At 43.0% G+C, this 230,686-nt stretch carries 196 protein-coding genes and 2 tRNA genes (2 of these 198 running past the window's edge); 98 read left to right on the top strand and 100 right to left on the bottom strand.

Translation table 11 applies throughout. The features are described 5' to 3' along the window. The 8 genes from DES35_RS07150 to DES35_RS07115 all read right to left on the bottom strand — a co-directional run. On the bottom strand, positions 1-1,930 hold the 5' portion of the coding sequence (locus DES35_RS07150; protein ID WP_114366219.1) for a GumC family protein. Its footprint begins 269 nt before the window's first position; 1,930 of the gene's 2,199 nt are visible here — the first part of the coding sequence; the start codon lies at positions 1,928-1,930; its stop codon lies off the left edge, out of view. Further along, complete coding sequence (locus DES35_RS07145; RefSeq protein WP_037357481.1) at positions 1,930-2,658, bottom strand: TolC family protein; 729 nt, start codon at positions 2,656-2,658, stop codon at positions 1,930-1,932. The genes DES35_RS07150 and DES35_RS07145 overlap by 1 nt, the downstream gene beginning before the upstream one ends. After that, positions 2,651-3,808, bottom strand: coding sequence for a sugar transferase (locus DES35_RS07140; protein WP_114366218.1), 1,158 nt, complete (start codon positions 3,806-3,808; stop codon positions 2,651-2,653). Before DES35_RS07140 ends, DES35_RS07145 begins: the two co-directional genes overlap by 8 nt. Positions 3,809-3,827: 19 nt before the next feature. After that, entirely contained in the window at positions 3,828-4,205 is a 378-nt protein-coding gene (locus tag DES35_RS07135) for a response regulator (protein ID WP_037357477.1), read from the bottom strand. Positions 4,206-4,219: 14 nt separating this feature from the next. Beyond that, positions 4,220-4,555, bottom strand: coding sequence for an Hpt domain-containing protein (locus tag DES35_RS07130; protein WP_037357475.1), 336 nt, complete (start codon positions 4,553-4,555; stop codon positions 4,220-4,222). A 7-nt stretch (positions 4,556-4,562) separates the two neighbouring features. Then, positions 4,563-5,915, bottom strand: a complete 1,353-nt coding sequence (locus tag DES35_RS07125; protein ID WP_114366217.1) for a sigma-54-dependent transcriptional regulator — start codon at positions 5,913-5,915, stop codon at positions 4,563-4,565. A 61-nt stretch (positions 5,916-5,976) separates the two neighbouring features. Next, positions 5,977-7,296, bottom strand: coding sequence for an oligosaccharide flippase family protein (locus DES35_RS07120; RefSeq protein ID WP_084180115.1), 1,320 nt, complete (start codon positions 7,294-7,296; stop codon positions 5,977-5,979). Between the two features lie 3 nt (positions 7,297-7,299). Further along, complete coding sequence (locus tag DES35_RS07115; protein ID WP_037357469.1) at positions 7,300-8,151, bottom strand: MBL fold metallo-hydrolase; 852 nt, start codon at positions 8,149-8,151, stop codon at positions 7,300-7,302. Positions 8,152-8,200: 49 nt separating this feature from the next. On the opposite strand from DES35_RS07115, the gene DES35_RS07110 reads away from it, so the two are divergent. The 3 genes from DES35_RS07110 to trmB all read left to right on the top strand — a co-directional run bounded on the left by DES35_RS07110 (position 8,201) and on the right by trmB (position 12,618). Further along, a complete protein-coding gene (locus DES35_RS07110) occupies positions 8,201-9,163 on the top strand; it encodes a glycosyltransferase family protein (protein ID WP_114366216.1) in 963 nt (320 codons plus the stop codon). Between the two features lie 60 nt (positions 9,164-9,223). Further along, on the top strand, positions 9,224-11,806 hold the full coding sequence (locus tag DES35_RS07105) for a T9SS-dependent M36 family metallopeptidase (RefSeq protein ID WP_114366215.1): 2,583 nt from the start codon (positions 9,224-9,226) through the stop codon (positions 11,804-11,806). Positions 11,807-11,946: 140 nt separating this feature from the next. After that, positions 11,947-12,618 (top strand): tRNA (guanosine(46)-N7)-methyltransferase TrmB, encoded by a 672-nt coding sequence (gene trmB, locus DES35_RS07100; protein WP_114366256.1) that lies wholly within the window; start codon positions 11,947-11,949, stop codon positions 12,616-12,618. Positions 12,619-12,700: 82 nt separating this feature from the next. Here trmB and DES35_RS07095 read toward each other — a convergent pair whose 3' ends face one another. From DES35_RS07095 to DES35_RS07085, 3 genes are all read right to left on the bottom strand, one after another. Next, positions 12,701-16,303, bottom strand: a complete 3,603-nt coding sequence (locus tag DES35_RS07095) for a T9SS type A sorting domain-containing protein (protein WP_211306543.1) — start codon at positions 16,301-16,303, stop codon at positions 12,701-12,703. A 257-nt stretch (positions 16,304-16,560) separates the two neighbouring features. After that, entirely contained in the window at positions 16,561-16,755 is a 195-nt protein-coding gene (locus DES35_RS07090; protein WP_037357463.1) for a PID-CTERM protein-sorting domain-containing protein, read from the bottom strand. Between the two features lie 159 nt (positions 16,756-16,914). Then, positions 16,915-18,336, bottom strand: coding sequence for an oligosaccharide flippase family protein (locus DES35_RS07085; RefSeq protein WP_114366213.1), 1,422 nt, complete (start codon positions 18,334-18,336; stop codon positions 16,915-16,917). 142 nt (positions 18,337-18,478) lie between these two features. Here DES35_RS07085 and DES35_RS07080 point away from each other — a divergent pair, with 142 nt between their 5' ends. Together DES35_RS07080 and DES35_RS07075 are read left to right on the top strand one after the other, a co-directional pair. Further along, positions 18,479-18,943 carry a Fur family transcriptional regulator gene (locus DES35_RS07080; protein WP_114366255.1) on the top strand — a complete coding sequence of 155 codons (465 nt, stop codon included), beginning with the start codon at positions 18,479-18,481 and terminating at the stop codon, positions 18,941-18,943. A 27-nt stretch (positions 18,944-18,970) separates the two neighbouring features. After that, a complete protein-coding gene (locus tag DES35_RS07075) occupies positions 18,971-20,239 on the top strand; it encodes an adenylosuccinate synthase (RefSeq protein WP_114366212.1) in 1,269 nt (422 codons plus the stop codon). An 18-nt stretch (positions 20,240-20,257) separates the two neighbouring features. Here the strand turns inward: DES35_RS07075 and DES35_RS07070 are convergent, their stop codons facing one another. From DES35_RS07070 to DES35_RS07045, 6 genes are all read right to left on the bottom strand, one after another. Next, positions 20,258-20,944: a uroporphyrinogen-III synthase gene (locus tag DES35_RS07070; protein WP_114366211.1), complete on the bottom strand. Its 687-nt coding sequence runs from the start codon at positions 20,942-20,944 to the stop codon at positions 20,258-20,260. Then, positions 20,941-22,929, bottom strand: coding sequence for a TonB-dependent receptor plug domain-containing protein (locus tag DES35_RS07065; RefSeq protein WP_114366210.1), 1,989 nt, complete (start codon positions 22,927-22,929; stop codon positions 20,941-20,943). Before DES35_RS07065 ends, DES35_RS07070 begins: the two co-directional genes overlap by 4 nt. Further along, positions 22,905-23,534 carry a 4'-phosphopantetheinyl transferase superfamily protein gene (locus DES35_RS07060; protein WP_170125720.1) on the bottom strand — a complete coding sequence of 210 codons (630 nt, stop codon included), beginning with the start codon at positions 23,532-23,534 and terminating at the stop codon, positions 22,905-22,907. The genes DES35_RS07065 and DES35_RS07060 overlap by 25 nt, the downstream gene beginning before the upstream one ends. A gap of 105 nt (positions 23,535-23,639) precedes the next feature. Further along, complete coding sequence (locus tag DES35_RS07055) at positions 23,640-25,061, bottom strand: OmpA family protein (RefSeq protein WP_114366208.1); 1,422 nt, start codon at positions 25,059-25,061, stop codon at positions 23,640-23,642. A 210-nt stretch (positions 25,062-25,271) separates the two neighbouring features. Next, on the bottom strand, positions 25,272-26,273 hold the full coding sequence (locus tag DES35_RS07050; protein WP_037357453.1) for an agmatinase family protein: 1,002 nt from the start codon (positions 26,271-26,273) through the stop codon (positions 25,272-25,274). A 2-nt stretch (positions 26,274-26,275) separates the two neighbouring features. Beyond that, entirely contained in the window at positions 26,276-28,861 is a 2,586-nt protein-coding gene (locus tag DES35_RS07045; RefSeq protein WP_170125719.1) for a lamin tail domain-containing protein, read from the bottom strand. Positions 28,862-29,036: 175 nt separating this feature from the next. Between DES35_RS07045 and porW the strand changes: the two genes are divergently transcribed. The 16 genes from porW to DES35_RS06965 all read left to right on the top strand — a co-directional run bounded on the left by porW (position 29,037) and on the right by DES35_RS06965 (position 42,816). Further along, complete coding sequence (gene porW / locus DES35_RS07040) at positions 29,037-31,676, top strand: type IX secretion system periplasmic lipoprotein PorW/SprE (protein WP_125039418.1); 2,640 nt, start codon at positions 29,037-29,039, stop codon at positions 31,674-31,676. Positions 31,677-31,684: 8 nt separating this feature from the next. Further along, positions 31,685-32,077 (top strand): bactofilin family protein, encoded by a 393-nt coding sequence (locus DES35_RS07035; protein ID WP_114366205.1) that lies wholly within the window; start codon positions 31,685-31,687, stop codon positions 32,075-32,077. Beyond that, positions 32,074-32,265, top strand: a complete 192-nt coding sequence (locus tag DES35_RS07030; protein WP_125039417.1) for an AtpZ/AtpI family protein — start codon at positions 32,074-32,076, stop codon at positions 32,263-32,265. Before DES35_RS07035 ends, DES35_RS07030 begins: the two co-directional genes overlap by 4 nt. Further along, positions 32,262-32,621, top strand: a complete 360-nt coding sequence (locus DES35_RS07025; RefSeq protein WP_114366203.1) for a hypothetical protein — start codon at positions 32,262-32,264, stop codon at positions 32,619-32,621. Before DES35_RS07030 ends, DES35_RS07025 begins: the two co-directional genes overlap by 4 nt. 83 nt (positions 32,622-32,704) lie before the next feature. Further along, entirely contained in the window at positions 32,705-33,853 is a 1,149-nt protein-coding gene (gene atpB / locus DES35_RS07020; RefSeq protein ID WP_114366202.1) for a F0F1 ATP synthase subunit A, read from the top strand. Positions 33,854-33,886: 33 nt separating this feature from the next. Beyond that, positions 33,887-34,102, top strand: a complete 216-nt coding sequence (atpE, locus tag DES35_RS07015) for an ATP synthase F0 subunit C (RefSeq protein WP_037357443.1) — start codon at positions 33,887-33,889, stop codon at positions 34,100-34,102. Between the two features lie 75 nt (positions 34,103-34,177). Further along, entirely contained in the window at positions 34,178-34,672 is a 495-nt protein-coding gene (locus DES35_RS07010) for a F0F1 ATP synthase subunit B (RefSeq protein WP_037357440.1), read from the top strand. Between the two features lie 10 nt (positions 34,673-34,682). Continuing rightward, positions 34,683-35,237 carry an ATP synthase F1 subunit delta gene (gene atpH / locus DES35_RS07005; protein ID WP_114366201.1) on the top strand — a complete coding sequence of 185 codons (555 nt, stop codon included), beginning with the start codon at positions 34,683-34,685 and terminating at the stop codon, positions 35,235-35,237. 16 nt (positions 35,238-35,253) lie between these two features. Further along, the gene (atpA, locus tag DES35_RS07000; RefSeq protein ID WP_114366200.1) at positions 35,254-36,828 is read left to right on the top strand and encodes a F0F1 ATP synthase subunit alpha; all 1,575 of its coding nucleotides are present in this window, start codon (positions 35,254-35,256) and stop codon (positions 36,826-36,828) included. Positions 36,829-36,852: 24 nt separating this feature from the next. After that, positions 36,853-37,716: an ATP synthase F1 subunit gamma gene (gene atpG, locus DES35_RS06995; RefSeq protein ID WP_037357437.1), complete on the top strand. Its 864-nt coding sequence runs from the start codon at positions 36,853-36,855 to the stop codon at positions 37,714-37,716. Positions 37,717-37,873: 157 nt separating this feature from the next. Beyond that, positions 37,874-39,301, top strand: coding sequence for a cytochrome c oxidase accessory protein CcoG (gene ccoG / locus DES35_RS06990; protein WP_114366199.1), 1,428 nt, complete (start codon positions 37,874-37,876; stop codon positions 39,299-39,301). A gap of 6 nt (positions 39,302-39,307) precedes the next feature. After that, a complete protein-coding gene (locus tag DES35_RS06985) occupies positions 39,308-39,730 on the top strand; it encodes a FixH family protein (RefSeq protein WP_037357435.1) in 423 nt (140 codons plus the stop codon). After that, positions 39,727-40,497 carry a sulfite exporter TauE/SafE family protein gene (locus DES35_RS06980; RefSeq protein ID WP_114366198.1) on the top strand — a complete coding sequence of 257 codons (771 nt, stop codon included), beginning with the start codon at positions 39,727-39,729 and terminating at the stop codon, positions 40,495-40,497. The genes DES35_RS06985 and DES35_RS06980 overlap by 4 nt, the downstream gene beginning before the upstream one ends. Positions 40,498-40,560: 63 nt before the next feature. Next, positions 40,561-40,797: a NifU family protein gene (locus tag DES35_RS06975; protein ID WP_037357434.1), complete on the top strand. Its 237-nt coding sequence runs from the start codon at positions 40,561-40,563 to the stop codon at positions 40,795-40,797. Between the two features lie 46 nt (positions 40,798-40,843). Next, on the top strand, positions 40,844-42,712 hold the full coding sequence (locus DES35_RS06970) for a 2-oxoacid:acceptor oxidoreductase subunit alpha (RefSeq protein WP_114366196.1): 1,869 nt from the start codon (positions 40,844-40,846) through the stop codon (positions 42,710-42,712). 31 nt (positions 42,713-42,743) lie between these two features. Then, positions 42,744-42,816, top strand: a tRNA-Met gene (locus DES35_RS06965). Positions 42,817-42,846: 30 nt separating this feature from the next. Here the strand turns inward: DES35_RS06965 and DES35_RS11795 are convergent. Genes DES35_RS11795 through DES35_RS11790 form a run of 4 tightly spaced genes read right to left on the bottom strand, consistent with a single transcriptional unit; the run spans position 42,847 to position 43,880 of the window. Beyond that, positions 42,847-43,008, bottom strand: coding sequence for a hypothetical protein (locus DES35_RS11795; RefSeq protein WP_170125718.1), 162 nt, complete (start codon positions 43,006-43,008; stop codon positions 42,847-42,849). A 45-nt stretch (positions 43,009-43,053) separates the two neighbouring features. Next, positions 43,054-43,338, bottom strand: coding sequence for a hypothetical protein (locus DES35_RS06955; protein ID WP_114366194.1), 285 nt, complete (start codon positions 43,336-43,338; stop codon positions 43,054-43,056). Between the two features lie 6 nt (positions 43,339-43,344). Further along, positions 43,345-43,680: a hypothetical protein gene (locus tag DES35_RS11425; RefSeq protein ID WP_125039416.1), complete on the bottom strand. Its 336-nt coding sequence runs from the start codon at positions 43,678-43,680 to the stop codon at positions 43,345-43,347. Continuing rightward, positions 43,629-43,880 (bottom strand): two-component regulator propeller domain-containing protein, encoded by a 252-nt coding sequence (locus DES35_RS11790; protein ID WP_371851081.1) that lies wholly within the window; start codon positions 43,878-43,880, stop codon positions 43,629-43,631. Before DES35_RS11790 ends, DES35_RS11425 begins: the two co-directional genes overlap by 52 nt. Before the next feature lie 210 nt (positions 43,881-44,090). Here DES35_RS11790 and DES35_RS06940 point away from each other — a divergent pair, with 210 nt between their 5' ends. The 6 genes from DES35_RS06940 to DES35_RS06915 are packed head-to-tail and all read left to right on the top strand — an operon-like array spanning position 44,091 to position 49,760. Next, positions 44,091-45,623 carry a glycine--tRNA ligase gene (locus DES35_RS06940; RefSeq protein WP_037357431.1) on the top strand — a complete coding sequence of 511 codons (1,533 nt, stop codon included), beginning with the start codon at positions 44,091-44,093 and terminating at the stop codon, positions 45,621-45,623. A 59-nt stretch (positions 45,624-45,682) separates the two neighbouring features. Continuing rightward, positions 45,683-46,345, top strand: coding sequence for a metal-dependent transcriptional regulator (locus DES35_RS06935; RefSeq protein WP_114366191.1), 663 nt, complete (start codon positions 45,683-45,685; stop codon positions 46,343-46,345). Further along, positions 46,338-47,270, top strand: a complete 933-nt coding sequence (locus DES35_RS06930) for a metal ABC transporter solute-binding protein, Zn/Mn family (protein WP_170125717.1) — start codon at positions 46,338-46,340, stop codon at positions 47,268-47,270. Before DES35_RS06935 ends, DES35_RS06930 begins: the two co-directional genes overlap by 8 nt. Beyond that, positions 47,263-48,033, top strand: coding sequence for a metal ABC transporter ATP-binding protein (locus DES35_RS06925; protein WP_114366189.1), 771 nt, complete (start codon positions 47,263-47,265; stop codon positions 48,031-48,033). Before DES35_RS06930 ends, DES35_RS06925 begins: the two co-directional genes overlap by 8 nt. Then, a complete protein-coding gene (locus tag DES35_RS06920) occupies positions 48,030-48,875 on the top strand; it encodes a metal ABC transporter permease (RefSeq protein WP_114366188.1) in 846 nt (281 codons plus the stop codon). Before DES35_RS06925 ends, DES35_RS06920 begins: the two co-directional genes overlap by 4 nt. A 27-nt stretch (positions 48,876-48,902) precedes the next feature. After that, the gene (locus DES35_RS06915; protein ID WP_114366187.1) at positions 48,903-49,760 is read left to right on the top strand and encodes a metal ABC transporter permease; all 858 of its coding nucleotides are present in this window, start codon (positions 48,903-48,905) and stop codon (positions 49,758-49,760) included. Here the strand turns inward: DES35_RS06915 and DES35_RS06910 are convergent. Genes DES35_RS06910 through DES35_RS06885 form a run of 6 tightly spaced genes read right to left on the bottom strand, consistent with a single transcriptional unit; the run spans position 49,754 to position 58,157 of the window. After that, positions 49,754-50,461, bottom strand: coding sequence for a response regulator transcription factor (locus DES35_RS06910; RefSeq protein WP_037357427.1), 708 nt, complete (start codon positions 50,459-50,461; stop codon positions 49,754-49,756). The genes DES35_RS06915 and DES35_RS06910 overlap by 7 nt on opposite strands. Positions 50,462-50,471: 10 nt before the next feature. Beyond that, positions 50,472-51,926: a sensor histidine kinase gene (locus tag DES35_RS06905; RefSeq protein WP_114366186.1), complete on the bottom strand. Its 1,455-nt coding sequence runs from the start codon at positions 51,924-51,926 to the stop codon at positions 50,472-50,474. Further along, complete coding sequence (locus DES35_RS06900; RefSeq protein WP_114366185.1) at positions 51,916-53,013, bottom strand: sensor histidine kinase; 1,098 nt, start codon at positions 53,011-53,013, stop codon at positions 51,916-51,918. The genes DES35_RS06905 and DES35_RS06900 overlap by 11 nt, the downstream gene beginning before the upstream one ends. Then, the gene (locus DES35_RS06895) at positions 53,010-55,169 is read right to left on the bottom strand and encodes a sensor histidine kinase (protein WP_114366184.1); all 2,160 of its coding nucleotides are present in this window, start codon (positions 55,167-55,169) and stop codon (positions 53,010-53,012) included. The genes DES35_RS06900 and DES35_RS06895 overlap by 4 nt, the downstream gene beginning before the upstream one ends. A 3-nt stretch (positions 55,170-55,172) precedes the next feature. Continuing rightward, positions 55,173-55,886: a hypothetical protein gene (locus DES35_RS06890; protein WP_114366183.1), complete on the bottom strand. Its 714-nt coding sequence runs from the start codon at positions 55,884-55,886 to the stop codon at positions 55,173-55,175. Positions 55,887-55,889: 3 nt separating this feature from the next. Next, positions 55,890-58,157, bottom strand: a complete 2,268-nt coding sequence (locus DES35_RS06885) for an Rv1355c family protein (RefSeq protein WP_114366182.1) — start codon at positions 58,155-58,157, stop codon at positions 55,890-55,892. A gap of 252 nt (positions 58,158-58,409) precedes the next feature. Between DES35_RS06885 and DES35_RS06880 the strand changes: the two genes are divergently transcribed. Further along, positions 58,410-58,886, top strand: a complete 477-nt coding sequence (locus DES35_RS06880) for a response regulator (protein ID WP_051889208.1) — start codon at positions 58,410-58,412, stop codon at positions 58,884-58,886. Between the two features lie 71 nt (positions 58,887-58,957). On the opposite strand, the gene DES35_RS06875 is transcribed toward DES35_RS06880, so the two are convergent. Next, positions 58,958-59,335 (bottom strand): hypothetical protein, encoded by a 378-nt coding sequence (locus DES35_RS06875; protein WP_037357421.1) that lies wholly within the window; start codon positions 59,333-59,335, stop codon positions 58,958-58,960. A 152-nt stretch (positions 59,336-59,487) separates the two neighbouring features. On the opposite strand from DES35_RS06875, the gene DES35_RS06870 reads away from it, so the two are divergent. The 10 genes from DES35_RS06870 (at position 59,488) to DES35_RS06825 (ending at position 70,707) form a co-directional block, all read left to right on the top strand. Further along, the gene (locus tag DES35_RS06870) at positions 59,488-61,068 is read left to right on the top strand and encodes a peptide chain release factor 3 (protein ID WP_114366181.1); all 1,581 of its coding nucleotides are present in this window, start codon (positions 59,488-59,490) and stop codon (positions 61,066-61,068) included. After that, complete coding sequence (locus DES35_RS06865) at positions 61,068-61,433, top strand: CoA-binding protein (RefSeq protein WP_114366180.1); 366 nt, start codon at positions 61,068-61,070, stop codon at positions 61,431-61,433. Before DES35_RS06870 ends, DES35_RS06865 begins: the two co-directional genes overlap by 1 nt. A gap of 158 nt (positions 61,434-61,591) precedes the next feature. Next, positions 61,592-62,695 (top strand): vWA domain-containing protein, encoded by a 1,104-nt coding sequence (locus DES35_RS06860; RefSeq protein WP_037357415.1) that lies wholly within the window; start codon positions 61,592-61,594, stop codon positions 62,693-62,695. Positions 62,696-62,698: 3 nt separating this feature from the next. Next, on the top strand, positions 62,699-64,204 hold the full coding sequence (locus DES35_RS06855; protein WP_037357413.1) for a P-loop NTPase family protein: 1,506 nt from the start codon (positions 62,699-62,701) through the stop codon (positions 64,202-64,204). A gap of 44 nt (positions 64,205-64,248) precedes the next feature. Beyond that, the gene (gene hemC, locus DES35_RS06850) at positions 64,249-65,166 is read left to right on the top strand and encodes a hydroxymethylbilane synthase (RefSeq protein WP_037357411.1); all 918 of its coding nucleotides are present in this window, start codon (positions 64,249-64,251) and stop codon (positions 65,164-65,166) included. Positions 65,167-65,345: 179 nt separating this feature from the next. Then, on the top strand, positions 65,346-66,890 hold the full coding sequence (locus tag DES35_RS06845) for a YifB family Mg chelatase-like AAA ATPase (RefSeq protein WP_114366179.1): 1,545 nt from the start codon (positions 65,346-65,348) through the stop codon (positions 66,888-66,890). 24 nt (positions 66,891-66,914) lie between these two features. Continuing rightward, positions 66,915-67,931, top strand: a complete 1,017-nt coding sequence (gene lpxD / locus DES35_RS06840; protein WP_114366178.1) for a UDP-3-O-(3-hydroxymyristoyl)glucosamine N-acyltransferase — start codon at positions 66,915-66,917, stop codon at positions 67,929-67,931. Next, the gene (locus DES35_RS06835; protein ID WP_037357605.1) at positions 67,924-69,315 is read left to right on the top strand and encodes a bifunctional UDP-3-O-[3-hydroxymyristoyl] N-acetylglucosamine deacetylase/3-hydroxyacyl-ACP dehydratase; all 1,392 of its coding nucleotides are present in this window, start codon (positions 67,924-67,926) and stop codon (positions 69,313-69,315) included. Before lpxD ends, DES35_RS06835 begins: the two co-directional genes overlap by 8 nt. A 5-nt stretch (positions 69,316-69,320) precedes the next feature. Next, positions 69,321-70,133 (top strand): acyl-ACP--UDP-N-acetylglucosamine O-acyltransferase, encoded by an 813-nt coding sequence (lpxA, locus tag DES35_RS06830; protein ID WP_037357405.1) that lies wholly within the window; start codon positions 69,321-69,323, stop codon positions 70,131-70,133. Next, the gene (locus tag DES35_RS06825) at positions 70,096-70,707 is read left to right on the top strand and encodes an ABC transporter ATP-binding protein (RefSeq protein ID WP_051889207.1); all 612 of its coding nucleotides are present in this window, start codon (positions 70,096-70,098) and stop codon (positions 70,705-70,707) included. The genes lpxA and DES35_RS06825 overlap by 38 nt, the downstream gene beginning before the upstream one ends. Positions 70,708-70,742: 35 nt before the next feature. Here the strand turns inward: DES35_RS06825 and DES35_RS06820 are convergent, their stop codons facing one another. The 4 genes from DES35_RS06820 to DES35_RS06805 form a co-directional block, all read right to left on the bottom strand. After that, the gene (locus DES35_RS06820) at positions 70,743-72,134 is read right to left on the bottom strand and encodes an aldehyde dehydrogenase (protein ID WP_244906330.1); all 1,392 of its coding nucleotides are present in this window, start codon (positions 72,132-72,134) and stop codon (positions 70,743-70,745) included. Between the two features lie 40 nt (positions 72,135-72,174). Next, positions 72,175-72,570 carry a hypothetical protein gene (locus DES35_RS06815; RefSeq protein ID WP_125039415.1) on the bottom strand — a complete coding sequence of 132 codons (396 nt, stop codon included), beginning with the start codon at positions 72,568-72,570 and terminating at the stop codon, positions 72,175-72,177. A 63-nt stretch (positions 72,571-72,633) separates the two neighbouring features. Continuing rightward, positions 72,634-74,076 (bottom strand): Do family serine endopeptidase, encoded by a 1,443-nt coding sequence (locus DES35_RS06810; protein WP_114366176.1) that lies wholly within the window; start codon positions 74,074-74,076, stop codon positions 72,634-72,636. 86 nt (positions 74,077-74,162) lie between these two features. Further along, positions 74,163-74,633 (bottom strand): peroxiredoxin, encoded by a 471-nt coding sequence (locus tag DES35_RS06805; protein ID WP_211306541.1) that lies wholly within the window; start codon positions 74,631-74,633, stop codon positions 74,163-74,165. Between the two features lie 228 nt (positions 74,634-74,861). On the opposite strand from DES35_RS06805, the gene dnaK reads away from it, so the two are divergent. Beyond that, positions 74,862-76,763 (top strand): molecular chaperone DnaK, encoded by a 1,902-nt coding sequence (dnaK, locus tag DES35_RS06800; protein WP_114366174.1) that lies wholly within the window; start codon positions 74,862-74,864, stop codon positions 76,761-76,763. Positions 76,764-76,902: 139 nt separating this feature from the next. On the opposite strand, the gene DES35_RS06795 is transcribed toward dnaK, so the two are convergent. The 6 genes from DES35_RS06795 to pgi form a co-directional block, all read right to left on the bottom strand. Continuing rightward, on the bottom strand, positions 76,903-78,156 hold the full coding sequence (locus tag DES35_RS06795; RefSeq protein WP_114366173.1) for an aspartate kinase: 1,254 nt from the start codon (positions 78,154-78,156) through the stop codon (positions 76,903-76,905). 19 nt (positions 78,157-78,175) lie between these two features. Further along, on the bottom strand, positions 78,176-78,628 hold the full coding sequence (locus DES35_RS06790) for a GNAT family N-acetyltransferase (RefSeq protein ID WP_114366172.1): 453 nt from the start codon (positions 78,626-78,628) through the stop codon (positions 78,176-78,178). Continuing rightward, positions 78,618-79,850 carry a diaminopimelate decarboxylase gene (lysA, locus tag DES35_RS06785; protein WP_371851080.1) on the bottom strand — a complete coding sequence of 411 codons (1,233 nt, stop codon included), beginning with the start codon at positions 79,848-79,850 and terminating at the stop codon, positions 78,618-78,620. Before lysA ends, DES35_RS06790 begins: the two co-directional genes overlap by 11 nt. Positions 79,851-79,960: 110 nt before the next feature. After that, entirely contained in the window at positions 79,961-80,365 is a 405-nt protein-coding gene (locus DES35_RS06780) for a hypothetical protein (RefSeq protein ID WP_125039414.1), read from the bottom strand. A gap of 34 nt (positions 80,366-80,399) precedes the next feature. Beyond that, positions 80,400-81,026: an OmpH family outer membrane protein gene (locus DES35_RS06775; RefSeq protein ID WP_114366169.1), complete on the bottom strand. Its 627-nt coding sequence runs from the start codon at positions 81,024-81,026 to the stop codon at positions 80,400-80,402. 76 nt (positions 81,027-81,102) lie between these two features. Beyond that, positions 81,103-82,758: a glucose-6-phosphate isomerase gene (gene pgi, locus DES35_RS06770; RefSeq protein ID WP_114366168.1), complete on the bottom strand. Its 1,656-nt coding sequence runs from the start codon at positions 82,756-82,758 to the stop codon at positions 81,103-81,105. Between the two features lie 467 nt (positions 82,759-83,225). On the opposite strand from pgi, the gene DES35_RS06760 reads away from it, so the two are divergent. From DES35_RS06760 to DES35_RS06690, 15 genes are all read left to right on the top strand, one after another. Beyond that, positions 83,226-84,155: a hypothetical protein gene (locus DES35_RS06760; RefSeq protein ID WP_125039413.1), complete on the top strand. Its 930-nt coding sequence runs from the start codon at positions 83,226-83,228 to the stop codon at positions 84,153-84,155. Further along, the gene (gene coaE, locus DES35_RS06755; RefSeq protein ID WP_114366165.1) at positions 84,139-84,756 is read left to right on the top strand and encodes a dephospho-CoA kinase; all 618 of its coding nucleotides are present in this window, start codon (positions 84,139-84,141) and stop codon (positions 84,754-84,756) included. The genes DES35_RS06760 and coaE overlap by 17 nt, the downstream gene beginning before the upstream one ends. Continuing rightward, the gene (locus DES35_RS06750) at positions 84,719-86,221 is read left to right on the top strand and encodes a bifunctional ADP-dependent NAD(P)H-hydrate dehydratase/NAD(P)H-hydrate epimerase (protein ID WP_037357380.1); all 1,503 of its coding nucleotides are present in this window, start codon (positions 84,719-84,721) and stop codon (positions 86,219-86,221) included. Before coaE ends, DES35_RS06750 begins: the two co-directional genes overlap by 38 nt. A 316-nt stretch (positions 86,222-86,537) precedes the next feature. After that, complete coding sequence (gene clpB / locus DES35_RS06745) at positions 86,538-89,147, top strand: ATP-dependent chaperone ClpB (protein ID WP_114366164.1); 2,610 nt, start codon at positions 86,538-86,540, stop codon at positions 89,145-89,147. A gap of 492 nt (positions 89,148-89,639) precedes the next feature. After that, complete coding sequence (locus tag DES35_RS06740) at positions 89,640-90,365, top strand: polyprenol monophosphomannose synthase (RefSeq protein WP_037357376.1); 726 nt, start codon at positions 89,640-89,642, stop codon at positions 90,363-90,365. A gap of 8 nt (positions 90,366-90,373) precedes the next feature. Continuing rightward, a complete protein-coding gene (locus tag DES35_RS06735; RefSeq protein WP_037357374.1) occupies positions 90,374-91,723 on the top strand; it encodes a dihydroorotase in 1,350 nt (449 codons plus the stop codon). Further along, positions 91,692-92,072, top strand: a complete 381-nt coding sequence (locus DES35_RS06730) for a DUF4296 domain-containing protein (RefSeq protein WP_160171957.1) — start codon at positions 91,692-91,694, stop codon at positions 92,070-92,072. The genes DES35_RS06735 and DES35_RS06730 overlap by 32 nt, the downstream gene beginning before the upstream one ends. Positions 92,073-92,132: 60 nt before the next feature. Continuing rightward, positions 92,133-93,692, top strand: coding sequence for a LysM peptidoglycan-binding domain-containing protein (locus DES35_RS06725; protein ID WP_051889204.1), 1,560 nt, complete (start codon positions 92,133-92,135; stop codon positions 93,690-93,692). Next, positions 93,689-94,696: a DUF4837 family protein gene (locus tag DES35_RS06720; protein ID WP_037357370.1), complete on the top strand. Its 1,008-nt coding sequence runs from the start codon at positions 93,689-93,691 to the stop codon at positions 94,694-94,696. The genes DES35_RS06725 and DES35_RS06720 overlap by 4 nt, the downstream gene beginning before the upstream one ends. A gap of 132 nt (positions 94,697-94,828) precedes the next feature. Next, entirely contained in the window at positions 94,829-97,018 is a 2,190-nt protein-coding gene (locus tag DES35_RS06715; RefSeq protein WP_114366163.1) for an LruC domain-containing protein, read from the top strand. Positions 97,019-97,172: 154 nt separating this feature from the next. Beyond that, a complete protein-coding gene (locus DES35_RS06710; RefSeq protein ID WP_125039412.1) occupies positions 97,173-100,436 on the top strand; it encodes a glycosyl hydrolase in 3,264 nt (1,087 codons plus the stop codon). A 6-nt stretch (positions 100,437-100,442) separates the two neighbouring features. Further along, complete coding sequence (locus DES35_RS06705; RefSeq protein ID WP_114366161.1) at positions 100,443-101,135, top strand: YdeI/OmpD-associated family protein; 693 nt, start codon at positions 100,443-100,445, stop codon at positions 101,133-101,135. A 749-nt stretch (positions 101,136-101,884) separates the two neighbouring features. After that, positions 101,885-102,625, top strand: coding sequence for a 3-oxoacyl-ACP reductase FabG (gene fabG, locus DES35_RS06700; protein ID WP_114366160.1), 741 nt, complete (start codon positions 101,885-101,887; stop codon positions 102,623-102,625). A gap of 15 nt (positions 102,626-102,640) precedes the next feature. Continuing rightward, positions 102,641-103,633 (top strand): 3-oxoacyl-ACP synthase III family protein, encoded by a 993-nt coding sequence (locus DES35_RS06695; RefSeq protein WP_114366159.1) that lies wholly within the window; start codon positions 102,641-102,643, stop codon positions 103,631-103,633. Between the two features lie 70 nt (positions 103,634-103,703). Further along, positions 103,704-103,934 (top strand): 4a-hydroxytetrahydrobiopterin dehydratase, encoded by a 231-nt coding sequence (locus DES35_RS06690; protein WP_037357356.1) that lies wholly within the window; start codon positions 103,704-103,706, stop codon positions 103,932-103,934. A gap of 3 nt (positions 103,935-103,937) precedes the next feature. Here the strand turns inward: DES35_RS06690 and DES35_RS06685 are convergent, their stop codons facing one another. Further along, a complete protein-coding gene (locus DES35_RS06685; RefSeq protein ID WP_114366158.1) occupies positions 103,938-106,574 on the bottom strand; it encodes a hypothetical protein in 2,637 nt (878 codons plus the stop codon). 214 nt (positions 106,575-106,788) lie between these two features. Between DES35_RS06685 and typA the strand changes: the two genes are divergently transcribed. Continuing rightward, positions 106,789-108,600: a translational GTPase TypA gene (gene typA, locus DES35_RS06680; protein WP_037357352.1), complete on the top strand. Its 1,812-nt coding sequence runs from the start codon at positions 106,789-106,791 to the stop codon at positions 108,598-108,600. Positions 108,601-108,953: 353 nt separating this feature from the next. On the opposite strand, the gene DES35_RS06675 is transcribed toward typA, so the two are convergent. From DES35_RS06675 to ung, 3 genes are all read right to left on the bottom strand, one after another. Beyond that, positions 108,954-111,368 carry a 3-hydroxyacyl-CoA dehydrogenase/enoyl-CoA hydratase family protein gene (locus DES35_RS06675; RefSeq protein WP_037357349.1) on the bottom strand — a complete coding sequence of 805 codons (2,415 nt, stop codon included), beginning with the start codon at positions 111,366-111,368 and terminating at the stop codon, positions 108,954-108,956. An 86-nt stretch (positions 111,369-111,454) separates the two neighbouring features. Further along, positions 111,455-113,059 carry a BamA/TamA family outer membrane protein gene (locus DES35_RS06670; RefSeq protein ID WP_114366157.1) on the bottom strand — a complete coding sequence of 535 codons (1,605 nt, stop codon included), beginning with the start codon at positions 113,057-113,059 and terminating at the stop codon, positions 111,455-111,457. Then, positions 113,047-113,844: a uracil-DNA glycosylase gene (gene ung / locus DES35_RS06665; protein WP_084180106.1), complete on the bottom strand. Its 798-nt coding sequence runs from the start codon at positions 113,842-113,844 to the stop codon at positions 113,047-113,049. The genes DES35_RS06670 and ung overlap by 13 nt, the downstream gene beginning before the upstream one ends. A gap of 81 nt (positions 113,845-113,925) precedes the next feature. On the opposite strand from ung, the gene DES35_RS06660 reads away from it, so the two are divergent. The 4 genes from DES35_RS06660 (at position 113,926) to DES35_RS06645 (ending at position 119,529) form a co-directional block, all read left to right on the top strand. Continuing rightward, positions 113,926-114,678: a hypothetical protein gene (locus tag DES35_RS06660; RefSeq protein WP_037357347.1), complete on the top strand. Its 753-nt coding sequence runs from the start codon at positions 113,926-113,928 to the stop codon at positions 114,676-114,678. Further along, positions 114,678-115,565, top strand: a complete 888-nt coding sequence (gene lipA, locus DES35_RS06655; protein ID WP_114366253.1) for a lipoyl synthase — start codon at positions 114,678-114,680, stop codon at positions 115,563-115,565. Before DES35_RS06660 ends, lipA begins: the two co-directional genes overlap by 1 nt. A gap of 68 nt (positions 115,566-115,633) precedes the next feature. Continuing rightward, complete coding sequence (locus DES35_RS06650) at positions 115,634-118,789, top strand: T9SS type A sorting domain-containing protein (RefSeq protein WP_114366156.1); 3,156 nt, start codon at positions 115,634-115,636, stop codon at positions 118,787-118,789. Positions 118,790-118,848: 59 nt separating this feature from the next. Then, the gene (locus DES35_RS06645) at positions 118,849-119,529 is read left to right on the top strand and encodes an SDR family NAD(P)-dependent oxidoreductase (RefSeq protein ID WP_037357345.1); all 681 of its coding nucleotides are present in this window, start codon (positions 118,849-118,851) and stop codon (positions 119,527-119,529) included. Here DES35_RS06645 and DES35_RS06640 read toward each other — a convergent pair. The 3 genes from DES35_RS06640 to panC are packed head-to-tail and all read right to left on the bottom strand — an operon-like array spanning position 119,519 to position 121,783. Beyond that, positions 119,519-120,547, bottom strand: a complete 1,029-nt coding sequence (locus tag DES35_RS06640; protein WP_170125716.1) for a lysylphosphatidylglycerol synthase transmembrane domain-containing protein — start codon at positions 120,545-120,547, stop codon at positions 119,519-119,521. The two genes, DES35_RS06645 and DES35_RS06640, sit on opposite strands and share 11 nt — an antisense overlap. A gap of 10 nt (positions 120,548-120,557) precedes the next feature. Next, on the bottom strand, positions 120,558-120,908 hold the full coding sequence (panD, locus tag DES35_RS06635) for an aspartate 1-decarboxylase (RefSeq protein ID WP_037357343.1): 351 nt from the start codon (positions 120,906-120,908) through the stop codon (positions 120,558-120,560). Between the two features lie 11 nt (positions 120,909-120,919). Further along, on the bottom strand, positions 120,920-121,783 hold the full coding sequence (panC, locus tag DES35_RS06630) for a pantoate--beta-alanine ligase (protein WP_037357341.1): 864 nt from the start codon (positions 121,781-121,783) through the stop codon (positions 120,920-120,922). A 121-nt stretch (positions 121,784-121,904) separates the two neighbouring features. Between panC and DES35_RS06625 the strand changes: the two genes are divergently transcribed. The 5 genes from DES35_RS06625 (at position 121,905) to DES35_RS06605 (ending at position 129,800) form a co-directional block, all read left to right on the top strand. Further along, positions 121,905-122,729, top strand: coding sequence for a glycogen/starch synthase (locus DES35_RS06625; RefSeq protein ID WP_037357339.1), 825 nt, complete (start codon positions 121,905-121,907; stop codon positions 122,727-122,729). Continuing rightward, positions 122,729-124,042, top strand: coding sequence for a DUF4270 family protein (locus tag DES35_RS06620; protein WP_114366154.1), 1,314 nt, complete (start codon positions 122,729-122,731; stop codon positions 124,040-124,042). The genes DES35_RS06625 and DES35_RS06620 overlap by 1 nt, the downstream gene beginning before the upstream one ends. Before the next feature lie 6 nt (positions 124,043-124,048). After that, positions 124,049-125,893: a glutamine--fructose-6-phosphate transaminase (isomerizing) gene (gene glmS / locus DES35_RS06615; protein WP_114366153.1), complete on the top strand. Its 1,845-nt coding sequence runs from the start codon at positions 124,049-124,051 to the stop codon at positions 125,891-125,893. A 287-nt stretch (positions 125,894-126,180) separates the two neighbouring features. Then, complete coding sequence (locus DES35_RS06610; RefSeq protein WP_037357333.1) at positions 126,181-127,575, top strand: type III PLP-dependent enzyme domain-containing protein; 1,395 nt, start codon at positions 126,181-126,183, stop codon at positions 127,573-127,575. 176 nt (positions 127,576-127,751) lie between these two features. Beyond that, entirely contained in the window at positions 127,752-129,800 is a 2,049-nt protein-coding gene (locus DES35_RS06605) for an alpha-ketoacid dehydrogenase subunit alpha/beta (RefSeq protein WP_037357331.1), read from the top strand. Here DES35_RS06605 and DES35_RS06600 read toward each other — a convergent pair. The 4 genes from DES35_RS06600 to DES35_RS06585 form a co-directional block, all read right to left on the bottom strand. Continuing rightward, positions 129,797-131,302 (bottom strand): glycosyltransferase family 2 protein, encoded by a 1,506-nt coding sequence (locus DES35_RS06600; RefSeq protein WP_114366152.1) that lies wholly within the window; start codon positions 131,300-131,302, stop codon positions 129,797-129,799. The genes DES35_RS06605 and DES35_RS06600 overlap by 4 nt on opposite strands. Further along, entirely contained in the window at positions 131,289-132,077 is a 789-nt protein-coding gene (locus DES35_RS06595) for a HEAT repeat domain-containing protein (protein WP_125039410.1), read from the bottom strand. The genes DES35_RS06600 and DES35_RS06595 overlap by 14 nt, the downstream gene beginning before the upstream one ends. Before the next feature lie 317 nt (positions 132,078-132,394). Next, complete coding sequence (locus tag DES35_RS06590; RefSeq protein WP_037357324.1) at positions 132,395-133,633, bottom strand: YaiO family outer membrane beta-barrel protein; 1,239 nt, start codon at positions 133,631-133,633, stop codon at positions 132,395-132,397. Next, positions 133,633-134,001: a response regulator transcription factor gene (locus DES35_RS06585; RefSeq protein WP_037357322.1), complete on the bottom strand. Its 369-nt coding sequence runs from the start codon at positions 133,999-134,001 to the stop codon at positions 133,633-133,635. The genes DES35_RS06590 and DES35_RS06585 overlap by 1 nt, the downstream gene beginning before the upstream one ends. Before the next feature lie 163 nt (positions 134,002-134,164). On the opposite strand from DES35_RS06585, the gene DES35_RS06580 reads away from it, so the two are divergent. The 6 genes from DES35_RS06580 to DES35_RS06555 all read left to right on the top strand — a co-directional run bounded on the left by DES35_RS06580 (position 134,165) and on the right by DES35_RS06555 (position 141,844). Further along, a complete protein-coding gene (locus tag DES35_RS06580) occupies positions 134,165-134,842 on the top strand; it encodes an SIR2 family NAD-dependent protein deacylase (protein ID WP_185714353.1) in 678 nt (225 codons plus the stop codon). A gap of 110 nt (positions 134,843-134,952) precedes the next feature. Then, positions 134,953-135,411, top strand: a complete 459-nt coding sequence (locus DES35_RS06575) for a ribosome maturation factor RimP (RefSeq protein ID WP_125039409.1) — start codon at positions 134,953-134,955, stop codon at positions 135,409-135,411. 12 nt (positions 135,412-135,423) lie between these two features. After that, positions 135,424-136,659 carry a transcription termination factor NusA gene (nusA, locus tag DES35_RS06570; RefSeq protein WP_037357320.1) on the top strand — a complete coding sequence of 412 codons (1,236 nt, stop codon included), beginning with the start codon at positions 135,424-135,426 and terminating at the stop codon, positions 136,657-136,659. 33 nt (positions 136,660-136,692) lie between these two features. Next, positions 136,693-139,815: a translation initiation factor IF-2 gene (gene infB, locus DES35_RS06565; protein ID WP_037357318.1), complete on the top strand. Its 3,123-nt coding sequence runs from the start codon at positions 136,693-136,695 to the stop codon at positions 139,813-139,815. Positions 139,816-139,821: 6 nt separating this feature from the next. Then, positions 139,822-140,841: an NAD-dependent epimerase/dehydratase family protein gene (locus DES35_RS06560; protein ID WP_051889200.1), complete on the top strand. Its 1,020-nt coding sequence runs from the start codon at positions 139,822-139,824 to the stop codon at positions 140,839-140,841. A gap of 52 nt (positions 140,842-140,893) precedes the next feature. Continuing rightward, positions 140,894-141,844 carry an NAD-dependent epimerase/dehydratase family protein gene (locus DES35_RS06555; RefSeq protein WP_037357316.1) on the top strand — a complete coding sequence of 317 codons (951 nt, stop codon included), beginning with the start codon at positions 140,894-140,896 and terminating at the stop codon, positions 141,842-141,844. 809 nt (positions 141,845-142,653) lie between these two features. On the opposite strand, the gene DES35_RS06550 is transcribed toward DES35_RS06555, so the two are convergent. Together DES35_RS06550 and DES35_RS06545 are read right to left on the bottom strand one after the other, a co-directional pair. After that, positions 142,654-143,151 carry a plastocyanin/azurin family copper-binding protein gene (locus DES35_RS06550; protein WP_037357314.1) on the bottom strand — a complete coding sequence of 166 codons (498 nt, stop codon included), beginning with the start codon at positions 143,149-143,151 and terminating at the stop codon, positions 142,654-142,656. A gap of 22 nt (positions 143,152-143,173) precedes the next feature. Continuing rightward, the gene (locus DES35_RS06545) at positions 143,174-144,226 is read right to left on the bottom strand and encodes a cytochrome-c peroxidase (RefSeq protein WP_114366151.1); all 1,053 of its coding nucleotides are present in this window, start codon (positions 144,224-144,226) and stop codon (positions 143,174-143,176) included. A gap of 166 nt (positions 144,227-144,392) precedes the next feature. Here DES35_RS06545 and DES35_RS06540 point away from each other — a divergent pair, with 166 nt between their 5' ends. The 3 genes from DES35_RS06540 to DES35_RS06530 all read left to right on the top strand — a co-directional run bounded on the left by DES35_RS06540 (position 144,393) and on the right by DES35_RS06530 (position 146,200). Beyond that, entirely contained in the window at positions 144,393-145,406 is a 1,014-nt protein-coding gene (locus DES35_RS06540; protein ID WP_114366150.1) for a 2-oxoacid:ferredoxin oxidoreductase subunit beta, read from the top strand. Positions 145,407-145,478: 72 nt separating this feature from the next. Continuing rightward, positions 145,479-145,808, top strand: coding sequence for an FtsB family cell division protein (locus tag DES35_RS06535; protein ID WP_037357308.1), 330 nt, complete (start codon positions 145,479-145,481; stop codon positions 145,806-145,808). A 104-nt stretch (positions 145,809-145,912) separates the two neighbouring features. Further along, the gene (locus tag DES35_RS06530; RefSeq protein WP_114366149.1) at positions 145,913-146,200 is read left to right on the top strand and encodes an acyl-CoA-binding protein; all 288 of its coding nucleotides are present in this window, start codon (positions 145,913-145,915) and stop codon (positions 146,198-146,200) included. On the opposite strand, the gene cmk is transcribed toward DES35_RS06530, so the two are convergent. Genes cmk through DES35_RS06505 form a run of 5 tightly spaced genes read right to left on the bottom strand, consistent with a single transcriptional unit; the run spans position 146,197 to position 149,648 of the window. After that, the gene (gene cmk / locus DES35_RS06525; protein WP_114366148.1) at positions 146,197-146,907 is read right to left on the bottom strand and encodes a (d)CMP kinase; all 711 of its coding nucleotides are present in this window, start codon (positions 146,905-146,907) and stop codon (positions 146,197-146,199) included. The genes DES35_RS06530 and cmk overlap by 4 nt on opposite strands. Further along, positions 146,904-147,446 carry a hypothetical protein gene (locus tag DES35_RS06520; protein WP_037357302.1) on the bottom strand — a complete coding sequence of 181 codons (543 nt, stop codon included), beginning with the start codon at positions 147,444-147,446 and terminating at the stop codon, positions 146,904-146,906. Before DES35_RS06520 ends, cmk begins: the two co-directional genes overlap by 4 nt. Before the next feature lie 26 nt (positions 147,447-147,472). Continuing rightward, entirely contained in the window at positions 147,473-147,898 is a 426-nt protein-coding gene (locus tag DES35_RS06515) for a PaaI family thioesterase (RefSeq protein WP_037357299.1), read from the bottom strand. Then, positions 147,861-148,928 (bottom strand): alkane 1-monooxygenase, encoded by a 1,068-nt coding sequence (locus DES35_RS06510; protein WP_051889199.1) that lies wholly within the window; start codon positions 148,926-148,928, stop codon positions 147,861-147,863. The genes DES35_RS06515 and DES35_RS06510 overlap by 38 nt, the downstream gene beginning before the upstream one ends. Before the next feature lie 12 nt (positions 148,929-148,940). After that, positions 148,941-149,648, bottom strand: a complete 708-nt coding sequence (locus DES35_RS06505; protein WP_037357298.1) for a Crp/Fnr family transcriptional regulator — start codon at positions 149,646-149,648, stop codon at positions 148,941-148,943. On the opposite strand from DES35_RS06505, the gene DES35_RS06500 reads away from it, so the two are divergent. Continuing rightward, a complete protein-coding gene (locus tag DES35_RS06500) occupies positions 149,647-152,226 on the top strand; it encodes a heavy metal translocating P-type ATPase (protein WP_170125715.1) in 2,580 nt (859 codons plus the stop codon). The genes DES35_RS06505 and DES35_RS06500 overlap by 2 nt on opposite strands. Here the strand turns inward: DES35_RS06500 and pepE are convergent. The 7 genes from pepE to DES35_RS06465 are packed head-to-tail and all read right to left on the bottom strand — an operon-like array spanning position 152,167 to position 159,022. Further along, positions 152,167-152,865, bottom strand: coding sequence for a dipeptidase PepE (pepE, locus tag DES35_RS06495; protein ID WP_114366252.1), 699 nt, complete (start codon positions 152,863-152,865; stop codon positions 152,167-152,169). The genes DES35_RS06500 and pepE overlap by 60 nt on opposite strands. 47 nt (positions 152,866-152,912) lie before the next feature. Further along, positions 152,913-153,566, bottom strand: coding sequence for a tRNA (adenosine(37)-N6)-threonylcarbamoyltransferase complex dimerization subunit type 1 TsaB (gene tsaB / locus DES35_RS06490; protein ID WP_037357293.1), 654 nt, complete (start codon positions 153,564-153,566; stop codon positions 152,913-152,915). Then, a complete protein-coding gene (locus DES35_RS06485; RefSeq protein WP_037357292.1) occupies positions 153,566-154,825 on the bottom strand; it encodes an efflux RND transporter periplasmic adaptor subunit in 1,260 nt (419 codons plus the stop codon). Before DES35_RS06485 ends, tsaB begins: the two co-directional genes overlap by 1 nt. Positions 154,826-154,830: 5 nt before the next feature. Continuing rightward, entirely contained in the window at positions 154,831-156,255 is a 1,425-nt protein-coding gene (locus DES35_RS06480) for a TolC family protein (protein ID WP_114366146.1), read from the bottom strand. After that, a complete protein-coding gene (locus DES35_RS06475) occupies positions 156,252-157,304 on the bottom strand; it encodes a glycosyltransferase family 4 protein (protein ID WP_114366145.1) in 1,053 nt (350 codons plus the stop codon). The genes DES35_RS06480 and DES35_RS06475 overlap by 4 nt, the downstream gene beginning before the upstream one ends. After that, the gene (locus DES35_RS06470) at positions 157,291-158,079 is read right to left on the bottom strand and encodes a class I SAM-dependent methyltransferase (RefSeq protein ID WP_037357288.1); all 789 of its coding nucleotides are present in this window, start codon (positions 158,077-158,079) and stop codon (positions 157,291-157,293) included. Before DES35_RS06470 ends, DES35_RS06475 begins: the two co-directional genes overlap by 14 nt. Beyond that, positions 158,072-159,022 (bottom strand): class I SAM-dependent methyltransferase, encoded by a 951-nt coding sequence (locus tag DES35_RS06465; protein WP_051889196.1) that lies wholly within the window; start codon positions 159,020-159,022, stop codon positions 158,072-158,074. The genes DES35_RS06470 and DES35_RS06465 overlap by 8 nt, the downstream gene beginning before the upstream one ends. A gap of 44 nt (positions 159,023-159,066) precedes the next feature. On the opposite strand from DES35_RS06465, the gene asnB reads away from it, so the two are divergent. Beyond that, positions 159,067-160,965, top strand: coding sequence for an asparagine synthase (glutamine-hydrolyzing) (gene asnB, locus DES35_RS06460; protein WP_037357286.1), 1,899 nt, complete (start codon positions 159,067-159,069; stop codon positions 160,963-160,965). Here the strand turns inward: asnB and DES35_RS06455 are convergent. Further along, positions 160,956-161,627 carry a hypothetical protein gene (locus tag DES35_RS06455; RefSeq protein WP_114366144.1) on the bottom strand — a complete coding sequence of 224 codons (672 nt, stop codon included), beginning with the start codon at positions 161,625-161,627 and terminating at the stop codon, positions 160,956-160,958. The genes asnB and DES35_RS06455 overlap by 10 nt on opposite strands. 24 nt (positions 161,628-161,651) lie before the next feature. On the opposite strand from DES35_RS06455, the gene DES35_RS06450 reads away from it, so the two are divergent. The 5 genes from DES35_RS06450 (at position 161,652) to DES35_RS06430 (ending at position 168,058) form a co-directional block, all read left to right on the top strand. After that, complete coding sequence (locus DES35_RS06450) at positions 161,652-163,325, top strand: M28 family peptidase (RefSeq protein WP_051889195.1); 1,674 nt, start codon at positions 161,652-161,654, stop codon at positions 163,323-163,325. An 82-nt stretch (positions 163,326-163,407) separates the two neighbouring features. Then, entirely contained in the window at positions 163,408-165,213 is a 1,806-nt protein-coding gene (locus DES35_RS06445; RefSeq protein WP_114366143.1) for a tetratricopeptide repeat-containing sensor histidine kinase, read from the top strand. Continuing rightward, the gene (locus DES35_RS06440) at positions 165,210-165,824 is read left to right on the top strand and encodes a response regulator (protein ID WP_037357280.1); all 615 of its coding nucleotides are present in this window, start codon (positions 165,210-165,212) and stop codon (positions 165,822-165,824) included. Before DES35_RS06445 ends, DES35_RS06440 begins: the two co-directional genes overlap by 4 nt. Positions 165,825-165,859: 35 nt before the next feature. Beyond that, positions 165,860-166,979 (top strand): peptide chain release factor 2 gene (gene prfB / locus DES35_RS06435; protein WP_185714352.1). Its coding sequence is split into 2 segments (ribosomal slippage): positions 165,860-165,922 and positions 165,924-166,979, totalling 1,119 coding nucleotides; the frame shifts between segments, so codons are not numbered across the junction. Continuing rightward, positions 166,976-168,058: an LptF/LptG family permease gene (locus DES35_RS06430; protein ID WP_114366141.1), complete on the top strand. Its 1,083-nt coding sequence runs from the start codon at positions 166,976-166,978 to the stop codon at positions 168,056-168,058. Before prfB ends, DES35_RS06430 begins: the two co-directional genes overlap by 4 nt. 25 nt (positions 168,059-168,083) lie before the next feature. On the opposite strand, the gene DES35_RS06425 is transcribed toward DES35_RS06430, so the two are convergent. Then, positions 168,084-168,782, bottom strand: coding sequence for a TrmH family RNA methyltransferase (locus DES35_RS06425; RefSeq protein ID WP_037357274.1), 699 nt, complete (start codon positions 168,780-168,782; stop codon positions 168,084-168,086). 73 nt (positions 168,783-168,855) lie between these two features. Here DES35_RS06425 and DES35_RS06420 point away from each other — a divergent pair, with 73 nt between their 5' ends. Then, the gene (locus tag DES35_RS06420) at positions 168,856-169,374 is read left to right on the top strand and encodes a hypothetical protein (protein ID WP_037357272.1); all 519 of its coding nucleotides are present in this window, start codon (positions 168,856-168,858) and stop codon (positions 169,372-169,374) included. On the opposite strand, the gene DES35_RS06415 is transcribed toward DES35_RS06420, so the two are convergent. From DES35_RS06415 to cyoE, 8 genes are read right to left on the bottom strand one after another with little or no spacing between them, the layout of a single operon-like run. Then, complete coding sequence (locus DES35_RS06415) at positions 169,371-170,003, bottom strand: YqaA family protein (RefSeq protein ID WP_114366140.1); 633 nt, start codon at positions 170,001-170,003, stop codon at positions 169,371-169,373. The two genes, DES35_RS06420 and DES35_RS06415, sit on opposite strands and share 4 nt — an antisense overlap. A 12-nt stretch (positions 170,004-170,015) precedes the next feature. Further along, positions 170,016-170,264 carry a hypothetical protein gene (locus DES35_RS06410; RefSeq protein WP_114366139.1) on the bottom strand — a complete coding sequence of 83 codons (249 nt, stop codon included), beginning with the start codon at positions 170,262-170,264 and terminating at the stop codon, positions 170,016-170,018. Next, positions 170,261-170,779 (bottom strand): DUF420 domain-containing protein, encoded by a 519-nt coding sequence (locus DES35_RS06405; RefSeq protein ID WP_244906329.1) that lies wholly within the window; start codon positions 170,777-170,779, stop codon positions 170,261-170,263. The genes DES35_RS06410 and DES35_RS06405 overlap by 4 nt, the downstream gene beginning before the upstream one ends. A gap of 34 nt (positions 170,780-170,813) precedes the next feature. Beyond that, complete coding sequence (locus DES35_RS06400; RefSeq protein ID WP_051889194.1) at positions 170,814-171,572, bottom strand: SCO family protein; 759 nt, start codon at positions 171,570-171,572, stop codon at positions 170,814-170,816. A gap of 46 nt (positions 171,573-171,618) precedes the next feature. Further along, positions 171,619-171,948 (bottom strand): cytochrome C oxidase subunit IV family protein, encoded by a 330-nt coding sequence (locus DES35_RS06395; RefSeq protein ID WP_037357264.1) that lies wholly within the window; start codon positions 171,946-171,948, stop codon positions 171,619-171,621. A gap of 22 nt (positions 171,949-171,970) precedes the next feature. Then, positions 171,971-172,891: a cytochrome c oxidase subunit 3 gene (locus DES35_RS06390; protein ID WP_114366137.1), complete on the bottom strand. Its 921-nt coding sequence runs from the start codon at positions 172,889-172,891 to the stop codon at positions 171,971-171,973. A gap of 37 nt (positions 172,892-172,928) precedes the next feature. Continuing rightward, positions 172,929-173,546 (bottom strand): cytochrome c oxidase subunit 3, encoded by a 618-nt coding sequence (locus DES35_RS06385; protein ID WP_051889193.1) that lies wholly within the window; start codon positions 173,544-173,546, stop codon positions 172,929-172,931. Beyond that, the gene (gene cyoE, locus DES35_RS06380) at positions 173,543-174,391 is read right to left on the bottom strand and encodes a heme o synthase (RefSeq protein ID WP_244906328.1); all 849 of its coding nucleotides are present in this window, start codon (positions 174,389-174,391) and stop codon (positions 173,543-173,545) included. The genes DES35_RS06385 and cyoE overlap by 4 nt, the downstream gene beginning before the upstream one ends. A 238-nt stretch (positions 174,392-174,629) precedes the next feature. Between cyoE and porU the strand changes: the two genes are divergently transcribed. From porU to DES35_RS06360, 4 genes are all read left to right on the top strand, one after another. Beyond that, on the top strand, positions 174,630-178,460 hold the full coding sequence (gene porU, locus DES35_RS06375) for a type IX secretion system sortase PorU (RefSeq protein WP_114366135.1): 3,831 nt from the start codon (positions 174,630-174,632) through the stop codon (positions 178,458-178,460). 7 nt (positions 178,461-178,467) lie between these two features. Then, the gene (porV, locus tag DES35_RS06370) at positions 178,468-179,658 is read left to right on the top strand and encodes a type IX secretion system outer membrane channel protein PorV (RefSeq protein ID WP_114366134.1); all 1,191 of its coding nucleotides are present in this window, start codon (positions 178,468-178,470) and stop codon (positions 179,656-179,658) included. Between the two features lie 101 nt (positions 179,659-179,759). After that, positions 179,760-180,101 (top strand): nucleotide pyrophosphohydrolase, encoded by a 342-nt coding sequence (locus DES35_RS06365; protein ID WP_037357254.1) that lies wholly within the window; start codon positions 179,760-179,762, stop codon positions 180,099-180,101. After that, on the top strand, positions 180,082-180,519 hold the full coding sequence (locus DES35_RS06360; RefSeq protein ID WP_084180101.1) for a nuclear transport factor 2 family protein: 438 nt from the start codon (positions 180,082-180,084) through the stop codon (positions 180,517-180,519). Before DES35_RS06365 ends, DES35_RS06360 begins: the two co-directional genes overlap by 20 nt. On the opposite strand, the gene DES35_RS06355 is transcribed toward DES35_RS06360, so the two are convergent. Beyond that, positions 180,511-181,494 carry an ATP-binding cassette domain-containing protein gene (locus DES35_RS06355; RefSeq protein WP_037357250.1) on the bottom strand — a complete coding sequence of 328 codons (984 nt, stop codon included), beginning with the start codon at positions 181,492-181,494 and terminating at the stop codon, positions 180,511-180,513. The genes DES35_RS06360 and DES35_RS06355 overlap by 9 nt on opposite strands. A 162-nt stretch (positions 181,495-181,656) precedes the next feature. Here DES35_RS06355 and DES35_RS06350 point away from each other — a divergent pair. Continuing rightward, positions 181,657-181,730 (top strand) — tRNA-Asn (locus DES35_RS06350). Between the two features lie 87 nt (positions 181,731-181,817). Here the strand turns inward: DES35_RS06350 and DES35_RS06345 are convergent. Further along, positions 181,818-182,405 carry an LON peptidase substrate-binding domain-containing protein gene (locus DES35_RS06345; protein ID WP_051889192.1) on the bottom strand — a complete coding sequence of 196 codons (588 nt, stop codon included), beginning with the start codon at positions 182,403-182,405 and terminating at the stop codon, positions 181,818-181,820. A gap of 59 nt (positions 182,406-182,464) precedes the next feature. Continuing rightward, positions 182,465-184,081: an apolipoprotein N-acyltransferase gene (gene lnt, locus DES35_RS06340; RefSeq protein ID WP_170125714.1), complete on the bottom strand. Its 1,617-nt coding sequence runs from the start codon at positions 184,079-184,081 to the stop codon at positions 182,465-182,467. Between the two features lie 365 nt (positions 184,082-184,446). Between lnt and DES35_RS06335 the strand changes: the two genes are divergently transcribed. Together DES35_RS06335 and DES35_RS06330 are read left to right on the top strand one after the other, a co-directional pair. Next, positions 184,447-186,351 carry an alkaline phosphatase PhoX gene (locus DES35_RS06335; protein WP_114366132.1) on the top strand — a complete coding sequence of 635 codons (1,905 nt, stop codon included), beginning with the start codon at positions 184,447-184,449 and terminating at the stop codon, positions 186,349-186,351. Between the two features lie 76 nt (positions 186,352-186,427). Next, positions 186,428-188,314 (top strand): cytochrome-c peroxidase, encoded by a 1,887-nt coding sequence (locus tag DES35_RS06330; RefSeq protein ID WP_170125713.1) that lies wholly within the window; start codon positions 186,428-186,430, stop codon positions 188,312-188,314. A 44-nt stretch (positions 188,315-188,358) separates the two neighbouring features. Here DES35_RS06330 and rho read toward each other — a convergent pair whose 3' ends face one another. Further along, entirely contained in the window at positions 188,359-190,065 is a 1,707-nt protein-coding gene (gene rho / locus DES35_RS06325) for a transcription termination factor Rho (protein WP_114366130.1), read from the bottom strand. 165 nt (positions 190,066-190,230) lie between these two features. Here rho and DES35_RS06320 point away from each other — a divergent pair, with 165 nt between their 5' ends. Together DES35_RS06320 and DES35_RS06315 are read left to right on the top strand one after the other, a co-directional pair. Next, positions 190,231-190,638: a DUF4293 family protein gene (locus DES35_RS06320; RefSeq protein WP_037357240.1), complete on the top strand. Its 408-nt coding sequence runs from the start codon at positions 190,231-190,233 to the stop codon at positions 190,636-190,638. After that, on the top strand, positions 190,638-191,603 hold the full coding sequence (locus tag DES35_RS06315; protein ID WP_114366129.1) for an L-threonylcarbamoyladenylate synthase: 966 nt from the start codon (positions 190,638-190,640) through the stop codon (positions 191,601-191,603). Before DES35_RS06320 ends, DES35_RS06315 begins: the two co-directional genes overlap by 1 nt. A 260-nt stretch (positions 191,604-191,863) precedes the next feature. Here the strand turns inward: DES35_RS06315 and DES35_RS11420 are convergent, their stop codons facing one another. The 5 genes from DES35_RS11420 to DES35_RS06295 all read right to left on the bottom strand — a co-directional run bounded on the left by DES35_RS11420 (position 191,864) and on the right by DES35_RS06295 (position 195,899). Then, on the bottom strand, positions 191,864-192,067 hold the full coding sequence (locus tag DES35_RS11420) for a hypothetical protein (protein ID WP_125039407.1): 204 nt from the start codon (positions 192,065-192,067) through the stop codon (positions 191,864-191,866). Positions 192,068-192,131: 64 nt separating this feature from the next. Next, positions 192,132-192,692 (bottom strand): carboxypeptidase-like regulatory domain-containing protein, encoded by a 561-nt coding sequence (locus DES35_RS06310; protein ID WP_114366128.1) that lies wholly within the window; start codon positions 192,690-192,692, stop codon positions 192,132-192,134. Next, positions 192,689-193,984 (bottom strand): Type 1 glutamine amidotransferase-like domain-containing protein, encoded by a 1,296-nt coding sequence (locus tag DES35_RS06305; protein ID WP_114366127.1) that lies wholly within the window; start codon positions 193,982-193,984, stop codon positions 192,689-192,691. The genes DES35_RS06310 and DES35_RS06305 overlap by 4 nt, the downstream gene beginning before the upstream one ends. Continuing rightward, the gene (locus DES35_RS06300) at positions 193,981-194,907 is read right to left on the bottom strand and encodes an isoaspartyl peptidase/L-asparaginase family protein (RefSeq protein WP_114366126.1); all 927 of its coding nucleotides are present in this window, start codon (positions 194,905-194,907) and stop codon (positions 193,981-193,983) included. The genes DES35_RS06305 and DES35_RS06300 overlap by 4 nt, the downstream gene beginning before the upstream one ends. A gap of 107 nt (positions 194,908-195,014) precedes the next feature. Next, positions 195,015-195,899: a T9SS-dependent choice-of-anchor J family protein gene (locus DES35_RS06295; RefSeq protein WP_037357227.1), complete on the bottom strand. Its 885-nt coding sequence runs from the start codon at positions 195,897-195,899 to the stop codon at positions 195,015-195,017. A 410-nt stretch (positions 195,900-196,309) separates the two neighbouring features. Here DES35_RS06295 and DES35_RS06290 point away from each other — a divergent pair, with 410 nt between their 5' ends. Further along, positions 196,310-198,631, top strand: a complete 2,322-nt coding sequence (locus DES35_RS06290) for a TonB-dependent receptor (RefSeq protein WP_051889191.1) — start codon at positions 196,310-196,312, stop codon at positions 198,629-198,631. A gap of 58 nt (positions 198,632-198,689) precedes the next feature. Here the strand turns inward: DES35_RS06290 and hpf are convergent, their stop codons facing one another. From hpf to DES35_RS06240, 10 genes are all read right to left on the bottom strand, one after another. Continuing rightward, on the bottom strand, positions 198,690-198,989 hold the full coding sequence (hpf, locus tag DES35_RS06285) for a ribosome hibernation-promoting factor, HPF/YfiA family (RefSeq protein ID WP_037357223.1): 300 nt from the start codon (positions 198,987-198,989) through the stop codon (positions 198,690-198,692). Positions 198,990-199,001: 12 nt separating this feature from the next. Next, on the bottom strand, positions 199,002-199,895 hold the full coding sequence (locus tag DES35_RS06280; RefSeq protein WP_114366125.1) for a tyrosine-type recombinase/integrase: 894 nt from the start codon (positions 199,893-199,895) through the stop codon (positions 199,002-199,004). Between the two features lie 62 nt (positions 199,896-199,957). Beyond that, entirely contained in the window at positions 199,958-200,152 is a 195-nt protein-coding gene (rpsU, locus tag DES35_RS06275) for a 30S ribosomal protein S21 (RefSeq protein ID WP_037357219.1), read from the bottom strand. 64 nt (positions 200,153-200,216) lie between these two features. Continuing rightward, entirely contained in the window at positions 200,217-201,377 is a 1,161-nt protein-coding gene (locus DES35_RS06270) for an acyl-CoA dehydrogenase (RefSeq protein ID WP_037357217.1), read from the bottom strand. Between the two features lie 12 nt (positions 201,378-201,389). Next, a complete protein-coding gene (locus DES35_RS06265) occupies positions 201,390-202,481 on the bottom strand; it encodes a helix-hairpin-helix domain-containing protein (RefSeq protein ID WP_037357215.1) in 1,092 nt (363 codons plus the stop codon). Positions 202,482-202,591: 110 nt separating this feature from the next. Further along, complete coding sequence (locus tag DES35_RS06260) at positions 202,592-204,466, bottom strand: sodium-dependent transporter (protein ID WP_244906327.1); 1,875 nt, start codon at positions 204,464-204,466, stop codon at positions 202,592-202,594. 67 nt (positions 204,467-204,533) lie between these two features. Continuing rightward, on the bottom strand, positions 204,534-205,436 hold the full coding sequence (locus DES35_RS06255) for an SDR family oxidoreductase (RefSeq protein WP_037357211.1): 903 nt from the start codon (positions 205,434-205,436) through the stop codon (positions 204,534-204,536). Positions 205,437-205,448: 12 nt separating this feature from the next. Then, the gene (locus tag DES35_RS06250) at positions 205,449-205,613 is read right to left on the bottom strand and encodes a PspC domain-containing protein (RefSeq protein ID WP_084180097.1); all 165 of its coding nucleotides are present in this window, start codon (positions 205,611-205,613) and stop codon (positions 205,449-205,451) included. A 93-nt stretch (positions 205,614-205,706) separates the two neighbouring features. Then, positions 205,707-206,510, bottom strand: coding sequence for an alpha/beta fold hydrolase (locus DES35_RS06245; RefSeq protein WP_200876135.1), 804 nt, complete (start codon positions 206,508-206,510; stop codon positions 205,707-205,709). After that, the gene (locus DES35_RS06240) at positions 206,510-208,849 is read right to left on the bottom strand and encodes a TIM-barrel domain-containing protein (RefSeq protein WP_051889190.1); all 2,340 of its coding nucleotides are present in this window, start codon (positions 208,847-208,849) and stop codon (positions 206,510-206,512) included. Before DES35_RS06240 ends, DES35_RS06245 begins: the two co-directional genes overlap by 1 nt. Before the next feature lie 170 nt (positions 208,850-209,019). Here DES35_RS06240 and DES35_RS06235 point away from each other — a divergent pair, with 170 nt between their 5' ends. From DES35_RS06235 to hemN, 4 genes are all read left to right on the top strand, one after another. Next, positions 209,020-210,552, top strand: a complete 1,533-nt coding sequence (locus DES35_RS06235) for a hypothetical protein (RefSeq protein ID WP_125039405.1) — start codon at positions 209,020-209,022, stop codon at positions 210,550-210,552. 53 nt (positions 210,553-210,605) lie between these two features. Then, the gene (locus DES35_RS06230; protein WP_148095375.1) at positions 210,606-211,913 is read left to right on the top strand and encodes a DUF5723 family protein; all 1,308 of its coding nucleotides are present in this window, start codon (positions 210,606-210,608) and stop codon (positions 211,911-211,913) included. A gap of 1 nt (position 211,914) precedes the next feature. Next, entirely contained in the window at positions 211,915-212,727 is an 813-nt protein-coding gene (locus DES35_RS06225; RefSeq protein ID WP_125039404.1) for a hypothetical protein, read from the top strand. A 99-nt stretch (positions 212,728-212,826) separates the two neighbouring features. Continuing rightward, positions 212,827-214,182 (top strand): oxygen-independent coproporphyrinogen III oxidase, encoded by a 1,356-nt coding sequence (hemN, locus tag DES35_RS06220; RefSeq protein ID WP_037357207.1) that lies wholly within the window; start codon positions 212,827-212,829, stop codon positions 214,180-214,182. A gap of 3 nt (positions 214,183-214,185) precedes the next feature. Here hemN and DES35_RS06215 read toward each other — a convergent pair whose 3' ends face one another. From DES35_RS06215 to DES35_RS11415, 3 genes are all read right to left on the bottom strand, one after another. Then, positions 214,186-215,268 (bottom strand): anhydro-N-acetylmuramic acid kinase, encoded by a 1,083-nt coding sequence (locus DES35_RS06215; RefSeq protein ID WP_114366123.1) that lies wholly within the window; start codon positions 215,266-215,268, stop codon positions 214,186-214,188. A 137-nt stretch (positions 215,269-215,405) separates the two neighbouring features. Beyond that, a complete protein-coding gene (locus DES35_RS11545) occupies positions 215,406-215,573 on the bottom strand; it encodes a DUF6341 family protein (RefSeq protein WP_160171986.1) in 168 nt (55 codons plus the stop codon). A 566-nt stretch (positions 215,574-216,139) separates the two neighbouring features. After that, positions 216,140-216,346, bottom strand: a complete 207-nt coding sequence (locus tag DES35_RS11415; protein ID WP_125039403.1) for a hypothetical protein — start codon at positions 216,344-216,346, stop codon at positions 216,140-216,142. A 191-nt stretch (positions 216,347-216,537) separates the two neighbouring features. Here DES35_RS11415 and DES35_RS06205 point away from each other — a divergent pair, with 191 nt between their 5' ends. Together DES35_RS06205 and secA are read left to right on the top strand one after the other, a co-directional pair. Beyond that, positions 216,538-217,134: an acyltransferase gene (locus tag DES35_RS06205; RefSeq protein ID WP_114366121.1), complete on the top strand. Its 597-nt coding sequence runs from the start codon at positions 216,538-216,540 to the stop codon at positions 217,132-217,134. Positions 217,135-217,233: 99 nt separating this feature from the next. Further along, positions 217,234-220,551: a preprotein translocase subunit SecA gene (gene secA / locus DES35_RS06200; RefSeq protein ID WP_114366120.1), complete on the top strand. Its 3,318-nt coding sequence runs from the start codon at positions 217,234-217,236 to the stop codon at positions 220,549-220,551. 508 nt (positions 220,552-221,059) lie between these two features. Here secA and DES35_RS06190 read toward each other — a convergent pair. Continuing rightward, positions 221,060-223,858: an alpha/beta hydrolase family protein gene (locus DES35_RS06190; protein WP_114366119.1), complete on the bottom strand. Its 2,799-nt coding sequence runs from the start codon at positions 223,856-223,858 to the stop codon at positions 221,060-221,062. A gap of 281 nt (positions 223,859-224,139) precedes the next feature. Here DES35_RS06190 and DES35_RS06185 point away from each other — a divergent pair, with 281 nt between their 5' ends. Continuing rightward, positions 224,140-224,970 carry an ion transporter gene (locus DES35_RS06185; protein WP_114366118.1) on the top strand — a complete coding sequence of 277 codons (831 nt, stop codon included), beginning with the start codon at positions 224,140-224,142 and terminating at the stop codon, positions 224,968-224,970. Positions 224,971-225,683: 713 nt separating this feature from the next. On the opposite strand, the gene murA is transcribed toward DES35_RS06185, so the two are convergent. The 4 genes in view from murA to DES35_RS06165 are tightly spaced (at most 21 nt apart) and all read right to left on the bottom strand, a layout consistent with a single transcriptional unit that may run on beyond the window. Further along, a complete protein-coding gene (murA, locus tag DES35_RS06180; RefSeq protein WP_114366117.1) occupies positions 225,684-226,994 on the bottom strand; it encodes a UDP-N-acetylglucosamine 1-carboxyvinyltransferase in 1,311 nt (436 codons plus the stop codon). A 3-nt stretch (positions 226,995-226,997) separates the two neighbouring features. Next, positions 226,998-227,660, bottom strand: a complete 663-nt coding sequence (locus DES35_RS06175; protein ID WP_037359479.1) for a DUF4290 domain-containing protein — start codon at positions 227,658-227,660, stop codon at positions 226,998-227,000. Positions 227,661-227,672: 12 nt separating this feature from the next. Further along, positions 227,673-230,006 carry an ATP-dependent helicase gene (locus DES35_RS06170; protein WP_114366116.1) on the bottom strand — a complete coding sequence of 778 codons (2,334 nt, stop codon included), beginning with the start codon at positions 230,004-230,006 and terminating at the stop codon, positions 227,673-227,675. Positions 230,007-230,027: 21 nt separating this feature from the next. Continuing rightward, on the bottom strand, positions 230,028-230,686 hold the 3' portion of the coding sequence (locus DES35_RS06165; protein WP_114366115.1) for an alpha/beta hydrolase. It continues 37 nt past the right edge of the window; only the last 659 of its 696 coding nucleotides appear in the window; the start codon falls outside the window, past its right edge — the gene reads right to left on this strand; it ends in the stop codon at positions 230,028-230,030.

Raw genomic sequence — 230,686 nt, 5'->3', positions numbered from 1 at the left:
GGATTTCTACGAACAGGTAATCGTAGAGGCTTGCTGTGAATCCTGGTGGGATGAGATCTTCCACTCGTTTAGCTGCTTCGAAGGTTTTGTCGTTTTTAAAGGTAATGCGGTCAAAAAAAGTGTTGTCTTCATTGACAAACGAATCTTCTGGTACCAGGACCATTACCCGGTATTGAAGCATGACGAGACGATTAGCAATCTCCTGAATCATGCTGGTTTTGCCTTCACCGGTACGGGTAGATAGCACTGCCACGATAAAAGGGCGTGAAATTTCTTTGCTTTTGATGTAATGCTCAAGCCGGATGGTCTGGAGGGAGAGCCCTACGGTCTGCTTTTTGACCCATTCGAGGTCCACTCCTTTATCGGCTTTGGTAAGTTTTAAGGACGGGTATGTGCCCAGAATTTTTTTGCCGATGACACTTTCGGCTCTGATTGGGTTTTTTAAAGTGGAGTCAAAAAATTCGAGCAATATGATGATCAGTAGGGGCAAGACAAAGCCTACAACGCCGGATGCGGCTACCATTACTGCCGTTTTTGAGGGCAGAGGCTTAAGTGGAAAGTATGGAGGTACGGATACCACCAGTCCCCCGGATGCTATCAGATCGCTCTGCTGGCGCATGATGGCCTGGTTGAGTGAATGAAGCAGCTCCAGATAATTTTTCTCTGCGATGCCGATTTCACGCTCATATCTGGCCAAAAGGGACCCGAGTGGTGCAAACTCATTGTAGAGTTTTTCGAAGTACTTCCTTCGCTCATCAAAAATTCTCAACCTGGCCTCACTTTCGTCGAGGGCAAGTGTGTATTTGAGCCATTCCTGCAGCAAGGCCTGATTGGGGACTCCATCAGTAGTACGAGAAAACTGGTAGCGCTTGGTGAGCAGGTCGGAAAGCTCTGCGCGGAGTTCGGCAGCTTTTCGGCGTAGTATGTTGATGGTGTTGGGGTCGTTGTAGTAAATTTCCATGGTGGTAATCTGAGCCTGGATTTCGGCCAATTGTCTACGTTTTTCAAGCAGCTCATCTGAAAATTTAATGATCACCTTGTTGACCTGCAGTTGTTCTTCGAGTTTCTCGAGTGAGGCCTTGTTAGAGGCTCTCACGGCTAATTCTTTTTGAAACTCGTCTTCCATTTGTTCTTTCATGGTGGCGATGCTTTTGGTCTGCTCGCCGTAGTTGATGATGTTGTTTTGTACCCGAAACTGTTTGAGGCGGTCTTCGGCGGCATTGAGTTCTTCGCGGGCCATTGCAACTTGCTTTTTGAAATATTCGACAGCGTTGTTGCTCTGGCTGGCTTTGATTTCGTTCATTCGCCGTATAAATACTCTTGAGAGAATTTCGAGGGTTGACTTACAAATCCCCGGATCGATGTATTTGTATTTGATGTTGATTAAGTCGGAATTCTGAATTCTGGATACATTGATTTTGCTGATGGCTTTGAAGCTGTAGGGCGATTCTTCAGCGTTGAAGATGATTTTACCTCTGAAGGTGTTGTAATTTTTTTGTTTCCAGGCTCTGATGTTGGCCAGGCATGAGTCGATGCCTTTGGTACTTTTCAATTCGTTGTACAGCTCAGGAGTGAGGATTTCGATCATCTGTCTCCAGGCCTCATCACCGATGATTTCGGCTGTCGGGCCATCGAGTGAAAGGTGCAATGCAAGGAGCTCTTCGCCGGTTTCCTCCAGGGTTTGCCGCGATTTTATGATGTTAATAAGGTTGTCATAGGCATTGGCAGTGGCAAAGAAATCTACATTGGTGCGGTCTACATTGGTGAGATTGAGACCGGAAGCTATCCCGGTATAAATTTCTGTTTCTGACTCGTATTCTTTGGGTTTGCTTTTGACCATCAAAAATACCAAAATGGCCAGCGTCATTGAGGAGGCCATCAGGTACTTAAAGTTCCTGTTAAAAAGTCTGAGAAACTTTATCAGGCTCATTAATGCTTTTCAAATTTGGAAAACGGAATGCCTACAAGGCGTTCCAGTTGTGAATAGGTATTGAAGAAGTCCGTTCTGAGTTCTTCGTAGATAAGGCTGTATTTGGTTTTCAGTTCTGTATTGGTGCCCAATTGGTCGAGGGTAAGCTCACCTTGTCTGAATCGTTCTTCGGCCATTTCCATAATAAGTGAAGTGGATTCATTTGTTTCAGCCAGGATGGCTATTTTGCGTTGTATCATCAGGAGTTTTTGGTATTCGTTGAAGATCAGTTCTCTAATGTTTCGAATGGCTTCGTCTCGTTTGGCAATGGTGCTTTCAAGCCAGGCTTCGGCTGCGCCTATTCTGTCTCTTCTTCCCACCACTGTAGACAATGGTATCCTCACTCCGGCACCAACCAGGTAACCTATAAAGAGAGGGGGGCCGTCGGGGCCAAGAATAGCACCCAGCGTACCTCCTTGATACTGGCCCGTAATAAAGATATCTCTAGCCCAATCTTTTCGGACGATGCTTACTTCATATTCTCTGAGTTTGACTTGTGCATGCCAATACTTTACTTCCGGAGAATTGGCGACCGCTGTATCAATCAATTCGTTGATTGGAGGCAAATAGTCTAGAAGATTAACGAAAAGTGAATCCAGTTCAAGGGCTTTTCTACGGTCTACCCCTTGTGTATAGCCTGCTGTACAGCAAGCCAAAAAAGCACATAAGAGAATGGTTTTTTTATACATTTTCTTTTTGAAATAAAGCCGGAATGGTTTTTAGGATGATTTTTATATCGTTCCAAAAAGAAAAATTTCTTGCATACTGGTTGTCGAGCGCTTTTCGCTCTTCTTCGCTCATGTCGGATTTGCCGCGTTTTTCGACCTGCCAAAGCCCCGTTATACCTGCCGGAGCCAAGAAGCGCTCGCTCCAATCGTCGGAAGTGAGCTGCTCTGCTTCATACAGGGGTAAAGGTCTGTTTCCTACGATTGACATATCGCCTTTGAGTACATTGATGAGCTGAGGAAGCTCGTCAATGGAGGTATTTCTAAGAAATGCTCCAACTTTGGTAACTCTTGGATCATCCTTAAGCTTAAAAAATGTTCCGGCTGACATTTGCTTTTTCAATTCTTTATATTCCTCCTCAGTCAGCGGTGTACCGTCTTTGTGGATGAGCACTACCGAGCTGGCAAATTTGCTTTTTGGTTGCTTGGGTAAGTTATCATTAAGGGTTGTCTGAGTGCTGTCTGTTTTATATTGATTCATGTGTAAATATTCTTTGAGCCTTCGATCTGCATCGGTGTACATGGATCTCAGTTTATAAAAATCAAAAATCCTGTATCCTGTTCCTACTCGTTTTGATTTGTAAAAAATCGGTCCGGGGGATTCCAGTTTTATGGCTATGGCTGCTATTAATAAAATGGGGGAAACTACTATCAATGCCACAGATGCAAAAACAATATCGAATATTCGTTTGGCCAATGGAATTCTGTAAGGTTTTTGCGAAAGTTTTACGAGCTTGTTTTTACGGCTTTCTTCTATATTTTTTAAAAAGGGAATCCGTTCAATGACCATCTGAGGATCTAAGGGTTTTTGATAGATATCTGTAACTTTTTCTTTCAGATACAATCGCTTTGTATAATTTCCAAAATGTTGGTCCACCAGCACATAGGGAATACCTTTTTCTTTTAAAATGTTTTTGTAATAATTAAAGAGCTCAAATCCATTCATTCCCTTAAGTGTCTTTTCACAAAGTATCAAATCTGGTTGCATATTGTTTTGATTGAAAAATTTGTCGAATTGAACGGCATTTCGGACTGTCTTAAACTCTACATCTTGCCTTCCTGAAAACAATCTGATCACTTCCGGATCTTCCCCTATATAAATGATATGAGTCATAGTGGCATATTTTGTATGCTTACGAACGTATTCTCACCAAGTTATTGATTCTCAATGCCAATTCTTCCGGGTTAAACGGTTTTATGAGGTAATCATTGGCACCGAGCTTCAGGCATTTTATTCTTTCAGTTGATGAATCCTCGCCTGATAATACAATCAAGGGAATATCCTGAAAGAAGGCGCTTTCGCGGACTCTTTTTATGTATTCAAACCCGTCAATTTCAGGCATATTCAAGTCAGCTATTACTACATCGGGAATGTTGCCGTCGTACATCCATTCCAGAGCTTCCCGCCCATTTTCAAGGGCTTTGACTTCATATTTGTCTTTAAGAAACTGTTCGAGCAGTTTTCTCATTACTGGCTGATCGTCAATGATCAGTACCTGCTTTTTTGTCATAAATACTTTTTGTTTTAGCGGTTTTTCAGCTGGTTGAATACTTGATTTAGTATTTTTTCTACTTCCATTACTTTTTGTTCGAGGTCTGGTGCAGAGGTTCCGGATTTGCCGATTTTTTCGATTTCTCGTATGGTTTGCTGGATACCGGGAATTTCAAAGAGGTCTATGGAAGGTTTTATCTTGTGGGCAAGATTTCCCATATCCATCCAACGTCCTTCTTTGAAGGCCTTCACCATATCGTTGAGTTGGGAAGGGGTGTGTTCCAGGAAGGTTTCAATCATCGAATCGACGAACTCCGACATCCCGCCGGAGAGCTCCTCCAATTGTCTGAGGTTGTACATATTTCCCATGGCTTTTTTATTTATTTATTGTGATTTCTTTATTTTTGATCAAGCGGTAAATAGTAGATTTCCCGATGTCGAGTTTTTTTGCAACTTCGAGCACATTAAAGTTGTGTTTTTCCAGGTAATATTGGATGATTTTATTGGTGAAATCCCGCAAGGTTCCCTTTTCATTAAAGAAGTTTTGAATGGTGTTTGAGCTGGAAAAATTGATTTCACTTTCAGTGATTTTTCCACCTTCCGACATTACTACAGCTAGCTCGATTACTGCTTTTAGCTCGCGTACATTTCCTGGCCAATGGTAGCGCATCAGTTTCTCCTGTGCTTCCGGTGTGATTGTAACTTTATCCATTTTATTTTCTTTGGCAAATTCATCAGCAAAATGCTTTGCTAAGATAATGATGTCATTACCTCGATCCCGTAGTGGAGGCAAATGTATCGGAAGACCTAACAGCCTGTAGTACAAATCTTCACGGAATTTTCCAGCCTTGACTTCTTCGGTCAGATCCCGGTGTGTGGCGCATATGATGCGGCAGTCAATTTTAATAGGTGTATTGCTGCCAATTCGCACGACCTCTTTTTCCTGCAGCACTCTGAGTAGCTTGGCCTGTAGGTGTAACTCCATCTCGCCGATTTCATCGAGAAATAAGGTGCCACCATCAGCCTCTTCAAATTTGCCGATACGCCGGGAGATCGCCCCGGTAAAGGCCCCTTTTTCATGACCAAAAAGTTCACTTTCAATCAATTCTGAGGGTATAGCGGCTATGTTGAAGGCTACAAAAGGCTTTTTTTTCCGGCCACTGTTGTAGTGAATGGCCTTCGCTACCAGTTCTTTTCCTGTACCTGTTTCCCCGTAAATACTTACGGTTATATTGGATTGTGCTGCTTTTTCGATGAGTTTAAACACCGACCGAATGGCAGGACTGCTGCCTTTGATGTTTGAAAAATCGTATTTCAGATTGACCTCTTCACGCAGTCTGTCGATTTCGGTCTTGAGTTTTGCATTTTCCCTGATATGCCGAATCGAATTCCAAAGGCGGTCTTTGGTATCCTTGTCTTTTACAATATAATCGTAAGCACCTTCCTTGAGTAAATTGACAGCGGTGGTGATGTCTTCCTGGCCTGATACGATGATTACAGGAATCTCAGGATATTGCTTTTTGATTTTTCTGAGCAATTCTGCCCCGCTCATATCCGGTAGTGTATAATCAAGGCTTATTACATCAGGTCTTTTGTACAAATTGTTGAACAGGTCCCCGCCGGAAGTAAACAATTCTACATCAAAATCAGGATTGAGAGAAAGGTGGTGCCTTAATAGTTTTCCGTAAAACTCATCATCTTCCGCTAAAAAAACTTTAAATAGATTCATTGAGTTTTTCAGTTTGTGGAAATTTGTTTCAAAAATGGAAAAAATTTCACTATTAAAAAAATTATTTTTTGAAACTTTTCAATAACTTTATTAACTCACCAAATCCGGAATACAACATAGACAGGGGCCTGAATTTAATTTTATTCCCAAGGAAATAATAGCCAAAAAGAATCCCGCTTCCATACGTGAAAATAGATACCAATGCTACCCCCGTAACGCTTTTGAACACCTTAATCGCCACAACATCCCCCAGAACATTTACCAGTGCCATAAGCATCACTTTATAAAAATTCTGCTTCTGAAGATCAAAGACTTCAAGTGCGATCCCGCTCAACCGATCCAACGGTATTAAAGCAGTATAAATAGCGAATATTTTCAGCAGTATGGATGCGTCCATATAATCTCGGCCGGCCAATATGACTACCAGTTGATCTGAAAACATCAAAGTAACCAAAGCTATAGGCAGCACAAGCAAGAACAACAGACCTGTTTGCACTTCGTATTCCTTCAGAAAGTGCTCTTCTCCCATGTGTTTCCGTACGGAAATGAGCTTTGGATAGGCCGTAGAAACCAATGACCGGATAGGTATATCCAAAAGCCCCAGCAACCGCTCCGGGACATTATACCGTGCCACTGGCGCAGGTCCCATAAAAAACATAAGCAGAAAAGTATCCGTGCTCTTAAGTAGGTTGCTCCCCAGCAAAGTTCCCATGCTGTATTTGCCAAAATCGTAGAGGGACCTGATGTGTTCTTTGCTGCCTTTAAAGAAGTATTGAATGCCGTTCCATCCGTTAAGTGCAGTAAAAACACCTGCTGCCAGCCAGCCCCCTATGTAAGACCATACAATCAACTCAAGTCCTATCCCGTATAAAAAATTGAACAGACAACCTAAAAAGTACACAAACTGAGAGATACTGCGAGCCCAAAAGAGCCTGTCAAACCTGTTATAGGCATTGAGCAACCAAATGGAGATACTGTTGGGATGACTGATGATGGATATCAGCCAGAACCACTTTCCTACGAAAACCAATTCCTCTGAAAAGCCAGAAGGAAAAAGTATAAAAAACAAACTTATGGGCAAGGAAATACCGGCCGAAAGCCACAACCCAAATCTCCAGGCAGCTCCGGTATATGCGTGTTTTTCATCGTCGGTATCGCTCTCTCCTATACGCTTGATCAGAGCATTGCTGAGCAATCCGCTTCGAATCATATCAAAGAGGGTAAAAACCGTCATAAAAAACACCCAGATACCCAGCTCATCGCGCTCAAGGGAGCGTGCGAGCAAAGCAAAACTGAGCAGACCCAGCAAGGCAGCAGAGCCATTGCCCATCAGGCTCATAAACTTATTGCTTCGGTAGAGTTGGGTCCACAAATTTTTCATCGCTCAGAGCAATTCCATCAGCCTGTGTCTGGACTTTACCCTCACTCCCTTTTCGGTCGCTTCTACCAGTGCTGCCTGAGTATATGCATCGTGTTCAAAAAACAAAATCATGTTTTCGTTCATTGCCATTTGAAGTACTTCTTCCTTTTCTTGCATTGTGAGCAATGGGCGAACATCGTAGGCCATCACCCAGGGCAACGGAATGTGATACGAAGAAGGCATAAGGTCGGCCATGTACATCACGCTTGCATTTTTGGTCTGAATAATGGGTAAAATCTGCGCTTCGGTATGTCCATATACCACATATATATCAAAACCTAATTCGGTCGATGAACGGCCGGCTGGGGCATGAAATTTTGACAATTGTCCGCTATCTATCAAAGGTTGAATATTTTCTTTTAAAAAAGAAGCTTTTTCTCTGGGATTGGGATGCAGGGCCCAGTGCAGGTGTTGGTCATGTACCCAATAGACAGCATTTCGGAAAGTAGGCTCAAATCCGTTTCCGTCCCTTCTTCGGCTTACGGCACCTCCACAGTGGTCAAAGTGTAGGTGCGTCAGCAATACATCGGTGATATCGTCCGGCGAAAATCCGGCTCGTTTTATAGAATTCAGAAGTGATTCTTCCCCGTGCAGATAGTAAAAACTAAAAAATTTTTCATCTTGCTTATCCCCAATGCCTGTATCGATCAATATCAGCTTATCCCCATTTTCTACCAGTAAACATCGCATTGCCCAAGTGCACATATTGTTTTCATCAGCAGGGTACACTCTTCCCCATAGGCTCTTTGGAACAACTCCAAACATGGCCCCTCCGTCCAGTTTAAAATTTCCGGTTTCTATGATATGAAGCTGCATATTCTGTTGAATTTTTGCCGTAAAAATAGTTTCGCACCCATCGCCTTCTATGAAAAATATCAGAATTTCTGCGTTTACTTTTTTGCGAAATGCCGTCGACTACGACCTGCCTTTTGTAGAATCTATCTCTTCTGCATTACCTATTGTAGATGAATACATTGTTGCATTAGCACATAGCTCAGATGCAACTGAGGAAAAACTCCTTCAAATTGAAACAGACAAACTGAAAATTATTTCAACAGATTGGATACCAGAGGTATACACAAGAAACACCGAATACGCACGTCAGACCGACCTGGCTAAAGCTCACTGCACCGGCCATTGGCTTCTCTATCTGCAGGGCGATGAAGTGCTTCACGAAGAGGACCACAGCAAAATAATGCGCGCTATTCGAAAGGCTCACGAGCATCGGGACGTTGAAGGGATCTTGTTCAATTTTCTACATTTTTGGGCTGATTACCGCCATGTTCATCGCTCGCATACCTGGTACAAAAAAGAAATCAGACTCATCAGAAACCTGCCTGAGATTCACTCCTGGCGCGACGCACAGAGCTTTAGATTTTTTCACATACCTCCAAAATCTCCAGCAGACTATCTGTCAAAACATCATTCCCGAAAACTCCGAGTGATCGACTCTTCCATTCGGATATTTCACTATGGGCATGTAAAGAAAATCGAACTTCAGCACAAAAAAGTCCAGGATGCAGCCAACACCTTCTACCAAAACAAAAAAACCATCTCTTTCGATTTTGGAAACATCCACAATGTGCCACTCTACACAGGTACACACCCGGCAGTGATGAAGGACAGAATTGCGGAATTTGAAAAAAATCAAGCTCATCCATCTTTTAAAAACAAGCCTAATCCAAAGCTTCACAAGCACGAAAGACTGAAATATCGCCTGCTATCCTGGGTCGAAAATACGTTTTTTGGCGGTCGCCAGCTGTTTGGATTCAAAAATTTTACCCTGCTCTCAAAAGCTTGTGAACTCAAAGAAAAATTTAAGATTTAATAAAACATTTTAAACAGTTTAAAATTCTTTTATTTATAAATTTGATTAAATATTGAATCAATGAAGCATTTGAATACAGTGCGTGGCTTGCTGTTCTTTTTCTCAATGAGTATTTGGCTCAGTCCGCTGGCTCAGAGCCCGAAAGTAAAGGAGGTAAAAACCTTTTTAGTTGCTTCTGCCCTTCATTCAGAAAACGACCTGGCAGATCTTCGCCTTAGCTCATGGCACAGCGATGAAAAAACCGGGCTTACCTATGCATACTGGCAGCAATTTCACCAGGCAGTACCCGTCTTTAATGCAGTGATCTCATCCGTCTATGACAAAAACGGAAAGATCCGAGTGGCAAATTCCAATGCTGTAAGACAATTGTCTCAAAAATATCAAAGAGCCTCGCATGTACTACAAGCTGAGTACGCGGTAAAATCAGCATTTGAATATTTGGGCATACAGAAGCCGGTTCCAAGGATAGTGGCAAAAGACAACGATGGCCTGCGCATACGATTTGAACACGATGGAATCAGCCACGAAGAAATCTGGGCTGAAAAATACTGGTTGGTTTCCGATGAATCTCTCGTACCGGTATGGAACGTCATCGTGCAGCCGATAGGGACAGCCGACTGGTGGAATATCCGAATAGATGCTTCATCCGGCAAATTCCTCGAAAAAAACAACTGGACTGTGGAATGCGCACCTGAAAATACCTTTGGTCGAGTGCGGACATTCAGCCACAATAAAGGAAAACCAATGCATAAATCATCGCCCAAAAAAGGCGCCCTTACAGGTGCTACCTATCATGTTTACGGCTTGCCACATGAAAGTCCAAATCACGGACCGCGCACCTATATAACCGATCCTCAGGACAGCATCGCATCGCCATACGGATGGCATACCCGAAATACAACAAACCTCAAAGAATTTACCATCACCCGTGGCAATAATGTGCATGCTTACGAAGACCAGAACAATTCCAATAGTCCCGGTTTTAGCCCAGACGGAGGCGATAGCCTCTTCTTCGATTTTCCGGTCAACTTCTCCGCACCACCTATCCAAAGCATGCCAGCTGCTGTCACCAATCTGTTTTATATGAACAACATCGCCCACGATGTCTTTTACCAATATGGATTTACTGAAGCTGCAGGAAATTTTCAGGTCAACAACTACGGCCGGGGAGGTATCGGCAATGATGAAGTAAGAGCAGAAGCTATGGATGGAGGAGGTACCAACAATGCCAACTTTTCCACTCCTCCAGACGGACAAAGGCCGCGCATGCAAATGTATTTATGGCCGCAATCTAATCAGTCCAACGGACTTCGGGTAGATTCACCGGTTACTGCCAGTTATCCACTGGTGCCTGCTGCGATCGGGCCTCAGCTGGCCTCCAATCCGGTATCCGGTCAATTGGTGCTGATGAACGATGGCAGTGTCGACTCCACTCTAGGCTGCCAGAATACCCAGCAAAATCTCCAGGGAAAAATTGTATTGATCGACAGAGGCTCCTGCACTTTTGCCAGCAAGATACTTAATGCACAACAAGCGGGTGCTATTGGCGTAGTTGTAGCCAACAACGCAACCGGAAATCCCATCGCTATGGGAGGCAACGGAACAGGAATCACCATTCCCTCCGGTATGACCACCCTTGGTGCCGGAAATGTCCTCAAACAACTTCTCAACCAGTACCAGGCAGTGTACGTAACCCTTAGCGACAGCTCTTTATCGTTTGACTCTTCGTTTGACAATGGTGTTGTGATCCATGAATATGGCCATGGAATCTCCATCAGACTTACCGGAGGAGCAGCCAACAGTAATTGCCTCAACAATCAGGAACAAGCCGGCGAAGGCTGGAGTGATCTATTTGCCCTCTTTTTTACGACGACAAGCGCCAATACTGCCTCGCAGCGCAGAGGTATTGGTACCTTCCTCATCGGTCAGAATACAAACGGCCAAGGCATTCGACAAGCTCCCTACTCCACCTCCACCCTCCAGAACAATCTGACCTACGACAACATCAAGACGGCTGCGGTACCCCATGGCGTGGGCACGGTATGGGCTACTATGATTTGGGAAATGTATTGGAACCTGGTCAATATCTATGGATTTGACGATGACCTCTACTACGGAAATGGAGGTAACAACATCGCCTTCCGTCTCGTGATGGAAGGGCTAAAACTGCAAAAGTGCAGCCCGGGTTTTGTGGACTCCAGAGACGCAATCCTCCAGGCCGATACGTTGCTCTACAATGGCCAAAATTCCTGCGCCATCTGGGCAGCCTTTGCCAAAAGAGGGCTCGGCTACAGCGCCAATCAGGGTTTATCCACCAGTCGCTCGGATGGCACCCAGGCCTTTGATACACACCCCAACTGCCTGGTGAGTATCGGTGAAAACGATCCTTCGCGCCCGCAACCTGCCCTCTATCCCAATCCTGCCCGTGATTACGTATTTATCGATCTGCCTGGATTTGATGGAACCATTCGGATTCAGATTTCTGATTTGACTGGCAAAATCCTGCTCAACGATGCCACCGACCTACTTCCCGGCCACCGGGTTTGGGTTTCACTGGAAGACTACAAGCCCGGCATTTATCTGATCGAAGTCCAAGACCAAACAGGCCGCCAATGGAACAGCAAAGTCATTGTCAGATTGTAAAGCCGTTCAACTCATTTGTTCAAAGCCCCTGATGGATTCAGGGGCTTTGTATTTGAATCAGGGGTTCTGTATCTGAAAAAATATACCGGTTACCTTTGCCCCACAACCAAACCTCCGGGGATCACACACATCTCAATGCGATGGGCAAAAAAAAACTCCTGAAATTCGCCGAAAACCGCACCTACTGCCACTACACCGAAGTATGGAGAGGGAAAACCGATCTGGACAACTACCCATTGAAAGGGAAATGGTCGCAGGACTTCTTTGGCAATGAACTCCCACTCATTCTGGAATTGGGCTGTGGAAAAGGACACTACACCATCGGACTGGCAAAAAAGTTTCCCGATACAAATTTCCTCGGTATCGATGTGAAAGGAGCTCGTATCAACAGCGGTTGTCGAATAGTCGCAAATGAAGACATACCAAACGCAGGTTTTTTGAGGGCTGAAATTGAATTAATAGATTGCCTCTTTGCCCCGGGTGAAGTTTCTGAAATCTGGATTACCTTCCCGGATCCACAGATCAAATTCCGAAGGGCCAAACATCGGCTTACACATCCTGATTTTTTGGCGCGATACAAAAAAATTTTGAAACCTGACGGCATTGTACATTTAAAGACCGATAGCGAATTTCTTCACGGGTACACATGTGGTATCCTACAAATGGCAGGAGCACATGTGCTGGATGCCTTCTACGACATCGATCTGCAAGCTGCCCGCTCACACCCATTGCTTTTCGAAATTCAAACCGAATACGAAAAAAAATTCAGAGCCGAAGGCAAAAAAATCACCTATCTGCGCTGGAAGTTCTGACGCGGGTAATACTCCCTCCACCACTAATGCAAAACAGCCTGTCGGAGGGCAGGCTGTCAGATTTAAGTGCTGTGTTTTGCAATTAATTCAGCAGGACTTTCATCGACCTGGACTGTACCCCTGATGCTACCCTGAGCACGTACATTCCGGTAGCCAGTTTGGGAAGCGCTATTTCCACGCGTTCGTTGCCATGAACGTCTGCACGAGTGCTGTAGACCACGCGTCCGCTCATGTCCACGAGGCTAATGGAGGTCGTTCCGAGGTTTTTAAACCCTTTCAGATACAAGATTCCGTTGTACACCCAGGCGTTGAAGGCATCGGCTGCAAATTCTTCCGCGCTGACCTGGCTTTTGCTGAAATGCAGCACAAAGCGATCCGGATTGTTCACAGGATTGTGAGCAAAGGTGTAGTCAGCGTTGTTGAGCAGTGTGTGGGTTTTCAGCAGCTTATCTTCCAGCACAATGCTGATCGAGGGATCAAAATCCTGCTGGGCAGGAAGTGTTATGGTATACTGGCCCCCCTCGCTGCAGCTGAAGTGCATCGGCAGCGAAAATTGTCCGCTGAGCTCAGGGAGTGTATTGATCGCATAACTTAGGTTGTTTAAGCGGGTATACAGCATCGGGTGGCCCGCCACGTTGTTTAGCTTGTAGGCATCGTAGAGGCCGTCGAAGGCGAGGGTCGCATCGGATTTGAAGATCACATAGGTCTCATCCGCCCGGTTGCCGGTAAATACCCGGATGTTTACCTTATCAAAGGTGAACAGAGGTTTTTGCAGTCCATTTGAGCCGCTGGCGCTTCTTCTGGACAGGTCAAAGGTGAAGGTTTGTGCATCAGCCGTAGCTCTCACAAAGAATCCCTGACCAGGTGCCAGATAGCGCAGTGTATCAGGAGTGTTTAAAATTGGATTGTAGGCAGTATATCCGGTGGTCGTTCTGATGTAAAGGGACTTTTCCAGCGATTGATTGTCTAAAGTAAGTAGATTTACATCAAAGTCTGCATGATAAGGATTGGCCAGGAGATTCCAGCCTTTAGTTGAATCGCTGGTAAAGGTGACTCCGGTTGGAGCATCGCCCCATGACATGGTTCGCACTACTGCGGAAGTATTGGCATTTAAAGTGCCCGAGAAGGTGATGTTGGAATTATCCGCCGGGATGGTAAAAAATCCATGCGGAGAATTTTCGCCCGCAGCAATCAAATAACCCTGACCTCGGCTGAAGGTACTGGTATGGGCCGGTGACCAACCGGTAGTAGCTCCCCAGGAATACACCGAAGTAGAGGTAAATTGACCGGAGCCGATGGAGTTAATATTGATTCCGTCGATGGGCGAACCTATGCCATACCATTTATAGGAAGATCCCGGCTCCAGGCGCATTTGATGGTTAATTGTGCCGGTACCCGTCACAGCACCATAGATCAATCGGGCATAATTGGTTTTTGAGGTAGCTTCAAGGGTGATGGTACCGTTGTTGGTGAGGGTACCGGTGACGGTGAGTGCAGCACCTGTATCTACCAATACTGTACCTCCGGAGGCTATGGTCAGATCATTCAACGTTTGATTTGTGCTGATTCGCAGTGTTCCGCCGTTTACGATTACGTCGTTGGTGGCTGGTAGGGTATTTCCTCCAGATCGGTTGAGGCGGAGGGTACCACCGTTTACGGTGGTCGTTCCGGTATATGTGCATTCACCGGTCAGTTCGGTAGATCCTGTTCCGGATCTTACCAGATTCAACGTCCCGCCCGTATTGGTGATCGGAAGTGAAAAAGTAGTGGAAGCTGAGCCATTGATGGTTAATGTTGCGGTACCTGTGTTGTTTCGTATTGAACCTCCTCCAGGCCCGTTTGAGATGGAAGCAAGCGTTTGATTGAAGCCATTCAGGTCAAGGATACCTCCGTTGCCTGATGAGTTGGCCATTGTTACATCTGTAGAGGTTGGGAGTGCATTTTCAACTCCGAGTAAGATAACTCCTGAATTGGCTGCATTGAATATTGTACTTCCAGTGTAGGTATTGGCTGCATTGAGCGTGATGGTTCCAGCACCTCCGGAGTTACCAGCTGAGAACTGCAAGCCCGCGCTGCCGGAAATAATTGAATTGACAGTAATAGAATTACCGCTTGTAGCCCCGATCATAGTCCTCAGGTTGCTGTTGTTGGTTATGGTGGCAGCAGAGGTAAGCTGTGTTCCAGATGCTGTAGCTACTATTCCGGATACTCCGCCACCTGTTCCACCATCTGTGATGGTGATAGGAACAGAGATCATTGCACCTGAAGCACTGAGATTTATCCTGTTGGCAGCTCCAGAAGCTTGATTTCCTTGAATGGTCAACGAAGCACCTGTTCCACCAGTAATATCTCCACCAATTGCCAAAGTTCTATTCGCAGTTGCTGTGCTGTCCATCAAATTGAGATTCACTCCTGCAGCCAAGGTGATTGGGGCATTGAGCTGCCTGGTATTAACATTGTTGGTGATGATGGTATAGCCGGTGGTATTTACAAATACTTCTGATGCCGTCACATCACCGGTGAGAGTGACCACACCGGCTGTTCCGGCCAAAATTGCGTTGTTGCTATCGGCCCAGGTAGCGGCTGACCCAGAAGAAAATGGCTGTCTCCAGTTGTTGGTTCCTAGCCAGTTACCGGTGCCACCGTTGGCCGGATTTGCAGTATTATCTCCACCATTCCAATAATAGCCAGAAAGGTCTGCCAATGAGGAGGTAGTGATCGGGGTGCTCCAGTTCGTATCATTGCGTGCATAGATGGCATAGTGATAGGTTTGTCCGGTTGTAAGGCCTGTAACAGTCACGGAAGTTCCCGTTCCTTTGTAAACTACGTATTGGGAAGAACCAACATCTGTCCCACCTCCAAAAACCTGATTTGCCGTAAGGCCCGCTCCGTCGCCGGTTGGTGTGTAGCTCACTGCTGATCCCTGTCGGGCCACTACCAGAATTTCATCAAAGCAGCCCAGGGGATTGGTCCAGCCGATGTTTTGGGTAGTCGGGGTAGATGATATGGTGGGGTTGGTCGGATCGCCTACGTTGAGATAGATGGCCAGATCGTCAGGATTAGGGGTGCCGGTAGTGACGGGATTGTCATTGACCACGCGGATCCGATACCCTGTGCCTGAGGGCGTACCGGCAGGTATGGTAGCACTGATAGGCGAAGCTCCCGACCCTATATTCACTGGACTGGCAAAGCTGCCAGTGGCATCGGAAAGTTGTGCTGTAAAAGTCCCGCTAAATGAGCCTGTAAATGTATACGGCACACTCACACTGGCACCTGTAGTAGGAGTAATGCAAAACGGCGATCCGGTGATGGTGCCGGTGGCTATCGAAGGGCTAGTGGATACACCACGTACTGTGAAATCATCTATTCTATAATTTCCAGGTGTATTTTGTCTGATTGCGGACCATCTGAATCTTAAATTTGATTGATTATCAGCACCCGATGGTAGTGTTATCCAATTTCCTTGATTAATTGCTTGCCATACAGAGTTATTGCTTACATCTATATACGTTATTGGATTCCAGTTAATTCCATCATTTGACCATTCAAATGTTAAAGTTACTGGGTGAGCAAACGTTTTTCTAGCAATATAAGCAACTTGAATGGAAGTATATCCAGTAGTATTAATCCCAGATACTTCTACTTGATAAAATCCAGTTGTTGATGATGTTGCCCCATCAGCCAAATTAGCACCTCCTGAGGCAATTATTTCACCAGAAAAAAAGGTACCTGATGAGCTAATTTGCGTACTTAAAGTAAAATTATTAGCTGCAGCTCCACTTCTTACCCATTTAGGTGGCCCAGATATTAAAGTGTCCGAGTTTACAATTGTATTACCGAAATTTTCTTGATAAATAATAGTTTGACATAAACCCTTTTGTATACTAAAAAAATTCAATAAGATTAAAATTAAGTTGGGTAAAAATTTCAGATTTCTGGTTCTCATAGGTATTTATTTTTTTCATTTTTAATTTTTTTGATTCCAAAAGCGGCTCCGGCTACAAGCAAGAGGGAGAGTGCTCCATCCACTGGCACAGGGCCTCCGGGAGGATCGGGCTGGGCATTTACGACCAGTGGGATCGCTGCTGTCAGCAGTATGATAAATCCGCTGAATTTTCTGAGTTTTTTTGGGTTCATTGCAGTTTAATTTTACAAGCATACAAAGGTAAAAATCTCAATATTAACTTTATGTTAAATAAAATAAATCTCTAGATTATTAAACTACATATACGAAAACTGTACTACCTGTGCAATTCAAGAAAATACGAGAATGATTTTAATAGTTAGTTTGCAGCATTATATCTTCCTGGCCAACGCTTGAATTGCTATGTTTTTAAGCGTCTGTGCTTTGTACATCACAAGTATGCCAAGTGCCAACACGGCGTAAGCCCCCGCCAGCCAGGCCATCGAATAGCCGGCAGCCAATACCAGCATGAGAGCCGCACCGATCCACACGGCGTACCACCATTGCCAGGAAAACACAGATGGTAATCCGTGCTTCCTGCCAATCCACCACAGCTGAGCCACAAATATCCATACGTGTGTCACTACCATGGCCACGGCAACTCCTACTACTCCATAGCCCGATATCAAAAGGCCAATTGCAGTCAAAATCACCACTATTCCCGCGATGCTTATGAGGATTAAGAATCGCAGATATTTGTGTGCAGTAATGTACGAACCTACAATAAAATTTGCCACTATAAACGGATACGATATCAGGTGTATTCTGAATACTTTTGATATCTCTTTTGCATCAGAGGTATACAATATTTCGCAGAAAGTTTCAGAAAGATAAAACATGCTGACTGCGATAAAAACTCCAGTAAAAAACATTATAATTAAAATGGAAGAAAAAAGCTTTTTCAGCACCTCTTCCTCCTTTTTCAAATGCGCGAAAAGAGGCAGGAGAATGATGGATGATAAATACCCGAATTGAGATAAAAAATCGACCAATCTGTAACTTGCAGCATAAATCCCCGCCTCATTACTTCCTAACAACAACTGAATCAGTGTGCTGTCGATGCGCGTGTATAGGCCCATCAGCAGAATAAGAAGGGAGTATGGAGCAGCAGCTTTCAACCACAACCAGCTCTCCGGCACAAATCTGAACCTAACCCCTATGTCTTTCCTCAAGTGAATTAAAAGCAACAAAACCGGAACCCCGGCCGAAAATATTTGTACATAGACAAAATATTCCATCTGAAAAGATTCCATTGGAATAAGATATAACCAAACAAACAATATCATAGTAGATATGAACCTATCCAATACAGAATACAAGGAATCTTTTCCAAACTTTTGAGAAGATGACAGATAGGTCCTTAAAAACAGTATAAAACCCGAAGAAGCGTGAAATACAGAGGTGAGAAAAATGAAATATAAAATACTCCCTTCGCCAAAAACCAATATTCCAGCCACAGTTGCAATCAAAACATATACAATGGAAAGCATCAATTTAGCAGGCAAAAGCGAAGCTACCGAATACACCCGTTGAACAGATTGATCGGACAGATTGATGTTGTTAAAGTGATTTAACCCCAGATCGGAAAGTATTGAGAAGATCATGGAAAAATTGAAAGCCGTAAAAAACAACCCATACACATCATGACCCACAGCATTCTGGACGGGAATATCTATGGCAAAGACCCAAATCGGCTTAATCAGCACATTGAGCAAGAGCAGAAATCCAAAATTTCTGAAAAAATATAAAAGCATCAGCTACAGGCGCAATAAAGGTCAAAACTGCTAAAATGCGGGCAAATTTAGAGCTGCTGGCCAGCCAAATTGCTTTTTTGTTTTTATCATTTCATACTTCATGGCAGGCGGATTAGGTTTTATTTTTGCCCATCCCCCTAATATGGACATCAAAAAACAACAGTTTGAAACGGTAAAAAAAGTATTTACCGAATACCTCGAAAAAAAAGGGCAGCGAAAAACCCCGGAGCGATACGCCATTCTGGAGGAAATTTACATCAACACCGAACACTTCGATATCGAGACCCTCTACGTGCGTATGAAAAACAAAAATTACCGGGTCAGCCGCGCCACCCTCTACAATACGATTGAACTACTGCTCGAATGCAATCTGGTACGCAAGCACCAGTTTGGCCAAAACCAGAGTTTTTATGAAAAATCCTATTTCAACAAACAACACGACCACATCATCTGCCTCGATACGGGTGAAATCATTGAGTTTTGCGACCCGCGCATCCAGCAAATCCGCAATACTGTGGAAGAAATTTTCGGCGTCCGGATCGAAAGCCACACCCTGTATTTTTATGCCAACAAAAATCCAAAATGGGAAGAAAACCCCGAATCCTGATCACATTTAAACATTAGAACCTGATTCATGGCCATTGACGTACTCTTAGGCCTTCAATGGGGCGACGAAGGCAAAGGTAAAATTGTGGATGTATTGACCAAAGGTTACGACATCATCGCCCGTTTTCAGGGAGGTCCCAATGCTGGGCATACCCTTGAGTTTGAGGGCATCAAACACGTACTGCACACCATACCATCGGGAGTTTTTCACACCAATGCCATCAATCTGGTAGGCAATGGAGTAGTGATAGACCCCGTAATTTTTCTAAAAGAGCTTGAAGCACTGGAGAAGATCGATCCGACGGCCAGGAAGAGGATTTTGATTTCACGCAAAGCTCATCTGATACTCCCTACACACCGACTGCTCGACGAGGCCTCAGAGGCAGCCAAGGGCAGCAGCAAAATTGGTTCTACCCTCAAAGGGATAGGACCAACTTACATGGATAAAACCGGTCGAAACGGTATCCGTGTCGGAGATACTGAACTGCCTTACTTCACAGAACGCTATCGCCAGCTCGTCACCAAACACCTTCAACTGCTCAACAACTATGGATATGACTATAGCCGGCTGCCAGCTATGGAGCAGGAGTGGTTTCATGCTATTGAGGCTTTCAGAAAGCTCCAACTGATCGATAGCGAACACTATCTGCATCAGCAATTAAAAGCAGGCCGTAGTATACTGGCGGAGGGAGCACAAGGTGCCATGCTCGACATAGATTTCGGCACCTACCCCTATGTAACCTCATCCAATACCACAGCTTCCGGTGCATGCACCGGACTAGGCATTCCACCAAATAAGATACGAAAAGTCATTGGCATCTTTAAAGCTTATGCCACACGTGTGGGCAGCGGTCCCTTCCCGACAGAACTGCACGACGAAACGGGTGAGCTGATGCGCAGACAGGGAAATGAATACGGCTCCACCACAGGTCGACCGCGACGTTGCGGCTGGATCGATCTGCCGGCTCTGAAATACGCCATAGAAATCAACGGAGTCACTGAGATGATGATGATGAAGGCAGATGTACTCAGCATCTTCGACACCATCAAAGTAGCTACACACTACGAATACAAAGGTCAAAAAATCGACTACCTCCCTTACCAGCCCGACGAACAATTCCTGCGACCTGTTTACACGGAATTACCGGGTTGGAAGTCTGATCTTTCCCGGTTAACCGATTACAGAGATGCCCCACAGCAACTAAAAGATTACGTGCGATTTATCGAAGACGAAACCGGTGTGAAAATTACCATTGTATCCGTAGGCCCCGACAGACAGCAAACACTGAAAGTATAAACGGACTGTGCTTACTTTTCATCCAAGAGTTTTGCTAACCAGATCACAAACAGCCTGGACAGTCGACTCTTCGGCTACTAAAACCTCCCTGAATCCAGCCTCACGAGCTGCTTGTGCAGTAGTAGCACCTATGCAAAATACTCGTACCGCGTTTACATCATTCAGATGACGGCGTGCAAACGCTATCCCGCTTGGACTAAATGCCAGCACCACATTGCTGTCTAACGTGTAGGGAAGATTCTTAAGGTGTTTATGGTAAGAAACCACTTCCCTGAAATGGTGCCTTGCACGAAATACGTCTGCTTTGCGCAAAACATTCAATCGGTCAGATGCGCAATAGTGCACAAATGATTTTTGTTCGGAATATGTGTTGTCCACAAATCTGACAAGATCATTTGCATCTTTGGCAGAGTAGACCACAGTAAATCCCATTTTTTCGGCTAAAAGCCCTGTGCGACTACCCACACACAAGCATTCGTACCCGGAATAATCCCCGTATTTGCTGTGGTGGCTCATCTTAATTGCCTGCAAAGCCTTTTGGCTGGTGAAAATGCTGATTTGACCATTCTCAGGCCATGGTAAATTTGAAACGTATTCAATATCAAATGGCTCAATGCAAAGTATTTCATGAGCCAATTTTCTGAGCTGAGTCAATTGCGACCTCGTGAGTGCCTTTAGACTTAGAAGAAAAATCTCAGAACTCATAATTGCAAAGTTGCGCCGGCCCTGAGCCACCTGCCTGGTAACAGAATACCCCCCCTGTCCATGTGCATCTGGTTGAGCAAATTGGTAATTTCAGCATACACCGCGTAGTTTTCCTTTATTCTGTACTGGGTTTTTAAATTGACAAGCAAAACATCCGGATAGGCTTGTATTTGGTCAAAAGCATCGGTGTAGGTTCCGGAGCGTTTCAGGTATACAAAACTGTAATTGAAGTCCAAAGCTTTTGTCAAGGCGTGGTGCATTACAAAAGCACCCTTCCACTGCAAGATATCCAGGGCATAGACCGATTGAAATCCGCTGAATTGCCTTCTGAAATCGTTGTAACCCGTTGAGAGCTGAATCCAGGAGATTTTCAGTGGATTGGCATCAAAAAGTTGTTTGTACTGAGCATCAGCACCCCAGTAAAGGACCGCCGTCAGATTGGCCGCCTCCACCAGATTGGAATTTTCACGCACTATCCAGTCTATCAAGCTCTTTGCATCTCTGAGATAAACCGAACCGTTGAAAACGGATTTATGAAACGTTTTCCTAACTCCTATTTCATAGTTGTCGGCCAGCTCCGGTTGAAGGTCGATGCTGCCAACGGCTCCTCCCACGTTGTAATACAAATCCGTGTAAGTAGGTATGCGAAAGGCCTTGTTGTAGCCTGCCCACATGGATGTTTGCTGGTTATACTTGTACTGCAGTTCCGCTCCGAAAAATGTACGTCTCCCAAAATCAGAGTTTTGATTGACCCATAAACCGTAATTTACAGACCACTTATCGTTTATAGGCAATGCATGATCAATGGTGAATGCAATATTTAAACGCTGTGCATACCGGTTGTAGAATGCATCGGGATATCCCGATACTTGTACAGGCTTAGAAAGGGGTGATCCCAGGCGATTGCTGTAAATCCACTCTGATCTCAGCTCAGTGCCAAGATTCAAAAAACCAAAGAAACCCATATCCAGGGTGCTGGTCCACTCAGCTGATGCTACATGTGTACGGTGGAAATTGTGCCCGGTGTAAAACAAGGTAGGGCTAAATCTGGCTGTATCTCCATTTCGGATAAAAAGCCCGTTAGTCCGGCGAAACCACCCCGGACCTTCTCTGAAGAGTTCAAAGCGATCCTGGTGCTCGCGGTAAAATCCAACGAAAGTATGAGTCCACAGGTCGCTTTTTTTCCTGTATTGAAAGCTCGAAGTAAACAGTCTGATTTCCTCTTGCTGAAATGGAAATCTGAAGGAATAAAAGTTCTGAGCACCAAATCGTTTGTTGTGAAAGGATGTTTGCCATTCCCATGAGCTTCTGGAGCGTTTCCGGCCCAAGGAGAGCGTAGCAGCATAAGAATTCAGATCTGTATTTTCCATATATCCCGAATGGCTGCCTAAATGCCCGAAGAGTTGGACGAAAAATCCCTTTTTGTAGGATCGGCTCCAACCAGCTGCTGCGTTCACCAGGCCGAAATCTCCTACGGACAAGTCGGCAAAAATCCTGTTGGAAGCGGGCTTGGTCACGATGTTGATGGCTCCTGAAAATGCACCTTGTCCATATAATCTCGATGCTCCACCCGGAAGAATTTCTATTCGCTCGATATTTGTGGGATGTAAAAACAAGTTCATCTGATGGTGACCGGTCTGAGGGTCCAGCATTTTGATGCCGTTTACCATCACCAGTGCCTGGTCAAATGTACCTCCACGAATGCTCAAATCCGTTTGCGCATCGAGGGGGCCTCGTGATCGCACATCCAGAAGCGCCGAGTATTGTAAAAGTTCATTTACTGATCTGCTGGCTGATTGCCTGATTTCATCGGATGTAATCACCCAAATGTTGCGTGGAGTTTCTTTCAGTGGAATTTCTGTCCGACTACCAATAACACTGACCTCCTTAAGAACAACTGAGGTGTCTTTTTGAGCAAAAAGGGGTGTGATAATGAATACAAATGGAAATACTGTTTTTACTATAATTGAGCATTTTCTACACATAGTACGCAAATCAGGTGATTTTCAATCAACACATTTCGTAGTGCAAATATTTTGTATAGACCTCCGAAATGTATAGTACCTACACCTTGCGTTTCAGTATTCCACTCGACTTTTATATGTTCCTTAAAATTCAAGCCTTTCAAATGACCTGCCTTATAGATGGCTTCTTTTGCGCACCACAAGACCAACCTATTGTAATTCTCTGTACCTGTTTTCATCTCATCTTCAGAGGCAAAGCGCGTGAAAATTCGGTCACGCACAAGTCTGCTGATTATTTCGATATCTATACCAACCTTCACGAGCGGATGATAAACTGCTCCAGCATAACCCGAGGTGTGTGCAATACTTAAATATCCTTTATCCGCCTGTGGAGGGTCGTTTTCAAAACATTGAAAATTCACCTGCCCGCCTGAAGCAATGTGAGCACAATACCTGCCGGCGAGTGATTCGACTCTTTTGTATACATTTGTATAACCTTTGATACGGTAAGCGTCTTTAGGCGGAAGTTTTAAATTTGAACTAGCCCAAAAGAATTCTTCATCTTCCTCAATTTTCCAAATCACAATGTTGGCATCTGCAAAGGTTGATGAGAAATAAATCGGCACTCTGGTGATTTTAGTCAAATAAGCAAAAAAATATCCATCGACAAAGTAATGAAAAAATAAAGCCGTCTCAAATTAGAGACGGCTTTATTGCGAGCGGAATTAAAATTATTGTGCAATGAGAAATTCAACTCTCCTGTTGATGTTCAGCAGTCTAGGAGACAGCGGCTGACTCTTGCCGGCTGATTCGGTTGTAAACCTAGATCTGTCTATGCCAAAGTTACGAACCAGATAATCTACAGCAGCATCGGCCCTTCTCTGACCAAGCCTGCGATTATACTCTTCACCTCCGGTTTTATCCGTATGTCCTACAACTTTGAGTTTCATATCTGGATTGCCATTCATCAGGCGAGCCACAACGGCAAGTCTTTCCGCATTAGCAGCTGTAATTGTGGCAGAATTGACTGCGAAATATACCTGTGGTATAAAGGCATCGTTAATACCTCCACCTACACCTTTAATGGCTCGGCCTCGAACATCCACCAATGAACCTTTTGGTGTATTTGGCTCCAGATCTCTTGAGTCAGGAACTCCGTCTCCATCAGAGTCAAGTTCACGGCCTTTGCTATCAACTTTAACCCCTTTAGGTGTGAAAGGATCTTCATCCATATGATCGGGAATGCCATCACCATCAATATCTAGAGCACGACCTGCACCATCTACCACTGCTCCCTTAGGAGTATTGGGTTCTTTGTCGAAGAAATTTGAAACTCCGTCACCATCATCATCTTTAGTCAGCTTGTCCATGTCTTGTCTCACAGATGCTGCAAATGCATAAATATCTGACATAGGTGAGCGATAGACAATAGATTCCTTCTTACCAGCCTTACGACCAAAATTATATGTAGTTCCAATGGTAGTAAAAATCATTTGATCGTTGGTCGAACCATAGTTAAGACCATCAATAACGTCGGAATTGAAAAAGAATCCCTTAACAGCAGCATCAAAGTCCCATGATAAATTGATTCTGTATTTGTATCTGAGAGCTACAGGTACAGCAATAGCACTGCTCCAATTAAAACCTTGGGTGTAAACAGCTGGTGAATTAGTAGTATTGTTGTAGAACAGATCATAATCGTAAATGGTGTTCGCAAGACCGACGGAACCCATCAGAGCGTGTTTTGTAGGTCTTACTTCACCTATTCGAAAGGCATTGATAAAGTTGATATTTGCTCCTATTTCAGGTACTATTACCGTTCCGATGAAATGAAAACCACTGTGAAAGCCTGTTGTAGAAGGAAAGGTTCCGGTTGTTCGGGCAGCGGTAATTGTGCCGTAGATTCCAAAGAAAGGATTCATATACTTGGTTAGGTGTACAGCACCTCCTAATAAAAATTGACCCCTGGCGTAGCTGCCGATTCCGTTTGAAAATCTCGAACGATCAGGATGCAGACTTCTTAAATCGCCAAAGAAATAGCTATGACCTATATCCACACCTAATGACCATGTTCTGTAATCGTCCATGTAATTTTTTTGTCCAAAGGACAACACAGAACTTATCGACAAAAGAACTAATGTAATCTTTTTCATAGTGAGATTATTTCTGAGGCAAATTTATCCAATGAATTATTACTTGCAAGGTAATTTCAAAATTTATTTATCGTTAATTTTTCACCAATTACAATTTAATCTGCTCTATTTCAAAGAAATCTCTAAAAAAAAAAATTCAACTCCAAACTTTTTTAATTATATTTTTTTGTGAATTACGAAATTTTCTTGCTAAAGCTGAGCTGTCAAGTGCTAAAAAATATTGCACAGCATAAATAAAATCCGCGCTCCGACGTTGGCGTCCCAGTCATGGGTCGGATGAATCCCCACCTCATTTAAATCAGCACCAATGATTTTTTTACCAGAGTGTACAATTTTTTCAAACAAATATTCAATTTCGGAGTACGATAATCCTCCCGGAACGGGTGTACCGGTATTTGGACATAGCTTTGGATCAAGACCATCAATATCAAACGATATGTAGATTTTTTCGGGAAGGTGCGCTAGAATCTCATCGCAAATCGAATCCCAGGACTTCCCGGAATATTGGGATTTTCTGAGCTCAAAGTCAAAAAATATTTTAGCCCTGCCACCCAGACTTTTTGCAAATTCAAGCTCTTCATCGCAGTAATCCCGGATACCTATTTGCACAACATTCTGAATTTGAGGTATTTTCATAAAGTTAAAACTTATGGAGGCATGAGAGTATTCAAAACCCTCATAAGCATGTCTGAAGTCCATATGTGCATCTATCTGAAGAACGCCAAATGTAGGATGCTCATCGGCCAGGGCTTTCAGATAACCAAGCGGTGTGCTGTGATCTCCCCCTAGGAGGATCAGTTTTTTCCCCTGATTTAAATAATGTTTGCTTTGTCTGTATACCCAGTCCACCATTTCCTCACAAGCAGCGTTTACCTCTTCAAGGAGCGCAGTGTCCTCCCCATCAGCTTTTGTAAAATTCTCCAGATAGTTCCTTACTTTATTTCTAAAATAAAGCCCTTTGGAAAGCAAAGTCTCACTAATCGGGGCCATATAAATACCTCGTTCCCAACCTCTCGGATTTAGATGATGATATAAATCCACTTGTTTAGAGGCCTCTTTAATAGCTGCCGGTGCCAGAGCAGTTCCTTCACCATAGCTTACTGTCACCTGCCAGGGCACAGGGAGAATGATCAGTTCCGCTTCCTGTTCTTCAAATGGGAGCCCAAAAATTCCATCGTGTATGGCCGGGCCGTTAGGATCAAAATCTTTCATCTTCAATAAATTAATCCAACTGAGGTTTTAAAAATGCGTTTTCCGATTTCCTGATGGAAAATTTCCAAGATAACAGCATAGATCCCGATGGGTGTTTTTCTACCTCGGTCATCAGTTCCATCCCAGATAAAATAGCCGCGATTAGCCATTAATTCAGAAGATGCAATAGTTTTTATCAAATTCCCATTCACATCAAAAATTTTAAGGGTACCAATGGCATTGTTGAATTCAAGGTTGAAATGAAAAGTGACAAAATCATTATATCCATCATTGTTGGGGGAAAATGTTTTTGGCTCGGCCCAAAAAGATTCATCGGCATCAATCGATGGTTTTTGCTGAGAATTTTTATAGCCCGGCGTTGCAAAGCCCACAACTTCTGCTGCTGATTTCCAATATCTGTTATCGTTTGTTGGACTGTCAAAAGAAATTCTCTCAAGTGAAACTCCTTTTGGATTTCTTACCATGGGGGAATGCATTTTTTCATCATATTCAAAGTAATCAAGCAATTCCGCATTATTATTAATCAAAGCTACATTTCCCGATCCAATGTTCATGGTAGGCAATTGAGCTTGCATCAGGCAGTTTTCACACTCGGTCTGATAGAAAGCTAATACCCCTGATGCAGAAGTAGTTACAGCCAAATAACTGCCCGGCAAAAACAGAAGTGGCTCTTCAGAAATATTTGTGACATTAACAAATTCTCCTGATTGTAGATTGCACAATCTAAGCTGCGAAAGATCCAGTACTTTGTTAGAAACATTGACAATTTCCACAAACTTACTTCCACCTGTGGGTTGATTAAACAGCAATTCATTTAACACAACATCCCCTGGTTCTGGACTTAATGGCAACCCAAAAGCAACTCTCTGATTAACAGCAGTCTTGCCCTGACAATCAACCGGCTCTACCACAGATGTTAACTGATATTCTACACCTGGCATCAACTCATTAGCCAATTCGATAAGCAAGGCGTTCAGGGCTAATGGGTCATATTGAACATCCACTATACCAGGATCAGGAATGATCGCAAAGTCAGGCCAATCATCCGGATTAGGATGCATGGGCTTGTTGTAGTATACTTTGATACTTTGGGATGTTGAAATGGAAAGATTCTGAATCCTCAACTGTGTGGTATCAGGATTAGCTCTTAGGACTGAATTTTTTCTGCCGGGAGTACCCCCAGAGTGATGTATGCTCTCTTGCCAATTGAGTTGTTGGCCGCAGAAATTTTCCGGATCGATCTGTTCCAACGACCACCCTCCTTCCCTTTTAATGGATGATGAATACCATTGGTCAGAATATGTGACAAAATGAATTAATTGATTATCCGAATCGAAAAGCCGTAGAAAAGCACCAGAATTGACTAATTGGGTTGGTGACATACTTACCCCTGTGATATTTATATCCGATGGAAAAAGATTCACTGACTGGCTTCTGGTTATGACAATAAAAGAATCAGGTGGAATTGTTCCGCTTAATGAAATGGTGGTATTATTTACCATCATCCTCCAACCATTAAGAGATACTGCAACGGGCAACCTGTTGTACAACTCTACATATTCAGCATCCGGCAATCCAACCACCGGTGTGGGGTCAGCCATTATTTCGTTAAACACGATATCAAATGGTCTGACCTTGATAAAAGAAATAGGAATCAGCACTTTTTCAATTTCGTTTCCTGCTAAATCCTCTATCTCTTCAACTGACAAGGTATATGGTTTATTTACTTCCAAAGGTATTGGCAAGGTCAGAATGACCTCATCCTCTCTGCCTTGAGCAAATGATACAACAGAAGGAAAGCCAACATCAGGTGTAATAATATATTTTACTGGATTCAATGCCGTGTTTCGAACCGCCTCCGAAAACCGAATCCGAATCTGTGTATCTGATTCGGCAATAGCAAATTTTACTATTGGCGGAATGGTATCCCTGAATTCCTCTGCATCAACCACAAAATCGTCAAAAAACATCTTGTCGAATCTCGTGGATGTATATCGGCACAGAATTCCAAAAAAAGAACTCTTGCGGAACGTTGTGTCAAAAGCGGTACCCGCCACCTGATAAGTAGGGGTTGCAGCGGTGCTGGTATCATATTTCAAAGTCCACACTCCACTTTGATTCTCTACCCTTATCCTGGCGTTTACAACATTGGTGTTGACAACATTATCAGCACTTTCTACCAATATTGTGTTGGTTGTACCACTTCTACGGATCAAGCTTATTCGTCTGGCAGTAGTCCCACCAATCCTCACAAAATACCCACTGGCTGCACCAGAAACATCTTGTACATCTGACATTAAAAATATCTGGGCAAAATTTTGCGTCGAAGGTGTAAACTCCAGTCTAACTCTGAAGCTCCAAAATCCGTCGAAAGCAGCAGTACTGGCTGTGGACAACCATGAAATCCCCGATAAAGTGGTATCGTAAAGCTGAAGTTCACCATTCGATATTCTAAAATTGGCTGTTGTACCATTCCATGAAGGATTGTTGGTAAAATCCCCGTCCGAGAAGTTGTCTTGCCAGTTGGATTGTCCAAAGGCACCCCAAGAAATGAGGAGTACGAAATAGAAAAGTACTTTATTTTTCATTGTCAGCGCACAAAAGTAACCAAACCAATCAGGTAGTAACATCCTTTTTAAAGCAGTTGACCTATTTTAAAATCCAAATGCACAGTGACATATCATCAGCAACTGATTGTATATACTACAAAGCTCAAGAAGTCGTTTTCATCTAACGAATACTCTATTTTTGGCGAAAAAATTGTTGAATACTCGACGGTCAATTCATTTATTTATTATCGTATTATTTATCTCCACGATCCTGTCATGCAGCCGCACAAAAGACACCTGGATCAACAGGACTTATCATCAAACTACTGCAAAATTCAACCCCCTGTTCAATGGAGAGCAAGCCCTGTTAAAGGCAAAATTAACCATTAAGCAACAGTCAAAGCAATCTTTTGATACATTAATTGATTTGTATCCCGTAACTCCTGAGGCTTTGGTTCCAATGATTGAAGCTGATTTGAAAAGAGCAAATGAAAAAGCTACCAAAGCTATCAAAGAGCACACCATGCTTATCGCCGGCAAACAGCGCAATAAAACAGTAAAAAATGCCTATTTTCTAATTGGAGAGGCCTACTATTATGGAAGAGATTACTTTAAAGCCATTGAAATCTTCAATTTTATTTCTAAAGAATTTTCACAGCATCCAATAGCAGTTGATGCTCAAATATTTATAATCAAAGCTCAAACTCAACTTGGCAACTACTTTGCCGCCCGCGAAACAGGATTTAAATATTACAAATCCAACAAACTAACTAAAAAACAACAACGAGAGCTACTTAAAGCAATGGCCATCAATGAAATAGCTGATAAAAATTACTCAGCCGCTAGAGGCTACATCACTGAAGCCCTGGCTACTCATCCGAAAAAGGATGAAAAGACGCGATTGCTTTTCTTTTTGGGTCAGCTCTACGAATTGGAAGGAAACTATTTTGAAGCCAACAAAGTTTTTAGAAAAGTAGCCAAGTCAAATGCCCCTTATCTGTATCAAATCAATGCATATCTAAGGATGGCTGCCAACTATGACCCCAACCTGATGCAATCAGCAGAAATTCTAAAATACCTTGAAAATCTTGCAAAAAAAGACAAGAACCGAGACTTTCTCGATGCCATTTACTATCAAAAAGCTGAAGTCCACATCAAAGATGACCATCTGGACAAAGCCTTTGTAGCGCTTCAAAAGTCCATTTCGCTAAGTACTGACAATGTAGTTCAAAAAGGATTGAGCTATATCAAAAGAGGAGATCTTCACTTTGAGCTTCGCGAATACATACCAGCTGAAGCCAACTACGACAGTGCACTAATGGTACTACCCAAAAGTCATTTCCGATATCAACCAATTGAGAAAAAAAAATCAAGCCTTACCGAACTCGTCCAACAGCTCAGTATCATTGCTCATGAAGATTCCATTTTAAAGCTTGCCTCTCTGGATAAAAAAGATCTCGATAAAATCATTGACCACATCATAGACCGCATCAAAAAACAGGACGAAGAAGCTGCCAGGGAAGATGAAGAGTCCAGCAGATTATTAACCCAGAATCCACTTCAAGAGACCACACCAACCCAAAACCCTGCAGGAGGGATGATGGGACTGGGTGCCCCGGGAGCGGCCCCGGCATTTTATTTTTACAACCAAAATACAGTATCAAAAGGATTTGCAGAATTTACCAATCGATGGGGAAATCGAAAACTCGAAGACCATTGGCGAAGAAGAAACAAAGAAATCCAATCCTTCTCTTCCACTGAAAGCCCAGCTGAAAACCCGGATCATCAGGATAACCCCTCAGACAAAGGCAAAAAGACCGATCCGCGATATACCAGAGAATATTATTACAGCCGTATACCTACACATCCTGATTCCATCGAAGCCTCGCATGCCAAAATACGAAACGCTTACGAAGCTGCTGCACGAATCTACAAAGAAGTACTCGAAGATCAAAGAGAATCTATGCGAATGCTGGAGACCTTGCTGAAGCGATATCCCAACTGCGACTGCACACCACGAGTGTATTATGCCCTCTGTATTATAGCAAAAAATCAGGGTCTTAGCCTGAAAAAAGAAACGTACTGCGATGGGTTGGCTAAGAAATTTCCGGATTCACCTTTTACAGCTCTCCTAAGCGGACAAACTACGGATTCGTTGCAGAAAAAAAAGCCTAACGAAGAAGAATTTCTCAAGTACAAACAAGCATATTCCCTCTACAAATCAAAAAAGTATCCGAACGCCTGGAATATGACTCAAGAAGCACTGAAAAAATACACCCAATCGGAAATTACCCCTAAATGGTGGCTGCTGGATGCACTAATCACAGCAAAACTATCGCATAAGGATAGTTTAAAACTTAAACTTGAACGAATAATCGCTACCTATCCCCAAAGTCCTGAAGCTACTGAAGCTCAAAACATTCTCTCTCATCTGTCTGGTGAAAAATCATCGGCCCAGAGCCAGGCCCGGGAAGGTGGTGAATTCACTGATGTAAAATCAGCCCCACATCAGTTCATGTTGGTAGTAGAAAACAAAGGTATCGACCTAAACCTTATTCGTAGTACCATCAGCAATTTCAACTCATTGAAATATGCCAACAGCAGACTACAGCTAAGAAACATTCTGATGGGTAAAGACTATCAATTAATTCTTGTTTCCGGTTTTAAAAATCAGAGCGAAGCTCTTCAATATCTCAGAGAAATCAATCAGGATATGGATTTTATTGCCTACATTCCCAAACCAAATCACCAGGTTGTAATTACTTCAGATAATTTCAGAAAGTTTTATCAGAAACAAATGCTTCATCAATATGTAGAATTCTACAACAAATACATTAATTTAGCTTCAAATTGAGCAAAGCGATGATTTTTAAGCAAAAAACTCAACCCATTACAATCAGCAACAGATTATTGCAAGGAACGACTGTCACCGGAACAATACAATCTGAAGGCGACTTTAGAATTGACGGAACCATTGAAGGCAACATTAAAATTAAAGGTAAACTTGTAATTGGACCTGAGGGACTTGTCAAGGGAACTGTTGAATGCGCTTCTGCTAAAATTGAGGGTAATCTAACCGGTGATATCATGGCAGATGATATCGTACACTTGCTTGCTCAGTCGATTGTGAAAGGTAATATATACACCTCGCGAATTATTATGGAAGAAGGGGCCATCTTCAACGGGCAATGTATTATGAAATCCAACGTTTCTAAAAAGCAGGTAACTGAGCAGGAAGAAAGTCTGAGTGTGTGAATTCGTATCTGCGTTTTTCAGCCCTGGTCTTTCAAATGGCAGCAATCATAGGCCTTTTTGCCTATGTAGGTTATCAGTTGGATGAGCAATACAATCCTACTACTGGTACGTATTTCATAATCTGCTCTCTACTGGGAATTTTTATATCTTTTTATTTGTTATTTAAAGAATTAAAAAACCTGAAATGAAGGAGAATAAAGCAGTTATTTGGCTGAATTTTATATCAATAGCCCTACTGCTTCTACATTTGATCATCAGCAGCACCTTCCTAAGATTTGTAGTATTTTCCTATCTTATAATAGTTAGTATTTCCACCTTTGAAATTCTGATACTCAGGGTCAGAAACAATGGAACCTTTGGAAGCTATCTGCCATATCTGGTGCTTGGCATGTCGCTATTGAAAATGATTGTGAGTATCCTGTGGATCTTTTTCGCACTTAAAATTGGCCTCATTACCACTCAATCGGTGATGTCTCATTTTTTCATCCCCTACTTTGTGATGCTAGCACTCACTGCCATCCTCATGGTCAAGATAATGAGATAATTTTTTTAATTTACAATTTTTTAAAAAACTTTTGTCCATACTTTTGCGCCCGAAATAATTAATTCTTTCTACTCACTGCCCGAATGAAGATTGCAAGAAAACCCGGAAAGTTGCTCATTTTGTTTTCTTTGCTACTTGCAGCACCTTTCACCGTCCGAAGTTTCTATTCCAGTGCCAACTCTCTAGATACCACAGACCCTCATATCACTCAAAATACCGAAGAGCAGGAAGAAAATATCAACGACTTAATTATGCATCACATAGCCGATTCACACGATTTTCATATTCTAGACTGGAAAGATCATTCGATATCCATCCCATTGCCAGTGATTTTATACACCAAAGAAGGACTTGTTACATTTATGTCAAATGCCTTTCATCACGACGATCACGGTAGGGTAGTCGTTGAAAAAGGAAGTCAGAGATTTGTTAAATATCACGAAAAAATCTATTATGCCTCAGAAAAAGCAGATAGCCATGGCAGCTTTGTGAATAAAGGCGACGATGGAGCCATATTAAACGATAAACCCATCGATATCAGCATTACGAAGAATGTTTTTTCTCTATTTTTAACAGCGCTTCTGGTTGTTTTTATTGCATTTAAATCAGCCAGTAATTATAAAACAAACTCCAGAGCGCCCAAAGGATTTGCATCATTTATAGAGCCAATTTTAGTTTTCATTCGCGATGAGATTGCGCTTCAAAATATCGGAGAAAAGTACTATGAACGATTTGTCCCTTATTTGATTACTTTATTCTTTTTTATTTGGATTGCTAATATGCTGGGTTTGATGCCCGTATTTCCTGGTGGTGCAAACCTGAGTGGTAATATTGCTTTTACAATGTCTCTGGCGCTTTTAACCCTTATTCTGATGATATTTAATGCATCAGGAGATTTTTGGAAACACACTTTCTGGATGCCTGGAGTGCCAGTGCCTATGAAATTATTGCTGGCACCTATAGAGCTTATTGGCATTTTCACTAAGCCCTTTGCGCTGATGATTCGTCTTTTTGCCAATATGACTGCAGGCCACATTGTAATTCTCAGCTTGATAGGTCTTATATTTATTTTTAAATCTGTAGCAGTGGCACCTGCTTCCATCTTGCTTACCTTATTTATTTATTTGATTAAGGTGTTTATCTCATTGCTACAGGCATACATTTTTACATTATTATCCGCCTTGTTCATAGGCCAGACGATGGCAACCCATGAACACGATGATCATCACTAAAGCAGAAATGTTTAATTCTAATCTATATATACAATGGTAGGTAGTATCGCAGCTATCGGGGCCGGATTGGCCGTATTGGGAGTAGGTCTTGGAATTGGTAGAATAGGTGGCTCAGCAATGGAAGCCATCGCTCGCCAACCAGAAGCGTCAGGTAAAATTCAAACTGCCATGCTGATTGCAGCAGCCTTCATCGAAGGTGTTGGTCTCTTTGGCATTGTAGCAGCTATCCTGGGCAACAACCCCAAGTAATTTGAAAAAAGACCGGGCGGTAGGTTCGGTCTTTTCTCTTTACACCCACGTATTCAAAATTAAACCTAATAACACATGGAATTAGTAACACCGGGTTTTGGATTATTCATCTGGACGCTGATTACATTTTTACTGCTGGTCTTTATACTTGGCAAATTTGCCTGGAAACCCATATTAAACAGTGTAAAAGAGCGGGAAAAAAATATAGAAGAAGCCCTGTATGCCGCAGAAAAAGCCCGCCAGGAAATGCAAAATCTGACCAATGAAAATGAAAAACTGCTCAAAGAAGCCCGATCCGAACGAGATGCAATTCTCAAAGAAGCCCGAGAACTGAAAGAAAAAATCCTTTCAGATGCTAAAGAGGCAGCAAAAATTCAAGGTGAAAAACTTCTTTCTGAAGCACGAAAACAAATAGAAAACGAAAAGATGGCAGCCATCAACGAATTAAAAAATCAAGTGGCTTCACTTTCCATCGAAATAGCTGAAAAAATTCTTCAAAAAGAATTGGAAGATTCAAAAAAACACGAAGAATTCGCCTCCAGCATCATCAACAAAGTGATGATTAATTAACGATATCCGAATGAGAATTCCAAAATTAGCCCACCGATATTCTAAAGCTCTACTTGAACTGGCTCACGAAAAAAAAGTACTCGAACCAGTAAAAGAAGATATGAAATTTCTGCATGAAGTCATCAGCTCAAACCCCGACTTGGCGGTAATGCTTAAAAGCCCTGTCATAAAATCCGATCAAAAGAGAAAAGTAATGATTGAGATTGGAAAAAATCTCAACCCACTGTCTCAATCTTTTATTACACTTCTCATTAAGCATAAAAGAGAAAGTTTCATCTACGAGATTGCTAAAAACTTTCTTGAACAGTACCGGAATTATAAAGGAATACACCTTGTAAAAATCACCTCAGCAAAACCTCTGAGCCAAAAAATCAAAGAAGAAATCATAAAAAAAATAAAATCGTCTCTTGGAGGCACGATTGAGCTTGAGGAAATCATAAATCCTGACATTATTGCTGGCCTGATCATCACAATAAACGATAAAGAAATCAATGCATCTGTAAAAAATTTCCTCAATGAATTCAAAAAAACCTTTGCCTCTAATCTTTACAAACCATCCTTTTAATTAAAAAACAATTACAATGGCAGATATTAAACCATCAGAAGTTTCAGCAATTTTAAGGCAGCAACTTGCAGGTGTAAGCACCGAAGCCGAACTACAGGAAGTAGGGACTGTCATTCAGGTAGGTGACGGAATTGCCCGGGCTTATGGACTTACAGGCGTACAGGCAGGTGAATTGGTCGAGTTTGAAAATGGTATCAAGGGAATTGTATTGAACCTGGAGGAAGACAATGTAGGTATTGTGCTTCTAGGTTCATCCACTAAAATCAAAGAAGGTTCCTCAGTTAAAAGGACCAGAAGAATTGCATCCGTCAATGTAGGTGAAGGGATGATAGGAAGAGTGGTCAACACTCTAGGTGAACCCATCGACGGTAAAGGTCCAATAACAGGTGAACTTTTCGAAATGCCACTCGAACGCAAAGCTCCGGGTGTAATTTATAGGCAACCTGTGAATGAGCCTCTCCAGACAGGTATCAAAGCTATTGATGCTATGATTCCCATTGGTCGTGGCCAAAGGGAGCTAATCATCGGCGACCGGCAAACCGGTAAAACCTCTGTGGCTCTAGATACCATCATCAACCAAAAAGAATTTTTCGACGCCGGAAAGCCAGTATATTGCATCTATGTAGCCATCGGCCAGAAAGGAAGTACCGTAGCTCAAATTGTAAAAACTCTTGAAGACAAAGGCGCTATGGCCTATACCATCGTGGTAGCTGCCAACGCTTCTGACCCAGCACCCATGCAGTTCTATGCGCCCTTTGCCGGAGCTGCTATCGGTGAATATTTCAGAGACACAGGACGACCCGCATTGATCATTTACGACGATCTTTCCAAACAAGCAGTCGCCTACCGTGAGGTTTCCTTGTTATTACGTCGTCCTCCTGGCCGCGAAGCATATCCAGGTGATATATTTTACCTTCACTCAAGGCTACTGGAACGCGCTGCCAAAATCATCAATGACGACCAGGTAGCTTCCCAAATGAACGACCTGCCCGAATCACTCAAAGGCAAGGTAAAAGGTGGAGGCTCGTTAACCGCATTGCCTATCATCGAAACCCAGGCCGGAGACGTATCAGCCTACATTCCTACCAATGTAATTTCCATCACCGATGGCCAAATTTTTCTGGAAGCAGACCTCTTTAATTCAGGAGTACGTCCGGCAATTAATGTCGGAATTTCAGTATCCCGTGTAGGAGGGAATGCTCAAATTAAATCCATGAAAAAAGTTGCCGGTACTCTCAAACTCGACCAGGCTCAATACCGCGAACTAGAAGCATTCGCCAAATTTGGCTCGGACCTCGACGCTGCCACAATGGCCGTGATCAATAAAGGTAGAAGAAATGTTGAAATCCTGAAACAAAATGTCAACAGTCCCGTACCCGTAGAAAAGCAAATTGCCATCATCTATGCAGGCACAAAAAATCTTCTGGCGAAGGTCCCAGTGGAAAAAGTAAAAGAATTTGAAGCTGAATATCTTGACTATCTCGATAACAAACACAGAGACATCCTGGACCAGCTCAAAACCGGTCAGCTCAATGACCAAATCACCTCAGTGCTCGAAAAAGTAGCTCACGAATTGGCTTCAAAATATTAATTAGTTTAAATCTCCTCAGGCTCAATGGCAAACCTGAAAGAACTCCGAAAGAGAATACAATCGGTCTCAAGTACCATGCAGATCACATCTGCTATGAAAATGGTATCGGCTGCCAAACTCAAAAAGGCTCAGGACAGCATCTTGCAGATGCGCCCTTATGCCAGCAAACTCAAGGAAATTTTACAAAACCTGAATTCGACACTTGAAGGTAATGATGGCATATATGCAAGCAAAAAAGAAGTCAAAAATGTACTTCTTGTAGCCATGACCTCCAATCGAGGGTTGTGTGGAGCTTTCAACTCCAACATTAATAAACTGGCAAGAAAAACTGCAGAAGAACAAAAATCCCTTGGACGACATGTGTCTATACTCTGCGTCGGCAAAAAAGCCTATGATTACTTCAAAAAATTAGAATATACCATAGCTGGAAACGAAAGCCATATATTTGATCAAATCCAATACAGCAAGGTTGAAACACTGGCAGAAAACCTTATGGCAGATTTTAGAAATGGAAAATACGATGAAATCCATCTTATTTACAATCAGTTTAAAAATGCAGCTGTACAATATCCTACCGTAGAACAATATCTTCCGGTTCAAAAACCCGAAAACCAAAATTCTGCTGCAACAGACTACATCTACGAACCTGAAAAAGCAGACCTCCTCCAGCTGTTGATTCCGAAATCATTGAAAATTCAGGTCTATAAAGCAGTTTTGGACTCAAACGCCAGCGAGCATGGTGCACGAATGACTGCAATGCACAAAGCAACTGACAACGCAAGAGAACTGCAGAGAGTTCTCAAGTTAGACTACAACAAGGCACGACAAGCATCCATCACCAACGAAATACTCGAAATCGTATCCGGAGCAGCCGCCCTCAACGGCTAGCATAATCAGAGTTTTCAAACTAACTCAAAAAGCCGTCTCAGAAGTGAGGCGGCTTTTTTTTCAACATCCTTCATTAACATCAAATTAGTGATATTCATCATAAAGCAGGCCAGGCCAATGAAAGTACCTTTGATAGCAACATCACAAATACTCTGAGATGAGTACTCAGGAAAATTTCATAGAAAAGGATTCGTTTCGCGACCGAGTAGGATTTATCAGTGAAGATGGAAAGAGAAAGTTTATCTATCCCAAAAAACCATCTGGTAAATTTTACAAATACCGAACAATCCTGAGTTATTTTCTCCTCACAATATTGTTCATCGGTCCTTTTATCAAAATTAATGAGCAACCATTTTTGATGTTAAATATTCTGGAGAGAAAATTTGTTATCCTAGGTCAGGTGTTTTGGCCGCAAGATTTCCATTTGGTGGCACTTACATTTGTCACAGCGGTGGTATTTATCATTTTGTTCACAGTAGCTTATGGTAGGCTGTTTTGCGGTTGGATATGCCCCCAGACCATTTTTATGGAAATGCTCTTTCGAAAAATTGAATATTGGATCGATGGGGACAGAGGCCAACAACTGCGACTGGCATCAATGCCGTGGAACGCAGAAAAAATTAAAAAAAGACTCCTTAAAAACAGCATCTTTTATCTCATATCGTTTGCTATTGGCAACGTCTTTTTGATGTACATCATAGGTTCTGACCAATGGCTAAATATTGTAACCGATGATCCTTCAAGACACATCGGTGGTCTTACGGCTATGCTCATCTTTAGCGGTATATTTTTCTTTGTTTTCGCATGGTTCAGAGAGCAAGCCTGTATAGTAGTGTGCCCTTATGGACGACTGCAGGGAGTACTATTGGATCGAAACTCCATAGTCATCGCTTACGATAGACTCCGAGGTGAACCAAGAGCAAAATTCAGAAAGAATGAAGACCGCACTAAAGCCGGTAAAGGCGATTGCATCGACTGCGGTCAGTGCGTCGATGTCTGCCCCACAGGTATTGACATTAGAAACGGAACACAGCTTGAGTGCGTCAATTGCACCGCTTGCATTGATGCATGCGACGCTGTGATGGACAAAATCAATAAACCTCGGGGACTGATCAAGTATGCCTCTGAAAATCAAATAGCTAATGGAGAAAACTGGAAATTCACCCCTCGTCTTGCATTTTATACATCTGTGCTTGTGTTGTTGCTGTCACTCATGGGTTTTTTGATTTTTCAAAGAGTAAAAGTAGAAGCCACTATTCTACGTACTCCAGGCCAATTGTTTCAACTACATGATGACAATATCGTAAGCAATTTGTATAATTATCAACTTATAAATAAAACTCCCAAACCTATAAATGCCGAAATAAAAGTTATTGAGCCGACAACGGCCCGAATTATGATCCCCGGAAATGAAAGTCAAAATTTTACACTCGGAGTCCAAGAAATTAAAAAAGGCGCTATGTTTATTTATATTCCATTGGAAGATTTGAATTCTGGAAAAAATTATATAAAAGTGGGTGTGTATAATGGAGATGAACTCCTGGATCAGGTAAAAGTAACTTTTATGGCACCGATTAAAAAATAATTCATTATGAAACTAAACTGGGGTTGGTATATTGTTTTTTCTCTAATTGGCTTTGCGATGTTTATCATTTTTATGGTGTATCGCATGTCCTTGCAAAACATCGACCTTATCACTGAAAATTATTACAATGAAGAACTGCTGTATCAGGAAATAATTGACCAGAAACAGAGAGCTCTTGAAAGAGGACTGCACCTCAACGTTTTTTATGACAAAGAGGAAGTGATCGTTGAGTTCCCGTTTGATCAGGATTTTACTGCAGAGCTAAACTTTTTGCATCCTGAAAAAAAACTGTTGGATAAAACTTATACTTCAGTTCATAAGCAGCTCAGAATATCCCGAAAGGAGTTTACTCCCGGGAAATGGCTAATTAAATGCAAGGTTGCATGTAAGGGCGAGAAATTTTATTTTGAAGACACCATATTCTTATGATTGTTGCAGCATTTTTATTAGGCCTGGCTGGTTCGATGCATTGTGTTGGAATGTGTGGACCTTTAGCCCTTGCAGTTCCAGGTCTCTTTAGCGCTACAACCCATAGATGGGCCAATGGATTGCTATATCATCTGGGGCGCTCGTTTACATATGCTGCTTTTGGCGCATTGTTTGGCCTACTGGGAAAGTCACTATCTCTGACGGGTTTTCAATATGCAGCATCACTTATTGCAGGCTTTATGATGATAGTAATGGGAATGCTGCCATTTTTACAAAAGCGTTTTGAAAAGTTTTTCTCCATTTTATATTTCACTTTGAATATCAACAATTTAAGAACTAAAATTCTCAAATCCGACAAAAATTTCCTTTATCTCCTGATACTAGGTATGCTCAACGGATTACTGCCCTGTGGGCTTGTGTACGTCGCACTTGCCGGCGCTTTAGGTACTGGCGGAGTTGGTTCAGGGGCATTGTTTATGTTTGTATTTGGAACAGGCACCTTGCCTGCAATGATATTGATAAGCATCGGAGGCAATACCCTCTTCAAATTCGGAAAGACGAATTTTAAAAAAGCTCTCTCATTGGTTACAGTTCTTGTCGGGTTCCTATTTTTGCTTAGAGCTGCCAATTTGAATATACCTTTTGTAAGTCCAAGTAAGGAGGCCTTAATAATTAAAAGTGCCTCAGTTACAGCACCGGACCCATCCGGGAGCTGCTGTGTAAAATCGGAAAATTCAACTGAAAATAAAGATTTTAAATGTCATTAGAACATCTCCTTACCTGGTCACGGTTATAGTTTTCATAACTTTGTCACAAATGGATACCTGATCATGAATCCTGATCTTCAAAATAAAATTGAATTAGCACTTTCGGAGATAAGACCATTTTTACAATCTGATGGTGGAGATGTTACTTTGGTAGAAATAAGTGATGATTTGACAGTAAAAATCAGATTACACGGCTCATGTGTGGGATGCAATGTCAACCAGATCACCCTAAAAACCGGTGTAGAGACCACCATTAAAAAATATGCTCCTGAAATCAGACAAGTCGTACAAATACCCTAATACAGCGGCCACCATACTCCAATTAACAACTTAATCCCCTGAAGCAATGGGTGATATTCAAACGGTTGAAAAAGCTACCATTTTATTTGCCGGTGACTCCGGCGATGGTATACAACTAGCAGGTACTCAATTTTCACTCACTACAGCACTTCTTGGCAATGACCTAAGCACATTTCCGGATTATCCAGCAGAAATTAGAGCTCCAGCAGGCACTATAGCCGGCGTTAGTGGTTTTAAAATAAATTTTGGCTCTACCGAAATCTTCACTCCTGGTGGAGAAGTTGATACATTGGTGGTCATGAATGCTGCGGCTTTAAAAAAAAATTTGTCAACGCTAAAAAAAGGTGGATTGATCATTGCAAACAGCAATGGATTTGATAAAAAAAACCTCGAACTTGCCGGCCTGGCACCTCATCAAAATCCACTTTCTGACGGAAGTCTTTACGGTTATAAACTGATTGAAGTCGAGTGTACTCGCCTCACAAGGGAAGTGCTAAAAGATACTGGTCTCAGCACCCGGGAAATAGACCGAAGTAGAAATATGTTTATGCTTGGCTTGGTCTATTGGCTGTATACCAGAGACCTCCAACCGACCATAGAATTTTTCAACAAGAAATTCGCAAATCAACCTTCTGTAGCAGAGGCCAATATAAAAGCTCTGAAAGCCGGATACAATTTTGGAGAAACCATTGAAGAAACAGCCGTCAGATTTCAAATTCGTAAGGCTCAACTCCCTCCGGGACATTACAGAAGCATCACGGGTAATGAAGCATTGGCTTTAGGTCTCGTTGCAGCTGCTCAAAAAGCCAGTCTCAAACTCTTTTACAGTTCATATCCCATCACGCCAGCATCCGATATCCTGCATTTGCTTGCTGGCTACAAGGCTTTTGATGTAATAACTTTTCAGGCAGAAGACGAAATAGCCGCCATCGGAGCAGCTATTGGCGCCTCCTATGGAGGCAACCTGGCAGTGACAGGTACCTCAGGACCTGGAATGGCCTTGAAAACTGAAGCCATTGGACTTGCAATCATGCTTGAGCTTCCTTTGGTAATAATCAATGTCCAAAGAGGTGGACCATCTACCGGACTGCCCACCAAAACCGAACAAGCTGACCTATTTCAAGCGATTCACGGCAGAAACGGCGAATCTCCTCTGATTGTAATGGCAGCATCTACACCTGCAAACTGTTTTCAAATGGCCTATATGGCCTCAAAACTGGCTATAGAACACATGACACCCGTTATTTTGCTCTCAGACGGGTATCTTGCCAATGGTGCAGAACCCTGGTTGATACCAGACTATCACCTACTGGAAAAAATAACACCCAGATTTGCTACTGCAGAGCGCGATGCTACTTACATGCCTTATGCCAGAAACGCAGACCTTGTAAGGTCATGGGCTATTCCGGGAACACCCGGCTTAATGCACAGAGTAGGCGGACTTGAAAAAGAAGACATTACAGGAACTGTTTCATATGACCCGGAAAACCATCAAAAAATGGTACATATCCGCAGAGAAAAAATATTGAAAGTAGCCGATTATTTACCAAAAGCTGAAATAGAAGAAGGAGATCAACAAGGAGATCTGCTCATTATTGGATGGGGTTCAACCTATGGAGCCATAAAGGTGGCTACCCAAAATCTAAGAAAAAAAGGCCTAAAAGTGGCTCAATTACATCTAAATTATATTTATCCTCTTCAAAAAAACTTATGCGATATTGTTCATAATTTTTCTGAAATTCTCATACCGGAGCTCAACATGGGACAATTGGCTTACATTCTAAAAAGTGAGTTGGGAATCAAACCTTATGAACTCCACAAAGTAAAAGGACAGCCATTTTTAGCAAAGGAGATAGAAGAAAAAGCTTTGCAAATTCTTTCGTGTAATAAAAAAACTTGCACGCATCAAGTATAAATTCGTATATTTGCAGCCCAAACTTTAAGACCGCGGGGTGGAGCAGTTGGTAGCTCGTCGGGCTCATAACCCGAAGGCCGCAGGTTCGAGTCCTGCCCCCGCTACTAAAAAAAGCCGGTACTTACCGGCTTTTTCTATTCTCGCTTCAAATTTGCCATAAGATGTAAAAAATCAGATACCTTATCGCTAGAAATCCCTACCAAATCACCATTTTTCATTTTTATAGACCCACCATCAGTTCGTACGTACTCTTTTACCTCATCGAGATTTATTAAAAAACTCTTAAGCGTGCGCATAAACATCGGATACTTAAAAAAATCTCATCGTAGTATTTTAATGATTTATTCGAGATCATTTTGATTTGGTATAATTAAGATTCCTCCTCTTGTAGTAGCACCAATCAACTGTTTATTATGGTCAATTAATATTTTTGAAAAAGATTCATTTATAAAGTAATTTTTAAAAACACCTTGCTCGTATATATGAATTCCCTGATTGTCTGCTATTATCAGATCATTTTCAATAAAATGAATAGAATTTATTCGATATGGAGTCTCAAATAATTTATAAAATCCTTCATAATTGTACTCATAAAGTATGTGCTGATTATTTTGATTAACTTGCAAAATAAATCAATTACCATTACTGAAAATCGAAATAATATTATTTATATTTCCTTTTTTTTCAACTTTTTGATCTTGAACATTAACCAAATACAAATAATCTCCTCCAAGGTAATAATGATTATCAAATTTTACAAGTGAAGTAATGTATTGTGTGAGCAGAGGCACTTTCCATTTTATTTGATTTGAATTCAAAACATAAAAGACCAGTGACATTCCATCAAGATAAATTAAATGATTCCCTTCAATCAAAATAGAAGAGTAGTACAATTCCCTTCCTAGAGTAAACTCTTTTATCGAATCATTTTCCAGAAAAAAATGTTTCCATCGAACGACTGGTACCAAACTCTTCCATTTTGGTCAATCTGAATTGAACTCCCTGCTCTATATTTATTATCAGTATAAACGAATGACTTAAATGTATTTCCGTCAAATCTCATGAGACCTTCTTCGGTGGTCAGCCATAAGAATCCTACACTATCAAAAACTACATCATACACAACATTTGAGTTTATACCCTTTGTAACATCAAATTTGTAATGCACAGGGATTTGAGCTATAGCATTCAACTGTATGCAGAAAACACATATAAGTGTGTAAGCAATGCGAAATTGTTCTATCGAGGGAGTAAATAAATAAATGTTCTTAATATTTTTATCGATCTGTTTAAATCAAAACACAAAGAACTGAAAATTCAGACAACTATTGAAATTGTTTTGCATAGTTTTGCGCGCATTTTAAAGAATACTCAAAAGATGAGTCAGGAAACAGAACTTAAAACGCTAATATCACACTCTAAAGAATACGGATTCATATTTCCTTCAAGTGAAATATACGATGGACTATCGGCAGTATATGATTATGGTCAGCTGGGCGTAGAGTTAAAAAACAACATTCGAAATTATTGGTGGTATTCTATGACCCGACTCCACAAAAATATAGTAGGCATTGATGCTGCTATTTTTATGCATCCTACCACTTGGAAAGCTTCTGGCCATGTGGATGCATTTATGGATCCTTTGGTAGACAACAAAGACTCAAAAAAAAGATACAGAGCGGATGTATTAATCGAAGAACACATCGAGAAATACAACCAACGACTCCAAAAAGAGATTGATAAAGCCTCAAAGAGGTTCGGCGATAGTTTTGATAAAGAACTCTTTGTCAAAACAAATCCAAGAGCCTTAGAAATTCTTGAAAAGAGAGATGCGCTGCACCGGCGATTTGTAGCTGCCTTGGAGAAAAATGACCTGGATGAACTAAGAAATATCTTACAGGACGAAAATATCGTTTGCCCCATTTCTGGCACCAAAAACTGGACGGAGGTCAGGTATTTCAATCTGATGTTCGACACCAAACTTGGGTCAGTAACTGACGAAGCATCTGTCATTTATCTCCGACCTGAAACAGCACAAGGCATCTTTGTCAATTTCTTAAATGTTTACAAAACTGGAAGGATGAAGGTGCCTTTTGGGATAGCTCAAGTAGGGAAGGCATTCAGAAATGAAATTGTTGCCAGGCAATTCATCTTCAGAATGAGAGAGTTTGAACAGATGGAAATGCAGTTTTTTGTCAAGCCAGGCACTGAAATGGAGTGGTATCGCTTTTGGAAAGAGGAGCGTATGAAATGGCATCTATCCCTTGGAATACCGGATAAGTACTACCGATTTCACGACCACGATAAGCTCGCTCACTATGCCAATGCAGCCTGTGATATTCAGTTCAATTTTCCTTTTGGATTTAAGGAACTTGAAGGAATTCACTCCCGCACCGATTTTGACCTTAAAAATCACGAGACTTACAGCGGGCGGAAAATGCAGTATTTCGACCCTGAAACCAGCGAAAGCTACATTCCTTATGTGATTGAAACCTCCATAGGTCTTGATCGGACGGTGCTTGCCATGCTAAGCTACGCTTTAAGGGAGGAAACTCTCAACGATGGGTCAACCCGAACATTGCTCAAATTGCCTTATATTCTGGCTCCAGCGAAAGTAGCTGTATTGCCTTTGGTAAAAAAAGACGGACTGCCTCAAAAAGCAGAAGAAGTATTTGAACAACTCAAATGGGACTTTCAATGTATTTACGACGAGAAGGACTCAATTGGGCGCAGATACAGACGTCAGGATGCAATTGGAACTCCATATTGCATAACCATTGACCACCAGACTTTGAACGACAATACCGTCACACTAAGAGACCGTGACACCTTAGAACAGATCCGAATTCATATTTCAGAACTAAATAACTTTTTAAATACGCAGTATCACTACAAAAATTATTTAGGATAGCCTAAAATATTTATTCTGCATTTTAAATAAACTGTACTTTTGTGTGATACATCTCAAAAGTGCAGTCACACTCTGAAGAAAATTATCTGAAAGCCATTTTTGAGCTCAGTGGGTTAGGCAAAAATCCGGTGAGTACCAATGCCCTTGCCAAAACACTGGAAGCCAAAGCCCCGTCAGTGACTGAAATGGTCAAAAAGCTATCGGAAAAAGGTCTGGTGACATATGAAAAGTATCAGGGATGCATCCTTACCGATAAAGGCAGTGCCATGGCTCTACAGGTAATCAGAAAACACCGGCTATGGGAAGTGTTCCTGGTAAAAAAACTAGGTATGGGATGGGAAGAAGTCCATGAAATAGCCGAACAACTTGAGCACATTCGGAGCGAAGCTTTGATCAACAAACTCGAAGTTTATCTCGGTTTCCCGAAATATGACCCACATGGAGAGCCCATACCTGATAAACATGGCCATCTTGAACAAATTGATCTGTTGAGATTGTGTGATGTAGAAGTAAATTCATTTGCTACCATAAAATCTGTAGCCGATGACAGTGAAGACTTTTTGAAGTTTCTGGGTGAGGAAGGAATTTTTTTAGGTTCAGTAGTTCATATCATTAGATTAAACCCTCACGACGGAAGTTTGAAAATCAAAGTAAACCACCAAAAATCTATGTATATATCTAGAAATACTGCTGAAAAAATCTATGTCAAAACCGATGAATAGGACACATATTGTTTTGGTGTTTTTGTGTTGTCTCCTGATGCATGGATGTAAGACCCGTAGCGCCACTGAAGGAAATAAAATCAATGTAGTATGCACCACAACGATGATTTACGATGCAATTCAACAAATTTTTGATACAACTCTTAATGTTTATGCATTAATGAAACCGGGGACAGACCCCCACACATATAAAGCCAGTGCAGGCGAAGTTAAACTGCTAAAAGCTTCTGATGTAATCCTCTATAATGGTCTGAACCTCGAAGGTAAAATAGCTCAGACACTCGAAAACCTAAAAAAAACAAATAAGTCCATTGCAGTGACAGATTTTCTTAATCAGGATGATTTGATATTTATCGACGAAAAAATCCCTGATCCGCATGTGTGGTTTGATATCCCACTATGGCAAATGGCCATCCAAAGCGTAGTTTTAGAGATAGTAAGCAGGTATAAGAATTACTTCTCCGTGGAACAACTGGATTATATTTCAAAAAATGAGGAGAATTACTTAGTGGAATTAACAGAAGCTCACCTGGAGGCAATCCGAATGTTTGAGATGATCCCTCAGGAAAAAAGGATATTAATCACCGCACACGATGCATTCAATTATTTTGGAAAGGCTTACAACTTCCAAGTCCTTGGACTCCAGGGTATCAGTACTGCTTCCGAACATGGATTAAAAGATATCATTGACATGATAAACCTGATTGTTGAGAATAGAATACCCGCCATCTTTATTGAAAGTACAATTCAGGAAAAATCCGTAAAAGCAGTGATTGAAGGCTGTAAATCAAAGGGTTATTCACTTAAGCTCGGCGGAGTACTCTATTCAGATGCCACCGGACCTAAACACTTGGGACATCATACCTTGGCAGGTGCCTTCCGTCATAATGTTCATCAAATCTACAATGCCTTGAAAGATGAATGATGCTCTAAACATCACAAATCTAACTGCCGGATACCTCGGAAGACCAGTAATCTTTGACCTTTGCTTCACAGTGCCACAAGGCGTGATTTGCGGAGTCATCGGGCCAAATGGTTCCGGTAAGTCCACTTTGCTTAAAAGTATAATGGGACTAATCCATCCGATGCAGGGAACAATTCAGGTTTTAGGCCACTCAATAGATCAAGTTCGCAGCAAAATTGCATATGTTCCTCAGCGTGAGAGTGTGGATTGGAATTTTCCTGTCAGTGTGTACGATGTAGCCCTGATGGGGCGGTATGCACCTGATAACATTTTCAAAAGATTAAAAAATTCAGACAAGGAAGCTACACTGAAGGCTCTTGAAAAGGTACATCTCCTAGAATACAAAGACAAACCTATTGGACAACTCAGTGGTGGCCAGCAACAGAGGGTTTTTATCGCCAGGGCATTAGCAAGAGAGGCTGAGCTTTATATAATGGATGAGCCTTTTGCAGGAGTGGATTCTGTAACAGAAAGCGCTATTTTGAAGCTTTTGAAAGAAATGAAGCAAGAGAAAAAGACTGTTGTTATTGTTCATCACGATTTGCAAACAGCCTTTGATTATTTTGATTATTTCGTCATGATCAATCGAAAACTGATTTTCTCTGGACAGAAAAAAGAAGCTTTACAGCCACAGTATTTATTTGAAACTTATGGTGGTGGTTTGCCTGCATTGGACAGAATCCGAACTGCCGGGAATGCTCGAGAAGAGATTGCAAAGTCATGATCTCAATGTTTCAGGAGCCAAACTTTCTTTGGGTTTTTGCAGGCAGCGCATTGCTTGCTATATCGGCTTCGAGGGTAGGAGTTTTTGTTTTTCTCCAAAACAAATCGCTTTCTGGTGATGTCATATCACATTCCCTGCTGCCTGGTATGGTAATCGGCTATTTATTATCAGGTGAAAAAAATTTCTGGCTGTTGTTTATGGGCGGATTCATCACAGGATATTTTGCCCAGATATTGACAGAGAAAATTATAAAAATTAGTTTTTTGAAAGCCGATGTAGCTATGGCTGTGGTTCTTACAATGTTTTATGGGCTAGGGGTTGTACTCCTTACAGTAGCAGAAAAATTGCCGTATGGCAATCAGGCTGGATTAAGTGCTTTTCTCCTGGGAAAAGCAGCCGCCCTTACCAATCTGGATGTTGGCATGTATGCTGTGCTGACGGCTCTTATTCTGGCTTTTGTAAAATGGAGCGAAAAAGCACTGATCACAGTTTCCTTCGACAGTACTTATGCCAAGGCAATTGGTCTCCCGGTTGGCAGAATCAATACTCTTCTGACTTCACTGCTTACAGGGGCCGTGGTGATGGGTGTGCAGGCCGTAGGTGTTGTATTGATTTCTGCGTTGATCATATTGCCGGCTCTTGGCAGCAGGCTGATTTCGGCAAGTATCCGACAGATGACAAGCTATGCAATGGCAATTTCATTGCTGATGTCAGCAGGAGGAACAGTCATCAGCTACATCTACCCTAAAATGCCCACCGGCCCCATTATAGTTGTGGTTGGCGGTATGTTGCTGATTGTATTGTACTTATTTAGAAAAAAAACGAATGAGAAGTATGAATAATCGCCTAAGCTCAATTCGATCATAGCCATGGACATCGAAATATTTTTCACGGCGATATTTTTATCTGTAGCTGCGTCTATTTCCGGTATTTACATGGTACTAAGCCAAAAGTCGATGTATGGAGACGCGCTCTCACATTCACTATTGCCGGGGATCGTATTGGTTTTTTTAATCACTGGTGAAAGAAGTTTTTTCGGTTCTCTCATTGGTGCTTTGTTTACAGGTGTACTTGTTTCTGTTTTAATACGGCGACTCGAGGGCATCAAAGGAATTTATTCCGATGCTGCTATTGGAGGGGTATTTGTTGTATTTTTCGCATTGGGAATTTTGCTTATCAGCGGACCTGCAGAGGGAGTTGACCTTGACCAGGACTGCGTGTTGTTTGGTGAAATTGCTTTTGTTCCTATAGACAGGTGGACTATCGGCGACTACGATGTGGGTGCGAGAGGTGTTTGGATTTCCCTGTTTCTTGTACTTCTGGCTTTAACTTTTCACCTTGTAATGGGCCGTGTAATGAAATTTGTAAGTTTCAACAGTGAGTTTGCCAGGTCCCGTGGTGTTAATCCAGAGATTTGGAACATGATTTATCACATTTTTATTTCCATTTTTATTGTACTTTCCTTTGAGTTGGTAGGAGTTATTTTAATTCTATCGTTTCTAGTGACGCCTATTGCAGCATCATGGCTTGTCTCCGGCAATATGAAAAGGTTGATCTTCTTATCCCTTACATTAGCAGCGGCTAGTACTTCTACAGGCCTTGTAGCCGCTGATGCACTCGATGTATCCATCAGCGGTACTATAGCCTTTATGCAGGGAGTGACATTTTTTGTTTTTCTATCGTATTACAGTCTTGCCAAAAAGCGAAGTATCAGGCGACTTCACTGAGCATCTGTATTTTTTTCGATCAGCCTGAATCCCTCTCCGTGAATGTTGATGATTTCCAGAGTGGGGTCTTCTTTTATGTATTTTCGAATCTTTGCCATATATACATCCATGCTTCGAGCCGTGAAATAGCTGTCGTCTTTCCAGATTTTCAGCAGTGCATCCGTACGGCGTACCAAATCGTTTTTGTGCTTAAAAAGCAGTGCCAGTAGCGCAATTTCTTTGGGCGACAGAGTACGCGCTTTATCAAAAATCTTCAATTCGCGAAGTCTGGTATTGATCGTGCAGTTTCCGGCAGTTAGAACTTCAGGGATTTCGCTGTCTTTATTATCGATTTCTTTCCTATTGAGAAGCGCATTTATTTTATGCAGCAAAATTTCAGAATCGAAAGGTTTAATAATGTAATCATCAGCACCGGACTGGTATCCCTTTATGACATCGTCTTTGAGGGCCTTGGCCGTGAGAAAAATTATTGGCGTTATTTTATCAATAGCCCTGATGTCTGTAGCCAGAGAAAATCCATCTTTTTTGGGCATCATTACATCCAAAATGATGATATCGTAATTGTTTGACTTAAACAGGTTAAGCCCCATTATTCCATCTTTGGCAAGAGTAACCTCGAAATTATTTATTTCAAGATAGTCTTTTAATACGAGACCAAAATTGGTGTCGTCTTCGACTAAAAGGACCTTTTTTGTATTCATGTTTTTTGATTTACTGATTTTTGAATTTGATTGTAAATGTACTTCCTTTATTGGGAGCGCTATCTACATCTATTTTGGCTCCATGAAGTCTTAAAATTTCCATTACATAACTCAGCCCAAGGCCATGGCCTTTTACATCGTGAACATCCCCGGTGGACTGCCGGTAAAATCTATCGAAGATTTTTTCAACTACATTTTTTGTCATGCCTATGCCTTTGTCCTTAATTGATATATGTAACTCATTGGGTGCCGGGGAGTTCAAAATTACCTGAATCTCCAATTCCTCGAAAGAATATTTGATAGCATTGTCGAGCAAATTTATGATAACATTTTTAATGTGTTCTTTATCGCCAAAGACTCTGGTATTTGTCGCGTTATTCAATACTTCTATCCTTCCACTTCTATTTTCTATTCGAAATTTCATATGATTGATAGCTTCGTTTACAATTTCGAGCATATCAAACGATTCGAGGCGCAGCTGAAGCTGCTTTTTGTCCAACAAGGCTAAACGAAGCACCATTTCCACCTGCTGATTCATTCTCTGATTTTCTTCTTTGATGATGTTTACGTATTTTTTCATCCGCTCCTGATCAACGAGAATTTTAGGATTTGTGAGATTTTTTGTAGCTAGAAAAATGGTTGAAATCGGAGTTTTAAATTCATGTGTCATGTTGTTGATGAAGTCTGTTTTAATTCTGCTGATTTCTTTTTGGGTGAGCATCTGCTGAATAGTGATAAAAGAGGATATAATAACAATCACGATAAAAAGAAAATTAAGCAAGGTTAGCCACTGAATGTTTTTAAAAAGCAATTGATTTCTCTTTGGCAAATACACATACAACCAAACTGGCGGTGACATCACATCATGCCTTAGCAGCATCGTCTTGTACTGTACAAGATTTGGATCAAATCCCGGTGAATGAATCTTGGTGAGTTGTAGCTTTTCAAAAACTCCAAATTCAACAGGTGTGTTGATGCCTTTAAAGGATAGTTCACTTCTCAGCAACGAGTCAATATTAATTCCCTCGAGTTTATCTTCTACGGTTTTGTAAGTAAAAAAGTCGGTGACCATTAATTCTTTGACAATGGAATCTGCTATTTGAGACCTGCGCTGATAAAATTTTTTAAGGGATTTGTTCAGATAGATTGCCAGATCTCCTTTATCGGTATTGCCGGGTTCAGAGTGGAAAGTACCAGGAAGATTTTCAAATACTTCATTTATGGATTCTGCATATTCATCTTCATCACCGTTCTTCATTAAATTTAGTCCTCGTATGATTTTTCGGAATTTCTCTGAATTTTCAACCTTGTCGGCTACTTTGTTAAGCGCTTCATTTACATCTCTGTCCAGATTGTTTTCCGACAATTTTAATGCTGCTTTTATCCAAAAAAACTGGATTAAAATAATGCCCACCAGTGCTATTGCATTGATTAGAATTACATATTTAATATGTTTAATTTTCAAGCAGGTAATATTTATTTGGCAAATTTAAGCTAATTGTAGTTCCTTCCTGATACTCTGAATTTAGTTCTACAGTTCCATCGAGTTTTTCAACAGCTTCCTTCACAAGATACAGACCAATACCATTTCCTGAAATTTCCGGCATGACCCTAAAAAACATATTAAATACTTTGTCCTGATATTCCTTCATTATACCTTGTCCATTGTCTTTGATGATAATTTTTGCCTCATTCTTATCTGTAAAAACATCTATTTCTATGGTTGGATTTTTATCATTCTTTTTTCTAAATTTAATTGCATTTGAAATTAAATTTCCCAATATGATCCGCAACCGGAAAGTGTCGGTTACAAATACTGCATTGGATATTACATTGATGTGAATGGCCACATTAAATTGTTCGATTTCAAATGATAATTCCCGTAAAATCGATTCAATAAATTTTTTGAAATCAATAATCTGAAAGTCGAATACATCCTTACCGTTTTGATAATATTGTACAATTGAGCGGATGAAGTTATCCAGCCGGGCTATGCTTTCATCAATCATATTGAAATACTGCAGACTTATGGGGTCTGATACATCTTCGCGTGCCATTTGTAAAATGCCTTTAATCGTAGTGATAGGCGATCGGAGGTCATGAGAGGCAGAATAGACAAATCTGTTGAGCTCTTCATTGGTCTTTTCAAGTTTAATAAGCTGATCGCGTATAGTGCGATTAGCCTGGTAATATTTTACGGCATTTTCCAGAATCAACGAAACATCATTGATATCCCAGGGTTTTTTTATGTAATTGTAAATGTGTCCTTTGTTTACAGCATCTATAATCGCAGAAATGTCTGAATAGGCGGAGGTAAGTATTTTAACGGATTCTGGTAATAGCTGCTCAGCCATATACAGAAACTCAACTCCGGTGACCAGGGGCATTCGCTGGTCGGTTATGATGATTTCGGGTTTTTCTTCTTTGATTATCCTGATGGCCTCTTGCTGGTCATGAGTGGTGAAGACATGGTATTTTCTTCGGAAAGCAGCGAGAAATGACTGAAGATTCACCAGTTCGTCATCGAGATAGACTATTTTCACTCTGTTCATGAATCAACAAATATTTCGGGTGGTTCGTTTAATTTTTTGTAAATGTAAAGCTTAAAAGTAGTTCCTACCCCATAATCTGACGATACTTCAATTTTACCATGGTGTTTCTCTATAATTTTGTACACAATCGACATGCCCAAGCCAGTGCCTTCCCCAACTTTTTTCGTAGTGAAAAAAGGTTCAAAAATTCGCTTTTTCACTTCTTCCTTCATCCCGATACCGTTGTCTGAAAATTCTATCACAAAATAGTCTTCATCGTGGTATGTGTTGATTTTTATTTCACCTCCACCATTGGGGAATTTTTCTTTTATAGCATCAATGGCATTGGATAATATATTCATAAAAACCTGGTTGAGTTTTCCTGGATAACACTCTAGGTTTGATTCATTGCAATAATTTTTTACAACGTTGATGTTTGATTTAAGTTTGTTATTGAGTAGGACTATTGTGGCGTCTAAATTTTCATTGATATTGGTATATTTTAATGTATCTTCATCAAGTCGACTAAATGTTCTTAGTCCAACCACAATTTCCGTAGTTCTTTTAGCTCCCTCTTCGATTCCATTTAGCAGTTCTTGGATTTCACCGATTACATAATGATAGTCAATTGATTCTTTAATTTTCTTTACTTTCTCTGCTTCAGGATAATGGTCAAAAAGTTCTTTGTAGGTATCTAAAATTTTAAGCAAGTCTTCAATATCCATTTTTAAAGGCTTGATGCCACTTGAAATGAAGTTAATCGGATTGTTGATTTCATGTGCTATACCGGCGGTAAGTTGACCAAGACTGGCCATTTTTTCTTTATCTACCAGTTGTGATTGAGCATCTTTTAGATCTTGTAGTGCTTTCTCCAGCATTTTGTTGGCATTGGTGAGCTGTTCCGTTCTCTTTTGCACCTTATCTTCGAGTAGAATATTTTGTTCGCGAATCAATCGTTCATTTTCCTCTGCTTTTAAGAGAGCTTGCAATTGAGAAAATTCCTTTTCTCTTTGTAGTACTTTTATTTTATCGGCAAGGGCAAATGAGAGCAATAAGACTTCAATTCCCGAACCGATAAACATGGTGTATTTTGTGAAGTTGTTATAAGGTAAGACCCCAAAATCTTTCATAGCAAATACAAAAATTCCAATCATAAACAAACTCCAGGCTATCAGATAAAATTTTGCAGACCTGATGCCTTTGTAGGCCATATTTGCTGAAATAAATAAAATAATTGAGGCCACAAATCCCTGAGCTGGCAGTAGTATCTGATATCCAACCTGTACAAACGAGAAAAATGTAAGAATTGAAATGACCAAGTATTGATAGATGAAAAGCTTTAAAATGAAGTAATAATTTTTATTAAAGGATTTTACATCCAGAAAAGTAATCATAAACTGGATGCCAGAGATGCTCGCAAGTGCCGAAAAAAGAGTAGGAGTAATCTCAATCAAAAAAGGGGAAAATGAAAAGTAAAAAAGATGGAAACCATTGAAGCTCGACTGGGCCACACCGACAAATAAAGTATGAATTACATACCACAGATAAGCATTATCTCTTATGGTAACAAGCAAAAATAAATTGTACAGGAATAACCCTCCAATCAATCCAATATATATACCGTTAATGAGTAAATATGCTCGCTCAACAGTACTAGTGTAATCCATGGTCTCCAATCTCATGGGCACAAGCATCTGCTCTTGATTTCTCACATTTAGGTAAACGATACACTCTTCTGCATCCCCAAAATATATTCTATAAATATGATCGGTATTTCTTACATCTCGTTTATTTATTGGCAGAGATGTTTCACAGGATTTAATTACGGTATCGCTATCTGATATAACATAGATTTTTGACCAATTGAGAATCGGATTTGCAATTCTTAATTTTATAGTGTCTAAGGTACTTTTATTGATAATTCTGAACCGTATCCATAAACTTCCCTTTATATTCCCAAAGTTTATCTGATTGTGGTTGTTTCGGATAAATTTTCTGTTGACAAGCTGATTGATTTCAGTGTCTTTATCATTGACTATAAGATATTCAATATAGGAGTTAATGTCCAGCACATCTTGGCCGGTGTACACTATTTGCGGTATATCGGCCGGCAGATCGCTATATACTGTACCCGAACAGCAGACAATGCAGATCAAAAGGTATAGGATTTTCTTCATCGTTTAAAAATCTAAGAGGTACTCGATATTCAGGTCTCCTTTAGGTCCTTTTTCAGTTCGGATTTGCCTGGGATTTTCGCGAAGTGAAAATACTACTTTTCTATCTTCAACTTCAGCTGAACTCAGAATATCCAGATCTTTGCATACGAGTAAGGTGGCAAGCATATCTGGCTTGGGATACTCAAACTTCCCATCCATTCCAAGAGATGTTTCCACTACAAAACCAACACTTCTCACCATTTGTACTGTAAAGGGTGAACAAAACACAAAAAGGGTATCAATCTTCAGCCTTTGAGCTAATGTAACCCCTGCTTTGGCTACGCATGCTTTGGTGAGCAACCAGGATACTCCACGACCTGCTATTGCTTTGCTGTTCCAAAGACCACAAAGCTCAGCAATTTTCCTACCTGCATTGAGCTCTTTTTGTATATATGTTTTAAATCGGGGTTCGATGTCCCAGAGGGCGTCTTCCACTGGAAGTACCTGATCGTCATTTCTGATTTGGATTCTCGCTCCCCCGAATACTTTGGCTCCATCGTGACTTTCGGCTACGATGGGATACACATCAGGATTTTCAATCCACTCAGCTTTGGCAGAGGTTACTTTTGGTACGCCATACTCTTCCAAAACTTTCTCGTGTCCCTCTACATATTTTAGACATGCCTGTCTGTCCTCTATAGATCGGAAAGCTCTGATTCTTAAATCAACGAAGTTCATCCATTATTTTTTTAAATGGGTGAATACTTGATGAAGGGGAAGCCGGTAGGACTTTTTCGCCACCTTATCCGATTTAAACAATCGAAAAACAAACCCAAACCGATAATAATCAGGAAGTTGAAACAAATCAAAAAGGCTTTTTCGGGCATTGTGGAGCAGTAGTCTTTGCCATTCTTTGTAAAAAGTTTCCGGATAGTGTTCATTTCTGTAGATCAGAAAAGTAATGGGGCTAACTGGCTGAAAACCAATGCGGTATTTTGCAGCCAATATCCAGATTTTTTCAATAGTCTCTCCTAACCTGACCATGTTTTCAGGATCTGTTTGAGCCGAATAAACCATCATAATGGCTCCGGAGCGTTCTGTGGTTTCCCGACTGAGCTTTTCAAGTCCACTTCCAAGGCCCCAGTCAGCTATCCACTTCAAGGTATTCCAGTCTTTTAAAATCCTAAACGCTGCTACATCACTTCTAGTGAGTTCAAGTGTTTCGATGTCTATGCCATCTCCTGTAGAGCGTGCGTGAGCATCATTCCAGCGGGTTTCTTTCATAAAATCCGAATGTGCCCAAGGAACAGTGAGTCGAATCCGGTCCGCCACACCTGTCAGCCTGGAATATTCGCATATGTGTTCCCTGGTTTGTAACACAGAAATCTGCTGTAGGTCCGATAGGCAGTGGAAGGATTCTTCAAAAAATTTCTGATCAATGGGTTCTACACTTCCTTTCAGACGGTTGGTATGGCGTTCGAATAAGTTCTCGAGGTCAGAAAGTCTTACTGGTTCGTTTGCATTTCTCTTTACGGTGATTCGGGCCAGGAGGTCTGAATGAAAAGATTGACCACAGATGTAACTCACCTCAGCTTCCAGGCCTAGAGCCTTAGCAGCGATTCTGAAATTTTGCAGGGCAGCTCCATGTGCAATAAAGGTGCCCAAATGGTCTATATCAAGAAATGAATGGGCTCTTTCTCGATCGATAAACAGAAAAAACTCATCTCCATAAAGCATCCAGTGCCATGGCTGAACATTACCACCTGATGGAGCTATGACCACAGATCTGACCAGAAAATCTATTTCTGCATCCGAAAGATTTGCTGATTTAATGGGTTGTCCGACGGATTTTTTCAGAGTGGCCGCTACAACATTCCAATCATCAGAGGCTGGAATATCGGTACCCGGTTGTTGAAATGAGTCTTGCTTCTTGTCGGCTATTAACTGTTCGAAATCCACATAATATCGGCCACTTTGTGTAAACTGGTTTAGGAATATTCTCCTGGCAGTATCAGCTCCCAAAGCTCCTCCAAGAAATACTGATGAGGCCAACTGTGGCCATGTATTGATGGTTTGCTGTACCTCAAGCATACTGGCCTTGAGACGTGTGCTCATATTTTCGGCATCTACCATATCGAGGATGTATGGGATTTTCTCTTCATTGGTCAGATGGGCTATGCGGTCAGGATTTAAATCTCCGGCCAAGCCGTGAAGGATAGGTCTCTCCGGCTCCAAATCAAAGCGTTCTACATCAAGCATACCTCTGTCTGAAGTATCCATCAGCACGGGAATTTTAAGCTCTCTGGCCCTATGTCTGGCTAGAATTTTTATATCAAGACCGTCACATTCATCTACCAAAAGGTCTAGTTTTCCTCCATCAAGGAGAAATTGATCCAGGTTTTTACGCGTAATTCCCGCTGGAAAAATTTTTACAACAATAAAGGGATCTATTTCTGCAATTTCTCTGGCTGCTATGACAACTTTTTTAAGGCCGATGTTATGGATTCCGGAGCGCAATCTATTGATATTGCTGAGCTCCAGCTCATCAAAATCTGCCAGGCGAAATTCGGTGGCTGAGCGCTCCATTGCCATTGTCACGGCTATTGTTTGTCCGACACTCAATCCAATTATACCTACTTTTTTCTGGGATAATGCTGCCTGTTCCTCTGGGGTCAGTTTATATTGATTTCTCGAAGTGCGGATTTTTACAAAATCCTCTTTACCTGGAATACAGCAGGCTACTTTTTTCCAGGGATAATAAACCCATACAGCACTTTCTTCTGAAATTTTTTCGTGGATGAATGCATCGGATTTCGATAAAAAATCTTTGTGTTTGGAAGTAATTTCCGGAAAGCTAAGCTTGAAAAGCTCTTTGTAGAGCGAGAGTCTAAGATCGCGTATTTCTATCAGATTGAGCCGATTTTTTTTGCTTTCAAATTCCTCATTTGCAAAGATTAAAGGTTTCCAATTCTCATCTGAAAATAGTTCGGGTTCTTCGTTTTGCTTCATAGTTTGGGCTAGCAAAAAGGGTTGACAAGCAGAGTTGCGCTAAATTAGAATTTTTTTTATTTCACAAACATTATTAGCGGTTTTACAAAAAAATAATATAAATTGGCATATCTCCACTCAACAAGAAATATCGTATGTGTGTGCCAAATGTGCTTTTTTTGTTGTGTTTATATAATTACTTCCAAAATTTTTCCTTTTTTCTATTTTTGACGTCGGAAATTATATGCTAATAGTGACCTTCATACAAAAAATATGATCACAGAAAAAGATTTGAAAAACATTCAGGTCATTTATGTCGATGATGAGGTATCCAATCTCACGGCTTTTAAATCGGGTTTCAGGAGATTTTATTCTGTTGAAACATTTTTAAGTGCGCAGGAAGCTCTGGACTGGCTTGAACACCACGAGGCCCACGTAGTCATCAGCGACCAGCGAATGCCCAATATGCTGGGTACGGAATTTCTAGGAATCTTATACGACAAATATCCAGATACGGTGCGTATGCTGCTTACCGGGTATGCCGATATCAAAGCAGTGATCGATGCCATCAATGTGGGACATGTCTTTAGGTATATTACCAAGCCATGGCATGAACACGATATCCGCACCGCCATCGAGAGCGCTTACGAAATGTACAGACTTAAACGTGAAAATGCAGAGCTGCTTCAAAAATTGAAGCGAATCAACGAACAACTCGAATTTATGTACAGACAGAGCATACTGTCCTGAACAGCAATTAAAAAAGGCCCCTAAAGACGTAATGTCCAGGGACCTTTTTACTTTACGCGTCAATTTTTATTTCAATCTTCTTTCTTCCAAAGTTCTCTTCTCTTTTTCCTTTGTTCTCTTCTCTTTTCAACTCTGTTTTCTTTTAATTTTTCATATTGCTTATTTTGCTCATCAGTGAGGACATTTCTGAGCTTTTGTTCGCGTTTTTGAGCAACTTGCAGCCTTTTTTCATTGAGCCTGATAATCTCTTCTGCGAATTCTTCGTTTATTTTCGCCACTTCTTGAACCTGCTGTTCGCTGAGCATGAGTTCTTTGGAAAGCCTTTCGGTGTTTTTGCGCGTCATTTCTTTGATGCGCTCTGCCGGCTTTATGGGTTCGTCAATGTCTTGTGCCAATCCGGCTCCGAGTGAAACAGCAAAAATTGCTGAACAAACAACTAGTGATTTCATATTTACGTGTTTTGATAAAAGACAAGTTTTGTGCCAAACGGTTTAAAAAATACTCTCCTATTTAAGACGACTGACGTAACCTATGCTTTTAGACGACATTAGCACTTCTTGTAAATACATTTGTAGCCAGATTATAAACAATCTCACAATTAATGACTTACGAACAAGAGATTAAGCGCAGAAGGACATTTGGTATCATTTCGCATCCGGATGCAGGTAAGACAACCCTGACTGAAAAGTTGCTTCTTTTTGGAGGAGCTATTCAAGAAGCCGGAGCTGTAAAGAGCAATAAAATTAAAAAAACAGCTACCAGCGACTTTATGGAAATCGAGCGTCAAAGGGGAATCTCAGTGGCCACCTCTGTATTGGCTTTTGAATATAAAGGATACAAAATCAACATTCTAGACACTCCCGGGCACCAGGATTTCGCTGAAGATACCTATCGGACACTCACGGCTGTTGACAGTGTCATTGTGGTAGTTGATGTAGCAAAGGGTGTTGAATCCCAGACAGAAAAGTTGGTTCAGGTGTGCCGTATGCGGGATATACCCATCATCGTTTTCATCAATAAACTGGATAGAGAAGGAAAAGACGCCTTCGACCTGTTGGATGAAATCGAGCAAAAACTAGGACTCAGGCTCTGCCCACTCTCCTGGCCTATTGGGATGGGCCAGGATTTTGAAGGGGTTTACAATCTATGGGAGAGAAAACTGAAATTTTATTTGGGTTCCAATAAGTTCAGAATTAGCGATAGTGTTGAAATTTCAGATATTAATAGCAGTGAGCTGACAAATTTCATTACAGAGACACAAGCCAATAAACTACGTGAAGAAGTAGAAATCGTCCGTGAGGTCTACCCAACCTTTGACCAAAAACAGTATCTGCAAGCCAGGCTATCTCCGGTATTTTTCGGTTCGGCACTCAACAATTTTGGCGTAGCTGAACTTCTGAATTGTTTTGTAGAGATAGCCCCCTGGCCACAACCTAAAAAGGCAGACGAACGGATTGTTGACCCATTTGAGCAAAAGTTTACCGGTTTTGTATTTAAAATCCACGCAAACATTGACCCCAATCACCGCAGTAGAAACGCTTTTGTCAAGGTGGTATCAGGAAAATTTGAACGCAACAAAAACTACCTTCATGTTCGGCTGGGCAAATCATTAAAATTTAGTAGTCCCAACATGTTTTTAGCTGCCAAAAAAGAAGTGGTAGATCTGGCCTACCCCGGCGATATAGTTGGACTGCCCGACAGCGGACATTTTCGCATCGGTGACTCCCTTTCCGAAGGAGAAATCATTCATTTCAAGGATATTCCAAGCTTTTCGCCTGAGCATTTCAGATTTATCAACAATGCAGACCCAATGAAAGCAAAACAACTGGCCAAAGGCATCGACCAACTCATGGACGAAGGCGTGGCACAGTTGTTTACACTGGAGCAAAACGGCCGTAAAATCATAGGAACGGTGGGAGCTTTGCAGTACGATGTAATTCAGTACAGATTGGAACATGAATACGGGGCCAAATGCCAATATGAGCCCTTCCAGGCATGGAAGGCCTGTTGGATACAAACCGGCAATGATGAGCAGCTCGAAGAACTCAGACGCACCAAACAGCGCAACATGGCAAGAGATAAACACGGTCGGTTGGTCTTTCTGGCCGACTCGGAGTTTAATCTTCAGATGACTAAGGAAAAATTTCCAGATGTAACTTTTCACTTTAAATCCTTTGATTGATGCAACAAAAACGAACCCTGGTACTTGGAGCTAGTGATAAACCGGACCGGTATTCCTACATGGTCATTGAAAGCCTGCTCAAAGCCGGGCATCCCGTAGTAGCCATTGGTAACAGAAACAGCAGCGTACATGGAGTGAAAATCTATACGGAACTAATTCCGATCTCTGATATCCATACCATTACACTGTACCTGTCCCCACCCAATCAGCGACCCTATTACGACTACATCGTTTCTTTGAAGCCAAAAAGAATCATTTTTAACCCAGGCACATACAACCCCGAGCTGATAGCTTTGGCAGAGAAAAACGGAATTGACTGCGAAGTGGCCTGCAATTTGGTCCTGCTCTCTACGGGTCAGTTTTAGCCGTTCCTCTCCCTGTCAGGAATCCTGCACTTCCTTTTATTATTCATAAGTAAAAAAGTGATTCCTCACATCGGTAAAGCTTAACTCAAAATTATAGACTCCGGCTTCAGTAAAAAACTTTGATGCAGTTCATTCGTTTAATACGAAGCCAAAGAACAATGAAGGGTTACAGATTTTCGATTTACACCGGAAAGGAGAAAAGTCCTTTTGAAAGATATCTTGATATCTTTAAAGAAATGCTCCTTTATACTTCAGGTGATGTGGATGAAGCAATCGACTGGCTCAGAGAACTCGACAAACAATACGACATTTCGGGAGACCCCTCATACAAGACAGACCAGTTTCTTGAAGACTTGAAAAAAAGAGGCTTGCTGAGAGAGGAAATTCGGCCTGACGGCAGAATCTCCCAAGTACCCTCAGCCAGAATGGAACAACTTATCCGCCAAAATGCACTTGAGCAAATCTTCGGAAAGCTCAGGAAAACACCAAAAGGAAATCACAAAACTAAAAAATCCGGTACAGGAGATGAAATGTCTGAAAACTTTCGCCCCTACACCTTTGGCGATTCTATATCCTCCATAGATTGGAACATGAGCCTGCTCAATGCACAGCGAAATTCAGAAATCGAAAATTTCCAAATCAGAGAAGAAGACCTGGTAGTCAGAGAAACTTTCCACAATTCCCAGGTGTCTACCGTGCTCATGATCGATATCAGCCATTCGATGATTCTTTATGGCGAAGACCGCATAACACCAGCAAAAAAAGTAGCCCTTGCACTAAGTGAATTGATAAAAATCCGCTATCCAAAAGACACCCTCGACCTCCTGGTATTCGGTGATGATGCATGGCCGGTAAGCATTGGCGAAATACCCTATCTACAGGTAGGACCCTACCACACCAACACAGTAGCAGGCCTTCAACTGGCCATTGACATATTGAGAAAGAGAAAGGCAACAAATAAACAAATCTTTATGATTACTGATGGTAAGCCATCTTGCATCAAAGAACCTGATGGCACATATTATAAAAACAGTTTTGGCCTGGACGATTATATTGTGGGAAGATGCCTCAACATGGCCGCGCAATGCAGGCGTTTAAACATTCCCATCACTACATTTATGATCGCCAGAGACCCATACCTGCAGCAATTTGTAAAAAAATTCACCCAGGCAAATAAAGGGAAGGCCCTCTACGTAGGCCTGAAAAATCTCGGGGAAATCATACTGGAAGACTTTGAAAAAAACAGAATCAAAAAAATCTGATACATGTCTCAACAGACCGATTATCTGAATATTAAAACTTTAGGACAGCTAAAGAAATCCCGGTATCAGCCAAAATCCATCAAAGAAGAAATCCGTCAAAATCTTATTAAAGCACTCAATAAAAAAATAAACGTTTTTGAAGGCATTCATGGCTATGAACATACAGTATTGCCTCAGCTCTACAGAGCCCTTCTCAGCCGTCACAACATAAATCTGCTTGGCTTGCGCGGCCAAGCCAAAACCAGAATAGCCCGCTTGATGATAAATCTGCTGGACGAATACATTCCGGCCATCGCTTCCAGCGAGCTGAGGGAAGACCCACTCCATCCCATCACCAATCTGAGCAAACAACTGATGGAAGAGGCTGGAGATGATTTGCCCATTACATGGATTCACAGGTCTGAAAGATATTTTGAAAAACTTGCAACTCCTGACGTAACGGTGGCAGACCTGATAGGCGATGTAGACCCCATCAAAGCAGCAAACCTTAGACTCCCTTATACCGACGAACGAGTCATACACTACGGACTGATACCCAGAGCCCACCGCTCAATATTTGTGATAAATGAACTTCCAGACCTCCAGGCAAGGATTCAGGTCGCCTTGTTCAACATTCTGGAAGAAGGAGATGTGCAAATACGTGGATTTCAGCTCAGACTCCCTCTGGACATTCAGTTTGTCTTCACTGCCAATCCCGAAGATTACACTCAAAGGGGCTCTATCGTTACTCCTTTAAAAGACCGAATTGGCTCTCAAATACTTACTCACTATCCATTAGACATATCCGTTTCAAAAAGAATTACAGCTCAGGAAGCCAGGATTACAGAATTTCAGCGCGCACACATCTCAGTGCTTCCGGCAGCAGCAGACTTACTGGAACAAATAGCTGTCGAAGCCAGAAAGTCTGAATACATAGATACCAAAAGTGGAGTATCGGCGCGACTCACTATTTCAGCTCTCGAAAACCTCTATAGCACCTGTGAACTCCGACTCATTCGAACCGGCGAACAGCATACATTCACCCGGTTGGTTGACTTTGAGGGCATCATTCCCGCGATCACAGGAAAAGTAGAACTTCTGTACGAGGGCGAACAGGAAGGAGCAGAAATCGTAGCTGAAAACCTCATCGGTATGGCTGTAAAATCGATTCTAAAAAACACCCAAATACCCCCGGTTGATAAGCTCAAAGCCATCGATGAAACAAATCCCCTCAATAAAATATTGCGGTGGTTCAGCAAGGGGAATGAACTATTTCTCTCCACCGAGCAAACCGAACTGGAATACCGCTCCGAGCTGGAGAAAGTTCCAGGCCTGTTGGATTATGTGACCAAGCATTTGCCTGCCTCCACTCCCGCCGAAGAGCGATTTTTCTACGCCGAAATCCTTCTGTGGTCTATGGCCGAGCACAACAAACTCAATCGGGAAGCTCACATTAAAGGTTTTATCTTCAGCGACTTATATTCCAATTTTCTAAAAAAAACAACCGATGACTTTGAAGCTGAAAGCTAATATTCGATAGATGTGGGAATTCAGATATTTGCCCAAAATTTTCAATGCATTATCCCAAAACGATACGAATCGGTACACGCGACAGTCGCCTGGCTTTGTGGCAAGCCAATTTTGTAGCCCAAAAGCTCAATGATGCAGGCATCCCGACAATACTTGTGCCGGTAAAGAGCGAAGGCGACCAAAACACAAAGACCCCTCTCTACCAGATGGGCATTCAGGGCATCTTCACCCGAACACTTGATGAAGCACTTCTTAACAATAAAATTGACCTCGCCGTACACTCTTATAAAGATGTACCCACCGATCTGCCAGCCGAGCTGGTATTGGCTGCTATTCCTGAGAGAGGTAATTTCAGAGATATCCTGGTCTCAACCAAACCCATTGACGACGAAGATTGGGCTGCTCACCATAAAACCATAGCAACCGGCAGCATTCGGCGCATCCATCAGTGGCTTCGAAAGTATCCCCACCATCGTATCGAAAACCTTCGCGGAAACATCGATACCAGACTGCAAAAGCTTGAAAAAAACGGATACGACGGAATCCTGCTTTCTTCCATCGCTTTGGAACGACTCGGCATCAGCGGATATTACACCAGAGAGCTCGACTTTCTGCCCGCTGCAGCCCAGGGAGCTCTGGCAATAGTAACCAGAGCAAGCGATACTACGCTCACTGATATGATTTTCAACTACTTAAATCATAAAGAAACAGCTTTCTGCACCTATTTGGAAAAGCTCTTTCTCAAGAAATTGACGGGTAACTGCTCTCTTCCCATAAGCTGTTTGGCCATCAAAAGTGAAAGTCAAGTTACCTTTAAGGGGGAGCTGTTCATCCCTCCGGATTTTAAAGAGCATATTGGATTTGAATTTACAGCCTCAGCCGATATGGATGCGATTATGAAAGTACAGCAAAAATCAGAAATGCTGCTCAACGAGGTCAATAAATACAAAACCTTAAGATAATTAGCTATATACTGCTACCCTCTTTTCTTTTTTAACAGCCATCCACAGCTTGAGGGATGCAATGTGCTTTGTAGAAAACCTGCACTGAAACAACTTAAATCAATACATTGGAATTTTAACCCGACCACCCGAAACTACAGCTTTAAACAGTATTTTCGCATGAAAGCCTCAGAAAACAAATGTTGATCAAAGTATTCGGAAGCTCAGTTTACGGAATCCAAGCCACCACTATCACCATTGAAGTAAATGCAGACCGCGGATCCAAATTCTTTTTGGTAGGTTTGCCCGACAATGCAGTGAAAGAAAGCCGGCAGAGGATAGAAGCCGCGCTAAAAAACAATGGCTTCAGATGGCCAGGCAGGCGAATTACGATCAATATGGCACCGGCTGACATTCGAAAAGAAGGCTCAGCTTACGATTTACCCCTTGCTGTAGGAATACTTGCCGCCAGTGAACAGGTGGAACTAAAAGATGCTGATCAATACATCCTAATGGGTGAGCTTTCGCTGGATGGAGGATTGATGCCAATCAAAGGAGCGCTCCCCATAGCAATTCAGGCAAGAAAAGAAGAGTTCAAAGGATTCATACTTCCAAAACAAAATGCCCGGGAAGCAGCCATTGTCAATAATCTTGATATCATAGGCGTCGAAAGCCTTAAGGATGTCATTGACTTTTTAAAAGGAAATCTGAATATTGAACCTCTGCGCATAGATACGCGCAAGGAATTTTCCCAGCACCTGGAAAAGATGGACATCGATTTTGCTGATGTAAAAGGACAAGAAAACATCAAACGGGCACTCGAAATTGCAGCTGCAGGTGGACACAATGTTTTATTGATAGGCCCGCCGGGTGCCGGAAAAACAATGCTTGCCAAAAGATTGCCTACAATACTGCCCCCCATGACACTCCACGAAGCACTGGAAACCACAAAAATTCATTCTGTAGCTGGTAAATTGGGTACCAACGTTGGTCTTATGACACAGCGCCCGTTCAGAGCCCCTCATCACTCGATTTCAGATGTAGCCTTAGTAGGTGGGGGGACCTTTCCGCAACCCGGGGAAATTAGCCTGGCCCATAATGGAGTATTATTTCTCGATGAGTTACCCGAATTCAAACGCAGCGTACTCGAAGTCATGCGCCAGCCCATGGAAGAACGTCGGGTCACCATTAGCCGCGCCCGATTTGCCGTGGAATTTCCGGCCGGTTTCATGCTGGTAGCCAGTATGAATCCTTGCCCCTGCGGTTACTACAATCATCCCACCAAAGATTGTGTATGTGCACCAGGAGTAGTAGAAAAATATCTCAACAAAATCTCTGGACCCTTACTGGATCGAATAGACCTACATGTAGAAGTCACACCAGTTAGTTTCGATGAGCTCTCTCATACCAGGCCCGCAGAAAAAAGTGCGGATATCCGTGAACGGGTAATAAGGGCCAGGAATCTTCAAAACCAACGTTACCTGGCAGAAGAAGGCATTTATTGCAACGCCCAAATGACTTCCAAACACCTCCGGAAATATTGTGAAATTTCTGAAGAAGGTAAAAAACTTCTGAAATTAGCTATGGACAAGCTCACACTCTCAGCAAGAGCCTACGACAGAATCCTCAAAGTTTCCAGAACTATCGCTGACCTGGATGGTTCCGAGCACATTCAAAACCACCACCTGGCCGAAGCCATCAACTATAGAAATCTCGACCGTGAAAACTGGGCACACTCCAAATAATTACGGAAACTATATTTTTGGCCAATGAAATTTTCTCTAGAACAAATTGCTGCCATCCTCGGCGGTGAGGTGGAGGGCGACCCGAAAGCTATAGTCTCCAAACTGGATAAAATCGAAACAGCCAGCAAAAACGCCCTAACCTTCCTGGCCAACCCACAATACACTCCATATATCTACACCACTGGAGCCACGGCAGTCGTAGTAAGTCGCGATTTCAAACCTGAAAAAAAGGTTAAAGCGAATCTCATCAGGGTAGAAAATCCCTATGAGTCATTCGCCAAACTGCTTGAAATGATCGACCAGGTAAAATATAACCTAAATGGAGTACATCCAACCGCTGTGATCGAAGATGAAGTTGAAATCGGCGAAAACGTGTATATCGGAGCTCACGTCTATGTAGGAAAAGGGGCAAAAATCGGAGACAATACCAAAATTTTCCCACAGACTTACATTGGAGATTTTTCAGAAATCGGACAAAATACCATTATCAAACCCGGGGTGAAAATTTTGCACTATTGCAAAGTTGGCAACAATTGCCACCTCCACACAGGTGTGATTGTCGGCAGTGACGGTTTTGGATTTGCACCCGGAGGTGAAGGCTACCGGAAAGTACCTCAGACCGGAAACGTAATAATTGAAGACGACGTGGAAATCGGAGCTAACTCCACCATTGACAGAGCTACTCTAGGCAGCACTATCATCAGAAAAGGAGTAAAACTTGATAACCTCATACAAGTGGCACACAATGTGGAAATAGGAGAGCACACTGTAATTGCGGCTATGACAGGAGTAGCAGGCAGCACCAAAATAGGAGCGCATTGCATGATCGGCGGGCAGGTTGGTATCGCAGGACATTTGAAAATTGGAAATTATGTGAAAATTGCAGCTCAGTCAGGAATCATGAATGATGTGCAGGACCATTCGGTAGTAATGGGGTCTCCGGCTTTTGAGATCCATGAATATCGAAAGGCTTATGTTTATTTCAGACAACTTCCAAAACTCATCAAGGAAATCCAACAAAAATTCAAAAAAAATGGCTAAGCAACGCACCATCGCCAGACCAATCACCTTCGAAGGCATAGGACTGCACACCGGTCACAAGGTAACCATGACACTTTACCCGGCAGATGTTAACAAAGGCTTATGCTTCAAACGAACTGACCTTCCCCAGCAGATTGCCATTCCAGCCCTTGCAAATTTTGTTTCCAGTACAGACCGGGGTACAGCCCTGAAAAAAGAAAATACAGTAATCTATACCGTAGAACATATCCTAGCCGCTTTGTCAGGATGTGAAATCGACAACTGCGAAATTCACCTCAATGGCCCGGAACCGCCTATTATGGATGGAAGTGCATGGCCATTTGTAGAAAAAATACTTGAAACTGGCATTGTAGAACAAGATGAAGAAATTAGCTATTATGAAATTATCGATGTAATCAAATTCCAGGACCGCCAGAAAGGCATAGAAATCATTGCTCTTCCAGCCGATGAGTTTCAAGTGACCGTATTGGTAGATTATGAAACAAAAGTGCTGGGCACTCAAAATGCCGTGATGGAAAAAATCACCGATTTCCCGTCAGAAATCGCCAAAGCCCGTACTTTTAGCTTTCTGCACGAGCTGGAATATTTGCTTGACAATGGTCTTATCAAAGGAGGTGACTTGAACAATGCCATCGTGTATGTGGACAAAAAGCCCTCGGAAGAAACTATGGCAAAGCTTCAAAAAGCCTTTGGAAAAAAGAAAGTATCCGTCACAGAAAATGGCATACTGGACAACCTGGAACTCTACTACCCCAACGAAGCCGCCCGCCATAAACTTCTGGATGTAATAGGAGATCTTACCCTCTGTGGAAGAAAAATCAAAGGACACATCATAGCTAAAAGACCAGGCCACAAAGCCAACACAGAATTTGCCAAAATTCTTTTCACAAAAATCAAACAGGAAAAATCTCAGGCACCTAAATATGATCCTAACCAGCCTCCTGTAAAGGACGTTGTAGAAATCATGAAAATGCTACCCCACAGGCCTCCGTTTCTTTTGGTAGACAAAATCATATACCTCGACAATGTATCCGTGGTAGGTGTGAAGTCTGTCACGATGAACGAACCTTTTTTCGTAGGGCACTTCCCGGGTGCACCCGTCATGCCGGGCGTACTCCAGGTAGAAGCCATGGCCCAGGTAGGCGGCATCTTCGCACTAAGCACTGTACCAGATCCTCATAACTATCTCACCTATTTTCTCAAGCTCGATGAAGTCAAGTTTAAACAAAAAGTAGTACCCGGTGATACCTTACTCTTTAAACTCCAACTCCTAGAACCCATTCGAAGAGGTATTGTGCGAATGCGGGGCGAAGCTTTTGTGGGTAATAAACTTGTAATGGAGGCTCAATTAACTGCACAGATTGTAAAAGAAAGAAACGATTAACGACAATGACCCAACCCTTGGCTTATGTACACCCATCGGCACAAATAGCCGACAATGTGGTGATTGAACCCTTTACAGTCATTCATAAAAACGTAGTCATAGAAGAGGGAACCTGGATCGGTTCCAATGTGACCATCTTTCCCGGGGCCCGAATTGGAAAAAACTGCCGGATATTTCCGGGTGCTGTCATTTCGGCAATCCCTCAGGACTTAAAGTATGAAGGAGAAGATACGACAGTGATTATTGGCGATCACACCACCATCCGGGAATGTGTCACAATAAACAAAGGCACTAAAGCTCAAGGTTTCACGAAAATCGGCGACCATGTACTGGTGATGGCCTATGCACACATTGCACATGATTGCTTGATTGGGAATCATGTCATTCTGGTCAATGGGACCACACTAGCCGGTCATGTAGTGATCGATGACCATGCCATACTCGGTGGACTAAGTGCTGTGCACCAGTTTGTACACATCGGTGCCCACAGCATGATAGGTGGAGGAAGCCTTGTGCGTAAGGACGTTCCACCCTATGTAAAAGCCGCTAAAGAACCTCTTTCCTACGTAGGCATTAACTCCATAGGCCTTCGGAGAAGAGGGTTTTCCAACGAAAAAATCAATCATATCCAGAACATTTACAGAATTCTTTTTCAAAAGAATTACAACTATTCCCAGGCTCTGGAAATCATTGAAATGGAAATTGAACCTTCGGACGAACGAGATGAAATCATTTCATTTATCCGTAATTCGCAGAGGGGTTTAATGAAAGGATACACCGTTGCAAGAAATTCTTCTAAAAGCTCAGAACCTTTCTAAGCAGTTTGGCCATCACCTCATATTCAGTGAGGTAAACTTCGAGTTAAAAGGGCCAGGCCTGTATGCCATCACCGGCAGCAATGGAAGTGGAAAATCCACATTATTGAAGATTCTGGCAGGCATTATGGCTCCTTCTTCCGGCCAGGTTACCTTCCGCTGTAATGAGTACAACATTACAGACGAATATTATAAACATCTTAGTTACGCAGCTCCTTATCAGGAACTTCCTGAAGAGTTGACCCTTGGAGAGCTCGTGCAATTTTACGGTTCCTTTCGCTCCTTAAATATTAAAACAAGTGAGCTATATCAACACTTCCAACTGCCCGATACAGGTGATAAAATCCTTAAAACCTTTTCTTCTGGAATGAAGCAAAGGGTACGTCTGGGATTGGCCCTATTGACAGAAGCAAACATCACTTTCCTCGATGAGCCCACCTCCAACCTCGACAGGCAGGGCATTGAGTGGTACCAGCATCTGCTAAGTAAAAAAAGGAATGAACGATTGATCATTGTGGCCAGCAATACACAGAGAGAAGAATATCCGGACCCATTGGCAATTTTTGAAATTGAATAAGTGAGCACTACTTGTTATTGTGCGCACCAATATTTTCATTTTAAAATCTTTTTGATCAAGTTCACTTTATTGCCAAAAGGTGGATATCTGAGCGGTATGTCGATCCATGTGGATTTATAGAGCACACTGCGCTCGTGGGAGAAGCATTCAAAACTTCGTTTGCCGTGATAATTGCCCATCCCACTGTTGCCAACTCCGCCAAAAGGCAAGTGTTCATTCGCTACTTGCATCACCACCTCGTTTACTGCAGCTGAACCGGAGAAGGTTTTGGTAAGAATTTCACTCTGTTCCTCTTTGTCCTCTGAAAAAATGTAAAGTGCAAGGGGCTTGGGTCTTTCGTTGATAAATGCAATGACATTTTGTAAGGATTCAAATGTCATTACCGGCAATACGGGACCAAATATTTCCTCCTGCATCACCGGATCTTCAGGCGAAACCTCCACTATTGTAGGCTCAATAAATCTGCGCTCCAGATCTACTTTTCCCCCATGTATTACTTTAGACATTTGAATATATCCTGCAATCCGCTCTGCATGAAGTCGACTGACGATAGCCGGATAATCCGGATTTTTATCTATCTGATTGCCGTAAAATTTGGAAATATAAAATTTCATTCGGTCCACAAGGCGGTCCTTCACAGCAGAATGTACCAGCAGATAGTCCGGTGCAATGCAGGTTTGACCTGCATTGATCAGTTTTCCCCAGATGATTCGCCGGGCTGAAACTTCTACATTGGCATGTCTGGTTACTATTGTAGGGCTTTTGCCACCAAGTTCCAACACCACTGGTGTCAGATGTCTGGCTGCTGCCTCGTATACAATTTTCCCTACTCTCGGACTGCCGGTAAAAAAGATTATATCCCATTTCTCCTCCAGCAAAGCTTTGGAAACATCCGGCCCCCCTGGCACCACTTTTACATGGGAATCTGAAAAGGCCATTGAGATGATTTTTTCTACAACTTCTGCTACCGTAGGCGTAAATTCAGAGGGCTTTATCACAGCAGTGTTACCGGCAGAAACGGCTCCTACCAATGGCATCATGACCAGCTGAAATGGATAATTCCAAGGAGCTATAATCAGGGTCTGGCCATAAGGTTGTGGCTCAATTCGGCTTGTGGACCAAAAGTGTATGAGCTGATTGGTTGGTACCCGTTTTCCTCTCATCCAGGATCTGAGATGCCTGCGGTGCAAATCAATTTCCTGGTAGACAATGCCTATTTCAGTGGCCCAGGCTTCAAAGGCTGATTTCCTTAGGTCTTTATGCAAAGCCTCCAGTATATCGCTTTCGTAATTTTGGATGGCTTCTTTCAAGGATGACAAGGCATTAATCCTAAATTCAGCAGTAAGGGTATGACCTTCGGAAAAAAAATTCTTTTGCTTTCGGACTAGCCCGCCAAAATCATGCATTTGCTGTGTGAGCGTACTCATGAGTATGTTTTTAATTAGAAACAGATTATCGGAAAAATGTTTAGTTTCTCCGTCCTATTCGCACAATTTCATCATAATAAAAAATAGCTCCACTGGTGGTCTGTATGTACGAACGGTAGTGAATGTTGTCATCTAACGTCTGCTCATAGCTGGGCACATTCTTGTGATAATTGCTCATATAAGTGAATCCGATGGAACTATTGCCGCGAGCCATATTTGTTTTTAATTGGCTGTAAACGTCTTTAAGAACTAGATGGACCTTGTTGTTTGTCTGTGCTTTCTGATACTTGCTCACCTCACCGCCGGCTTCTGTTGAATCTTCAGCCGACGGATGGTAGGCGCCAACTGGCGCAAGATCAGAAAATGACTCCGAATTCTGCGCCGTTGTAAACGCCAGGTTCATCAACCCAACCAGCATAAGCACCATAAGTCTCATATCGTTCTTTTTTAACAAAAAAACCGCTCATTGTGAGAGCGGTTTAAATGTAGTGAAGAATTTTTAGTTGCCCCAACCAAATCCGAAATAATCCGGTCGTCCATCGGGCCTGATGCCTTGTATCAACACACCTTCCCCGGTTTTCAGACCTCTCAGTACATTTTGAAACTCTTCCAGATTTCTTACCGGACGATTGTTGGCAGAAACGATTATAAATCCCTCAGGAACACCGATTTTTTTAAACTTTCCACCTGGTTGTACAGAGGTCACTTTAATGCCGTATTGAACATTGTATTTGCGCTTGTCCTCAGCGGAGAGATTCTCCAATTTTGCGCCTAACAGGTTTTCTATAGACATTTCGTCTTTCTTCACAATCTGAGTAGTGCCGTGGATATTTCGAAGTTTTACTTTAAAATCTCTGCGTTTTTCGTCACGTACTATGGTGACCACAACCTCTTCACCAGGTCTTTTCCTTCCGATAATTTCTTGTAATTCAGAGGTTTTGCTTATTTCTTTACCATCAACACCCACAATGATATCCCCTTTGCGTATGCCGGCAGCCTGTGCAGCTCCATTGTCTGTTACGTCATTGATGTATACCCCTCTGGTCAGTTTTATGCTAAGCTCTCTGGCCAATGCGGGGGACAAATCCGTGATGGATACACCCAGAAAAGCTCTCTGTACCTGACCGTATTCGATGAGGTCTTCCATTACCTTTTTTACGATGTTAGACGGTACGGCAAAGCTGTACCCTTCAAATGAACCTCTGGTAGAGGATATAGCTGTATTTATACCTACCAATTCGCCCCTTGTGTTTACCAATGCGCCCCCGCTGTTTCCTGGATTTACAGCTGCATCGGTCTGGATAAAGGCTTCAATGGGAAACTTATCAGCAATTATATTGATGTTTCTTCCTTTAGCGCTGACAATCCCTGCTGTTACTGTTCCGGTCAGGTTAAATGGATTACCGACGGCCAGTACCCACTGCCCTACCCTGATTTCATCGCTGTTGGCAAATTTGATAAATGACAAATTGTCAGCATCTATTTTGAGCAAAGCAATGTCAGTAGCCGGGTCCGTGCCTACCACTTTTGCCTGCATCTCCCGGTTGTCGTGTAATACCACGTTGATTTCATCGGCGTTCGCTATTACGTGGTTATTGGTTACAATGTAGCCATTAGCTGATACTATTACCCCGCTGCCGGTCCCTTGCTGGCGAATATCAGGCATTTGACTTCTGCCGAAAAACAGTTCTTCGATCGGATTGAGTTGCCTGCCTCTGATGGTCGAGGTTGTTTTCACGTGTACTACACATGGTAGGGTCATTTCAGCTGCGGCTATAAAATCCCCGTCCTCAGGCGCTGCCAGAGAGGTTCTAACAGCTGTGTTATATCCCTCCTCACGTATGATTTTTACTTCAGGTTTTTCAAAGAATGCTTTATAACCTATTAATGTGAGTGCGCCGGCAAGTACGGCAAAGGTGATCTGTGCCAGTGTTTTTTTCATATGTATAGTGATTTTTTATGGGTTTCTTTTTGCCAAAAACTGTTCCAAGGGTTTTTTTATTGAGTTCAACTCTGAGCGCTGTAGCATTATTGAAAATTTCGGAGTTGAAGTTCTTCGACTATTTTCAGCGCTTCTGACACATGCGATGCAGGCGCCAGGTTGCTTTTATAAGCCCAGGCTATTTTTCCGTCCAGTCCGATGATATAGGTAATTCTGGAAAAAAATATGCTCAGGAAGCCTACAGGCACCTTGTAGCTTTTTCGGATCGTACCATCTGGATCCGAGCATAGATGAAAGGGCAGCGAATAATTCCCGGCAAACTTTTTATGAGATTCTTCAGAATCGGCTGATATACCAATTACTTCCGCTCCATACTCCATAAATTGCTCATATTCATCCCTGAAACTGCAGGCTTGCACTGTGCAACCCGGCGTAAAATCCTTTGGATAAAAATAAAGCACTACAATTTTTTTCCCGACAAAATCAGAAAGCTGTATGGTTTTACCCTTCTGATTGATACACTTAAATTCAGGAGCATCAGTACCTATATTCAGCATCACCGTTGCAATCGGTTTACAAATCTCGAAAGTAGGTTAGCATCCATTAATAGCTAAAATCCACCATCGATAGCCAGCGCTTATATCCGGTCAAATCAGATGACATTATTGGCAGAAAAAGCGATGTTTAATGTTATAATTGTGTCAATTCGGCATTATTCGTAAAAAAATGTCCGGTGGCACAGGGATTGACAAATTCAAGTACAACATTTTTAAAAATCGGAAATTATGAGCAAAATAATAGGTATCGATCTGGGAACTACCAACTCATGTGTGGCCGTGATGGAGGGTAATGAACCGGTAGTAATCCCAAACAGTGAAGGTAAACGCACTACCCCCTCGGTGGTGGCATTTGTAGATGGAGGTGAGCGCAAGGTAGGGGATCCGGCCAAGCGCCAGGCTATAACAAATCCCAAAAAGACCATTTACTCAATCAAGAGATTTATGGGCCGCACTTACGACGAGTGCCTCAATGAAGCCGCCCGGGTTCCGTACAAAGTTGTAAAGGGTGATAACAATACCCCCCGTGTAGAAATAGAAGGCCGCCATTATACACCTCAGGAAATTTCAGCTATGATTCTTCAGAAAATGAAGAAAACCGCTGAGGATTATCTGGGTACTACTGTCACAGAAGCCGTGATCACCGTGCCCGCCTACTTCAACGACGCCCAGCGCCAGGCCACAAAAGAAGCCGGAGAAATCGCAGGCCTGAAAGTCCGAAGAATCATCAACGAACCCACTGCTGCAGCTCTGGCCTATGGCATCGATAAAAAAGGTAAAGACATGAAAATCGTAGTTTTCGACTGCGGTGGGGGTACTCACGATGTGTCCGTTCTAGAACTTGGTGATGGAGTCTTTGAAGTAAGGGCTACAGATGGTGATACACACCTGGGAGGTGATGACTTTGACCAAGTAATCATCGACTGGCTGGCTGATTCCTTTAAAAATGAAGAGGGCGTAGACCTGCGCAATGACCCTATGGCGCTGCAAAGACTCAAAGATGCTGCCGAAAAAGCAAAAATCGAGCTCTCTTCATCATCAACTACCGAAATTAATCTGCCCTACATAACCGCTACCCCGTCAGGTCCCAAACACCTGGTCAAAACTTTGACCAGAGCACAATTCGAACAACTGTCGCATCAACTGATCCAACGCACCATCGAACCGTGCCGCACAGCTTTACAAAAGGCCGGATTAACTGTAAACGACATCGACGAGGTAATCCTCGTAGGTGGAAGCACCCGAATACCAGCTATTCAGGAAGCCGTGCGAAAATTCTTTGGAAAAGAACCTTCAAAAGGTGTGAACCCTGACGAAGTAGTAGCAATAGGTGCAGCTATACAGGGCGGTGTACTCAGTGGAGATGTAAAAGACGTACTGCTGCTGGATGTGACTCCCCTATCACTTGGTATCGAAACACTGGGAGGCGTCTTCACCAAACTCATTGAAGCCAATACCACAATTCCTACCAAGAAAAGCGAAATCTTCTCCACAGCAGCCGACAATCAGCCCTCAGTAGAAATCCACGTGCTGCAAGGTGAAAGACCCATGGCCAAAGACAACAAAACCATCGGACGTTTCCATCTCGACAATATACCTCCGGCACCCAGAGGTGTACCCAAAATCGAAGTTACTTTTGACATCGATGCCAACGGTATTCTGAATGTATCGGCCAAAGACCTGGGTACCGGCAGAGCTCAAAGCATCAGAATAGAAGCCTCTTCAGGCCTTACCAAAGAAGAAATCGAAAGAATGCGTCGCGAAGCCGAGCTCAATGCTGAGGCAGACCGCAAAGCCAAAGAAAGAGCCGATAAACTGGTAGCTGCTGACTCTACCATCTTCCAGACTGAAAACCAATTGAAAGAATACGGAGACAAAATAGACCCGGCTACCAAGTCTGAAATTGAAAGTGCTCTGGCTGAACTCAAACAAGCCCACAGCGTACAAGACATCGAAAAAATTGACAGCGCCCTTACAAAACTCAATCAGGCATGGACTAAAGCCTCACAAACCATGTACTCAAATCAGGGCAATGCCTCAACCGGTGCCAATACTTCAGCAAATACCACATCAGACAGCTCCGATGGAGTTTCTGATGTAGAATACGAAGAAGTAACAGACAATAAATAACTGAACCTATTTCAAAAGCTGAACCTATTTCAAAAGCTGAACCTATTTCAAAAGCTGAACCTATTTCAAAAACCGCCCTGTCCTCCAAACGGGCGGTTTTTTTTTCCTAAAAACAACAAACAAGCGCTCCTCTATTTTTTTAAAAGACAACGATTTGATAGATCACCGGAGTACTCTGGCTGATAATGGGATGCTTGTCTCTCAGAAATTCATCCATAAGCTTTTCGCTGTAATGCCTAACGGTAAACAACGTGGCTTCGGGCCGGTAAGATATCGTGAAATGCATCTTCAAATCCTCAAGCAACATCGGTACATTGACTGGATCGTGATTGATGACAAAAGTAGAACTCGTTGCTGTGTTTTGAGTCAGATTTACTCGTATACCATAGCGGTGAAAAGTGGCGTAAATCTGGCTTAAATGCTCTTCTACAATAAACGCCAGATCGGTCGTACTTACATTCAATACTGCCTGATTGGTCTTACGGATAAAACAAGGTACCATAGGTTCCAAAGAACTCCCGTTCTGTATCTCCGTGCCTTCTGCCTCTGGTCTTGCAAAGGACTTTACCATCAAGGGTATGTTTTTTTGCTTCAAAGGCTGTATGGTCTTGGGATGAATGACAGATGCCCCGTAATAGGCCAATTCTATTGCTTCCGAGAAGCTGATTTTGCGCAGCAGTACAGTGTCTTCAAATACCTTCGGATCGCCATTGAGCACTCCGGGCACATCCTTCCAAATGGTCACACTCTCAGCATCCAAGCAGTAAGCTACAATGGCCGCTGTGTAATCACTCCCCTCTCTTCCCAAAGTAGTTGAGTGATAATTGTCGTCGCTTCCTATAAATCCTTGTATCACATATCGGCCTTTGGCATTTCTGATCGCCTGTTTGAGCAGAATTTCAGTAAAACTCCAGTTGACCTTGGCAAAGCGATAATTCTGATCGGTTTTTATCAGCTTTCGTGCATCAAGCCATGTGTTTTCAATCCCTATCTCAGACAAATACGCACTTACTATTCGGGTGCTTAAAATTTCTCCATAGCTCACGATGCGATCGTAGATCAGATTGTAATCGACCTCAGGTTTTGTCTGGCAAATCAGCTTTAGCTGATAAAATACATGCTCTACCTCTTCATAAACCAGATGCTGGCGCATAGGAAATAACTCTTCCATGATGCTGTAGTGGTATTGCCTGATCGATTCGAGCTTTTCAGCGTATCCGTCCGCACGATGGTAGTAAAGTTGTACCACCTCCTCCAGTGCATTGGTCGTCTTGCCCATGGCCGAAACCACCACCACAAGCCCGTCATCCTGGTACAACTGGATAATCTTGGCAATATTCCGTACACCCTCAGGGTCTTTTACCGATGCTCCTCCAAATTTGAATACTTTCATAGTTACATCTTATTGATTGTTAAAGCACTATTTTTCCGTTCCACCAGGTGGTGTCAATTTCAGCTTTCCATTTTTTGTAAAAATTCAGAGCTGGCTCGTTCCAGTCCAGTACCTGCCAGTTCAGACTGTAGTAGCCTTTGGCCTTTGCATATTCAATCAAAGTGCTGAACAATCGGCTTCCTATCCCGCTGCGCCTGTACAGCTCTCGTACCACAATGTCTTCCAGATAGAGGCAGCGCCCCTTCCAGGTGCTGTAACGTTCGTAGCAGAGTGCCATGCCTACGATATCGCTTTCATCCACAGCAACCCACAGCTTGAAACGTCCGGCCTCGAAATCCTCCTGAAGTTTCGCTTCAGTATTTATTACCTCTTCGGCTGCTCTCTCATAGGCTGCCAGTTCTTTGATGAGGTCTAATACTGCCGGTAAATCCTCCTTTCTACCTTCCCTTACTGCGATTTTTTTAGTGTTCATACAGCTGGTTTTCAAAGATTTTCGAACAATCTAAAGTAGTAGCCAGCAAATCGTCCAAGGTCTGCCGGCGACTGATTAGGTAATCTGTACCCCCGTAAAGCAGCACTTCAGCCGGCTTTAATCGTGCATTGTAGTTGCTCGCCATGCTGTAGAGGTAAGCCCCGGCGTTCAAAAAACAAAGAATGTCACCCTCTCTCACTTCGGGAAGTGGTCTGTCCCAGGCAAAAGTGTCGGTTTCACAGATATAGCCTACCACAGTGTAGATACGCTCTGTACCTAAAGGATTGCTCAGGTTGAGAATGTGGTGGTAGGCATCGTAAAACATGGGCCTTATAAAATGGTTAAATCCGGAATTTACCCCGGCAAATACAGTGGCGGTTGTGTGCTTGATTACATTAACCTTTACCAGAAAGTAGCCTGCTTCGCTCACCAGCCACTTTCCCGGCTCAAAAACCAGTGAAAGCTCCTTGCCATATTGATTGCAAAAGTCCTTGAACATTGCACCCATTTTTTCACCCAATTCTTCTACATGAGTGCCTTTCTCTCCCGGTCTGTAGGGCACTTTAAAACCCGAGCCAAAGTCTATATATTCCAAATCAGAAAATTCGAAGGCAAGGTCCAGCAATATCTGAGCCCCTCTTAAAAACACATCCACATCCAGAATGTCGCTCCCCGTATGCATATGAAGGCCATTCACCCTTATGTGGTAGTGCTTTAGGATGCGCTGCAAATGCCTTACCTGATGAATCGAAATGCCAAATTTAGAGTCGATATGTCCGGTGGAAATTTTCTGATGGCCTCCAGCCATAATGTGGGGATTCATACGCACACATACCGGTACCGAATTCCCATATCTGCCGCCAAACTGCTCCAATACAGACAAGTTGTCGATATTAATTCTGACACCCAGCTCCACAGCCTCAGCAATTTCACCTATATCCACGCAATTGGGCGTAAACAAAATCTCCTGTGGCTCAAATCCGGCCATCAGTCCTAATTTTACTTCCTCAATCGAAACAGTATCCAGCCCTGTTCCCATGTTTTTAAACAGGCGCATCACATTCAGATTGCCCAGTGCTTTACAGGCATAGTTAAATTTTACTCTCTGCCCTTTGAAAGCATTGCAAAGCCTATCGTATTGTTTCTTCATGATGCCGGCATCGTACACAAAAAGAGGTGTCCCATACCTGTCTGCCAGGTCAAGCAACTGTTCGGTTGGAATTTGATGGTTCATTGGTTTATGATTAGATTTCTCAAATTTTACTCGGAATAAAAAAGCCGGAAATTCCCATCAGGAACATCCGGCTTTTGCCCCGAAATATCTCCGGGGCACTAGCGTTTCTTCAATTCAGCTTTCACATTATCTGTAGAGCTTCCGTCGTTTACGCTAAACTGAAGGCTTATTACCGTATAATTCTGATTAGCCGTACCAGAACCTGATAGAGTCAGGCCGGTACGGGTCTGTACCGGAATTTCCAAACTTCTGCCACTCACCAGTGCTGTGGTCGTAAAATTGGGCCCCTGAGCATACAAGCCTCTGATGATGAGGTTATTGGCCAACTCTCCCAAATCTATGGTCACCGTGTATGACTGGGGAGCAAAATCCCCTTCGGTTTCTTTTACATCCCATGTACCGGTATAGTTGAGCCTTGGATCGTTGATATCAAAATCATCCCTTTCGCAGCTTAACAGCGCAAAGGAGGTAGAAAGTGTCAGAAGTAAGAGGGTCTTTCTCACCAAACTGCCTTTTCAGATTGCAAAAGTAAAATTTTTACTTCTGTTGTCCTGAAGTGTACCGCTGATTTAATCTTTTAACCACCTCATCGGTGATGTCAAAATCTGCCTTTCCATAGAGAATGGTACCTGCAGCATCATAGGTAAGCACCAGGTCTAAGCCGGCCTCTTTCGCCAGCTGATCCACCACCTCGTCCAGGTCCTTTTTGATGATGGCATTCAGCTTAGCCTCCTCGGCCAGCAATTCCTGTGCACGCGCATCTCTGTACCGTATCAGTTCCTGCTGCTTATTCATCAGGTCCGCTTCTGCAGCCTGCAGCTCTCGCGGGCTTAGATTCTTAGCTTCTTTTTCCAGTTCTCTGTAGTTTTCTTCAAAAATTTTAGTCCTGCGTGCCATATCAGCCTCCAAAGACTTGTACTTCTGCTCAAGTTGTTTTTTGAGCTCTTTATGATGCTCATAATTGGCCACCAGTGAATCCATTCGTACATAAGCCACCCTGAGGCCGATTATTTCGCCATTCATCTGTACATCTTTTTGCAGGATGGCAGCGGTTTTCGGTTCGTCCGCAGCCTCTTGGCTCCTAGGGCCCCTGTTTTGCAAAGCAAACAAGAGTATCACTCCACCTAAAGCCACTATGCTGATTGCCTTAAATACGTTGTCCATCAGTTGTCCGGTTTCGTTTTTGAAAAAAATCGCGCAAACCTACAAAATCTCATTTCTGCTGCTCTTGAAAAAATTTTTATTTTTCACGTGCCTTGAGATAAAATTCAATCAATCCCGTCGTAGAGCCATCGTGCTGCAGACGTATCTTGCCCTCCTCCAGCTCCGGCAATATCCTGTTGGCCAGTTGCTTTCCAAGCTCCACTCCCCACTGGTCGTAAGAATAAATATTCCATACCACCCCCTGCAAAAAGATTTTGTGCTCATACATCGCAATCAAACTCCCTAAAGTCTGCGGGGTCAACTGCGGATATAAGATACTCGTGGTTGGCTTATTCCCCTCAAAAACCTTAAAAGGAGCCAAAAACTCAATATCCTCCGCCGAGGCCCCCGATGCTTTCAGCTCCTCCACCACTTCCTCGCGGCTTTTCCCTATCATCAAAGCCTCCGTTTGGGCAAAAAAATTGGCCAGCAGCTTCTCATGGTGGTCTTTATACGGCGCTACGGGCTTTATCCCCGCCAGAAAATCACATGGTACCAGACGCGTCCCTTGATGCAGAATCTGAAAAAAAGCATGCTGACCATTGGTCCCCGGCTCACCCCACACAATAGGACCTGTTTTATACTTCACCAGTTTGCCATTCCGGTCTACGGACTTTCCGTTGCTCTCCATATTACCTTGCTGAAAATAGGCCGGAAACCTGCTCAGATATTGGTCATAGGGCAGTATCGCCTCCGTTTCAGCCCCAAGAAAATTCACATACCAAATCCCGATAGCAGCCATCATAGCCGGAATGTTCTGCCGGAAAGGCGCCTTGAGCAAATGCTCATCCACCAGCCACGCCCCGTACAAAAATTCCATAAACCGTTCATATCCGACACGTATCATTACCGGCAGCCCGATGGCACTCCACACCGAAAACCTCCCTCCTACCCAATCCCAAAACTCAAACATATTCTCCACATCAATCCCAAATTCTCTCACCTTCTCCCCGTTGGTCGATACGGCCATAAAGTGCCTGGCTACATCCTCCGGCTTGCCCCCCTGGTCAAAAAACCACCTCCTGGCCGTATGCGCATTGGCCATCGTCTCCTGTGTTGTAAACGTCTTGGATGCCACTATAAAAATTGTCGTCTCAGCATCCACTTTTTTTAAGGTTTCCCAGATATGGGCACCATCCACATTTGATACAAAGTGAAACCTCAGCCTTGGGTGCCCATAGGCTTTCAGTGCCTCGGTCACCATCAGCGGCCCCAGGTCAGAGCCCCCGATTCCAATGTTTACCACATCTGTTATGGCCTTGCCGCTGTATCCTTTCCAGTCATCGCTGCGCACCTTATCACTGAAAGAACGCATCTTCTCCAGCACAGCTCTCACATCACCCCGCACATCCCTCCCCCCGGTCACCGACGGCCTCTCACCCCAATGATTGCGAAGCGCCGTATGAAACACCGCGCGTTTTTCCGTCCTGTTAATCAGTTCACCCCCAAACTGCGCATCGATGGCCTCCCTCCAGCCACACACCTCAAATAACTCTTCCAGCAATCCCAGCGTGCGCTCCGTCACCAGATTCTTCGAAAAATCCACCAACCAACCCTCCCATTCAATACTGAATTTTCTAAATCGCTGATCGTCAGCCTTAAAAAGCTCCTTTAATCTCCAGCCCTCCGCCTCTTTGGCATGTCGCTCCAGCGCTCTCCACGCCTGTGTTTCTGTAGGATTTACGTTTTTCATCACCACACACTTGTTTCTGCAAAGAAACCTCCCATGATCCCATCCCTCAAAAATCAATTTTCCACACCCATAGGATTCCGTCAATTTCCAAAATATTTTTTATTCCTTGGGCGTGCCCCCGCGCGCCGGCCTCTGAAACAGAGGCCTTACCGCGCGGGGTCGGGCTGCTCCGGGGTACGCTTCGCTCCCGTGCTCCGCACCGCCCTGCGGGCGCCCTCCGCATCCCTCACGCACAGCTCCTCTGTATGGACCCTCTATATCGATACTCCTTATCGTCAAATACTCCTAAAGCAAATCACCCTAGCAACACACCCCACTAAGCTCACCATACCCCTCAGCACCCCTCCAATCCCATTCACTGCCCCATATTTTTCCATAAAAACATACTACACTTCCACATCACCCAAACCAACAGCATCCATACCTCCACACCGTACCACCAGACTTGCAAAACACCCTGTTGCAATATGTCTCTTCTTTCAGACCTTTGTCTCTGTCAGTTCAAGGTGACCACAACCCATCGTATGCCAATAAAAAACATTCAACATATCCAACGATTTCTATCCAAGCACAAAGAGTTTTTTATCATCTTCCTGCTGCTTACCCTGATCGCTTTAATCACCCGACCGGGCACCGACAGCATCCCGACTTCCCATACCGAAATCGAAATTGAAAACCTCCCCCGCATCTACCAATCCGATACTACACACCTCCAAATCGAAATTTCCTATGTAAAACCCCAAAAAAACAAAAAAATCCCCTCCAGCGTCACCGTCAACTTCCATACCTTCAACTACCACCCCTCCAAAGGAAAATGGTACCTCACCAAATACGACATTGCTTCCCTGCTCCCTGACTTTACCATCCTGAAAATCAATCCCGACACCCTGTGGTTCAGCCCATGGTTCAGTGCAGCCCGAAAGGTGCCGGTGGTAGTCAATACCACCATCCCCCATCCCTTTGAACTCATCAGCCTGCATCTGGAGCCCGACTCCATCCCCTTGCTGTACCGACCCTCCGACGGAGCCAACTTCAATGAAATACACCTCGGTACCATCCGCCTGAAAAATGACCGGCGCCATCAGACCTTCACCCTTCCCGTAAAAAAATACCTTCCCAAAGGCACCCACTCCAACGTGAAAAAAATCACCATTCGCGCTGAAATAGGGCATTGGAAGCCAACACATCTCCTCATCCACACCCTTATATCCGACAAAAGCTACCTGGCACACGTCTACCTGGAAATACCCGTAGACGACCATCCCTCCGATGCTCAGCAATGCATACAAATCATCCAAACACCTCAAGGCGATTTTCAGGTAAATCACAAACCATCCACCACAAATCGCAGGATACGAAACCTCAAACTCATCGGCATTAATGCAATCGACGGATAAAAAACCTCTCATAGTCGGCCTCACCGGCGGCATAGGCAGCGGTAAAAGCACTGCAGCTGCCGTATTTGCCCGGCTGGGCATACCTGTCTACCAGGCAGATGACCACGCCCGTACCCTCGCCGACTCAGACCCCGATATCAGAAGTCAGATAGCCGCCGAATTTGGCACCCGGGCCCTCACCACCGACGGTCTCAACCGCCCTTATCTCTCCAAAACAGTCTTTACCAATCCCGAAAAACTTCAAAAACTCAACTCCATCATTCACCCCCACGTCAGAAAACACTTCCACCTTTGGTACTCCAGACAAAAATCACTCTACATCGTCAAAGAAGCCGCTATCCTCTTCGAAGCCGGCACTTCGTCCGAATGCGACCTGATAATCAATGTTATAGCCCCCGAAGAAATGCGCGTTAAGCGCGTTGTGCAGCGCTCCGGCCTCACCCGCGAAGAAGTTCACAATCGAATCCGACGCCAATGGACCGACAGCCAACGTATGGCATGGGCCGACTACAACATACTCAACGACGGAAACCACTCACTCATTCATCAAATCCTCCACATCCATGAAGATATTGTCCGCAGAGCAAATCAGAGAAGCTGACCGCTACACCATCCAAAACCGCCCCATCGCCTCCATCGACCTCATGGAAGCAGCAGCCTCAGCCTGGGTAGAGACATTCCTCCAATCCCTCTTATACTCCCACCGCAAATCCATCATCATCGTCTGCGGACCCGGCAACAACGGAGGCGATGGACTGGCCATAGCACGCATGCTAAAACCACTCAACAACGTTACCGTCTACCTGATGCCCTCCGACAACTACTCCCCCGACAACCTCGCCAACCAACAACGACTCCGGGAAAGCGGCATTCAACCCCTGCTCCTTCACACAACCGATATCCTCACGCTTCCACCCGATGCCGTCCTCATCGATGCACTCTATGGCTCCGGACTCAACCGCCCTCTGACAGGCCTGAGTGCCGATATAGTCCGCAAGATAAACGCCTCCGGTGTGCCAGTTGCCGCTGTTGACCTCCCCTCCGGCATGTTTGCCGACTCTAACGACCACAACACACTCCACACCATCGTAAAAGCCTCATTGACCATCACTTTCCACCTACCAAAACTCGCCCTCCTCATGATGCCCACCGGTGAGTTGGCAGGCGAAATCAAAATAGTTAACATCGGCCTCGACAGCTCATTTATCGACCAACAGGAATCTCCACACCACCTACAAGATGCCGACAGTGTAAAAGTACTCTACAGACCGCGCAGCCTGTGGATGCACAAAGGCCAGGCCGGCCGCGGTCTGCTGATTGGAGGTATTGGCCACACCGCAGGTGCAGTGCTGCTGGCCTCCTCAGCAGCCCTCAGATCGGGTATAGGCCTTCTCTACACCGCATGTGGACTGCGGGCAGCCCAGGCACTGCCCGTCCATCGCCCCGAAGCCATCGCCCTTGACCTCAATGAAACTGATTTACCCGACCTGGTCTCATCCCTTGAACCGGATGCCATAGCCATCGGTCCGGGCCTGGGCACCTCCCAGGCCTCCGCTGAATTGCTCAATGAAATACTGGAATACCCCATTCCCACTGTTTTGGACGCCGATGCGCTCAACCTCATTGCCAAGCATCGCTGGCTTCACAGACTTGGCCCCAACCATCTCATCACCCCTCATCCCAAAGAAGCCCTCAGACTTTTTGGCCAGGCTAAACCCTTTGAATTCCATCAAAACCTCCTCAAATTCAGCCAATCTTCAAAAACCGTCATAGCCTTCAAAGGGCGTTTCACCCGAATATACACCCCGGAAGGAATCGTCTGGTTCAACAACAGTGGAAATCACGGCATGGCCACAGCCGGCTCAGGCGATGTACTCACCGGAGTATTGCTCGCCCTGCTGGCCGCCGGATATCCCGTGGCACAGGCTGCCCGTCTGGGCGTTTGGCTTCACGGAGCCGCCGGCGATGCTGCACTGCTGCGTCTCAATAGTCCTGAATCGCTCATTGCCGGCGATATTATCAACCACCTCCACCAGGCTTTTCACCAACTATCTTCTTCCACCTGACCATTTAAGTAAGACACCTTGTGACACCGACCTCAAACCACCAGCCTTAGAATCACGCCAGCCAGCAGTTTACCGTTCCACCCGCTTCAGGAAACTCCTTTCCGCGACACCTGCTGTATTATCGGCAGCTAACCCAATCCTTAGCCACTTCACTGCTGACCATTGGCTCATCTCTCCAGGTTGATGGCGAAAACCCACCTTTACACTGCCATTTTTACCGAAATAAAACTCAAAACTGCTCAACCCCCGACATTTTGGCGCTAGAAAAAAGTTGGGTAGATTGTTGTTAATAAGTTTTCAACAAAATTTCCACGATATGAATCTCAACAACCTCACCATAAAATCACAGGAAGTGCTCCAGGAAGCCCGAAACATCGCTTCTGAGCGCTCCCATCAAGCCATAGACAACATTCACCTTCTCCAGGCCATGCTCGCCGAAGATAGCGGATTTACCAAATCTATCCTATCCAAAATGAGCGTGCCCGTTCACACCGTAGAACAAGCCGTCAGACGTACGCTCGACAGCATGCCCCGCGTGCAAGGTGGAGACGTCTATTTCAGCCGTTCCATCTCCGATGCCCTCAACCACGCTGCCAAAACAGCCAAGGAAATGGGCGATGAATACATCACCCTCGAACACCTGCTAATCGGCATACTAAAAAGCAACGACACCGCCTCCCGCATCCTCAAGGATGCAGGCCTCACCGAAAAAGACCTCCTGCGCACCATACAAACCATACGCGGAGGCACCAAAGCCACTTCTGCCAGCATCGAAGATACCCACAATGCCCTGAGCAAATACGCCAAAAACCTCAACGCCCTTGCTCGCGACAACAAACTCGACCCCGTAATCGGGCGCGACGAAGAAATCAGACGCGTCCTCCAAATCCTGTCTCGACGTACCAAAAACAACCCCATCCTCATCGGAGAGCCCGGCGTCGGTAAAACCGCCATCGTAGAAGGAATGGCACACCGCATCATCAATGGCGATGTGCCCGAAAACCTGAAAGACAAAGTCATCTACGCCCTCGACATGGGCGCCCTCATCGCCGGCGCCAAATACAAAGGCGAATTCGAAGAACGCCTCAAAGCCGTAGTCAAGGAAGTAACCCAAAGCGATGGCCAAATCGTCCTCTTTATCGACGAAATCCACACCCTCGTAGGAGCCGGAGCCGGCGAAGGCGCTATGGACGCTGCCAACATCCTCAAACCAGCCCTCGCTCGCGGTGAGCTCAGAGCCATCGGCGCCACCACACTAGGCGAATACCAAAAATATTTCGAAAAAGACAAAGCCCTCGAACGCCGATTCCAAAAAGTACTCGTCGACGAACCACAGCCGGAAGACGCTATCGCCATCCTGAGAGGCATCAAAGACCGCTACGAAATGCACCACAAAGTCCGCATCAAAGACGAAGCCATCGTAGCCGCCGTAGAACTCTCCACCCGCTACATCACCGACCGCTTCCTCCCCGATAAGGCCATCGACCTCATGGACGAAGCCGCCTCTCGCCTCCGCATGCAAATCAACAGCAAACCCGAAGAAATCGACGACCTCGACCGCAAAATACGACAGCTCGAAATCGAGCTCGAAGCCATGAAACGCGAAAACGACGAAAAACGCATCGCTCTCATCCGCGAAGAACTCGCCGAACTCAACGAAAAACGTTCCGCCCTCAATGCCGCTTGGCTACGCGAAAAAGAAGCCATCGAACACCTGCAATCCCTCAAAAAACAACTCGAAGACCTCCGCATCCAGGCTGAAGCTGCCGAACGCGCCGGTGACTACGGCCGCGTAGCCGAAATCCGCTATGGCCGCATCAAAGAAGTCGAAAACCAACTCAAAGAAGCCGAACGACAACTCAACACCCAAGGCAACCGCTTCATCAAAGAAGAAGTCGACGCCCAGGAAATCGCCGAAGTCGTATCCCGCTGGACCGGAATCCCCGTCTCCAAAATGCTCGAAAGCGAACGCGAAAAACTCCTTCGCCTCGAAGAAGAACTCCACAAACGCGTCGTCGGTCAGGATGAAGCCATTGCTGCCGTCGCCGACGCCATTCGTCGCAGCCGCGCCGGCCTACAGGACCCCAGACGACCCATCGGCTCCTTCATCTTCCTCGGAACCACCGGCGTCGGTAAAACCGAGCTCGCCCGCGCCCTGGCCGAAGTCCTCTTCAACGACGAAAAAGCCATGGTCCGCATCGACATGAGCGAATACCAAGAACGGCACACCGTCAGCCGTCTCATCGGCGCGCCCCCGGGATACGTAGGCTACGACGAAGGCGGACAACTCACCGAAGCCATACGCCACCGCCCCTACAGCATCGTCCTGCTCGACGAAATCGAAAAAGCCCACCCAGATGTCTTCAACATACTCCTCCAGGTACTTGACGACGGCCGGCTCACCGACGCCAAAGGCCGCACCGTCAACTTTAAAAACACCATCATCATAATGACCTCCAACATAGGCTCCCACCTCATCCAGGAACGCCTCGAAGAAATCAACAGCAGCTCCCGCGAGCAAATCCTCGAATCCCTCCGCGATGAAGTATTCGCCCTTCTCAAGCGAAGCATCCGCCCGGAATTCCTCAACCGCATCGACGAAGTCATTATGTTCGCCCCGCTCAGCAGCGAACAGATGAACGATATCGTGCGCCTGCGTCTCAACGAAGTCAAAAAACTACTCGAATCCCAAAACATCACCCTCGAATACACCGACGAAGCCATTCGCTACCTCGCCGAAGCCGGTTACGACCCCCAATTTGGCGCCCGGCCCGTCAAGCGACTCATCCAAAAACTAGTCCTCAACCAACTCTCCAAAGAAATCCTCTCCGGCCGCCTCACCCCCGAAAGCGTCATACTGCTCGACCACGACGGCCGGGACTTCACCTTCACCAATATCGAAGTCCCGGAAATCACAGAAGAATAATCCCATACACCCAGCACCCAATCCCCCGTCCTTACCCCCAAGGGCGGGGATTTTTTTTTCTTAGGGCGTGCCCCTGCGCGCCGGCCTTGCGGCCTTTACGCGCAGGGTCAGGCTGCTCCGGGGTACGCTTCGCTCCCGTGCTCCGCACCGCCCTGCGGGCGCCCTCCGCATCCCTCACGCAATACACCAGCCGCAAAAACTCCATCCCATATCAATCCATGGCCAACAACCTCAGACTCACCACACCCATTCCCTCAAATCCCCCCTAAATACATCCACTCTGATCAAAAGCCAACCCCACCCGAAACCATACACACCTTACCCTGAGACACCACATCCACTCCTCCCACCCCTACCAGCCCCCTTCGATCCTCCACTCCATCCAAACCCCCGGACAATACCCCAAAAAGCTCCACATTCAATCACAGCAAATACCCCACTTCCATACCACAGACTACTGTACCTTTGAGCCCATCATTTTACAACAACTACTTGGATAGAAATCTGGTCATAATTCCCACCTACAACGAAGCCGAAAACATCGGGCCCCTGCTGCAAACCATCATGGACTTGCCCGTGGCCTTTGAAGTACTGATTGTAGACGATAACTCACCAGACGGCACAGCCGACATCGTCAGACAATTTCAACCCACCTTCCCCGGGCGCATCCACCTCATCCAGCGCCCCGGCAAATTAGGCCTAGGCACAGCCTACATTACCGGATTCAAATTCGCTCTTAGGCACAAGTACGACTACATCTACGAAATGGATGCCGACTTCTCCCATAACCCCCAGGACCTCATTCGCCTCTATGAAGCCTGCAGAGCAGGAGGAGCCGACCTGGCCATAGGCTCCAGGTATGTCACCGGCGTCAATGTCATCAATTGGCCCATGTCACGCGTAATACTTTCGTATTTTGCCTCCCGCTACGTTCGATTCGTCACCGGATTGCCGGTACACGATGCCACCGCCGGCTTTAAATGTTATGCCAGACGCGTGCTGGAAAGCATCAATCTCGACCGCGTTCGCTTCATAGGCTATGCCTTTCAGATAGAAATGAAGTACATTACGTGGAAAAAAGGCTTCACCATAAAAGAAATACCCGTAATTTTCACCGACCGAAGCAATGGCACTTCAAAAATGTCCAAAGGAATCATCTGGGAAGCCATCTTCGGAGTCATCAAGCTTAAGATCAGAAGCATACTAAAACCATTTTAAAACCCCTTATGGCCAGACACACACTCATCAAAAACGCCAGACTGGTCAACGAAGGCAAAACCACCGAATCCGACCTGCTGATCACCGGAGAGAGAATCAGTAAAATAGCCCCCTCCATATCCCCGCACAACGCCAACACCAAAATCATCGACGCCATGGGAAAATACCTGCTTCCAGGCATCATCGATGACCAGGTGCACTTCAGAGAACCCGGCCTCACTTACAAAGGCACCATCTACTCCGAAAGCCGGGCCGCCCTGGCCGGAGGAGTCACATCCTACATCGAACAGCCCAATACCAATCCCCCCGCCACCACCATTGAACTCCTTCACCAGAAATACCACATCGCCGAAAAAACCAGCTGGGCCAACTTTGGCTTTAATCTCGGAGCCAGCAACGACAATATAGAAGAAATCAAAAAAGCAGCCTCCTCCAAAGCCGCCGGAATTAAAGTATTCATGGGCTCCAGTACCGGAAATATGCTCGTCGATAATCCCGCCACTTTAGAAGCCCTTTTCAGGGATAGCCCTCTGCTGATCATCACCCACTGCGAAGACGAAACAACCATTCGCCAAAATCAGCAGAAATACATTGACCTGATAGGTCGAAATCAACTTACGGCTCGCTATCACCCACTCATCCGCAGCCACGAAGCTTGCCTGCTCTCAACTCAAACGGCCATCTCACTGGCCAAAAAATTCAATTCCAGACTCCACATCTACCACATCAGCACAGCACAGGAAGCCGTAATTTTTGAAAACAAAGTCCCCCTCGAAAAAAAGAAAATCACAGCCGAAGCATGCATCCACCACCTTTGGTTTTCCGATGCCGACTACGCCGATAAAGGAAATCTGATCAAGTGGAACCCTTCCGTAAAAACAACCGCCGACAGAGAAGCCATCTGGAAAGCCCTCCTCGAAAACCGCATCGACATCATCGCCACCGACCACGCCCCGCACACCCTCGAAGAAAAACAAAAACCCTACATCGACGCCCCATCAGGCGGCCCTCTCGTACAGCACAGCCTCAATGCAATGATGGAATTTGTCAAAGAAGGACGCATCACCATCGAACGCCTCGTCGAAAAAATGTGTCACAACCCCTCCATACTGTTTCGGATTAAAGACCGCGGATTTATCCGCGAAGGCTACTTCGCCGACCTCGTACTCCTCCATCCGGCCATGCCCTATACAGTCAACAAAGACAACATTTTTTACAGCTGTGGCTGGTCACCTTTTGAAGGCATCAGCTTTAAATCCAGAGTAACTCACACCTTCGTAAACGGACAGTTGATGTATGAAAACGGAAAATTCAGCAGTTTCAAAAATGCCATGTCTCTGGAATTTACGCGCGATTAGCATCGGCTGCCTTCTGCTGGTGCTGCCTGCGTGTGTCAAGGTCGAAATACCACCCGATGTTCTGCCACCCGAACAAATGGCCAGCATACTGGTCGATATCCACCTGCTCGAAGGCAGACGCTCCGGCGATAAAGTCCTGTACAGCGAAAACCATCTGATGGAAGACTATTACAAAGCAATCTTCGAAAAACACTCCATCACCGATGAGCAATATCGCCGGTCACACCACTTTTATACACAATACCCCGACCTGTTTTCAAAAATCTACGACCAGGTCATAGGAGACCTCCAACTCCTGCAGGTAGAAATCACAGACCCCACGGCGCCAGCCAGCGACGACAATTTTTAAACCTATCTTATCGTTCAGCACTGTAAATTTGCCCGTAAGGGCATCAACAATTCAAACTTAATGCATTTAAAAAAAGCTATCCTCGCACTCACGCTTGCTGCATTACATCAGGTTTCAGCACAAATTGACGTCAACGACAGTCTGGTTATATATCAAGACTCTGCTTCCGCATCCCATCGACTTGAAATTTCAGACGACCCCTTCGCCAAAACACTGGACGAATTGTTTAAACTAAACTTGTTCAGAACTACCCAAAGATGGGAAGAGCGAAATGAATATACAGCAGACTTTTCATCCATCCCCGACAGCCTCTTTGAATACAGACTTCGCAAGCTCGACCACAAAACCCCACTCCAGCTGACCTATAACCGCGAAGTTCGCCAGTACATCGAAATGTATCTTCGCAAGCATCAGTTAGTATCTCGAATGATGGGACTCTCTCAGCTCTACTTCCCCATCTTCGAAGAAGTATTCGACAAACACAACATTCCATTAGAAATCAAATACCTGGCAATGGTCGAATCCGCCCTTAACCCCCGGGCTACCTCAGTAGCCGGAGCACAGGGACTTTGGCAGTTTATCTACTCCACCGGAAGGCTGATGGGCCTCAGTATTACCAGCTACATCGATGAGCGAAACGACCCCTACAAATCCACTGAAGCAGCAGCGCGCTTCCTAAAACAGCTCTATCGCTGGTTTAACGACTGGAACCTCGCTCTGGCCGCCTACAACTCCGGCCCGGGCAATGTGACAAAAGCCATCCGAAGAAGCGGAGGAAAAACCAACTACTGGGAGCTCAGACCTTACCTCCCTAGGGAAACAGCCGGCTATGTACCTGCCTTCATCGCAGTAAACTATGTGATAAACTACGCACACGAACATGGAATCTACCCCCTTGAGCCGGAAATCACTTTTTACGACCTTGATACCGTGGTCGTTAGAGAGCCCGTCGATCTGCGCCATCTGGCCGAAGTCCTCGAAATGCCCGCAGAAATGATCAGCTTTTTGAATCCACAATATCGACATTACATCATACCCTCCAGCGAAGACAATCTTTACTTCATCGCTTTACCCAGAGACAAATGGGGACTCTTCGTAGCCAACGAAGACACCATCTACACGTATCTAAAGGAAACCACCAGGTCATCTACCGAAATAGCCAACCGATTGAGAGCCAATGCCGAAGCATCACCACTTACCTCTGGCGACAGAGTCGTGCACACTGTAAAAAGAGGTGAATCTTTAGGTGCAATTGCCAAAAAATACAAGGTAAATATTTCAGATATCAAACGATGGAATAACCTTCGATCCAACAACATACACCCAAACCAGAGATTGACCATATACCGAAACAGGCAAGGGCCATCCGCATCCAACGCTTTAGCATCTGCCTCCTCTGCAAAAGAACAAATTCCAGTGATCAGACACAATTCCGGTACAACAAAGAACGATAACTCCAGAAACAATGTACAATATTACACCGTAAATCCAGGAGACACACTTTATAGCATTGCGAGAAGATATCAGGGCGTACGGGTTGAAGACCTTATGGCATGGAACAATCTCAAAGATGCCCGCGACCTGAAATCCGGTATGAAGCTTAAGATTTACCTCAATTGAAAAAGACAATATTCTTACTTGTTTTTTCCTTCCTGTACTTTATTACTCTGCCAAGTTGCGAATCTACATCTGACCAACATGCAGGCCCCCCCTCAAAAAAACAGCAAACAGCACTACCCCCAAGCACGGGATCCAGATGCGAAATCTTAGTAGTTTGCACCGAGCACCTCTGGAATTCCCGAGCCCTAATACCCCTTAAAAACGAACTCCTCCGCCCTCAGCCAGGACTACCTCAGCCGGAGCCATATTTCTCAATTTTGCGCGTTGACCCGGTAAACTTCAAAAATGTCATTCAAAGAAATAAGGCCGTCATCATCATCGAAGAATCAGACACTACCACCTTTCAATGGAAGTCCAATGCATTCTCCAAACCACAACAGTTAGCTCTATTTACCTACTCAGACCTCAGACAACTTTATGTGCTCACAGCGCGTCATAGAAGTGAAATTTTCAGTCGTTTTCGCGAACAAGATTTGAATTTCACCCGCAGAACACTTCTGACCTCCGGTGCAAAATGGAAAAAAGCCACTGAAGAAGAAAGCATCCGACTGTTAATGCCACAAGGTTATACCGAGGTAGTAAAAAAAAACAACCTAAGTATATTCTTCGCACAGTCTTCTAAAACACATCATGTAATCATGGTCTACACCAGACCATGGGACCCGGAAGGCCACCTGCTCAATGAATGGGAGATTATAGCAATCCGTGATTCACTGACCAGAATTCATACCCAATCCTCTCGTCCGGGCAGCTACACCATGGTGGACACCTCCATCACCCCCTTGTCTCAAACCATAAATTTTAACGGCAGCCTGGCTATCGAAATGAGGGGTCTCTACAAGTCGGTAAATGACTTCCTCGGGGGACCTTTCTACTCCATTACAATTTTTGACGAAAAATACCGTAGAATCATACTGCTTGATGCCTTTCTACAGGCCGTAGGTCTTAACAAACGAAACATGCTTTTCGAAATGGAATCTGTGCTGAAAAGTGCAGAATTTTAATCCCTAATGGAAATATAATTCCCTATTTGGGAAAATTTCAATTTCACAAAAAGGACTAAAATCTTCATTATCAGTATTTAAATCGATTTGGCATAATTAAAGCAAATTCTTTAAGAACAAATAACCTCACCGATGAAAAAGTATTTTAACCTTATTGCAATTATCATCATCTCTCTGAACATTTTTACACATTGTAAAAAAGACAAAATCGATGATAATCAGAATACCGCCCACATCTCTTCCATGAAAGAACTTCAGGTACCTTCGGGTTTTGATTTCTCAACCATGAGAGAAATAGACTTTACTGCATCCATCGAGGATGATATGTTTGGCAACAACAAGTACAAAATAGAACTCTTTGACAAATTTCCAAGTGAGGGTACTTCCCCCAGAGTAGTAGTGATAGCCTCTAAAAACCAAAACGCATCGGTAAAAGCCAGGATAAGCCGCGCCGTAAAAAATGTTTTCGTAGTAGTCAATTACCCCAATGGAATAAGGGACATGCGCACCGTATCCATAGAGGGCGATAAGGTAAACTTCACCTTCAAAAAAATGGGCCGCCCCCAGCGTAAAACTCAAATCAATCCCAACGGATGCACCGGATGTACCGTAACACTTAACAACTTCTCCAACTACAACGGCAACTTTTGGGGCAATGAAATCATATGCATCAGCGGCACCTTCACCGGTGGCTTCAACATTGGTGGCAATGTTCAGGTACGCATTTGTCCCGGAGCCAACGTCAACTTTAGTTATTTTAATGCAAATAACAATGCCTCCCTTGAAATCAATGCCGGGGCTACCCTGACTACCGGAAATATCAATTTCAACGGCAATACTTCAGCCTTCAGAAACTGGAGCAACAACGTAACCATCACCTCCAACTTCTCCCCAAACGGAAAAGTCTACAACGAAGGAATCCTAAACATCAACGGACAATTCAACTGCAACTCAGGCAGCGAAATCGTAAACTATGGTGAAATCAATACAACTTCCGATATCAACATCAACCATAAGTTCCTCAATCATGGAAAAGTTGCCAGTGGAAATACCATCCACTTCAACAGGTCATCGAATGTCCAGAATTACTGCTCCATGACGGCTAACAATAATTTTCACTTCAACGGTATACTAGAAAACTGCTCTTACATGCGCTGCAACAATGAAATGTATGTCAACTCCAGCACTACCATTACCTTGTACGATGGCGCCATGATTAAAGGCGGTACAGGCAATACCTACTTCAACAAGGTCATACAAGCCTATGGAAGTACTTCCAGTATTGTAATTCCCGGCCCGCTGACCATTAACAGCTCCGGTGGTATTGCTGGCAATGTAGAGCTCTGTGCAACCAATATAGTGGCAAATAATGGGGCAATTGTAGCTCCGGCCTCCATCGGATGCAACAATTTTATCCCCACTTCACCCTGCAATCCTGAAGGATTCGGAACACCTTCAATTGTAGATTCAGATGGTGATGGAGTACCCGACAACATCGACGAATACCCCAACGATCCCCTCCGCGCTTACAACCTCTATTTCCCTTCACAAAATGGGTTTAATACCCTTGCTTTTGAAGACCTGTGGCCAGCCTATGGAGATTTTGATTTCAACGATCTGGTCATTCACAACAGAATGCACTTTGTACTCAATGCCAATATGGGCGCTGTGGAACTCTTTTACACCTACAAAGTAGTTGCTATTGGAGCTTCCCAACGAAATGCTTTCGGCATTCAGTTTGACAATTTACTTCCCTCTGCCATTCAATCCGTTGATGGTCAATTGCTCTCCGGCTTCACAAGCATTGCCCCCAACGGCACTGAAAACGGACAAAGCAAAGCTGTGGTCATTATTTTCGACAACGCGTTCAGCGCCCTGCCAAATCCAGGAACCCTATTTGTCAATACAGTGCCCAATCAAACATTTGTAGCCCCAATCGAACGGGTTGTTACCATAAACTTCAGCTCTCCGATACCCATAGCCAATATCGGCGATTGGAATCCTTTCACGATCGTAAATCAAAACCGGGGCCGCGAGGTGCACTTGCCGGGTTTTCAACCCACCGACCTGGCCAACACCACTCTGTTTGGCACCATCGACGACAATACCGGCGCCAGCGGATTTCTCAATTACACCAGCAAAACAGGTCTTCCTTGGGCCATTGAAATTCCTGATATTTGGAAATACCCCATCGAAAAAGAAGATATTGTAGGTGTTTACCAGCAATTTGCGCCATGGGCACAAAGTGGAGGAGTTCAATACCCCCTTTGGTATGTGGACAATGGCAACAACGTCGTCACTTCAAAAATATACAACCCATAAAATACTACTGATAGTACAATCCTGTCAATCGCCCCGACCAATGGTTCGGGGCGATTGTATTTTTTGCAATTTGATTTTCAATATTATAGTCAACTAATCGAATCCCAAATTTTTTGCTCAGGTATTCTTATACTTGCACTACAAAGATTTGGAAATGAAAAATTGGTTTATACTGCTTAGCTTACTTGCATCGTTGTATACCCTTCAGGTCAATGCACAGAGAAAACGTGCAACCACAACCCCTGATAAAAAACAGGAAAAAATAAATCTGTCAGCCCTTAAATGGCGCAGCCTTGGACCTGCAACCTTCGGCGGCCGAATTGCAGACATCGCTGTTAATCCTATGGATTTCAAAGAGTTCTATCTTGCTGTTGCCTCCGGTGGAATTTTTAAAACAACCAATGGCGGGGTCACTTTCACTCCGATTTTCGAAAATCAGCCCTCCTACTCCATCGGATGCCTGGCTGTAGATCCCAAAAATCCCAAAGTAATCTGGGCAGGCACCGGAGAAAACAACAACCAACGCTCCGTCGGATACGGAGATGGCGTTTACAAATCAATAGACGGAGGCAATACCTGGCAAAATATGGGACTTAAAACCAGTGAACACATTGGTATGATAACCATAGATCCCCGAAACTCTGACCATATATACGTGGCAGCTTATGGCCCCCTTTGGTCTAAAGGTGGTGAAAGAGGAATTTACAAGACAACTGACGGCGGAAAAACCTGGAACAGAATACTGCACGTAAGTGACCACACCGGTTTTAACGAAATTCACATCGACAAAACCAACCCCGACAGACTTTATGCCACTGCTCACCAAAGGCGCAGGCATACCTTTACCTACATATCCGGCGGACCAGAAAGCGCACTTTATGTCAGCAATGATGCCGGAGCGACTTGGTCAAAAGTAACCAACGGACTGCCCAAAGACGCTGATATGGGACGCATCTCCCTGGCCCAAAGCCCCGCCAATCCCCAGCGAATATATCTGATGATCGAGGGGCATGGCATATATGTTTCCGACGATCGGGCAGGCTCCTTTCGCAAGACGAATGACTACTACTCATCAGGAAACTACTATGTAGAGCTCATACCTCATCCTACCGATGAGCTTACGTGCTTTAGCATGGACACCTACACCCATATCACCACCGATGGAGGTAAGACCTGGACACGCTGGACCGAAGACAAAAAGCATGTAGACAATCACGCCCTCTGGATCAATCCTTTAAACCCCAATCACATGCTCAATGGAAACGACGGAGGACTCTACGAAACGTTTGATGCCGGTAAGTCGTGGAGATTTATCGACAATCTGCCGATTCTGCAACTGTATAGGGTATCAGTGGACAATGCTGGGCCATTCTACAATGTATACGGAGGTACACAGGACAACAGCTCTGTTGGTGGCCCCTCCCGCACGCGTTTTGTGCAGGGGATCACCAATGCCGATTGGTTTGTAACCCAAGGAGGTGATGGCTTCAAAACTCAGATAGACCTTCAAAACCCCAACATCATATACGCCCAGTATCAATACGGAGGACTCGCCCGCTACGATAAAGCTACAGGAGAGCGGGTAATGATCCGCCCCATTGAAGAACCGGACAGTCCAGCTTATCGGTTTAATTGGGATGCTCCGCTCATTCTCAGCAATCACACACCGGGCACCTTGTATTTTGCGGCTCAGAAAGTGCTGAAATCATCCGACTATGGCAATTCCTGGCAAGAGGTCAGTCCTGACCTGAGCAGAGGCATCGACAGGAATACCCTCCAAGTAATGGACCGCTATTGGGGCATAGATGCAGTAGCCAGACACCGAAGTACAACCCCCTATGGCAATATATTGCAGCTAACAGAATCGCCATTAAAAGCCGGCAGGCTGGCAGCCGGCACCGACGACGGCCTCATCCATATCACCGACGACGATGGAAAGACCTGGAGAAAAGCCGCTGCCCTACCGGGTGTTCCTGAGCGAGCTTTCATTAGCGCTCTTTTATGGTCAGCCCACAAAGAAGATGTGCTGTATGCCGCTGCCAATAATCATCAAGAGGGAGACTTTAGACCATACCTCTACAGGTCAGCCGACGCCGGGCGATCCTGGCAACCCATCACAAACGGGCTGCCGGATAGAGGTTCCGTCTGGTGTATCGCCGAAGACCCATTAGAAGAAAAGCTTTTATTTACAGGTACAGAATTTTCAATCTACACCAGCCTGGATGGTGGAAAAAATTGGCAAGCTCTCAATGGCGGACTACCCACCATTCCTGTGCGCGATATCGCCATTCAAACCACCCAGCACGATCTCGTGATTGCTACTTTTGGTCGGGGCTTTTATGTGCTTGACGATTACAGCGTCCTCCGGCAATTGGCCACAGAAGACTGGACAACGAAAAACTTTGCCGTTGCCAACGACAGACCCGGATTGCTCTTCCAGGAAGCCAATAAATACGGATATGGCAGAGCTGGTTTTCTGGGGGATGGATTTTACATGGCCGATAACCCCCCAATTGGAAAAACCTTTACTTTCTTTTTGAAGGAAGCCCCAAAAACACTCAAACAACTCAGAAAAGAAAAAGAAAAAAAACTCAACCCGGAGAAAGACCAATTCCCAAACCCTACACTCGATGAACTCAGAGCAGAAAAAACCGAAGAAGACCCGTATCTGATTTTTTCCATCCGTCAGGCAACTGGTGAGGAAATAGCTCGGTTTACAACCAATGCCTCAGCAGGGTTGCGCAGAATTTCCTGGGATGGCCGATACACCTCAAGAGCTTCTTTTCCATCCGGTAGTCATACCGACCTGAAAAGCTCCGCACACAAAGCCCCACCCGGCACTTATCAATTGAGTGTGTGGATGCATACCCGTGACACCCTTTATCCCCTTATTTCAAACCATCAATTTGAACTGCTGACTCTTGAGGCTGAAATATTTCCTCCGGCTAACAGAGAGAGCGTTCTCCAACATCGCATAAAAGCAGAAGAACTGCTTCGCCAGCTCACTGCCGCTACTTCCATGCTCGAAGAAATGCATAATGAGCTAAAATCCGTCAAACAAGCCCTGAGAATAATCCCTGGTTCCGATCCAAAATATCTCAATGAAGCAGCTTTCATTGAAAATCAATTGATGAATATCAGAATTGCCTTACAAGGCAACAGAATATTGGGCAATGACGAAATTCCCATGCCCACATCCATTTCCGAAAGGTTAAATCAAAGTTTTTATGCGCTGTATTATTACTCCGGTGAGCCGACAGGTACTGCACTTCGCCAGTTAGAAATAGTAGAAAATCAACTCCCCGATGTGTTGGAGAAAATCAGGCAAGCAAAGCAGAAAATCGATTTTCTGACTACCTATCTGATCGATATAGGAGGTCCCTATTGGAAGGGTAGACTTCCGGAAAACAATCGGTAAAACCTTATGGATCAAACAACACCTGGAGCAGATCATACAAATGCCATTATAACAATCCGACAAAAGCCTGAGTCAGCAGATGAATACCTGGCTAAAGGCTGTGGCCGCTGCAATCGATGGAATACACCACAATGCAGTGTACAACAGCATCATTCAACCATGAAAGCCCTCATTGAGCTCATGAGGCAAACCGGCCTGAGAGAAGTAATCAAGTGGGGTGTTCCCTGCTACACCTACAGAGAAAAAAACATAGCCATAGTGGGGGCCTTCAGACAATACTGCTCTCTCAGTTTTTTTAAAGGAGCTATGCTGGAAGATGAGATTGGCATATTAAAAAAGCCTGGTGAAAATACACAACTTGCGAGGGCTATACACTTCTGCTCTGAAGATGAAGTTCAGAAAAATGCCGACCATATCAGAAACCTAGTCCATCAGGCTATTCTCCTGGAAGAAAATGGAAAGCAGTTTGAAGTCAAATCTGCTCAGCTGCCCAAAATTGCTGAATGGGAAGAAGTACTTCAAAATAATCCCGAACTACGGACAGCCTTTGAAAAGCTGACACCCGGAAAACAAAAGGCCTATCTCATAAGCTTCTCCAATGCAAAAACAATCAAAAGAAGAACAAACAGAATTCAGAAAAGCATTCCCTTGATTTTGCGCGGAGAAGGACTGCATGACCGGTATTCAGGCAGTAGGTAATATTTATCTCAGATTTGTGCGGTTTGAATAAATAAAATCATAGCTCAGCCTTACATACGCATAGCCATCTTCAAAACTATTGAAGGGGGCATTTCTATCGTCGAAAGGTTGCCACCCGCCTTCCGACTCTATGAGAAGGCCATTGACGATTGAGTGCCATATTCGTATACAATATCCGGTTTCAAGCCCGTATCCTCACTATTCAATACTGCTACGCGGAATCTGCAATAATCCAAATCCGTGACAAATTGGTAAGGTTGCAGCTTTTCCTGATTGCTAGGTTCGCTGAGCCGCACCTTATTGCCTGAGAGTTTAAAGCTATTGGAATTGAACTAAAAAGAAATACTTTGGCTAAAAACCGTCGAATCTTCCGTAGCCGGATTCAACTTGACAGAGTTTTTCTGATGCAAAAGCAAAAGCTCGATAGGTAGCCTGTTTTAATTTTTCAGGTGCAAATTGTTTTTTTACATCCGTATCTTAAAAAAATTTGTGGATCTTACTGTAGACCCATGAAGCATGAATCAAAAGTTATATCCATTTAAAAAATTCGTAGTCTTTCTTTGAAATACTTCGATTTTTAAGCTGCCTGCATACCCAGTTTAAGTCAATACTTTATAGGCTTCACCTATCCTTTTATAATCAAACTTTTAAATGTGTCTGAAACAAAAACGCACCAATATGTCAGCATTGAGCCATCTACAATTGATCGACAAATAAAAATCAAATACACACTTTTGTAATAAAAAGAGATGAAGAGATTTGAGGGGAAATCCGTAATTATAACAGGTGGGGCTTCAGGTATTGGCTACACCTCTGCCATGGCCTTTTTGTCTGAGGGCGCTTCAGTACTGATTTGGGACGTAAACGAGGTAAAGGGGAAAGAGGCAGCGGAAAAATTCAGTAAAAACGGTAAGGCATTTTTCATCCAGGTAAATACTGCAAATGCGTCTTCTGTAAAAGAAGCTCTGGAAGCAAGTCTTAACCTGGTAGGAGGCATCGATGTGCTTATCAACAATGCCGGAATCACACGCGATGCTACCCTGCTGAAAATGACCGATGAACAATGGCAACAAGTGATCGATGTAAACCTGACAGGGGTTTTTAACTGTGGCAGAGCCGTAGCTTCTCACATGGCTGAGCGCGGCAGAGGGGTGATCATCAATACTTCATCTGTGGTTGCACTTTATGGAAATTTTGGACAGAGTAACTATGTGGCTACCAAAAGTGGACTGATTGGTATGACCAAAGTCTGGGCTAAGGAACTCGGACGAAAAGGAATACGCGTCAATGCCGTAGCTCCAGGTTTTATTGAAACAGATATGATCACCACAGTGCCCGACAAAATCGTGAATGCACTACTGGAACGAACCCCACTCCAAAGACTCGGAAAACCGGAAGACATCGCAGCTGCCTATTTGTTTCTGGCAAGTGATGAAGCCTCCTTCATTACAGGAACTTGTTTGAGCGTGGATGGTGGAATCACTATATAACATCTTGTTTTAGCTATGACCAGAAGAGCAGTACTCATTGGCACAGGTATCGGCTTAGCAAATCGTGTTTTGCCCAACAGCTTTTTCAACGATTTATTAGGTGAAGATGTAGATACATGGCTCAAAGAAAATGTAGAAATTTATGAAAGGAGGTGGTGTGATGAGTTACAATCGACATCCACGTTGTGTCTGGATGCAGCACTAATGGCACTGGAAAGGGCCGATATCGGGCCGGAAAAATTGAATCTGATCATCGTTGCTACCGATACCCCGGAATATATTTCCCCAAGTACGGCCTCGATCGTGCAGTACAAGCTGGGAGCAATAAATGCAGCCACTTTTGATGTGAATACTGCATGTGCAGGATTTGTATCTGCGCTCGATACTGCCGCTAAATACATAGTTGCCGACGATCAATATGAATATGTCCTGGTAATCGGGGCTTATGCCATGAGCCGATATCTCAACCCCAGGGATAAAAAAACCGTTACCTTGTTTGCCGACGGTGCAGGAGCTGCTGTGCTCAAAGCTGAAAAAACCGCAGAACGAGGGTATCTATACGGCCTTCAAATGACTCAGGGACAATACTATGACTGGATGGGCATCTATGCAGGTGGTGCCCGACAACCTCTCAATCACGATTTGGTAGCAGCCGGTGAACACTACCTGAAATTCGTTCGAAAATTTCCTAAAGAACTCAATCCGAGGATGTGGACCATGATGGCCAACCGAGTGCTTGACCATATCGGCCACCGGCCAGAGGATGTGAAACTTTTTCTGATGACTCAAATCAACATCAATTCCATCCGCGAAACAATGGACAGGCTTTCCCTGCCTCATGACAGGGCACTTGCCATCATGCATCGCTATGGGTATACCGGCTCGGCAGCCATTCCAACAGCATTGCATCACGCTTTGTCTGAGGGAAAAATCCGCGACGGCGACCTTATAATGCTCATCGGCTCAGGCGGAGGGCTTGCCTTTGCAGCCTCTGCAATGATTGTGTAATGTTGGCTTATATTCACATTCTGAACATTCGGAAATGTGAAATTGTATTTAAAGCAGTGATTTTTTACAAATGTGGCAAATTGCAAACAATCAGCTGGTCAGAAAATTTGAATTCCGCGATTTCGTAGAAGCCTTTTCGTTCATGACCAAGGTAGCTCTGGTGGCGGAAAAAATGAACCATCATCCGGAGTGGACCAACGTATACAATAAAGTCGAAATAAGGCTTAGTACGCATGATGCCGGAGGAACGGTTACCCAAAAAGATTATGAACTGGCGAAAGCTATCGACCACTTGCTGTGACCATCATATAGCCTGAAAGAGCACCGACTGACTTATTTCGTAGCCGATAAGATATCCCTGAGCCCCTTTTGTCACAAGGAAAACAGGATCGTTTTTACCCTTTTGAAGTATGATGGGAGTTGAAGTGCCATAGACCGGAAACCCTTCTACCATCAAACCATTACTATGGAAAAGAGCTATCTTCTCATCAACAGCACCTGCCACCGTGTAGAAGTTTTTACCTAAAATCCGGACCAATTCCGGAGCCTCAGTAATGGAAAAAGGCAGCTTTTTTTCAAAAAATCCGTTGCGGTCTTTTATGATGAGCTGATTTCTGCTCGCATAACCACTGAAAACCTCATTATGACTGATTAGACCGTAGTCTGGTACTTGCAACAGTCGAATACTGTCAGACCTTCCGTTTTGAAAATAGCTGACCTGCTCTCCATTTGCTTTAAGGTATTGAATATACCATGGCTGTCCATCGGCCGGAAAGACCATATGCACCTCATACGGGGTCTTTGCCGGAAAAGCTCCCTTTAAACGGGAATTGCCTGCTCGATCAGTGATGAAGACGGTACCGTCCGCTGATTGAAACACCAGATAATCAAGGCCTTTGTGGAAATAGTGTTTTGGATGGTATGCGAGTGGAGCTTTAAGCGATGTAAACTGCCATCCTTTTACCGGATTTCCGCTTACGTCCAAATTGTGCACGGTGGTTCCCTCGCCTATTATCAGGCGGTAGTTTTTATTCTTGTCATAGTCAAAGAGAGCAGCCGCCGTAATTGTCTTATTGAATTTTTTTGGCCATGGTTTGACATCATTGCCATTTCTGTCAATCACATATACCGAACCGGATGTAACGATCACGTGCTGCAATCGACCGTTTTTGAACATATCCCATTGAGCGGTATAAAGTATGGGGGCGTCGAGTTTCTTCTGCCACAATCTTCGGCCTTCGGGGGAGCATGCGTGAAGAGTCCATCCTTCATCCTGAAAAATGAATTCCTGTGAATTGTCCATGTGATTGGTCACTGCCACCGGCCCAAAGATGATTTTTTCGGTCTTTAGTGTCCATAGTTGTCTGATTCCTTTGTCTTCCTCTCTTCCGAAAACGGATGTCAAGGAAACTACAGCCGATTTGTTGATGTAAGTAAGCGAAAGTAAATGCTGGCCGGTAGGAGGCAGTTGATTCAGCAGATCGCGAAGCACAGGTGCTTTATTGATAAGGCTATTTTGAAGGAGAGTTTCGAAATATTTTTCTTTTGCAAAGGCGATAATGTGTCCTGGTTGGGCTGTTTTGGTCAGGAGCTTTTCGAAGGGTTCCTGAACAGTAAGTAATTTGTTGTCTTCCAGTGCATTGAGCACGGAATAAAGAAAAGTTTCATCAGGGCAGAGGAGGATAAAGTCTTTTACAATCACAGCCAGGGCTGTTTGCCGGGATACGGGCAGGCTGTAGAGATGCTGTATCAGTGCTGGTTGTCTGATTTCCCATATTTCATATCCTCTGTAGGAAGGGAGAGGTTTTTTGGTTTCATCTGGCCAGGCTATGTCTATAAATTTAGAGGCATTGTACACCCGGAAAAAATAGGTGGGTACCGAGTTTTCCGGAATGGTTCCATAAAAAATACCGAATTCCCCCCGGAGTATTTCTTTCAATTCTTGAAACGGGATGGTTTTAAATTCCGTTTCTAATGCAGTGCGGTAGGCTTTAAGTTTACCGGTTTGCTCCAGGTATTCCAGATATTTACGCTGATAGGTGGCGTAATTTTCCAGGTTGAAATAAACAAAAGCATTGGCAAAAGATGGGACAGGGAGGTGTTGCAATTTTTTTTCAGACACATAATTGCCTGATAATGTGCTTATAAACAGACCCGCTGAATCTGGTACCTGAATCAATCCGTCGATTTGCAGACGATCAGGCGTGGGGTGAAGGTCAAAAGCAGCCCAAAGACCAGTCTTTTCGAGCCATTTGGGATGCTGCTTCCCCAGATGCGATTTGGACAGGTGTGAAAACTCCCGAAGATTGATGAGGAGGTTAAGTGGGTCTTTGCGGTTGAGGGTTTTATACATATCTGAAAAACCTTCAGAGGTTCTGACCGAATAGGTGCCCGAACTGGTTCTTAGAGCTTCTTCTATCAATGTACGGTGACGGCTGAGAAGTCCGACTTTATTTTTCAGCGAAATGTAGTAACTTCTTCCGTTTGAAAGGGTTAAATGGTAGATTTTGGAACTTTCATAATCGGAGGTATCGATGATGTAATTATCGGGATCCGGGTTGAACTTCAGGTCAGAAGACGAAACAGGAACCAGAAAAAGCCAGCCATACTTTCGGGCTCCGGATAGCAACAGGGCCGCATGTACCGGCTGATTTGTGATTGAATTGTACATACTATCCCCTAAGGCAAGCCGGAGGTATTCGGCATCGGTTTTTAGCTCTTTCAGCCATTGGGTGTTCTTCAATGGCTGAGCAAGCTGGGACGATTTCAAAGCTGTGTTCAACGTATTGACAGATTTCGAGAAACCAAGCATCACTGCCTGGGGTGCTATAAAATCGAGTACCTGACCTTCTGAAGTGTCGACACCAGACTTGCAGGAGCTTAATATCAATAGAAGTAAAAAACAAATTTTTGAGGTGATATGGGAGTAGAGTGTTTTCATTCCTCAAATTTGATACAAAAGTAAGCCAATACATTGGCCTGCTGCATGGATGATACTTGAGTGACATCAAGCGCCAGACAATGCAAGCGCCAGGGTGGAAGGTCGGACCGGCGGATTATTGAAATTGAGTCGCGGAGGTCAATTATTTGTGTTTGTTTAGCAAAGGGGGGGATTTGCAGGAGACTATTTTTGCAGCCTTATTTTGAAATACAGCATGTTAAATCTCAGAAACATAGCGATCATTGCTCATGTGGACCACGGCAAGACTACCTTGGTAGACAAGATGCTCATTGCAGGTAAACTGTTTAAAGACCACGAAGTGCCTGGTGAGCTGATACTGGACAACAACGATTTAGAACGCGAACGTGGAATCACCATCATCGCCAAAAATGTGTCGGTTCGGTACAAGGATGTAAAAATTAATATCATTGACACTCCGGGGCACGCTGATTTTGGCGGTGAGGTAGAGCGAGTCCTCAATATGGCCGATGGGGTATTGCTGCTGGTCGATGCCTTTGAGGGCCCCATGCCTCAGACCCGCTTTGTGCTTCAGAAAGCTTTGCAGCTCGGCCTGAAACCCATAGTGGTAATCAACAAGGTAGATAAGCCCAATTGCCGGCCGGAAGAGGTCTACGAAGCAGTATTTGACCTGATGTTTGCACTGGATGCCACAGAGGAACAATTGGACTTTCCGGTGGTGTATGGTTCAGCCAAGAATGGCTGGATGGGACCTGACTACAAAACACCTGCGGAAGATGTCACTTATCTGTTTGAACAAATCATTCGTCACATCCCTGCCCCCAAGGTAAGTGATGGGAGCCTGCAGATGCTGGTCACTTCACTGGACTACAGCAGCTACACCGGGCGAATCGCAATCGGGAGGCTACAGCGCGGCAGTCTGACGTCTAATATGCCGGTGAGCCTTATCAAGCGAGATGGTACGGTGCTAAAATCGAAGGTGAAAGAGGTCTTTGTATTTGAGGGGTTTAATCGCCTTAAAGTGGATAAAGTAGAAGCCGGAGAAATCGCAGCCGTAACTGGCATTGAGGGCTTTGAAATAGGCGACACAATAGCAGATGCAGAAAATCCGGAAGCTTTGCCCGGGATAGCGATTGAAGAGCCTACGATGAGCATGCTTTTTACCATCAACGATTCACCTTTTTTTGGCAAGGAAGGAAAATTTGTGACTTCGCAAAAAATCAGAGAGCGCCTGGAGAAGGAACTTGAGCGCAACCTGGCTCTGCGGGTCAAGGAGACCGGTACGGCTGACTCTTTTATGGTTTTCGGGCGAGGGGTATTGCATCTAAGCATACTGATTGAAAATATGCGCCGAGAGGGCTTTGAGTTGCAGATTGGTCAGCCCCAGGTAATCATAAAGGAAATTGGAGGCAAGCGCCATGAGCCTGTGGAGGAGCTGACCATTGATTTGCCTGAGGAATTCTCGGGCAAAGCTGTGGAGGCTGTGACGCTGCGCAAAGGTGAGCTCATGAAGATGGAGCCCAAAGGCGACAGGATGCATTTGGAATTTATCATTCCGTCGAGAGGTCTGATCGGACTTCGCAACTACATGCTGACTGCAACACAAGGAGAAGCAGTGATGGCGCACCGGTTTCTCGAATTTCAGCCGTATAAAGGCACGATACCGGGTCGATCAAACGGGGCCATCATCGCCCTTGAAACGGGTACGGCCATCCCATATTCCATCAACAACCTTCAGGACAGGGGCATTTTCTTCATAGAACCGGGTGAGGAGGTCTACGAAGGACAGGTAATCGGAGAAAACAATCGTCCGGGGGACCTTGCTGTAAACGTGACCAAGACAAAAAAGCTCACCAACATGCGTTCCAGTGGGGCTGATGACAAGATGAAGATAGCACCGGCCAAGAAACTCAGTCTGGAAGAAGCGCTGGAATACATTCAGGAGGATGAATATGTAGAGGTAACACCCAAATCGATACGGCTACGGAAAATTCATCTGAAAGCATCGGAAAGGGAGCGGTACAAAAAAGCGAAGGATTCTGCCTAGAGGTTCATCGGGTGGATGGTGCAGGACTTTTGTGTGTATGCATCGCTTGCAGGATGAGAGGATATTCAGATGCAGATTGCATGTGCCAAGTATAACAGGTGCTGAAAGGTCGCGCACTTTGGTAATTTTCAAGGCTTTAATGGGACTGGGATACAGGGGCTGGTAAACTGCGCCAGGGCGGAGGCGGATATGAGCTGAAGCGGGCGGGCTCTGTGGCACACGGGCGAGGAGGCGGAGCGGCAGCAAGCCACCGCAGCCCGATGTGTCACGCCCGATCCGCAAAGGGAATAGAAGCCGCAGACCGGCCCCCGGCCGCCCGATGGTAGCGGCCGGGGGAGGCGCCCAAAAAACAATTAGTTTCTGAGGGGTTTTCCGGTGTTGAGCATGTGGTGAATGCGCTCGAGTGTTTTGCGCTGTGTGCACAGGTGCAGGAAGGCTTCGCGCTCGAGGTCAAGCAGATATTGTTCGGAGACGAGCGTGGGTTCGGAGAGGTCGCCACCGGCCATTACGTAGGCGAGTTTATTGGCCATGTGGGCTTCGTATTCGGTGGCATAGCCACCTTCGACCATCTGATGGATGCCGACGGCAAACATGCCGAGTGCGGTACGGCCAAGTACTTTGAACTTGTCGCGTGTGGGCATGGTGTAGCCGGCGTCGGCGAGGGAAATGGCCAGATTTTTTGCGTCTGAGATCAGGCGGTTTTTGTTGAGTGATATGCGGTCACGCCCTTCGATGAGGTAGCCAAATTCAAAGGCTTCGGTTGCGGAGGTGGCTACTTTGGCGGTGGCGATTTTGTAAAAGTTTTCGCGGAGCACATTGAGTTCGATGTCGTCTTTTATGTAGCGCAATGCGCTGCGACGGGTGAGTTCTTTGGTACCCCCTCCGCCGGGGATGACGCCTACGCCAAATTCGACCAGGCCCATGTAGGTCTCGGCGGCTGCCTGTACGGCATCGGCATGTAGTACGAGCTCGCAGCCACCGCCGAGTGTCATGCCATGGGGTGCTACCACTACGGGGATGTGGCTGTAGCGGAGGCGCATGACGGTGTCCTGGAAGTATTTGATGGCGAAGTTGAGCTCGTCGTATTCCTGCTCGACGGCCATCATGTAGACCATCATGAGGTTGGCTCCTACCGAGAAGTTAGTTCCCTGATTGGAGATGACGACTCCGCGGAAGCTTTTTTCGGCTAATTCGATGCCTTTGTTGATGCCGGCGAGGACTCCTGAGCCGAGGGTGTTCATTTTGGAGCGGAACTCGATGTTGAGAATGCCATCGCCCAGGTCGATGACGGCGCATTCGGAGTTGCTCCAGAGGGTCGATGTACTACGGCGATGGTCGAGTATGATGATGCCTTTAAGGTCTGGACGATTGGTATATTGGTGGGTGTTGATGTCGATGTATTGCTGGGTGCCGGAGGTAGTCTGGTAGAATTTTTCGATGCCTTTCGCGGGGAGTTGGGTGACCCATTCTGGGAGTGTGTATCCCTGAGAGCGGGTGAGCTCGATGCCTTTGGAGATGCCCAGGGCGTCCCAGATCTCGAAAGGCCCGTGCTCCCAGCCGAAGCCTGCGCGCATGGCAGCGTCGATGCGGTAAATTTCGTCGGAGATTTCAGGGATTCGATGGGCTACATAGGAGAAGAGTGCCGCGAATGAACGGCGGTAGAATTCTCCGGCTTTGTCCTGGCCTTCAATCAGTACGCGGTAGCGGTCTGATAGCTGGTCGATGTTTTTGGTTTGCTCCAGGGTGGGGAATTTTGCTTTTTTCTGTTCTTTGTATTCGAGGGTGTTGAGGTCGAGGCTTAGAATGGTGGAAGAGCCATCGGGATTTTTGATTTTTTTGTAGAAGCCTTGTCCTGTTTTATCGCCCAGCCAGTTGTTTTGTTGCATTTTTTGGATAAAGTCGGGCAGGCGGAAGAGTTCGCGTTGTTCGTCGTGGGGGAGGGCTTGATAGAGTCCGTTGGCCACGTGTATGAGGGTATCGAGGCCGACCACGTCGGCTGTGCGGAAGGTAGCGGATTTAGGGCGGCCCAATACGGGGCCGGTGAGTTTGTCGATTTCTTCGACGGTAAGACCCATGTCGCGGACGGCATGAAAGATGGCCATGATGCCAAAAACTCCGACGCGGTTGGCAATAAAGGCAGGGGTATCTTTGCAGAGTACAGTGGTTTTTCCGAGGTATCGGTCGCCCCAGTGCATAAAAAAGTCTACGATTTCGGGGTCGGTATGTGGTGTTGGGATGATTTCGAGCAAGGGGAGGTAGCGGGGTGGGTTAAAGAAATGTGTTCCGAGAAAATGGCGACGGAAGTCTTCGCTGCGGCCTTCGGCCATGAGGTGGATGGGAATGCCGGAGGTATTGGAGCTGATGATACTGCCGGGTTTGCGGTGTTTTTCGACCTGGTCGAAGATGGTTTTTTTAATGTCGATTCGCTCTACGACGGCTTCTACAATCCAGTCGCAATCTTTGATTTTGTGCATGTCGTCTTCGAAGTTGCCGGTTTCGATACGGGAGACGAATTTTTGGGAATACACCGGCGAGGGATTGCTTTTGATGGCATTGGTCAGGGATTGGTTGACGATGCGGTTTCGCACTTCTTTGCTTTGGAGGGTGAGTCCTTTTTTTTCTTCATCGGGTGTAAGTTCTTTTGGCACTATATCGAGCAGAAGCGATGGGATGCCGGCGTTGGCCAGGTGCAGAGCTATTCGGGAGCCCATAATTCCGGAGCCTAATACGGCGACTTTTTTAATCCAGCGGTTTTTTGATGTATTCATAAGGAATGGTCTTGTCTTGATTAGAGTTGGTCAAATATAGGCCAAAAATATTATGCATGCATAAAAAAGCTGTGCAATTCAAGGGGTTAAAATCTGTTGGAAAACCCTATGTGCAGGCGGGTATCCCGGAGCTGTAGCGGAATACCGGGGAATTTTCCGACGGCTATATCCAGGTGAAAGAGCCCATTACCGGCGGGTAGTGCCAATCCGGTACCGATGCCTTGAAAATAGCCCTCTTCGCCGGCGGTGAGGCGTTGCCAGCCATTGTCGTAAAAAATTTTGAAAAATGTGAATTGGTCCAGGAAAAATCGGTATTCGAGACTGGACAGGACGGCAATTTTTGCAAAAAAGGTCCATTCGTTGAAGCCGCGCAGGGAGCCATAGCCACCGGTGCGGAAGCTTTCGTTGAGCAAAATTTCGGGCCCGTCGAGATACTCAATCCGAAGACTGCTGAACATTTTGTGGCGACCTCTGAGCGGAAGATCCAGCAGAGTACTGAAGTGGCTTTTGAGCCTGGGAAGTCTGCGTTCGCCGGTGTTAAGGGTGCCTGCCAGTAGGGAGATTTCCGCTTCAAACTGTCGGCGGTCTACTCCCTGCCCCAAGGAGTTGAAATACGACAAATCGAGTCGTTGATAAACGGCGGAGAAACCTGAGAGCAAAGCATTGGAAGCAATAAAGGTATTTGAGGCTTCGCGCTGAAATCCCAAACCCGATCTGACCTGAGGACTGAAGGTATAGGTAGCTGTTAAACTGCTGGAAATCTGTACGAAGGTGGAGTCTTGTCTGAAAAGCCGGAATCCTGATGTAATGCCAAAAGGTGTATTAAACAAATAGGGAGTGACGACGGAAATGCTGAGAAATTGCTGAAGGGCAGCCGGAGCGCGCCATGAAATGCGAAGATCCTCTGCATATCCCAAGGTGTTGCTGAATCTGAAATTGGCCTCTCCCGTGAGGATCGGGCGATTTTGATTGTCGGTATTTAAGCTGGCCAGTGCGTCGATAAAGAGTGATTGTTTCTTATTACCATAAAGGTAGAGAAGGTTTTCGTCTTCAGAAAACAGTACAGATGGTGGAGAGGTGGTTTCGAACATACCGGAAGCGGCCAGGTTTTGGAGGATTTTATCAATTTTTTTTAAGCTGTACTCAAATGGGAATCTGACACCTGAAAGCTGTTTTATCACAAAATATCTCGGCGGTCGCTGAGATTTGAGTACTATGTCATGGATGAGAATTTTCGGCCCGGTATCAACCTTTAAAGAAATAACGGGATGCTCGTTAACAAATGCCCTTATTTCAGGTTTTACGACGGCAAATGGGAATCCGTTTTCGCTCAATTTGCCGATCAATTGATTGAGTATGGTTTGAAGGTTTTTACGTTCGATAATATTGGTATCGGACATATCCTTGGAAATAGGGAGGAGTAAAAGGGTATCAGGCACCTCATTGCCTGGATGAAGGTGCAGATACAGGCATTGGTCATAAGAAGACCGGTGCAATTGGTAAAAAAACTTTCCATTGGCCACAAGCAAGGAATCAAGGCTGCTGAACAATTGGGATATATGAGAAAAGTGCCTGTTTTGGAGATGTTCAGCAATAGAAGTGTGCAACGGTTGGTCTGATGGAGTCAGATACACGCAGGTATCCGCAACCGAAATTCTGAGGAAGGAAAGAAGAGCAATTAACGGCTCCAATCGATGGGAGTTTTACCTTTTTCAGTGAGTAAATGATTGATGCGGGAAAAATATTGTTTGCCAAAAAAGCCTCTGTGGGCACTTAGAGGAGATGGGTGGGCACCGGTGATGACAAAATGCCGCGACGCATCGATCAAATTAACTTTTTTCAAGGCGTAGTTGCCCCACAGCACAAATATTACATTTTTATTTTTTTTCTGAACGGTTTGTATCACGTGGTCGGTAAAATTTTCCCAGCCTTTGTTGGCATGACTCCCCGGTTGCCCCTGGCGCACTGTAAGGACGGCGTTGAGAAGCATCACACCCTGCTCTGCCCAACCTGTTAGATTGCCCCTTTGCCCTCTGTCAATTCCCAAATCGCTTTTTAATTCTTTAAAAATATTGGTCAGCGAAGGTGGCAGTGCTATTCCATCGGGTACCGAAAAGCAATATCCGTGGGCTTGTCCCGGCCCGTGATAGGGATCCTGACCCAGGATAACCACTTTGACCTCTGAAGCCGGTATCTTCAGAGCATTGAATACATCTTTTTTCTCCGGATAAACGGTGTATTTCATCCTTTCGGTGGCTACAAAGGCTGCCAATGACTGAAAATATTCTGCATTTATCACATCAGGAGATATGTAATCGGGATAGAGCTCTGAGAGAATTTTTAGGTTTTGAGACTTCACTTTTGTTGTTGGATTCAGAACAAAGTTAGTAAGTTTGTGGGTTGTAACAGATGTATCATAATATACTACACGTATGAAGCTTGTGTCTTCGAAAATACTGCTGATAGCGATGGCCATAGCATTGATGGCCGGATGCAGGTCAAAAGAGAAATGCCCGGCATATTCGGAATTAGATACTGTTAAAAACTGTAGAAGTGTGTGAAATTCACAGGATGCATACTTGCTACCTTTTATGCATTTGTCCTTTGCCACACAGCCAAGGCACAGGATGCCGATGGCGCAGACTATAAAAGAGTGGTGTACGACAATGACTACGTTGCAGGAATCCAGCTTCACACCAAAGGATATGGGATTTTATTCAGAAGGGGATATTACACTTCCAACTTTTCCAAGCATGGATTTGAAACAGAAGTTGTGAATCTGAGGCATGAGAAAGAAATCAAGACATTCGGATTATTGCCGGGAAATTCACGCGGATTTGTACTGAATAAAATTAATTCCTTCTATGCCTGTAGAGTTGGATGGTTTAGGGAGAGAATATTATACGACCGATACGACAGAAATGGAATCATCCTATCATCAATTTTTTCAGGGGGGCTTTCCTTAGGATTGGTAAAACCTGTATATGTAGAGATTGAAAATCCCGAGTCCAACTTCGGACAGGACAGAATCCTGGTAAGGCGTTACAACCCTGCAGAACCTCAACAGAACATACTTGGCCAGGCTGGATTTTTTCAGGGAATAGTCGAATCCATCATAGAGCCGGGTATATACATCAAGGCACTGATGTCTTTTGACTACTTTGGCACCGATGAGCGGATTAATGCTGTGGAATTCGGGGCAGTAGCAGACATTTTCAGGCGAAGAATACCAATTCTTTACGATTACGTAAACCCGGCAGTTTTTTTTCAGTTATTTATCAATATCAACTTCGGCAAAAGATGGAACTAATGACGGAACAAACCATTACGGCTGATGGACAACTACTGAAAAGTAAGACCAGCAAGCCGAAATGGCTAAGGGTAAAATTACCGACAGGAGACAACTACAAAAAAGTAAGAAAACTGGTTGACAATTACAAGCTTCACACGATATGTGAAAGCGGTAATTGTCCGAATATGGGAGAATGCTGGGGAGCAGGTACAGCAACTTTTATGATATTGGGAAATGTATGTACGCGTTCCTGCGGATTTTGTGCAGTGGCCACAGGACGACCCGATCCCGTTGACTGGGATGAACCCGAAAGAGTAGCCCGCTCTATCAAACTGATGAACATAAAGCATGCTGTCATCACTTCCGTAGATCGCGATGATCTTCCGGATGGCGGTAGTATCATCTGGTCTGAGACCATCAGGGCTGTACGAAGAATAAGTCCAGGGACTACAATGGAAACGTTGATTCCAGATTTCAAAGGTGAGAGGAAAAATATAGACCGCATCATTGAAGCAGCCCCTGAAATCATCAGCCATAACATGGAAACCGTAAAAAGACTCACCCGAAAAGTCAGAATACAAGCTCAATACGACCGAAGTCTTGAAGTGCTCAGATATATTAAAATGCAAGGTCAACGGCGCACCAAATCAGGAATCATGCTGGGTTTGGGAGAAACCATCCAAGAAGTACTTGAAACAATGCGCGATCTAAGAGATGCAGAAGTGGACATAGTAACCCTTGGTCAGTACCTTCAGCCCACTTCAGGACACTTGCCCGTAGCGAGATTTGTACATCCTGATGAGTTTGAATACCTGAAAAACGAAGGCTTGAAAATGGGATTTCGATATGTGGAAAGCGGACCATTGGTACGCTCCTCATATCATGCAGAAAAACATTTGGTTTAATCGCTGAACAGTTAAAAATTACTATCTTTGAATTTCTAAATCTGCAATACTCAAAAACAACAAAAAATATGAATAAAAAAGTTTGGATGGGCGTATCAGCAGCAGTATTTGTGATGGTTGGAATACTGATGATAGGTACACTAAATGAGAAGGATAATGAGAATGTCTATCAGGTGCGAACCAATGAGTTGAAAACCGCTGACAATGCCAGGGGAGCAGCTGAGTGGTTACATCAAATACGAGCTAATCAAATTACCGGACAAATTGACCCGGCTGATGAGATTCAGGCTCAGAGAGACCATCTTCAGTTTTTAAAAAGGACCTCATCCCTTGGTTTAAATTGGATAGAAATGGGTCCGGATAATATTGGAGGACGAACCAGGGCATTTCTGCAAGACAAAGACAATGCAAGTCTGATGTTTGCCGGTGGTGTTAGTGGCGGCTTATATCGCTCTACAAATGCCGGAGTCAGCTGGACACCTGTCAATATTATGCAGGAAAACCTCGCAGTCGTATCCATGTGCCAAACTGAGAATGGGAATATTTACTACGGGACTGGTGAAAGCATGTATTATGCTCCTTTCGGAACAGGTGCCGGCGGGATATTGGGTCAAGGTATTTTTAAATCAACCGACCGAGGCCTGACATTTCAACAATTGCCCAATACAGTGCCAACCCCAAATAGTACAGGTGCAGACTGGGTGGCCGTAGGGGCTATGGTACCTCTCAAAGGGCATGCCGATGGACTGTTGGTAGGCACAAACCGAGGCATGCGGTATTCGCTCGATGGAGGGCAAACCTGGACAAATCCGCTGTCAGGTCCTGTAGGTACGATTCGTTGTACCGATTTGTCACAGGATAAAGACGGAGGCGTATGGGCAAGTATCGGTATGCGAACTTTTTATTCACCAGACGGAATCAACGATTGGGTTGAAATATCCAAACCAGCCAATACTGCCGGACCCAATGACCTTCCGGTAGATAATGGAGAAAGGGCTATTGTAGCAGTTTCACCGCAGGATCCGAATTATGTTTATGTGATTACCTGCGACAATCAAAGAAATTTTCTAAGAGCCTACAGAAGCACCAACAAAGGCCAAACCTGGACAGTCATAGGCCAAAGATCTACCACCTTTAACCCCATTGACCAAGGCCAGTTTGCCATGATGCTTTCCGTTTCGCCTATCAACAGAGATAAAATATTCGTAGGAGGTTTACATCTTTGGGAATGGTCGCTTACAGGTGGCTGGTCTCAGATCTCTTCTTCCTTCAAATCACCCAATAATCCGTTTTATGTACATGTTGATCAACACCGTCTCGCAGGCAATAGATTAAACGGTCAAATCATTTATGCTACCAACGATGGAGGCGTATTTCGTTCACTCAACGATGGATTTACATGGACTGAAATAAATATTGGATATGTTACAACTCAATTTTATTCAGTTTCGTATTCCTTCGATGGCGAAGTAATGGGTGGTACTCAAGACAACGGGACGATTTACATAACCCTAGAAGGCAATACCCCTAAATCTGGTTTCAGAACCAATTCGATTGAATTCAGAGGTGCAAATAGAGATGGAGACGGAGGGTTTACAGAAATTTCACAATTGGACAAGCGTGTACAATTTAAAGCCATGCAATATGGAATTTTGGGCAGATCCAATACAGCAGGTCTTACCTATCAGGATTTTTATGACTTTCCTAAAATGGATCCCAATAACCAATCCACAGGTCTTAGCCCAGCCTTTGCACCATTTGTAACACCATTTTTATTATGGGAAACTAAGAATGATCCCTTTTCTTGGGATTCTATATGGTTTGTGGCCAGACCCGCAATTCAATCTTTAGGATTTGGACAAAACAGAAGAGATTTTTCCGGAGTTTTAACCAGGCCTCAGTCTTCAGCGATCTTTGTAGCTGATTCCTTTAAAATTATTATTGCTTTTGATACAGTAAAATCCAACGCTCAAGGTGTTCTTAGCAGCCCACTTATTGAAGAGGGTACCTTCAATGCATCAACAGGAGCTTTCAATGTTCGTTTTAAACAAGGAGTTACCCCGGAGATTGTGGTAAGATGTGCAGTACGATACAACCCCAATTCTCCACTGGAGCTCACTTCCAAGACACTTCAGCAAAAATTTAATTACACCTTACCGATAGCCTTGCAACCATGGGATTCGATTTTGGTGCAAGACCCGGTACAATCCATGTTTTTTGTAGGTCTTAATTCACAAGCCAATTTGGTTGGCGGATTGTTTATGACCAGAGAAGTTATGGATTTTACAAAAACTCCAAATTGGGTCAGATTAGGTCATTTCGGACCCGGAGTTCAGGTATCCGCCCTGGCTGTGTCAAATGATGGCGATGTACTCTATGTAGGAACAAACAACGGGCAATTGATACGATTTGCAAATCTTAAAAATTCACGAGATAGCGTTACGTCCGATTTGGCAAGTACCAATCGCACTGTGCAGCAAACCACCATTAGAACATTCCCCGGCAGATACATTACGTCCATATCTATGAATCCCAACAATCCCAACAGAGTCGTCGTAACTTTGGGCAATTATGGAAATCAGGATTACATTTTTTATTCCAACAACGCACTCTCTGCATCACCTACATTCGTGGTAAAGAGCGGTAATATGCCAAAATTTCCGGTGTATGCCAGCGTAATAAACTATCAAAATCCGAATCAAGTACTTGTTGGTACTGAATATGGAATTTATTCCACTGCCGATATCACTGCCACCAATGTCGTCTGGACAAGAGAAAATGAAGGAATGGGTAACGTACCAGTATTTATGCTTAGACAACAACTTGTAGGCATCGATAAAACAACAGGGGATTGGCTGTCAGGCCGTATCTATGCCGGTACACACGGTCGTGGAATATTCAGAACCGAAAATCTTGCTATAATTGGCATAAAAGAAAACACTCTGAACGAGGATAAATCCATAGCAAACAATTTGAGCATTTATCCCAATCCCACATCGTTTTACACGACTGTTAATTTAAATTTGGATAAACAATCCAGAGCTGAATTTGTAATCAGAGACCTCACCGGACGCACGGCAAAAAGACTTACTTTCAATCAACTTATGCCTGAGATAAAGACATTAAAAGTGGATGTCAGCGACCTCAGAGCAGGCAGCTATGTAATCGAATTGTACCTCAACGGTGCACTGTATGGTTCGACTAAGCTGATCGTCACTAAATAAAAAACAACCTACCCTGACTTCTAAAACCGCATCTACATTTGATGCGGTTTCTTTTTTATATGAAAACAATCCTAGTAACCGGAGGTTCCAGAGGCATTGGTTTGGCTACCATCAAAAGACTTTTGACACAGGGACACAAGGTCATTAATATCTCCAGAAATTCACCGGCATTGGAGCAGGACCTTACTGAAGAGCAGCGATTCATTCAAATCAACTGTGACTTAGGTCAATTGGACAAAAATGTTTTAGAGTCACATCTTGCTAACAACCATCCAATCGATGTAATTTTTAACAATGCCGGCACATTGATCAATAAACCTTTTCTTAACCTCACGGATGAGGAGCTGGAACAGGTATATCGGATCAATGTATTTTCAATATTTAAACTGATACAGATTTGTTTTATGTATTTAGCACAAGATGCCCATATTGTAAACGTAAGCAGTATCGGGGGTATCAGCGGCACGCAGAAATTTCCGGGATTATCGGTCTATTCGTCCAGTAAAGGTGCCGTGACCGTGCTTACCGAATGTCTTCAGGCAGAATTTCAGCATACATCTTTGGCATTCAATGGACTTGCTTTTGGGGCAGTACAAACTGAAATGCTCGAAAGCGCATTTCCAGGGTACAGAGCTCCTGTTGATGCCAACGAAATAAGCGAGTTTATAGCCTGGTTTCTGTTGAATGGACAAAAATTTTTTAAAGGAAAAATACTGCCAGTCAGTATATCTAACCCTTAAGTTCTGACTCGGATAGCAGAGCTTTACTACCCCGGAAAGCATACATTCCTATTAAACTTATGAAACCGGCCACAAGCGTCATAACAAACTGACCACTGTGAACCAAAGTTGCAAACGCCATCCCCGTATCAGGAGAAACACCTAATATCCCCATACCTGTTACGACCGCATAATGGTAAGAACCTATTCCAGCCGGAGATGGCACCAACATTCCCAGCCCGGCAACTATCATTATAAAAAGTGAATCAACAGGTGACAGATGTACTGTGCCTGGCAATGCATAAATCACGATGTGTACCATTAAGTAATAACATATCCAGATAAACAGTGTATGAAGAATAAAAGGAATTCTTTTGGGAGTGCTGACCACTGAAAGAATCCCCTCCTTAAAACCCGACCATAGGCCCCTGATTTTATTAACAAATGGAAGATTAATCCAATGTTTTTTCAGTATCATCAAAACAAAAACAAAAGCAACAAAGCTCAATAAATAATACCACCCATTTGAGAAATGACCTGCGGTACTCTCCGGAGGATTGCTTTTAAGGGTTTTTGCATAAAACGCTCTCAATTTGTTGACATTGAACAATAAAGAAAGCATTAGGCTAAGGCCGAGCATCATCATATCTATAACCCGTTCTGCAACTACAGTCCCCACCAATCGATTGACTGGTATTTTAGAGGCTTGATGGAGTACCGTACACCGGATGATTTCTCCGGCTCTTGGCATGGCTGCATTGGCCAGGTAACCGATCGATATCGAATGAATAGCCTTCCAAACGGGAACTTTATAACCCATTGGTTCAAGGAGATAGTTCCACCGAATCCCTCTGGACATAAAAGCTAAATACCCAAGAATCATACTTATCAAAACATAGGAAAACCTGGCATTTGCAATGTCATTCCAGAGCTGAGTGAGATCTATGTTTCTAAGAGCAAGAAAAAGCAAGAAAATACCAATCGAAAGAAAAGCAATAAACCTCAGAAGATTCTTTCCCAATGATTTTAATCTGTTCACTTTTAAGATTTCAACGCAGTTTGTTGGTAGTCTCGTCCGGGAATATGATTACAGGCTTAAATTTTTTTGCTTCTTCAAAGTCCATAATCCCGTATGAGATAATGATGATAATGTCGTCTTTTTGTACTTTTCTGGCGGCTGGCCCATTAAGAGTGACTTCGCCACTACCCGGCTGACCTTTAATCACATAAGTTTCAAGACGCTCCCCATTGTTTATGTTAACTATAGAGACTTTTTCCCCTTCTATAATATTGGCGGCACTCATCAGCTCTTCATCGATAGTAATGCTACCGATGTAATTCAGGTCAGCTCCGGTTACACGTACTCTATGAATCTTTGATTTAACTACCTGTATTAACATGGGGCAAATTTCTAAAATATTTTCATATTGTCAATTAATCGGATATTATCAATGTAAACAGCTGTAAATGCCCTCAGTTCATCTGGTGGCGTATCTGGAGTAGCTGGCGATAGGTCCCTTTGGTCTGCTATCAAAAAATATTCAATTGTCAATTGGTGAGTTCTCGATTTAAGATGCTTTTCAAAGATGGAATAAACAGCACTCTGACTCCACTGCCTACCACTGGCAAGCATGTGATCTCTGACTTTACTAAGTGCTACGAATATTTCTGCTGCTTCTTGAGCGGCCTCCTTGGTCAGCCGTTTGTTTCTGGAGCTAAGGGCCAATCCATTAGACTGGCGTACTGTAGGAATAGGGACAATCGTAATCTGAGGAAAAAATTTACGGGCCAGTGCCTTTACAACCAATAGCTGCTGATAGTCCTTTTCACCAAAAAAAGCAAAATCTGGCTGTATCAGTTCAAACAATCGGTAGACTACCGAAACAACCCCCTCAAAATGACCGGGTCTGAATTGAGCTTCCATTACCCGATTAAGGTTACCCAGCTCAAGCTCAATATAAGAGTTGAATCCAACAGGGTAAATCTCATCTTCATTTGGCAAAAAAACCAGTTCACATCCGGCTTCAGAAAGAAGTTTCAAATCAGAATCTATCGTCCTTGGATAATTTTTTAAGTCTTCTGAATTATTAAACTGTTTCGGATTTACAAATATGCTCACCACTGTAAATAATGAGCGTACCTTAGAATCTCTAACTAGCGATAAGTGTCCATTGTGTAATGCACCCATAGTAGGCACAAAACCGATAGAGTGACCCGATCTGCGCGCTTCATTCAGTGCCACGGACAGCTCAGCTACCGTAGTAGTTACAATCATTGACAAGTGTAAAAAACCGGGGCAAAATACAATGATTTTTTACTATTCACTTTATATTGTGTAACTTTGCACAATTGATTTTTGAAATTTTCTCTTTGTAATAATAAACTCAATATTTCATATGAGTAAACAACGAATCTTGTACATTTCACAAGAAATCTTCCCTTTTCTGCCCGAAAACCCCCTCTCCAAACTATCGCTAGAACTCCCTAAAAAAATGGTTGAAGCTGGAAACGAAGTAAGGGTTTTTATGCCTAGATTCGGAGTAGTAAATGAGAGAAAACATCAGCTTCATGAGGTAATACGCCTCAGCGGTATCAACATTGTGGTCAACGACATGGATATGCCCCTCATCATCAAAGTGGCAAGTGTACCCCAAGCGCGTATGCAAGTTTATTTCATTGACAATGACGAATTTTTCAAAAGAAAAAACACAATATTTAACGATGAAGGGCTGCCATTTGAGGACAACGATGAACGTTTTGTGTTCTTTTGCAAAGGAGTTTTAGAATCGGTAAAAAAGCTCTCATGGGCACCTGATATCATTCACCTGACCGGCTGGTTGCCTTCCTTCGTTCCCCTTTATATTAAAAATTATTATGCCAACGAACCGGTATTTTCAGAAAGTAAAATCATTTATACCCGTTACACATATCCTTATCAGCAGGTAATGCCTTCCAATCACCAGCTTCAGGAAATCCTCGCTTTTGATGGTCTGAACTCAGAGCTGATGACAGGTCAGGTCGATGTCGAAAAACTTTATGCTTTAGCATCGCAATACAGCGATATTTACACGTACTTAAATCCACCTCCGGTATTTGGAGAGTTAAAGGAGGGTATTTCCCCTGAAGCTCAGGTACAAAATCTCTATGAAATACCTGACCCGGTAGCATACTTCAAGGATCTTTATACTCAAATAGGCAAGCTGGAAAGCGTGGAGAACTAATGAGAAAAAAAAACTTAACTTTAGTATTGAGGACACTACTTCTCTTGTGTCCTTTTTTGTTTTTAAGCTGTGAAAAAGATCTCGGCTCATTGGGTTTGGACCAGCTCAATGACCAGAAAGCCGATTTTCTGTTTACGGACTCTGTTCAATTTATTACCTACACAGCTTTTGACGATTCGATACCTACATCGCTAACCGGTCGGTTATTGCTCGGCCGCCTTCAAAGCCCGGAGTTCGGAATATCCAAAAGCGCTTTCGCTACCAACTTCTTACTTGAGCAGGTCAACCCCTCATTCCCCTCCAATGCGGTGGTAGATTCAGTAGAGCTCACGCTTAGGTATGTGGGATATTACGGCGATACCACAACGCCTATGCACATAAAAATCTTTGCTCTCGAAGATCGTCTGTATCTTGACTCTACATACTTTTCCAATCACGTATTTACAAAAGGTCCTCTTCTTGGAGAGGCTACCATTCTACCCAGACCAACTACAAGGGTACCAAGAGGCGCTGACACGGTAAGCCCCTTGCTTGTAGTAAAACTAGACAAAGACTATTTTAAGTCAACCATTGTGGAACACTCACGTACCAATACTTCTGACTTTGTAAATCAGGAGGCATTTATGAATTATTTCAAAGGCATTTATGCAGAAGCTCTCAGTGGAAATGCTGTTTTGTACTTCAATCCTTTTTTGGCTACTACTGCCATCCGAATATACTACCGCGATAGCGATACTGCAACCGTGTTCAGAACATTCAGGTTACAGGGTGATAATTCCCCTGTACCCATCAATGCAGCTATCAATGTATTTGAAAACGACTACACAGGCAGCTGGATCAAAGAGGTTCAGGATACCATCGCCGGGGAACCCACCACCTTTGTATCGGCTATGAACGGCCCCTACACAATAATAAAAATTACCAACTTTGGTCCACTGAAAGAGCCAGGTGTAGTGATCAATAAGGTTGAACTTGTTTTGAATGTACTGCCTGGGATTGAGTCAAAGCAAATCTCACCGGCACGGGTCTCTGCGTTGCTTGTCTCAGAAGACGGTACACAATCTGCAATACTCGACGACCAAGTGGCTTCAGCAGATTTTTCCGGACTTTTAACAAGAGGAAGATTTAGAAGAGCAACCTATACCCTTACTTTGACCAGACAATTATCTAAGGCTATCCTTCAAAACAAAACAGAACTAAAGTTGGCCATTAAAGCTCAAAATAGTATTTCCACAGCAAACAGAACAGCCTTAATTGGCAATAATAGTGGGGAATTTAAGCCTGTTATCAATGTTTATTATACAAAATTTTAAACCAATATGTGTGGAATAGTAGGTTATCTAGGGTATAGAGATGCATATCCCATCCTTATCAAAGGACTAAAGAGACTTGAATACAGAGGATACGACTCGGCTGGTGTAGCGATACATAATGGCCACAACATTCATTATTATAAAAAGAAGGGGAAAGTCTCTGACTTAGAGCAAATTTCATCCAACAATCCACATGATGGGAGAATGGGAATAGCTCACACTCGATGGGCTACCCACGGTGAGCCTAGCGATATAAACTCTCACCCGCATACCTCTATGTCAGGTAACTTGTTCCTCATTCACAACGGAATCATCGAAAACTTCCATTCAATAAAAGAAGCCCTCTCAGCAAGAGGTTTTAAATTTAAAAGCGATACAGATACCGAAGTACTGGTCAACCTTATCGAAGATATTCAAAAAGGGGAAAATACTACGCTGGAAAATGCAGTACGTCAAGCACTAAACCAGGTGATCGGTGCATATGCAATATGCGTTTTCGACAAACGCGAACCCAATGAAATTATTGTAGCAAAAATGGGCAGTCCCCTTGTCATAGGGCTTGCTGAAGATGAATACTTTATCGCCAGCGATGCCACACCATTCTTGGAATATACTAAAAAAGTCATTTACCTGCAGGATGGAGAAATGGGCGTCATCAGAAAAGGTAAGCCATTGGTAATACGTGAAATAAAAACCAACCTGACAATAGATCCATATGTCCAACAACTTCAAATGGATATTGAACAAATCGAAAAAGGTGGTTTTGAGCATTTTATGCTTAAGGAAATCTATGAGCAGCCCCGATCTGTAAGAGATACCCTACGAGGTCGCCTACTCCCTGAACAAGGCTTGATCAATATGAGAGGAATTGATGAATACAAGGAAAAATTCCTCAATGCACAGAGAATCATCATAGTAGGCTGCGGTACATCCTGGCATGCCGGTCTTGTAGGAGAATATTTGATAGAGGATATAGTAAGGATGCCCGTTGAAGTAGAGTATGCCTCAGAATTTCGCTACAGAAATCCCATCATTACCGAAAAAGACGTCGTTATTGCCATAAGTCAGAGCGGAGAAACTGCTGACACACTCGCAGCGGTTAAACTGGCAAAATCTATGGGAGCCACCATATTTGGTATTTGCAATGTGGTGGGCTCATCCATAGCAAGAGAAACTCACGCCGGTGCATATACCCATGCCGGACCTGAAATTGGAGTTGCATCGACCAAAGCATTCACAGCCCAAATCACCGTACTGGCACTTATAGCACTAAAATTAGGCTATATGAAAGGCTCCATCAGCGAGTCTAAATACATGCGCTTGCTAATAGAATTGAATTCCATCCCGGAAAAAATAGAAGAAACTCTAAAATGCGATCCTCTCACCAGATACCTAGCTGAGATTTACAAAGATTCGTCCAACGCATTATATCTAGGAAGAGGTTATAACTTTCCGGTAGCATTAGAAGGTGCCCTAAAGCTGAAAGAAATATCATATATTCATGCTGAAGGGTATCCTGCCGCGGAAATGAAACACGGTCCTATTGCGCTGATTGATGAAAATATGCCTGTGATAGTCATTGCACCAAAAAATGACCAATACGATAAAATTTATTCAAATGTTCAGGAAGTAAAAGCCAGAAAAGGACGAGTACTCGCCGTAGTCAATCACGACGATGAGGACATCTCTTCAATTGCAGACCATATAATTGAAGTCCCTGAAACAGAAAATATTTATTCTCCCATCATCAATACAATTCCCCTACAGTTACTCTCATATCACATTGCACTGATGAGAGGTTGCAATGTAGATCAACCGAGAAATCTCGCAAAATCTGTAACGGTAGAATAACTCGAAGCAGAGAAGAAAATCATAAAACAGCCCCGGCAACTATACAGTAATTGCCGGGGTTTTTTCTTTTTACACAAAATAATGACAAGAAATAAAGGCAAAAACGAACTTAAAAAACTATGCCCCTAAGCCCCACTGAAAGTCTTATAAATAAAAGAGGCAGATCAGTCTAAATCCAACTTACTTACATTGCACTTAAAAATCAAATGTAAGTGACTTAAAGCAGATATTTAATATTCACCTATATTTTTTAATCGTAATTTTGCCCACCTAATTAGAAACAGTATATGAAAAATAAATATATTGACCTAATTCAACAGACATTCGACTGGCCTCAGGATGAATTTAAGCTCGACGAAGATACATTGCTCTGGCACGACATTAATTTGATGGATATAATTAAGCAATATGGAACACCATTAAAAATTAGCTATTTGCCGAAAATATCACAACAGATACAAAAAGCAAAGATGCTCTTTAATGTTGCAATGGCGAAAGTCGACTATAAGGGTAAGTACAACTTCTGTTATTGTACAAAAAGCAGTCATTTCTCATTTGTACTGGACGAAGTACTGAAAAACGATGTGCACCTCGAAACTTCTTCGGCATTTGATATCAACATCATTGATGCACTCTATGAAGAAGGTAAAGTAACTAAAGACATTTATATAGTATGCAATGGATTTAAAAAAGATACGTATATTGAAAATATTGCGCGTCTGATCAATACAGGATTCGAAAACACTATTCCTGTATTTGATAACATGAAAGAAGTTGATCAATTAGGAGAGCTGGTGGAAGTCCCATGTAAAATCGGAATCCGTATAGCAGCTGAAGAAGAGCCAAAATTTGAATTCTACACAAGTCGGCTGGGAATTGGATATAAGGACATTGTACCTTTTTATCTCGAAAAGATAAAGGACAATCCAAAGTTTGAGCTTAAAATGCTTCATTTCTTTATCAACACAGGAATCAATGACAATGCCTATTACTGGAGCGAACTATTGAAGTGTGTGAACGTGTATATAGAATTGAAAAAGCACTGCGATACACTTGACTCCCTTAATATCGGAGGCGGTTTTCCAATTAAAAACTCTCTTAATTTTTCTTACGACTATGCCTACATGGCTGAAGAAATCATAGCTCAAATAAAACAGGCATGTAACTCAGCCGGAGTAAGAGAGCCTCATATCTTCACAGAATTTGGATCGTTCACTGTAGGTGAAAGCGGGGCAGTTTTGTTTTCAATAATGGGTCAAAAGAAGCAAAACGATCGCGAGGCTTGGAACATGATCGATGGTTCTTTTATGACTACTCTTCCCGACGCTTGGGCTATTAATAAAAGATTTGTATTGCTAGCCATCAACAATTGGTTCGAGGAATATGAACGTGTGCTCCTGGGCGGACTTACTTGCGATAGCGACGATTACTACAATTCGGAGCAGCATGCCAATGCCATCTATTTGCCAAAGTATAAAGAAGACCGGCCACAATACATTGGATTTTTTCACACGGGAGCCTATCAAGATAGTATTGCGGGCTATGGAGGCATTCAGCATTGCCTGTTGCCTGCACCCAAGCACGTTGTAATAGACCTGGATGAAGACGGAGAGATTCGCACCAGATTATTTGCCAAAGAACAAAGCTATAAAAGCATGTTGAAAATACTTGGTTACCTGTAACTCAATATCCATCTGAAAACCAGAATTGGCAATACTCTGATTCAAATCCTGAGTAGGACCAACTTGTCTTCTTAAATCCTTTTATTTTATAGTGCTCTTTTCCAAATTTATCGGACCATTGAGAGGATAAAAGTTAGCAAAACCAGATATTTGCGGTCACACATCTCGGTTTTTTTATGACTGTTACTAAAAAAGATCTCCTCCATGCATTCAAAATCATGGTCACAGCCCGTGCCATGAGCGATTTATTTGAAGAAAAAAGAGAAATCACCAGCAAATATGTACATGCAACCAGCAGAGGTCATGAGGCGGCTCAGATAGCACTTGGGATGCATGTACTTCCAAAAGATTACCTGAGCTTATATTATCGTGACGACAGTGTATTGCTCACGATCGGTATGTCTCCCTTTGAACTGATGCTTCAGTTGCTTGCCAAAAAAGATGACCCCTTTTCCGGTGGACGGACCTACTACAGCCATCCGAGCTTAAATGACCCTGACAAACCTAAAATTCCCCACCAAAGCTCAGCGACAGGAATGCAAGCCATTCCCATCACTGGTGCGGCAATGGGATTGAGATTTAAAGAAGTTACCGGATTACTAAACGAAGAAGAACTAGGTGCAATTGCTGTATGCAGCATCGGAGATGCCGCCATGACCGAGGGTGAAGTAAGCGAGGCCCTGCAAATGGCCGTATTGAAAAAGCTGCCGATCCTTTATTTTGTACAAGACAATGGCTGGGACATATCAGCAAATGCCATTGAAATAAGAGCACAAAATGCTTACGAATATGCAGCTGGATTCAAAGGACTGGAACGCATGACGGTGGATGGAAGCCGATTTGACGTGGTGTACAGTGCCACTAAAAAAGCAATAGAAATCGTACGAAGTGAGCGCCGACCCGTCCTATTGCACGTAGATGTTCCACTGCTCGGGCATCATACTTCGGGGGTTAGGAAGGAGTTTTATCGCGATGACCTTGAGCAACATCAGCTTCGCGATCCGCTTCCATATCTTAAAAAGCTCTTAAGGGAAGCAGGAGTTTCAGATCAGCAGCTCGAAGAAATTCAGGGAATCGCCAGAAAAATTGTGGACGATTCATTTGATAAAGCTCTAAAGGCGGAAGAACCCGATCCACTTGACCTATCAAAACACTATTTTGCACCGACACCTATCACTGAAGAAAGGGGAGAAAGAGCTCCTGTGGGAAGAGATAAAGTTGTAATGGTAGACAGTGCCCTGTTTGCCATCAGAGAGTTAATGGCCAAGCACCCCGAGGCTCTCTTGTATGGACAGGATGTCGGTCGCAGACTTGGCGGAGTGTTTAGAGAAGCTGCAACACTAGCCGAGCATTTCGGAGATGAGCGAGTATTCAACACACCCATTCAGGAAGCATTTATCATTGGAAGCACAGTAGGAATGTCAGCAGTGGGTTTAAAACCCATCGTCGAGGTACAATTTGCTGATTACATATGGCCGGGATTGAACCAATTATTTACAGAACTGTCCAGATCATATTTTTTAAGCAATGGAAAATGGCCAGTAAGTGCTGTTATCAGAGTACCCATTGGTGCCTATGGCAGTGGAGGTCCTTACCACAGTTCTTCTGTAGAAAGTGTACTGACCAATATCAGAGGTATTAAAGTGGTATATCCATCAACGGGAGCAGATTTAAAAGGGCTTTTGAAAGCTGCATTTTACGATCCAAACCCCGTGGTGGTCCTGGAACACAAAGGGCTCTATTGGAGTAAAGTGAAAGGTACTGAGGAAGCAAAAACCATTGAACCAGACGCTAATTACATCATTCCAATCGGCAAAGCCAGGATTGTACGAAGTGCTGAGTCTGTCCGGGGTGAATCTACCTGCCTGATTGTCACTTATGGAATGGGCGTTTATTGGGCACTTGAAGCTTCCAAAGGAATGGAAAGCAGAGTGGAAATTCTCGATCTGCGCAGTCTTGTACCATTGGATTTTGAAACTGTTGCTTCGAGAGTACAAGTTCATAACAAATGTTTGGTAGTCACTGAAGAACCTGTAAATAACTCCTTCGCTCAGGCTTTGGCAGGTAGAATTTCTGAAGAATGTTTTCAATACCTCGACGCCCCTGTTCGAGTTGTTGGAAGCGTAGATACACCTGCTATCCCTTTAAATTCCAAACTCGAGGCATTTGTATTGCCAAATGGGGAGAAAGTAAAAAATGTACTGGAAAAACTGCTTGGATTTTAATTGATCGGAGTGAGCTTTCCGGATGTATTGGACACTAAAATTTTCTTTTCTCTGTCTATAGTATCGCGGTCAAAACCTTTCCTGACCTGTTTGCCCCAGGTCACTTTTCCTTCTATAAAATAATCCCAGTTCCCTTTTAAAGAAGCCCAAACCACCAGGAAGTGATAACTAACAGGCTCTATGAGACCGGCTAAGATAAGCTTTCTGATACCTTTGGCATCCTTGTATTGGAAATAAGTACTTTCCTCTGCATAGATTGTTGTAATGGTAAAAACAATGGCAAAAGAAACAACCGTAAGAAGGAACAGTGCGATATATAATCCAGGCAATAAACCCAATATGAGTAAAATAAACAATGTCAAAAGGCCAAAAAATTCTAGCAGAGGTGCAAACCATTCGTAGAATACCCAATAAGGATATGCAATAAGTCCGAGAAATTTATACCTGGGGTTAAAAAACAGATTTTTATGAGCTAGTATGGTTTCGATACTTCCCCGCGTCCAACGATTTCTTTGCCTAAGTAACTGGCCTAGTTTTTCAGGTACTTCGGTCCAGACAAGTGGTTCCGGCACGAAGTGAACTTTGTATTTTATTCCGTTTTCCCGGCAATACTTCCTCATTCTAACAGAAATCTCAAGGTCCTCACCTACAGTTTTAGTGGAATATCCGCCAGCTGCAATCATTATTTTTTTGTTGAAAATACCCAAGGCGCCAGAAATCAGGAGCATTCCATCAAGGTATTGCCATGCTACTCTTCCGAGTAAAAAAGCTCTCAAATACTCCAAAGTCTGAAACCTGGCCAATAGATTTTTTGGAACATTGACTTTCTTTATAACCCCTTTATCAATTATGCAGTCATTAGCTACGCGTACCACACCACCAGATGCTATGGCCAGACGTTCTGGTTCATCAAGTATAGGTTGGATCATTTTGAGCAGACAGTCTCTCTCCAAAATACAATCCACATCGATATTCATGATGTAATCGCCATTGGCACAGTTTATACCTGCATTCAGCGCATCGGCTTTGCCGCCATTTTCTTTGTCGATAACCAATAGATTTTTTAAGGCCGGATTTTTCGATCTGTAAATGGCCTTGATCGGCTGTGTTTTTAGATTATTGGGCGATATATAGCGAACAGGCTCCAATTCATAGGCTTCAATGGCATTTTCAAGGGTGGTATCTGTAGAACCATCATTTACAATGATCACTTCATAATTTCCATAGTCAAGTGAAAGTAGTGAGCGGATATTTTGAATTATCGTTTTCGATTCATTGTAAGCAGGGGCTACTATACTGATAGACGGTGCTTCAGGCGATTGAAGTATGCTCAAATAGTTAATGCTTTTGGACGCCTTCAAATGTTTAAATGCATACCATAAAGAAAGTAAGGCAATGATGAGATAAGAAAGCATTACCGAAAGCGTGAACAGATAAATAAGGATGTTAAGAACTCCCAGAAAAATATCCAAACCACTAAGTGTTGTATCAAATTCTTTCATCCAGGGAATGTTCAATTATTTCGCGTTGATAATCAGGAAATGAATCTTTTATTTGATACAGCAGATTTTTCTGTCCGATTCTCAACATTGATTTTGAAGCTTCTTTTACAATAAAATAATCATCTGACATCATACAGTCAATCAAGAATAAATGGTCGGATTCATCCCCGAGCTCGCCGATGGCTTTAAGTACTTCTACTTTTAGCTCGATGGAATAATTTGGATAGTGTAATTTTATTTTTTCTAGTTCATTTTTTAGTCCAAGATGTGTGAATACTTTTATCGTTTTTTTTACTATTTCCGTATTTTGGTGGTCGAGCAACTTAATCAACTCTTCTTTATCCTGATACTGTTGAAAATGCTGCGTAACTTTAAGACCAAACATCACAACACTGTCATTCGATGAGCTGAGCCAAATTTTAGTCCGTGGATATTGATTATAAGGCAATTTCAACAGTTGATTCAACAATTGAATTTGTTGCCACTCAGAAATTTTCGATTTTAAGGTATTCAAAAACTCAAGGCCTCTCATACCACCGAGTTTTAGTACCACTACCTGAGCTCTATTACGTACAATTTCTACTTCATAATCTGTATATTTAAGCACTTCAAAAAGCAATTCTTTTAGTCGGATATCTCCAATTTCTTCAATAATTGCGGCTTTTACATCCCAACTTTTATCATTTAATTCTTGTAGAAGTAATTCTTTAAGATTTGTTTCCCGATAGATCTGAGTGACCGCTTCTAAACTTTCTCCATCCAGTTGTAAAGCCATGGTCCGAAGTATTTCTCTGGCAGCATCTCTGGCTACAGTATTTTTTTTGTTTTCGAATAGTTTTTTCAGAGTTTTAATCTGCTCTGTTCGCTTGTTTAAATCTGCTTGAAAAACTATTGATAATATCGTGTTTTCCAGTGTTGTTTTGATTCTCCTAAAGCGCCTTTCGGCCAAATCTCTTTGAGTCCTTGTCCTGATGATCAAAATTAACAGTATAAAAGCAACAAAGAGCAAAATACCAAGACCCAACAAAAGTATTTTGTATTTCTGCTGCTGATAGTTGTAAAGAGTTATGAAAAAATCAATCAACCCGCCCATTACAATAAAAATGAAATGTTAATCGAAAAACCGAAAACATTAAAAGGTCTCAGAGGGCTGGGATTTATCCATTCGTAATATCCTCCTAGCCTGAATAAAATAGCCTTTTCAAGCCAAAACTGATATGCTGCTGAAAATCTGAAAGCTCTAGTAAAGATTGTACCTGCTAGTCCAAAGTCCAGATATTCGCTTTCCGGAGAAACACCATATCCCACTTTAAGGTCAATGAAATGTAAAGGATTGTTTATAAAATATTTATAGGATGCCACCCCGGATATATTTGCCCCTATATTTCCAAAGGGAGTGTAGATCAGTCTTGCACTGGCGTAATTGTTTCCCCAATATCTGCCGGCCGAACCTGTGAACGAATGAATTTTAAGTGATCCAAAATCCACATATCTCCAACCAAGCGAAAGTTCGATATTTTGATTGTTGATAAAAAAAGGTTCTGCTGCCAATCGCCAAAAGGGAAACAATACTCCATCAGAAAACCCTATCAAACCGTAGAAATAATTGTTTTTACCAAACTTAGGATACATTTCTAGCTCTCCCATCCATGAACGAATATTGAATCTTGAAGCCAGATGAAAACGAGGAATAACAATACCAAAATCTGATTTAAACTGATATTCTATAAAAAACTGGTGTCTAGGCCAAGAAGGGTCGGCTCCTATCCAGTAATACAAATAACCAATCCCTGGCAATCTGTAACCCTCGGAGATTCTATAGTCAAATATAATGTTCTGTAGGGTAGTGTCAGCATCTTGGTATTTTAATGCGGAATCGGCCATTTCACGGGCTGCCAGATAAGCCTTTTTGTCGTGATAATAAAAAGCAGTTTTGCCTAATATTTTGCCTGTACTATCTGGAAATTGTTGAATTGCCAAAGAATTGAAGTGATGAAAACAAGTACTGTCTATGCTGAAACAGGTATTGATCCCGATTTGATATAAATGGTATTCTTCTGGATATTTAAGTAGCAAGGTATCCAGCATTGAAAGGGTTGAATCTGTTTTTCCATCCCAGTATAAATAGTTGAGAAAAGCAAACTGCAAATCCTTGTAATCAGGATATTTTTTAACTTCCTCTCTTATTAAATTTCTAGCTTGCTGATAACTTCTGCTTCTCGCCAATATAGCAGCCTCTTTCATCAGAGAGTCCGGGTCTATGGGTCTGACCTGAGCTATTGAATATGTTAGGCTTACTACAAACATTACGAAAAGCAATCGAAGTTTCATTATTTTTTTTCGAGCAATTTTTTGATTCTCATAATTAACTCATTGGGGCTGAATGGTTTAGTCAGGTAATCATCAGCACCAAGATCAAAAGCTTTTACTACAGCATTCTCTGAATTAAGTGCTGTCAACATTAAAATTGGTGCATCTGAACCTTTTTCTTTTAGAATTTTTAGCAATTCAAACCCACTGATGTAGGGCATCATAATGTCAGAAATAATAATGTCAAATTTTTCATTTTCAATTATTGAAAGGGCACTTTCTCCGTCATTGGCAACTTTTACTGTGTAACCTTCTTTTTCTAATTTAAAGGAAAGTGCCTGCCTAATTAAATGATCATCATCTACTACCAGTATTTTTGCTTTTGACATGTTATTTTTTAAAATGCAAGGTACAATGCATCAAAATTATCCCCAAAAGAAAAATCCACAAGTAAACTTTCATGTAATCAATTAGTTAAAGGAAGAAATACTTTGGTCAAAAGCAGACATATTTCTCAAAAAGGGAAGTCAAATGTAAAATTTGGAAAAAATCATGAAGATAGTAGTTTTCACGGGAGCAGGAATAAGTGCAGAAGCAGGACTTAAGACTTTCAGGGGTTCGGAAGGCTTGTGGGAAACGTACAAAATAGAAGACGTGGCAACTCCTGAAGCCTGGGAGAGAAACCCTCAGTTGGTAATTGACTTTTACAATCAGAGGCGAAAACAAGTTATTACCACCCAACCGACAGAAGCCCATTACCTATTGGCTGACCTTGAAAAAAAATATCCCAATATGTGGATTATTACACAAAACATTGATGATTTGCATGAAAGAGCTGGAAGCAAAAATGTCATTCACCTGCATGGAGAAATCAGAAAAGTCAGAAGCTCTGTAGACCCAAATTTGATATACAACCAAGAAGGATGGGAATTAAAAATCGGAGATACTTGCGAACTTGGTAGTCAGCTTAGGCCACATGTTGTGTGGTTTGGCGAAGAGGTACCACTGATGGAATTGGCTTATGAAATCGCCCTGCAAGCTGATGTTTTCGTCGTTATCGGCACATCTCTGCAGGTATATCCTGCAGCCAGCCTTGCTTACATGATTTCAGAAAATACTGATAAATGGTTGATTGATCCCAATCCATCTATTACAGACACCTCCTATACCATCATTAAAGCAAATGCATCAGAAGGATTAAGAATGTGGAAGAAAATAATGAAACTTTAAAATCACATAAATCCAATAGATAAATTTTGAATTTTGTCTTTGATAAAAAATATGTATTTATTTTTGCAACTGTTAAAAAGGGGGGAATTGTCCCCCTATTTTATTATCAAATGGTTGAGATTGAATCCATTAAAAAGGCTGTTGACCAGGCCGTAAAAGAAATAAATGGTTTTGTAGTGTCGATATCCCTTGTCGGTGAGGACAAGGTAGAGGTGCTTATAGATACCGACCAAGGAATTATGCTGAATGAAATCGTAAAAGTATCAAAATTTTTAAAGTATCACTTTCCAAATTTTTCTGATACTTTTAGTATAGAAATTTCCTCTCCCGGCATAGGGAAACCTCTGAAAGTTCACAGGCAATATGTGAAAAATATCGGCAGACTGTTAAAAATTATCCTTAGTGACGGCAACAAGGTCATCGGCAGGCTGACACATGTAACCGACTCCTATGTTGAGCTTGAACTCAATGAAGTCAGAGCAAGAAGAGGAATTAAGTCAGCCAACTCAACGAAAAAGCAAATCCCCTTTGCAAATATCAAAGAAGCCATAATACAAGTAGAGTTTTAAACCATCAAAACAATGGAAAATATTGGAATAATTGAATCGTTTGCGGAATTCAAGGATGAAAAGAACATTGACAGAGCTACCTTGATGGCCATTATTGAAGAGGCATTCCGGGCTCAGCTTAAGAAAAAATTTGGCACAGACGAAAATTTCCAGATAATAGTAAACCCTGATAAGGGGGATCTTGAAATCTGGAAGACCAGGACAATAGTAGCTGACGATGATGTAGAAGATCCAAATCTGCAAGTCGGACTATCTGAGGCACTAAAAGTGGAGCCTGACTTTGAAATTGGCGAGGAACTCACAGAAGAGGTTAAACTACAAGATCTTGGAAGAAGATTTGTATTGGCCTTTAAACAAACCTTAGCGTCCAAAATTATGGAGCATGACAGCGGTCAGCTTTATAAAAAATACAAAGACCTGGAAGGTGAAATAGTAACTGGAGAAGTTCATCATGTACGACCAAAGGCAATAATAGTGCTCGACGATGATGGAAATGAGCTCATTTTGCCAAAAGACCAGCAAATTCCAAGCGATTACTTCAGAAAAGGTGACACCGTCAGAGCTGTTGTAAAACAAGTGGAAATTCGCGGCAACAAGCCCCAGGTAATCATCTCAAGAACAGACCCCAGATTCCTTGAAAAACTATTTGAGCAGGAAATACCAGAAGTCTTTGACGGACTTATACTCATAAAAAAAGTAGTACGCATACCCGGCGAAAAAGCAAAAGTAGCTGTAGAATCGCTGGATGACAGAATTGATCCTGTAGGAGCATGCGTAGGAATGAAAGGTAGCCGAATTCACAGCATTGTTAAAGAACTTGGCAATGAGAACATTGATGTAATTAATTACACTCAAAATCTCCAGCTGCTGATCTCAAGAGCTCTGGCTCCGGCCAAGATCAGCTACATGAACATAGATGAAGAAAACAGACGAGTAGACGTATATCTCAAACCAGACCAGGTCTCACTTGCAATTGGCAAAAACGGGCAAAACATCAAATTAGCTAGCCAACTTGTAGGTATGGAAATCGATGTCTACAGAGAGGCCACCGAAGAAGATGAAGATGTAGAGCTCGATGAATTTGCAGATGAAATTGAACCTTGGATCATTGAAGAATTTAAGAAAATCGGATGCGATACTGCCAAAAGCGTTTTGGCACTCTCCGTTGAAGAGCTAGTGAACAGAACCGACCTCGAAGAAGAAACCATCCAGGAAGTTAGAAAAATACTTTCCGCGGAATTTGAATAAATAAGATATATTTTTGCATGCGATTAAACCCACATGAGTAGTACAACACCAAAAAGATTATCGAAAGTACTTGGAGAGCTCAATATTTCATACGCAAGAGCTAAAGAATTTCTTGAATCTAAAGATATCCCTGTAGACAATCCAAATGCCAAAATTACAGAAGAAGCGTATCAATTGCTTCTAGGAAAATTTAGCCAAGATTTAAATCAAAAACAAAAGGCTGAGTCAAAAATTCAGCAAATCAAAGAAGATAAAGAGGCGATGCGCTCAGATCGAGAAGCAAGCCTCCAAAAATCTTCAAATGAAACACCCACAGACAAAGTCAAAATTGAAGCGCCGAAAATTGAAGGACCTAAAATCTTAACAAAAATTGAACTTAGCAAACCCAAAAAACAAACAAAAGAACAAACAAAAGAACAAACAAAAGCAGATTCTGAAAACAAAGAAAGCTTAACAGAAACAAATAAAACATTAGAACCTAAAAATGTTACTGACGACCCATTAAAAAATATCGAAATTGTTAGTGAAAACATTGAAGAAACAAAAGATAAGCTAATAAATAAAACACCTGATCTAAAAACCGAAAATGCAGAAGCAGAAACACCAATTGAAGCAGCTAAGATAGGCCTAAATATTAAAGGTAAAATCAATCTGGAAAACCTTTCAAAGAAACAAGTAGGTAAAAAACAGCCGATAGATTTACCTCAAAATGATACTGATGCACAAATTTTACAAGAAACTGAATCAATTTCCTCAAAACAAAAAGCTAAAACAGAAGAAAAAAAGGAAGTTGATAACAAGATTTTGAAAGAGGAAATTCCGACTAATCAGCAAGAAGATCAAAGGAATGAGAAATCACTTGAAATCAAAGTAAAAGATGAACACCCATCCACCGTTTCAACTTCCAAAATAGAAACTAAGTTCGAAAAGCTTGAAGGTGTAAAATTTACAGGAGAAGTTATTGATCTTTCAAAATTTGAAAAGAAGAAAGAAAAAGACAAAGACAAAGATCACAACAAACATAGAAAAGTTATCGCCTCAAGTCCTCAAGGTCAAATTATTGATAAAGAAGATAAAAAAGGCAAGAAAAGAAAACGTATTTCCAAAGAAAAAACCGCAGGAGACAATACAACAAATACCACAACCGGCACTACTAAAACTCAAAGCGATCAAAAAAGATTCGATAAATCTTTTGACAAGAAAAACAAGCATCAAAAACCAGTCAAAAAAGAGGTTGATCCTGTTGAATTAAGTGACGAAGAAATTTCAAAACAAATCAAAGAAACACTTGAAAAGCTAACAAGTAATAAAAAATCCAAACTTCAAAAAATTAAAAAATTAAAGCGCGACGAACGAAGAGAAGCACTTGCTCTCAGCGAACTACAGGCAGAAGAAGATAGCAAAACACTGAAAGTTACAGAATTTGTAACAGTAGGTGAAGTTGCGAATATGATGAATGTGCCCGTAACCAAAGTTATCGCCACATGCATGTCACTCGGCCTCATGGTCACCATGAACCAACGACTCGATGCAGAAACACTTACTATTGTGGCGGATGAATTTGGATATAAAGTTGAATTTGTTGATGCTGAAGTAGCTACTGATGAACTGGTGGAAGAGGAAGAAGACAAAGAAGAAGATCTGGTAAAGAGACCACCAATCGTCACTGTAATGGGGCATGTAGACCATGGAAAAACTTCACTGCTCGACTATATCCGAAATACCAATGTAATAGCCGGCGAAGCCGGTGGCATTACGCAACACATAGGAGCTTACTCTGTAGAGCTCCCTGATGGTCAGCATATTACATTCTTAGATACTCCCGGCCATGAAGCTTTTACTGCCATGAGGGCCAGAGGAGCAAAAATTACCGATGTAGCCATCATCGTCATAGCAGCAGACGACAATGTCATGCCTCAAACCAAGGAAGCCATATCGCATGCACAAGCAGCAGGTGTACCTCTAGTATTTGCAATTAACAAAATCGATAAACCAAACGCGAATCCAGATAAAATCAAAGAACAACTTGCCAACATGAACCTACTGGTAGAAGATTGGGGGGGTAAAATTCAAAGTCAAGAAATCTCTGCCAAAACAGGTGTTGGAATTCAGGAATTGCTGGAAAAAGTATTGCTTGAAGCTGAACTTCTGGATCTTAAAGCTAATCCCAACAAAAGAGCATCCGGTACGGTAATAGAAGCATCGCTCGACAAAGGCAGGGGATATGTAAGCACCATTCTTGTTCAAAATGGAACATTAAAAGTTGGTGACATCGTGCTGGCCGGACAATATGCTGGTAAGGTTCGCGCCTTACTCGACGAAAGAGGAAAACCAATTAAATCTGCAGGGCCATCCACCCCTGCAGCAATGCTCGGGCTGGATGGTGCTCCAGCTGCAGGTGACAAGTTTGTGGTGATGAAAGACGAAAAAGAAGCAAAACAACTAGCCAACAAACGCCAACAACTGCAACGCGAGCAAGCTGCAAGAGCACACAAAAAAATCACCCTCGAAGAAATCGGTCGGAGACTGGCACTCGGCGATTTCAAAGAACTCAATATCATACTCAAGTGCGATGTGGATGGTTCAGTAGAAGCTCTGTCTGACGCCCTCTCTAAGCTTTCAACAGAAAAAATCCAAGTCAGAATACTGCACAAGGGCGTAGGGCAAATTACTGAGTCAGACGTACTGCTGGCCTCCGCCTCAGATGCGATCATAGTAGGTTTCAACGTAAGACCATCAGCCAATGCAAGAAAAATAGCTGAGCGAGAGCAAGTAGAAATTCGTCACTACTCTATCATCTACGACGCTATAGATGAAATCAAATCCGCTATGGAAGGAATGCTCGCGCCAGAAACCAAAGAAGTGATCATTGCTAATGTGGAAGTTAGAGAAACATTCAAAATTTCCAAAGTTGGCACAATAGCCGGATGTATGGTGCTCGATGGTACGATAAAAAGAGGTTGCAAAGTCAGGGTTATCCGCGATGGCGTAGTGATATATACTGGTGAACTTGCTTCCCTTAAGCGCTTTAAAGACGATGTGAAAGAAGTATCTAAAGGTTATGAATGTGGATTAATGATTAAAAACTTCAATGACATAAAAGTCGCCGATATAATCGAGGCCTATGAAGAGACTTTGGTAAAGCAAAAAATTTAACCTACATTGAATGCTCTGGTTACAGGCGCAACGGGGCTTCTCGGATCGCATCTTATATTTCATCTGATTTCCAATAAATTTAATGTAACTGCATTATACAGAACTGAGCTAAAAAAAAGACATGTAAAAACAATTTTTAAATACTATACACAGCAGTCTGATGCACTTTTAAATAAAATTAACTGGGTTAAGCTGGACCTGCTTCATTACGACGACCTGGAACAAGTCATCATCGGACAGGACGTAATATTTCATCTAGCCGCAAAAGTATCCTTCTCCCCAACTGATACCAAAGAAATTGTTTGGTACAATAAACAGATTACAGACAATCTTGTCAATGCATTACTTGTTGCCAATCCTAATGCTCTTTTGATTCACTGCAGTTCTATAGCAGCATTAGGTAGATCTGAAAACCATTCCCAGCTAATCGATGAAACTACTCAGTGGGTAGATAGCCCTTCCAACACTGCCTATGCAATCAGTAAATTTCAATCTGAGCTGGCCGTGTGGAGAGGTGCGGAAGAAGGGCTTAAAGCAAGTGTTGTAAATCCAGGAATTATCATTGGTCCGGGTTTTTGGGAAGAAGGAAGCGGTAAGCTGTTCTCTTTGCTCTATCGTGGATTTAAATTTTACAGCACAGGTTATAATGGATTTGTGGATGTAAATGATGTGGCAAAAGCTATGAAAATGCTGGCAAACAGACAGTTGGTTGGTAAAAAGTATATTCTGGTAGAAAATAATTATTCCTATAAACAAATTTTTGATTGGATTTGCGAGGCAATGGCAGTTGAAAAACCAAGCATCGAAATCAAACCTTGGATGGCAGAAATTTTCTGGCGACTTGAGGCCTTGAGAGGATTGGTGATGAAAAAAGAACCATTCATCACAAAAGAATTGGCAAAAAGTGCAACCAATAAAAGTCTATACAATGGTCTAAAAATCACTGCAGAAACAGATTTTACCTATACCAGCCTTCAAAATAACATAGCTAGGTATGCAAAATTTTATCAAAGTGACAGAATTTGAACAGTACCTATCTTACATGTAGGTTTGCAAGCGGGAAAACTAGCAACATTCAATGGACAAAATTCTCGTTTTAGGCGCATCTGGCCAAGTTGGAATTGACCTCACAATCAGGCTTATAGAAATCTTTGGCAATCACCGTGTAATTGCTGCGGATTTAAAGGAACCTGAAGAAGAAGTAGGTTGCAAATTTGTCCAGCTTGACGCTACAGATAAAGACAGCTTGCTTAGCCTTGTAAAAAGAGAAAAAATTTCAGAAGTCTATCATTTAGTTGCCATGCTGTCTGCCACAGCTGAAAAATTTCCCATAAAAGGATGGCAACTTAATATGGATACCCTTTTTCAAGTGTTGGAAATGGCCAGACAAGGACTCGTGAAAAAAATTTTCTGGCCAAGCAGCATAGCAGTGTTCGGACCTACCACTCCAAAAGAACATACACCGCAACACACTATCGTAGAACCGGCTACAATTTATGGTATCAGTAAATACGCTGGAGAGCTCCTATGTCAGTGGTATTACATCAACCATAAGGTAGATGTACGCTCTGTGCGCTATCCCGGCATTGTCAGCTGGAAAGCTGAACCCGGAGGAGGTACTACAGACTACGCTGTTGAAATTTTTTATCAGGCTGTAAAAGATGGTAAATATGAATCATTTTTAAATCCAGACACAGAATTGCCAATGATGTACATTGATGACGCCATTAACGCCACAATTACATTGATGCAGGCTCCGGCACATTCAATAAACATAAGAACATCGTACAATCTTTCTGCTATTAGTTTTACGCCAGCTCAACTTGCACGAGCTATAAAAAAGCATCTGCCATCTTTTACCATTGAATATAAACCCGATTACAGACAGCAAATCGCCGACAGTTGGCCAAAGTCGATTGACGACGCTGAGGCCAGAAAAGATTGGGGCTGGTCACATCAATTTGACCTGGACAAGATGGTAAGTGAAATGCTATTTCAAATCACTAAAAAGCTCAAAAAAACAGTGTAAATCCTTACATTAGTTTACAACAATATGTAATGCTTTCCAAACTTTAAACGAAATAAAATTACGCAGGATAAAAAATTATTGCATACCCGCAGGAACATTCGGTTCAAACCTTTTAAAACGCGCTTGGGAATATTAAATAACCATTTCCCTTTTCATAATTATTTATACCAAAAAATTAATACTCAAAAGAATATTATTAAAAATTTATTGATAATTTAATTTTCATTAAATTAATGATTATTTATTTTGAATTCACGTAATTCTCACATTTTTATGTTTAATATCTACAAGTTGAACAGGAATAAATACTGTATATAATCTAATTAAGTTTACTCATTTTGTCATCAAATAATACATAAAAAGTGTGAATGTTATAAAACGATTTCATCCATATTTCTAAGAATCACTTCTTTCTCCGTATTTTTAAAAAATTTATAACTGCATTTTTTTATACATAATTTCAGAAACCAAAATCTAATTAATTAAATTATTCAAACGTTTTTGATAAAAATCAAACTTAAAAGTATAAATATTTAAAAATTTAAAAGCAAATGAGAAATTTTTTATGTTTTAAGAAAGTCTGATAAAACAGGGCAAAAGTTAGTTCATTCGTATCGAAATCAATGACACTTTAAGCAACGGTCTTAATAAAATATCTTGTCTTGAAACTTAAAGGTCCTTTAGATTTTTCACCTCCAAGATACAGAGCTTAATTGAAATTAAGTGTAAAATCTAGTGGTCTGTTAGTATAAAAAAACCGTCGGAACAAGGCATAATTCCGACGGTCTTACTGTAAATAATTTGCTCAATTAAAGCACAACAAATTTTCCTTTCATCATGCCATAGTGACCAGGAAATGTGCAAATAAAGTCATAGATGCCCTTTTCAGGAGCTTGAAATTCGATAGTTGTCTCCTGCCCGCCACCTATCATTTCTGTTTTGGCTATGATTTGATCCTCTTTGGAGGGATCGATATAACCATTTTCTTTAAAATTAATGGCAGCAGTGGCAAATTCTGTAACATCGGTTCCTTGTTTTAGCAGGACCCAATTGTGACCCATTGATTCGATGGGCAACTGGCCTACGTGTTTTAACGTCAGTCTTACTGTCTGACCTGCTCTTACATCTATTCTCTCTACATTGAATTTCATTTGGTCGTTGGCTTCGATGGTAATTTCAGCAACTGCCGGTACCACCTCTTCGCTTTTTGTTTGCTCTTGCTCATTATTGGTTTGAGGTTCTCCTCCGCCACCGCAAGCTGCAGCAATCACTAAGAGTACTAATGCTGCTAAAGTGTTTTTCTTCATGTTTTTAATTTTTATTATTAACTCAATTAGACGCTATATGTTTTGGTATTTCACCAGTAAGGCTGCGCAAAAATGCGACAATGTCATTCACTTGTTCGTTACTTAAGTCACGGCCGAGTTGCGTTGTAGCCATAATTTTTACTGCTTTTCCAAGATCAGCTACACTACCATCGTGGAAATACGGCCAGGTTTTTTCGACATTTCGCAAAGAAGGTACTTTAAATACGTACATATCGGCTTCATTATTGGTCACGGCATATCGACCTACATCCTCTCGCTCGGAGCCGGTAAATTCCCAATAAGGGCCCTTCACAAGTCCAAATTTCTGAAACATGTGACCTCCTAAATTTACTCCGGTATGACAAGTAATACAACCCGTTTCTATGAAAATCTTTAAGCCTTTTCTTTGTTGTTCGTCCAGCGAAGAAAGGTCCCCTTGTAAATATGCATCAAAGGGCGCTGGACTCATAAGTGCCTTTTCGTATTCTGCTATCGCTAGGGCAATGTTGTGGTATGTGATTGGATCTTTTACGCCGGGGAAGGCCTCAGCAAACAGCGCTTTGTAATCCGGGATTGCTTTAATCCTGTTGACTGCTTCTTTTTCGTTTTTAAGTCCCATTTCAATAGGGTTTAAGATGGGTCCTTTGGCCTGCTCTATCAGATCAGCAGCTCTTCCATCCCAAAATTGAGCTATATGCAAACTCGCATGATAGGAGCTTGGGCTGTTTCTCTCTCCCCTGGCACTTCCATCAAAACTGGGAGATGTGGGTTCATTGTCGACGCCGAAATTCTTCACCTGATGGCAGGTATTGCAGCTCATCTGATTGTTGGCAGAAAGGGCGGTTTCATGATATAGCTTTTCACCAAGCTTAAAGAGAGGTGATTCAAGATCCATTTCCAAAGGGGGCAGCGGTTTGAAGATGTTTGTCGCTATTTTCCATAGAGCAGTGTCTTCTGCTGTAAATGCAGAAACAGTTTCTGCAGAGCCTGATTTTTCAGAGCCTGTATTACAGCTTTGTCCGGCTATGTATGCCAACACTATAGCAGACATCAGTGCAAGTGCATTTTTTTTCATAGGATGAAATTTGTTTTGCACAAAAATAGCTTTCCTTTACTCATAAACAAAAACAAACAAAATGAATTAGCAATAGATTATTCCTATTATTAGTTGGTTCTTAATTGATTTTGGTCATTTCAATCAGATATAACATTTAGGTACCTTTGCAGAGAAACTTAGAAAAATGAGTACTTTGACGGCAAAAGATTTTGCCAGTGACCAGGATGTAAAATGGTGTCCGGGATGTGGAGATTATTCCATTCTCAAACAAGTACAATCGATATTACCTGAAACTGGATTAAAGCCAGAGGAAATTGTTTTTGTAAGTGGTATCGGATGCTCTTCCCGTTTTCCCTATTATATGAATACCTATGGAATGCACAGCATTCACGGGAGAGCTGCAACCATAGCGACAGGTCTTAAGATGACTAGACCCGAATTAAGTGTATGGATTATCACTGGTGATGGAGATGGCCTTTCTATTGGTGGAAATCACACCATTCATCTATTGCGAAGGAATCTCGATGTTCAGGTGCTGCTTTTTAATAACGAAATTTATGGGTTGACGAAAGGTCAATATTCTCCTACTTCAGAGTTTGGTAAAAAGACCAAATCATCGCCATATGGTACTATCGACCATCCTATAAATCCAATAGCATTGGCTTTGGGAGCCCAGGGCACTTTTGTGGCGCGTACAATTGATCGCGATCCACAGCATCTTCGATATATACTTCGAGAGGCAGTCAATCACAGCGGTACTTCATTTGTCGAAATATATCAGAATTGCAATGTATTTAACGATGGTGCGTTTAATGCCTTTTCAGATAAAAATCAAAAAGCAGAAACAACGATAAACCTAATAAAAGGAGAACCGTTGATTTTTGGGACCAATCGTGATAAAGGGATTAGGTTAGATGGTTGTAGGCCAGAAATTGTACCTCTGGATGGAAGCTACTCTCCTGACGACCTTTGGATCCACGATCCCAGCGATTTGAACAAAGCATGGATGCTGGCTAATTTTTTTGAAATGCCGGGTTCAGAGTCATTTTTCCCTCGTCCTTTCGGGATTTTTTATCAAACCAGCAGACCTACGTACGAATATCTGGTCAATCACCAATTAAATTTGGCTAAATCCAAAAGTACAGACGCAAGCATCAGTAAGCTGATCGCTGGCAATATCACCTGGGTAGTAGAATAGTAACAAGGTGCTGTTGGAAGATATTTCAGAAAACAGGAATTGTTATGTTTTAAATGTTTTAAATTCGAGTTGATGTTTCGCCAGATAAAAATCAAATTGTCAAAAGTATACGGTAGTCCGTTAGCTAATCGACTAAAAAACAGATATTTTCTTTCTGGAGTTTTTTTTCTCCTATGGATGACTTTCTTAGATACACATTCCCTTAAAATTCATTACAAATTGTATAAAGAAATAACCGAAACAAAAAGAAGCATCGAATATTACAAAACTGAAATTGAAAAGGACAGAGAACTGTTGAAGCAATTGGAAAGCAACCCGGAAATGCTTGAAAAATTTGCCAGGGAGCAATATTACTTCAAGCGACCAGGGGAGCATATTTATATCATTGACATATCGGACTAAGTTTTTTCATTTTAAACTACCGCAATGTCAAAATAATTGGTGTTCAGCTCTAACCTTTTTTCAAATGAGTTCGTCTAAATTATCAAAAACTCAAACTATCGTTCATGTATCTGGATGAAATTGCTATAATGCCAACCCGAAAAGCTTTGGATACAGAGTTTGAAATGGCATTACACCAGGTGAGTTCAAAGAATTTTCCACTAGACGTATATGTTTTGCTAATGGCCTACAAAAATCAGGCTCTGCATGGTGATAACAATAGAAAAAGGCCTGAAAGGTTTTCTATGGTTCTTGAGACATTGATTCACGATGCATGGCAAAAACTCAAAGGAATGGAGGCTTCTGAGGCTAAGGTTGAATTCATTAAATTGTCAAGAAAACCGTTTGTCTAATATTTTACACACGGGAGGTCTTCAGCGGCTTTTTTTGCCCAATTTATCGCCAACTGAAGTTGTTCTTCTTGATTAAGATTGGTATTGTCAAGCAATATTGCATCGTTTGTTCTTGTCAAAGGGCTATCCTCCCGGGTTGAGTCAAGATGGTCCCGATGCCGTAGATTCTCTCTTACTTCGTCAAATGAAGGGCTATACCCTTTGGATTTCAATTCAGCCCATCGTCTGTTTACCCGTACATCTTCGTCGGCGGTCATAAAAATTTTTAACTCCGCATTTGGGAAGACAACCGATCCGATATCACGTCCATCCATTACGACTCCACCTCCTTTGCCAAGATTTTTTTGCAGTTTCACCAGATGACGACGAACCTCGGGAATTGCAGCCACCTCACTTACAATGTCGCTCACAGCTTTTTCGCGGATTTTTTCTTCTACATTTACTCCATTTAGAAGCGTGTCGCTTTTTTTGGTCAATGGGTTGAAATGGAATGAAATATCTATACTGTCTAATATTTTAATTAATTCAGAGGATACTTTACCATTTCGGGCTAGGCCGTTTTCCAGTGCAAATAATGCGACTGCGCGATACATAGCTCCTGAGTCAATGTAATTAAGGCCCAACGCTACAGCCAGATCCTTTGCAAGTGTGGACTTGCCGGTTGAAGAATATCCGTCGATTGCAATGGTAATGGGTTTGAGATTCATGGATTTTTTTGAAGGGTGTATTCGTTCCTAAAGATTATTGGTCCAAGATTCTCAATGTTTTCTGACTGGCTTATGAGAAGTACTATTTCAGTGGTGTTGTTTCTCCGGATATCGGCAGTGGTTTCACCACCTGAAGCTGTACCAGGAGCGAGGTTCAAAGAGTTAGTACCAACGAAAGTGATTGTATACAAAGTGTTTTGTTCTGAATAACTAAATGGTTGGTCCATTTTCTGCAGAATCTGACCAGATACTTTGATAGACGTTTCGAAAATCCCCTCACCACTGAAATGCATTTGCGAAAGGTCTGAAGGAAAAACCGCAATCAGCTCACCGCTTTTTATTCTCCTTTCCAGCTGATATTCAACCCCTGAAAGATTCAAAGAGGCACTCCCGCTAAAATCGGTAACGGACCAGGTCCCGGGAAGAATTTCACTAAGTGGTGCAAGAGGTGGATCTTGTTGACTTGTATTTTTTTTCTTGCACCCTGCTATTATAGCAAACCCCACCAACAACCCAATTACTTGATGTTTTGCAGACATGATTAATTTTCAGCAAAGTTATCTGTTTAATTTCGTTTACTGACTACCATATTGGTGAGTTTACAATGGGATATCAACTTTCCATTGGTATCTTTTACCAGTATTTCCCACAGATGAATGCTTCTCCCGATATGAATGGCCTTTGCTGTGGCAATCACCATACCGGAAGAGACAGATCTCAAATGGTTACAGCTTATTTCGATTCCATATACTTCCTGTGAGTTGTGATCGATAAATAGTGCTGATGCAGCACTTCCTACACTTTCGGCCAGTGCAGCAGTGGCTCCGCCGTGAAGCACACCATATGGTTGATGCACAGCTGGTGAAACTGGCATTTCAGCTACTAGATAATCTGGACCTACATCGGTATAGGAAATATGAAGTGTATCCATCAGAGTAGTACGCTGGCGTACATTAAGCTTGTACAGCAGCTCTTCCTTGGAAATTTCCATTAAGTATTTTGATTTTTTTATTCATAATTGAAAACCAGAGGGGCGGTATGAGCGTGAGCAGCATCATGCCGGGATACCCTGTGGGCATCTGGGGACTTTGATCAAAGTGCTTGAGAATTTGGTATTTTCTATGTGGATTTTCATGATGGTCGCTGTGTCTTGAGAGTTCAAAAAGTACACTTCGACCAATGATGTGATTCGAATTCCAGGAATGTGTTACATTGACATCTTCATATCTTCTTTCAGAGACCATTTTTCTGGCCAATCCGTAATGCTCAATGTAATTAACTGTCTCCAGCAATAGAAAACCTGTGATTGCAGATGTTAGAAAACCCAATACCCCTATCCATCCAAAGATACCATACACTATGGAAATCAGAGCAATCTGTATTGCACTTAGCATTAAAAACAAATTGTGACGACTGTTAAAAGGGAGTTTTCTCCTCCTTAATATATCCAATTGAATGCGGTAAGCTGAACGAATACCCGTAAAAACAGCTCTGATCCAAAAGATGTATACCGACTCGTTGTATCTGGCAGTTGAAGGATCATAAGGAGTTCCTACATTTTTGTGGTGTCCGAAGTTGTGTTCGATATAAAAATGTGCATAGAGTGATGTACTTAATAAGCCCATGGCAATGCGCTGCATCCATTTTTCTGTTCGATGGCCCAGTTCATGACCCACATTGATGCCCATTACTCCGGTGTGAACCCCAAAGGATAGTGATCTACCCCAAAAAGTTACATCATCGGGGCGTAGTTGAGACACATTTACAAGGAAATACACAAAAAGGGAAAATTGGGAAAATGCAGCCAATAAAATAAAAAAGTCGAATATTTTATCTTTAGCAAAAACTTCTTCCTCTGGTTTTGATAAATTTGTTGATTCGGGAGGTAAAATCAATTCCAGAAGAGGCAAAATTCCAAAAGCATAAACAACTGTTGCAAACGACAACCAGCCAGTAAGTTGAAATGAGACTAATGTAGATAGCGTAATGGTAAATGCAAGCAAATACCTGTAGCGTCTCATCTTGTTAGCCGTTTAGTAATCGTAAACGTTTCCGATGTGGGCAAGTTCTCTTCTATTGAGCAATTTGATTTTTCTTCCTTTGTTTTCAATAAGGTGGTCGTCTTTGAATTCTGAAAGTAGCCGTATAACGGTTTCGGTGGCAGTGCCCACCATATTGGCAATTTCTTCCCGGGTTATGGTCACATTTAGACAACCTTCCTCATCTTCTCCGAAGGTATTGTAAATAATCAAAAGCACTTCTGCGAGACGCTCTCTAACGGATTTTTGAGCCAGATTTGTGATAATTTTTCCCGCATCACCGAGATCTTTACAGGCCAGTTTCATAAGGTCAAGGGTAAAAGCCGGGTTGCTTTGAATAAAATGAAAAAGTACGTGCTTGGGGAGAAAACATGCATGGGTCTCTTCCATAGCATATACTGATGCACTTACGGGCTCTCCACTGAGGAGCGATCTGTACCCGATCAAGTCTCCTTCTTTCCCAAACCGTATAATTTGTTCCTTCCCCTCTGGACCCATCCGGGTAATTTTTACTTTGCCTTTATGAATACAGTAGACTCCGTTGTTCCTGCTGCCCTCAACCAGAAGGGTCTGTCCTTTTTTAAAGAAAGAGCAACCTTTCTCCCTCTCGATGAAGTCCAGCTCACCGTTGTGAAGCGCTCTGAGCTGCGATATTTTAAATGTAACACATGTGTTACATGACAGTGGAATGTCTGATTTCATGGCATTTATTGATATGACAAAAATAGCAAACTTTTATGATAATTGGGATGTTTTATTGAGTTTTATCATCGTTTACCGTCCCTCACATTCAAATCTTTGTGAAGAATTGGGTGATATGGGAGACTATTGCTTTCATTGCGGTGAATCCATTGAAGACGAAAGGGTTGATTTTGATAATAAAGCTTTTTGCTGTCATGGATGTAAGCAGGTTTATCAGATACTGAAAGAAAATTCTCTGGAGAATTTTTATCTCCTGAATCCTTCGGCCGGGGTTACCATGAAACATAAAACCGGTGGAAAGGGCAGATATGATTACTTAGATAATAAGGAAATAGCGGAGAAAATCCTGTCTTTTAAAGACGGCGGAATAGCAGTAGTACGTTGGAATCTTCCGAAAATTCACTGTAGTTCGTGCGTATGGCTATTGGAAAACCTCCCTAAACTGCATAAAGGAGTCCTTTCAGTGGTGGTAAATTTTCCAAAAAGAACTGCACAAATCACTTACAGAGAAGCAGATATAAAACTTTCAGATCTTGCTGAGTTGCTTAGTTATCTGGGTTATCCACCGTCCCTTTCTTTAGCTGATGTGCAAGGGGAAAACAAGAAAAACCACTCTTATGACCGTTCGCTGATCTATCAGTTGGCTGTAGCTGGCTTTTGTTTTGGAAACATCATGCTTCTGTCGATACCGGAATATCTAGGAATGAACAATATCGGGGACGAAAATTATGCTCGGTACTTTCGTTTTGTAAGTATGGTTCTGTCGCTCCCGGTAGTGCTTTATTCATCCCAGGAATATTACAAAAGTGCATGGGCAGGTCTGAGAAATAAAGTAATCAACATAGATGTTCCAATAGTTCTGGGTATCCTGATCATTTTCTTTAGAAGTCTCTATGAGGTTTTTATTTTGAACGAACCCGGTTTTTTTGACTCACTTGCAGGCCTCCTCTTTTTTCTGCTTATCGGAAAATATTACCAGAGAAAAACATATGAAAGACTTTCGTTTGACAGGGATTATGCGGCTTATTTTCCGATGGCTGTTACTCGTGTCAAGGAAGATGGCAGTGAGGAGATTGTTGCAATTGGCAAAATCGAACAAGGCGATTTCCTCCGAATTCACAGCGATGAAATTGTACCAGTTGACGCTATATTAGTAGAGGGCAAAGCATTGATTGACAATTCCTTTGTGACAGGTGAAGCCATTCCATTAGTAAAAAATCCCGGTGATCGAATTTATGCCGGTGGCCGTCAAAAAGGCGAGCGAATTCTGGTAAAGTCTCTTAAGCCCCTTGATCAAAGCTATCTGACCGGTGTGTGGAATCAACACACGCACAAAAAAGACATAAAACTCATTAAAGACCTTACCGATAAAATCAGCAAGCGATTTACCCTTTGGTTGCTGGTTGTTGCATTAGGTGGATTTTTAGCATGGCTTCCCTTTGATGCTTCTACTGCCTTGAATGTGCTTACAGCAGTGCTTATTGTGGCCTGTCCATGCGCTTTGGCACTGGCAGCTCCATTTGCTGAGAGCACTATGATGCTGCATCTCGGCAGGAAGGGATTGTACCTGAAAGATGCCCCAACTGTAGAGAAGCTATCTGATATTCAGCATTTTGTGTTTGATAAAACTGGCACCCTGACCATCTCCTCTGAGGGAGAGGTTTCTTTTTCAGGTACAATTACAAGAGAAGAGGCGAGTCTGGTGAGGGCTATTACCGAAAACTCTCTGCACCCACTAAGCAGAATATTGTCAAAAAATCTGCCTGCATCCAAAGCAGTAATTGACTACTTTGAAGAAATCAAAGGACATGGAATGACCGGTGTGGTAAATGGCCTCAAAGTAAAAATTGGTAGCAGTACGTATGTGAAAAATGCTGAGACTGTAGGTGCTGATACCAATTCGTCAGAGGTTCATGTCGAAATAGATGGCAGATATCTGGGATATTTTGAAATCAGAAACAAATACAGACCAAATATTGAAAAACTCTTTCTGGCTATCAAAGATTATCCTATTACTATATTGAGTGGCGATAATGACAGAGAACTGCCTTACTTAAAAAAACTGTTGCCACCGAAAGCAGAAATCATCTTTAATCAAAAGCCAACAGACAAACTCAAGTACATTGAAAATCTAGAAAAAAAAGGTGTAAAGACGCTTATGGCCGGTGATGGACTCAACGATGCCGGTGCCCTGATGGTGAGCCATATGGGAATAAGTGTAGCTGAGGATATTTATTCATTTTCGCCTGCATGCGATGCCATCTTGCAGGCTTCCAGCCTTCACCAGCTTCACTCCTTTATACATGCAGCGCGTTACACCGTAAAAACAATTAAACAAAGCTTTGTAATCAGCCTTTTGTACAACTTGGCAGGGCTTGGGTTTGCACTAGCCGGAGTTCTTGAACCCATTGTTTGTGCCATTTTAATGCCAATCAGCTCAATAACAGTAGTCGGATATGTCGTACTTAAAACAACCTCAGGCGCTCAAAAACTTTTATACAAAACTACTAACGACTCGCTAGTTCAGGTCAAATCTGCCAGGCTCAAGCTCTATGGGGATGCTGTCCCTTCGGAATAAGCGTGCTGTGTAAGGACCTTTTAACTCAAACAGCTTGTCACTCACTTGGATCCAACTACCTTCTCTCAGACCTATCACGGGCTGGGGATTAAAATGGTGAAATTCAAGAATTCTCTGCTCACGCGTTTCACCCATGTGCCTGCTGGTGGGATCAGGATCCACGTAGTGTGGATTGATGTTAAAAGGCACAAAACCAAAAGCTGCAAAATCAGGCGGATACACGATAGGCATGTCGTTGGTAGTGCCAATACTTAAACCAGCGACATTCGAGCCGGCGCTGCTGCCCATATATGGAGCTCCGTTGATTACTTTTTCACGCAGTAATGTAAAGTGTTCAGTTTCATAAAGCGTTTTAAGTAAAAGAAATGTGTTGCCACCACCTGTAAAAATTCCTCCAAAATCACTCAACTGTCGAAAAGGATGATCCAGCTCGTGAATTCCTTTTACCTTGATTCGGAATGGTAAAAACCCTTCTCTGGCTATGGCCGTGTAATCGTCCCAGCTGATGGCTCCGGGCCTGGCATATGGCACAAATACAATCTGGTCTGTGTGATTGAAAAAGACCTCTATTTCCTCTCTTAAATATTCTAAATATTTCTGACCAAAGAGCTTTGATGTACTTGCTAACAACAGTTTCATGAGAGGTAATATTGATGATACAGGTACTTTTTTAATGAGCAATATATCTACAATTCTCCAAATTGTTTCACATAAATTGGCTCAAAGCAGGCCAGGTGTAAGGGGTCGGCTATTAGATCAAAAGCATATTTTGCCGAGGGATAGACGCCATCGACTAGTTGAAGATTTGGCCACATCAATACATTTCGAAGTTTAGAAACTCCCACCCCAGCAACAATGATTTTTTTATACTTTATAGACAGATCTTTCCATGTTTCCGCTGAAACTTTAACCGCAAGGTTTGTGAACACCGGGTTCATACATTTTTCAAAAGCAGAGGCATAGACTTCCATTCTTCTTGCATCGATGGCTACAATTACCAACTCATCCTCGGTCAGAAAGTTTTTACTCTCTATAGCTTTATAAATTAATTCAAGGCTGCTAACTCCATACACAGGTATATCAAGCCCAAAAGCCCAGCCTTTCACAGCAGAAGCACTGACCCTGAGTCCTGTGTATGAACCAGGTCCGAGGCCAGTGACAATACCTTTTATATCAGAGAATTTCAATGAATTTTCCTCCAGCAGTTGCTCTGTAAATTCAAAAATCTTGTCTGAGTGTGTATGGTTGGTTAATACACTTTCAATGCATTGGATTCCGCGATTTGTTTTAAGGGCAATGCTGCAAAGCGATGTGGAAGTATCGATTGCGAGTAACGCCATTATTTCTTTTTGTTTGATTTTATTTTAATGGCCGAATTGTTTTTCAACCTTTGGTTAACTATTTCAAATGGACCTGAGATGACGAGATCGCCTTCTTTCAGACCGTCTTTTACTTCGAAAAAATTTTCGTCTTGAATTCCGATGCTGACTTTTCGGATTACGGCTCTGTTGCCATTTGCCAGAAACACACATTCAAATAATTCATCTTCAGAACCAGAGGAGACCTTTGTTTTGGCAGTGGCTGAGTCTGACCTCACTGTGACAGCCCTTACAGGAACCCTAATGGCATTTTCTACTTTTTCGCAGAATATTTCAACGGAAGCGCTCATCCCTGGCTTGAAGGGGTGTTTTACTATTTTCTGTAGTTCGGCATAGGATTCAGGGCTTATCCGGATTCTGACTTCAAAATTGGTAATCTGATCGGCCGATATTTGTTGTCCTGTGATGGCAGTAGTCGATGAATAGGCAACTCTCGTAACCTGGCCCCAAAATGGCTTGTCTGATACGGCATCTACCTCTATCAACGTCGAGTCCCCTATTTTTACTTTGTTGATGTCGTTTTCATTTACTTCGGTCACTACCTCAAGCTCAGATAAATCAACAATTCTCATTACTTCTGTGCCAGCCATTTGGGCAGTGCCCACTACCCTTTCGCCTACTTCTACACTTAGCTTGCTGACCAATCCACTGATGGGAGCATATATGGTGGTGCGTCTGAGGTTGTCATTTGCCTCTATATACGTAGCTTCGGCGCTTTTTAGTTGATATTCAGCGGCTTCAGCTTGATATTTGGCAACCTGAAAGGCCCTTTCTATCACGTCAAATTCTCCTGCAGATATGACCCCTGAAGTTTTTAGTGGAAGATTTCGTTTGTAATTTTTCTCTGCTTCGGCTAAGGTGGCCTTTGAGGTCAGCAAGTTGGCTTTGGCAGAGTTCAGGGCGGCTTCGGCTCTTTTTACTGCTGCCAGGTAGATATCTGGGTTTATTTTCAACAACAATTGTCCTTTTTCTACCTGTTGACCTTCTTTCACCAGCACTTCTATGACCTCCCCAGGAACTTCAGGACTGATTTTAACCATAGTTACCGGCTGTACTTTGCCTGATGCTGTTACCGTCTCTACAATATCACCTCTGTCCACCACTGCTGTTTCTACTTCAAACGTCTGCTCTACGCTGCCAAGCAATCCCATTTTTCGCAAAGCAACCAATGCGATGATGCCTGCTGCAGCCACCAGAATAACAACGGTCTTTTTCTTCATGGATTTCAGAGGGTAATGTTGTTGGTTAAAAGAAATTCTATAATTTTTGAACGCAAGATGTATTCATACTGAGCTCTGATGCGCTGACTTTGGGCGTTTGAAAAGTTTATTTTAAACGTTTCAAGCTGTACCTGATCAAGCAATCCGTTGTTGAATCTCTGTTCAGCATTTTCATAGGCTGTTTTCGCGGCCCTCTCCGCTTTGGTAGCCGCGTCCAGTCCGGCTTTAGAAGCCAGAAACTGTGCGTGTGCCTGCTGAATGTTCTGATAAAAGCTGATTTGAGCCTGAGTGTAGTTAAGTCTGCTCAACTCAAGGTTGATGCGTGCATTGTTTACAGTATTCGAAATTTGATATCTCGACCAAAGGGGAATCTGAATTGATATGCCGAGAAACTCATTGATGTTATCAACTACCTGCGCATTAAAGGGTTTGATAGGTCTTTCGGAATCAATCACCGGCTGTGAAATGGTGGTAAAGACAGGCACCCCATCTTGTGTAATTCCAATGGGAATGGTCACATTTTCATTCCCTTTGATATTAGGTACAGAGTTGGCATAGTTTGTTGAGATCCCTGCCACCAGAGCTATCAGTGGAAATCTTGTTCCTATGGCTTGTTTAACTTCGTATTCGCTTACGGCTTCTCTCAGTTGAGCAGTTTTAAGAGTCGGGTTGTTTTCAGCGGCCTCTCTGTAAATGTCTGATGGTGAGTAGGTTGAGTAATCATTGAGAGGGATGTCAGCTGGCAATGGCTTTATTTGAAGATCTTCGAAATCGTTCAGCATGAGCAGGTTGGCCAGTTGCACCCGGGCTATGTCCAGATTGTTTTCAGCAAGTACGAGGTTTTGCTGTTCTCTGTAGTATTGGGCCTGGATTTCCTGCAGGTTAACATCGGGTAGTATGCCGGATTTTACAAGTTCTTCGGTACGTTTGACTTGTTTGTCAGTAAGTGACAGTTGCTGTTGGGCTACACGTTTAAGCTCTTCATTTACGAGCACCTGTAAGTATGCCTGGGCCACATTGAGCGTCAAATCGTTTTTTATGCTTTCAATGTTTTCTGTTTCCGCCTGTAGATTCAGTTCTGTTCGTTTCAGATTGTTGAAGTTTTGCCAGCCATCAAAGAGAACCCATTGTGTATTTAAGCCAATGTTTCCTATTTGTCTGGTTTCCCGTCCGATGACGTTTCTTACCGGGTCTATATTCAAGCCGAAGTTGAATGTGTATCCAAATTGTCCGTTAAGTGAAGGCGAAAATGCATAACGGGCTACGTTCAACTGCGACTCAGCTCTTTGTTTGTTGAGAACAGCTTGTTTTACATTCAGATTTCTCGAATTGGCCAGCTCCAGACATGCTTGAAAATCCAATGGACGCTGCGCCAATAGCATATGGGGACAAAGGAAAAAGGCGATAGTCCAGACCGCAAATTTTATCATGACTCTCCCAGGGAGTTTAAGATGGTTAAAAATTGTTCATTTCGCTTTTGCAAATCAAAAGTATTTCTAATTCTTTTTTCTGCCTTTATTGATAGAGCCGGAAGGTCCGTCTGTTTACAGTTTAATATAAGTTTAACTAATTCATCTGAGCTTTTTCTTTTGACCAAAAAACCTGCATCGCCAATGATTTCCGGAATACCAAAAACGGCTGAACCAATTGGCACACAACCACAGAGCATGGCCTCACATAATGCATTTGGAAAACCTTCGGCGATCGACAGTTGCAAGTAAAACTGGTGTTGATTGTACAAATTAGACAATTCTCTTTGTTCACACCAGGGATGAATGGTTATGTTATCAGGCAGATGTGTCGTACTTAGCAGATATTTTCCTACGATTGTTATTTGTATATCAGGTAGGTTTTTCGCCAGTTCTAAGATTAAATCTATACCTTTAAGATAGTACGTTTGTCGATTTATCTCCCCAGCAGCCGTTATGAAGCTATTCGGTTTTCTATCCAGTTTCTGGTTGAAAAAAATAGTAGATTCATATCCATTTTTTAGCTCTGTGACTTTTTCATCGGATAGCGAATACAACTCCTTTAGTCCCTGTCTACATCTGGTAGGGAAGTACTCATATTTACCCTCATATAGAGACCAATGAACTACGAGAATTTTACTGGCCTTTTTAATAGCATATCCAAGTATTTTTCTAAGCAGAGGATTCAAATAAAAACCATACTGTATTTCAGGGAAACAATGACATTCGACTCCCCCGAAAATTAGTACGATTTTCCACTTAAATATATTTGATAAAACAGAGGGAATCAAATTGTGATACCCCCCAAATCTACAAAGAACAATTTTAGTATTTTTTCTTTCCTTAATTAGAAAAATCAGCTGCTGAACCAATCGAACGGGAAGTAATGCTTTATTTTGTACATGAAACACATTTATCTTCAGAAGATAATGCGTACTGAGAAAGTCAATATCTTTTTGGATAAATGGAGATTGCTTAGGATAAATGTATATGAGTTTATTTTTCTCCATAGGCAATTAATGCAGGGCTAAATAATTTAGTTCGCGGAAGTCTTACACCAGAAAAAATCTCCATAGCCCAAAATATTTTTGATAGCCTAGATAAATTGAGTGTGAGGGCTTTTTTTACCTGAATAAATTTATCCGGTTTACTTCCTTCAATTTGTGCAGATACAGCGACAGGAAGCAGATATTCTGCTTTTGTATTTTTAAATCCAGCTTTGCTGAGTGCTTCCATCAGCTTATCTTTATCTATCGGCACATGAGCGTCAAACACTTCTTTATTCATGATTTTTTGATACCAGCCCGGGAACCCATGCATGTTTGGTACAGACACGAAAATCTTTCCGTTTTTTTTAAGAAATAACGCATGCGCTTTAAGTACTTCTACAATATCTTGAAAATGCTCAATTACACCAAAACTTACTACTATGTCAAAATTAGAAATCAGATGGGTGGGTGGGGTCAGTAAATTTCCTTCAAAAATTGCTCCCTCTACATTGTAGTAATCTAAAATCATCCGACTACGTTCACAGCCCAACCTTGAATAGTCCAGACCTGATATTCTAAACAAAAATTCCTTTTTGAAATAGGGAAGCCACACACTGTTGCCACATCCAAGTTCAATTAGACTCAGATCGCTGTTTGGCTCAATAAATTTTCTGAAAAATGCATCAAATTCTCTGTAAAGATATGTATTTATGTCAAATTTTTGTATTTGTATTTCCTTAGGAATGCGATTGGTTTTCCAAAATTCATCCCAATATTCCGGTGAGGTTTTATCCATGACTTTTTACAACTTTAAAAACCCATCCGTTACTTCCTCGTTTGATGTCAAAGGAAGCAAGGTCAGGCAGTGAACTCAATATCTTGATAAGTTCAGACTTTTTGATGAGTCTTTTGTAGTAATCGGTTAGAGCGTCGTAACTTTCCAGTACACTGGTTTGCTTATTAAATGCATATCCTTTTTGTTCAAAAGTATCAATATTGGTAAGTATAGGTGAAAAGTGTCCCAAGAGCCACCTACCTACTTTGGAATGTCTCAATCTCCAATGTAGAGGAAAAAATATAGTTACAAGTTTTTCTATAATTTTTAGAGATCTTTCTGGATTCATCCTTTTGAGAAAAAATCTATATACAGGAATACTGGTTGTGTAATATGCCCATCTGAAGTGATAGTGATCGGCCACAAGAATTCCTCCAGGTTTAACAGTTCTCCACAATTCCTGAATTGCTTTTTTGGAATCAGGTGTGTGCTGAATGACTCCCAGGCAAAACACCACATCAAAGCTCTTGTCAGGCAATGGTATATCGAGAATATCAGCCTGAAAGAAGACCACATTATCGGCTTTATTCCATTGATAATTGACCTCAATGGCCCGACTTAAATCAAAAGTATACAGCTCTTTACAATACTTTTTAAGCCATTCTGTAAATCTGCCTCCTCCGCTTCCGGCTTCAAGTACTGTTTTATCATGCAGCCATTCCAGTGAGTGGCTCAGGGCTTCCAAGATTCTCTTCTTTGAAATTTCTGTCCCTGTATAACTGTCTAACTGAAGGCAGCTAAAAGTTTTCCATTGTAAGCCAAAAGCCGATGAGTATCCATCCGCGCTTACAAAACGAGGGATGTAATTGATGATTGGCACTTCTCTGGTGTTCTCTGCTACCAATCTATCTGTATTCTTTTTAAAATGAGTATGCGACTTTTTGTCGTAGAAATTTATCGACATCAACCGAATGAAATGATACTTTTGGCTGCAACAAATGTAAGCTCATGTGCGGTTTTTCGGGTCTTGTTGATTTTTCAGGCAGATATGACAGCAACTGGATTAAAAAATCGATTGACCTGCTCCGCCACAGAGGTCCCGACGATGAGGGCATTGAAGGAATTGTAAATTCTGAATATACCGTTTGGTTGGGTTTTAGGAGGCTTGCCATCATTGACCTTACTCAGGCAGGTCACCAGCCAATGTTTTCGGCAGATCGCCGGGTGGCAATTGTATTCAACGGAGAGGTCTACAACTACCGACAGTTGAGAAATGAACTGATTGAACGAGGTTACACGTTTAGATCAAACTCGGATACAGAAGTTATTCTTTGTCTCTATCAGGAATTTGGAATTTCATTTGTCAACAAGCTCAATGGCATGTTTGCCATCGCTCTTTGTGACTTTTCCAAACACAAGCTCTATTTAATCAGAGACCGTATCGGCGTAAAACCACTGTATTACAAGCTTTCAACTTCCGGCAATATCCTCTTTGCATCTGAATTAAAGGCACTACTGGCTCTTGAAAAAACTGATCAAAAGATTAGTCATTCTGCTGTTTTTCAATATTTTACTACAGGATATATACCCTCGCCTAATTCGATATTTGACGGCATCAGCAAACTTTCTCCCGGACACTATGCCGAATATGAATTGATGAGTAAACACATTAGATTGGAGCGTTACTGGGAGATCACTCCTGGCCAAAGGCAATTTGAAAGCCTGAAATCTGCTGCACTCGAGTTGGAAGAACTTATGAGAGATGCCTTTAGCCTAAGAATGATCGCTGATGTGCCTGTAGGTATTTTTCTCAGCGGAGGATATGACAGTACCTGTGTGACCGCCATCCTCCAGTCAATGAGCAGCAACAGGCTGAAGACTTTCACCATTGGATTTAATGAAGCAGATTACAATGAAGCCCCTTTTGCAAGAAGGGTGGCCCAGCATATCGGAACGGAGCATCACGAGCTTCTATGTACTAAGGAACAGGCACTAGACATTATACCCGAGCTCGCATATTACTACGATGAGCCCTTTGGAGATTCCTCAGCTATTCCGACGATGCTGGTGAGCCGACTAGCCAAAAGTCACGTGACTGTAAGCCTTTCGGCCGATGGAGGTGACGAGCTGTTTGCCGGTTACCAGCGCCATCTGAAAGGATTACAACAAATCGGACTACTCAGCAAAATACCTTCCGGTATTAGAACATCTGTACTCTCCATCCTGAAAGCTATACCCCGGCAAAAGGATGTGATGAAGCATGACCTGATCTCCAAACTGGCTAATTATCTTAGGTATGAAAAAGTTCCTCTTTTGTTTTTGAATCAGTTGAGTATTTTTTCTCCTTATCAGATACAGTCCCTGCTAAGGGAGCCTGCCACCATAATGCCTTTACAGGAATTTCATGTAATGACAGACCGTTTGGATTCGGTTTTGAAACAGATTCTTCTTACAGACTTAACAACATACCTACCCGACGATATCCTCACCAAAGTCGACAGAGCTACGATGGCTGTGAGTCTCGAAGGCAGAGAGCCTCTGCTCGATTACAGGTTGGTGGAATTTGCCTTTCAATTACCGGATGAGTTTAAAATTGACAAAAGTGGAATGCAGAAAGCGATTCTGAAGCATATAGTCCACCAATATGTTCCCCGGGAAATAATGGAAAGACCTAAAATGGGTTTTGGTATACCGATCCATCGATGGTTACAAAAAGATCTTAGCTGGATGTTACAGGAGATTTTTTCTGAGGAGAAAATAAAAAAACAAGGATTTTTTAATCACAAAACCATTTCCCAAGCCATTCAATCTTTTTTAAAATATGGGGAAAACACTGATTTTCAAAGGATTTGGCTACTGCTCATGTTTCAGATGTGGTTTGACAGGTGGGTGGATGCTCAAAGCTGAACTTCCCGGCAATAAAATCTTGTGAACATTTCCTCTTCGTACCAGCCCAGTGATTTTGTGAGTTTTACTACTTCCACATGATATGTATTGCCATAAGCCCATTGATACATGTCTTCCGTGCGCTCCCACACACTAAATGTGGCCTGCTCTATCAATGGCAACTCACCCATACCCATTGATAAAATCGCCTTTTCAGAAATCTGAGATGAGACCTTTGGCACGTAGTTCCAGAATTTCCACCACATCGACCGGCGAATACTTCCCCTGGTAACGATCGAAATCCAGGGATATTCCTCTGGATCCGAAAGCGGTGGAAAGTCGCTAAATGGGTTTATTCCATTCCAAAGGCCATGGGTTTTATGGGGATACATCTGGAAAATCCTGATCATACCTAACTTTTGTTTAAATTCTCTGAAAACCTCCGATTCAAAAAGGCCCGTTGCATTGTCGGTTGTAAAAATCCAGGTATAGGTGCTGAAGTCAGGTATAATTCCAAACCCATTCCCAGAACCCGTACCCATCATTTTGAAAAATCTAAGCTTTTGTTTCAAACGATCTTTCCAACCCCTTAAACCCATTTTTTTAAAGGCCCACCATTTATTTAATAAACCTTCAAATTTGAAAATAATCAGATAAACGGCCGGCTCATAGTCCTTTCTCATAGTAAATTCGTAAAAAAAAGTATTATGAATGCAAAAACAACATTTTTTGCAATACTTCAGTTTTATGTATTTTTCACATTTGGCCAGAATTGTGTCAGCCCGGAATTAATTTCAGTTGAGTGGATCGAATACCTGGTCAATGAGTTAGCATCTGAGAGAATGCAGGGGCGTTACCCCGGTACGGAAGGAGATTCATTGGCAACTGTTTTCATAATCGATAATCTGACCGAGGCCGGCACAGTACCCATGGGTCAAGCTGGCACATATCTTCAGAAATTTAAAATAAAACTCCAGGTCAGGCATTCCGAAGATACCAGGCTGAGCTTTGGAAAAAGCTCTTACAAGCCATCGGAACTTGCCTATCCCACCCGTTACAGTGCCAATGCACGCGCCAAAGGAAAAGTTATCTCCCCGGTATTTTCCTTAAGAGATGAAAGAATTATAATACAAAATCCCAGACAAATCAAAAGGAAAATTGCTCTTGTAGAGCTTAGCTCAGTTAAAGAATTATATGAAAGTAACGGGGTTGATTTTAAAAAATTTACTACAGAAGACCTCATTACTGAACTTGAATCAGCTGGAGTAAAAGCTGTTATTTTCACCACTAATAAGATGACAGGAATCCCGGTACCCGAGAGATACTTCGAAACACTCCGGAAGAAAAGCATTCCCATTTGGTTTGTAGCAAGTGATTTGTCTCAAAAATTAACCAAAAAAAGAATTCGTTTAATAACTGAACTCTTTGAAAATGAAGTCACAACCAACAATATCGTCGGACTCATTGAAACAGGATCCCCCTACACCATTGCTATAGGTGCACACTACGATCACCTTGGGATGGGAGACAAAAATTCAATATATCGCGGAAAGCCAGCCATTCATCATGGTGCTGATGACAATGCTTCCGGCGTAGCAGGTGCACTGGCATTGGCAAGATATCTCAATGAATACGGCCCCCGAAAATTTAATTACCTGATTATGCTGTATGGAGCTGAAGAACAGGGGCTTCTGGGTTCGAAATATTGGGTTTCCAATCCCACTTATCCAATCGAAAACATTGTGGCCATGTTTAATTTGGACATGATTGGAAGACTGGGTGATGATAAAACTTTGAAAATCAATGGAACCGGGACAAGCCCGACATGGGATGCATTCTTCAGAAAATTCAGATGCTACGATTTCAGATACCAGTTTTCAAAAGGAGGAAGAGGACCCTCGGACCATACCTCTTTTTATAATCAAAACATCCCGGTGCTTCATTTTTTTACCGGACTACATGCCGACTACCATAAACCCACTGATGTGGCAGCAAAGATTAATTTTCAAGGCGTACGAGAGATAGTAGCCCTATGTGCCACTCTCGTAGAAGAATTGAACACTATGGATAGTCCACCCCTTTTTACCCCTACGGATGATGCAGAAGAGTCAAGACCCCTGCGATTCAATGTGACGATGGGAATCATGCCAGGTTACAACAACGATGATTCAGGTCTGGAAGTCGAAGGTGTCACAAAAGGCAAACCAGCTGAAAAAGCAGGTATCACTAAGGGCGATATCATCGTAAAAATCGGAGAAAGACAAATCCGAAACATCAGAGACTATATGGAAGCCCTCTCCCTCTACGACAAAGGCGATTCCACTCCGGTCCAAATCATAAGGTCCGGAAAGCAACTTGAAGTTACCGTTCATTTCGAATGAGGTCCTTTAAAAATCAAAAATTTTTTGATTAAAAAAAAATTACACTTTCCCCCTATTTTTGGGTATCCTAAAAGAATAGGAAATGAGGGGCTTCATTATCAACATAATTTTAACGATGATCATATGTCAAGCCCTTTTTGCCCAAGATAAAGATTCATGGACATCCAGGTTTATTCTGTCTGTTAATCCGGAACTCACCGACCAAGAGCAAAAAGATACCCTTAACAAACTGCTCAAGATAGCTGAAAAAAATCACATAGAAGACGCTTATCCACTGTATCTAAATGCTTTGGCAGCTTATTATTATCAAGTAGAAAAGCCAGAGTCGATGCTTACTTATTTGTATAAAGCCATAGAAGTCAATACAATCATTGAAAATAAGACCCTGCTATCTACTAACTACAATCTGCTCTCCATTTACCACCAAGACATGCACAACTGGGATAAGGCATTGGAGGCAATAGAAATGGCTGAAGCCCAATTGGATCCCCAAAAGCAACCTATATTGAAAAGAATTTATGAAGGGAATAAAGCAGCTATTTACTTTATGCTTGAAGATTATAATCGGGCCAAAGACATCTACGAACGTAACCTGGATTTTTTTCTTAAGCTCAATGACACAGCCATGTATTTAGGTGATGTCTACAATCTAGCGTATTCGCACTACAGACTCGGTAATCATAAGGCCGCTGAAAAGTATGCCAATATGTTTTTGTCGCTGTATGCAAAATTTTCCGAAAGAGATCAACTGTCAGAAGTTTTAGCAAAAGTCTATGGAGTGTTGGATCGCCTGCACTACGATGCCGGAGACATCAAAAAATCTTTAGAGTACCAGCACAAAAAACTCGAAATTGCTGAACGCATACACCACTTTGGGCTCTTGACAGAGACCTGCGAAAGGCTGTCTGTCACCTATGAAAATATTGGAGAAATATCCAAAGCTTTGCAATACATAAAACTCTCCTCTCTATACAACGACACACTAATCGACCAGACGCGTGCACAAACTCTGGCTGAAATGGAAAGCCGCTACGAATCCAAAATCAAAACCTTAGAGCTTCAGTCTGCACTCGACAAACTGGCATTGGAGAAGCGAAGAAAAAACCTTTATCTAGCCATGTTTGCATTGGTGGTTGTATTCTTAGTGGGTCTTACAGCTATAATCTATCAAAAAATAAAAATCAATAAGAAGGAAATACAGCTTTATAATGAGCATATCAACACTCTATTGCGCGAGCATGAGCTTGAAACTGCCAATGCGCTCCTGAAAGGGCAGGATATGGAGCGAGAAACAATCGCTGAAGAACTACACGACCGCATGGGAAGTCTGATTGCATACATCAAAATGAAACTGTATTCGCTAGAGAAAAAATTAAAATTTGACGAGGTATTGACTACAGAAATAAATGAAATATCGGATGCGGTGACCGAAGCAGCTGAAGAAATACGTCGTATCTCCCATAATTTGTCTACAGGACTCATCAGCAAATTTGGACTAAAAGCTGCTCTTGAAGACTTATGCAAAAAAATAAATACCAGCCATATGGTAGCAATGGATATTGACTTCATACCGACTGATTTTCCTAGATTTGACACCGATTTTGAAACAAACATTTACCGTATCCTTCAGGAATTGACCACCAATACTCTCAAGCATGCCAAAGCATCGTCAATAACCATTCAAATCAGCTACTTTGACGGCATATTTCATTTGCTTTTTGAAGACAACGGAAAGGGCTTCGGAAAGAAAAGTCATAAGGGAATAGGTCTAGTCAACATTGAGAACAGGGTGCAAAAACTACAGGGAAAGATTTCTATGGACAGCCTACCTGGCAGAGGTACAACCTTCTCTATTGAAATACCTATACAAAAAAGTGTAACAGCATGATCAGACTTCTCATCGCAGAAGACCAAAAACTTTTATACGATGCTTTCTCTATAGTAATCGGAGAACACGCCGAATTGCAAATCGCCGGCTGGTGCAACAATGGCTTGGATGTGTTGCCCGCAATTTCAGAAAAAAATCCAGATTTGCTGATTCTAGATATCAATATGCCGGGTAAGGATGGTATCACAGTGGCTGAAGAAGTCAAAAAATACTATCCCGGTGTACGCATCCTGGTGATGACCTCCTATTCCTCCGATTTACTTGTAAATCAACTGCTTCACCTGGGCATAGAAGGATATATTCTCAAGTCAGATGATATGCATATGTTTTTCGAAGCCATTTATGCCGTTGCGGCTGGAGAACGTTATTTTTCCAATTCTGTAAGCAGCCTAGCCGAAAATCCCAAAGAAAAATCTGTACACAACCTGTCAAATAGAGAAATCGAAATCATAAGACATATTTGTAAAGGACTTTCTACCAGTCAGATAGCTGACTTGCTGTACATCAGTCCTCTCACAGTAGACACACACCGTAAAAACATCTACCACAAGCTCGGAATCCGTCATCAGAGCGAATTAATACGTTATGCTGTGGAGCGAGGTATCGTCTGACTAGTTTTCAAAGTGATCTGTACCTTTGCACCGATATGAAGACCTTTGAAGAAGTAAGTGCATTAGCCGGGCGCCTGGAAGCGCTAAGGGGGTATCTTTGACCCGGAAAGTAAGAGAATTGCGCTCCAAAATGAAGAAGAGCGAACCGCTGCTCCCGGATTTTGGGACGACCCAAAGAATGCTCAGAAAGTACTAAGAACCATTAAGGACTTAAAGTTCTGGATTGAAGGTTTCGAAAATGCCTGCCAACTAGTGGAAGAAGCCCGACTGGCTTTTGAATTTTTCAAAGAAGGCGTAATCGGGGAGGAAGAACTTGACAAAGCCTATAACGACGCCCTGGAAGCAATCGAAAATCTTGAATTCCGGAACATGCTCTCGGCCGAAGAAGACCACCTAAGTGCCGTTTTGCAAATCACAGCGGGTGCCGGAGGTACCGAAAGCTGCGACTGGGCTTATATGCTGCTACGCATGTATACCCGCTGGGCCGAAAAATACGGATACAGGGTAACCACACTCAACCTCCAAGATGGCGATATGGCAGGAATTAAAACCGCCACCATTCAGATTGATGGGGAATATGCTTTTGGTTATCTAAAAGGTGAAAACGGCGTGCACAGGCTGGTGCGAATTTCACCGTTTGATGCAAATGCCAAAAGACACACATCCTTTGCATCGGTGTATGTATATCCGCTGGTAGACGATTCTATTGAGATAGATATCAATCCGGCAGATATTGAGTGGGATACATTTCGTTCCAGTGGGGCTGGCGGTCAGAATGTCAACAAGGTAGAAACCGGTGTTCGCCTCCGGCATAAGCCTACAGGCATCATCATCGAAAACACCGAAACCCGTTCACAGCTTCAAAACAAAGAAAAGGCTTTGCAGCTACTGAAATCCCAACTCTATGAAATAGAGATTGAAGCGCGCAATCAAAAACGGGCAGAAATCGAGGCCGGTAAGAAAAAGATTGAGTGGGGCTCGCAAATCAGAAACTATGTGCTGCATCCCTACAAGCTCGTCAAAGATGTGCGAACAGGCACTGAAACTTCCAATGCCGAAGCCGTATTAGATGGTGAAATTGATGAATTTTTAAAGTCCTACCTTATGTCAACCGGAAGCAGCAGCCGTGCTATGAATGCTGAATCAATGCCATGAGGCCTGGCATTATTGACCGGTATATATTGAGATATTTTCTGGGTACCTATTTTCTGGTGCTCATTCTTATCCTATTGATTGCCATAGTCTTTGATATTTCTGAAAAAATTGAAGATTTTATCACCAGAGGGGCCACTCCCAGGGAAATCATTTTTGATTATTACCTCAACTTCATCGTTTACTATGGCAATATGTTTACCAGCATGATTGTATTTATTTCTACCATTTTTTTCACAAGCATGCTGACCAACCGGACAGAAATAGTAGCCATACTTACCGGTGGTATGAGCTTCCGGAGATTAATGGTACCCTATTTCATTGGCACTGCTACAATAGCTTTGCTCAGTATGGCACTTGCTCATTATATCATTCCCATCAGCAACGTGCGAAGACTACACTTCGAAAACCTATACATCAATCAAAATACCGGAGAGCGCTATAGCGATATTCATAGACAAATAAAACCCGGACATTTGATATATCTCGAAAATTACAATCCCGACCGAAAGTCAGGGTACCGATTTACTTATGAAGTTTTTGATGGTCAGAAACTGCTCTCAAAGCTTTCCTCTGATTTTATTCGATACGACACACTCACTGGTACGTGGCGATTAGATAATTATACAATCAGAGTGATTGGAACTGATGGCGATAAACTAGTCATTGGCCGGCAAAAAGACACCTTGCTGGAATTTAAACCCGACGAACTCAGCCCCAGCCTCTACTCGGTAACCATGATGAACACTCCTCGATTGCTCGAATTTATCAGAGCCGAACGAATCAGGGGGTCTGAAAAAGTGAATATGTACCTCATTGAACTTCATCAACGAACTGCCTGGCCATTTGCGACCGTGATTCTGGTATTGATAGCTGTGAGCATCAGCAGTCAAAAGCGAAGAGGAGGTATGGGCTTTAATATAGCTCTTGGACTTGCCCTATGTGTCACTTACATTTTTTTTCAGCGTGTATCAGTAGTATTCAGCACCAATGGAAATCTTTCTCCACTAGCGGCATTATGGCTTCCTAACCTGCTCTTTGCCATCATAGGTGCTTTCCTTTATCGGATTGCTCCTAAGTAAATTTCAAGGTATATTGTATAAATTTTTAATTTGCTTCTTCCTGTATCCACCGCTCTACCATCTTTTGAGCCGATGGGATGGTTTTGAGCATCCAGATTAAAATTTGACGCTTTTTATCCGCATCCGATAGCTGCCAATCGATCCCTTCGCTTTTTAGTCTTTTTTTCAACGTATACATTAGTACTCCAGCTGTCACAGATACATTGAGACTTTCGGAAAATCCCTCCATAGGAATGGCAACAAACCCATCTGCTTCCTCAAGGATTTCAGGGTGGTGACCATGACGTTCGGAGCCCATTGCTATGCAGATTGGCTTGCGAATATCAAGATTTTCTGCACTAAGTCCATCGATGTGTGGGGTAGCAGCTATCAGCTTATATCCGCTCTGTTTGATGGCATGAATGGCCTGACCATAGTCGACGTTACCCACCTGAAAAATCACTGTATTTACCCACTTCTGAGCTCCCATAGCAATCTCTTCATTTACCTTAAATCTGTACTTGTCTTCGATTACAAATACAGTATTGTAGCCAAAACAATCAGCCGACCTGATGATGGCACTCGAGTTTTGTTCGTGGTAAAAATTGTCTGCCAGCCACGCTATGTGATTGGTTCGATATTCAATCAAAGTCGTAAAGAGGTTTTTTTTGTGTTCAGTAAGCAAATCAAACAATCTGTCGTAATACTTTAAAGCCATTCTAAAGTCCGGTGTTACCTGTTCCATATTTTGACTGATTTGGTGATATTTTCAAAATTTGTTCAGCTACCTTTGCAGCCAAAATTACTTGTAAATAAAAATGTGGAATAAAATCATTCGGATCGCCCTTACAGTATTGATTTTTTGTGCTTCTATCTGGCAATTTGTAGAAAGCAATATCGGAAATGGAATTTTTCTATTGGTATTGAGCAGTTTAATACTGCTCTCATATTTCAGAAATGAAAATATGATTATGGCATTGTGGTATTTGCGATCGCAGAAGTTTGACAAAGTAAAAAAATGGCTATCCCGTATTAAAAATCCAGAGCAGTCACTTATTAAATCACAGGCGGCTTATTATTATCTGCTGCAAGGACTGGTTAAAGGGCAGGAACAAAATCTGAATGAGGCAGAAAAAAACATAAAAAAAGCAATGACGTTAGGCCTGCGAATGAAAACCGATGAGGCAATGGCTTGTCTGCAAATGGCTGGAATTGCCTTGGCTAAAAGGAGAAAAACTGAAGCCAATATGTGGATCAACAAAGCTAAACAACTCGATCAGAAAAAACTACTCGCCGACCAGATAAAGCAGATTAAGACGCTGGCCAACCGGATTTAACAAGGTCCTGAATTTTTTACTACCATGTAGAGAAACCATGCATAACCGTAAAATCTGAGATATCTTGTAGAGGCCAGAAGTACATATTTTTTAAATGGATATTTTATAGCGCCTGTTACCACACTTACCGGCGAAAATGGCAGTGGAGCAAGTGCAGAAGTCACAATCAATATGCCTCCGAATTTTTTGAGAAGATCAAATTGTTCTTTGAACTTATCATCAATCCAATACCGCACTACCTTGATTCTATAAAAAAGTCTTCCATAACTATAGCTAATAATCCCGCCTATATAGCTCAGTGAGGCAAGAATGAATACTATTCTATAGGGATATTCAAAGCTCTTTGCCCATACAATGAATATATCGGGCGATAAAATCCCCGTGAAACACTCTGACAAAAAGAGAAACCCCATGATCAACCAAGCGGGATATTTGGTTAAATGAGTACAAACAAAGTGATTAAAATCAAAAACATAATGGGTTAAAACCCAAAAAATGACCATAAAAACGGCAATCGTCAGAAGCAGTTTCCAGAGGTTTTTGCCTAAAAAAGAATAAACTCCCCGCTTTCTATTGGCATAGTGTAAAATTTCTAAATATTTTCCGAAACTTCGATTCTTCTTCTCCAAATTCTGGTTTTTTCAAGGTTCTTTAGCAGAAGATGTATTTTTTGTCTGCCTATTATGTCGCCAAATGGCAATGGCAATCACTGTGGCAAGTAAGTATGGGATACTCATTAGAAAAAGAATTCCGGTATTCAGATTTTTTGCACCAATGTTACCGCTGGATGATTCTGCTACGGCTTTGCACATTGCACACTGTGCAAAGCTGCTCTCAGCCAAAATGACGGAGAAGGTCAAAATTAATAGCAGCACTAAAATATTTCTCATACCGGATAATAAGGTGACATAAATACATAAACCAATACACCCGTAATTGCCACATAAAGCCAGATAGGGTAGGTATATTTGACAAGTTTTTTGTGTTTGTCGATCTCCATAGTGCTCCCTCTGTAAATTGAAAGCATCGCCAATGGGAGTACAGGAACCGAAAGAGCAATATGCGTAATCAGAATAAAAAAGTAGATAATCCGTGTGGCACCTTCTCCACCAAAAGGAGTGGGAGGATTTGAGACTTTAGAAACCACGTACGACACCAGAAACAACGCAGAAAGTACAAATGCCGCCACCATAACTGCCCTGTGCAGGTGTATCTTCTTTCTTGAAATAAATATGCCTCCGAGGATCAACAACACTGCTGTAGTTCCATTTAAAAAAGCGTGAAAAGCAGGAAGTTTTTTTGCCTGTGGGAAGCTGTTTTCCAGACTAAAGGTTTCTGGATATATCATTAGCACAGCAACTGCTACAGGGACAAGCACAGAGAGTGTGACAATAACCGGAATCATCACGCTATCGTTTTTTTTGATACCCACACCCATTCTAATTAGATTTTTTGCTTTTCTTGCGCTTTAAAGATTCATTTTTTTCGTATTCGGCAATCAGAACAGAGATGTCTTCTTGTAGATCCTTCAATGCCATCTGGTCAAGGCTACTATACGCTCCGATAATATTACCATAGTCATCGCGCCTGGACCGTAGCCTTCCTTCCCAGTCTACCAATACAAGTAATTCTGAATGCAGATATCCTCCAGGAGCAGTTTCATCTTCGCTTGCATTGAGAAACAGGGCTTCGGCTAGCTTATAGATCCTATCCTTTTCAGCAGTCAGAAAATTCCATACAGTTCTTCCGTTTACTGTATTTGCACCGATACTTTTAGCATATGCTTTGAGCGCTTCGACAGAGTCTCTCTCAGGGTCTACAGTAAAGGAAAGTATCTGAAAATTTTCAAATCCGTTGAATCTATCGAAAATTCGTTCTTTCACATGGAAATTCATGGGACCACAGATGCTGGGGCAATTCGTAAAAAAGAAATTGATGACTGTAATTTTACCCTTCAGCGAATCGTCGGTGACAATCGTACCTGTATGGGATATGGCCCTGAAGTGAGGCACCGCGTAGCGAATTGTGTCATAGTGGACATTACCAGCCTCGTCGGTCCGCTCCAATACGGTTGGAGGCCCGACATAATCAAGGGTATTAAAAAATACCTCTCTCGAAGAGTAAACGAAAATTAAATAAATCAAAACGGGCATTAGAAGTATAGATACCAATAATGCCCGTCCTAAATTGTTTTTCATCATTATCAGATCTCCTGCATACAGAACAAATTCTGGAAACGTATGTTTAAAATCCGATTTTATACATATAAGAACCCTCCGTCAGTACGATGAAAGTCAGATAGGGAATCAAAATTAGAGTAGGTAATGTCAGCGTCCATATCAGATTTTTCCTCTCATATTTCACATGCATAAAATATGCAACAATATAATATGCCTTCAACAAAGTAAGTACGATAAAAATATGGTTTAGCAGCCTGGTTCCCATTACCTCTACCATCAAGGGTTCAGGATGAATAATTCCAAGAATTACTTCTACTGCTGTAACTATGAGCAAGATGAAAAATACTATCCAAATGGTTTTTACCATTTTCTTTTCGTCATGCACGTGAGCCATATATCAATAGTAATTTATAATGTTAAACAAGATAGAAAAATGTAAATACAAACACCCAAACCAAATCCACAAAGTGCCAGTACAAACCCACCTTTTCCACCATTTCATAGTGACCTCTTCTTTCATAGGTACCCAATAACACATTGGCAAATATGACAATATTGATCACTACTCCAGAAAAAACGTGGAAACCATGGAATCCAGTGATGAAAAAGAAAAAGTTGGCAAACAGAGTATGACCATATTCATTTTCCTTAAGATTAGCACCCTGTACTACACTGGATTTTTTAATAAGGGATTCAGACTCTGACCGTGAATATGTTTTTCCAACCTTACCCGGATCTTTAAGCCGCATATCTTTATTGGCTAGGAAAGCTGATATTACCTGAGAATCGGTAAATTTTTCATGGTGATCTCCGTGATGTGCGTGTTCAATGCCGTGAACGAGCTGAGCAAGCGAAACCCTGTGACCATTTTCATCGGCTATATAGTATACATGGTTCTCTACTTTTACAGATCCATGTTCTCCCTTTATAAAATGGTACCATTCCCATGCTTGTGAACCAAGAAAGATGAATCCACCGACGATCGTCAGAAGCAACCACAGGGTTACTTTGTCTTTTTTCATGTGATGACCAGCATTTACTGCTAGCACCATGGTCACAGAGCTCATAATCAATATAAAAGTCATAAGAGCTACATACAGCAATGGATGGTCGCCTTCAAGACCTGGAAAGTGAGTAAAAACACTTTCCGGAACCGGCCATACATCTGAAAATCTGAATCTTATCAATCCATAAGCCGTAAGAAATCCCGAGAAAGTCAAGGCATCAGAAAGGAGGAAAAACCACATCATCAATTTTCCATAGCTGGCACCAAAAGGCTCATTGCCCCCTCCCCATACATTTTTATTTTGCTCGGATGTAATCGTTTGTGTAGCCATAGTCGTTATTACCAGTGATCAATTTTTGCGTGCAATTTTAGCGATAAAAAGTCAGAAAGGCATACAAAAATATCCAGACGAATCCTAAAAAGTGCCAAAAAACAGCTGCTAATGAATAGCCCAGGTGGTCGGTCTCAGAATATTTGGCATTTACCGCTTTGATTGTTGCTACGCTCAAGGCTATTAGCCCCCCTACAATATGCAGTAGGTGAATAAAAGAAATGGCATAGATCCAACTGCCGGCAGTAAACGAACCCGGCCCGGTGAAGAAAATACTACGGCTTATCAGATTTTGATAAGCAGCTACTTGCATATAGCAAAACAATGCTCCCATCACAAGAGCACTCAGCATGAGATACCCTGCGATACGGATGTCCTTGTGAGCTTTGTATTGTCCAATTCCCAAAACCACTGAAGAAGCAAGTATTATCAACGTGCTGTAAATAAACTGAGCCGGAAGCTCAAACTCCACCCATTGGTTGTTTTCAATCAGAAATCCGCGGCTGACGATGTATCCGCTAACCAGTCCAGCAAAAGCCATAAATATACTGGCCATGGACACCCAAAGAAGCGGCTTGGCTGCTCTCTTTCTTTGAGCTTTGAGAAGTTGTTTTTCGTCCCTTACTTCGGATATGGAATTATTTTCTCTGTTCATTGGAATGAAAATTTGTCCAATACATAGATCATCTGAATTAGAGTAAGATAAATAATACTCGTTCTCATAACCAACCGAGCGTGAAAGACTGAAGGATTCTTATGTAAAATAAGAGCTGAACGGACAAAGTAAAGACCAATCAACAACACCAGTAGTGCTGACCAGAGCGATAGATGAAGAGACCCCGTAATGCCAAATGCCGGTAAAAGCGCTGTTACTACAGAGGCAGCAGAATACAGTACGATTTGAAAGGATGCTTTTTCGTTAGGCTGGTCGGTAGGCAACAGATGATAATTAACCTTTTTGTAGTCCTCAAATAGAATCCACGCAATGGCCCAAAAATGTGCAAACTGCCATAGAAATTGAACAGCAAACAGAGTTCCTGGCTCTATGCCAAAACGCCCCGTAGCGCCCACCCATCCAAGCATAAAAGGCATAGCACCTGGTATAGCCCCTACAAATACCGAAAAAGGGGTAATGGCTTTCAGGGGCGTGTACAGCAATACATATACAATCAATGATATAAAGCCAAAAGCCGCTGTGAGAGCATTGACCTTAATGAGCAAGATAGCTCCAATCAATGTTAATATTGCGGCTGTCATAAAAGACTCAGATACAGAAAGCCGACCTGCAGGCAATGGACGATTGGCTGTGCGGGACATTTTGGCATCGATATCTTTTTCGATGATTTGATTAAAAGCATTGGCAGCCATAGTGATGGCAATGCCCCCAGCGATAAGATATAAAAATTGGGTCAGTTGAAATGCTTCTGTAGCAATCAAATATCCTGCTCCCGCTGAAAAAACAACACTGAAGGACAGTCTTGCTTTACCTAAAACCAACAAATCCCTCCATTTCGAAACTGTAAAATATGAACTCAGATAAGAATACATGCTATAAAAACCCATGCAAAATTAGTACAATTAACCAGCTTACCTTGTTTTACAATTGATTGTAAAACACAGTTTTTTGAATTTTTTAAAGTCTGTTAAGCCAGCGGCTAAACCAAAGGGATCGTATCTGTACCTTTGCTCTTTATGCACTTTGTACTTTTTTAAAACATTTTATCGTTAAGTGAAATTGATGAAGAATCTCGTCAGTAAGTTCCTTGCGTTTTACCTCTTCATAGCAGTTAGCATTTCATTGCATGCCCAGCGGGGATTTCAAATAGAAATTTCCACTGACTGGACAATCAAAAATGATTATATAGGCGATAGTCTTTTGATGAGAATTCCGGTAGCAGATCATGAGGCAGTACGATTTGATGAATACAGGGTTCCCTACTTTCACATCAGCAAAAGCATTGGAGCCGATGAAGAAATTGATACCATCTTTTTAAATCAGACTACCTGGAGAGAGGTCACATCGCAAATTGATGCATTCATTCCCAATGAGCAAGACCTTGTACTCAAACCCAGATATGCCAAAATTCAAAAGTCAAACGGCTACACTGTAGAAATTCAACTGCCCTTGCTCCGAGAAGACAACGGAAAAATCTATCTCCTTACAAACGGCTTATGCGAAATCCAACTCAAAAACATTTCAAAAAACCTGGACAGAAAACGCATAGCTCAGTTTAAAAGCTCCTCAGTATTATCATCAGGCCGATGGATAAAAGTCCGGGTGGAAAGAGATGGAATCTACAAACTCACGCCCCAGTATCTGGCATCTAATGGCATCCAGGGAGAAATACGAATCAACGAAATAGCAGTATATGGCAATGCCGAGGGATTACTTCCGGAAGTAGCCGGCGCACGGAAGACTGACGACCTTATCGAAAATGCCGTCCTGGCAGTAGATGCCAATGGAGATGGTATTTTCAATGGAAATGATTACATTCTGTTCTTTGCCAGAAATGCACACCGGTGGGAGTTCAACACTACCACAGGCACCTTTCAGCATGTGCATCATTGGTATGCCGATAAGGGGGTTTATTTCATTCGTCTAGACCAGCCCGGAGCACTCCGCATAACCCAAAGACCCGAAGCCACTGGCACTCAGACGGGCATATGCGTTTCATTTGACGATTATGCATTTTTGGAGGAAAGCAAGTTCAACATGCTGCGAACCGGACGTCAGTGGTTTGGAGATGTGTTTGACTTCAGGCTTTCGTATTTGTATTCGTTTACTTTTCCAAATCCGGTACCTGGAGAACCCTTTACAGCTACTGTCAGAGCCATTGCTCGCTCTACTGTAGGCGGCACTTTTATGGAAGCAAGAATAGGCAATCAGCCTATACTGCAGCTCAACTTCCCGCCAGTAGCCCAAGGTGATTTTTCTGACAGATATACCTCTGCACTCCAATCGGGTAGTTTTACACCTGGTTCAGGTGCTATTTCCCTAAATCTTGTTTTCAACAACACCGTCAATCCAGGTGCTACAGCATGGCTAGACTGGATACGAATACATGGACGAAGGCTCTTGACTATGGATGGTAATCAACTATTGTTCAGAGACTCCAGAACTGTAGGTTCAGGTACTATTACGCGATTTCAGATACAAAACTCCTCATCCAGTCTACAGGTGTGGGATGTCACCCATCCCGCTAATTATCACAGTCTCTCCGGAACACTTTCCGGAAATACATGGCAAACACTACAGCATACCGATACCCTCAGAGAATTTATCGCCTTTACCGGCTCCAACTTCCCCACTCCTGAATTTGTCGGACAGGTCGAAAATCAGAATCTTCATGCCATACCGGCTCACACATACATTGTCATCACTCATCCGACCTTTCTCAATGCTGCCCAAAAACTGGCCGACTACAGAAAAAATCAAAATGGATATTCTACACTGGTAGTGACTACTGAGCAAATCTATAATGAATACAGTTCAGGAATTCAAGATATTGCAGCAATCAGGGATTTTCTTCGGCATCAATTCACAAAAGCCCCTGCCGGACAGGGCTTGAGATATGTAACCCTAATGGGAACAGCCTCCTACGACTACAGAGATGTGCTCAGCAACAATACCAACTTTGTCCCCGCTTATCAATCCGTAGCCTCATTTAATCTTTATACTTCGTTTGTTACCGACGATTTCTATGGACAGCTCGACGCTGGTGAAGGGGGAAATTTGATGGCCGGAAATCTGGACATAGCCATTGGCCGCCTGACGGTCAGATCCCCCGCAGAGGCCATGACCGTCGTCAACAAGATCATCCATTATGAAACCTCCCCCAATGCAAAAGGCAGCTGGAGGAGCAACCTGCTATGGGTCACTGACGATGTGGATGCCGCCTGGGAAAGATCCTTCATGGAAGCATCCGAAAGAATAGCCAGTAAAATCAAAAATAAATATCCCTTTTTCAATCACCAGAAAATCTACGCCGATGCCTATGTGCAAATTTCTACCAGTGGCACCCAACTCTATCCTGAGGCCAGAGAAGACATCTTTCGAAGTGTACAAAGAGGCAATCTGATTACCAACTACATCGGGCATGGAGGTGAAGTAGGATGGGGCTATGAGCAATACCTGCGCATCGAAGACATCGAAGCCTGGAACAATATGGACAATATGCCTCTGTTTGTCACTATTACCTGCGAATTTTCCCGCTTTGATGAAGTCTGGCGCGTATCAGCCGGTGAGCGTGTACTCACACATCCGAATGGTGCTGGTATAGCCTTAATTTCCACTACCCGAGCTGTGGGAGCTTTTACCGGAATACAACTCAATGAGCAAATATTTGACACCATCTTTACTAAAGACGCAGGTGGCTATATACCATTAGGTATGGTAACAATGTATGCCAAAAACGGCAGTGGCAACAGCGATAGACTCCGATTTTCCTTCCTTGGTGATCCGGCACTGCGCCTACCTATTCCCATCAATACTACTGAACTGACCAAAATCAACGACATTGAAATTCAGCAATTTTCAGACACCCTTAAAGCACTGGATCGCGTCAAGGTACATGCGCGGATCACTGATGAAAACCATCAGTTGATGCAGCATTTCAATGGAGAATCAGAAATACGGGTCTTTGACAAACCTACCAAAAGAGTAACACTGGTCAATGACGGAGTGGGTCTTCCCTTTGAATTTGAAACACAGAACTCCATGATATACCGGGGAAGGGCCAGTGTGCATAACGGATTGTACTCGGCCGAATTCATCGTTCCAAAAGACATCAATTTAAGTTTCGGTACCGGGCGCTTCAGCTTGTATTCGTTTAGTGAAGTCAACGAAGCAATAGGCTATTTTGATCAGGCCATTATCGGTGGATTGAACGAGAATGCCCCCGAAGACCGTGAAGGCCCTGAAATCAGGCTTTTCCTAAACGATGAAAACTTTGTGATGGGCGGTCTTACTGGCCCCAACCCGATTTTGATAGCCAAACTCTCCGATTCATCAGGCATCAATGCCTTAGGCAACAGCATAGGCCGCGATATAGTAGCTATACTCAATGGTCGTGAAGACCAACCCATTGTCTTGAACGAATACTACAAAGCAGACCTGAATACATTTAAGAGCGGTGTGGTGCGCTATCCATTTTTCAACCTCCAGGAAGGCCATTATACCCTATCGTTAAGAGCCTGGGACACCTACAACAACCCAAATACAGCATTTACCGAGTTTATAGTCGCTTCAGACAATGAAATGGTGATTCGGCATCTTCTCAACTATCCCAATCCTTTTACCACCAACACCCGGTTTCAATTTGAACACAACAGACCTAATCATCCGCTGGAAATCACCATTCAAATTTACACAGTGGCCGGCAGACTGGTCAAAACCATTCATCAATTCATTCAATCCCCCGGTACCAGAGTTACAGATATTAGTTGGGATGGATTAGACGATTTTGGAGATAAAATCGGTAAAGGTGTCTATATTTACCGCCTGAAAGTACGTTCAGCATTAGATGATAGCAAGGCCGAACAATACGAAAAACTGGTTATTCTCCGTTAGTGGCAATATGAAAAACACAATTAAATTTTTTTCAAATCCTCTACCGCTTTTAGTCGCTGCTTTAGGGGTGTTTCAGGCTGTAGCTCAGCAACCGCGCCCCCAGGGTTTTGACCGCAGAGTAGTGACTACCAGCGTACCCTTTCTGATCATTTCACCAGATTCGCGCAGCGGAGCTATGGGCGATGTGGGTGTATCCACCACTGTTGATCCCTTTTCAATGTACTGGAACCCGGCTAAACTCGCTTTTCTGGAAGACAACGACCAGATTCTGAGCGTCTCTTACAATCCGTTGCTAAGCAGATTGGTACCCGATATCAACATGACCTACGTCACTTACAACCAAAAAATCAGCCCGACCCAGGCATTTGGAATAGGTTTCAGATATTTTACGCTTGGAGAAATCCAATTTACAGACGACCAAAACAACAACCTCTTTCTTGCAGAGCCCAATGAATTTGCCATCGATGCCGGATACTCTCTGAAATTCAGTGAGAACCTGTCAGGAGCCATAGCACTTCGATATATTTATTCCAATCTCACCCAGGGTCAGCAACTAGTAGGTGGCATTCAGACCCAAGCCGGACAAGCCTTTTCCGCTGACATTTCAGCGTACTACATCGGCAATGAAATTCCGATGGAAGGAGGACAATCCGGACGCTTCACGGCTGGATTTAACATTTCCAACATAGGAAATAAAATACGCTACACCGAAACCGGCAGAGCTGATTTTATCCCCACCAATATGCGCCTGGGAGGTGGATTTCTCTGGAGTCTGGACCAGTACAATGAGCTTCGCTTTCACCTGGAGGTTAACAAATTACTTGTACCCACACCTCCCATACGAGATATAAACGACAGCATCATCGCTGGCAAAGACGACGATGTAAGCGTAATCAGAGGCATATTCCAATCGTTTAACGACGCACCTGGAGGATTCAGTGAAGAATTGAGAGAATTTATCCTCAATACTGGAGTAGAATTTGTCTACGACAATACGTTTGCTATACGAGGAGGATACCAGTTTGAACATGAATCAAAGGGAGGGAGAAAGTATTTTACTATCGGTCTTGGTATCCGATACTCAGCTCTTTCTTTTGATTTTTCATATCTGATTCCGCAATCAGCCATTGTACGAAGCCCGCTTGAAAATACACTTAGATTTTCATTGGCGTTTAATTTCAATACAAAAAAGAAATAAATGAGCGATTCTCGTGTGGAGGTAACCAATGTGGTTATCGAATAGCTCTCCTCACCGATGGTTTCCAAAGGCATGCAGTCCAATAAAATTTTTCAATACAAATGCAGCAAGACAAACCCATCACACACCTGCAAAAGGTTGTGGACCAATGGATTCAGACTCACGGAGTCCGATATTTTAATGAGTTGACCAATTTGGCTCAGCTGACCGAGGAAGTAGGTGAGGTTGCACGAATCATTGCCCGCAGATATGGCGAGCAAAGCGAAAAAGAATCCGACAAGCAAAAAGACTTAGGCGAAGAGCTTGCCGATGTACTCTTTGTGGTGCTGTGCCTTGCCAATCAGACCGAAACTGACCTTCAGGCTGCTTTCGAAAGAAGAATGGACAAAAAAACACAAAGAGACCACCATCGTCATCACAGCAATGAAAAGCTCAGGCATTAAATTCCTACTTATAGTTGTTTACTTGCCGGTAACTGCTTTTGCGCAGGTCGACCTCCCGGTTGAATACCTGCATCTGGCCAAGTTTAGGTGGATGGAAGAGCGACAGACAGACTCATTGGCCATGCTGTTGCACCAAGATGTACGATACATTCACTCCAATGGCTGGATTGAAACTAAAGACGAAATCCTCCAAAACATCCAAGATGGTATATTGATTTACCGAAATGTGTCAATAGAAAACAGCACCATACGAAAAAGTAGGAGAAATGCAATTGTAAAAGGCAAAGGAAGTTTCGATGTTACGCTCAGAGGCAATGAACTGAGCATCCCGCTTATATATGAGGAGCACTATCTGAAAACGAGCAAAGGTTGGGTCTTAATTTACAGAAAATCAGAGCGATTTCAACCTTCACAATGATCTTTTAAAACCCTGATAAGCTACCTTCCATCGGTCTTGAGGTTCAAATCGGGTGCCTGGATAAAAGACATAAAGATAAAAACTATCCACCTCAACCAACACCATGTGATACATGCCCTGGTACTCACTACGCATGATATGGCAAGGCAGGCCAAACGTCTTGTTTAATACCCAATGATGTGGGCGGGTAAACAAGTATTCGTCTCCGTTTTCAGGTATTTGTACTTTAAAGTTAATTTCAATCCAGTCTTTGGGCAATTTGTTGTAATATCCCAGCAGAGAAGCACATAATTCATTTTTTGGATGTTCAAACAATCTTTCCGGGGTGTCTTTCTGCAGGATACATCCATTGTCCAGGATATGTATAGCATCTGCCCTTCCCAGTGCTTCGCTTTCTTCGTGAGCCGTAATGATCAAAGTTTTACGACCACGTAAATATTGTAATATATCTTTTATGTTTTCAGCATTTTCAAAATCCTGATTACTCAGGGGCTCATCCAATAAAAGGATTTTAGGCCTTCTAGCTAGGGCTGCTGCAAAAGCTACCCGTTGCTTTTGACCACCTGAGATATCAGTGGCACGGCGGTTCAAAATGTTTTTGATATCGAGCTTTATGGACACATCCCTGATGATTTCCTCCTCTTCTTCCGGGCTGTAACCACTCAACCTTCTACGTATGTTTTCTTTTGTGGTACAAAAAGGAAGAAGATCAAATTCCTGATTCAGAAATGCTACATGTCGGTATCCAGGTAGAACGCTGTCTTCGGATTGATGCCAGGGTTGTCCATCACTGCTGATGGTTCCTGCTTGTGGGTTGAGATCTCCGGAGAGTATTTTTAGTAAAGTGGATTTTCCACTGCCGCTTTTACCAAGAAGCACATGTGTCTTATTGCTTTCAAATTCTGCATTTAATCCGTCAAAAAGTAATCGTTCAGGCTGATAACCAAAGGTAATCCCTCGAAGCACAACTTCCATATCCATCTGATATTTGTGACAAATGTGAGTAGTGCAATTTCATTCCTTAGAGGAAATTGATAAAAGACTGTTTTTATTTTTTTGAAGAATAAATTTTTTGCCCAGGTCTTGTAAATGTATGTAAAACTCACATACATTTGCAGCCCGAAAAACAAAAAACATTCCTCCTTAGCTCAGTTGGTTAGAGCACCTGACTGTTAATCAGGGGGTCCCAGGTTCAAGCCCTGGAGGGGGAGCTACAGATAAAAGGATTGCCAACTGGCAATCTTTTTTTTTAAGCAAATTTCATTTCTTTAGGCAGAGTATTGCAATCCCAAACGCTACTAGTTGAGGTACAAGGAAAAATATGTCCTCTTTTCCTGTTCTTCTAATATTGAAAGAAACCGAATAAAACTTTTGAGAAATCCTACTTTTTGTTCAAAAGTCTCGCATTTCAGAAACTCAATCTTTTCGGCTTCGCTCATTGGTAATTTCAAAGCCAACTGATTAATAGTTAATCTATCGGAAAGAATTTTTGTCTCTTCCCTAATATAGTTATACTCAATAAACTCTGTAATCAAAACATCTGGACACAAAAAATCTTTAAAGGAAAAATCTTCAACAATGGCTCCTGCATAGCTTTTTCCGACTTCAAACTCGGTAAAAAATTTCTTCAACACAAACAACTCCTTACACTTGACGATCACATCAGCTTCACCATTGGGATATTCTTTTGTAATGTCGATGATTTCTACCATTGAACCCATATTTCTGGTGTTTATTGGGCTGGCAAGCACTATCCCAAACTGACGTTCTTCCCGCATTACATCTTTTAGCAGTTGCTTATAGCGCTCTTCAAAGATGTGCAGCTCTGCTGTTTCGCCCGGCAGAAGAAACAATCTCAACGGAAACAGCCTGATTTTTTGATACATCAAATCAACGATTTATTGCAGTAACAAAAGAGCTTTACCTTGGTTCAATAAATGAACGTTCAAAGTTTTTTCTTCCTTAGCCGAAAAGCTACGGTATACAACGCGAGAAAAACTCCAATAAACCAGGCAAGCCTGGAAATAATGTCGCCTGAAGAGGTGAAAAAAGTTTTCTCTTTCAATATCGGTATTTCGGCACGAAGGGCTCCTTCTTGTTTATAGGGTATTGACTGCAGAATATCCCCCCTTGCATTGATAACTGCAGAGATGCCTGTATTGGCACTTCGGGCTATCCAGCGTCGATTTTCCACTGCTCGTAGCCTGGCATAGTGAAGGTGCTGGCGATGGCCTGCGGTATTTCCCCACCAATCATCGTTGGTAATGATGCAAAGAAAATCAGCCCCATTGCGAACAAACTTGCTGACAAATTCCGGAAAAACGGATTCAAAACATATAATTGCAGAGGTGCCGTGGCCAGTGACGGAGTGAAAAAATACCGTGCGCTCTTTCTGAATCCCATGAGTTCCGGTAGTACCTCCAAAATCGCCTACAGCTCTGCCCAAAAGTGGCTTGAGTACCGTGGAAAAAGGAAAATGCTCCACCCCCACAACCAACTTAGACTTGTGATAAAATTCAGGTTGTGCATCCGTACTGAAATAAGCTGCGGCATTGTAGACATCAAACCATGCCTCGGCATTGGCATATTTTCTTGCGGTAGGCGTTACTTTGGCCGGATCTACATAGCTCTGATAGGTAGATGCTCCGAGCAAAAGATTCAGACGCGGATAGTTTTCTTTGAAGGCAAACAACATTTGATAGTCAGGATGGTAGCCCGCGGCTGACTCCTCGATCAATTCCGGCAGCATGGTCTCAGGACCAATGACGAGCTCCGTGTTCATATCCATCACCGTTTCAGCCAGCGAAATGAATTTTTGAATTTGAAAGGTTTGTGGAATATCAAATTTTTCCGTATATGCGTCAAAATTGGGCTGCACAATTACCACTTCGGTACTGTCTGCGGGATTATCAACATATCTGTTGTATCGAAAAAGGCTAAAGGCGATTGGCAGGGTCACCCAGAGCACTATGCCAATATACCGGAAAGCCATTTTTGAAAAAGGTTCTGATTTTTCAAGGTATTTTTTCAAGGTGTTGTATATCAAAATATTTACGATTAAAATCCAAAGAGTACCTCCGGATACACTAGTGTATTCATACCACTGAACCCACTGAGGATAATGAGCAAATGCATTGCCCAGAGTGAGCCATGGCCAACTCATCTCCCAGTCCTGATGAAAATTTTCAAAGGCCAACCAGAACGCCACCAAAGCAATCCAGCCTCTTTTATGCCCTAAAACCACCCTCACCTTATGAGCCATCAGGAAAACCAGTGCCATCAGTGCAGCATTGAAGGTACACACAGCTAACACACCGCTCCAGTGAGCATTCCAAATCCAACTGGTCACAAAAAGGTTAAACAATGCAAAAGTCAAATAGCAAAAAAACCAAACTCTCAGCCCGCGTCTTTTCTTCATGTGAACATCAGAGAGATGTTCAAACATCGATAACAATGGCACAAATGCCACAAGAGCCAGCAGCGGGAACCCCTTGTCAGGCCAGGAAGCCCACAACAGTGCAGGAGTAGCCACCAAGGGCCAGTATTTGTTTACCGTATTCATTGCATTGCATCCTTGTGCGACCAAATGTAAATGGCTGATAGATAATCTCCTGTTAAGCTTTTCCAACATTCAACTCGTTTGAATCACACCTATTTCCACCAAAAACCCCTTCATGGTACTCTAAATCAGCTAGAATGGATTTTTTTGTAAGTTAAGAAAATGTGATGTCATCTCCAGCTGCTTTTAAAACACAACGCATTGATTTTCTGTACCTTTTAAAAATTAATTGAAACTGTAAATACTGAAACGGACCCGATTTTAATGAAATGTTTCGATGCTTAATAATTTTTTCAATGAAAGTTAAAATCCGATTAAAATTTGCTTAATAGCGGTTCAGGTCCTTTGCAGCGTAAAATCTACCTCAAATGAAAAAAGCATTATTCATTACGGCCGTTGCAATGGCCTGGCTGCAGGGTACAGCCCAAAATTTTCAGCCTTTTACCCCACTGCAAGGCATTGATACAGCCGGATCAGTGCAGGTGCGTATAGGTGCAGGTCTGAATGCCAAAGTAATATTCCGCGAAGGTTCCAACTTTGTAAAAGTTGAGCGAGCGGATGGCGTGACAGCCACAGTACCAGCACCAAGAGAACACGACTTTATGGCCTACATCCCCGATCCTTCAAGTCCAAACACAAAAGGGACATTGGTCATCAACCACGAACGTCGGGTGATAAAAGACGAAAGACCTCAGTTGGGTTTTGGTGGTGCAGTATCCATCGTACCCGTCATCAAAGATCCTCAGAACGGGTGGATGATCGACCAGACACGTACAGCGAGTGGAGATACCTGCTGGGCAGTGGACTTCTCTCCCGTTGGCTGGACTACCACCAACTGTGGAGGTGCCCTGCTTCCAAATGGAATGGTTCTGACTGGCGAAGAAATTTTTGCAAACTACAGATCCAACATGCAAATCAGAAACTGGCATGATACGGCAGCCACCACCAATGGATACGACGGACAAGGAAATTTTGTAATTCCTACTAATGTACCTGAATTCGGCGGACAGACCATTAAAGCCTGGCAAAACTTTGGCTGGCTTACCATGATTGACCCCTCTACCAGAAAAGCTGTTCGTAAGCTATACCACGCCGGCAGAATGTCCTTTGAAGGTACCATTGCTTTACCAGACAATAGAACACTGATTCACGGCAATGACTTCGTCCCCTCTGCTGCTTTGCCTCACGGAGCCTTTATCTGGAAATATGTAGCCGATTCTGCAGGAGACTATTCCAAGGGAAATCTGTATGTGTTTAAGCAAAACCCGGGCTCATACAAAGGTCAATGGCTGCAAATTCCCCGTCATATTGATTCTTTGATTAAAGCTCCCGAAATTGCTACACGCATGGGCGCCACAGCCTTCCAGAGAATTGAATGGACTGAAGTAGACCCAACCACAGGAAAAGTTTATCTCGCAGAAACAGGTCGCAACTATCAATCCATGCGACTTCCTATGCAAAATGGAGCCACTATACCCAAACACTGGATAGACAACAATTTCTTTATCCCCACTGATTCTACTTGTCATCACCCATTTGGTGCTGTGTTGGTATTGGAGGATGCCTTGACAAATGAGCCATCTGTGAAACCTCACTTGCTCGGAGGTCCTGAAGTTCCCGGAAAACCATCTGAAAGCCGATTTGTGTTTAACTCCGTTGATGGAATCGAATTTGTCCAATTTGGCAATAAGCGCTATTTACTCTTGCAAGAGGACAATATTGCTACCGACCTGGGTAGAATTGTGCCGGATTTTGTAGGAGCTTTTCCTTATGAAATCCCAAAGGCATTCCTTCTCGACCTTGACATTCCAAATCCCACTCCGGCAAATCTACTTTTCCTGATGACAGGGACACGCGATGCTGAGCTCACCGGAGGCGTTTTCACTCCAGATGGGTCAACGCTTTTTATCAACAATCAACACCCTGATGGTACCGGTGGCTCTCTGGCCAATGATCAGGCAACCTCTCCGATCGGAAATGTTTATCCCTATCAGAGAGCAACTACCATTGCCATTACAGGATTTAAAAATACCGGAACCATCAACATTCCTGAAATTGAAAGCGACGAAGCCCCCTTCCGCCTGCATCCCAATCCTACGTTTAATGCCGTACACTTCAACAAGATTGTGGATTTTGAACTGTATGATGCTACCGGCCGAATGGTGATGAAACGCGAAAATATGTCTGCCATCAATCTGCACGGTCTTAAGGCAGGTATGTATATCCTCAGACTTAAAGACGGCTCCACACACAAAATTCAGTTACTTCAATAACAAAGTTTTTTAAATAATTCACAGGCCTTTGATCCCTTTGGTCAAAGGCCTTTCTTTCATGAAAATGCTATTGAAGATGAAAAAAACTCTACTACTCTTTTTAATTTGTATACTCGCCTTCACAGTAGGGCACTTTCGTCATACGACCCCGGACTACTGGGATTCATACATAAACGAGAATCTGAACGACTGGCTGAATGAACATTTCAATCAGCTCGAAAGACAAATCGAATATTTGGAAGTTGCCTGCCGAAACCTCAACAATAAAAAATCTCTGACGTATGCCAGAAAGCAATTCAAAAAATCCAGATATGTATACAAAAAACTGGAAGTAATTACTGCTACAGTGGATCCGTTCAATGCCGTATGGATCAATGGCCCTAATCTTCCCAAAGTCGAATATGAAAAAACTATGTCAGCGGTATCCGATCCCGAAGGCTTTCAGGTACTTGAAGAAGTGCTCTTTGGTGAAGAACCACATGAACAACGAGATTTTATTCTCAAAAAAATCAGTAAACTCAAACATTTTATTTCCGAAACCAGAAGTTATGTAATGAAACAAAATCATTACGACTGGATGGTTTTTCACTGTCTTCGGATGGCCTCTGTGAGACTGGCAACAATGGGAATTACGGGGTTTGACTGTCCGGTAACACTCGATGCCCTCAACGAAGCAAAATCAACCCTCAACGCAATTGAGGAAATAACAGCAATGTACGATGGAGTGCTATACGACGATCGCGAGGGTTTTAATTTAGTAAAATATGCTGTACAGGTGGGTTATGGACTTTTGAACGAAAGCAAAGATTTTAATTCACTCGACCGGGCCCGCTTCATCCTTGAGGTGACTGATCCGATTTTCAGGGGAGTCACCCTCATGCAGGAAAGTCTTGGAATTGAATTTCCGGAAGACCGGATTACAGGGCTTTCGGCGATCAATCCACACAGCAAAGGAATGTTTTACAATGATTTTCTTAAAATAAATGAATTTTTTCCGCAAAAAATCAATAAAAGCCCTACACCTGAACTCATTTCACTCGGGAAACTATTGTTTTATGACCCCATCCTTAGCGATGGAAATCAGCGTTCTTGTGCCAGTTGTCACCAGCCTCAACGCGGATTTTCGGACGGATTAAAAACCGCTCTCTCACTCGATGGAATGCCTTTGTCTAGAAATACACCCACCTTGCTTAATGTCGTGTATCAAACAGCTTTTCAATGGGATGGACATCTCCTGTCACTAAGCCAGCAATTTACTGAAGTGACCTTTAACCGTCACGAAATGAACAAAGACGCACTGGAGCTGACCCGACAGTTAAACAGCAGTGAGGAATACAGAACGCTGTTTAAAAAAGCACTGGGAAGTGAAAAAATAGACTTTCCCATGGTGATAGCCGCTCTGGAAGCTTATCTCATCAGTTTGCAAAGTCTCAACAGTCCTTTTGATCAATACATGACTGGTAAGGGATCTGTGGACAGGGAGGTTGTGGTTGGTTTCAACCTTTTTATGGGAAAAGCAAAATGTGGCACCTGCCACTTTGCGCCGATTTTCAACGGCACAGTCCCACCGTTTTACAGAGATACTGAATATGAGGTGTTAGGCATTCCCCAAAGTCCGGTCTGGAAGAATGCACAGATAGACCCTGACCCCGGAAGATACATCCTGGCCAAAGCTGAGCCTCATCTGCATGCATTCAAATCTGTAACCGTGAGGAATGCTCACTTAACCGGTCCTTACATGCACAATGGAATCTATACATCTCTGGATGAAGTCATTGAGTTTTACAATGTCGGCGGTGGACATGGAATTGGCATCAGCTTACCGAATCAGACCTTGCCAACAGACAAACTTCATCTTACGGAAAAGGAAAAAAGAGCTCTTAAATCATTTATCACAGCATTAACTGATACTGCAGGGCTTACCAAACCGGTTGTCAAATTGCCAAAACTTTCGGGCGAATAGGCTGCATGGAATGCCAACCGATAGTGATGTGGCATTCAGTGGCATCATCCATTCATGCTGATGAGGAATTCCTCATTGTCCTTGGTTCGGCTGATGCGGTCATGGAGGAATTCCATGGCTTCTACCGGAGTCATGTCGCTCAGGTGCCGGCGCAGAATCCACATTCGCTGCAGCACGTCTTTTTCCAGGAGCAGGTCTTCTCTTCTTGTACCACTAGCCATCAAGTCAATGGCTGGCCAAATACGTCGGTTGGCAATGCGTCGGTCGAGCTGCATTTCCATATTTCCCGTTCCTTTGAATTCTTCATAGATAACCTCATCCATCTTGGACCCGGTATCGATCAGAGCAGTGGCTATAATGGTCAGTGAACCCCCATTTTCGATGTTGCGTGCAGCTCCGAAAAACCGTTTTGGTTTGTGCAATGCATGTGCATCTACACCGCCCGAAAGCACCTTTCCACTTGCTGGCTGTACAGTATTGTAGGCACGCGCCAGCCTGGTAATTGAGTCAAGCAAGATGACTACGTCGTGTCCACATTCGACCAGCCGCTTGGCTTTTTCCAATACGATATTGGCTACCTTAGTATGACGCTCTGCCGGCTCATCGAAGGTAGATGAGATCACTTCTGCTTTGACAGATCGGGCCATATCAGTTACCTCTTCAGGCCGCTCATCGATCAGGAGTATAATCAGGTAGCATTCCGGATGATTGGCAGCGATCACATTGGCTATTTCTTTCAAAAGTGTGGTTTTACCGGTTTTCGGTTGGGCAACGATCAGGCCTCTCTGACCTTTGCCTATAGGAGAAAACAGATCGATAACCCGTGTACTTAGCGTCGCATTTTTTCCGGTCAGATTAAATTTTTCTGTAGGAAACAACGGAGTCAGGTGCTCGAAGGATATGCGGTCGCGTGCAAATTCTGGTTTTCTTCCATTAATTTCGGCAATTCGTACCAGTGGAAAATACTTTTCCCCCTCCCTAGGAGGCTTCACATACCCCAGTATTGTATCACCTGTTTTGAGTCCATGGTTGCGAATCTGTGCTTGGCTTACATATACATCATCAGGGCTGTTTAGGTAGTTAAAGTCGCTGGAGCGAAGAAAACCGTAACCGTCGCTCATAATTTCCAGCACTCCTTCGTGCATTACAGCTCCATCGAAATCATATTCTGAAGAACCCAGGGTTTGCCGCTCATGTCTCTGAGTAAATTTATTATCCGGTATCTTTTTGTCCGAGCTCTGAAAGTTGGCTTTTTCAGCAGTTACTTCTTCAGGTGTATTGCTGATAGGTTCTTCGGAAGAAGAATAGGTTTGCTCTGCATCGGTATTAATGTTTTCCGCAAAATTTTCTTCGATGGATTCGGACGTTGATACCGTTTTATCACCCAATACATCCCCAGACATGAGATCTTCGGGGCGTTTTGTGTTCTCATCTACTTCTTCAAGTACAGTTTCAAAAGCTCCCTCCATTACGAGTTTATCGGCATCTTCATCGCGCACTATTCGGCGTCTTTTTTCCTTTTGATTCTTCCTTTCAGCATTTGCTTCAGGTCCTACTTCTTGTTTGTGCTCATTTGTTTGCTTATTGCCTTCATCGGCAGAGGTGTCTGAATATTCCATTTGCTTCCTCAAAATGGCCTTGATCAGCTCTGGTTTTCGCAGATATCTGAATTTCGGCACATCTATAGCAGCAGCTATTTGTTGTAATTCAACGAGTTTCAGCTCTTCGAGCCGCTCTTCGGTAAAAGTCATGAATAACTTTGAGTTTTAGTTTCTACCAAGTAACTGTATGAGATTTTTAGTGGAGCTAATTTCAGCTGATCAGCTGTAAGCAGAACCCTTAATGACGTTGCAATATTAAGGTGCCATTTTCATTGTCAAAAATTCTGCTGCATTTTTGTTCAAAATTTTCTTCTAATGTGGCAGCGTATTCAAACACTGTATCTTACCCTTGCTGTATTGCTTCATGGAGCTCTGTTGGCAGGACTTCCACTGATGACTTCTGCCGATTCCCACGTCATTTTAGCCAGAGACAATATAATTTTTTTTGCACTTATACTGATAAGCACCATGGACGCATTGTCTGCAATATTTCTCTATAAAACTCGCAAATTGCAAATAATTCTGGGTCGAATTGCTATTTTTACCACTATGGTTGCAATGGGGCTTATTCTGTATAAGTTTCTTATAATTCAAAAAACTGAAGCACATGTCACTGACATAGGTTTTTGGATGCCATTAGCCTTTATTGTGCTTGTTGCTCTGGCCAACAAAGCCATAATGCGCGACGAGGAAAAAGTCCGCTCAGCTGACCGCATACGTTGATGATTGGCACCGATATCCGACACGCAGCTGCTCTGCTAAAATCAGGCCAGGTAGTAGCCATTCCCACGGAGACTGTTTATGGTCTTGCTGCCAATGCACTTGACGCTGAGGCTGTAGCTCTCATCTTTGCGATCAAAAAAAGGCCTGCGTTTGATCCTCTAATTGTACATATTCATTCTGTAGAGCAATTAAGGGCTTTCACTTCCGGTCAGGTCACTACCGATGCGATCAGACTTGTTCAAACCTTTTGGCCTGGCCCGCTTACCGTAGTCCTTCCAAAGGCGGAAGTAATCCCTGATATTGTAACTGCAGGGTTGCCTACAGTAGGAATACGCATGCCGGCACACCCGATTGTTCGCCAGTTGCTGAGTATTTTAGACTTTCCTCTGGCTGCACCCAGTGCCAATCCCTTCGGATACATCAGCCCTGTAAATGCGGCACATGTCGCAGACCAACTTGGCGAGCAAATTCCCTATATTCTCGATGGTGGCGTATGTCAGGTCGGTCTTGAAAGCACCATTGTAGACTGCACCACCTCACCTTGTAAAGTGCTGCGTCTCGGCGGAATTTCGATCCGTGAAATAGCCGATGCATTAGGTTATACACCAGAGTCGCTTACACATTCTATTTCCAATCCCCGCGCGCCGGGAATGCTTACAACGCATTATGCTCCTCGGAAAAAGCTGATCCTCACATCCGATGAATCCGTCTTTGCTCATTATGCCGGTCAGCCCGAAATAGCGTTTTTGCGCTCTTGTACCCCCTTCACAGGTCATAAAATCCAGTACCTTCTTTCTTCAGACCCTTACGACGATCGCAAAGCAGCCTCACGTTTATTTTCATTGCTCAGAGAGCTCGACTCTAATCCTCACATTAAGCTCATTATAGCCGAGAGAGTACCTGACCACGGACTTGGCTCTGCCATCAATGACCGCCTAACGCGTGCAGCTACAGAATTACTTTGATGTGGTAATTCTTTGTCATTTCAATTCAGGAATTATCTGGAGAGTTGCCATTTGTCCTGAAGAGAGATCTTCTCATTAGTCCTACCAGAACCAGGTTTGCAGATCTGGTGAAGCACCAGAAAGGATGCAAGTGTTTAGCTATTTGGTTAAGGGATTGATGAGCTTACCCTATTTCTGGGTTGTGCATCGCGTATGTACATATCGCTATACCCAAAGGAAACTTCGTCAATCTGATATAGGCTGATTTGCTGAGGTTGTAGTTAGGTGCCAAGCATCTGATTGGCAAGAAGGTTGGAGTATTGCCAAACTTCCCGACCGGTTACGTTAGCCGTATTTCGCCGTGCAGACGGGAGAAGTGTATTTAGAGGTACTTCAATGGGGCGATTGGGGGTTTTATTAAGGTTATCCATTCGGCTCGATGTAGCACTGATAAATATCAAGAATAAAAGAAGGTTTGTCTTCATGGTGCGTTAGAAATTAAGTTGGATGTTTATATTCATCGAGCGGGTGTTCGGATTGTTGAAGTAGTCACGGCCGATTGCGTTGCCTGCCCGGAGAGATTGATCCTGGAGTCAGTGACTGAGCAGGCAGCCCAAAGGCTGCCAAAGCGCCCGGTGTTCCTGAAGTAGAGGTGATCTGTACACCCGCTACTTTGGCATTTAGACTATTGATCAGATTGGGTTCACGGCTTTGGGCGATTTCATCGCCCTTTACGTCTTGCAAAGCATAACCAATCTGCTTACGCTCACGACTGATGCCAATGGCGGTGATTACTACTTCTTCGAGCATCAGTTGATCCTCCTTCAGTACAACATCGATGTTCTTCCGCCCTTGTATGGGAATGGATGTGCTTTTATAGCCGACGAAGCTAAAGACCAAGACTCCGTCATTTGCCCTTTCGGACGGTATTGAGATTTTGAACCTGCCCTCCTCATTGGCTGAAACACCTAAAGACGTCCCTCTTAAGGTGACATTGACCATGGGAAGGGGCTCGCCTCGTGCATCGGTGACCCGGCCGGAAACCTCATGCTGTGCCGACAGAATTTGACATGTGATCAGCAGAGCAACAACAATACATAGCGCCTTCATATTTTATTGAATTTGAACGTGTAACCGTGAATTTGAATCATGTACAAGCCGCTATGCAACTCAGATACAGAAATAAATTCCCCCGGAGACCAATGGCCAACCCTAATAATGCGGCCGGTAACATCAGTGATGGTATAATCGCCCGGATGACTTATTTGGATGGTTAACTTATCGACAGCTGGATTAGGAGAAACGCCTCCTCTCAGATGGCTACCTTCGTCAGGAAAACCGAGTCCACTGTATGCACTGCAGGTAGGGGTATGGGATGCGGGCACTGAGCTGAAAGAGCCGTTTATCACATACCAGTTTTCCCAAAAACCACCACCAGTGGAGGTTTTCCAGTCATTTAAGTCCAAGGTAACGGAGCCTAATGTATCAGCCGGCGCTACGAATGCAAACAGGGCAGCATTGCTTCGGTTCCAGGTAAGTGGCGTATTTTGCTGAAGGTTTTCTGGTTCAAAAGGGGGCACACAACCAAGGCGAACGAAGGTGGCACGGTCATCAGGATATTTCGGATATTCGCCAAACACCCGGGCAATACCGCTGTCGTTTATGCAGACAGCTGAATATTCATTCACTCCAATACCCAAAACCGGATGACCGTGATCTGCAAGCAATCTGGCCATAAATACGGTAAGCCTGCCACGGCGGTCGGGGTTGTTGAGGTGAGTATCGCCAATCACCCTTTGAAGATGAGGCAGTTGAATAAAGTCATTTGCACCCAGAGTGATGCTAGCGTGAAAAGGATTCATCAGTACCACGTTTGATTCTGCACTAGCATTGAGTGCTGAATAGTAATAGCCAGTCAGGACAGCCATACCAGCACTGATACCTCCTACCACACCCCCTTTGGAGTGATAGAGATGATTGATAAGGCTGTCTACGGGAGTGTTTTTCCAAAAATTGACATAAGTCGCCTGATTGCCTCCGGCAATCCAAATGGCCTCAGCCTTGCTAAGTATATCAACCACCACGGAATCGAAACTATGTTGGCGGGATTTTAAAACCAATGTTCGTACTGAATGTATCGGCACATTGAGCTGATGATAGAGATAGTTTTGATAACCAGCTCCTCCGGAAGTTCGTAGTACTACCACATCACCGCCATTGGCCCGCTGAAGAAACCAGCGCATGGCCTGGTCGTTTTCACCTCCACCCCCCATTAGTACAATGCCTCTTTCAGGGGTTACCACCGTATCGTTCATGCTTCCGATGTGGTAGAGGTCGTATGATTGACCACTGATTTGAAACGTTGTAGTTGCTATTGCGAAGGGTATGAGCAATTTTTTCATGGCTTTTTTTCATTAAAAATTTTGACAAAACCTTCAATATGGCTGCCGCCGGCAGCCCGATACATGCCAGGTGTATTAAACGGCATGGAAATCTCACCTCTGACATTGACGGCAATAAGTCCTCCATCACCTCCAAGGACTTCTATGTCATCTATCACAGAATGGCAGGCAGATTGAAGGGTCTCCCCAAGCCTGTGACGCATGGCCACCTGGTGTGCGGCCACCGTTCGTATAAAAAATTCACCCCAACCGGTACACGATACAGCAACTAAGTCATCCGCATAGGTACCGCATCCAATCAATGGGGTGTCCCCGATTCTTCCAAACTTCTTGTTGGTAAGTCCTCCGGTAGAAGTAGCAGCAGCCAGTTGGCCATGTACGTCCAAGGCCACTGCACCCACCGTACCGTATTTTACATCATCGGGGGTATGGTCAAGCAGCAGGGCATTATCGGCTTTGGCTGCTTGCCATTGGCGATATCTGTGCCGGGTGTAAAACCACTTTTCTGACTCAAAATCAATTTCATGAAGACGTGCAAATTCCTCGGCCCCGGCGCCTGATAAAAACACATGAGGGCAATGTTCCATAATGGTCCGGGCCAGTATTACCGGATTTTTTACACCGGAAACAGAAGCTACCGCACCGGCCTTTCGGTCAGCGCCATTCATTACAGCTGCATCCATCTCGTGCCGACCATCATGGCTGAAAACCGAACCTCTTCCTGCATTAAACAAGGGACAATCTTCGAGTTTTGCTACAGTGTGTACTACAGTTTCTACAGCACTGCTACCTTTTTTCAGCAATTCCAGCCCTGTTTTGAGGGCATCGTCCAAAGCTTGAGTAAATTCCTTCCTCTCAGCCGGAGTGATGACTTCAGGTAGCAGCGTACCAGCTCCTCCGTGCAATGCCAGCGTGTATCGCATGTAATCTTATTTTGTCTGGATAGATTGATTTGAAATGTTAAAAAAGACAATCTGCCTGGAAAATCCCTACAACCGGGCAGGATGATCAGGGTTTTAATCGGATGATGTCAAAACTTGGAAAACTTTTGACTTGCGATAGTGCCAACGCCTTCGATGCTCAAAAAGTATACGCCTGATTTGATGTCACTTACGTCAATTTGAACCTGATTTTCACCGGGCTGGTACTGACCAAGTTTGTAGTTTTTGACAGCTTTTCCTGCCAAATCAAGGATAAATACCTGCAATTCATCCGCTTTGTCCAGGTTGAAAGAAAGTCTTATAAAATCCTTCGCTGGATTTGGATAGACCGATAACCCTTTAAGATTGCTGATTTCAGAAAGTCCGGTCGATGAATTGATAACTTCAATATTATCTATTGCGAGCTCATTGCCACCTTGACTGATGGGTGGATTGTAAGGCTTTGTCCAATTTCTGAAGGCTATTCGTATGGTTTTGTTAGCCCATCCGGCAGCTGCAAGACTTATTTGGCGATTTACAGGAGTAGCCACTTCACCACTATCAGAGGTATCAAATACTGGAGGATTAGCAGCAAAAGAGGCTATTGAAGTGTCTTCGCTGATAAAAATCTGATATCTGTCGCGATACAAACCCGATGAAGTGATGGCCAGTGCCGACCACTTCAAAATGGCGTCTGATCCAATAGCGATCGGGGGTAATATCATCCAGTCATCAGAAGGTCCCTGATCGTTGACATACCAACTGACCGAAAAGGCGCTGAGATTGTGTGGCCATCCTTGAGCAGTGATTTGACGCACTGTCCAGGCACTGTCTTTCATCGTAGCCAGTCCTGGATCATCGGGTGTGAGCCCATCCAGATTCACCAGGATGTAGTTTGAGGGCATTCCGTTTTCGAAATTTTCGAAATATACTTGTTGGGCTCCGACAGAGGCCCAAATGACTACTGCTGTAGCCAGTGAATACACTTTTTTCATGGTATTTGAGTTTAAGATGAATTGCTGATGGAAATAATCAGGAAATTGACCCTACGAAAAGCACATGTACACGGATTAATAAAAAATTTAAGGATGATGCAATCTGAGGGTCAGAGGATTGCATCTACCTGCCATGGTGTATTCAACAGTTAAAGATAGGTTGCAAGCCAAGCTTTTGGCAGGTCTTAAAATGTCGGTTATGAAAGAAAAATACCTTCATATTCAGAACAAAAATAATTAAACTTTTATAAATCATTAAAACAACTTTCATGTTTTTTAAGAAGAAAAATTCATCCAGTAAGATTTGAGCTTATAGTTTCATTATTAACCTTATTCTAAAGGATTTGTAAAAACTTCATTACCTGGTGATGCTCTTTACAGATAAGATAAATTTGCTAAAATTATTCCTAATGAGGTTATTTGGACTGCTACTCTTGACATTTCTCCTCTCAGTTGGGGTCAATGGTCAAACACCCACCCAGGGAAGGGTGAGAGGATATGTGTTTGACGCACAAACACGCGAGCCGTTGCCATATGTGAATGTGATCCTTGAGGCAGAAAGGAAAATTGGAGCCATCTCCAATGAGGATGGTTTTTTTGTTTTACCTAATGTAAATCCAGGTACTTATAAACTGACCATAAGCCTGATAGGGTACGAAACCTTTACCAAACAGGTGACAGTAGTAGCAAACAGAGTCCAAAACGAGCGAATAGGATTGAAACCCTCTACCGAATTTTTAGGGGAGGTGGAAATAAGTGCACAGAAAATTGAAGCCCAAACTAAAATTCAAACCGGAGTGATTTCACTAAACCCCAAGAAAATAGAAAGTTTCTCAGCCGGTGGTGATGCTGATATTATGCGTGCTATTCAGGTGTTGCCGGGTGTAGTATCTACCGGTGACCAGGGGGGGCAGATTTTCATCCGAGGTGGCGCTCCTATACAAAACCTAGTCCTTCTGGACAATATGATTATTTACAATCCCTTTCACAGCATTGGTTTTTACTCCGTTTTTGATCCCGATATAATTCGTTCGGCCGATATTTATACCGCAGGTTTCGGAGCTCAGTACGGCAGTAGAAACTCCTCGGTGATGGATTTTAAAACCAAGAATGGAAACAGCGACAGATTAGCCGGAAAATTTTCCCTTAGTACGTTCACATCCAAAGTCTTGCTCGAAGGACCTTTGTGGAAAAACGACGAAACCAACGAGTATATATCTTTTATTCTATCTGCCAAAAACAGTTTCCTCAATCGCACGGATAGAATTTTTTATCCATATATCGAATCTCAATTTGGCGGCCTGCCATTTCAATTTAATGACTACTATGGTAAAGTATCTGTTTCTTCAGGCTCAGGTGCAGGATTAAACCTTTTTGGCTTTTATTTCGATGATGCCGTGACCTTTGATGGAACCAACTCCATCAATTGGACTCAACTGGGTGGAGGTACGGACTTTACCATAGTACCGGAAGGAACCAGTGTCATCATTGATGGGAATTTTGGTTACACCAGGTACAACATAGAGGCCGATTTTGGCGACGGACAACCCCGTTCCAGCGAAGTGGGCGGATTCAATGGAGGCATCAATTTTACCTATTTGATGCGGAAAAGCGACGAACTCAAATTCGGAGTACAAGCCATAGGCTACAGAACAGAGTTGCTCCTTATCAACCCAGTGGGACAGAGAATTTTTAACGACGACAATTCCACAGAATTGGCAGGATACTTATCCTATCGGCTCAACACGGGAAGATTTCTGATCGAACCAGGAGTCAGATTGCACTATTACGCAAGTTTGAGTGACTTGTCCTTTGAGCCAAGGATTGGAGCCAAATACAACTGGACCGAAGACTTTAGGATTAAGGCCTCTGCCGGTGTTTATTCTCAGAATCTTGTGGGGGCCAACTCAGACCGCGATGTAGTCAATTTGTTCTATGGCTTTTTAGGAGGGCCAACAAGTATTCCATCTACCTTTAACGGCAGAAACTTTTTCCTCTCATCACAGACCGCATACCATTACATAGCAGGCCTGGAATATGACATCACCAGAAAGACTACTTTGACCATTGAAGGTTATATCAAAGATTTTGCTATCAACTACAACTTAAACAGAAATAAAATTTACGAAGAAGGAACCCCAGGAAAGCCTGAGGAGCTCTCCAAAGACTTTATCATTGAAACCGGTCTGGCATCGGGTGTCGACTTCCTGCTCAAGTACGAAGAAAAGAATCATTATTTATGGCTTGCCTATTCACTTGCAAGAATCACCCGATTCGACGGACAAATCGAATACTTCCCGGTTTTTGACCGACGTCATAATCTCAACATGGTCTATACCTACAATGCGGGTAAAAACAAGGAATGGGACTTTTCGGTCCGATACAATTTTGGTACAGGATTTCCCTTTACACCAACTCAGGGGAATTTTGTACAACTCAACTTTACCAATCAGTTCAATCAACCCTTTGCCAATTACAATTTTGTACAAGAAAACGGTGTAGTTGGATACATCTATGGTGATCTTAACTCTGCCAGATTGCCCAACTATCATCGGTTTGACATCAGTGCCAAGCGGTCTTTCAAAATCAAGGAAAATCAAAAACTCGAAATCAGTGCCGGAGCCACCAATCTGTTAAATAGAAATAACATTTTTTATTACGACAGGGGTAGAGCTACACGCGTGGATCAGTTGCCAATACTACCCACTGTATCAGTTAACTATGCATTTTAACATACAGAAAAGGCTGCCTTGTGGGCAGCCTTTTCTCATCAAATTTATACTTTACAGTTTAGACCATTTTTACTTTTTCTTTCTCTTTTCGAAGTTGTCTAGATAACACATCAGCACACATGTCTGTAGCCTCCTCAAATGTAGAGGCAATTTTTTTTACTACAATATCATTACCCGGAATGTTGACTTTTATCTCTACGATTTTATTTTCCCGTGTGCTGGTGTTTTCCAATTTCAGATATACATCAGCGTCTACAACGCGGTCATAAAAGGTGTCCAGTTTGTCCATTTTCTTTTGAATAAAATTGATCAGCTTCTGATCGGCTGTGAAGTGAACGGATTGAATTCTTACTACCATAGCTTTTGGGTTTTAAGTGCTTCTTGGATGGAAGCGGTTATACACTGATTTGAGTTTTTGGAGGTCGTTCTGAGTGTAAACTTGAGTAGCTGCCAGGCTGCTGTGCCCAAGCAACTCTTTTATGCTCATGAGGTCCGCCCCCCTGTTGAGCAAATGAGTAGCAAAAGCATGGCGAAGCATGTGCGGGCTTTTTTGGTTTACCTCAGAAACAGCACCAAGGTATGATTTAACAATTATATAAACAAGCGTTTTGCTCACTTTTTTGCCCTTTTTGGTCAAAAAAAGCGCAGAGTGATCACAATTGTCTAGTTCTTGCCTCATTTTCAAATATTTTTCTAATAATTGGCGCAGATAATCGTTTACAGGCACGATGCGCTCTTTGTTTCCTTTTCCTCTTACCCGAATTGTATTGCTGTAAAAATCAATACTTTCGACAGTCAAATCAATCAGTTCCTGTCTCCTCAGTCCGGTACAGTACAAAAGCTCAACAATGACGAGATTTCTAACCGATTCAAAATCCCCTTTCTGGCTTATTTGTTCTACAATATCCTGAAGTTTTTTAAGTTCCTTTTCCCGTGGAATATCTTTAAGCTTTCTTGGCAGCTTCGGAAAAGTAAGATGATGAGCTGGATTTGAATGTATCACCCCTCTTTTTTTTAGAAATTTAAAGAAAGATTTGAAGGCTGAAATCTTTCTTCTGACAGTGGACGGACGGAGTCTAAGCGCCGACAATTGAGAAACATAGTGCCTCAACTGCCTTCCAGTTAATTTTCTAAAGTCCTGATGGTCAAAATACTCTCCAAGGTCCGACAAGTCTTTTTTATACGCTGCTAGGGTATGCTCCGATGCATTTCTAAGCGATTGCAAGTAGGCGAAGTACTCGTTCAGAAGGAGCTGATTAGTCATAAAAAGCAAATAGCCGATCAAAAGTATTTTGACCGGCTAAATTTATGTACAATTTTAAAACGTCAGGCCTCTTGTTGACTTCTGATTTTCTGAGTAAAAATGGCTTTCAGGATTTGATTTCTCCTTTTTACCGATGGCTTGGTAAAGTGTTGTTTATCACGGAGGGTACGGACTATGCCGATTTTATCAAACTTTTTTTTATAGCGTTTTAACGCTTTCTCGATGCTTTCACCTTCTTTAACTGTAACGTGAATCATGTTTTTAAACTTCTTCAGATTTATTTTGGGGTGCAAAGATAAACATTCATACGTTTCATTGAAATTAATTCAACACATTTCTTGAAATCACAAGTCTTTGAATTTCAGACGTTCCCTCTCCTATCGTGCACAATTTACAATCTCTGTAATATTTTTCAACCGGAAAATCTTTCGTAAAGCCATATCCGCCAAAAATTTGAACAGCTTCATTCGCTATCCTGACACTTACTTCAGAGGCATAGAGTTTTGCCATAGCCCCTTCTTTAGTAACCTTATGCCCGTTATTTTTTAAATAAGCTGCCCGATATGTAAGCAATTCGGCGGCTTCAATCTGGGTGGCCATATCCGCCAGCTTAAAGGCAATGGCCTGAAAATGAGCAATGGGTTTTCCAAACTGAACTCTTTCTTTAGCATATTTTACGGAGGCTTCATAGGCACCTTTTGCTATGCCTACAGACAGTGCAGCTATTGATATTCGTCCTCCATCCAATACTTTCATCGCTTGAATAAAACCTTCTCCCTCTTCACCAATCATCTGAGAGTGATGTACTCGACAATTGTCGAAAATCAACTCAGCCGTCTCGGATGCTCTCATTCCGAGCTTATTTTCTTTTTTGCCGGCAAAGAATCCAGGCGTACCTTTTTCTATGATAAAAGTCGACATGCCATGAGAATCGCCTTTTTTTCCCGTTCTTACTATTACCACCGCTACATCTCCCGATTTGCCGTGTGTAATAAAGTTTTTTGAACCATTTATTATCCAATAATCTCCATCGCGAACGGCAGTCGTATTCATTCCTCCAGCATCAGAACCGGTACCAGCTTCTGTGAGACCCCATGCTCCTATCCATTGGCCGGTGGCCAGGAGAGGGAGATATTTGTGCTTCTGCTCTTCATTGCCAAACTGAAGTATGTGACCGGTACAGAGAGAATTGTGCGCAGCCATCGACAGCCCGATCGATGGATCCACTTTTGCCAGTTCGATGATGGCAGCTACATATTCGTCATATGTGAGTCCTGCTCCTCCGTATTCTTCTGGCACCAAAACACCCATCAATCCGATTTCTCCGAGTTTTTTCATTACATCTATAGGAAAATGCTGAGCCTCATCCCATTCCATAACGTGTGGTCTGATGTGTTTCTCTGCAAACTCTCTTACTGCATCAATAATCATTTTTTGAGTGTCGGTAAATGACAAGTCAAATGAAGTTTTGGTCTCAATCATAGCGTAAGTACTTTAGTTTTCCCCTGTTGTTAAATAAGGATACAGTTTACTTAAATCCTTATTTTTTGCCAAATTTAATTTCTCAATTTCAAAAACGCTTTGAAACAGCCTAAAGTTTTTTCTGAACGCCACGATCTCTCTTGCAAGGCCAGAGCTTATGTAGGGATGTACGATCAGTTGTTCTTCTGAAGTGGTATTTATATTGATTTTTCTGATCAGTGATGTATCCAGGCTGATTTGTGGTTTAATCCATTCAAATCTCGAACTGTCGATTCCATAGACTTCCAGAAGTTGCTCTTCCCGAACAAATCCTCCTAATGAATTTCTGTATCTTATAATTCGATGTGCCAACGTAGGACCTATTCCTCTGATGGACACCAAAGTCGCACTATCGGCTGAATTGATATCTGTCAAAGCTACCGTGGTGTTTTCATCATTTTCTTTATTAATACCATCCGAAGCAATTTGTATGTAAGGCTCAAGAGTTCGATAAAAAATCGAGTCAATTCCATACAACCTTCTTAAGTCTTCTTTCTTAAAAAACTTTCCACCTCGGCTTCTATATCTAAGCAAATTTGAGATTTGCCATGGTTTAAAACCCAAGCTAAAGAATTCCATTGAATCAGCAAGATTGGGGTCAAAAGGTTTGAGCTTTACCTTCTGTTGAGTGGCATAGTCGCCAGATTTAGAGTCAAAAATCAGATATGGCGATTGAAATCTGACCCAGGCTGAATCCATGTGATAAATTTTATACAACTCTTCGACGGTGAAAAATTTCCCACCTTTCTTCCGGTAATTGACTATCGAACGTGACAATCTTTCGCTTAATCCACTCCTGATCAAATCTTCGTAGCTGATATCGTTTGGATTAAAATTGCCAATTTCAAAATAAGACTTTTCTGCTTCCGGATCTTGAGTTTTAGGAAGGATGTCTACTTGCTCAGTTTTAAGTATTTCATACCCAAAACTGGCCAGATGTGCTTTAGCATAATATTTTAAATAAAAATTCAATGCCCAAAGAAACATAATCAATGAGAAAAGAACCACCAAACCTCTGCTTTCAGATTTGGTAATGGCAAAATATTCTTTAATTCTTTGCCACATACTAAGGAATTATTTTCCATTAGGCTTTTTTAGTACTTTTATGTAGAGATAAAGGGTGACTCCGGTAATCAGAGCCTGGGTAACTATCATGAAAATCAAGGCGGATATATTCATAGCAAAGCTATCTTTCGCTTTTTGTAGGCAATGTGTACCAGAAATGCTATTCCCAGAAACATAACAGACAACAATGATCTAGCTAGATTGATGTAAAATTTTTGTTCTTTCAAAGATTCAATTTCCTGTGGATTTGTGGTATGTCTAAGTTTTTCGTTGATATCTGTGTTGGAAATTTTTGAGATCAGGGAGTTGTTGTCCAATTTCCAACCCTTGCCGCTGATTAACGATTTTAAATTACCTTTCCAGTCTTGAAAATCAGTCAATGTATAGGCCTCGGGAGAAATGCTGAATTGGTCTTGAATGAATTTCTCAAAATAAACTGAATTTCTAAAATTTTTTGAAAATGTCTGGGCATCTGATTTCAGTGTGGTTTTATTTCCTGTATTTATTACTTCAAATCCATTTTCCAGCAATAGATCTAAAAAGTCTTTATTTTGACTTTGAGGTGACTTTAATACAATTAATTTTTCAACAGGAGGAGCAATAAACGAACCTAAAAATACAAAAAAGAGCAAGATAGGTGTAACGTATTTAATGATGTATTTGTAAATGATTGGCAGTTTAATATCGGATCCTTCAGTAAGTTCTGCCCATCCCTTATCAATGCCAAAAATCCAAGCAAAAAGTACTATTTCAATCAAAGCAAAAATCACCAGCGAAACAGTTCCCCCCCAGTAGTCATATTCATCGAAAACGCCCTGATGAAAGAACAAAACTGTAGGTAAACCGAAAGCGAGTATAATCAATCCAAATGATAAAGCTCCTTTTTCACGTGTCCAGCGAAATTCATCCTGCATAAAACCAACCCATGGAGTGCCCATAGCCAAAGAGGAAGTAATCCCTGCAAAAAACAGCAATCCAAACCAAAAAACCCCCGACAATGCTCCAAGGAGAGCTCCCCATTTGTCAAACAAATAGGGCATCGTTTGGAAGGCCATGCCAAATCCGGCATTTTCACGCACCCAATCTATACCCAGATAGCCGGCTGCTATAGGGATGACAATAAGGCTACCAAGTACTACTTCTACGAACTCATTAGTGAAGCCTGCAGATGTAGCATTTAGCGCTATATCTTCCTTAGCCCTTACATAGCTGGCATAACATTGAATTGTGCCCATGCCTACAGATAGGGTAAAAAAGATTTGCCCCGCTGCAGCCAACCAGACTTTTGGGTTTAGCAGACTGTCAAACTGAGGTGTCCACAAAAAATTTATGCCCTCCCATGAGTTGGCATCGGGATGTTCTGCCGTGGCACCTGATGTCCCAATGGTAAGGCCTTGAAAAGCCAGGAAAGCTCCAAATATCAACAGCAACGGAACACCCACTACAGCTACTTTTTCTATGCCGGCAAGTCCCCTGGAAAGAATCCAGGTATTCAACCCAAGACAAAGAATGTAAAATAGTACGGCCTCATAAGGAATACCAAGAGTAGTTTTATCAATTTCTGTATAATCCACAAAAAACTGAGCCACCTCTGCCTGCGACATGCCTCTGAATGTTCCTATGATGGAATGAAAAACATATGAAAGCGTCCAGCTTTCGATATAGCAATAGTAACTGGCTACTGCTACATTAGTAAAAATCCCGAAGACACCAATGTATTTCCATATCCGACGGCGGTCCATGGCGTCGAGTATAAATGGTGTTGAATGAATGCCTTTCTTTCCACCAAAGCGACCAACAGACCACTCTACCCAAAGCAAAGGGATACCCATTAAGAGAAAACTGACCAGGTATGGGATTATGAATGCACCGCCACCATTTTGCACGGCTTGAACCGGAAACCGGAGAAAATTTCCCAACCCAACTGCGTTTCCGGCCATAGCAAGGATCAAACCCAATCGTGTCCCCCACGATTCTATTTTCATGCTCAGAGCACCTTACAGGTTAAACATGAGCAAATAAAACGAGTATTACCGGAATGAAAAATATTTTTTATCCGTTTTTTAAGCACTGGTCCACGATAGCCAGACCTTCTTTAAAAGAATGAGGATTGTAACCAAGTACTTTTCTTGCTTTCTCGATGATAAATCCTGTTTTTGGTGGTCTGTTAGCAGGTTGTCCCAGAGTAATTGAATCCACAGGGGTGACAATCGAAGCATCCAATCCCCAAAATTCAGCTACTGCGTATACTATTTCCACAATGCTCATGTACTCTTTTCCTGATATATGAAATATGCCATTGGCTTTTCTCTCGGCAGCCAGCAGGCATGCTTCAGCCAGATCTTCGGCCAGTGTAGGAGTGCGGAACTGGTCATTTACGACCTTAATGGGCTGGCCTTTTTCAAGAGCCCCTTTAGCCCAGAGCACGATGTTGGTACGCGATAAGCCCGGAGCATAGCCATACACCAGAATCGTACGCAGAATAGAAGCACTGATGCCACTGCTGATGACAATCTGCTCTGAGTCCAGTTTTGATTTGCCATAGATGCTCAAAGGATTGGGAATGGCTTCTTCTGATAGCAAACCATTGGTACCATCAAATATAAAATCCGTGCTGATATGCACCAGGTGAATGTCATAAGCCCTACATTCATCGGTGAGATATTGCACAGCATCTACATTGAGTCTTCTGCACCCTTCCGGGTCCTGCTCGCACGCATCTACATTGGTCATTGCTGCTGTATGGATTATGATTTCGGGCTTGTATTTGGATATCACTTTTTCTACCTCATGCTTATTGGTTATATCGAGGTTTTCATAGATGTATCCTCCCGGCCTAATATATCGGTCTATTCCCCGTGAGGTATTTATCAGCTGATGATGAGGGTGATTTTTAAGACGCTCGGTCAGTTTATTTCCAAGAAGACCATTGCAGCCTGTTACGAGTATTTTCATTATCAACGTGTATTATTCATATTTGGGTTTTACCAAGGCTAAAATCAGATACGCTACTATTACGGTTCCAAAGGATATAAATGTGCCGATGACAAATGCAATACGCAATCCTCTCCGGTCGAGATTAAACCTTCGAGACAACCAATCGCATACACCAAAAATGACTGTATCTTCCATGATGCAGAGGATATATGTTGAATCACTTCAAAAGTATCAAATATTATCCAGCGCCAACTTCAAACGACCTGATAAAGATGTGGATGTTTTTCACTAGTTCAGATGTGTATCCGCAGAGAGAAACCCTATAGCCTTACTATTGAAAAATTCGGGCTGATCGACATTGCACACATGACCACTATCCGGTACTATTAAAAGAAATGAATTTTCATGTTGTGTGGCTACCAATTGGACCGAAGGCAGAAACATGTAATCTTCATCTCCCATCAGATACAAAGTAGGATGCTTAGGTGCTTTTTCTCTGAAAAGCTTCATAAGTGGTTTTAGTTGAGAGGTGATTTTTATCCATTTAAGAAATTCTTTCTGATAAATTTTTCGAGCTTCCCTGATAAAGAGACTCCTTGACTTTTTATGTCTCTTTTTAGGCATCAGAATGTATGCATACATTTTATATATCCAGATAAATGGCAAAATTTTTTTCAGCATATGTGCCAGCCTGACAAGAATCCGGCTTCTAAGGTTAAATCGTATAACCGCACCACCCATCACCATCCTCAGCACACGCTGGGGATATCTTTCCGATATTTCTCGAATGATAATGGTACCAAGGGAAACCCCGATGAAATGCGTCTTTCCAATTTGTAAATGGTCCAATACCTTGATGACATCGTCGCAAATGTCTTCGAACTGGTGTTCCTTGCAGCTTATCCAATCCTGAAAGAGATTTCGCGAATTGCCATGACCCCTTAAATCCACCAGCAGCACGTGAAAAGTTTTTTTAAAGTCCCGAAGCTGGCGATACCAAATCGTAGAACTGCCACCTGCTCCATGAATAAACGTAACCCATGCAGCATCTTTGTTCTGGTTTATATAGACTTTGTGATACAGCAATTCCATCAGCTGATGGCCTTTTTTGCTTTAATAATTGTACTTAAATCCGATTGTTTAAAGTATGGGTCAAAAGACGATACCGGCGCAATCCAAATCCACTCGACATTCTCCATCTGGATTGGCTTGCCATTAAAAGAAAGAACTTCAGAATCGCCGTATCCATGCAGATAGACTTCTATTGCTTTGATATCAAAAGGTTCATCACCATCGATTTGTTGTATCTTCCAATGCTCATTTTCCGGGTAATACTCCCATTGAAGCAATGCAAACTTGCCATTTAGATGGTCATATCCCTCTCCACTGTCGAGGTAGAATATTCCCGATTGGGGCTGAGTACCTTTATAACAATGCAGTTGAAATTTCCGGTTCATCAGGTCAGATAAATGATCAGAAGCTACCATACTCAACAAGGCATGACCACCTTTTACAAAAACCGGTATTCGATGACGATGCAACTCCACTACATGCTCTCCAGCCTCATATTTCATTCCGGTAAACATTTCGTAATACAACCCTTCACCTGGTAACCAAACCCTTGCAAAAGCCTGCTGTGCCGGCACTGGACAGACCAAAATACTCCGGCCACAGAAAAACTGATGGCCATAATCCCCTGCAAAAGATCTCTCATCAGTGTAATAATCAAAATACATTGGTCTATTGACTGGTTCATCGTACGTTACAGCCCTGTAAAAAACAGTGTACAAATAAGGCATAATTTTGTATCTCAGTGAAATAAAGTTTCTACTGACTTCTTCTGCTTCCTCTCCAAACGACCATGGCTCATGATCTCGGCTATTGATCATGGAGTGTCCACGAAAAAACGGATTAAAGGCTCCTACAGCTATCCAGCGCATAAAGAGTTCAGGAGAGCACTCACCAATAAAACCTCCTACATCATTTCCACAGAAAAAATAGCCACTTACAGACAGACTATTTATAAGCCTTTGCCCCAGAAACAAGTGCTCTTCGTTGGAAATATTGTCGCCGGTCCACTTCCACGCATATCGCTGTGTACCGGAAAAGGCAGCTCTAGTCAGGCAAAAAGGCCTTTTTGCCGGGCGATGTAGTTTTTGAGCCTCATAGGTAGCTCTTACCATTTGCATCCCATACACATTATGCGCGTGCAGATGGCTGGCTGTTTTTCCCTCATATTCGAAGACAGTACAATCAGGAAAATGTTTCCCCCATACAGCTGGTTCGTTCATATCATTCCAAAAGCCAGAAACCCCCTCTTCAATATGCTGACTCATAAAAGATTTCCACCATTCTCTGGCACGACTCGAGGTAAAATCGGGAAAAAAACATTTGCCAGGCCATGCCTCTCCAATGTAAGGTTTCCCGTCGGGGTATTTAACAAAGATGTCTTCCCTTAGGCCACTATCGGAAGCGTAGTAGCCTTCCTCTGCTTTTATACCCGGGTCCTGAATTATAACCAAATGAAAGCCTCTGTCCTTCAGCATTTGTACAAATTTACCCGGGTCCGGAAAGCGGTCCTTATTCCAGGTAAATACTTTGTACTCTTCCATGTAATGAATATCCAGGTAGAGGACATCGCACGGTATGCGCTTTTTTCGGAAGGTATCGGCCAAAAGCAGCAGCTCTTCCTGAGGATAATAACTGTATCTGCATTGCTGATATCCAAGTGCCCAGAGGGGAGGAAGCTCAGGTCTTCCTGTCAGATTCAAATATTCCGTTACTACACCTTGAACATCTCCGGTGTAGATGAAAAAGTAATCTAAATAGCCATCAGCTGACCTGAAAAAAGAAAATCGTTCGTTGGAAGCCCCGAAGTTAAAATCCGTCTGCGAGCTGTTGTTGAGAAATATCCCATAAGGTAAGTTGTTGTGTATGCCGATATAAAAAGGTATGCTGCTGTAAAGTGGGTCAAATTCCTGATGGTAGGCAAAAGCATCCGTATTCCAGTTTTTAAATTGCCAGCCTCTTCGGTTTATTGGACCGGTCTTCTCTCCTAGACCGATAAATTTTTCATCGGGTTGTAGCTCTTTCAGCACTGAGATTCCATTATCTTGGATTTGAATTCCCAATTCAGAATCTCTGTTGATCAGCCTGCCATCCTGTGTGTAGAAAGAAATTCTAAATGGGTTATCGTGAACTACTGCTTTAAACAATGGCAAGCTGATCTCAATCTGTCCATCAATGTTCTGTGTCCAACTCAATAGATTTTCTTTCAGGTTTATGATTGAGTAAGGGTTTTCAACGTACTTTTTATCCTGTTGACTAATTCTTATGCGCAGAACATTTTCAGATGGCGAAGTGATAACTACATTCAAATTTCCGGACTTCAGACGAATTGCATCGGATGGGTTTGAAAAGATATGGTTCATAGCAAGAGACTTTCAGGCCGGTAAAATAATGCTGCTGAAACTGCATGTATACATGATTCTTTATGAAAATAAACATTTTTGCAACCACACTAAATAAACAATGTCGTTTAAAAAATCATCAATCATAGTGTCACGAAATTATATACTTTTGATTAATTAAATTTTAGTTGATGTTTAAGATGTCGGGTAGGGCTTTGTTCTGTTTACTGTTGATAATAAGCTCCTGCAATAAGGATAAATTTGATTTTGGCAAATTAAAAGAAATCGAACTTACACCGGAAATCTGGATTCCATTTGGTGAAGTAAGCCTCAGCCTTAAAGACATAAAACAAGACACCTCAATTGTTTCAGTCGATGAGGATGGATTTATTTCCATCATCATTGAAAAAGACTCCATGATTCGCACTTCTTTGTCGAAAGCCATGTTAATTCCCGAACAGGACACAAACTTTTTGGCTGTGGTCAAGGGTCAGTCAGTTCAGACCGATGTCAGTGTAAATGTGTTTAATCAGGCTGAATACAAAAAAATTTATTTCGACACCCTTGTTATTTCCTGGATGTTGCCAGTAGGTACTCCGCCTGGCACACGTATCAACATCTCATTTGTTAACTCTGGACACCAAAACGGAAACCTTGATTTTGAATTAGATAATACCACGCACCAGGAAGGTGAATTTCACACAAGTGTCTTTTACAACGGATTTATCGACCTATCCAAAAACAACTCTACTTTCAATGTAGTACAACTATCAGGAAATCTTCTACAGACAGCACCCTGGGTTCCAAATGGTACACCAATACCCTTTACCCTACATGTATCTAAACTCAAAGTCGCAGGAATAGAAGGATATGCAGGTAATACAACAATCGATTTACCAATTTTCAACAACCAGCTCAACATACGTGGCCTGGAAAAGTTTTCTCAAGGAATCATATTTAAAAATCCCTCTCTGAAGCTCAACATTTTTAATCAATCAGGTCTTGAACTAGCTTTCAATCCAAAAATAAATGGAGCCAATCCCCGAGAAGGAGAAGTCATTAGTCTGGAGGTGCCTATCATCAATGTAGCCAAATCACCATCACCGGGACAGGCATTTACCACCCAAATCACATTGGACAAAAACAACAGTAATCTGCCTGATATGCTCAATAATCTACCCGATTACCTCACCGCCAGTGGGTTTCTTATCTTGAATCCATCAGGTAACCAAAACAATTTTCTTTTTCAAAACAATCTGTTGATAGTAAATGGTACCCTTGAAATTCCGATGGAATTTTCGGCAAGCAACTTATTTTTTGAAAATGAAATCAGCAATTTCAAATTTTGGAATTCTGAAAACCGCACTCCGGAGTATGTAGAATTTGAATTAAATAGCCAAAATTTATTTCCATTTCATTTAAAACTTTCTCTAGTGTTTGAGGACTCTCTGACATCCAATGTCATTAGGGCTTATGAGGTCGATATATTAAAAGCTGCTCCTATAGATGGCAATGGCAGAGTAGTCAATCCTAGCAATCATCAGGCCCGACTTACCCTGAGCGAAAACGACCTGAATGATGTAAATCGTGCAAACAAACTTAAGCTGCAGGTAAGAATAAATACCCCCAACAACGGAAACGACTTTGTAAAAATTTATGACTCGTATCGATTCACTTCCCGGATTTCAGGAAGAGCAAAACTGAAGATTCAACCTCTTAAATGAAAAGGATATACACTTTTTTTCTCTTAGCAAGTTTTCAAAGCCTGTACAGTCAAGTGCCGTACTCTTTTTACGGATTCTATCCGATAGCACAATCTCACATTTTCAATCCTGCAGCTCCAGTCCATGAACGCTTTACCCTTGGACTTATCAATACAGGGCTTCAACTACACAATACTCCCTTTAGACCAATGGAATTGTTTCTCAAAGATGGAAACATCAATCAAGTACTTCGAAACTCTATCAGTGGAATGAAGCAAGGGGACTTTCTCACTATGGATGTACGCACTGACCTGTTATTTCTGGGAATAAAAATTAAAGACTTGTACTTTACTGCAGGTGCATACAATCAAATGTCTCTGCTATTTGGATACCCGGTTGAGCTATTTCGACTGGCGTATTTTGGCAATGCACAGTATCAAAATCAAACCGTAAACATTTTGGGAAATTCTATTGAATCCATTTCCTATTCAGCAATTCACGCCGGTACACAAATACAGATGAAACGTCTAACCATTGGTAGCCGAGTAAAATTGCTCAATGGCATACAATCCTTCAAAACAGAGAAAACCAGAGCTGAAATCGGATTTTACGACACTGCATGGACCCTGTCTTCAGACATCTTAATCAGAAGCAGTGGTAGCTTTGATAATTTAGACAAGGATTTCATCAACATACAAAACCACCTGGTACCAGGTAGCACCGGCAACAGTGGTGTTGCTTTTGATTTTGCAGCTGCATGGGACGTAAGTCCTAAACTAAGAGTCTCCGCACTGATGGCCGATGTCGGAAAAATCAGATGGAATCGAAATTTAACAGAGTATTATTCATCAGGTACTGCAGAATTTAAAGGTCTGAACATCAACCTTGCCGATGATAGTCAGCAAGACTCTTTCCAAGAAGTCATAGATTCAATCAATTCAGCTTTGAACATCAATAAAAGGGAGGGAACATCATATTCTACTGCTCTTCCGGTACGACTATCTGCTATAGTTGATTACAAATTTTACAAAAATCAGCGATTGATGGCATTTGCAGATTACAGATTTACAAACGATTTCGCATTCTTTGCTTTCGGTGCTCAATATCATATTCCACTCTTTACATGGTTTCATCTCATGGGATCTTATACTGTTTCCAACAGGAATTTTTACAATTTCGGAGCAGGATTTGCAATTAAATTATTAGGTTTTCAGATATTTGCAATTACAGATCAATTAAATTCCATCTTTAATCCGGAAAAATTGAATTCAATAAATGTACGAATTGGAATAAACTACTCTTTGACAAATCATTCGTATTACTCATCCGGTTTACCTTCAAAAAAAAAGAAGATAAAAAACAAAGAACTGAATACTGAATAAAATGAAATTATCACTTCAAAAATTTTTTATACCTCTACTAATTGCTTTTTCCATTCTCTTCACATCATGTGAAGATGAGTTTCTGATGCCATCGCCAGAAAAGGTGGAAAACACTCAACTTTATTCTGAAGTGATGAGTGAACTTTTCAACATCTGGAAGCGGGTAGATGAGGCCTTGCGAAATCCCACAGTTATAGCCGGTGGACAAGTCAGCATCGATCAGGCGAATATTGCCATCAATGGCAGCGTACTGGTCATTGATTTCGGCAATATTCAGAAGCTCTGCGAAGATGGAAAAACCCGCAGAGGAAGAATTGAAGTGACTCTATCAGGAATATACGGAATTGCAGGTAGTGCATTTCAACTGGAATTTGTCTCCTACAGAGTAAATAACAATCCCGTGGAAGGAACTATTGGCATATCCACAAAGCAAACCAACGAATCATTTATCCTTACTTCTTCAAATTTTACCTTTAGAGATATGAAATTCAATATTGAATCCGAAATTTTCTGGAAAACTGGATTCCTCTCCGTGACAAACGATGATGATACACTACATATAAGCTTTTCTGGAACCGCGTCCAGAAATTCAGTGCCCTACACCATAGGGTTCAACACGGTAACCAATCGCGACCTCCATGTGGCTATGTCATGTGATTACAAAATTTTAAGCGGTATCATCTTCCTACAACATAAAAATGACTCATCAGAGGTGATTTTAGACTTCATTGACTCTGACCAATGTAATGATTTGGTAAAGGTCCATTTTGTTAATGAACGGTACAACACATTCATAAAATTCTCCGGCTTTTAGGACATTTGCTTAACCATTTAACACATCTTGATTTAAATCATCTTTTCATTCAGGCTAGAATAGAATCTTTGTAGCCTCTAAGAAATTTCTTGATTTAGCGTGACGATCACTCCCGAACTGTTGGCGAAGTACGAAATTTCCCTGCCTCGCTATACATCATTTCCAACTCTTCCACATTGGGACCAAAATCACTTCCAACCCTCTAAAGCAATTCAATTGCTAAAAAATCAAGTATTACTTGATCCCAGAGTGAGCCTATACATTCACCTGCCCTTTTGTGAGAGTTTATGCACCTTCTGCGGATGCAATAAGCGAATCACCAGAAACCACCAGGTAGAGGCCCCTTACATCCAATCAGTACTCGAGGAATGGAAACTTTACAAAATGCTCTTACCAACACAGCCTGTAATAAGTCATATCCATCTGGGAGGGGGTACACCTACATTCTTTTCTCCTGAGCAATTAACAATTCTTATCACTGGCTTATTAAACGGCCAAAAAACAGCTGAAGAGTACGAATTTAGCGTTGAAGTACACCCAAACATATGTACAACTAAACATTTAAAAACCCTCTATAACCTTGGCTTTCGGAGAATTTCCGTTGGAATCCAAGATTTCGATCCAAAGGTTCTATATAGTATCAACAGAAATCAAACATTTGAAAAAACCCGTTCAATTATAGAAGAAGCCCGAAATATAGGATTTACCGGAATAAATGTCGATTTGGTCTACGGCTTACCACTACAGACACTTGACAGCATAGCCTATACACTTGAAAAGATAGAAAAGCTTAAACCACATCGCATCGCTTATTATGCATATGCTCATGTACCTTGGAAAAGCAAAGCTCAAAGAAGATACACTGAGAAAGACCTTCCTTCCTCGGCAGACAGATTCAATATGTTTTTATTCGCCAGAAAATGGCTGTTGTCCACAGGATACGTACAAGTAGGGATGGACCACTTTGCAATGCCCCACGACCCGCTTAGTATCGCATTTAAAGCAGGAAAACTAAACAGAAATTTCATGGGCTATACTACCGATATCTCTCCTACCCTTATTGGCCTTGGAGCCTCCTCCATCAGCGACTTTAATACTGCATATGTCCAGAATTATAAAGAAGTTGAAACTTACCAATCAACTATAGCCTCCGGCCACCTGGCCATTGAGAAAGGACATCTGCTGACTGAGGAGGACGTTACCAATAAAAGACATATAATGGATGTAATGTGCAAGGGTAAAATAAAACTACCCAATGATCTCTCACCTGAACATCTCGCGTACATAGAAGAGAAAATTACCGAATTCATCAATGACGGTCTCCTGCAGTGGGAAAATGAATCGCTTGTAGCTACAGAAGCAGGTCTGCTCCTGATACGAAATATTGCGTCAATCATGGATCCGTACCTCTATCGCTTAGGTATGCGAGACAATGTTTTCAGCAAGAGTATTTAAAAATTAAAAATTCTGATTTTTAAATATCACTCCAGAGCAATGGTCTTTTTCTGCACCAGTCACAGAACTCAAGACATTAATTTTATTATGCCATCCCAAGTACCCCATCAGGCCAAAAACAAGGGCTTCTTTAAAATCAATCAGCCACTTGTCTGGCAAAATAATTTCTGCAGAAGTAAGCTGCTTTAAGCGATTTATAATGCCCGGATGATACGCACCACCCCCGGTCACGAGCACTCTGCCTGAAGATGGAAGGTCAGCCGCTATTCTACGTGCTATATGCTCCACTGCCGTATGTAGCAAATCTCTTGGATTGAAAACAGATTCGTAGACGTTTTCCAAAAATATAGATTCTACCCACTCCCTCCCCAGAGATTTAGGACCTTTTTTCTGATAGTATTCCAAATGTTCCCACTGGTCTAATATTTCTCTAATCAACCTTCCTGTTTGTGAATATTTACCATCCCGGTCCATAGTGTCGCCCAGTCGGGCCGCCCAACGATTCAGCACGATGTTGGCAGGGCAAATATCCCAAGCCCTTCGCTTACCATCTATTTTCAAGCTCACATTGGCAAATCCTCCAATATTCAAGCAGGCATCATATTCGCCAAATAACAGTTCATCCCCTATTGGTACAAGTGGAGCACCCTGACCGCCTAAAGCTACATCCTGTGACCTGAAATCGCAGATCACATGGCACTTTGTCATGGCCATAATTACAGCCCCGTGACCAATCTGAAGTGTCAATCCGGTATCTGGCTCATGAAACACCGTATGTCCATGTGAACTTATAAGTAGATCTGAATTCTGGGTATTACGGGATTTTAAAATCTCAATTACCTCTTTTTTCGATAAAAAATTCTGAATCTGAAGCGCTATAAGCCTGGCATAATGAATGTTCATCGAGCAGAGATACGATCCATCTCGCATATAGAGATTTGAGAGTTCCTCCCTCCATTCACGATCATATTCAATGGTCTCAGCATACAATATTTCATAATTTATAGGGCCAAATCCACTGAAGTGACATAATGCCAAATCTATTCCGTCCAAAGAAGTGCCTGACATTACCCCTAATACGAGCATTTTCGAGCAGCTTTTCGGTTAGATTGCCGGATTATCCTGGATTCAGCACCCGTAGATGTGTATGATAAAAGACTATTGTATATGCCAAACAGCAGAGCGCGTATGCCAAAAGTCAAAACATTTGCCAACTGATGCAATCAACGCTCACCCGCCTTTTGATGCTTGCGCATCTCTCCTATCCAGTAAAAAAACGCTACAAAACCAATTCCTAAAAGCAATACATTGGGAATGTTTCCCAACACTGGTAGAATTTGAAAGGTCCATTCAAAAAAATCGCCAAGTGCATAAGCTATCTTTGATACCATCTCTTTTAATTTGCCACAAAAATAAATTATCGGTTGGCAGGGCTAAATAAAATTTTTGAAAAAAAGACGGCATCTAAACCTCTTACGCTGGCGGTTTTTACTTTGATTATTGCTTTGCTTTTTTTTCTACTTCTTGTCATCAAGTCAAAGCCCCCTACACTGAGCATGAAAAGTATTTTATTGTTTTTTTTGTTGAATTCTGCTAATCTGATTTTTTTAGATTACACATTTACAAAACTTGAATTAACCAAAAGACAATTTTTTTTCATACCTCTAACTTTCGTTAGTAATTTGTATATTTTCATTTTTACAAATGATTTTTTTTTCATACTGATACAACTCGTTTTTATTGGAATATTTTACATGCTTTTAAAAAATCAAAACACAGAAAATATTACAATGGTTATCTTTCATCTTACAGCTGTAATTATTGTCATATATTTTTTCAATGCCTCCGGTTTATCTCTGATCATTCCATTCATTCTAATTCTCATTTTGTTCAATATAAATCCTACTAAAAACCTGTTGACTCTTTTCGTATCGTCTATACTTGTTTTTTTCTTTATTTACAGCGTTTCCTTCTTCGCATCCATGTACATTCCCAGCATAAAAATATACAATATCAACCATTTAATCGAAGGATTCAGATTCAATCCGACTGTAAAAACAGAAAGTATAGTAATGACAACGTGTTTTTTATTTGGATTGTACGAACTTCCAAAGTTACAAAGGAGGGCTAGTTTATTCAAAAAGTCATTATTTTCATTTTTCATTATATTTTCCTCACTTGATATTTTAGCATATACTTTCATCGATAAGTACACATTTGGAATGTCCATTCCTGTGATTATATACCTGTATTCCAATTTTATTTATTTCAGAAAAAAAACCCTTGTAAGAGAGATTTTATTCACTGGGTATTTAGCACTTTCAATGGTATTGATTTACAATAAACTTTAGTTGCATGGCTATATATAGTTTTGACAGGTTTATACCCGTAGTTCATCCTACCGCCTATGTGCATCCACAGGCCACTGTTATTGGAGACGTTTTCATCGGCCGCGATGTATATATAGGCCCCGGCGCACGCATCAGAGGTGATTGGGGTCGCATAATCATCAAAGACGGCTGCAATGTGCAGGAAAATTGTGTAATTCATATGTTTCCAGGCGTAACTGTAATTTTGGAAGAAATGGCCCATATCGGCCATGGGGCCATGATACATGGTGCCCAAATCGGACGAAATGTACTGATCGGCATGAATACGGTAGTAATGGATGAAGTAGAAATAGGAGACGACAGTATCATCGGCGCCATGTCGTTTGTGCCACAAGGCATGACCATCCCATCCAGAAGTTTGGCCGTTGGAAATCCGGCCCAGGTCATTAAAAAACTCACCGACGAAATGATTGCCTGGAAAACTCAAGGAACCGAACTGTATATGAAACTCCCTCGGCAAATGCACGAAACCTGCTTAGAAGTTGAACCTCTCCTCGAGCCAGAACCCAACAGACCGGAACACCCCACCGATTACTTCCCTTTAAAAAAGACCCGACGATGACCAAATTAATGTACCTATTGATTTTCACCTAACTTTACTAATTCGTTCCAAAAATCACTCAGATATTTGTATCTTTCACACTAATGATTCATCAGAAAAATGATAAATAAACTTCTCACAAAACTCTTTGGCAGCAAAAACCAAAAGGATCTGGAAGAAATTCACCCCTTTGTAAAGAGAATAAATGAAATATACCCAACACTCCAAAGTCTTTCCGATGATGAACTGAGAGACAAAACAACAGGCTTCAAAGAAAAAATAGCCTCAGCCACAGCCAACATTACCTCTCAAATCGAACAAAAGAAACTACAGGCCGACCAATCTGACGATGTAGACCTGAAAGAAAAACTCTATTCCGAAATCGAAAAACTCGAAAAGCAAGAATTAGAAATCATCGAAAAAGTGCTGATAGACCTCCTTCCAGAAGCCTTTGCTGTGGTTAGAGAGACGGCCAGGCGATTCAAAGAAAATGAATACATCGAAGTCACAGCCACAGAATTTGACAGAGCCCTATCGGCCAGAAAATCCAATGTACAAATCCTCGGCGACAAAGCCCGCTGGTCATCCACCTGGTTGGTTGCCGGCCACCCCGTACGGTGGGACATGGTGCACTACGACGTACAGTTGATCGGTGGTGTAGCCTTACACAAAGGAAAAATTGCCGAAATGGCCACCGGCGAAGGGAAAACTCTCGTAGCTACCCTACCCGTCTATCTCAATGCACTTGCAGGTAAAGGCGTACATCTGGTCACCGTAAACGACTACCTCGCCAAACGCGACGCCGACTGGATGGGCCCGATCTATGAATTCCACGGACTTTCCGTAGGCTGCATCGATAAAACCCAACCCAACTCCCCAGAACGAAGAGCAGCCTATCAATGTGATATTACTTTCGGTACCAACTCCGAATTCGGCTTTGACTACCTCCGCGACAACATGGCACGAAGCATCGACGAAATCGTCCAAAGAAAACACCACTACGCCATAGTAGACGAGGTAGACTCCGTACTCATCGACGATGCACGTACACCCCTCATCATCTCAGGACCTACCGGAAAAAATAACCTGAAAGACTTCGAAGAACTCAAACCCTACGTCGCACGCCTGGTCGAAGAACAACGAAAAATCGTAACCACAGAACTCAACGAAGCTAAAAAACTCATTGCAGCCGGCAATACCAAAGACGGCGGATTTCACCTGCTGCGCGCCCATCGAGGCCTCCCGAAGTTTAAGCCCCTCATCAAATACCTCAGCGAAGAAGGCATCAAAACCATCCTGCAAAAAACCGAAAACTACTATCTCCAGGAGCAAGGCAAGGAAATGCCCAAAGTCGATGCCGCACTCCTCTTCACCATCGAAGAAAAAAACAACCAGATAGACCTCACCGAAAAAGGCATTGAATTCCTTTCGCGCGACACCTCGCCCGATTTCTTTATCCTGCCCGACATAGGTGCAGCTGTAGCCGAAATCGAAAAACAAAACACCACCCCAGAGGAAAAAATCAAGCAAAAAGAACAACTCATGCGCGACTTTGCCCTCCGCAGTGAGCGCATCCACATAATGAATCAGCTCGTCAGAGCCTACACCATGTTCGAACGTGATGTAGAATACGTAGTGATGGACAACAAAGTCAAAATCGTAGACGAGCAAACAGGCCGTATCATGGAAGGCCGCCGATACTCCGACGGACTCCACCAAGCCATCGAAGCCAAAGAAGGCGTCAAAATAGAAGCCTCCACACAGACCTATGCCACCATCACCCTCCAGAATTACTTCCGCATGTACCACAAGCTGGCCGGTATGACCGGTACCGCCGAAACCGAAGCCGCCGAATTCTGGGACATCTACAAACTCGACGTCGTCGTAATTCCCACCAACAAACCCGTAATTCGCCAGGACAAAGAAGACCTCGTCTATAAGACCAAACGAGAAAAATTCAATGCCGTCATCGAAGAAATCATAAACCTCGTACAGCAAAACAGGCCTGTGCTCGTTGGTACCACCAGTGTCGAAAATTCCGAACTCCTCAGTCGCGCACTCACCCTGCGCAAAATCAAGCACAATGTCCTCAACGCCAAACTCCACCAGCGCGAAGCCGAAATCGTAGCCGAAGCCGGCCGCCCGGGCACCGTCACCATCGCCACCAACATGGCAGGCCGCGGTACCGACATCAAACTCACCCCCGAAAGCCGAGCTGCTGGAGGATTGGCCATCATAGGCACCGAACGTCACGACTCCCGTCGCGTCGATCGCCAGCTGCGCGGACGCGCCGGCCGCCAGGGCGACCCGGGATCCTCCCAGTTCTTCGTGTCCCTCGAGGACAACCTCATGCGGCTCTTCGGCTCCGAACGCATCGCCTCCATCATGGACCGCCTCGGGCACAAAGAAGGCGAAGTCATCCAGCACTCAATGGTCACCAAATCCATCGAACGCGCACAGCGAAAAGTAGAAGAAAACAACTTCGGCATTCGCAAACGCCTGCTCGAGTACGACGATGTCATGAACAAACAACGCGAAGTCATCTACCGCTGGCGCCGAAACGCCCTCTACGGCGAAAAACTCGCCATCGACCTGGCCGACGCAATCTTTCAAACCTGTGCCTCCGCCGTAGAACTCTTTAAAGACACCAAAGACTTCGAAGGTTTCCGCGTCGAACTGGCCCGCTACTTCGGCATCGACTCCCCGTTCAGCCAGGAAGAATTCGAACGCATCGACACCAACAAACTCATCGATCAACTCTACCACACCGTCACTGACCACTACACCAAAAAATCACAAATCCTGGCCGAAAAAGCCTGGCCCGCCATCAAAAATGTATTCGAAACCCACGGCACCCACTATCAAAACATCCTCATCCCCTTCACCGACGGACATAAAGGCATCCAAATAGCCGCCAACCTCCAAAAAGCCTACGAAACACGCTGCCAATCCATCATCCGCGATTTCGAAAAATCCGTCACCCTCACCCTGATCGACGAAGCCTGGAAAGACCACCTCCGCGACATGGACGACCTCCGACAGGCCGTACAAGGAGCAATATACGAACAAAAAGACCCTCTCCTCATCTACAAATTCGAATCTTTCGAGCTCTTCAAAAAGATGAAGGAAAAACTCAACCGCGAGCTGGTATCCTTTCTCATGCACGCGTTCATCCCCGTCCAAAACGCCGAACAAGTCACCGCCCCTGCCCCGGCACGCCATATCAAAAACCGCAGCGAGGTCCTAACCACCTCAGGACCAGCCTCCTCATCATTGCCCGACTCACCGCCCACACGTCGCCCCATCATCAGCGACAAAAAATACGGACGCAACGACCATATCACCATCCAAAACCTCACCACCGGCGAACGCAAAAACCTCAAATACAAACAAGCCCAACCCCTCCTTCAAACCGGCAACTGGGTCATCATAGATTAAAATCCAATAAAAATTTCTCCATAGGGCGCCTCCCCCGGCCGCCTGTGAGCGGCCGGGGGCCGGTCTGCGGCTCCTATTCCCTTTGCGGATCGGGCGTGGCACATCGGGCTGCGGTGGCTCGCTACCGCTCCGCCTCCTCGCCCGTGATCCACACCGCCCGCCCGCTGCAGCTCATATCCGCCTCCGCCCTGGCGCATCAAACACATCATGCCCCTACACTGTGTGGACTTTACAACCCCACTCACCAAATACCACCATCCAAACTAGTTTACCCATAAACATTACGCGTTCAAAAGCCTCCATTTTTAAACCTCTGACCTCCCAATAAACCACTACCCCCCCCTCCAATTACCTGACAAAAAACCTAAGTCTGAACATCACCATCCAACATCATACACACTATCAATCCGACAATTCACCATCAAAAACTCCCCTAACTTCCATTGCATGCCCTACTTCACAACCTCAGGCATGCATACAGTACGACCCTCCCTAAATTTCCCGGAAACTAAAAGTCCAAACCCTTCCGTGTAGCCGGTATTCCCTTCATCCACTCAGGCATTGGCTCACCTTTGAGAAAATGATTGTAAAAATCCAGCACCTTACCCGTCAAATCGCGCATATTCTTAAGCTGTGTCAGATTGTGGTCTTCCTTGTTGTACACCAGCATCCACACAGGCTTTTTGAGTCGGTTCAGTCCCATGAAGAGTTCTATCCCCTGATAATAAGGTACCGCACCATCGCGGTCGTTGTGCATGATCAGCAGTGGAGTCTCAACACCGGGCAGGTGAAAGAGAGGACTGTTTTGGATGTAGGCCTGCGGATTGTCCCACAGAGCAGCGCCTATCCGGCTCTGCCCCTGCTCGTATTGGGAGATGCGGCTATGCCCGGTACCCCATCGGATGCCGCCGTATGCGCTCGTCATATTGGCCACCGGAGCACCGGCAAAGGCGGACTTGTACCGGTTTGTCTGCGTGATGATATAGGCCACCTGATAGCCCCCCCAGCTTTGTCCGTTGACCCCAAGCCGTGACCCGTCGATGCGGTCAAACAACCTGAGTGCTGAATCCACTGCGGCCGTCACACACTTCAAAGCATCCTGCCCCGGATTGCCCGTCGTATATACAATATCCGGTATGATCACCGCATATCCATGCGAAACATACACCAGCGGATTGATAATACTCCTGCTAAAGCGCGGTGAATAGTGGCGATGCATATTCTCGGCATTGCGCTCGTAGAAGTAAACAATGCCCGGCTGTTTTTCTGCTGCAGTCGTATCCAGGTATACCAGCCCCTCGAGCGCTACCAACGAATCGTTGGAAAGCCGCACCTCATATGGAAATTTGAAAACCTGACCCCGCCTGAATCCATCGTACTGAAGGCCAAGATCCGACCATTGGCGAAAACGCTCCAATTCCGAATCTGCCGTTTGTATTTCAGGATACTGCAGATAACTCTCTTCCCGTAGCAGAAACCATTGTCCAAACTCACCCCCCAGTATACGCAGCAGCGATTTGTTGAGCGCACGGCTATTTAGGACATTGCCCTTGCGAAGACTCACCAACACCAGCTTTTCTTCAAGAGAGTGGAGATTTTTTTGCACAAGCAAAGCCGACCCACTGACCTGACCTATAAAATTCTCTCTCTGATAAATCCCGCGATAACGAACCTCATGGTCCTGGTCCGAAAAATGACTGACTTTTACGCTTTTTGCTCTGCCATTTGGATCACAAGCATAGATATGATGCCGGTCGTATATCCACACCCGGCGATCACCAGCAGTGAACCCTGCCAACCCAAAGGCAGGAGGAGGTGACGGAAGATCATGGCTGGCCTGGTGCCATTCTGTAGCCACATCTGCACCCAACATCACCACTGATTGATCTCTTACCCTAAAACACTTCCAAACCCGCTCCTCTGGATCAAACCAGGTGACAAACTGCCCGCCAGGCGATAGGACTGCACCTGAGCGAACTTTTCTGACCACCGGTATTCTCCTCCCATCATCTGTATGCACCAATTGATAAGAAAACTCATTGGGAAATTCCCAATTCCTTCCCTCCTTCAGACCTTCATCCAATCGCACCAGTATATAGGGGTCATCCTTTTTTGTATCGATGTAAGCGTATTCTTCGATATCCGAAGTTATCATCACCAGTTTATTTTTTCCGGTGTGATAGACCGCTTTGAGTCCCTTGCTGCGCAACTGACCGAGATTTGCCAGCTGCCATGACATCAGATGGTAGTCTGCGTGCGTGTAGAGATCGAATTCAGGCCTTTCATCTTCAAGCTTTGTTGAATCAGGGTTTTGTTTCCCTGGTCTGCCTGTATGCATTGTCAGGTACAGCCTGTTTTCCGACTCCGAAAACATCCAATCGCCATCGGCATTAAAGTATCCGTTCAAAGCAAGCGTATCCGTAATCTGAATCTGGACTTGCTTTCCCCTGGCATTGCATGCCAGCGTCCACTTCCATATCGGCGGATCAGCAGCACTATCCGACTGTGCCAACCATGAAATGTATGTACCATGATCCGAGACAAGCAACTTTCTGAATTCAAATGAAAGTGTATCGAGCACCTGGTGAGTCGCGTCAGACGATTTAAACAGTCTGAGAATTTTTTTTTCGGACGATGTTTCTGGATTTTTCGAGGCATACAAAAGCCACATGCCATCGGCAGAGACCCCTACATCCGTAGGATATGCCAGAAACAGCGTGTCACCCGTCTTTATATTAAGTCGATACAGAGGCTTTTCTTTAGGAGTCGTGATTTTGGATGGCTTTGATGCTGCTGTATCGGCTTCAGTGCTATCTTTTACGGTCTGTTTCGGCCGGGAAGGAGCTGTAAAGTAGACTACTTCCGTCGACTTTTCGGGGAAGTAAAGCCTCTCCACCTCACCTACAGTATCAATCTGAAAACTAGCAGATATCCGAATCAGGATGTTTTTTGGCCATTTATCTTTTGGTTTTTTAGCAAGCTTGGCATTTCGAACCTCTTCAAAAGGCGGACTTACGATAGCGAGGGCGTAATCAGACAGGTAATTAAAATGCACTTGAATACACCGGTCGAGTCGGATAGTATCTCCGCCATCGTTGTTGAGAAGCATCATATAGCCATCGCCCTCTACCGGCCCAACTTTCCAGGCCATCCATTTGGAATCGCGGCTGACTTTTTCATCTCTCAGGTGATGAAATTTTTCAATTATGTCTGGATCAAAGCTTTGCCCCATCTGGCCAATAGCCGAAAAACTCACACATACACATACAACTGCATATTTTACCCGTGCGAATGAGTACTCTTTCATAGATTGGATTATGGATGTACAAAATAAATATGATAAGCCAAACCCGTGCGCCTGTGATCTTTACAGTATCCTGCTTACATGCAACAGGGACCAATGAAGTAAAAACAAGAAAAACATCTTTTCCATAAGCTTTTTTGAATCATCGCTCACTCCTGCCAATGTAGTGATATCACAGGAAAATTTCTGCAAGCAAATTTGAATCCCCTACAAAACTTTTTGATAAAATATTGACGGCTACTTTCATATTTGGTGCTGTGTTGTGTTTTTAGTACTTTCCGTGCATGAGGAAAACATATCAAAAACTAAAAGAGCGATGTGCCTATCTGCTCGAACCTGGAACTGCTGAATCTGGATGGGCAAAAGCCATAGATGTATTTATCACCCTTATTATCATTGTAAACCTCACGGTACTCATCATCGATTCAGTACCGGATATTCCGCTTTACTACCGACAGAATTTTTATCTGCTTGAGGTATTTACTGTATTGTTTTTCACTATCGAATACGTGCTTAGAATCTGGATAGCTCCTGTCACAGAAGTGTATTCCAGATTTAAAAGACCTAGAGTGGGCTTTGTGCTGAGTTTTTATGGGATCGTGGATTTGCTGGCCATTTTGCCTTTCTATCTCAACTTCATGTTTGGGCTAAATTATTACTATCTGATGGTCTTCAGGCTGTTTCGGATTTTTAAGCTTTTCAGGTATTTTACGGCTCTTCAACTGCTGGGTCGAGTTTTCAGAGCAAAGTTTCAGGAGCTGATGTTTGCCTTGTTTTTCATTATCATCATGCTGATATTTGTTTCTTTTCTGATGTTTTATGTAGAAAACAAAGCCCAGCCGGAAGTTTTTCGCAGCATACCGGAAACGATGTGGTGGGGCATTATCACCCTGACCACGGTGGGTTATGGAGATATGCATCCCATAACTCCGGTTGGAAAATTTCTGGGGGGAATTATCGCTCTCATGGGAATTGGTCTTTTTGCCTTACCGGCTGGTATTTTGGCAGGTGGATTCAGCACGGAGTTACAGAAAATTGCACAAGAGGACACAGAAAAGGATTCGAAGGAAGCAAGCACCACATGCCCTCATTGTGGTAAGCAGCTCAAGGAATAAGTGATAAGTTGCACAGCCTACATATCCGGTTGGTACATGGGAGGGATTTCATGCGGATGACGGTGGAAACCGGATATTGATCTGCTCATCCATATGGCCTATTGACAATAGCCTTGTCCAAATATGGTGAATACTGGCCGGATGCAGGGAAGTTCTTTATAGTCCTTTGAGGATACAGTTGCTGAGTAGAGGCAGAGGGATGGATTGGTACAGTCGTGTACTTGCGGAAGTGTGGGGGGTGGTTCAGGCTGTGGCAAAATTCCCATTACACGGTATGCATCGGACTGTCGCGTACTTACGGGAATTTTTTGCGGGAGTATCTCCCACTTTGGCACAGTTGGAAGTTGCTTAACAGGTTTTGTTGAAAAATGATAAATGCGCTATTACGTAGCCGTATTGGTAGTAAATGCTTGATTGCGGGAAGCGGAGCAAATGGATTGCGGTTGGCTGGAGGTTGTGATGTGTGAGACTTTGGTATGGAAGCCTGAAGTACTTCAAGTGTAGATGTCTACCAGTGTGAGTTCCGCGCCAGGGCGGAGGCGGATATGAGCCGCAGCAGGCGGGCAAAGTAGCCCACGGGCGAGGAGGCGGAGCGGCAGCGAGCCACCGCAGCCCGATGGTCTACGCCCGGTCTGCAAGGGGAATAGGAGCCGTAGACCGGCCCCCGGCCTCCCCTGGATGGCCGGGGGAGGCGCCCAATGTACAATTTTGAATCAGGGGATTCGCTCGATGTCGGCTCCCAACAGCCGAAGCCGATGCTCGATGTTTTGGTATCCGCGGTCGATTTGTTCGATGTTTTGGATGATGGAAGTGCCATCGGCACTGAGGGCTGCGATGAGTAGGGACACACCAGCGCGGATGTCGGGTGAGCTCATAGTAGCGGGGCGTAGTGGCTGACGGCGGTCGAGGCCTATGACGGTGGCGCGGTGGGGGTCGCAGAGAATGATCTGTGCGCCCATATCGATGAGCTTATCGACGAAGAAAAGCCTGGATTCGAACATTTTCTGGTGGATGAGTACGCTGCCGCGTGCCTGAGTGGCTGTGACGAGTACGATGGAGAGCAGGTCGGGTGTGAAGCCTGGCCATGGGGCATCGGAGATGGTCATGATGGAGCCGTCCATGAAGGTGTCGATTTCGTAGTGATCGTGTGGGGGTATGTGGATGTCGTCGCCGATGATGTGTAGGGTGATGCCAAGTTTTCGGAAGACGGAAGGGATCTGGCCCAGATATGGGACGCCTGCATTTCGGATGGTAATGTCGCTCCCGGTGATGGCTGCTAAGCCGATGAATGAGCCAACTTCAATCATATCGGGCAGACAGCGATGGGTGGTGCCGTGGAGGGAGGTGACTCCTTCGATGGTTAGGAGATTGGAGCCTATGCCGGTAATGCGGGCGCCCATGGAGTTGAGCATTCGGCAGAGCTGCTGGATGTAGGGTTCGCAGGCGGCATGGTAGATAGTGGTGGTGCCTCGGGCGAGCACGGCGGCCATGAGGATATTGGCTGTGCCTGTGACGGAGGCCTCCTCGAGGAGCATATAGGTGCCTTGTAATGGGCTGTGGGTTTCTACTCCGTAGAAGTTTTCGCCGGGATTGCCGCGTAGGCGGGCTCCGAGTTTTATGAACCCATCGAAGTGGGTGTCGAGTCGCCGGCGTCCTATTTTGTCGCCTCCGGGCTTGGGGATGTACCCTTTTCCGAAGCGGGCGAGCAGTGGGCCCACGATCATGACAGAGCCGCGCAAAGCTGCACCTCGCCGGCGAAAGTCGTCGGTATACAGGTAGTCGATGTCGATGGTATCGGCCTGAAAGGTATATTCGTTTGGGGAGTGTGGGGTGATTTTGACCCCTAGGGCGGCAAGCAGATCGATGAGTTTGCGTACGTCAACTATATCGGGCAGATTGCTGATGGTGACGGGCTCGGGGGTGAGCAGGGTAGCGCAGATGACCTGAAGGGCTTCGTTTTTGGCTCCTTGCGGCACGATGTCGCCTTTCAGAGGCTTGCCTCCGCGTATTTTAAACTGGCTCATGGATTATTTTTTAAAGTTTTTCTTGTGCTTACCGTAGGCTTTTTGGTTTTTTTTGTATCCGTTTTTCTTTTTGCCTGATTGATTGGTCGGGGTTGTGAGTTTTTTAAGTGTGGAGCTGGAAGTAAGGGTGAGGTCGGAGATTTGGAGTTTTCCGTTTGAGAGTTCGACGAGGTCGTCGATGATGACTTGGTCTTCGACGGTGTCTTTATTCCACTGAAGATAGGTTTTCTTCATTTGATTGGCAATCAGGCGGATGTATTGAATTTTTTCTTCTCCCTCGGGCATATCGGAGGCTTTTTTGATCATCTGGCGGATGATGGAGCCGTAGTAGCGGTGTCTGTGAGTTTTTTGGGGGTATTGAAGGCGTCGTGGAGGTTCGGTGAGCTGTTCGCGGGTGGGTATGGGGTAGGGTGCGTCAACATCGAGCTGAAAATCGGACATTATAAAAAGGTGGTCCCAGAGTTTATGGCGGAAATCGGGTTGGTCGCGAAGCTGTGGGTTGAGATTTCCAATGACTTCGATAATGGCTCTGGCTGCTTTGCTGCGCTGCTCGCGATCGGGGAGGCTTAGGGTATGGCGTATCATTTCATGGACGACACGGCCGTATTCTGGAATGCGGAGTGGATCTTTACTGGTGTTGTAGGTAAGACTTTTTGTATCTGACATGGTTGGTGTGGTTCAGGGTTTTACTTTGATGAGTTTGGCATATTGGAGGAGTAATTTTTTCTGGCCGGCCTGGTCAAAGGCTACTGTAGCTTTGACATTGACGCCAGAGCCTTCGACTTCCAATACGTTGCCATATCCGAATTTTTCGTGAAAGACCCGGTCTCCGGGTACGGTGTGGGTCAGGATTTCGCCTTGGGGTTTTTCAGGTGGGAGAGCATTGGATGCTGTGCTGGAAGGGCGGGTGGCGAGGTGAGGCGTTTTTTGTCTGGAGGTGCCGATGGGGGCAAAAGGGCCGGATGAGTGGTTGTTGGCGGGCCCGGCACCCCATGCCGGCCCTGAGAGGAAGGTTGGCTGGCTACGGTGGAAGGCAGGCAGAATGAGTTCGGTGTATTGGTCGTCGATTTCATCAAGAAATCGGCTGGGCTCGCAATCGTTGGTTTTGCCGTAGCGCATGCGCATGTGGGTGAATGTGAGAAAGAGCTTTTTTTTGGCGCGGGTCATGCCGACGTAGAAGAGACGGCGTTCTTCTTCGAGGTCAGCACGGGTATTGACCATCTGGGATGAGGGGAAGAGTTCTTCTTCCATTCCGGAAATGAAGACGACGGGAAATTCGAGGCCTTTGGCCAGATGGAGTGTCATGAGGGAGACTTTGTTGGGCTCACCGTCGTCTTGCTGGTCGGTAGATGTAAGCAGGGCGATGTCCTGAAGAAAGTAGTCGAGCGAGATGTCGTTGTTTTCTTCGAGGCTGAGTTGGGTATCGGTGAAGGATTTTATGTTGTTGAGCAATTCCTGGACATTTCCAAGGCGTGAGATGCCTTCTTCGGTTTTGTCGTCGTTGAGTGCTCTTAGGATGCCGGATGCTTTGAAGATGTGCTCCGCTGCATCCCATGCGCTTTCTCTTCGGGCACGAACGCCAAACTCGGTGATCATAGTTGCAAAGTCACTGACTTTTTGGGCCGGGGCGGTTCCCAGTTCATTTTTGAAATTGATGGCATTCCGGCAGATGTCCCAGAGGGTGGTGTTGTGTTGGTCGGCCAGGATGGTAAGGCGCTCTACAGTGGTCTGCCCGATGCCGCGGGCAGGATAGTTAATTACACGACGTAGGGCTTCTTCGTCGTGCGGATTTACGGCCAGGCGCAGATAGGCGAGTAAGTCTTTTACTTCTTTGCGTTGGTAGAAACTCATTCCGCCGTAGATGCGATAGGGAATGTTTTTGCGACGGAGTTGCTCTTCCAATGCGCGGCTTTGTGCATTGGTGCGATAGAGAATCGCAAAATCGCTGTAAGGCATCTGGTAGGTCAGATGGCGCTCCATGATGCGCTCTGCGATGTAGTGGGCTTCTTCGGTTTCGTTAAGGGCTTTGTAGATGGTAATTTTTTCGCCGGTCTCATTGGAAGTCCATACATTTTTCTTCAGCTGGTCGCGGTTGTTGGCTATTACGGAATTTGCTGCATTTACGATGTGTTGGGTAGAGCGGTAGTTTTGTTCGAGTTTGAAGATTTGGCAGTCGGGATAGTCTTTTTGGAAGCTGAGGATATTGCGAATGTTGGCTCCCCGGAAGGCGTAGATGGACTGGGCGTCGTCGCCTACCACGCAGATGTTTTCAAATTTATTGGCCAGTGCCTTGATGATGATGTATTGGCTGTGGTTGGTGTCTTGATACTCGTCTACGAGGATATAGCGGAAGCGGTCCTGATACTTGGCCAGAATTTCCGGAAATGTGCCGAGCAGCTCGTTGGTTTTGAGCAGGATGTCGTCGAAATCCATAGCACCTGCTTTGAAACAACGCTCCACATAGGCGGTGTAAATGTTTTTAAAGTCGGGAATTTTTGCTGCTTCGTCGTATTCTCTAAGCTCAGGAAAGTTGTCGTAATACTGTGGTATGATTAGGTTGTTTTTCAGGGAAGAGATTCGGTTGAGGATTTTTTTGGGTTTATAGAGGTCTTTGTCGAGGTTTTTTTCTTTTACGATTTGGGTGATGAGTTTTTCGGAGTCATCGGTGTCGTAGATGGTAAAGTTGGACGGATAGCCGAGCATATGTCCATCGATGCGTAGCAATCGGGCAAAGATGGAGTGAAAAGTGCCCATCCAGAGATTTTTGGCCTCGGAATGTCCTACGACCGCTGCAATGCGCTCTTTCATTTCCCGGGCGGCTTTGTTGGTAAAGGTTAGGGCCAGGATATTGAAAGGGTCGGTGCCCTGTAGCATAAGCCATGCAATGCGATAGGTAAGGACACGGGTTTTTCCCGAGCCTGCACCTGCAATGATCATGACCGGGCCTTCTGTGTGCAATACGGCTTCGCGCTGCACATCGTTGAGTTCCTTTAAGAGGTTTTCGGTATTCAAATTCGGTATGCTATGATCTTTTCACGATAGGTCACTTACAATCTGCTCTATGATGCGGCTGATGTCTTTCCCACGGGTTAAAATCATCAGATGGGAGCCGCCTGCTATTTCAATGGCATTGCAAATATATCGAATGGGGAAGACTTCGTCATGAGTGCCATGGACGTGATAAATATTTTCACGGTGTGGCAGGGACGGCATCTGCAGGAAGGTATGAATTGCCCATTTGTAATAGCTGGCTGAGTGCTGAGCAAACATTTCGGCCATAATGCACTGATGCTCGTGTCGTAAGGCGGACGGTATGATCAGTCCGCTGTTCAAAAGAATTTTTTTAAGTGCTGTGGCTGGTACCCATCTATAGACCGGAACCACTCTTAAAATTCGAAAAAGGGGTCTGAATTCGGCCGGTGATTTCACGGAGGAAATCAGTATCAGATGGGTAAGCAGGTTTTTTTCCAGTAATGCTCTGCCGATTATTCCACCAAAGGAAAGTCCTATGCCGATACGACGTTTGAAACGGGTATCTATTTTTCCACGGGCCATTCTGAGGGCATAGGCCTCGAGTGGCTCATCAGAAAGAGGTTCAATCCAGGGAAGGAATGTATGCTTGTGTTGAAAATATCTGGTAAGCAGGCTAAATGCTCTTTGATCTGCTCCCAGACCGGAAATTAGATACACGT

This window comes from Schleiferia thermophila (assembly GCF_003337435.1).
Classification (GTDB): Bacteria; Bacteroidota; Bacteroidia; order Flavobacteriales; family Schleiferiaceae; genus Schleiferia; species Schleiferia thermophila.
This window is presented reverse-complemented; position numbering and strand designations above follow the sequence as displayed.

Excerpts from the sequence above, each read along its gene's own strand:
- DES35_RS06445 (WP_114366143.1), top strand. The coding sequence starts at position 163,408 with ATGAGGGGCTTCATTATCAACATAATTTTAACGATGATCATATGTCAA.
- DES35_RS06405 (WP_244906329.1), bottom strand. The coding sequence starts at position 170,779 with ATGATTCCGGTTATTGTCACACTCTCTGTGCTTGTCCCTGTAGCAGTT.
- DES35_RS06515 (WP_037357299.1), bottom strand. The coding sequence starts at position 147,898 with ATGGAAATTTCCAAGGAAGAGCTGCTGTACAAGCTTAATGTACGCCAG.
- atpH (WP_114366201.1), top strand. The coding sequence starts at position 34,683 with ATGAGAATTCCAAAATTAGCCCACCGATATTCTAAAGCTCTACTTGAA.
- DES35_RS06205 (WP_114366121.1), top strand. The coding sequence starts at position 216,538 with ATGGCTATATATAGTTTTGACAGGTTTATACCCGTAGTTCATCCTACC.
- DES35_RS06480 (WP_114366146.1), bottom strand. The coding sequence starts at position 156,255 with ATGATAAAATTTGCGGTCTGGACTATCGCCTTTTTCCTTTGTCCCCAT.
- panD (WP_037357343.1), bottom strand. The coding sequence starts at position 120,908 with ATGTTAATACAGGTAGTTAAATCAAAGATTCATAGAGTACGTGTAACC.
- DES35_RS07120 (WP_084180115.1), bottom strand. The coding sequence starts at position 7,296 with ATGAAAAATTTGTGGACCCAACTCTACCGAAGCAATAAGTTTATGAGC.
- DES35_RS07115 (WP_037357469.1), bottom strand. The coding sequence starts at position 8,151 with ATGCAGCTTCATATCATAGAAACCGGAAATTTTAAACTGGACGGAGGG.
- DES35_RS07010 (WP_037357440.1), top strand. The coding sequence starts at position 34,178 with ATGGAATTAGTAACACCGGGTTTTGGATTATTCATCTGGACGCTGATT.
- tsaB (WP_037357293.1), bottom strand. The coding sequence starts at position 153,566 with ATGGCGTTACTCGCAATCGATACTTCCACATCGCTTTGCAGCATTGCC.
- DES35_RS06185 (WP_114366118.1), top strand. The coding sequence starts at position 224,140 with ATGAGGAAAACATATCAAAAACTAAAAGAGCGATGTGCCTATCTGCTC.
- DES35_RS06420 (WP_037357272.1), top strand. The coding sequence starts at position 168,856 with ATGTGGAATAAAATCATTCGGATCGCCCTTACAGTATTGATTTTTTGT.
- DES35_RS06425 (WP_037357274.1), bottom strand. The coding sequence starts at position 168,782 with ATGGAACAGGTAACACCGGACTTTAGAATGGCTTTAAAGTATTACGAC.
- DES35_RS06930 (WP_170125717.1), top strand. The coding sequence starts at position 46,338 with ATGAATAGGACACATATTGTTTTGGTGTTTTTGTGTTGTCTCCTGATG.
- DES35_RS11795 (WP_170125718.1), bottom strand. The coding sequence starts at position 43,008 with ATGCGCACGCTTAAGAGTTTTTTAATAAATCTCGATGAGGTAAAAGAG.
- nusA (WP_037357320.1), top strand. The coding sequence starts at position 135,424 with ATGGAAAATATTGGAATAATTGAATCGTTTGCGGAATTCAAGGATGAA.
- DES35_RS07135 (WP_037357477.1), bottom strand. The coding sequence starts at position 4,205 with ATGACAAAAAAGCAGGTACTGATCATTGACGATCAGCCAGTAATGAGA.
- atpA (WP_114366200.1), top strand. The coding sequence starts at position 35,254 with ATGGCAGATATTAAACCATCAGAAGTTTCAGCAATTTTAAGGCAGCAA.
- DES35_RS07085 (WP_114366213.1), bottom strand. The coding sequence starts at position 18,336 with ATGCTTTTATATTTTTTCAGAAATTTTGGATTTCTGCTCTTGCTCAAT.
- DES35_RS07140 (WP_114366218.1), bottom strand. The coding sequence starts at position 3,808 with ATGACTCATATCATTTATATAGGGGAAGATCCGGAAGTGATCAGATTG.
- DES35_RS06260 (WP_244906327.1), bottom strand. The coding sequence starts at position 204,466 with ATGAAAATAGAATCGTGGGGGACACGATTGGGTTTGATCCTTGCTATG.
- DES35_RS06320 (WP_037357240.1), top strand. The coding sequence starts at position 190,231 with ATGTGGCAGCGTATTCAAACACTGTATCTTACCCTTGCTGTATTGCTT.
- DES35_RS06600 (WP_114366152.1), bottom strand. The coding sequence starts at position 131,302 with ATGAAAGAATTTGATACAACACTTAGTGGTTTGGATATTTTTCTGGGA.
- DES35_RS06890 (WP_114366183.1), bottom strand. The coding sequence starts at position 55,886 with ATGAACTTCGTTGATTTAAGAATCAGAGCTTTCCGATCTATAGAGGAC.
- DES35_RS06265 (WP_037357215.1), bottom strand. The coding sequence starts at position 202,481 with ATGTGGCAAAGAATTAAAGAATATTTTGCCATTACCAAATCTGAAAGC.
- DES35_RS11415 (WP_125039403.1), bottom strand. The coding sequence starts at position 216,346 with ATGAAAAATGAAAATAATGACTTTTTGAATAAACTAGCCCTCCTTTGT.
- DES35_RS06975 (WP_037357434.1), top strand. The coding sequence starts at position 40,561 with ATGAATCCTGATCTTCAAAATAAAATTGAATTAGCACTTTCGGAGATA.
- DES35_RS06505 (WP_037357298.1), bottom strand. The coding sequence starts at position 149,648 with ATGAAATCAGACATTCCACTGTCATGTAACACATGTGTTACATTTAAA.
- DES35_RS07025 (WP_114366203.1), top strand. The coding sequence starts at position 32,262 with ATGAAGGAGAATAAAGCAGTTATTTGGCTGAATTTTATATCAATAGCC.
- DES35_RS06925 (WP_114366189.1), top strand. The coding sequence starts at position 47,263 with ATGAATGATGCTCTAAACATCACAAATCTAACTGCCGGATACCTCGGA.
- DES35_RS06585 (WP_037357322.1), bottom strand. The coding sequence starts at position 134,001 with ATGTCAAAAGCAAAAATACTGGTAGTAGATGATGATCATTTAATTAGG.
- DES35_RS06430 (WP_114366141.1), top strand. The coding sequence starts at position 166,976 with ATGAGGCCTGGCATTATTGACCGGTATATATTGAGATATTTTCTGGGT.
- DES35_RS11545 (WP_160171986.1), bottom strand. The coding sequence starts at position 215,573 with ATGGTATCAAAGATAGCTTATGCACTTGGCGATTTTTTTGAATGGACC.
- DES35_RS06345 (WP_051889192.1), bottom strand. The coding sequence starts at position 182,405 with ATGTATCAAAAAATCAGGCTGTTTCCGTTGAGATTGTTTCTTCTGCCG.
- DES35_RS06595 (WP_125039410.1), bottom strand. The coding sequence starts at position 132,077 with ATGGCTTTACAACTGGATGGAGAAAGTTTAGAAGCGGTCACTCAGATC.
- cmk (WP_114366148.1), bottom strand. The coding sequence starts at position 146,907 with ATGAATCTCAAACCCATTACCATTGCAATCGACGGATATTCTTCAACC.
- DES35_RS07130 (WP_037357475.1), bottom strand. The coding sequence starts at position 4,555 with ATGGGAAATATGTACAACCTCAGACAATTGGAGGAGCTCTCCGGCGGG.
- DES35_RS06365 (WP_037357254.1), top strand. The coding sequence starts at position 179,760 with ATGCAGCAAGACAAACCCATCACACACCTGCAAAAGGTTGTGGACCAA.
- DES35_RS06870 (WP_114366181.1), top strand. The coding sequence starts at position 59,488 with ATGACTTACGAACAAGAGATTAAGCGCAGAAGGACATTTGGTATCATT.
- DES35_RS06535 (WP_037357308.1), top strand. The coding sequence starts at position 145,479 with ATGTTTCGCCAGATAAAAATCAAATTGTCAAAAGTATACGGTAGTCCG.
- DES35_RS06575 (WP_125039409.1), top strand. The coding sequence starts at position 134,953 with ATGGTTGAGATTGAATCCATTAAAAAGGCTGTTGACCAGGCCGTAAAA.
- DES35_RS06620 (WP_114366154.1), top strand. The coding sequence starts at position 122,729 with ATGAGAAAAAAAAACTTAACTTTAGTATTGAGGACACTACTTCTCTTG.
- lnt (WP_170125714.1), bottom strand. The coding sequence starts at position 184,081 with ATGAATACGGTAAACAAATACTGGCCCTTGGTGGCTACTCCTGCACTG.
- DES35_RS06690 (WP_037357356.1), top strand. The coding sequence starts at position 103,704 with ATGTGGCAAATTGCAAACAATCAGCTGGTCAGAAAATTTGAATTCCGC.
- DES35_RS06400 (WP_051889194.1), bottom strand. The coding sequence starts at position 171,572 with ATGAAAAACAATTTAGGACGGGCATTATTGGTATCTATACTTCTAATG.
- DES35_RS06300 (WP_114366126.1), bottom strand. The coding sequence starts at position 194,907 with ATGCGATACACGCTGGCATTGCACGGAGGAGCTGGTACGCTGCTACCT.
- DES35_RS06465 (WP_051889196.1), bottom strand. The coding sequence starts at position 159,022 with ATGTCGATAAATTTCTACGACAAAAAGTCGCATACTCATTTTAAAAAG.
- DES35_RS06455 (WP_114366144.1), bottom strand. The coding sequence starts at position 161,627 with ATGAGAAAGGACTATGAGCCGGCCGTTTATCTGATTATTTTCAAATTT.
- DES35_RS06500 (WP_170125715.1), top strand. The coding sequence starts at position 149,647 with ATGGCATTTATTGATATGACAAAAATAGCAAACTTTTATGATAATTGG.
- DES35_RS06845 (WP_114366179.1), top strand. The coding sequence starts at position 65,346 with ATGTTGATCAAAGTATTCGGAAGCTCAGTTTACGGAATCCAAGCCACC.
- DES35_RS06805 (WP_211306541.1), bottom strand. The coding sequence starts at position 74,633 with ATGCTGAATATAGGTACTGATGCTCCTGAATTTAAGTGTATCAATCAG.
- DES35_RS06750 (WP_037357380.1), top strand. The coding sequence starts at position 84,719 with ATGAAGATATTGTCCGCAGAGCAAATCAGAGAAGCTGACCGCTACACC.
- DES35_RS06410 (WP_114366139.1), bottom strand. The coding sequence starts at position 170,264 with ATGAGAAATATTTTAGTGCTGCTATTAATTTTGACCTTCTCCGTCATT.
- DES35_RS06865 (WP_114366180.1), top strand. The coding sequence starts at position 61,068 with ATGCAACAAAAACGAACCCTGGTACTTGGAGCTAGTGATAAACCGGAC.
- DES35_RS07065 (WP_114366210.1), bottom strand. The coding sequence starts at position 22,929 with ATGTGTAGAAAATGCTCAATTATAGTAAAAACAGTATTTCCATTTGTA.
- DES35_RS06540 (WP_114366150.1), top strand. The coding sequence starts at position 144,393 with ATGAGTACTTTGACGGCAAAAGATTTTGCCAGTGACCAGGATGTAAAA.
- DES35_RS06470 (WP_037357288.1), bottom strand. The coding sequence starts at position 158,079 with ATGGATAAAACCTCACCGGAATATTGGGATGAATTTTGGAAAACCAAT.
- glmS (WP_114366153.1), top strand. The coding sequence starts at position 124,049 with ATGTGTGGAATAGTAGGTTATCTAGGGTATAGAGATGCATATCCCATC.
- DES35_RS06605 (WP_037357331.1), top strand. The coding sequence starts at position 127,752 with ATGACTGTTACTAAAAAAGATCTCCTCCATGCATTCAAAATCATGGTC.
- DES35_RS06240 (WP_051889190.1), bottom strand. The coding sequence starts at position 208,849 with ATGAACCATATCTTTTCAAACCCATCCGATGCAATTCGTCTGAAGTCC.
- DES35_RS06875 (WP_037357421.1), bottom strand. The coding sequence starts at position 59,335 with ATGAAATCACTAGTTGTTTGTTCAGCAATTTTTGCTGTTTCACTCGGA.
- DES35_RS07055 (WP_114366208.1), bottom strand. The coding sequence starts at position 25,061 with ATGAAAAAGATTACATTAGTTCTTTTGTCGATAAGTTCTGTGTTGTCC.
- DES35_RS06520 (WP_037357302.1), bottom strand. The coding sequence starts at position 147,446 with ATGTCTGCAAAACATCAAGTAATTGGGTTGTTGGTGGGGTTTGCTATA.
- DES35_RS07125 (WP_114366217.1), bottom strand. The coding sequence starts at position 5,915 with ATGAATCTATTTAAAGTTTTTTTAGCGGAAGATGATGAGTTTTACGGA.
- DES35_RS06940 (WP_037357431.1), top strand. The coding sequence starts at position 44,091 with ATGAGTCAGGAAACAGAACTTAAAACGCTAATATCACACTCTAAAGAA.
- DES35_RS06705 (WP_114366161.1), top strand. The coding sequence starts at position 100,443 with ATGGATCAAACAACACCTGGAGCAGATCATACAAATGCCATTATAACA.
- DES35_RS06695 (WP_114366159.1), top strand. The coding sequence starts at position 102,641 with ATGACCAGAAGAGCAGTACTCATTGGCACAGGTATCGGCTTAGCAAAT.
- infB (WP_037357318.1), top strand. The coding sequence starts at position 136,693 with ATGAGTAGTACAACACCAAAAAGATTATCGAAAGTACTTGGAGAGCTC.
- DES35_RS06390 (WP_114366137.1), bottom strand. The coding sequence starts at position 172,891 with ATGGCTACACAAACGATTACATCCGAGCAAAATAAAAATGTATGGGGA.
- DES35_RS07090 (WP_037357463.1), bottom strand. The coding sequence starts at position 16,755 with ATGAACCCAAAAAAACTCAGAAAATTCAGCGGATTTATCATACTGCTG.
- DES35_RS06910 (WP_037357427.1), bottom strand. The coding sequence starts at position 50,461 with ATGAATACAAAAAAGGTCCTTTTAGTCGAAGACGACACCAATTTTGGT.
- ung (WP_084180106.1), bottom strand. The coding sequence starts at position 113,844 with ATGGCCATCGCTATCAGCAGTATTTTCGAAGACACAAGCTTCATACGT.
- hpf (WP_037357223.1), bottom strand. The coding sequence starts at position 198,989 with ATGGTAGTAAGAATTCAATCCGTTCACTTCACAGCCGATCAGAAGCTG.
- DES35_RS06915 (WP_114366187.1), top strand. The coding sequence starts at position 48,903 with ATGGACATCGAAATATTTTTCACGGCGATATTTTTATCTGTAGCTGCG.
- DES35_RS06385 (WP_051889193.1), bottom strand. The coding sequence starts at position 173,546 with ATGAACAGAGAAAATAATTCCATATCCGAAGTAAGGGACGAAAAACAA.
- DES35_RS06730 (WP_160171957.1), top strand. The coding sequence starts at position 91,692 with ATGCCATGTCTCTGGAATTTACGCGCGATTAGCATCGGCTGCCTTCTG.
- DES35_RS06255 (WP_037357211.1), bottom strand. The coding sequence starts at position 205,436 with ATGAAAATACTCGTAACAGGCTGCAATGGTCTTCTTGGAAATAAACTG.
- DES35_RS06245 (WP_200876135.1), bottom strand. The coding sequence starts at position 206,510 with ATGGAATTGCTGTATCACAAAGTCTATATAAACCAGAACAAAGATGCT.
- DES35_RS06450 (WP_051889195.1), top strand. The coding sequence starts at position 161,652 with ATGAATGCAAAAACAACATTTTTTGCAATACTTCAGTTTTATGTATTT.
- DES35_RS06685 (WP_114366158.1), bottom strand. The coding sequence starts at position 106,574 with ATGAAAACACTCTACTCCCATATCACCTCAAAAATTTGTTTTTTACTT.
- trmB (WP_114366256.1), top strand. The coding sequence starts at position 11,947 with ATGGGCAAAAAAAAACTCCTGAAATTCGCCGAAAACCGCACCTACTGC.
- clpB (WP_114366164.1), top strand. The coding sequence starts at position 86,538 with ATGAATCTCAACAACCTCACCATAAAATCACAGGAAGTGCTCCAGGAA.
- rho (WP_114366130.1), bottom strand. The coding sequence starts at position 190,065 with ATGACTTTTACCGAAGAGCGGCTCGAAGAGCTGAAACTCGTTGAATTA.
- panC (WP_037357341.1), bottom strand. The coding sequence starts at position 121,783 with ATGATTGTAACTACTACGGTAGCTGAGCTGTCCGTGGCACTGAATGAA.
- DES35_RS06545 (WP_114366151.1), bottom strand. The coding sequence starts at position 144,226 with ATGAAAAAAAATGCACTTGCACTGATGTCTGCTATAGTGTTGGCATAC.
- DES35_RS06885 (WP_114366182.1), bottom strand. The coding sequence starts at position 58,157 with ATGAAGCAAAACGAAGAACCCGAACTATTTTCAGATGAGAATTGGAAA.
- DES35_RS07035 (WP_114366205.1), top strand. The coding sequence starts at position 31,685 with ATGATTTTTAAGCAAAAAACTCAACCCATTACAATCAGCAACAGATTA.
- porU (WP_114366135.1), top strand. The coding sequence starts at position 174,630 with ATGAAGAATCTCGTCAGTAAGTTCCTTGCGTTTTACCTCTTCATAGCA.
- DES35_RS06290 (WP_051889191.1), top strand. The coding sequence starts at position 196,310 with ATGAGGTTATTTGGACTGCTACTCTTGACATTTCTCCTCTCAGTTGGG.
- DES35_RS06440 (WP_037357280.1), top strand. The coding sequence starts at position 165,210 with ATGATCAGACTTCTCATCGCAGAAGACCAAAAACTTTTATACGATGCT.
- DES35_RS07070 (WP_114366211.1), bottom strand. The coding sequence starts at position 20,944 with ATGAGTTCTGAGATTTTTCTTCTAAGTCTAAAGGCACTCACGAGGTCG.
- DES35_RS06815 (WP_125039415.1), bottom strand. The coding sequence starts at position 72,570 with ATGAGACTTATGGTGCTTATGCTGGTTGGGTTGATGAACCTGGCGTTT.
- DES35_RS06215 (WP_114366123.1), bottom strand. The coding sequence starts at position 215,268 with ATGCTCGTATTAGGGGTAATGTCAGGCACTTCTTTGGACGGAATAGAT.
- DES35_RS06550 (WP_037357314.1), bottom strand. The coding sequence starts at position 143,151 with ATGAAGAAAAACACTTTAGCAGCATTAGTACTCTTAGTGATTGCTGCA.
- DES35_RS06330 (WP_170125713.1), top strand. The coding sequence starts at position 186,428 with ATGAAAAAAACTCTACTACTCTTTTTAATTTGTATACTCGCCTTCACA.
- lpxA (WP_037357405.1), top strand. The coding sequence starts at position 69,321 with ATGACCCAACCCTTGGCTTATGTACACCCATCGGCACAAATAGCCGAC.
- DES35_RS06485 (WP_037357292.1), bottom strand. The coding sequence starts at position 154,825 with ATGAAGAAAAAGACCGTTGTTATTCTGGTGGCTGCAGCAGGCATCATC.
- DES35_RS06710 (WP_125039412.1), top strand. The coding sequence starts at position 97,173 with ATGAAAAATTGGTTTATACTGCTTAGCTTACTTGCATCGTTGTATACC.
- DES35_RS06280 (WP_114366125.1), bottom strand. The coding sequence starts at position 199,895 with ATGACTAATCAGCTCCTTCTGAACGAGTACTTCGCCTACTTGCAATCG.
- atpG (WP_037357437.1), top strand. The coding sequence starts at position 36,853 with ATGGCAAACCTGAAAGAACTCCGAAAGAGAATACAATCGGTCTCAAGT.
- DES35_RS06530 (WP_114366149.1), top strand. The coding sequence starts at position 145,913 with ATGTATCTGGATGAAATTGCTATAATGCCAACCCGAAAAGCTTTGGAT.
- DES35_RS06510 (WP_051889199.1), bottom strand. The coding sequence starts at position 148,928 with ATGAGACGCTACAGGTATTTGCTTGCATTTACCATTACGCTATCTACA.
- murA (WP_114366117.1), bottom strand. The coding sequence starts at position 226,994 with ATGAGCCAGTTTAAAATACGCGGAGGCAAGCCTCTGAAAGGCGACATC.
- DES35_RS06295 (WP_037357227.1), bottom strand. The coding sequence starts at position 195,899 with ATGAAAAAAGTGTATTCACTGGCTACAGCAGTAGTCATTTGGGCCTCT.
- asnB (WP_037357286.1), top strand. The coding sequence starts at position 159,067 with ATGTGCGGTTTTTCGGGTCTTGTTGATTTTTCAGGCAGATATGACAGC.
- atpB (WP_114366202.1), top strand. The coding sequence starts at position 32,705 with ATGAAGATTGCAAGAAAACCCGGAAAGTTGCTCATTTTGTTTTCTTTG.
- coaE (WP_114366165.1), top strand. The coding sequence starts at position 84,139 with ATGCAATCGACGGATAAAAAACCTCTCATAGTCGGCCTCACCGGCGGC.
- DES35_RS06860 (WP_037357415.1), top strand. The coding sequence starts at position 61,592 with ATGAAGGGTTACAGATTTTCGATTTACACCGGAAAGGAGAAAAGTCCT.
- DES35_RS06315 (WP_114366129.1), top strand. The coding sequence starts at position 190,638 with ATGATTGGCACCGATATCCGACACGCAGCTGCTCTGCTAAAATCAGGC.
- pepE (WP_114366252.1), bottom strand. The coding sequence starts at position 152,865 with ATGAAACTGTTGTTAGCAAGTACATCAAAGCTCTTTGGTCAGAAATAT.
- DES35_RS06310 (WP_114366128.1), bottom strand. The coding sequence starts at position 192,692 with ATGAAGGCGCTATGTATTGTTGTTGCTCTGCTGATCACATGTCAAATT.
- DES35_RS07110 (WP_114366216.1), top strand. The coding sequence starts at position 8,201 with ATGAAAAATATCAGAATTTCTGCGTTTACTTTTTTGCGAAATGCCGTC.
- DES35_RS06900 (WP_114366185.1), bottom strand. The coding sequence starts at position 53,013 with ATGAACAGAGTGAAAATAGTCTATCTCGATGACGAACTGGTGAATCTT.
- fabG (WP_114366160.1), top strand. The coding sequence starts at position 101,885 with ATGAAGAGATTTGAGGGGAAATCCGTAATTATAACAGGTGGGGCTTCA.
- DES35_RS06895 (WP_114366184.1), bottom strand. The coding sequence starts at position 55,169 with ATGAAGAAAATCCTATACCTTTTGATCTGCATTGTCTGCTGTTCGGGT.
- DES35_RS06190 (WP_114366119.1), bottom strand. The coding sequence starts at position 223,858 with ATGAAAGAGTACTCATTCGCACGGGTAAAATATGCAGTTGTATGTGTA.
- DES35_RS06305 (WP_114366127.1), bottom strand. The coding sequence starts at position 193,984 with ATGAAAAAATTGCTCATACCCTTCGCAATAGCAACTACAACGTTTCAA.
- DES35_RS07145 (WP_037357481.1), bottom strand. The coding sequence starts at position 2,658 with ATGTATAAAAAAACCATTCTCTTATGTGCTTTTTTGGCTTGCTGTACA.
- DES35_RS06355 (WP_037357250.1), bottom strand. The coding sequence starts at position 181,494 with ATGGAAGTTGTGCTTCGAGGGATTACCTTTGGTTATCAGCCTGAACGA.
- DES35_RS07050 (WP_037357453.1), bottom strand. The coding sequence starts at position 26,273 with ATGAAAGATTTTGATCCTAACGGCCCGGCCATACACGATGGAATTTTT.
- DES35_RS06810 (WP_114366176.1), bottom strand. The coding sequence starts at position 74,076 with ATGAAAAAAACACTGGCACAGATCACCTTTGCCGTACTTGCCGGCGCA.
- rpsU (WP_037357219.1), bottom strand. The coding sequence starts at position 200,152 with ATGATTCACGTTACAGTTAAAGAAGGTGAAAGCATCGAGAAAGCGTTA.
- DES35_RS06580 (WP_185714353.1), top strand. The coding sequence starts at position 134,165 with ATGAAGATAGTAGTTTTCACGGGAGCAGGAATAAGTGCAGAAGCAGGA.
- lpxD (WP_114366178.1), top strand. The coding sequence starts at position 66,915 with ATGAAATTTTCTCTAGAACAAATTGCTGCCATCCTCGGCGGTGAGGTG.
- DES35_RS06555 (WP_037357316.1), top strand. The coding sequence starts at position 140,894 with ATGGACAAAATTCTCGTTTTAGGCGCATCTGGCCAAGTTGGAATTGAC.
- DES35_RS07105 (WP_114366215.1), top strand. The coding sequence starts at position 9,224 with ATGAAGCATTTGAATACAGTGCGTGGCTTGCTGTTCTTTTTCTCAATG.
- DES35_RS06985 (WP_037357435.1), top strand. The coding sequence starts at position 39,308 with ATGAAACTAAACTGGGGTTGGTATATTGTTTTTTCTCTAATTGGCTTT.
- atpE (WP_037357443.1), top strand. The coding sequence starts at position 33,887 with ATGGTAGGTAGTATCGCAGCTATCGGGGCCGGATTGGCCGTATTGGGA.
- DES35_RS06175 (WP_037359479.1), bottom strand. The coding sequence starts at position 227,660 with ATGTCAGATACAAAAAGTCTTACCTACAACACCAGTAAAGATCCACTC.
- DES35_RS07080 (WP_114366255.1), top strand. The coding sequence starts at position 18,479 with ATGGACATCAAAAAACAACAGTTTGAAACGGTAAAAAAAGTATTTACC.
- DES35_RS06835 (WP_037357605.1), top strand. The coding sequence starts at position 67,924 with ATGGCTAAGCAACGCACCATCGCCAGACCAATCACCTTCGAAGGCATA.
- DES35_RS06675 (WP_037357349.1), bottom strand. The coding sequence starts at position 111,368 with ATGAATACATCAAAAAACCGCTGGATTAAAAAAGTCGCCGTATTAGGC.
- DES35_RS07075 (WP_114366212.1), top strand. The coding sequence starts at position 18,971 with ATGGCCATTGACGTACTCTTAGGCCTTCAATGGGGCGACGAAGGCAAA.
- DES35_RS06590 (WP_037357324.1), bottom strand. The coding sequence starts at position 133,633 with ATGAAACTTCGATTGCTTTTCGTAATGTTTGTAGTAAGCCTAACATAT.
- DES35_RS06645 (WP_037357345.1), top strand. The coding sequence starts at position 118,849 with ATGAAAACAATCCTAGTAACCGGAGGTTCCAGAGGCATTGGTTTGGCT.
- hemC (WP_037357411.1), top strand. The coding sequence starts at position 64,249 with ATGCATTATCCCAAAACGATACGAATCGGTACACGCGACAGTCGCCTG.
- DES35_RS06235 (WP_125039405.1), top strand. The coding sequence starts at position 209,020 with ATGTTTAAGATGTCGGGTAGGGCTTTGTTCTGTTTACTGTTGATAATA.
- secA (WP_114366120.1), top strand. The coding sequence starts at position 217,234 with ATGATAAATAAACTTCTCACAAAACTCTTTGGCAGCAAAAACCAAAAG.
- DES35_RS06270 (WP_037357217.1), bottom strand. The coding sequence starts at position 201,377 with ATGATTGAGACCAAAACTTCATTTGACTTGTCATTTACCGACACTCAA.
- DES35_RS06395 (WP_037357264.1), bottom strand. The coding sequence starts at position 171,948 with ATGGCTCACGTGCATGACGAAAAGAAAATGGTAAAAACCATTTGGATA.
- DES35_RS06970 (WP_114366196.1), top strand. The coding sequence starts at position 40,844 with ATGGGTGATATTCAAACGGTTGAAAAAGCTACCATTTTATTTGCCGGT.
- DES35_RS06625 (WP_037357339.1), top strand. The coding sequence starts at position 121,905 with ATGAGTAAACAACGAATCTTGTACATTTCACAAGAAATCTTCCCTTTT.
- DES35_RS06775 (WP_114366169.1), bottom strand. The coding sequence starts at position 81,026 with ATGGACAACGTATTTAAGGCAATCAGCATAGTGGCTTTAGGTGGAGTG.
- DES35_RS06920 (WP_114366188.1), top strand. The coding sequence starts at position 48,030 with ATGATCTCAATGTTTCAGGAGCCAAACTTTCTTTGGGTTTTTGCAGGC.
- DES35_RS06980 (WP_114366198.1), top strand. The coding sequence starts at position 39,727 with ATGATTGTTGCAGCATTTTTATTAGGCCTGGCTGGTTCGATGCATTGT.
- DES35_RS06335 (WP_114366132.1), top strand. The coding sequence starts at position 184,447 with ATGAAAAAAGCATTATTCATTACGGCCGTTGCAATGGCCTGGCTGCAG.
- porV (WP_114366134.1), top strand. The coding sequence starts at position 178,468 with ATGAAAAACACAATTAAATTTTTTTCAAATCCTCTACCGCTTTTAGTC.
- DES35_RS06650 (WP_114366156.1), top strand. The coding sequence starts at position 115,634 with ATGAATAAAAAAGTTTGGATGGGCGTATCAGCAGCAGTATTTGTGATG.
- DES35_RS06360 (WP_084180101.1), top strand. The coding sequence starts at position 180,082 with ATGAAAAGCTCAGGCATTAAATTCCTACTTATAGTTGTTTACTTGCCG.
- DES35_RS06880 (WP_051889208.1), top strand. The coding sequence starts at position 58,410 with ATGATCACAGAAAAAGATTTGAAAAACATTCAGGTCATTTATGTCGAT.
- typA (WP_037357352.1), top strand. The coding sequence starts at position 106,789 with ATGTTAAATCTCAGAAACATAGCGATCATTGCTCATGTGGACCACGGC.
- lipA (WP_114366253.1), top strand. The coding sequence starts at position 114,678 with ATGACGGAACAAACCATTACGGCTGATGGACAACTACTGAAAAGTAAG.
- DES35_RS07045 (WP_170125719.1), bottom strand. The coding sequence starts at position 28,861 with ATGAAAAATAAAGTACTTTTCTATTTCGTACTCCTCATTTCTTGGGGT.
- DES35_RS06760 (WP_125039413.1), top strand. The coding sequence starts at position 83,226 with ATGTCTCTTCTTTCAGACCTTTGTCTCTGTCAGTTCAAGGTGACCACA.
- DES35_RS06715 (WP_114366163.1), top strand. The coding sequence starts at position 94,829 with ATGAAAAAGTATTTTAACCTTATTGCAATTATCATCATCTCTCTGAAC.
- DES35_RS06225 (WP_125039404.1), top strand. The coding sequence starts at position 211,915 with ATGAAATTATCACTTCAAAAATTTTTTATACCTCTACTAATTGCTTTT.
- DES35_RS06790 (WP_114366172.1), bottom strand. The coding sequence starts at position 78,628 with ATGAACACTAAAAAAATCGCAGTAAGGGAAGGTAGAAAGGAGGATTTA.
- pgi (WP_114366168.1), bottom strand. The coding sequence starts at position 82,758 with ATGAAAAACGTAAATCCTACAGAAACACAGGCGTGGAGAGCGCTGGAG.
- DES35_RS06820 (WP_244906330.1), bottom strand. The coding sequence starts at position 72,134 with ATGAGTACGCTCACACAGCAAATGCATGATTTTGGCGGGCTAGTCCGA.
- DES35_RS06475 (WP_114366145.1), bottom strand. The coding sequence starts at position 157,304 with ATGGAGAAAAATAAACTCATATACATTTATCCTAAGCAATCTCCATTT.
- DES35_RS06795 (WP_114366173.1), bottom strand. The coding sequence starts at position 78,156 with ATGAAAGTATTCAAATTTGGAGGAGCATCGGTAAAAGACCCTGAGGGT.
- ccoG (WP_114366199.1), top strand. The coding sequence starts at position 37,874 with ATGAGTACTCAGGAAAATTTCATAGAAAAGGATTCGTTTCGCGACCGA.
- DES35_RS06735 (WP_037357374.1), top strand. The coding sequence starts at position 90,374 with ATGGCCAGACACACACTCATCAAAAACGCCAGACTGGTCAACGAAGGC.
- DES35_RS06855 (WP_037357413.1), top strand. The coding sequence starts at position 62,699 with ATGTCTCAACAGACCGATTATCTGAATATTAAAACTTTAGGACAGCTA.
- DES35_RS06250 (WP_084180097.1), bottom strand. The coding sequence starts at position 205,613 with ATGGAAGATACAGTCATTTTTGGTGTATGCGATTGGTTGTCTCGAAGG.
- DES35_RS06725 (WP_051889204.1), top strand. The coding sequence starts at position 92,133 with ATGCATTTAAAAAAAGCTATCCTCGCACTCACGCTTGCTGCATTACAT.
- DES35_RS06610 (WP_037357333.1), top strand. The coding sequence starts at position 126,181 with ATGAAAAATAAATATATTGACCTAATTCAACAGACATTCGACTGGCCT.
- DES35_RS11420 (WP_125039407.1), bottom strand. The coding sequence starts at position 192,067 with ATGAAGACAAACCTTCTTTTATTCTTGATATTTATCAGTGCTACATCG.
- dnaK (WP_114366174.1), top strand. The coding sequence starts at position 74,862 with ATGAGCAAAATAATAGGTATCGATCTGGGAACTACCAACTCATGTGTG.